Annotated in this window: 212 protein-coding genes and 1 pseudogene (2 of these 213 only partly in view); 39 read left to right on the top strand and 174 right to left on the bottom strand. The window is 49.5% G+C overall.

What is annotated here, in order from left to right:
• The 24 genes from AC50YG_RS01950 to AC50YG_RS01835 all read right to left on the bottom strand — a co-directional run.
• Nucleotides 1-651, bottom strand: partial view of an aldehyde dehydrogenase family protein gene (locus AC50YG_RS01950; RefSeq protein WP_494825263.1) — the beginning only. Its footprint begins 786 nt before the window's first position; 651 of the gene's 1437 nt are visible here — the first part of the coding sequence; the start codon lies at nt 649-651; its stop codon lies off the left edge, out of view.
• Nucleotides 652-703: 52 nt separating this feature from the next.
• On the bottom strand, nt 704-1591 hold the full coding sequence (locus tag AC50YG_RS01945; protein WP_494824306.1) for a dihydrodipicolinate synthase family protein: 888 nt from the start codon (nt 1589-1591) through the stop codon (nt 704-706).
• A gap of 47 nt (nt 1592-1638) precedes the next feature.
• Complete coding sequence (locus tag AC50YG_RS01940; RefSeq protein WP_494824304.1) at nt 1639-2640, bottom strand: proline racemase family protein; 1002 nt, start codon at nt 2638-2640, stop codon at nt 1639-1641.
• A 35-nt stretch (nt 2641-2675) separates the two neighbouring features.
• Nucleotides 2676-3677 (bottom strand): proline racemase family protein, encoded by a 1002-nt coding sequence (locus AC50YG_RS01935; protein WP_494824302.1) that lies wholly within the window; start codon nt 3675-3677, stop codon nt 2676-2678.
• On the bottom strand, nt 3674-4870 hold the full coding sequence (locus tag AC50YG_RS01930; protein ID WP_494824301.1) for an NAD(P)/FAD-dependent oxidoreductase: 1197 nt from the start codon (nt 4868-4870) through the stop codon (nt 3674-3676). Before AC50YG_RS01930 ends, AC50YG_RS01935 begins: the two co-directional genes overlap by 4 nt.
• 23 nt (nt 4871-4893) lie before the next feature.
• A complete protein-coding gene (locus AC50YG_RS01925; protein ID WP_494825261.1) occupies nt 4894-5964 on the bottom strand; it encodes a M24 family metallopeptidase in 1071 nt (356 codons plus the stop codon).
• Between the two features lie 83 nt (nt 5965-6047).
• On the bottom strand, nt 6048-8363 hold the full coding sequence (locus tag AC50YG_RS01920; RefSeq protein WP_494824299.1) for a beta-L-arabinofuranosidase domain-containing protein: 2316 nt from the start codon (nt 8361-8363) through the stop codon (nt 6048-6050).
• Nucleotides 8364-8371: 8 nt separating this feature from the next.
• The gene (locus tag AC50YG_RS01915) at nt 8372-9202 is read right to left on the bottom strand and encodes a carbohydrate ABC transporter permease (protein WP_494824297.1); all 831 of its coding nucleotides are present in this window, start codon (nt 9200-9202) and stop codon (nt 8372-8374) included.
• 5 nt (nt 9203-9207) lie between these two features.
• On the bottom strand, nt 9208-10011 hold the full coding sequence (locus AC50YG_RS01910) for a carbohydrate ABC transporter permease (RefSeq protein WP_494825259.1): 804 nt from the start codon (nt 10009-10011) through the stop codon (nt 9208-9210).
• Nucleotides 10012-10138: 127 nt separating this feature from the next.
• Nucleotides 10139-11515: an ABC transporter substrate-binding protein gene (locus AC50YG_RS01905; RefSeq protein ID WP_494824295.1), complete on the bottom strand. Its 1377-nt coding sequence runs from the start codon at nt 11513-11515 to the stop codon at nt 10139-10141.
• A gap of 109 nt (nt 11516-11624) precedes the next feature.
• Nucleotides 11625-13388: a sensor histidine kinase gene (locus AC50YG_RS01900; RefSeq protein WP_494824293.1), complete on the bottom strand. Its 1764-nt coding sequence runs from the start codon at nt 13386-13388 to the stop codon at nt 11625-11627.
• A gap of 59 nt (nt 13389-13447) precedes the next feature.
• Complete coding sequence (locus AC50YG_RS01895) at nt 13448-14974, bottom strand: response regulator (RefSeq protein WP_494824291.1); 1527 nt, start codon at nt 14972-14974, stop codon at nt 13448-13450.
• Nucleotides 14975-15351: 377 nt separating this feature from the next.
• Nucleotides 15352-16245 (bottom strand): carbohydrate ABC transporter permease, encoded by an 894-nt coding sequence (locus AC50YG_RS01890; protein ID WP_056028386.1) that lies wholly within the window; start codon nt 16243-16245, stop codon nt 15352-15354.
• 29 nt (nt 16246-16274) lie between these two features.
• Nucleotides 16275-17207, bottom strand: coding sequence for an ABC transporter permease (locus tag AC50YG_RS01885; RefSeq protein ID WP_494825257.1), 933 nt, complete (start codon nt 17205-17207; stop codon nt 16275-16277).
• A 70-nt stretch (nt 17208-17277) separates the two neighbouring features.
• Complete coding sequence (locus AC50YG_RS01880) at nt 17278-18834, bottom strand: extracellular solute-binding protein (protein WP_494824288.1); 1557 nt, start codon at nt 18832-18834, stop codon at nt 17278-17280.
• Between the two features lie 91 nt (nt 18835-18925).
• Nucleotides 18926-20095, bottom strand: a complete 1170-nt coding sequence (locus tag AC50YG_RS01875) for a mandelate racemase/muconate lactonizing enzyme family protein (RefSeq protein WP_494824287.1) — start codon at nt 20093-20095, stop codon at nt 18926-18928.
• Nucleotides 20082-21170 carry a glycoside hydrolase family 88/105 protein gene (locus AC50YG_RS01870; protein WP_494824286.1) on the bottom strand — a complete coding sequence of 363 codons (1089 nt, stop codon included), beginning with the start codon at nt 21168-21170 and terminating at the stop codon, nt 20082-20084. Before AC50YG_RS01870 ends, AC50YG_RS01875 begins: the two co-directional genes overlap by 14 nt.
• Before the next feature lie 159 nt (nt 21171-21329).
• Nucleotides 21330-22235, bottom strand: a complete 906-nt coding sequence (locus tag AC50YG_RS01865) for a dihydrodipicolinate synthase family protein (RefSeq protein ID WP_494824285.1) — start codon at nt 22233-22235, stop codon at nt 21330-21332.
• A gap of 148 nt (nt 22236-22383) precedes the next feature.
• On the bottom strand, nt 22384-23073 hold the full coding sequence (locus tag AC50YG_RS01860) for a GntR family transcriptional regulator (RefSeq protein WP_494824283.1): 690 nt from the start codon (nt 23071-23073) through the stop codon (nt 22384-22386).
• Between the two features lie 43 nt (nt 23074-23116).
• Complete coding sequence (gene gucD / locus AC50YG_RS01855) at nt 23117-24568, bottom strand: alpha-ketoglutaric semialdehyde dehydrogenase GucD (protein ID WP_494824282.1); 1452 nt, start codon at nt 24566-24568, stop codon at nt 23117-23119.
• 181 nt (nt 24569-24749) lie between these two features.
• On the bottom strand, nt 24750-25364 hold the full coding sequence (locus tag AC50YG_RS01850) for a DUF6630 family protein (protein ID WP_494824280.1): 615 nt from the start codon (nt 25362-25364) through the stop codon (nt 24750-24752).
• An 8-nt stretch (nt 25365-25372) separates the two neighbouring features.
• Nucleotides 25373-26350, bottom strand: coding sequence for a hypothetical protein (locus AC50YG_RS01845; protein ID WP_494824279.1), 978 nt, complete (start codon nt 26348-26350; stop codon nt 25373-25375).
• 19 nt (nt 26351-26369) lie between these two features.
• Complete coding sequence (locus AC50YG_RS01840; protein WP_494824276.1) at nt 26370-27101, bottom strand: SMI1/KNR4 family protein; 732 nt, start codon at nt 27099-27101, stop codon at nt 26370-26372.
• Between the two features lie 82 nt (nt 27102-27183).
• Nucleotides 27184-28854, bottom strand: a complete 1671-nt coding sequence (locus AC50YG_RS01835) for a DUF6138 family protein (RefSeq protein WP_494824274.1) — start codon at nt 28852-28854, stop codon at nt 27184-27186.
• A 394-nt stretch (nt 28855-29248) separates the two neighbouring features.
• Here AC50YG_RS01835 and AC50YG_RS01830 point away from each other — a divergent pair, with 394 nt between their 5' ends.
• Both AC50YG_RS01830 and thyA read left to right on the top strand, forming a co-directional pair.
• Nucleotides 29249-29671 (top strand): VOC family protein, encoded by a 423-nt coding sequence (locus AC50YG_RS01830; RefSeq protein ID WP_494824272.1) that lies wholly within the window; start codon nt 29249-29251, stop codon nt 29669-29671.
• Nucleotides 29672-29965: 294 nt separating this feature from the next.
• Nucleotides 29966-30799 (top strand): thymidylate synthase, encoded by an 834-nt coding sequence (gene thyA / locus AC50YG_RS01825; protein ID WP_494824270.1) that lies wholly within the window; start codon nt 29966-29968, stop codon nt 30797-30799.
• 178 nt (nt 30800-30977) lie between these two features.
• Here the strand turns inward: thyA and AC50YG_RS01820 are convergent, their stop codons facing one another.
• The 9 genes from AC50YG_RS01820 to AC50YG_RS01780 all read right to left on the bottom strand — a co-directional run bounded on the left by AC50YG_RS01820 (nt 30978) and on the right by AC50YG_RS01780 (nt 50753).
• A complete protein-coding gene (locus AC50YG_RS01820; protein ID WP_494824268.1) occupies nt 30978-36716 on the bottom strand; it encodes a type I polyketide synthase in 5739 nt (1912 codons plus the stop codon).
• A gap of 23 nt (nt 36717-36739) precedes the next feature.
• Nucleotides 36740-39283 (bottom strand): NHL repeat-containing protein, encoded by a 2544-nt coding sequence (locus tag AC50YG_RS01815; RefSeq protein WP_494824266.1) that lies wholly within the window; start codon nt 39281-39283, stop codon nt 36740-36742.
• Nucleotides 39284-39309: 26 nt separating this feature from the next.
• The gene (locus AC50YG_RS01810; RefSeq protein WP_494824265.1) at nt 39310-41829 is read right to left on the bottom strand and encodes a pentapeptide repeat-containing protein; all 2520 of its coding nucleotides are present in this window, start codon (nt 41827-41829) and stop codon (nt 39310-39312) included.
• A gap of 25 nt (nt 41830-41854) precedes the next feature.
• Complete coding sequence (locus AC50YG_RS01805; RefSeq protein ID WP_494824262.1) at nt 41855-42574, bottom strand: hypothetical protein; 720 nt, start codon at nt 42572-42574, stop codon at nt 41855-41857.
• A 33-nt stretch (nt 42575-42607) separates the two neighbouring features.
• On the bottom strand, nt 42608-43864 hold the full coding sequence (locus AC50YG_RS01800; RefSeq protein WP_494824260.1) for a hypothetical protein: 1257 nt from the start codon (nt 43862-43864) through the stop codon (nt 42608-42610).
• Nucleotides 43865-43898: 34 nt separating this feature from the next.
• Nucleotides 43899-44459 (bottom strand): hypothetical protein, encoded by a 561-nt coding sequence (locus AC50YG_RS01795; RefSeq protein WP_494824258.1) that lies wholly within the window; start codon nt 44457-44459, stop codon nt 43899-43901.
• 141 nt (nt 44460-44600) lie between these two features.
• On the bottom strand, nt 44601-48512 hold the full coding sequence (locus AC50YG_RS01790; protein WP_494824256.1) for an NHL repeat-containing protein: 3912 nt from the start codon (nt 48510-48512) through the stop codon (nt 44601-44603).
• Between the two features lie 323 nt (nt 48513-48835).
• Nucleotides 48836-49777: a serine hydrolase domain-containing protein gene (locus AC50YG_RS01785; RefSeq protein ID WP_494824254.1), complete on the bottom strand. Its 942-nt coding sequence runs from the start codon at nt 49775-49777 to the stop codon at nt 48836-48838.
• Between the two features lie 280 nt (nt 49778-50057).
• The gene (locus AC50YG_RS01780) at nt 50058-50753 is read right to left on the bottom strand and encodes a hypothetical protein (RefSeq protein WP_494824252.1); all 696 of its coding nucleotides are present in this window, start codon (nt 50751-50753) and stop codon (nt 50058-50060) included.
• Nucleotides 50754-50910: 157 nt separating this feature from the next.
• Here AC50YG_RS01780 and AC50YG_RS01775 point away from each other — a divergent pair, with 157 nt between their 5' ends.
• Entirely contained in the window at nt 50911-51534 is a 624-nt protein-coding gene (locus tag AC50YG_RS01775; protein ID WP_494824250.1) for a hypothetical protein, read from the top strand.
• Between the two features lie 42 nt (nt 51535-51576).
• Here AC50YG_RS01775 and AC50YG_RS01770 read toward each other — a convergent pair whose 3' ends face one another.
• The 3 genes from AC50YG_RS01770 to AC50YG_RS01760 all read right to left on the bottom strand — a co-directional run bounded on the left by AC50YG_RS01770 (nt 51577) and on the right by AC50YG_RS01760 (nt 53149).
• Nucleotides 51577-51999 carry a DUF4259 domain-containing protein gene (locus AC50YG_RS01770; RefSeq protein ID WP_473757411.1) on the bottom strand — a complete coding sequence of 141 codons (423 nt, stop codon included), beginning with the start codon at nt 51997-51999 and terminating at the stop codon, nt 51577-51579.
• Between the two features lie 206 nt (nt 52000-52205).
• Nucleotides 52206-52652, bottom strand: a complete 447-nt coding sequence (locus AC50YG_RS01765) for a GNAT family N-acetyltransferase (protein WP_494824247.1) — start codon at nt 52650-52652, stop codon at nt 52206-52208.
• A gap of 35 nt (nt 52653-52687) precedes the next feature.
• Complete coding sequence (locus AC50YG_RS01760) at nt 52688-53149, bottom strand: GNAT family N-acetyltransferase (RefSeq protein ID WP_494824245.1); 462 nt, start codon at nt 53147-53149, stop codon at nt 52688-52690.
• A 649-nt stretch (nt 53150-53798) separates the two neighbouring features.
• Here AC50YG_RS01760 and AC50YG_RS01755 point away from each other — a divergent pair.
• The gene (locus AC50YG_RS01755) at nt 53799-54161 is read left to right on the top strand and encodes a MarR family transcriptional regulator (protein ID WP_494824243.1); all 363 of its coding nucleotides are present in this window, start codon (nt 53799-53801) and stop codon (nt 54159-54161) included.
• Between the two features lie 75 nt (nt 54162-54236).
• Nucleotides 54237-55463 carry an epoxide hydrolase family protein gene (locus AC50YG_RS01750; RefSeq protein ID WP_494824241.1) on the top strand — a complete coding sequence of 409 codons (1227 nt, stop codon included), beginning with the start codon at nt 54237-54239 and terminating at the stop codon, nt 55461-55463.
• Between the two features lie 124 nt (nt 55464-55587).
• Here AC50YG_RS01750 and AC50YG_RS01745 read toward each other — a convergent pair whose 3' ends face one another.
• The 4 genes from AC50YG_RS01745 to moaA form a co-directional block, all read right to left on the bottom strand.
• Complete coding sequence (locus AC50YG_RS01745) at nt 55588-56676, bottom strand: low temperature requirement protein A (protein ID WP_494825255.1); 1089 nt, start codon at nt 56674-56676, stop codon at nt 55588-55590.
• Between the two features lie 230 nt (nt 56677-56906).
• Nucleotides 56907-58628: an assimilatory sulfite reductase (NADPH) hemoprotein subunit gene (gene cysI, locus AC50YG_RS01740; protein ID WP_494824238.1), complete on the bottom strand. Its 1722-nt coding sequence runs from the start codon at nt 58626-58628 to the stop codon at nt 56907-56909.
• Between the two features lie 36 nt (nt 58629-58664).
• Nucleotides 58665-60527, bottom strand: a complete 1863-nt coding sequence (locus AC50YG_RS01735; RefSeq protein WP_494825254.1) for an assimilatory sulfite reductase (NADPH) flavoprotein subunit — start codon at nt 60525-60527, stop codon at nt 58665-58667.
• Nucleotides 60528-60960: 433 nt separating this feature from the next.
• Nucleotides 60961-61971 carry a GTP 3',8-cyclase MoaA gene (gene moaA / locus AC50YG_RS01730; RefSeq protein WP_494824237.1) on the bottom strand — a complete coding sequence of 337 codons (1011 nt, stop codon included), beginning with the start codon at nt 61969-61971 and terminating at the stop codon, nt 60961-60963.
• A 162-nt stretch (nt 61972-62133) separates the two neighbouring features.
• Here moaA and mobA (AC50YG_RS01725) point away from each other — a divergent pair, with 162 nt between their 5' ends.
• On the top strand, nt 62134-62736 hold the full coding sequence (gene mobA / locus AC50YG_RS01725) for a molybdenum cofactor guanylyltransferase (RefSeq protein ID WP_473757423.1): 603 nt from the start codon (nt 62134-62136) through the stop codon (nt 62734-62736).
• A gap of 3 nt (nt 62737-62739) precedes the next feature.
• On the opposite strand, the gene AC50YG_RS01720 is transcribed toward mobA (AC50YG_RS01725), so the two are convergent.
• The 12 genes and pseudogenes from AC50YG_RS01720 to mobA (AC50YG_RS01665) form a co-directional block, all read right to left on the bottom strand.
• Nucleotides 62740-64458, bottom strand: a complete 1719-nt coding sequence (locus tag AC50YG_RS01720; protein WP_494824234.1) for an ABC transporter ATP-binding protein — start codon at nt 64456-64458, stop codon at nt 62740-62742.
• Nucleotides 64459-64653: 195 nt separating this feature from the next.
• Nucleotides 64654-65628, bottom strand: a complete 975-nt coding sequence (locus AC50YG_RS01715) for a diacylglycerol kinase catalytic domain-containing protein (RefSeq protein ID WP_494824232.1) — start codon at nt 65626-65628, stop codon at nt 64654-64656.
• On the bottom strand, nt 65625-66689 hold the full coding sequence (locus AC50YG_RS01710) for an SPFH domain-containing protein (RefSeq protein ID WP_494824230.1): 1065 nt from the start codon (nt 66687-66689) through the stop codon (nt 65625-65627). Before AC50YG_RS01710 ends, AC50YG_RS01715 begins: the two co-directional genes overlap by 4 nt.
• A gap of 154 nt (nt 66690-66843) precedes the next feature.
• Nucleotides 66844-67140 (bottom strand): hypothetical protein, encoded by a 297-nt coding sequence (locus tag AC50YG_RS01705; protein ID WP_494824228.1) that lies wholly within the window; start codon nt 67138-67140, stop codon nt 66844-66846.
• A complete protein-coding gene (locus tag AC50YG_RS01700; protein ID WP_494824227.1) occupies nt 67137-67490 on the bottom strand; it encodes a hypothetical protein in 354 nt (117 codons plus the stop codon). The genes AC50YG_RS01705 and AC50YG_RS01700 overlap by 4 nt, the downstream gene beginning before the upstream one ends.
• 145 nt (nt 67491-67635) lie before the next feature.
• Nucleotides 67636-68781 (bottom strand): annotated as a pseudogene (locus AC50YG_RS01695) (nitrate/nitrite transporter); the annotation flags it as partial.
• Nucleotides 68778-68963: a hypothetical protein gene (locus AC50YG_RS01690; RefSeq protein ID WP_494824226.1), complete on the bottom strand. Its 186-nt coding sequence runs from the start codon at nt 68961-68963 to the stop codon at nt 68778-68780. The pseudogene AC50YG_RS01695 and the gene AC50YG_RS01690, both read right to left, overlap by 4 nt.
• Nucleotides 68953-69486, bottom strand: coding sequence for a Rieske 2Fe-2S domain-containing protein (locus tag AC50YG_RS01685; RefSeq protein WP_341278049.1), 534 nt, complete (start codon nt 69484-69486; stop codon nt 68953-68955). Before AC50YG_RS01685 ends, AC50YG_RS01690 begins: the two co-directional genes overlap by 11 nt.
• A gap of 74 nt (nt 69487-69560) precedes the next feature.
• Nucleotides 69561-70124, bottom strand: coding sequence for a 4Fe-4S dicluster domain-containing protein (locus tag AC50YG_RS01680; RefSeq protein ID WP_341278050.1), 564 nt, complete (start codon nt 70122-70124; stop codon nt 69561-69563).
• A complete protein-coding gene (locus AC50YG_RS01675; RefSeq protein WP_494824225.1) occupies nt 70121-72298 on the bottom strand; it encodes a molybdopterin oxidoreductase family protein in 2178 nt (725 codons plus the stop codon). The genes AC50YG_RS01680 and AC50YG_RS01675 overlap by 4 nt, the downstream gene beginning before the upstream one ends.
• A complete protein-coding gene (locus tag AC50YG_RS01670) occupies nt 72285-73325 on the bottom strand; it encodes a hypothetical protein (RefSeq protein ID WP_473757429.1) in 1041 nt (346 codons plus the stop codon). Before AC50YG_RS01670 ends, AC50YG_RS01675 begins: the two co-directional genes overlap by 14 nt.
• A gap of 175 nt (nt 73326-73500) precedes the next feature.
• The gene (gene mobA / locus AC50YG_RS01665; protein WP_494824224.1) at nt 73501-74130 is read right to left on the bottom strand and encodes a molybdenum cofactor guanylyltransferase; all 630 of its coding nucleotides are present in this window, start codon (nt 74128-74130) and stop codon (nt 73501-73503) included.
• 233 nt (nt 74131-74363) lie between these two features.
• On the opposite strand from mobA (AC50YG_RS01665), the gene AC50YG_RS01660 reads away from it, so the two are divergent.
• Nucleotides 74364-75080: a Crp/Fnr family transcriptional regulator gene (locus AC50YG_RS01660; protein ID WP_494825252.1), complete on the top strand. Its 717-nt coding sequence runs from the start codon at nt 74364-74366 to the stop codon at nt 75078-75080.
• A 92-nt stretch (nt 75081-75172) separates the two neighbouring features.
• Here the strand turns inward: AC50YG_RS01660 and ric are convergent, their stop codons facing one another.
• Complete coding sequence (ric, locus tag AC50YG_RS01655; RefSeq protein ID WP_473757431.1) at nt 75173-75880, bottom strand: iron-sulfur cluster repair di-iron protein; 708 nt, start codon at nt 75878-75880, stop codon at nt 75173-75175.
• 107 nt (nt 75881-75987) lie between these two features.
• Entirely contained in the window at nt 75988-77448 is a 1461-nt protein-coding gene (hemG, locus tag AC50YG_RS01650) for a protoporphyrinogen oxidase (RefSeq protein WP_494824223.1), read from the bottom strand.
• Nucleotides 77449-77623: 175 nt separating this feature from the next.
• On the opposite strand from hemG, the gene AC50YG_RS01645 reads away from it, so the two are divergent.
• Complete coding sequence (locus AC50YG_RS01645) at nt 77624-78307, top strand: Crp/Fnr family transcriptional regulator (protein ID WP_494824222.1); 684 nt, start codon at nt 77624-77626, stop codon at nt 78305-78307.
• Nucleotides 78308-78313: 6 nt separating this feature from the next.
• Here AC50YG_RS01645 and AC50YG_RS01640 read toward each other — a convergent pair whose 3' ends face one another.
• The 3 genes from AC50YG_RS01640 to AC50YG_RS01630 form a co-directional block, all read right to left on the bottom strand.
• The gene (locus tag AC50YG_RS01640; RefSeq protein WP_494824221.1) at nt 78314-79603 is read right to left on the bottom strand and encodes a hypothetical protein; all 1290 of its coding nucleotides are present in this window, start codon (nt 79601-79603) and stop codon (nt 78314-78316) included.
• A 97-nt stretch (nt 79604-79700) separates the two neighbouring features.
• On the bottom strand, nt 79701-81959 hold the full coding sequence (locus AC50YG_RS01635) for a nitric-oxide reductase large subunit (protein ID WP_494824220.1): 2259 nt from the start codon (nt 81957-81959) through the stop codon (nt 79701-79703).
• Between the two features lie 21 nt (nt 81960-81980).
• Nucleotides 81981-83108 (bottom strand): TIGR04053 family radical SAM/SPASM domain-containing protein, encoded by a 1128-nt coding sequence (locus AC50YG_RS01630; RefSeq protein WP_494825250.1) that lies wholly within the window; start codon nt 83106-83108, stop codon nt 81981-81983.
• Between the two features lie 169 nt (nt 83109-83277).
• Between AC50YG_RS01630 and AC50YG_RS01625 the strand changes: the two genes are divergently transcribed.
• On the top strand, nt 83278-84261 hold the full coding sequence (locus AC50YG_RS01625; RefSeq protein ID WP_494824219.1) for a multicopper oxidase domain-containing protein: 984 nt from the start codon (nt 83278-83280) through the stop codon (nt 84259-84261).
• On the opposite strand, the gene lpdD is transcribed toward AC50YG_RS01625, so the two are convergent.
• Nucleotides 84258-84623: a prenylated flavin chaperone LpdD gene (gene lpdD, locus AC50YG_RS01620; protein ID WP_494824218.1), complete on the bottom strand. Its 366-nt coding sequence runs from the start codon at nt 84621-84623 to the stop codon at nt 84258-84260. The genes AC50YG_RS01625 and lpdD overlap by 4 nt on opposite strands.
• Nucleotides 84624-84850: 227 nt before the next feature.
• On the opposite strand from lpdD, the gene AC50YG_RS01615 reads away from it, so the two are divergent.
• Genes AC50YG_RS01615 through AC50YG_RS01595 form a run of 5 tightly spaced genes read left to right on the top strand, consistent with a single transcriptional unit; the run spans nt 84851 to nt 87639 of the window.
• Complete coding sequence (locus tag AC50YG_RS01615) at nt 84851-85090, top strand: DUF2249 domain-containing protein (RefSeq protein ID WP_341278060.1); 240 nt, start codon at nt 84851-84853, stop codon at nt 85088-85090.
• A gap of 44 nt (nt 85091-85134) precedes the next feature.
• Entirely contained in the window at nt 85135-85455 is a 321-nt protein-coding gene (locus AC50YG_RS01610; protein WP_341278061.1) for a hypothetical protein, read from the top strand.
• A gap of 22 nt (nt 85456-85477) precedes the next feature.
• A complete protein-coding gene (locus AC50YG_RS01605; protein WP_494824216.1) occupies nt 85478-86056 on the top strand; it encodes a DUF2249 domain-containing protein in 579 nt (192 codons plus the stop codon).
• 13 nt (nt 86057-86069) lie between these two features.
• Nucleotides 86070-87302: a hypothetical protein gene (locus AC50YG_RS01600; protein ID WP_494824214.1), complete on the top strand. Its 1233-nt coding sequence runs from the start codon at nt 86070-86072 to the stop codon at nt 87300-87302.
• A gap of 31 nt (nt 87303-87333) precedes the next feature.
• Entirely contained in the window at nt 87334-87639 is a 306-nt protein-coding gene (locus tag AC50YG_RS01595; protein ID WP_494824212.1) for a metal-sulfur cluster assembly factor, read from the top strand.
• 41 nt (nt 87640-87680) lie between these two features.
• Here AC50YG_RS01595 and AC50YG_RS01590 read toward each other — a convergent pair whose 3' ends face one another.
• Together AC50YG_RS01590 and mobB are read right to left on the bottom strand one after the other, a co-directional pair.
• Nucleotides 87681-88280 carry a GNAT family N-acetyltransferase gene (locus tag AC50YG_RS01590; protein WP_494824211.1) on the bottom strand — a complete coding sequence of 200 codons (600 nt, stop codon included), beginning with the start codon at nt 88278-88280 and terminating at the stop codon, nt 87681-87683.
• A 270-nt stretch (nt 88281-88550) separates the two neighbouring features.
• Nucleotides 88551-89063 carry a molybdopterin-guanine dinucleotide biosynthesis protein B gene (mobB, locus tag AC50YG_RS01585; RefSeq protein WP_494824210.1) on the bottom strand — a complete coding sequence of 171 codons (513 nt, stop codon included), beginning with the start codon at nt 89061-89063 and terminating at the stop codon, nt 88551-88553.
• A gap of 121 nt (nt 89064-89184) precedes the next feature.
• Here mobB and AC50YG_RS01580 point away from each other — a divergent pair, with 121 nt between their 5' ends.
• Nucleotides 89185-89853 (top strand): radical SAM protein, encoded by a 669-nt coding sequence (locus AC50YG_RS01580; RefSeq protein ID WP_494824209.1) that lies wholly within the window; start codon nt 89185-89187, stop codon nt 89851-89853.
• 14 nt (nt 89854-89867) lie between these two features.
• A complete protein-coding gene (nrdD, locus tag AC50YG_RS01575; RefSeq protein ID WP_494824208.1) occupies nt 89868-91835 on the top strand; it encodes an anaerobic ribonucleoside-triphosphate reductase in 1968 nt (655 codons plus the stop codon).
• A 186-nt stretch (nt 91836-92021) separates the two neighbouring features.
• On the opposite strand, the gene AC50YG_RS01570 is transcribed toward nrdD, so the two are convergent.
• Nucleotides 92022-93293, bottom strand: a complete 1272-nt coding sequence (locus AC50YG_RS01570) for a molybdopterin molybdotransferase MoeA (RefSeq protein ID WP_494824207.1) — start codon at nt 93291-93293, stop codon at nt 92022-92024.
• Between the two features lie 209 nt (nt 93294-93502).
• Here AC50YG_RS01570 and AC50YG_RS01565 point away from each other — a divergent pair, with 209 nt between their 5' ends.
• Nucleotides 93503-94030: a Crp/Fnr family transcriptional regulator gene (locus AC50YG_RS01565; RefSeq protein ID WP_341278071.1), complete on the top strand. Its 528-nt coding sequence runs from the start codon at nt 93503-93505 to the stop codon at nt 94028-94030.
• Here the strand turns inward: AC50YG_RS01565 and hmpA are convergent, their stop codons facing one another.
• The 3 genes from hmpA to AC50YG_RS01550 form a co-directional block, all read right to left on the bottom strand.
• The gene (gene hmpA, locus AC50YG_RS01560; protein ID WP_494825249.1) at nt 94031-95287 is read right to left on the bottom strand and encodes an NO-inducible flavohemoprotein; all 1257 of its coding nucleotides are present in this window, start codon (nt 95285-95287) and stop codon (nt 94031-94033) included.
• Between the two features lie 553 nt (nt 95288-95840).
• Complete coding sequence (locus AC50YG_RS01555) at nt 95841-96785, bottom strand: glycoside hydrolase family 43 protein (RefSeq protein ID WP_494825248.1); 945 nt, start codon at nt 96783-96785, stop codon at nt 95841-95843.
• A gap of 164 nt (nt 96786-96949) precedes the next feature.
• Entirely contained in the window at nt 96950-97375 is a 426-nt protein-coding gene (locus tag AC50YG_RS01550) for a DoxX family protein (RefSeq protein ID WP_494824205.1), read from the bottom strand.
• Nucleotides 97376-97525: 150 nt separating this feature from the next.
• Here AC50YG_RS01550 and AC50YG_RS01545 point away from each other — a divergent pair, with 150 nt between their 5' ends.
• On the top strand, nt 97526-99043 hold the full coding sequence (locus AC50YG_RS01545; protein WP_494824203.1) for a methyl-accepting chemotaxis protein: 1518 nt from the start codon (nt 97526-97528) through the stop codon (nt 99041-99043).
• Here the strand turns inward: AC50YG_RS01545 and AC50YG_RS01540 are convergent.
• Nucleotides 99021-99911 (bottom strand): LysR family transcriptional regulator, encoded by an 891-nt coding sequence (locus AC50YG_RS01540; protein WP_494824200.1) that lies wholly within the window; start codon nt 99909-99911, stop codon nt 99021-99023. The genes AC50YG_RS01545 and AC50YG_RS01540 overlap by 23 nt on opposite strands.
• 121 nt (nt 99912-100032) lie before the next feature.
• Here AC50YG_RS01540 and AC50YG_RS01535 point away from each other — a divergent pair, with 121 nt between their 5' ends.
• On the top strand, nt 100033-101130 hold the full coding sequence (locus AC50YG_RS01535; protein ID WP_494824198.1) for a branched-chain amino acid aminotransferase: 1098 nt from the start codon (nt 100033-100035) through the stop codon (nt 101128-101130).
• A gap of 166 nt (nt 101131-101296) precedes the next feature.
• Here the strand turns inward: AC50YG_RS01535 and pdaA are convergent, their stop codons facing one another.
• The 4 genes from pdaA to AC50YG_RS01515 all read right to left on the bottom strand — a co-directional run bounded on the left by pdaA (nt 101297) and on the right by AC50YG_RS01515 (nt 104028).
• Nucleotides 101297-102082: a delta-lactam-biosynthetic de-N-acetylase gene (gene pdaA, locus AC50YG_RS01530; protein WP_473757990.1), complete on the bottom strand. Its 786-nt coding sequence runs from the start codon at nt 102080-102082 to the stop codon at nt 101297-101299.
• Between the two features lie 83 nt (nt 102083-102165).
• Nucleotides 102166-103071 (bottom strand): sigma-70 family RNA polymerase sigma factor, encoded by a 906-nt coding sequence (locus AC50YG_RS01525; RefSeq protein ID WP_473757450.1) that lies wholly within the window; start codon nt 103069-103071, stop codon nt 102166-102168.
• Nucleotides 103072-103136: 65 nt separating this feature from the next.
• Nucleotides 103137-103583 (bottom strand): carboxymuconolactone decarboxylase family protein, encoded by a 447-nt coding sequence (locus AC50YG_RS01520; protein WP_494824195.1) that lies wholly within the window; start codon nt 103581-103583, stop codon nt 103137-103139.
• Nucleotides 103584-103839: 256 nt separating this feature from the next.
• On the bottom strand, nt 103840-104028 hold the full coding sequence (locus tag AC50YG_RS01515; RefSeq protein ID WP_341278079.1) for a hypothetical protein: 189 nt from the start codon (nt 104026-104028) through the stop codon (nt 103840-103842).
• A 134-nt stretch (nt 104029-104162) separates the two neighbouring features.
• Here AC50YG_RS01515 and AC50YG_RS01510 point away from each other — a divergent pair, with 134 nt between their 5' ends.
• On the top strand, nt 104163-104489 hold the full coding sequence (locus AC50YG_RS01510; RefSeq protein ID WP_473757452.1) for a helix-turn-helix domain-containing protein: 327 nt from the start codon (nt 104163-104165) through the stop codon (nt 104487-104489).
• A 32-nt stretch (nt 104490-104521) separates the two neighbouring features.
• Here the strand turns inward: AC50YG_RS01510 and AC50YG_RS01505 are convergent, their stop codons facing one another.
• Entirely contained in the window at nt 104522-105097 is a 576-nt protein-coding gene (locus AC50YG_RS01505; RefSeq protein ID WP_494824191.1) for a phosphatase PAP2 family protein, read from the bottom strand.
• 148 nt (nt 105098-105245) lie between these two features.
• Between AC50YG_RS01505 and AC50YG_RS01500 the strand changes: the two genes are divergently transcribed.
• Genes AC50YG_RS01500 through AC50YG_RS01490 form a run of 3 tightly spaced genes read left to right on the top strand, consistent with a single transcriptional unit; the run spans nt 105246 to nt 108191 of the window.
• On the top strand, nt 105246-106112 hold the full coding sequence (locus AC50YG_RS01500) for a class I SAM-dependent methyltransferase (protein ID WP_494824189.1): 867 nt from the start codon (nt 105246-105248) through the stop codon (nt 106110-106112).
• Nucleotides 106112-106879 carry an RluA family pseudouridine synthase gene (locus tag AC50YG_RS01495; protein WP_494824187.1) on the top strand — a complete coding sequence of 256 codons (768 nt, stop codon included), beginning with the start codon at nt 106112-106114 and terminating at the stop codon, nt 106877-106879. Before AC50YG_RS01500 ends, AC50YG_RS01495 begins: the two co-directional genes overlap by 1 nt.
• Nucleotides 106863-108191, top strand: a complete 1329-nt coding sequence (locus AC50YG_RS01490) for a CapA family protein (RefSeq protein ID WP_494824185.1) — start codon at nt 106863-106865, stop codon at nt 108189-108191. Before AC50YG_RS01495 ends, AC50YG_RS01490 begins: the two co-directional genes overlap by 17 nt.
• Before the next feature lie 150 nt (nt 108192-108341).
• Here the strand turns inward: AC50YG_RS01490 and AC50YG_RS01485 are convergent, their stop codons facing one another.
• Nucleotides 108342-108746, bottom strand: a complete 405-nt coding sequence (locus AC50YG_RS01485) for a MarR family winged helix-turn-helix transcriptional regulator (protein ID WP_341278085.1) — start codon at nt 108744-108746, stop codon at nt 108342-108344.
• Nucleotides 108747-108942: 196 nt separating this feature from the next.
• Between AC50YG_RS01485 and AC50YG_RS01480 the strand changes: the two genes are divergently transcribed.
• Nucleotides 108943-109110: a hypothetical protein gene (locus AC50YG_RS01480; protein WP_172455590.1), complete on the top strand. Its 168-nt coding sequence runs from the start codon at nt 108943-108945 to the stop codon at nt 109108-109110.
• Here AC50YG_RS01480 and gyrA read toward each other — a convergent pair.
• From gyrA to AC50YG_RS01455, 5 genes are read right to left on the bottom strand one after another with little or no spacing between them, the layout of a single operon-like run.
• Nucleotides 109101-111554: a DNA gyrase subunit A gene (gene gyrA / locus AC50YG_RS01475; RefSeq protein WP_494824183.1), complete on the bottom strand. Its 2454-nt coding sequence runs from the start codon at nt 111552-111554 to the stop codon at nt 109101-109103. The genes AC50YG_RS01480 and gyrA overlap by 10 nt on opposite strands.
• 12 nt (nt 111555-111566) lie before the next feature.
• Complete coding sequence (parE, locus tag AC50YG_RS01470; RefSeq protein WP_494824182.1) at nt 111567-113537, bottom strand: DNA topoisomerase IV subunit B; 1971 nt, start codon at nt 113535-113537, stop codon at nt 111567-111569.
• A gap of 56 nt (nt 113538-113593) precedes the next feature.
• Nucleotides 113594-114580, bottom strand: coding sequence for an ABC transporter permease (locus tag AC50YG_RS01465; protein WP_494824180.1), 987 nt, complete (start codon nt 114578-114580; stop codon nt 113594-113596).
• Nucleotides 114573-115532, bottom strand: a complete 960-nt coding sequence (locus tag AC50YG_RS01460; RefSeq protein ID WP_494824178.1) for an ABC transporter ATP-binding protein — start codon at nt 115530-115532, stop codon at nt 114573-114575. Before AC50YG_RS01460 ends, AC50YG_RS01465 begins: the two co-directional genes overlap by 8 nt.
• 14 nt (nt 115533-115546) lie before the next feature.
• Nucleotides 115547-116359: a GDSL-type esterase/lipase family protein gene (locus AC50YG_RS01455; RefSeq protein ID WP_473757459.1), complete on the bottom strand. Its 813-nt coding sequence runs from the start codon at nt 116357-116359 to the stop codon at nt 115547-115549.
• A gap of 143 nt (nt 116360-116502) precedes the next feature.
• Here AC50YG_RS01455 and AC50YG_RS01450 point away from each other — a divergent pair, with 143 nt between their 5' ends.
• Nucleotides 116503-117231 (top strand): TylF/MycF family methyltransferase, encoded by a 729-nt coding sequence (locus AC50YG_RS01450; RefSeq protein ID WP_494824176.1) that lies wholly within the window; start codon nt 116503-116505, stop codon nt 117229-117231.
• Nucleotides 117232-117591: 360 nt separating this feature from the next.
• Here the strand turns inward: AC50YG_RS01450 and purT are convergent, their stop codons facing one another.
• From purT to leuC, 11 genes are all read right to left on the bottom strand, one after another.
• A complete protein-coding gene (gene purT / locus AC50YG_RS01445) occupies nt 117592-118773 on the bottom strand; it encodes a formate-dependent phosphoribosylglycinamide formyltransferase (RefSeq protein WP_494824174.1) in 1182 nt (393 codons plus the stop codon).
• A 143-nt stretch (nt 118774-118916) separates the two neighbouring features.
• Complete coding sequence (locus tag AC50YG_RS01440) at nt 118917-120746, bottom strand: ABC transporter ATP-binding protein (RefSeq protein WP_473757462.1); 1830 nt, start codon at nt 120744-120746, stop codon at nt 118917-118919.
• The gene (locus AC50YG_RS01435) at nt 120746-122527 is read right to left on the bottom strand and encodes an ABC transporter ATP-binding protein (RefSeq protein ID WP_473757463.1); all 1782 of its coding nucleotides are present in this window, start codon (nt 122525-122527) and stop codon (nt 120746-120748) included. Before AC50YG_RS01435 ends, AC50YG_RS01440 begins: the two co-directional genes overlap by 1 nt.
• A gap of 474 nt (nt 122528-123001) precedes the next feature.
• On the bottom strand, nt 123002-126736 hold the full coding sequence (locus AC50YG_RS01430; RefSeq protein ID WP_494824171.1) for a dynamin family protein: 3735 nt from the start codon (nt 126734-126736) through the stop codon (nt 123002-123004).
• A gap of 3 nt (nt 126737-126739) precedes the next feature.
• On the bottom strand, nt 126740-127012 hold the full coding sequence (locus AC50YG_RS01425) for an NAD/NADP transhydrogenase alpha subunit (protein ID WP_338551653.1): 273 nt from the start codon (nt 127010-127012) through the stop codon (nt 126740-126742).
• 43 nt (nt 127013-127055) lie between these two features.
• Nucleotides 127056-127736, bottom strand: a complete 681-nt coding sequence (gene nth, locus AC50YG_RS01420) for an endonuclease III (RefSeq protein ID WP_473757465.1) — start codon at nt 127734-127736, stop codon at nt 127056-127058.
• A gap of 140 nt (nt 127737-127876) precedes the next feature.
• Nucleotides 127877-130351 carry an S-layer homology domain-containing protein gene (locus AC50YG_RS01415; protein ID WP_494824169.1) on the bottom strand — a complete coding sequence of 825 codons (2475 nt, stop codon included), beginning with the start codon at nt 130349-130351 and terminating at the stop codon, nt 127877-127879.
• A 66-nt stretch (nt 130352-130417) separates the two neighbouring features.
• Nucleotides 130418-130978: a GerMN domain-containing protein gene (locus tag AC50YG_RS01410; protein WP_473757467.1), complete on the bottom strand. Its 561-nt coding sequence runs from the start codon at nt 130976-130978 to the stop codon at nt 130418-130420.
• A 17-nt stretch (nt 130979-130995) separates the two neighbouring features.
• Nucleotides 130996-132441, bottom strand: a complete 1446-nt coding sequence (locus AC50YG_RS01405) for an N-acetylmuramoyl-L-alanine amidase family protein (protein ID WP_494824167.1) — start codon at nt 132439-132441, stop codon at nt 130996-130998.
• Between the two features lie 248 nt (nt 132442-132689).
• Nucleotides 132690-133292 (bottom strand): 3-isopropylmalate dehydratase small subunit, encoded by a 603-nt coding sequence (gene leuD, locus AC50YG_RS01400; protein WP_473757469.1) that lies wholly within the window; start codon nt 133290-133292, stop codon nt 132690-132692.
• A 29-nt stretch (nt 133293-133321) separates the two neighbouring features.
• Nucleotides 133322-134737, bottom strand: a complete 1416-nt coding sequence (gene leuC, locus AC50YG_RS01395; protein WP_341278101.1) for a 3-isopropylmalate dehydratase large subunit — start codon at nt 134735-134737, stop codon at nt 133322-133324.
• 260 nt (nt 134738-134997) lie between these two features.
• Between leuC and AC50YG_RS01390 the strand changes: the two genes are divergently transcribed.
• Nucleotides 134998-135891: a LysR family transcriptional regulator gene (locus AC50YG_RS01390; protein WP_046234749.1), complete on the top strand. Its 894-nt coding sequence runs from the start codon at nt 134998-135000 to the stop codon at nt 135889-135891.
• A gap of 57 nt (nt 135892-135948) precedes the next feature.
• Here the strand turns inward: AC50YG_RS01390 and AC50YG_RS01385 are convergent, their stop codons facing one another.
• Nucleotides 135949-136746, bottom strand: a complete 798-nt coding sequence (locus AC50YG_RS01385; protein WP_494824164.1) for a carbon-nitrogen family hydrolase — start codon at nt 136744-136746, stop codon at nt 135949-135951.
• A 132-nt stretch (nt 136747-136878) separates the two neighbouring features.
• Between AC50YG_RS01385 and AC50YG_RS01380 the strand changes: the two genes are divergently transcribed.
• The 9 genes from AC50YG_RS01380 (at nt 136879) to AC50YG_RS01340 (ending at nt 146070) form a co-directional block, all read left to right on the top strand.
• The gene (locus tag AC50YG_RS01380) at nt 136879-137331 is read left to right on the top strand and encodes a hypothetical protein (RefSeq protein WP_341278103.1); all 453 of its coding nucleotides are present in this window, start codon (nt 136879-136881) and stop codon (nt 137329-137331) included.
• 108 nt (nt 137332-137439) lie between these two features.
• Complete coding sequence (locus tag AC50YG_RS01375) at nt 137440-138636, top strand: pyridoxal phosphate-dependent aminotransferase (RefSeq protein ID WP_494824163.1); 1197 nt, start codon at nt 137440-137442, stop codon at nt 138634-138636.
• Nucleotides 138637-138973: 337 nt separating this feature from the next.
• Nucleotides 138974-140074, top strand: coding sequence for a glutamate 5-kinase (gene proB, locus AC50YG_RS01370; protein ID WP_473757472.1), 1101 nt, complete (start codon nt 138974-138976; stop codon nt 140072-140074).
• A gap of 63 nt (nt 140075-140137) precedes the next feature.
• A complete protein-coding gene (locus AC50YG_RS01365) occupies nt 140138-141388 on the top strand; it encodes a glutamate-5-semialdehyde dehydrogenase (protein WP_473757473.1) in 1251 nt (416 codons plus the stop codon).
• Nucleotides 141389-141432: 44 nt separating this feature from the next.
• Nucleotides 141433-142311 carry a pyrroline-5-carboxylate reductase gene (gene proC / locus AC50YG_RS01360; protein WP_494824161.1) on the top strand — a complete coding sequence of 293 codons (879 nt, stop codon included), beginning with the start codon at nt 141433-141435 and terminating at the stop codon, nt 142309-142311.
• Entirely contained in the window at nt 142311-143531 is a 1221-nt protein-coding gene (locus tag AC50YG_RS01355; protein WP_494824160.1) for a 2,3-diketo-5-methylthiopentyl-1-phosphate enolase, read from the top strand. The genes proC and AC50YG_RS01355 overlap by 1 nt, the downstream gene beginning before the upstream one ends.
• Nucleotides 143528-144199, top strand: a complete 672-nt coding sequence (locus tag AC50YG_RS01350) for a 2-hydroxy-3-keto-5-methylthiopentenyl-1-phosphate phosphatase (RefSeq protein WP_494824157.1) — start codon at nt 143528-143530, stop codon at nt 144197-144199. Before AC50YG_RS01355 ends, AC50YG_RS01350 begins: the two co-directional genes overlap by 4 nt.
• Complete coding sequence (mtnB, locus tag AC50YG_RS01345; protein WP_494824155.1) at nt 144199-144849, top strand: methylthioribulose 1-phosphate dehydratase; 651 nt, start codon at nt 144199-144201, stop codon at nt 144847-144849. Before AC50YG_RS01350 ends, mtnB begins: the two co-directional genes overlap by 1 nt.
• Before the next feature lie 180 nt (nt 144850-145029).
• Nucleotides 145030-146070, top strand: a complete 1041-nt coding sequence (locus tag AC50YG_RS01340) for a MerR family transcriptional regulator (protein ID WP_494824153.1) — start codon at nt 145030-145032, stop codon at nt 146068-146070.
• A 28-nt stretch (nt 146071-146098) separates the two neighbouring features.
• Here the strand turns inward: AC50YG_RS01340 and AC50YG_RS01335 are convergent, their stop codons facing one another.
• Entirely contained in the window at nt 146099-146971 is an 873-nt protein-coding gene (locus AC50YG_RS01335) for an SDR family NAD(P)-dependent oxidoreductase (protein ID WP_494824151.1), read from the bottom strand.
• A gap of 142 nt (nt 146972-147113) precedes the next feature.
• Between AC50YG_RS01335 and AC50YG_RS01330 the strand changes: the two genes are divergently transcribed.
• Nucleotides 147114-147578 (top strand): MarR family winged helix-turn-helix transcriptional regulator, encoded by a 465-nt coding sequence (locus AC50YG_RS01330; RefSeq protein WP_494824148.1) that lies wholly within the window; start codon nt 147114-147116, stop codon nt 147576-147578.
• Nucleotides 147579-147705: 127 nt separating this feature from the next.
• Here AC50YG_RS01330 and argC read toward each other — a convergent pair whose 3' ends face one another.
• The 30 genes from argC to AC50YG_RS01180 all read right to left on the bottom strand — a co-directional run bounded on the left by argC (nt 147706) and on the right by AC50YG_RS01180 (nt 178533).
• On the bottom strand, nt 147706-148659 hold the full coding sequence (gene argC, locus AC50YG_RS01325; protein WP_494824147.1) for an N-acetyl-gamma-glutamyl-phosphate reductase: 954 nt from the start codon (nt 148657-148659) through the stop codon (nt 147706-147708).
• A gap of 130 nt (nt 148660-148789) precedes the next feature.
• Nucleotides 148790-151447, bottom strand: coding sequence for an ABC transporter permease (locus AC50YG_RS01320; protein ID WP_494824145.1), 2658 nt, complete (start codon nt 151445-151447; stop codon nt 148790-148792).
• The gene (locus AC50YG_RS01315; RefSeq protein ID WP_494824143.1) at nt 151444-152127 is read right to left on the bottom strand and encodes an ABC transporter ATP-binding protein; all 684 of its coding nucleotides are present in this window, start codon (nt 152125-152127) and stop codon (nt 151444-151446) included. Before AC50YG_RS01315 ends, AC50YG_RS01320 begins: the two co-directional genes overlap by 4 nt.
• A 105-nt stretch (nt 152128-152232) precedes the next feature.
• Nucleotides 152233-153477, bottom strand: a complete 1245-nt coding sequence (locus AC50YG_RS01310; protein WP_494824141.1) for a HAMP domain-containing sensor histidine kinase — start codon at nt 153475-153477, stop codon at nt 152233-152235.
• A gap of 3 nt (nt 153478-153480) precedes the next feature.
• Nucleotides 153481-154176, bottom strand: coding sequence for a response regulator transcription factor (locus AC50YG_RS01305; protein WP_494824139.1), 696 nt, complete (start codon nt 154174-154176; stop codon nt 153481-153483).
• Between the two features lie 72 nt (nt 154177-154248).
• Nucleotides 154249-155058 carry an RNA-guided endonuclease TnpB family protein gene (locus AC50YG_RS01300; protein WP_494824138.1) on the bottom strand — a complete coding sequence of 270 codons (810 nt, stop codon included), beginning with the start codon at nt 155056-155058 and terminating at the stop codon, nt 154249-154251.
• Nucleotides 155059-155114: 56 nt separating this feature from the next.
• On the bottom strand, nt 155115-155345 hold the full coding sequence (locus AC50YG_RS01295) for a hypothetical protein (protein WP_494824136.1): 231 nt from the start codon (nt 155343-155345) through the stop codon (nt 155115-155117).
• A gap of 69 nt (nt 155346-155414) precedes the next feature.
• Nucleotides 155415-156833, bottom strand: coding sequence for a YVTN family beta-propeller repeat-containing protein (locus AC50YG_RS01290; RefSeq protein WP_494824134.1), 1419 nt, complete (start codon nt 156831-156833; stop codon nt 155415-155417).
• 266 nt (nt 156834-157099) lie between these two features.
• Complete coding sequence (locus tag AC50YG_RS01285; protein ID WP_494824132.1) at nt 157100-157975, bottom strand: sugar phosphate isomerase/epimerase family protein; 876 nt, start codon at nt 157973-157975, stop codon at nt 157100-157102.
• Between the two features lie 217 nt (nt 157976-158192).
• Entirely contained in the window at nt 158193-158882 is a 690-nt protein-coding gene (locus tag AC50YG_RS01280) for a DnaD domain-containing protein (RefSeq protein ID WP_494824130.1), read from the bottom strand.
• 29 nt (nt 158883-158911) lie between these two features.
• Entirely contained in the window at nt 158912-160135 is a 1224-nt protein-coding gene (locus tag AC50YG_RS01275) for an acetate/propionate family kinase (protein ID WP_494824129.1), read from the bottom strand.
• Complete coding sequence (locus AC50YG_RS01270; protein ID WP_494824127.1) at nt 160135-161007, bottom strand: 3-hydroxyacyl-CoA dehydrogenase family protein; 873 nt, start codon at nt 161005-161007, stop codon at nt 160135-160137. Before AC50YG_RS01270 ends, AC50YG_RS01275 begins: the two co-directional genes overlap by 1 nt.
• Nucleotides 161008-161162: 155 nt before the next feature.
• The gene (locus AC50YG_RS01265) at nt 161163-162662 is read right to left on the bottom strand and encodes an AAA family ATPase (RefSeq protein ID WP_473757484.1); all 1500 of its coding nucleotides are present in this window, start codon (nt 162660-162662) and stop codon (nt 161163-161165) included.
• The gene (locus AC50YG_RS01260; RefSeq protein ID WP_473757485.1) at nt 162655-163197 is read right to left on the bottom strand and encodes a hypothetical protein; all 543 of its coding nucleotides are present in this window, start codon (nt 163195-163197) and stop codon (nt 162655-162657) included. The genes AC50YG_RS01265 and AC50YG_RS01260 overlap by 8 nt, the downstream gene beginning before the upstream one ends.
• A gap of 146 nt (nt 163198-163343) precedes the next feature.
• Nucleotides 163344-163871 (bottom strand): hypothetical protein, encoded by a 528-nt coding sequence (locus AC50YG_RS01255; protein WP_494824124.1) that lies wholly within the window; start codon nt 163869-163871, stop codon nt 163344-163346.
• Complete coding sequence (locus AC50YG_RS01250; RefSeq protein WP_494825246.1) at nt 163871-165172, bottom strand: amidohydrolase; 1302 nt, start codon at nt 165170-165172, stop codon at nt 163871-163873. The genes AC50YG_RS01255 and AC50YG_RS01250 overlap by 1 nt, the downstream gene beginning before the upstream one ends.
• Nucleotides 165153-165809, bottom strand: a complete 657-nt coding sequence (locus AC50YG_RS01245) for a redox-sensing transcriptional repressor Rex (RefSeq protein WP_473757486.1) — start codon at nt 165807-165809, stop codon at nt 165153-165155. The genes AC50YG_RS01250 and AC50YG_RS01245 overlap by 20 nt, the downstream gene beginning before the upstream one ends.
• A complete protein-coding gene (gene dinG, locus AC50YG_RS01240; protein WP_494824123.1) occupies nt 165806-168670 on the bottom strand; it encodes an ATP-dependent DNA helicase DinG in 2865 nt (954 codons plus the stop codon). The genes AC50YG_RS01245 and dinG overlap by 4 nt, the downstream gene beginning before the upstream one ends.
• An 18-nt stretch (nt 168671-168688) precedes the next feature.
• Nucleotides 168689-169429 carry a tetratricopeptide repeat protein gene (locus AC50YG_RS01235; RefSeq protein WP_473757488.1) on the bottom strand — a complete coding sequence of 247 codons (741 nt, stop codon included), beginning with the start codon at nt 169427-169429 and terminating at the stop codon, nt 168689-168691.
• A 113-nt stretch (nt 169430-169542) separates the two neighbouring features.
• Nucleotides 169543-169926, bottom strand: coding sequence for an aspartate 1-decarboxylase (gene panD, locus AC50YG_RS01230; protein ID WP_341278128.1), 384 nt, complete (start codon nt 169924-169926; stop codon nt 169543-169545).
• On the bottom strand, nt 169919-170809 hold the full coding sequence (panC, locus tag AC50YG_RS01225; RefSeq protein WP_494824120.1) for a pantoate--beta-alanine ligase: 891 nt from the start codon (nt 170807-170809) through the stop codon (nt 169919-169921). Before panC ends, panD begins: the two co-directional genes overlap by 8 nt.
• Nucleotides 170784-171728: a 3-methyl-2-oxobutanoate hydroxymethyltransferase gene (panB, locus tag AC50YG_RS01220; protein ID WP_473757490.1), complete on the bottom strand. Its 945-nt coding sequence runs from the start codon at nt 171726-171728 to the stop codon at nt 170784-170786. Before panB ends, panC begins: the two co-directional genes overlap by 26 nt.
• 376 nt (nt 171729-172104) lie before the next feature.
• Entirely contained in the window at nt 172105-173085 is a 981-nt protein-coding gene (locus AC50YG_RS01215; protein WP_494824118.1) for a biotin--[acetyl-CoA-carboxylase] ligase, read from the bottom strand.
• Entirely contained in the window at nt 173075-174358 is a 1284-nt protein-coding gene (locus tag AC50YG_RS01210; protein ID WP_494824116.1) for a CCA tRNA nucleotidyltransferase, read from the bottom strand. The genes AC50YG_RS01215 and AC50YG_RS01210 overlap by 11 nt, the downstream gene beginning before the upstream one ends.
• A 19-nt stretch (nt 174359-174377) precedes the next feature.
• The gene (bshA, locus tag AC50YG_RS01205) at nt 174378-175544 is read right to left on the bottom strand and encodes an N-acetyl-alpha-D-glucosaminyl L-malate synthase BshA (protein ID WP_494824115.1); all 1167 of its coding nucleotides are present in this window, start codon (nt 175542-175544) and stop codon (nt 174378-174380) included.
• A gap of 88 nt (nt 175545-175632) precedes the next feature.
• On the bottom strand, nt 175633-176331 hold the full coding sequence (gene bshB1 / locus AC50YG_RS01200; protein ID WP_494824114.1) for a bacillithiol biosynthesis deacetylase BshB1: 699 nt from the start codon (nt 176329-176331) through the stop codon (nt 175633-175635).
• Entirely contained in the window at nt 176328-176747 is a 420-nt protein-coding gene (gene mgsA / locus AC50YG_RS01195) for a methylglyoxal synthase (protein ID WP_341278134.1), read from the bottom strand. Before mgsA ends, bshB1 begins: the two co-directional genes overlap by 4 nt.
• Nucleotides 176748-176787: 40 nt before the next feature.
• A complete protein-coding gene (gene dapB, locus AC50YG_RS01190) occupies nt 176788-177546 on the bottom strand; it encodes a 4-hydroxy-tetrahydrodipicolinate reductase (protein ID WP_494825245.1) in 759 nt (252 codons plus the stop codon).
• A gap of 49 nt (nt 177547-177595) precedes the next feature.
• Nucleotides 177596-178141 (bottom strand): tetratricopeptide repeat protein, encoded by a 546-nt coding sequence (locus AC50YG_RS01185; RefSeq protein WP_494824112.1) that lies wholly within the window; start codon nt 178139-178141, stop codon nt 177596-177598.
• Between the two features lie 56 nt (nt 178142-178197).
• A complete protein-coding gene (locus tag AC50YG_RS01180; protein WP_341278137.1) occupies nt 178198-178533 on the bottom strand; it encodes a nucleotide pyrophosphohydrolase in 336 nt (111 codons plus the stop codon).
• Between the two features lie 300 nt (nt 178534-178833).
• Here AC50YG_RS01180 and AC50YG_RS01175 point away from each other — a divergent pair, with 300 nt between their 5' ends.
• The gene (locus AC50YG_RS01175) at nt 178834-179703 is read left to right on the top strand and encodes a YitT family protein (protein WP_341278138.1); all 870 of its coding nucleotides are present in this window, start codon (nt 178834-178836) and stop codon (nt 179701-179703) included.
• Nucleotides 179704-179722: 19 nt separating this feature from the next.
• Here the strand turns inward: AC50YG_RS01175 and AC50YG_RS01170 are convergent, their stop codons facing one another.
• The 12 genes from AC50YG_RS01170 to AC50YG_RS01115 all read right to left on the bottom strand — a co-directional run bounded on the left by AC50YG_RS01170 (nt 179723) and on the right by AC50YG_RS01115 (nt 188701).
• Nucleotides 179723-180598, bottom strand: coding sequence for a sporulation protein YpjB (locus tag AC50YG_RS01170; RefSeq protein ID WP_494824107.1), 876 nt, complete (start codon nt 180596-180598; stop codon nt 179723-179725).
• A gap of 52 nt (nt 180599-180650) precedes the next feature.
• A complete protein-coding gene (locus AC50YG_RS01165) occupies nt 180651-181286 on the bottom strand; it encodes a DUF1405 domain-containing protein (protein ID WP_494824105.1) in 636 nt (211 codons plus the stop codon).
• Between the two features lie 114 nt (nt 181287-181400).
• Nucleotides 181401-182279, bottom strand: a complete 879-nt coding sequence (locus AC50YG_RS01160) for a c-type cytochrome (RefSeq protein WP_341283012.1) — start codon at nt 182277-182279, stop codon at nt 181401-181403.
• 19 nt (nt 182280-182298) lie between these two features.
• Nucleotides 182299-182970 carry a menaquinol-cytochrome c reductase cytochrome b subunit gene (gene qcrB / locus AC50YG_RS01155; RefSeq protein WP_338551698.1) on the bottom strand — a complete coding sequence of 224 codons (672 nt, stop codon included), beginning with the start codon at nt 182968-182970 and terminating at the stop codon, nt 182299-182301.
• A gap of 16 nt (nt 182971-182986) precedes the next feature.
• Complete coding sequence (locus tag AC50YG_RS01150; protein ID WP_473757500.1) at nt 182987-183520, bottom strand: Rieske (2Fe-2S) protein; 534 nt, start codon at nt 183518-183520, stop codon at nt 182987-182989.
• A gap of 330 nt (nt 183521-183850) precedes the next feature.
• Entirely contained in the window at nt 183851-184273 is a 423-nt protein-coding gene (locus AC50YG_RS01145; protein ID WP_494824104.1) for a DUF2487 family protein, read from the bottom strand.
• 258 nt (nt 184274-184531) lie between these two features.
• Nucleotides 184532-184711 carry an IDEAL domain-containing protein gene (locus AC50YG_RS01140; RefSeq protein ID WP_056028751.1) on the bottom strand — a complete coding sequence of 60 codons (180 nt, stop codon included), beginning with the start codon at nt 184709-184711 and terminating at the stop codon, nt 184532-184534.
• A 22-nt stretch (nt 184712-184733) separates the two neighbouring features.
• On the bottom strand, nt 184734-185240 hold the full coding sequence (locus AC50YG_RS01135) for a gamma carbonic anhydrase family protein (RefSeq protein WP_494824103.1): 507 nt from the start codon (nt 185238-185240) through the stop codon (nt 184734-184736).
• A 106-nt stretch (nt 185241-185346) separates the two neighbouring features.
• Nucleotides 185347-186579: a hypothetical protein gene (locus AC50YG_RS01130; protein WP_473757503.1), complete on the bottom strand. Its 1233-nt coding sequence runs from the start codon at nt 186577-186579 to the stop codon at nt 185347-185349.
• 247 nt (nt 186580-186826) lie between these two features.
• Entirely contained in the window at nt 186827-187423 is a 597-nt protein-coding gene (locus AC50YG_RS01125) for a histidine phosphatase family protein (RefSeq protein WP_494824102.1), read from the bottom strand.
• Between the two features lie 82 nt (nt 187424-187505).
• Nucleotides 187506-188108 carry an anti-sigma factor gene (locus AC50YG_RS01120; protein WP_494824101.1) on the bottom strand — a complete coding sequence of 201 codons (603 nt, stop codon included), beginning with the start codon at nt 188106-188108 and terminating at the stop codon, nt 187506-187508.
• Nucleotides 188105-188701, bottom strand: coding sequence for an RNA polymerase sigma factor (locus AC50YG_RS01115; RefSeq protein ID WP_056028760.1), 597 nt, complete (start codon nt 188699-188701; stop codon nt 188105-188107). Before AC50YG_RS01115 ends, AC50YG_RS01120 begins: the two co-directional genes overlap by 4 nt.
• A 381-nt stretch (nt 188702-189082) precedes the next feature.
• Here AC50YG_RS01115 and AC50YG_RS01110 point away from each other — a divergent pair, with 381 nt between their 5' ends.
• Together AC50YG_RS01110 and AC50YG_RS01105 are read left to right on the top strand one after the other, a co-directional pair.
• Complete coding sequence (locus tag AC50YG_RS01110) at nt 189083-190297, top strand: MFS transporter (protein ID WP_494824100.1); 1215 nt, start codon at nt 189083-189085, stop codon at nt 190295-190297.
• Nucleotides 190298-190577: 280 nt separating this feature from the next.
• On the top strand, nt 190578-191429 hold the full coding sequence (locus tag AC50YG_RS01105) for a collagen-like protein (protein WP_494824099.1): 852 nt from the start codon (nt 190578-190580) through the stop codon (nt 191427-191429).
• A 369-nt stretch (nt 191430-191798) separates the two neighbouring features.
• On the opposite strand, the gene AC50YG_RS01100 is transcribed toward AC50YG_RS01105, so the two are convergent.
• The 43 genes from AC50YG_RS01100 to AC50YG_RS00890 form a co-directional block, all read right to left on the bottom strand.
• Nucleotides 191799-192893: a prephenate dehydrogenase gene (locus AC50YG_RS01100; protein WP_494824098.1), complete on the bottom strand. Its 1095-nt coding sequence runs from the start codon at nt 192891-192893 to the stop codon at nt 191799-191801.
• 4 nt (nt 192894-192897) lie between these two features.
• Complete coding sequence (gene hisC / locus AC50YG_RS01095) at nt 192898-193995, bottom strand: histidinol-phosphate transaminase (RefSeq protein WP_473757508.1); 1098 nt, start codon at nt 193993-193995, stop codon at nt 192898-192900.
• Nucleotides 193996-194134: 139 nt separating this feature from the next.
• Nucleotides 194135-194896, bottom strand: a complete 762-nt coding sequence (locus tag AC50YG_RS01090) for an ABC transporter ATP-binding protein (RefSeq protein ID WP_494824096.1) — start codon at nt 194894-194896, stop codon at nt 194135-194137.
• Nucleotides 194897-194918: 22 nt separating this feature from the next.
• Nucleotides 194919-197258 (bottom strand): ABC transporter permease, encoded by a 2340-nt coding sequence (locus AC50YG_RS01085; protein WP_494824095.1) that lies wholly within the window; start codon nt 197256-197258, stop codon nt 194919-194921.
• Nucleotides 197218-198522, bottom strand: a complete 1305-nt coding sequence (locus AC50YG_RS01080) for an MFS transporter (RefSeq protein ID WP_494824093.1) — start codon at nt 198520-198522, stop codon at nt 197218-197220. The genes AC50YG_RS01085 and AC50YG_RS01080 overlap by 41 nt, the downstream gene beginning before the upstream one ends.
• Before the next feature lie 187 nt (nt 198523-198709).
• A complete protein-coding gene (locus AC50YG_RS01075) occupies nt 198710-199345 on the bottom strand; it encodes a TetR/AcrR family transcriptional regulator (RefSeq protein ID WP_494824092.1) in 636 nt (211 codons plus the stop codon).
• A 151-nt stretch (nt 199346-199496) separates the two neighbouring features.
• Nucleotides 199497-199919: a 3-hydroxyacyl-ACP dehydratase FabZ gene (fabZ, locus tag AC50YG_RS01070; RefSeq protein WP_494824089.1), complete on the bottom strand. Its 423-nt coding sequence runs from the start codon at nt 199917-199919 to the stop codon at nt 199497-199499.
• A gap of 326 nt (nt 199920-200245) precedes the next feature.
• On the bottom strand, nt 200246-201052 hold the full coding sequence (trpA, locus tag AC50YG_RS01065) for a tryptophan synthase subunit alpha (protein WP_494824087.1): 807 nt from the start codon (nt 201050-201052) through the stop codon (nt 200246-200248).
• Complete coding sequence (gene trpB / locus AC50YG_RS01060) at nt 201039-202244, bottom strand: tryptophan synthase subunit beta (protein ID WP_494824086.1); 1206 nt, start codon at nt 202242-202244, stop codon at nt 201039-201041. Before trpB ends, trpA begins: the two co-directional genes overlap by 14 nt.
• A complete protein-coding gene (locus AC50YG_RS01055) occupies nt 202241-202975 on the bottom strand; it encodes a phosphoribosylanthranilate isomerase (protein WP_473757516.1) in 735 nt (244 codons plus the stop codon). The genes trpB and AC50YG_RS01055 overlap by 4 nt, the downstream gene beginning before the upstream one ends.
• Nucleotides 202975-203769, bottom strand: a complete 795-nt coding sequence (trpC, locus tag AC50YG_RS01050) for an indole-3-glycerol phosphate synthase TrpC (RefSeq protein ID WP_494824084.1) — start codon at nt 203767-203769, stop codon at nt 202975-202977. Before trpC ends, AC50YG_RS01055 begins: the two co-directional genes overlap by 1 nt.
• On the bottom strand, nt 203756-204811 hold the full coding sequence (gene trpD / locus AC50YG_RS01045) for an anthranilate phosphoribosyltransferase (protein WP_494824082.1): 1056 nt from the start codon (nt 204809-204811) through the stop codon (nt 203756-203758). The genes trpC and trpD overlap by 14 nt, the downstream gene beginning before the upstream one ends.
• Nucleotides 204808-206400: an anthranilate synthase component I gene (trpE, locus tag AC50YG_RS01040; RefSeq protein WP_341278159.1), complete on the bottom strand. Its 1593-nt coding sequence runs from the start codon at nt 206398-206400 to the stop codon at nt 204808-204810. Before trpE ends, trpD begins: the two co-directional genes overlap by 4 nt.
• A 410-nt stretch (nt 206401-206810) precedes the next feature.
• Nucleotides 206811-207179 carry a chorismate mutase gene (aroH, locus tag AC50YG_RS01035; protein ID WP_338551721.1) on the bottom strand — a complete coding sequence of 123 codons (369 nt, stop codon included), beginning with the start codon at nt 207177-207179 and terminating at the stop codon, nt 206811-206813.
• A gap of 1 nt (nt 207180) precedes the next feature.
• Complete coding sequence (gene aroB / locus AC50YG_RS01030) at nt 207181-208278, bottom strand: 3-dehydroquinate synthase (protein WP_494824080.1); 1098 nt, start codon at nt 208276-208278, stop codon at nt 207181-207183.
• A gap of 3 nt (nt 208279-208281) precedes the next feature.
• Entirely contained in the window at nt 208282-209451 is a 1170-nt protein-coding gene (gene aroC, locus AC50YG_RS01025) for a chorismate synthase (protein ID WP_338551723.1), read from the bottom strand.
• Nucleotides 209452-209917: 466 nt separating this feature from the next.
• Nucleotides 209918-210085 carry a hypothetical protein gene (locus AC50YG_RS01020; RefSeq protein WP_341278161.1) on the bottom strand — a complete coding sequence of 56 codons (168 nt, stop codon included), beginning with the start codon at nt 210083-210085 and terminating at the stop codon, nt 209918-209920.
• A 66-nt stretch (nt 210086-210151) separates the two neighbouring features.
• Nucleotides 210152-210937 carry a CheR family methyltransferase gene (locus tag AC50YG_RS01015; protein ID WP_494824079.1) on the bottom strand — a complete coding sequence of 262 codons (786 nt, stop codon included), beginning with the start codon at nt 210935-210937 and terminating at the stop codon, nt 210152-210154.
• Nucleotides 210938-210970: 33 nt separating this feature from the next.
• On the bottom strand, nt 210971-211414 hold the full coding sequence (gene ndk / locus AC50YG_RS01010) for a nucleoside-diphosphate kinase (RefSeq protein WP_338551726.1): 444 nt from the start codon (nt 211412-211414) through the stop codon (nt 210971-210973).
• Nucleotides 211415-211442: 28 nt separating this feature from the next.
• A complete protein-coding gene (locus AC50YG_RS01005; protein WP_473757522.1) occupies nt 211443-212417 on the bottom strand; it encodes a polyprenyl synthetase family protein in 975 nt (324 codons plus the stop codon).
• Between the two features lie 8 nt (nt 212418-212425).
• Entirely contained in the window at nt 212426-213280 is an 855-nt protein-coding gene (locus tag AC50YG_RS01000; RefSeq protein WP_494824077.1) for a menaquinone biosynthesis protein, read from the bottom strand.
• Nucleotides 213270-213905: a UbiX family flavin prenyltransferase gene (locus AC50YG_RS00995; protein ID WP_473757524.1), complete on the bottom strand. Its 636-nt coding sequence runs from the start codon at nt 213903-213905 to the stop codon at nt 213270-213272. The genes AC50YG_RS01000 and AC50YG_RS00995 overlap by 11 nt, the downstream gene beginning before the upstream one ends.
• Nucleotides 213899-214774 carry a UbiA-like polyprenyltransferase gene (locus AC50YG_RS00990; RefSeq protein ID WP_494824075.1) on the bottom strand — a complete coding sequence of 292 codons (876 nt, stop codon included), beginning with the start codon at nt 214772-214774 and terminating at the stop codon, nt 213899-213901. The genes AC50YG_RS00995 and AC50YG_RS00990 overlap by 7 nt, the downstream gene beginning before the upstream one ends.
• Nucleotides 214771-215487, bottom strand: coding sequence for a demethylmenaquinone methyltransferase (locus AC50YG_RS00985; RefSeq protein WP_099519932.1), 717 nt, complete (start codon nt 215485-215487; stop codon nt 214771-214773). The genes AC50YG_RS00990 and AC50YG_RS00985 overlap by 4 nt, the downstream gene beginning before the upstream one ends.
• Nucleotides 215488-215497: 10 nt before the next feature.
• Nucleotides 215498-216367: a heptaprenyl diphosphate synthase component 1 gene (locus AC50YG_RS00980; protein ID WP_494824074.1), complete on the bottom strand. Its 870-nt coding sequence runs from the start codon at nt 216365-216367 to the stop codon at nt 215498-215500.
• A gap of 142 nt (nt 216368-216509) precedes the next feature.
• Nucleotides 216510-217133, bottom strand: a complete 624-nt coding sequence (locus AC50YG_RS00975) for a hypothetical protein (protein ID WP_494824072.1) — start codon at nt 217131-217133, stop codon at nt 216510-216512.
• Nucleotides 217134-217431: 298 nt separating this feature from the next.
• Entirely contained in the window at nt 217432-217653 is a 222-nt protein-coding gene (mtrB, locus tag AC50YG_RS00970; RefSeq protein WP_341278170.1) for a trp RNA-binding attenuation protein MtrB, read from the bottom strand.
• Nucleotides 217654-217780: 127 nt separating this feature from the next.
• Nucleotides 217781-218092 (bottom strand): HU family DNA-binding protein, encoded by a 312-nt coding sequence (locus AC50YG_RS00965; RefSeq protein ID WP_074904845.1) that lies wholly within the window; start codon nt 218090-218092, stop codon nt 217781-217783.
• Nucleotides 218093-218239: 147 nt separating this feature from the next.
• On the bottom strand, nt 218240-219226 hold the full coding sequence (locus tag AC50YG_RS00960; RefSeq protein ID WP_338551735.1) for an ABC transporter permease: 987 nt from the start codon (nt 219224-219226) through the stop codon (nt 218240-218242).
• Complete coding sequence (locus tag AC50YG_RS00955) at nt 219226-220740, bottom strand: sugar ABC transporter ATP-binding protein (RefSeq protein ID WP_494824069.1); 1515 nt, start codon at nt 220738-220740, stop codon at nt 219226-219228. The genes AC50YG_RS00960 and AC50YG_RS00955 overlap by 1 nt, the downstream gene beginning before the upstream one ends.
• A 49-nt stretch (nt 220741-220789) precedes the next feature.
• Nucleotides 220790-221914: a sugar ABC transporter substrate-binding protein gene (locus AC50YG_RS00950; protein WP_494824068.1), complete on the bottom strand. Its 1125-nt coding sequence runs from the start codon at nt 221912-221914 to the stop codon at nt 220790-220792.
• Between the two features lie 280 nt (nt 221915-222194).
• Complete coding sequence (gene spoIVA, locus AC50YG_RS00945; RefSeq protein WP_473757530.1) at nt 222195-223673, bottom strand: stage IV sporulation protein A; 1479 nt, start codon at nt 223671-223673, stop codon at nt 222195-222197.
• A gap of 305 nt (nt 223674-223978) precedes the next feature.
• The gene (locus AC50YG_RS00940) at nt 223979-224737 is read right to left on the bottom strand and encodes a YphF family lipoprotein (protein ID WP_473757531.1); all 759 of its coding nucleotides are present in this window, start codon (nt 224735-224737) and stop codon (nt 223979-223981) included.
• Between the two features lie 29 nt (nt 224738-224766).
• Nucleotides 224767-225111 (bottom strand): 2Fe-2S iron-sulfur cluster-binding protein, encoded by a 345-nt coding sequence (locus tag AC50YG_RS00935; RefSeq protein ID WP_494824065.1) that lies wholly within the window; start codon nt 225109-225111, stop codon nt 224767-224769.
• On the bottom strand, nt 225108-225722 hold the full coding sequence (locus AC50YG_RS00930; RefSeq protein WP_494824064.1) for a nucleotidyltransferase domain-containing protein: 615 nt from the start codon (nt 225720-225722) through the stop codon (nt 225108-225110). The genes AC50YG_RS00935 and AC50YG_RS00930 overlap by 4 nt, the downstream gene beginning before the upstream one ends.
• A 120-nt stretch (nt 225723-225842) precedes the next feature.
• Complete coding sequence (locus AC50YG_RS00925) at nt 225843-226139, bottom strand: 2Fe-2S iron-sulfur cluster-binding protein (RefSeq protein ID WP_473757533.1); 297 nt, start codon at nt 226137-226139, stop codon at nt 225843-225845.
• Between the two features lie 54 nt (nt 226140-226193).
• The gene (locus AC50YG_RS00920; RefSeq protein WP_046232021.1) at nt 226194-226373 is read right to left on the bottom strand and encodes a DUF2768 family protein; all 180 of its coding nucleotides are present in this window, start codon (nt 226371-226373) and stop codon (nt 226194-226196) included.
• A gap of 151 nt (nt 226374-226524) precedes the next feature.
• Nucleotides 226525-226800, bottom strand: a complete 276-nt coding sequence (locus tag AC50YG_RS00915) for a stage VI sporulation protein F (RefSeq protein WP_341278178.1) — start codon at nt 226798-226800, stop codon at nt 226525-226527.
• Nucleotides 226801-226902: 102 nt separating this feature from the next.
• A complete protein-coding gene (locus AC50YG_RS00910) occupies nt 226903-227937 on the bottom strand; it encodes an NAD(P)H-dependent glycerol-3-phosphate dehydrogenase (protein ID WP_473757534.1) in 1035 nt (344 codons plus the stop codon).
• 7 nt (nt 227938-227944) lie between these two features.
• Nucleotides 227945-228553, bottom strand: a complete 609-nt coding sequence (gene plsY, locus AC50YG_RS00905; RefSeq protein WP_473757535.1) for a glycerol-3-phosphate 1-O-acyltransferase PlsY — start codon at nt 228551-228553, stop codon at nt 227945-227947.
• Between the two features lie 12 nt (nt 228554-228565).
• Nucleotides 228566-229888: a ribosome biogenesis GTPase Der gene (der, locus tag AC50YG_RS00900; RefSeq protein WP_341278181.1), complete on the bottom strand. Its 1323-nt coding sequence runs from the start codon at nt 229886-229888 to the stop codon at nt 228566-228568.
• 78 nt (nt 229889-229966) lie between these two features.
• Nucleotides 229967-230146: a capping complex subunit for YIEGIA gene (locus AC50YG_RS00895; protein ID WP_046232017.1), complete on the bottom strand. Its 180-nt coding sequence runs from the start codon at nt 230144-230146 to the stop codon at nt 229967-229969.
• A 2-nt stretch (nt 230147-230148) separates the two neighbouring features.
• Nucleotides 230149-230686, bottom strand: partial view of a YIEGIA family protein gene (locus AC50YG_RS00890; RefSeq protein ID WP_473757536.1) — the 3' portion only. It continues 368 nt past the right edge of the window; only the last 538 of its 906 coding nucleotides appear in the window; its start codon lies beyond the right edge, outside the window; it ends in the stop codon at nt 230149-230151.

The following is a 230686-nucleotide window of genomic DNA, read 5'->3' as shown; positions in this document are numbered from 1 at the left end:
CGAAATTTGCTCCAGCAATACATCTCCGATTTTGCTGCCCTTGCCAATGACGAGATTGATGACGCCCGAAGGAAGCCCTGCTTCTGCAAAAATCTCAATGAGCTTCGTTGCCGTTAAGGAGGCAAATTCCGCCGGCTTCCAAATAACGGTGTTGCCGCAAATAAGCGCAGGCGCGATTTTCCAAATAGGTATGGCAACCGGGAAATTCCATGGGGTAATAATGCCAACAACGCCCAGAGGAACCTTTTTCGTATACTGCAAAACGCTGGGCTCACTTGAAGGAATGACAACCCCATTGGCTCGTACCCCTTCCGCCGCGTAATAACGGAGCAAATTCACTCCACGCATCACTTCACCGCGCATTTCCGTAATCGGTTTACCCATTTCCAAGCTTGCGAGATTCGCTACCTCAGCCAGCTTGGACTCCAGTGCGGCAGCAAGTTTATACAAATGCTCTGCTCGAGCAGCGCCTGTTAGACAAGACCATGCTTCAAACGCTTTACGCGCCGCCTGCTCCGCCTGTACGACGTGGGACTGGTCAGATAGATGGAGAACGCCAACCTCCTCTTTAATATTCGATGGATTTATAACGACAGATTCGCCTGCTGCTGGCGTAATCCACTCGCCTCCGATCCAATTCCGACTGCTCACCATTTTGCGATTCCTCCTCTTCGGACTAGGCTGCTTTAATCTCAACGTTCCTTTAGTTTGCTGGCTGATTAGGTCTAACCGCGTATTCAAAAGCTTCTCTAATGAGCTGGTAATCCGCTTCTGGCAAAGGCAGGCGCGGCGGACGTGTAGGACCGACCGGGAATCCCGCCAGCTCCATCATATATTTGATCGATTGAACGAGCTGAGGGCTGGCATCCATATGGAACAAAGGCAGCAGACGGCGATAAAGCGCGCTTGCCTCTTGAGTTTTCCCTTGTCTTGCAAGGTTGAACAGCTCCACGCCCTCCTTCGGCAGCGCATTGGGCACACCGGAAATCCAGCCTGTTGCGCCAAACAGCGGGCCTTCCATCGCTAAATCATCTACGCCGATCATGACTTCAAGATCGGTGTAGGCCAAAATATCATGCACGCGGCGGATGTCTCCGGAAAACTCTTTTACCGCAACGATATTGTCGAATCTGGAAAGCTTCGCAAGCAGCTGCGGCGTCAAATCCACTTTGTAATCATGAGGATTGTTGTACGCTACAATCGGGAGGCCTACCTCATTCAGCGCCTCGTAATGAGCAATAACCTCATGCTCGAGCGGCTTGTAATTGATAGGAGGCAGCGCCATAACCCCAGCCGCACCTGAATCTTTGGCATGCTGTACCCATGCGACCGCCTGCTTTGTAGAAGGGGCTGCTGAGCCAACAACGACCGGCACCCGCCCTGCTGCAGCTTCTATGACCGTCTCCACTACCTTTGCTCGTTCCTCATTGCTCATCGTTGCATATTCGCCAAGAGATCCAGTAGGAACAAGCCCGCTTATGCCACTTGCGATTAGCCAGTCGCAATGCTCCCTCAATCGCTTATAGTCGACTTCGTAGGTAGAAGTAAAAGGGGTAACAATAGCTACATAGACACCTTCAAATTTTGCCATTTCAAAATTGCTCCTCTCGAATGTTAATCGTTTAGATTTTTGGCATTCTAGTACAGCACGAATCCATCAGCCAGCGGATCGCTAGAAACAAGCACAAAATTCATAAAGCCCAGCACATAAGCGCTTCCTGTTAGCTGTGGAGTGACGGTTTTTTTCCCGAACGCACATATTTCCTCCTCCACGCTGCCAACTGCACGCGTGCCAGCAACGCCTTCATAAACAACCTGCTGCCCGCGCTTAAGCAGCCCCTTATAGTTTAAAACCGTCATATGGGCACAAGCTCCCGCTCCTCCCGGCGAGCGGTCAAGCTGTTCTCCCGCAAATATGGACCAGCTGCGATAGACCGAATTAGTCGGATCGCCCTCCACCTTTTCGTAAAAAAATACGCCATGAATGCCAGCAATCCCCTCCAGCACCGGATGCTTAACCTCCAGCTGTGCTTCGATGGCTTTGCGGATTAACCCTCCGCATGCTTGAAGCTCAGGGATTGACCGTCTATCGCCAAGTCCGGCAGCATCGACAACCGCATAAAACTCCCCGCTGAAAGCAATATCGACACATATCTCAATGTCTTGGATGCTCAGTGTAAGGGATTCCGCATATACATAACTCGGAACATTATGGAAGGAGACCGTTCGTACTTCCTGCCCTTCGCAGCTAGCAGTGGCTTTCACCTTGCCCGCCGGGCAGTCGATTAAGATGCCGCCCGCTGCAATAGCCGCATCCAGCTGCCCCGTCGCAATCCATGCCGTTACGACCGCGAAAATTCCATGCCCGCTTATAGCGGCAAGCCCTTCCTGATTTAGAAACAATAAGCCGAATTGAGCTTCCTCTGATACAGGAGCTGTAACGATGGCCCCTGTCATGCCGTAATGTCCTCGCGGTTCAGCCATAAGCAGAGTTCGTACGGAATCATATTGCTGCTTGAAAAATAACGACTTGGCTAGCTGAGAGGCGCCTGCCATTTGCGGCAGCCCACCTGTCAGGATGCGAAGAGGCTCTCCGCCGGAATGCGTATCAATCGCTGCATACCATTTGTTGATTTCCATATTCAAGCCTCCGTCAAACCAGCATTTGAGTAATATTAGAGTAAGAAAAATCCACTCCGCAGCTCATCCTGATCTTGAAAAACAAACTGATGAAAGCCTGTTACCCAGGCTGACCCTGATATTTGCGGGATGACGGCCGCCAAGCCGCCTACCGTTGTCTCCTCCAAGATTTTGGCCCGGAACACGGAGCCTACAATGCTTTCATGGACAAACTCCTGATCCTTGGCAAGCTCGCCCTTGGCATGCAGCACAGCTACCTTCGCCGAGGTTCCTGTCCCGCAGGGCGAACGGTCGATTCCTCCCGGAGGCACGACGACCGTATTGCGGCAATGGGCAGCAGGCGATACGGGATCACTGTAAAACTCAATATGGGTCAGCCCGCGAATGACCGGAATTTCGGGATGCACCACTTCAATGCTTTCGTTAATCGCCTCCCGAATTTTGATCGCCAAGCGTACGATTTCCGAAGCCCGATTTGGCACCAGAGGCAACTGCAGCGGACGCGCATCAACCAGGCCGTAAAAATTGCCGCCATACGCAATATCAACGGAAAACTCACCAATCCCCTCGACCTGGAGCCGGACATCCTTTTTGTACAAAAAAGAAGCAATGTTCGTGAACGTCACTTCTTTGACTTTCCCATGGGCAATGTCAAGATGGGCTTCCACAAGCCCTGCTGGCGTATCCAGCCGAATGACGTTTTTGCTCTCAGGGTAGATCCCGCCCTCAATCAGCGCTGTGCAAAGGCCAATCGTATCATGCCCGCACATAGGCAAATAGCCGCCCGTCTCTATAAAAACAACGCCGATATCGGCCGTTTCGTCGCACGGAGGAGTCAAAATACAACCGGACATCACTTCATGGCCCCGAGGCTCAAACATCAACGCTTTGCGAAAATCGTCAAAATGCTCGGACATGTAAACCATCTTCTCGGTCATCGTGTTTCCGATTAGCTCCGGTGCTCCGCTTGTAACCGTTCGGGTCGGATTGCCTCCTGTATGGGTATCGATGGTGGTCACCAGTTTGGAAAGCTTCATAGGACTACCTCCTGATCTACGCCGCCACGACGGAAGCGGTCATAGCGCAGCGGCTCAATCGGAATGCAGGTTTCGGCTCCGCTTATCATTTCACTAATGACTTTCCCCGTAACCGCCGCGAGGCTGATTCCATCCCCTTCATGGCCGGCTGCTACATAAAAGCCCGGTATTTCGTCAATAGATGAAACGATGGGCAAATGATCGGCTGTCCATGGCCTTAGGCCAGCGTACGTTCGAAGCATCGGAATATGCTCGATGACCGGAAAGAAGCGAATCGCTCTCTCTGCAATAAGCCGAATAACCTTCTGGTCCACACGGGTATCCATACCAGCAAATTGGCGGCTCGAACCGATTAAAAAGTTTTGAGCAGCGGTAGGTTCGAATACAAGGGCGATGCCATACGCTTCGAACTTGGGATCTACTTGGCGCTTCCCGCCAAACTTGCTGATCAAATAGCCGAATTCCATCACCTTCCGTTTCCCAATGTTGGCTGAGCGAGAAGCGACGAGTATATGGCCTTTTCGCGGCTCAATTGGAATATCGATACCTACCATTTGTCCAATAAGCTTCGACCATACGCCAGCCGCATTAATGACGATTTTCGCTTTAATCATGCCTGCTGCAGTCTCCACTCCTCGAATTCTCCGCTTCTCATCGAGCAAAATCGCCGTAACCGCCGTATGCGTTCGAAATCGGGCGCCATGACGGCGAGCGGTTGCGGCCAAGGAGTAGGTTAGCAATACGGGATTAACCGTTGAATCCGTCGCACACTCTAAACCTCCTAATAAATCCTCGGCCATATACGGCCATTCATCTCGCAGGTCCTTCTGATCGAGCATCCGGAATGGGAGCCCTGCCTGCTTTTGCCGGGAAACCCAGCGCTCAGCAGCGAGCATCTCTTCCTCCGTCTCGCAGACGAGAATGCTCCCCGGTGCCCGATACTCAAACTCCTCATCAAGCTCCCACACCAGCTCGGCGACTAATTGCTGGGATTTCAAAGACATTTGGCTGTCAAAGCCAGGGTCTTTATCAATGGCTAAAATATTGCCGTCGCATTTGGAGGAGGTTCCCCCCGCAATCTCCCCGCGCTCGACGACGAGAACGTCCATCCCTAATTTGGCCGTATAATAGGCGATGGCCATCCCAATGATGCCTCCGCCAATGATGACGACTTCCGCAGATTCAGCATGCATGGACGAGGCCACCTCCTTCTGTATTACAAAACGATTAATTCCTTGTTCGACTTCGTCAGCACTTCAATGCCTGTGTCTGTGATCAAAATGTCATCCTCGATACGGACGCCACCAAAATCAGGGATATAAATGCCAGGCTCCACTGTCAAAATCATGCCGGGAGCCAGCACATCATCCGACCTCTGGGAAAAGCCCATCCATTCATGAATTTCCAAACCGAAGGCATGACCGAGCCCATGACCAAAATACTCCCCATAACCATAGCCGGCAATGCAGTCCCTGCCCAGCGAATCACCTTCCTTGCCCGTCATGCCCGGCTTTAGTCCGTTTAAGGTAGTCTCATTCGCTTCCAGTACAATCTTATAAATTTCTTTATGCCGCTCTTCCGGCTTGCCAATAAACACGGTCCGGGTCAAGTCGGAGCAATAGCCTTCATAGCTCGCTCCAAAATCAAGGGTAACGAATTCGTTCGTTCCCAGCAGCTTGTCGCTAGCGAGCCCATGCGGCAATGCCGAGCGCAAGCCAGAGGCTACAATCGTAGCGTAGGCTGATGAGGTCGCCCCATTTTTGCGCATAAAATATTCGAGCTCGGCAGATACGTCCTTCTCAGATATGCCAGGCTTCATGACGCCTAAAATATGGTCAAACGCTTTTTCCGTAATGTCGATCGCCCTGCGAATATGCCCTTGCTCGCGCTCATCTTTAATGCCGCGCAGCTTTTCAACGATATTTTGGGTCGGGACAAGCTCGAATCCGTTAAAAGACTCCTCGTAGGCGCCATAGCCCGCCAATGTCACATGATTTTTCTCAAACCCGAGCTTGCTTGCTCCAGCAGAGTCCAGCTTTTCTCGAATAAGCTCGAATGGCTTGCCTGTATACTGAATGACCTCGTATTCTCTCGCCTGCTCCGTCGCTTGACGCGTATAGCGAAAATCAGTGACAAGCAGCGCCTGATCCTTCGTAATCGCCACAAATCCCGCTGTTCCTGTAAATCCGGTCATATATCTTCGATTGAATGGACTTGCAATGACTATCCCATCTAGCTGCTCGCTTTCCAGCTGTTCCCTAATCCTCTTGAGCCGCTGGGCTTCCATTTGCTTCACGCTCCCTTCGCCAAATTAAATGGATGGTGAAAAAGGGCTGCATGGCATGAAGAACCGGCCTGTTCACCATGCTTTTAAATAGAGTCGCTTTGCACGCCTAGCTGTTTATATTGCTCGCTGTCCACTATCCGAAGGCCAAATACGCGGCGAATGCGTTTCCCTTCTTTGCCTTGGAAGGTAACGGTAACCTTCTCGGCGTCAGCAAGCGCTGTAGATGAGAGCGGGAAGTTCACATTATAGAACTTTTCGTCTTCCGTAAAGCCTTCCTCAACCTCTGTCAGCGGCTCGCCATTTAAACAGACATCAAACTCGCAATTAGGCATCTCTTGAGCCGAGGTATAAGTGACGACTAGCATCATTTTGCTTTCGGGCTTCACCTTCAAGTCAAACGAGAACCAGCCGCCCTGACCTGCCATACGGAATGGTCTGCGGTTTAACATGCCAACGCGAGTCGAGCTGTCGCCTTGAAAATCATGATCGCGCTCCGGCTGCATTTCTCCTGGCTGCGCATAATCAATCGTACACTGCTCCAGCCTTTGCATCTTCTCCATCACTTTTCTGTAATCCGCTTCCGCCACCGCCCAGCCTTCCGGCGTGAACAGATCCCAGTACACGGTATAGGAACGGTCAACCATTTGGTACAATGGCGTTAGCTCCACATTGCGGGGATAACCGACCATTTTGCTTCGAAAAGCTAAGCTGTTCCCCGGCACTGCTTCCAGCCATGTATCCAGCGGTTTCCCTTTCGAAAGCCATACAGGCGCATAAAGGTAATCAGAAGCATGAGGATCATCGTGGCTGCCCAGATCACCCGCAAGCAGCACAGGCCCATAAAAAATCGCTGCGCGATCCGCATTGTCCGCCATAGCCTCCAGCCTCAGCGACATCGGAACAACGACCCGAAGCACGTCCCCGTCGATCCACAAGCGGTTGATTGCGATAAAGGAGCCGGGAGAATGGTCAACCTCTACTTTTTCACCATTGATTTCAATAGAAACCCCTTGCTCCGCCCAGCCCGGATAGCGAAGGTTGAGACTGAACCGCACAGGTTTCGCGCATGATAGCTTGAGCCGTATCACATCGTCCAAAGGATACTCCGTTTCCTGCAGCAGTGTAACGCCCTTTTCCGTCCATGCCAGCTCAGAATGGATGAACTGGTTCACAAAAAGTTTGTCTTCCCCTTTAAAATAAATCGCGCTTCCATAGCTGGCCTGGCTTTCCATCCCTGTGCCGATGCAGCAGGTGAAATCGTCGAATTTGTCATCAAAAATTTTATGCCCGCCCATTGCCAGCGACAAAAAGTACGTCATGCCCCCAGACTCCGGATTTTGGGACGCGAGGATATGATTAAACAGCGCCCGTTCATAATAATCGGCTTCCGCAGCGGACGCTTTCCACTCAAACAAATGCTTCGTCAGCTTCAGCATATTGTAGGTGTTGCACGTCTCCGTCGTTTGCGGTCCCAGCCTGTCATTAAACGAATCCGCATCGCCAAAATATTCGCCAAAGCTATTGCCGCCATTCGCATAGGAATGGTGGTGGACGACGCTGTTCCAGAAAAACTCAGCTGTGTCCCGGCGCTTCTCGTCGCTAGTCCATTCATATTCCTTCGCTAGTCCAATCAGCTTGGGAATTTGGGTATTCGCATGCTTTCCGGGCAAGCAGTCCACATGCTCAGCGAGCGGATCAAGGATCAGCTTATGCCAAAATTTCTCAGCTAATGTTAAATATTTGTATTCATTCGTATCGGCATAAAGATCCGCTAAAACCTCGTTCATGCCGCCATACTCGCAAATCATCATTTCTTCCATTTGCTCTGTAGACAGCGGTGCGAGAATGCCCTCGACCCAGTCGGCAAGCTTCCTTTCGACCACGAGCGCTTTCTCATTACCGGTTAGCCGGTAAGCATCCCTCAGTCCCGCAAACAATTTATGCAGCGTGTACAAGGGAGCCCATGCCCCATTTAAGTCAAAGCCCTTCGATTGAATATGGCCGGAAGAGACCTCGTGGAAAACCTCCTTGCCGCGCGGGATTCCAGAAACATAACCATCCCCATGCTTATTTTGGCAAAGCTCCAGCTCATCCGTTATATAATCGACTCTTTCCTTGAATTCCGCCTCTGCTAAAGAGCTAAACATCATCGAGCAAGCGGATAAATAATGCCCTAACGTATGTCCCGACAAGCTCTCCGCTTCCCAGCCCCCATATTGCGGCGCTCGTGGCTCAAGCCCTGCATATTCTCTAAATCTAGCCAGCAGTCTGTCTGGCTCAAGCTCCAGAAGATAGCGGCGATTCGTTTCCATCGCATGCTTAAATGGTCCCTCCAGCAGCTTAACCTCACCTAATGCGAAAGCTTGCGCCGCTTGTTTTATCCTCATGCTTGCTTTCATTTCGGATCTCACCCTTTCATTCCAGTTAACGTAATACCTTCAATAAAATAACGCTGCCCTATAAAAAACACGATAATGACAGGCATAATGACGAAGGTGGACGCAGCCATTAGCAAATGCCACTGCGCACTGTGCAGCGACTGAAACATTTGGAGGCCGAGCGCCATCGTAAATTTGCTTTCCTCATTCAAATAAACGAGCGGCCCCATAAAATCATTCCAGGAATTCATAAACGAAAACAGTCCAATGACGATTAAAGCCGGTTTAGACAAGGGGATAATGATGCGGTAAAAAATAGTCCAGGGGCCCGCTCCATCGACATAGGCCGCTTCATCCAAATCTTTAGGAATGCTCGAATAAAACTGTCTGAGCAGAAAAATGTCAAACGCTGAGCCAAACCAGACCGGCATAATAAGCGGAAAATACGTATTGATGAGCTCTACCAATCGCCAGCCAATAAAGGTAGGAATCAAGGTGACCGCACTGGGCAGCATCATGCTCGCTAACAGCAGGGAGAAAAAAATATTTCTCCCCGGCCAGCTCAGCCTTGCATAGCTATACGCGCCAAGCGAGCTGCTGATCAGCGCTCCTGCCAAGCAGCTAATCGTAATGGTCAGCGTATTGCGGAAAAAGCGGAAGAAATCGATTGATGTTAGAGCTTCTACATAGTTCTGAAATTGAAAGGGAGCAGGAATCCACTTGGGCGGCATTTCAAAAATTTGAATCGACGTCATGAGCGAGCTGCGTATAAGCCAGAACAGCGGCAGCAGGCAAAAAGCGGCTCCTACGAAAAGGAAAAAATAGACGGTTATTTGCGAGATTCGGCGACTTCTCAGCATCTGGGCTACACCTCACTTTCATAAAATACCCATGATTTCGAAGTCCGGAAAAAAATCGCCGTCACAAGCAGGATAATTATAAAGAGAATCCAGGCAATTGCCGAGGCATGCCCCATTTCTCCAAATAAAAAGGCCTCGCGATAAATGTAATAGTTATAGAACAAGCTGGCATTGTTCGGCCCGCCCTGTGTCATAATGAGCGCTTCGGTGAATACCTGAAAGGCGCCAATCGAGCCCATAATCAGATTAAAGAAAATGATCGGCGTCATCATCGGTATCGTAATGTGCAGAAATTTGCGCATCGCACCTGCACCATCCACAATAGCCGCCTCGTACAACGTTCTCGGCACACCTTGCAAGCCCGCCAGAAAAATGATGATCGTGCTCCCCATCCCCCAAAGACTCATGAGAACAATCGAAGGAACGACCGTTTCCTCTGCATAAAGCCAGTTTAGGGTTGGGAGATTGAGTGCTTCCAGAAAGCTGTTGAATAGGCCCAAATCAGGACTGAACAACCAAATCCAAATCATCGAGGAAGCTACAGCGGGCACAATAACCGGCAAATAAAAGATTGTTCGAAAAATCGACTTGCCGCGAATAAACTCCATATTAAGCAAAAAAGCGACGATAAATGAAAACACGAGCCCGAGAGGAACTCTTAAAATCACGTATTTAAACGTAACCGCTAAAGAGTTGTAAAAATATTGATCCGTTCCATCAAACAGCCGCGTGTAATTGTCCAGCCCAATAAATTTCGGCGTATTCACAATGCGATAATCCGTGAAGCTTAGCAATAAACTGGATAACATCGGCAATATAGTGAAAATGAGCAGGCCTAGAATGCTGGGCAAGGCAAATAGGATGCCAGCAAGCGCAATACGGCGTTTACGAGTGATAAAAACACCTCCTCTCCAGGCGAATGGCGATCCCCCTAGCTTATCTTCCGTAATAGCCCTGAATGAGCGGCTCCACTTTAGGCTCAACCCCTTTTAACGCTTGCTCGGCTGTTTCTTTGCCCGTCCATACCAAATCAAGTGCAGGCGTGACAAGCGCATTGATTTTAGCTAGATTTTTCACCTCAAAGCCCGGCGTCCGTATGCCATTCTCAAGCGTTTGCTTCATGAACGATTCGGTATAGCCCTCTGGGTGGGCTTTGTTTCCTGAAGCCCATTTGCTGATCAGCTCTGGATCGGTATACCAAGCTTTTTTGAGCGGCATCCACAATCCTCCTGCAATTAGCGGCAGCACCGATTCCGGATCAGCCATATATTTATAAAGCAGCCAGGCTTCCGCAGGATGTTTGGTCGAGCTGAAAATAACCGTCGGCGCGCCATCCAGCAGCGTATTGCTTTCTTTTAATTTGGGAAGAACGCCTACACCTAGATTAAATTCCTGTTCGGCAAATGCTTGCAGAGCCCAGTTTCCAGATACGGTCATGGCGACTTTTTTCGTTTGCAGCGCCATATCGGGCAGGCTTTTCGTTTGAAGCGGGGTCGGTGAAACATGGTGAACATACATCAGGTCAGCAAGCTTTTGAATCGCTTCGATCGCTTCCGGCTCCACTAAGCCAAAGCCCATACCGTCCTCGGTTAAAAAGTTGCCGCCATTGGAGACAACCGCTGCCATCATGTTGTATGGATCATATTGGAAGCCATATTGTTTGATTTTATTCGGATTAAACGCCGGGTCCAGCGCATTTTTCCCCGTGTCATCCAGCGTTAGTTTTTTTGAATATTCGATAAAGGTATCCCAGTCCCATGCCTTGCTTGCTTCAGTCGGAGGCAGCTCCACACCAGCATCCAGCAGCATATCCTTGTTGTACATGAGTCCATAGCCTTCTACTGCGGTGCTCATTCCAATCGTCTTGCCGGGCGCGTAGTCGTACCAAATTTGATCTAAATAATCTTCCTTTTTAAAATCGGGATCGCTTTCAATTAGCGGGGTAAGATTGAGCAGCTTGCCATCCTCTGCCCAGCTGAGCGCTGCGCCAGAAGACAAATAACCGAGATCGGGTGCCACATTGCCGGCTACCATTGTCGTCAGCTTCGTCAAATAATCCGATGGCACATGCATAGGCTCAACGATGATGCCCGTTTCTTGCTCAAAAAGCTTAAGTGCCTCCGTGACCGTCTTCTTCTCGATGGTGTCGCCCCAGAAAGAAAATTTAAGCGTAACCTGCTCGCCTCCTTTAGGAGGTTTTGCACCGGTTTGATTTTCAGGAGACTCTTCGTTGCTGGAGCAGGCTGTAAGTAGGACTGTCATCGAAAAAACTGCCGACAAAGCTAATGCGGTTAAACGTTTAGCTTTTTTCATTGGCTCGCCCTCCATCTTATTTACAAATGGTTTATAGTATTATTGTAAATAAGAGCTGCTATAAAAAGAATTCGAACATTTTTGTATTGGTGGAGGATCTTCGCTTTTTCTATAGGGGCAAATGAATTTTCACCACCGTCCCCTTTTGGGGCTGAGAATCTATCGTAACGCCATAGGAATCGCCGTAAATGAGCTTGATTCGTTTGTCGACATTTTGAATGCCGATTGAGCTGCTCTCCGTTTGTGTCAAAGACGCGATTTGGCTTTCTGGAATGCCGATGCCATTATCTTCAACCGTGAAGCAGCGCTGCTTGTCCTCCAGCCAGCCGCGAATTTGAATGAGACCGCCGCGATGAATGTGGGCAAAGCCATGCACAATGGCATTTTCAACAAACGGCTGTAAAAAAAGCTTGGGCACGGTGTATGTATAAAGCTCAGGGGCAATGTCATAGGTGACGGCAAACTTTCCTTCAAAGCGCTGATCCGTGATGAAAATATAATGCTTGAGCCAATTTAAGTCGTCATTGAAATCACCAATGTCCTGGCTGTTTGCGGATGTGTACTGAAGCATGGCGGATAAGCTGACAATCATGCTGCTTAATTCCTTCTGATTGTTTTCCAGAGCAGTCCAATTCATAATGTTTAAGGTGTTATACAAAAAATGAGGGTTAAGCTGTATATTCAGCGACATAATTTGCGTTTCTTTCTCTCTTAGCTTGACGATGTAATTCTCTTCGATTAATCTATTAATTTTCACATTCATTTGATTGTATTTATGGATCAGATAGCCCATTTCGTTGTAGGACTCGACGGGAATTCGCGTATCGAATTCGCCCTCACCGGTCTTTTTTATCGCTTTCAGCAGCTGATGGACAGGCTTCGTAATGGAGCTCGCGAATATATAAGCCAGCAGGAGTGAAACGATAAGGAGAAATACAGCCAAGTAGAGCGTATAGGATTTAATTTCTGGCAAAAATGAGGCCATCAGCTTTCCGGGAGAAATCGTAATGCCCGATATCCAGCCCGTTACTTTAGAGGTATCAAAGCACACAATTAACGGCTTTCCATCCTGCATCACGGTAATCGTTCCGCTTTTCATTGCTGCAATCTCATCGAGCCATGCCGGCTTGCCGAGGCGAGTTTCTTTAAACATGTCCGTGCCTGATATGAGCTCGCCCTCTGCACTCATAATAAAATAAGAAGCGCCACCCGCTGGAAGTGCGCCCGACAAGTGGGAGCCGTACATTTCCGGATTATAGGTAACTACCAACACCGGCATCTCAGCTTTTCCTTGCAGCTCTATCACTTCGCTATTATTGATTTGAAACAATTTAAGCAGGCGCACCCCCGACAGCAGGTGGGCATATTCCGGCGGCCTCACTTGGCTCGTTTTCCGATCAAACATGCGATCAAACGAAAATGTCGGCACCCAGGCCATCCCCCCATTTCCTGCCCATGCCCTTTGATATAAAGCGGTCTTATTAAAATCCTGATAGGGAATAAAAGTTGACGTGCCAATATTAGCGAAACTCGTAATCAAATGAATCGAGTAGATTTGATTTAGGTCGAGGAAATATTTGCTGATGACTTGATTCACTTTTTTCTCCATCGTAATCATGCTGTATTCGTCCGTAGGGTCCGCATGTAAGTATTGCTCATACAGCACCTGATCGGCGAACATGGCAAGACTGCTTTCTTCCACCCGCGACAGCTCTTCATCAATGATTTCATTGTTTTGCTTTACGATGGAATAGAGGTTTTGCCGGGCAAAATCCGCAACAAATTCCCTACTTGAATAAAAATATTTTGAGCTTAATACGACGAGCGGCAGCGTAACGATTAAGGCATAGGTCAGCAAAAGCTTGGAGCGCAAGCTAAAATGCTTTTGAAAGCGATGTAAAAAATAAGGCGTCCGCAGGCTAAGCCCCTCCTTTAGCGAGTAGCAGATAAATGACGGTATTCCTCTGGGCTGCTGCCATATTCCTTGCGAAACAGCCGTATGAAATATTTTACATCCTTATAGCCGACGTTTTCGGCAATTTGATATACCTTTTGCGAGGTTTGCAATAATTGCCCGGCTGCAGCCTTCATTCTCGTTTGCATAATGTATTGGTTGATGGTCGTATGAGTATGCGTTTTGAATAGTAAACAAAAGTAAGAAGCATTAAAGTGAAATTTCGCAGCGATCGTACTGAGGGATAATTCTTCGTCATAGTGGTTTTCAATGTAGGTTTTGCAGGCGTCAATAATTGCTTCGTTTCGACAGGATGCTGTTCGATTATCCCAACCATCAGCCAATTCGAAAATCCATGCTTGAGCCTCGTTTTTTAATTGCCCAATGGTTTGGCATTGCAGCAGCGCTTCCTCAAATGCAGCACTATTTATAGAAAGCAGCCCTTTTTCCATTAAGCAGGAGGTTAAATGCTGAATAGCGGCAGCGATGGCATATACCAGCTTTTCAGGCTGCGGGAAGCCGCTTGCGGTCGCCTGATTCATCGTGGCATCGAGATAAGCTCGAATGCCAGCCTTATCGCCCGCAACAACGGCGTCTGTCAAAAAACGCACATCAAGCTTTAGCAGCGCCTGATGTCCGCTGTCATTTATTTGGTCAGCTTCGAGTACAATGCCTCCGCCTTTGTAAAATCTCGTTTGCAGAGCGAGACTAGCTTGTTTAAAAGATTTTCTGGCTTCATGCTCCCACTTGGTGAAGCCGCTCCCGATTCCAAAGGTTAATTCGACTCCATGCTGAGCCGAGAAGTGGCGAATCATCATCCGAAGCGTTCCTTCCCATTCAGGCGAGACGATTGGCCCGTTTTCCCCGCTTATGATCAAGGTGTGAAGCGCCTGATCGGACATGTAGAAAGCGAAGGAAAACCCTTGCGCCTTCAAGGCTGCTCCGAGCATCGCTTTGAGCTCGCTCAGCAGCGATTTCAGATCGCCTTTCCCTATATTCAAGTTCAGCACCGCAGCCATAACCATCCCCTGCTTAGCAGCTGGAAAGGCTCTTTCAAGCTGCTCATAATCGTCTGTATCTGGTGATCCTTCAAACAATTCGGCAAGGGCAGCTTCCACGGAGGCAAGGCGTACGGCGCGCATTTTATGCTCCGTTTTCGCAAGCAGCTGAATGATTTTTTGTTCTTCAACTGGCTTCAGCAAATAATCGTTAGCCCCTAATTGCAAGGCGCGCTGCGCGTATTCAAAGTCCGAATAAGCGCTCATTATAATAATGCATTCGCTTCCCCCGCGTTCGATGAGACGCTCCATAAATTCGAGGCCGTCCATAATCGGCATCTGAATATCTGTGAACACCAAATCAATGGGATGAATGCTCATGCTTTGCAAAGCATCAGCACCATCCATTGCATCATAAATGGTATATTCCGGCCGCAAATTTTTTAGCATCCGGGATAGCCCTCTCCTATGCTTCGGTTCATCATCCACAACTAAAACGTTCAACATCTTCCATCCCCCTTCATATCAATAGCTTTTTTATAGCAATATCAATGGGATGTTTCTAGCTGCTATCGTTCACACTTCCTATTCTATATCCAATCTTAATAATTACAATCCAGATTCAGAAGCAATACTTTCATTTTTTCAACCAATTGTGTTTATTAGTATTCCTTTGCCCGGTTATGCAAACAGCAAGCAGCGGCAAGGCTGCGCACCTTATCCCACTCGGCGGGACGAAGATGCGGCTGACTTGCCGCTGCTTTAGCTCATTTACTCATTTACTTATTAACTTATTCACCTAATTTAATGAACGCCAATCCTGCTTGCTGACTCCCTTCCTGCCTACCCTTAGCCCTTACCCCTTATCCTTTATCCTTTATCCTTTATCCTTTAACCGAACCGAGCATAACGCCCTTGGCAAAATGCTTTTGCAAAAACGGATACACGAGCAAAATCGGAATCGTAGCAAATACGATGACCGCCATCCGAATCGTTTGCGGCTGAATTGCCGTTTCATCGAATCCGGTATCACCTATGCGGCTTTGCGCCAAAATAACGATTTCCCGCAGCAGCACCTGTACCGGCCATTTATCGCTGTCGTTAATGTAAATTATAGCGCTGAAAAACTGGTTCCAATGCGAAACCGCATAAAACATGCCAAAGGTGGCAATGGCAGGCATGGATAATGGAATGACGATTCGGAACAGCACGCCGACATCCGTACAGCCGTCGATTCGCGCAGAATCCTCCAGCCCATCGGGAATTTGCTGAAAAAAGTTTTTCAGCACAATCAGATTAAACGCACTTATGGCATTCGGAATCATTAACGACCACAGCGTATTCGTCAGCCCCATGCCGCTTACGACAAAGTAAGTCGGAATGAGTCCGCCGCTGAACAGCATCGTAAACAGCACCGCCATTAAAATCGGCTGACGTCCGCGCAGCGTCTGCTTTGCAAGCGGATAGGCCATCAGGCAGGTCAACAGCAGATTGATAGCCGTGCCGAGCGTCGTCACATAAATCGATACGAGCAAGCTGCGCATCAGCGTATCGGTCGAGAAAATATATTGATAAGCCGACAGCGAGAACGACTTCGGAAAAAGGATAAAGCCCCCTTTTGCCGCCTCCTCCGGACTCGTAAAAGATACAGCCAAAATATAAATGAACGGCAGTACCGTCACCAAAGCAATAATCGTCAGCACGATGAAATTGGCGCCGTCAAACAATTTGTTACCCAGCGTATTGTCCACGCGAACATAAGACTGGTCTTGGCTCATAACCCTCTCCTCCTGCTCTCATAATGGCTCTAGTAAACCCCTTCCTGCCCAAACTTCTTGGCCATCCAGTTCGCTCCCAGCACCAGAATGAGGCCGATAAAGGATTTGAACAGGCCGACTGCCGCACTGTAGCTGTACTGGGCCTGGGTCAAGCCTTTCACGTACACATACGTGTCGAATACTTCACCGACGTCGCGATTGGTTGGGGCAAGCATGAGGAAGATGTGCTCGAACCCGGAATCGAGAAACGTGCCCAGACGCAATATAAGCAAAATGACGATTGTGCTGCGAATGGCCGGCAGTGTAATATGCCACAGTTGTCTTAACCGATTGGCTCCGTCAATCCGCGCCGCTTCATACAATTGCACATCGACGCCCGACAACGCCGCGAGAAATATAATCGTGCCCCAGCCTACCTCTTTCCAAATCGACTGCGAAATAATGATGGTTCGGAACCAGCTCGGCTCCAGCAAAAAGGCGATTTTATGCCCGGTCAGCGCAAACAGCATTTCATTGATAATGCCGCCTTCCGTCGTCAGTATAATGTAGAATACACCAACGACGACGACCCAGGACACGAAATGGGGAATATAGATCATCGTCTGCACAAACCGCTTGAACCGCTCGACCCGCACCTCATTGAGCATTAAAGCAAGCACGATCGGCAGCGGAAAGAAAAAGACGATGTTGTATATCGCCAGCAGCAGCGTATTGCGAAACAGCTGCCAAAACTGCGGCTCCGAGAAAAATCGCTCGAAATGCTTAAGTCCCGCCCAGTTGCTCCCCAGCACACCCTGAAAGGGTTGATAATCCTGAAAAGCGATAATGACGCCGTACATCGGGACATATTTGAAAATAATGAAAAATAACACGCCTGGAAGCAGCATCGCATACATCCATTTATCCTTTATGAGCTCCCGTAGCCACTCGCTGCGTCTGCTTACCCGCTCCTTGCCAAGCATTGATCCGCCTGGCCTGCTATTGCTGCTGCCCGTCGTGCGGATTTGTGCGTTCATGCGCGTCCCTCCCTTGTTAGCCTCCAAGCTCTACGAAGGACGACTCATATTCCTTCACGACTGCATCGCCGCCAGCCTTCGCCCATTTATCCACTTCCGCCTGGAAGCCTAAATCATCAATTTGGCCCATAATATATTTCGTTTCCGCATCGCGAATAATGAGATCAAGCTCTACTCCACGTTCATTATACGTTGGCGAATTGAGCGTCAGCGCGGGATTGGGCACCGCATATTGAACGTTATCTCTCGCCATTTTTGTCCCTTTGAGGGCAATCGGGGTATCATCAATTTCCGGAACATTGTAGCCTTCAATGTTAAGCAGTCCGTCACGATAAGGCTTGACCTCCCGCTGGAATAAGGCAAAATCCGTAAACTTGGTTTTCGTGCCATCCGTCACCTCATAATGCTTGCCTTCAATGCCCCGCATTTGCAGCGTGGACATCGGCTCATCCATCAGCTTGTCGAGGAAGGTCAGCACGCGCTTCAGCTCCGCCTCATCCTTGACTGCCGATTTGGGAATCGCCAAAAATCCAAAGTTGCCCGGCTCCCCTGCGATGCGCGGACCATCGGGCCCAGCAAACGGTGCAATATCCCATTCTGCCGTCGGAATCGTATCCTTCATGGCGACGGAATAGCTCTGAACATTTTGCGCTGAAACATTTAATCGCATGCCGACCCTGCCGTCATACATCGCTTTATCCAGCTCCGTCACATCATAGACAGCAAAATCCTGATTAATCAGCTTGTCTGCATACAGCTTGCGGAACAGCTGAAGCACATCCATATACGGCCGTGTCTTAAACTCCGGCGTGAATTTGCCATTGTCCTCACCCCAGCGATTGACGCCGCCAATACTGACAGCAAGCCTCGTAATAACAGGCTGCGTTCCGGCGTTGTAATTTTTGAACAGCATTGTGCCGTAGGAGTCGGCCTTGCCATTGCCGTCTGGATCCTTTTCAGAGAACGCTTTCATAACGTTGTACCAATCATCCATCGTGACGGGCAAATTCAGTCCCGCTTGATCAAACCAATCTTTGCGGTAAACGACCGCTGCCCGGCCAATATCGCGGTAGTTCGGGATGCCGTACAGCTTGCCGTCAATTTTAATATTGTCATAGTAGCGCTGATCCTGCGCCGCCAGATTCGGATAATCCTTCAAATAAGGACCCAGCTCCCAGAACAGTCCGTTGCGCGCTGCATTCATTACGTTCGGCACATAGTTGACCTTTAAAATTTGCGGAAGCTCATTGGAGGCAATCATGACATTGATTTTATCATCGAACGCCGCCTGCGGAATCCACTGAATCGCAAGCTCGGTATTCGTGTATTGTTCAATCGCCTGCTCCACCTCATTGCCCTTTGCCGGAATATCTCCGACCTGCCGCAGCGCAATCGACAGCTTATAGGGCTTGCCCGCACCTGCATTCTCCCCGTTGTTTTCTCCGCTGCTGCCTGCTTTCTCTCCCGTTCCTGCACAGCCCGCGGCGAGCCCCACCGTCAATATTCCGGTGCAGATGAGGTTCACCCACCGCTTGCTGCTGCTTGCAAAAGGCTGAATCGGCTTGCTTTTCATGAGTCGTCTCCCCTTTTTATAGGAATGCTTGCCATGGCTTGCCTCTATATCATTTTGCTTCATTGCTTTATTGTTTTATTGTTTTATTGTTTTACTGCTTCGTTTGTGACGTACGGTCCTGCAGCTGATGGACGGATATCGCTCCCCAGCTTAAATCCGGCACGCGGTACTTTTCGATTTTAGCCGGGTCCAGTTCCATCCCAAGACCTGGTTTGTCAGCTCCTGGCACGATCAGATAACCCTCCTCATAACGAACCGGCTCCTTGACCACATCGCCTACGTAAAGCTCCGGCCCCGTCGGGTCTGACGTATAATTCAGATTGACGAGCGTACTGCCGAGATGTGCCATTGCGGCCGTGCCAATGGACAACTCTTGCGTCGTGCCCAGCAGACAGCCCTTCCCCGCCACTTCTGCGGCTGCCGCTGCTTTCCGCGCCGATGTCAGACCGCCAATGAAGATAGGTGAAATATTAAAAATATCTACGCTCTCCTGACGCAGCATCTCATGCTGCTGGCGGAAGCTCCACACATGCTCGCTCACGGGATAATCCGATTTCATGCGGACTTGCCGCAGCCCTTCGAAATCATTTTGGGGAGCCGGACTCTCGACCATTTCAAAGTCATAAGCAGATAAGCGGCGTATCGCCTTGAGCGATGCTTTCCAGTCCAGCAAATGGCTGAAATCAAGCGATTTGATTTTCACCCGTGAGCCAAACTCGCGCTGTACCCCGTCCAGAAACGCTTCATCCGCATCGAGATTTTTTCCGACATACAGCCGGAATACGTCAAATCCTTGTGCCAGCCGCTCGCGGACGACGGCGATATTTTCCTCAACCTCCTCCATAAACCGGTGACGGAAGATCGGAAAGCATACTTTGATTTTGTGCTGAATAGCCCCACCCATAAATTCGGATACCGACATATTCAGTGCCTTCGCACACAAGTCATGCAGTGCGGCATCAATGCCATTGCGGATAAAATTGCCCTTCTCATAATAAAAGTTAGCTTCGGGAAAATGGCTTTTCAGCTCCATATTGATGCGCGACAGCTGGAAGGGATTTTGTCCGATCAGGATGCCCTTAAGCACTGTCGCCAGGTCATTCAAATCAATCGAATAATAAGGAAGATGGGAAAAATCCGACATTTCGCCGATGCCGGTCAAGCCCTCATCGGTCATCAGCTCCACAATGACATGCTTGCTGACAAAGCCGGTAGAACGCGGCACGCCAACGACGGTTAAACGCAAATCAGACAGCTTCATGAATCGAAACACTCCCTTTTTTGTTAGGCTGTAGTCCTTCATGGAGGGCAAGCAATGCCAAGCCTTGCGTAAACGGCGTAATTTCATACGGGATTTGATTATAGGCTTCGGCATCCGCCTTCACCGGGGTACCTGACGAACCGCCTGTTACATAACCTTCTTCATCAATGCTTGCCACTACTGCATCAAGCGCCCGCTCCGCCACCTCGCGGTATTGCTCCGAAATGAGGCCGAGCCTGATGCCTTTCAGCAAGCCATATGCAATGCCAGCGGTAGCAGACGTTTCCGTATAAGTGTCCTCCCGGTTCAGCACCGTTCTCCACAGCCCTGAAGCCTCTTGCAGCCCAGCCAGCCTCTTTACTTGCGCATAGAGCGTTTCCAAAATCGCCTCCCGGCCATCAAACTCGGACGGAAGCAGCTCCAAAATATCAACAATGCCCGCCGTCATCCACGCATTGCCTCTGCCCCAATGAACGCCGATCCATTTTTTCTGCTTATCGTTCCAGCCATGATAAAACAGCTTTTCATCAGGGTCGAACAGCAGCTTGCAATGCAGAGCGAGCTGTCTTCCAGCTTCCAGCCTAAACCGCTCATCATTTAGGAGCGTTCCCCGCTGCGCCATATAAAGCAAGCTCATAAACAGCGTGTCCGCCCATACCTGATCCGACCAATCATTGTCCAGCACCGTATGCTCAAGGGCGCCGGAATCGGTGCGCGGCCCACTGTTGAGCAAATAATCGTCAAACGTCTGAAACAGTCTCGCATAGTGGCCTTCGTCGTCCTGATCACGCAAATGCAGCAGCGTCAGCAGCAGCGAATTGGAGTTCACGCACACTTTTTCAAAATGCGATTTTATTCGGCCATCAATCCAGCCTTTCAGCAGCAGGTCATAGGGGGCATCTCCCACCGCTTCTCCCGCTTTCACTATCCCATAGAAGGCTACCCCGATGCTCCAATCCCAGCGCCGCCAGCGAATGCCACCGGGCTCATCCGAAAAGGTATGGCTCAGCGCCAGCGTCCGATCCGCGGTTCGACTTAGCAGCAACTGCCGTTCTGGTCTGTTTTGCTCCACCATTTAACTTCCTCCTTTTTGTTTAAAATACATATAATGCGCTTACATAAGATGAAGCGGCTGTCGCCGTCTTTTGGCGGCGCGGCGCGTTTCATTCCGAGAAATATAGAGAGGAGATGGAAAAATCATATACTCCCTATATTTTTATAAAAGGAATTGCCCCTATACGGGCTGCAGCAAGCCCCATTCCTTCAGCATGCCTGCTACCTCTTCACATTCCTTGCTCGTTAATGTGCTGATCGGCGGGCGAACGGCTCTCGTGGCAATCAGCCCCAGCTGGTACATCGCTTCCTTGACTACGCTTACATTATTGCCGTTTCTATGGCTTTCCCGCAGCTGCTCGAAGGGAAGCACCTCGCGCCAAATTTCCATTGCCCGCTCGTAGCTTCCTGCATTCAGCGCCTCCAGCATGGCAAACGATCTTTGGGTATCTACATTGACCATTCCCGAAGTAAAGCCTTTAGCCCCGGCCGCATAAAACGTCGGCGCCCACATTTCGGCCGTTCCGCATATCCACACGATGTCTTCCTTCACAGCCTGTACAGCGCGGCTAAAGGATGGCGGATGATTAATCGCATATTTAATGCCCACAACATTCGGTATGGCAGCAGCCTGTACAATCGCCTCATGCGTAATTTGCTCACTTCGAATATACAGTACCATTGGCAGCGAGGTCGCTGCGGCGATTTGCTTGTAATAATCGACTACACCCTGCGCCAGCAAATAAGGATGAACCGGCTGATGCACCATAATGCCGTCAGCGCCGCATTTTTCCGCATGAAGGGCTAACTCGGAAGCTGTACTCGCATCATAGCCCACTCCTGCAATGACCAAGCTTTGGTTGTTTACGGTATTTGTCACGAACCGCGTAACCTCCTTGGCCTCCTCCACGCTCAGCGCATAAAACTCGCCTGTGTTGCCGCATGGATAGATCGCTTGAATGCCTTGATCGAGCAAATAGCGAATGTTGCCTTGCAGCGATGTCCAATCGATGCCGAGCTGTCCATCAAACGGTGTCACATTGATCGCGTTAATGCCTCTTAGCTTCGCTTTCAAGTCTTCATACATCGTTTCAGCATCTCCTTTCTCTCAATCCTCTAATGTTTGCCCAAGCGGTTTGCCTGCGGAATGAAGGTCAGCCATCGTTTCATCCCGCCCCGCTGCCGTAGCTATTATTGCTGTTGCTTGTTGCTTGTACACGTCTACTTACAGCAAGCTAGCTCTTCGCTTTCGCCGCTGCCTTGCTTTCCTTCACAAACTCAATCGTCCTACGAATATGTCCAATCATCAGCTTCTCGGCAAGGTCACCATCTTTCGCCACGATAGCCTTATAGATGGCATAATGCTCCTGAAATCCCCGCTCCAGCTCATCCTCATGCGACAGCGCTTTTTTGCGGAAGGAACGGTCAAAGGAATGAATCGCTTCAATCTGTTGAAAAATATAATTATTTTTCGCATAGGTTCGGATCAATTTATGAAAATGACCATTAAGCGCGATCAGCTGCTCCGTGTCTTTCGCTTCGGTATGTTTGCGCATTTGCTCCGTTGTTTCCGTTAGCACGCTGGCTTCCTCATCCGTTATTTTGAGCGCCGCCATCCGTGCGGCTACACCCTCCAGAGCCGATCGCGCCCAGTTGATTTCTTCAACCGAGTTCATAATGTCGCTGGAGACGAACGTACCACGTCTGGCGCTAGTTGTAACAAGCCCCTCCTGCTCCAGCCTCCGCAGCGCTTCCTTCAGCGGCGTTGTGCTGATGCCGAACTGCTTGGCCAGCTCCCGTTCCTTCAAATGATGGCCCGCCTTATATTGCTCGGACAAAATCGCTTCCTTCAGCTTCTCGTATATAACGTCGCGAATCGAGCGCGTCTGCAAAGCTATATCTTCGTCTTGACCATGTATGCTCATCATTACCGCCCCCTCGTTGTGCAGCAGGCCTTGCGCCTGTTTCTCAGGATTTTATAAATACGGTTTTGATAGAGGTGAAAAATTCTATCGCTGCCTGCCCTTGTTCCCGCGAATGCGAGCTGGACTGCTTCATGCCGCCAAACGGCGCTTGCAGCTCCACACCCGCGCTCTCGGAATTGATTCGAATAAGGCCCGCATCCATGTCCTGAATAAAGGATAGCATATGAGCGATATTTTGCGTAAAAATGGAAGCGCTTAAGCCAAATTCCGTATCATTTGCTATCGATAATGCTTCCTCTATCGTATCAAATCGGAGGAGCGCCAGCACCGGGCCAAAAATTTCCTCACGCGCTATGGCCATATTTGCATCCACCTGGTCGAAAATCGCTGGCTCGATATAATAACCATCCTGCTCAAGCCCTACCGGCTGCCTGCCACCATGCAGCAGCACCGCTCCTTCCTCTACGCCTTGGCGAATATAGGAAGTGACATTATTATATTGCTGCTCGCTGGCGCAAGGCCCCATCCATGTATCGGGCGCCAGAGCGCTGCCGACTTTAAGCTCCTTCGTTCGGGCCAGCAGCTTCGCCACAAACGGCTCGAACACTTCATTTGCGATAATCACCCGGCTAGTAGCCGTGCATTTCTGACCTGTTGAGCGAAAGCCGCCGTTTACCGCCGCTTCCACCGCCTGGTCGAGGTCAGCATCAGCGGCAACGATCAGCGGATTTTTGCCGCCCATCTCCAGCTGATATTTCGCTCCCCGGGCAAGTGCCGCCATCCCTATCCGTTTTCCCGTCTGGTTTGAGCCGGTGAACGTAATTCCTTGGATGAACGGATGCTCGGCCATCGCTTGACCAACGACGGAGCCTTTGCCTGTTACGAGATTGACTGTCCCGGCTGGAAAACCCGCTTCTGCCAAGCATTCCATCAGTTTAACAGCGGTTACAGCAGTTTCCGTAGCTGGCTTAAGCACAACCGTGTTGCCGTAAATAAGGGCGGGAGCCATCTTCCAGAGCGGTATGGCCACCGGAAAGTTCCACGGCGTAATGACGCCCACGACGCCAAGTGGAACCCGGGTAGTCAGCATTAGCGCTTCACTGTCTGTTGAAGGAATGACATCGCCTGTCTTGCGCATGCCCTCGCCAGCGTAATACCGCAATATGGCCACGCCTCTTGCCGTCTCGCCCTTTGCCTCCGGCAGCGTCTTGCCCATCTCGCGTGCCATCGTTTCGGCAATTTCATCAAGCCTTCGCTCAAGCGCTGCTGCTGCCTTAAACAAATATTCGCCTCTTGCCGGAGCAGACAGCTTGCGCCATATAGGCTGAGCTTCCTTCGCAGCCTGCGCTGCAGCATTCAAATCATGGGTGCCAGAGCTTTGCACCCAGCCGACAACTTCGCCTCTGGTAGAAGGATTCAAGCTGGCTTCTACTTCACCGGAGGAGGAAGCTACCCACTCGCCGCCAATGTAATTGAAAGCAGTATGCATAGACATGGTTTCCAATCGCCTCACCTCTGCAACTTTATATTTGATATCTGATATATCAGATATTATATTGAATCTCTTAAATCGTCAACCCTTTTCACGAAAAAAACTCCCGCCAGCAAAATGGCAGGAGCTTCTTATCCTTTTATTCAAGCTTATCTAGTTCTACTTATCGATGCTCGCATGTATGCTATCCTTGTTCAAATCCATCAATACGATAGCCTGCCTGCACCGCCAGCGCCCGCAGCTCGCTGATTTCCTCCGTACGGACGGTAATCAGCACATAGCTGTCGCTATTAATATCCATGCAAGCGAGCGCGATCGAATGAGTTTGCAGCAGCTTAAACATTTTCACCAAAAAATCGTAGGTTGGGAGTATTTCATCTGCTTCATGCTTCAAATTCCACTCCACTACTGGCAGCAGCTGCTTTCGGGCAAGCAAATTCTCAATGAAGCTGGCCACCTCATAGCTGTCCTCTTTCCAGTCGATTTCACATGCCAGCCCCTCCGCTTGCAGCGAATCGACGAGCGCAAACCATGGCAGCTCCGGAATCGGGCAGCTAATCCCCCGCTCATCCAGCCGATCGAACCAGCGCACAAAATAATCCTCTTCATGCAGCATAGCCTCAGTCACTTCGTCCACGATCTGCGACTGCCCGCAGGCAAGACGTCTGCTCAGCTCCAGCAGCGCTGTGCTTCTAAGCTGCGGGTCATCCTTTTCGGCCGAAGCACCCTGCTGCTGCCGAAGCTGCTTCGACCCTCTTTTTCGCTTAATTCCGAATCCGAACCACCCCACGCTGCTCACCTTCCCTCTTACAACCGGATTATCCGTCTAAAGCGCAAATTGCCGACTATATCCTCGAAGTCCAGCTCAAACACATTAGGATCGCGATAGTAGACCGCTGTCGCTGGCAAATAGCCTACAACTGGTCCTGTTCCACCGCATACCAAGCTGCCTCCATCTCCGCCCTTCGGAAAAAACTCCCCATCCTTCAGCGTCATTTCATACTGGTAAGGGTCACCCGAGAAGCAAATACCGAACGCATTCGGCAGCTCCAAATCGTAAGGTCTTCTCTCGCCTTCGGCCAGCTCCTCAAAATGCCTGAGCTTCAGCCCATAATCAAAGCTGTCGCCCCAAGGATACAACGTCCGGCAGCCGCCCCCGTAGAGATACTCCCACTCATCCTCCGTAGGCAGGCTAAAGCCGGATTGCTCGATTTGCTCAGCGACGATATCCGCGTCCAGCTCATCATTAAACAAATAAGCGAGGATGTCTTCCCCTTCGCGTACGAAACGAAAATTTTGATGACGCTCGTATTCTGAATAGGTGCTGAGCTTGAATTTTTTCAATTCCTCCTGAAAATCCTCATCCTCGGCCAAATCCTCGTCATCGAGCTCTACCTCGTACCAGCCTAGCGAATGCGTCTCGCATTCGACGAGCAAAGCGCCAATTTCCGCCTCGCGGACCGGCGACATTTGATTGCGGATAAACGCATCCCGATCCTCAACACCATATTCGTTCATTGTCTCTTGAAAATCTTCAGCTGTTGCGGCATCCAAGCCTTGCTCCCAACGCTCCCAGCCCAGCGTTACCTTGTCTCCCGGCACATAAACGAACTTATAACCCTCATAGTCATAAACACCTGTTTCGAGTCTGTTGCCATAACGCTCGAATGTTTCCAGCCCTTGATATTCAAACCCTTCCGGAAGCTTATCCAGCAGCATTTTCAATACAATTTCCTTCTCCTGGCTCGGCAGACTGTTCCAAACGAATCGATTTAATGTTTCCATTTCGCTCCCACCTTTTCGATTATGTTAATGATATGCAATTATGATTTTTCAAAAAAGCGGTTATTTGTTGCAAGAGCGGCTCCTGCCCCTCCTCATAGAAAATGGCAACCTCCAGCCGGTAAGCATAATTGAAACGGATATACCCGCCCAGCCCTTGCAAAAACAATAGGCATGTATAGGCATTTTCAATCTGCAAATCCGGCTCAAAGCTTTCCTTGCACTGGCGCGCCAGCTCAGGCAGCTCATATCCAGCCTTATCCGGGGCAAAATGAAAAAATTGATGCTTCCGCGTTTGCGTCCACGGATCAAAATAAGCCGGAACCGCCGCTTCCTTAGCTAGCTTTTCGCCATATATCTGATTAAGAAATTCCGTATAGTCGGCATGCTCAATCGCACCCTCGGCATACAGCTCGATGATCTCCGAATGCCGCGGCAGCCAGATGATGCCCTTGACAGCCGGATGCACCGCGAGAAAGTCGCCGTCAATCGTCGTGCCAATCGACACGCATTCGGCGATTTGCTGCTGCGTAATGGGGCTGGCAGCATCATGCTCCCAAAACTCCTCCTCCGCGAACGGCTTCAGCACACTGGGATCAGGTACTTCAATATTAAACCAGCCGCGATAAGTGCCTGGGCCGTGAAGAACCAAGAAGCGGACATACGCTTCAGGCAGCGTCAACTGCTGCTCTTGTTCCAGCTGATGCAGCTTTTCGGCCGGTATAGGCGAACCATTAGGCGATACGATATACATGGGCAGGCCCCTCCTTTTATAAAAAGCGCTTCGCTCTGCTTATTGCTCATTTGCTCCCGCTTGTGCTCATGCTCAAGCTATATTAATAGGCGGCTTGCAGCAGCTGCTCCATTAGGGGCTGGCGCGCGTCTTTTGTTTTCCGAGCTGCTGCCTTCAGCTTGTCTGTCCCGCCCCAGATCAAATATATGAGATGCTCCACTTCATAATCCTGCCGCCCCTTCACTTGCTCCAGCAGCAGCGCCAGATTGCCTTCCTCTTCGAAAGTCGGCTTGATTTTGAGCTTCAGCTCTTCCGTGCTATGCAGCATGCAAACAACAAGCGTTGCGATAGAATCGGCATTAACGCCATAGTGGGCCGCAAACTCGGCGGTAAATCTATTTTGCACCAATTGATGCTCCACATCTACCAGCTTCATATATTGCTGAGCAAGCGGAAAATAACGGGGATCGGCTAGGCCTAGACCGAAAACAGCATAGCTTCCCGGCATGCAGCTTTTTTCATCCTCCGCATCGCCGTACCATTCGAACTCCTCCATTGCCTCGCGCGCATATTGCTCCAGCAGCGGATGCAGCTCTTCAAAGGCAAGCACATTCGCAAAGAAGCGGTGCGTATCCGATTTGGCCAGCCCTTTCAGCGGCAAATATTGCTTAACGCTCGATTTTAGCTTGATCTTATAGCTTTTAGGGAAACCCTGCTGAAGCAACCGAATGATGAACGCCACCGCCCGTGCGTAGCTCTGCTGTTCCTCCTGTTTGATGACGATCGTTATCGTCGAAAATACATCATTGGCCTTGCAGTGCACATAAGCATCGCTGTAGTCGCTATCCTCCTTCGGATAGGCGCCGCTGCCTTCTTCAAGCAGCTTGGTTGCTTTGTCGCTTCCGAGCTGCCGGGCACAATCGATAAAGGTAAGTCCCCTCTGCTTGCTGTAGCTCGGCTCGAAGCGCAGAATAGCGACAGCCGCATAAAGCAGCAGCGTGATTAGCCCCGGTTGTACAGATCCGGCAGCAGCCTCGGGCTTCAATTTATATTGCTTCCGACTATCCTCGCCCTCCTCAAGCGTGAAATGCGTCGGCAGCATCTGGTTTTCCACCCAGGTTTTCAGCATCATGATGATGTAGCTGCGATGCTCCTGAAGCGCTTCTTTACGAGATTTATTGAGCTCTAAAATTTTCTCGAATTTGGCAACGATCCATTCGCCATCCAGCTGCGGAAAGAGCTGCTCACTCACCAAGTGCCGCGCCAGAAAAAACGTCTCCAGCGGCTTCGTCGGAAACTTGCCCGAATCTAGCTTTTGCGTCACATAAGCTTGTATATGTCCCAGTAGCTCCTGCTTTTTCGCTTCATTCACGTATTCTACGAGGGTGAGCTCAAAGACACATTCCACGGCCCGGAACTTCCCGCAAAAAGTAAAGCGGTAATCCGTTACAGGCGATGCCGCCAGCAATCTCAGACGCTCCTCGATCTCTTCCGCAAGCTGCGGCTTAACAAGCGTCTCGATCTGCTCGACTGTAAACAGCGCATGCGGATCGGGCTGCTGATCCTTTTCATCTGGCCAACCGATGCCCAGATCATGATCCACAATGTCTATCTTTTTAGCCGTACAGTCTATTTGTGCATAATCAAAAACCCCTACTTGCAGCTTGGTGCGCTTGATCACGTCTGCTCCATCCTGCTTTTCCAATTGGTCGAACCACTGGTGAATCTCTCGTTTCATCTCATCTATTTCCGCTCGTTGTGCTGCTTCCATCATCTATACTCACCTTCCACTTTCCTTTTTTAAAATTAAGCAAAAACCGTTATGTATACCAACAATTTAATACCCGATTTCATTAAACCTGAACACACCAGCTTTGAACAAAATGAAGGGCACCCGCTATGGGTACCCGGCTCTGAGGAAAGCTATAAAACGCTTCAGGCTGCAAGCTGCCAGCGTCGGCTGCAAACGAAGCTTGTCCTTTTATTTTATCCGCGGTGGATGCAAGGGACAATAAGTCTTATGGACGGATTCTTCCCTAATTGCTGGCAAAGAAGCTCCTGAATATTCTTCATCGATGCCGGGTTTGAACAAGCTTGGTTTAGTGATACAATAGGAGCGTAATTGACCAAGCTTAACCCCACCTCAAACCTACGAAGGAGTGACGTAAGTGGCTGTTCAGGCGTATTTGAATTTTAATGGCAACTGTCGTGAAGCGGTATTGTTTTATGCAGAGGTTTTCGGAACGGACAAGCCTGAAATTATGACATTCGGGGACTCTCCTCCAAATCCGGATTTTGAGATGCCAGAAGCAGTGAAACCTTTGGTCATGCATACACGTCTGAAAATTATGGGCAGTTTAGTTATGTTTTCCGATGTGTTTCCAGATATGCCTTTCGTTGAAGGTACGAACATCAGCCTCTCCATCGTCAGCAAGGAGCTTGAAGAACTGCAGTCAGTCTTCAACAAGCTCAAAGAAGGCGGCACCGTCGAGATGGAATTGCAGGAAACCTTCTGGTCTAAAGGGTATGGCAGCCTGAAGGATAAATTCGGCATTCAATGGCTTATCAACCAATCCGACGAAGAGCTTTAATCGAGCCTCCATCCATAAGGCTTTGCATACAAATGCCCGCCTACCCTGCCTGGATTCATCCAAACAGCGGTAGGCGGGTATTTTTGAATCGATAGAGAAGTATTGATAAAGGTTCAGCGTTATGAAAAGTTTAAGCTTGAGAAGCGACAGTATTAAGTTAATAGGCCAGTTTGCGTGGTGGTGCAAGCTATTTACGTTGAATTAAGCAATAGGATATGAATGAAAAAAGGTAAATTTGTCATTTCCCGCGAAACTTATAAAGCAATGCTCATGTATGATTTGGAGGTACATTAGATGGCGAAGGCTGATAGGATATACAGTCAATTAGTAAATGAAATTCTTGAAGATGGAGATTGGGACAAAGACCACGACGTTAGAACAACTTGGTCGGATGGCACTCCAGCCTACACAAAAAGTTTAATTTCAAAGCAGTTGAAATTTGATAATTCTGAAATTCCTATACTTACAACAAAAAGAGTTCCATGGAAATCGGCAATTCACGAATTACTATGGTTTTATGTCAAAAGAACAAGTGATTGCTCTTATCTAGATGAAAGCAACGTGAAAATCTGGAAAGAGTGGACAAATGCTAGCAACAATATAGGTAAAGCATATGGCTATCAGTTGGGCAAGCAAATAATGCTCAATGGTAAGATTACAAACCAAGTCCATAATCTAATTGATCAACTCATTAATAATCCTGCTTCAAGAAGACATGTAATATCCCTTTGGAATATTGATGATCTTGACCAAATGGAGCTGTATCCTTGTGTTTGGAATAACCAATGGCTAATAAAACAAGGAATCCTTCATCTAATTGTCAACGCAAGATCAAATGATATTGGTTTAGGAAACCCATTTAATGTATTCCAATATTCCGTTTTACAGCGAATGATCGCTCAAGTTACAGGATACAAATTAGGAATGCTTACGCTAAATATTAATGATGCTCATATTTATGAGCGACACATTGATCCTTTGAAAGAACAGATTCAACGAGAGACATATCCTGCACCTGAACTTTGGATCAATCCAGAAATAAAAAAAATCGATGATTTTACTATTAATGATTTCGAGTTAATCAATTATAAATATCACCCATCAGTTAAAATGGAGATTGCCATCTAGTTCTTCAAAAGAGATGGAGCTAAAGGTTACAATTCGGTCGCCTAACAGCGTGCTCGTTGCTGAACATTCGCAATCAAGATATTTTAGCTATCCCCTCAGAGCGTTATCGCTATAAAAATGATTAAAACAAGAAAATCCGCCAAAATGGCGGATTTTCTTGTTTTTCTTGTTAGCACGTTTATAGCATACTCGCTTCTAAATGATGTTCTTCAGCCTCTCGTTCCTCTTCCAATAAACTAACTAACACATCCCCTAGCATTTCAACCGTGTTGCCGCTGAGAAGATCGCCCACCATTGGCGCGCAGCCAAATTCGCTGGTAATTCGATTTCGGAGTTTAATGGCCATCATCGAGTCAAGCCCGAGCTCCGGAAGGCTGCGCGACGTGTCGAGAAATTCTTGATTATAGTGGAGCAGCTCAGCGATAATGGCCGTCAGCTTCACCAATACCGCAGCCGCTCTTAATGCTGGCTCAAGCGCCGACAATTTCTCTGACCAGTTAATGGCTTCTTCGATCTGTTGCCCCTCGCTGCGCGCCTTTTGATCAAGCAGATTGAGCAGCGCCGTGTCAGGATATAGCGTACGGACGGACTTCCATTCTGCGGAAAGTACAGCAACTTGGGCAAGTGGTTGACCGAGCAAATGCTCCAGCAGGCGCTCTCCTTCCCCATCAAGTATGCAATCTATCCCATTTTCTTGAAAATGGGCTGCCAAGTTCTGTCTGGTGACCATACCGGACAGCCACGGTCCCCAGTTAATGCTCATCGCCGGCAGCCCCTGGCTGAGACGATAGTGGGCCAGTCCGTCCATAAACGCATTGCCTGCGGCATAATTCCCCTGTCCGGCTGGCGGCAGTAGCGAGGCAATAGAGGAGAACATAACGAAAAATTCCAGCGGCTCGGCGAGTGTCGCTTCATGCAGGTTCCATGCCCCTTTGACCTTCGGTTCATAGGCTTCATCGAAAACCTTTGCCGGCATTTGTCTCAGCAGCATATCTCGAATGGCTCCTGCACTATGGATGACGCCTCGGATTGGAGGATGGCCACTGCCGATATAATTCTCCATAAAGGCTCCCAGGCTCTGCTTGTCTGTAATATCGATGCAAATGGTATGCACATAAACGCCAGCAGCTTCCAGTTCAAGCACAAAAGCGATTCGCTCCGCTTGAACAGCCCGTGTCGCATCATCGAGATTATCCGTCAAATACGCTTTCCATTCGCGCCGATCCGGCAGCGGGTTCCGTCCAATCAGAATCAGTCTTCTGGCGCCCCGCTTGACAAGCAGCCGCGCAGCATGCTGACCGAGCGAACCAAATGCACCAGTAATGAGATAGGCGCCGTCCTCGCGACAGCGCAGAGGAAGTGCCGCTCCAGGAATGCGTGCCGCCTGGTTGAGGCGAAGCACATGGCGTTCTCCATTCCGAAAAGCCAGCTGGTCCTCGCGGCCGGCTTCTTCACTGACAAGCTCCCGAACGAAAAGCTGCGCCGCTTCTGCCGCAGTGGCATCAGGAGCAATATCGCAAATGCCGCCCCAGTAATTTCCAAACTCCTGTGCGATCGATCGTCCAAGCCCCCATACTGCCGATTGAAAGACAGCTGGCGGTTTTCCCCCTGTAAACTCATCCAAACGATGGACAAGTTGTGCACCGCGTGTCAGCGTCCAGAGACGGATCTTCGCCGTTTGCATGGATATGCTCTGCACCGCATAAAGCACAGAGTAGAGGGATAACGATTTGTGCAGGGCATAGTTGTCATTCCCTTCCATCCATGGACTGCTCCAGAGCCTGTTTCCTTGCCCAGCCTCCATTTTATCTGCATGCAAATGTATGCTCTCCGGTTCAGGAAGATCTAAATTCCAGGCATGCACAATGCCGCGAAGACGGCTGCCAAACGCCTGTAGGGCGTCTTTCACCATTTTGTCGTAATGCTGTTTCGTACCAGGGTGTATTCTGCTCCCATTTAAAGCAGGTACAAAATGATATTCACCTTCGACAGCGGGCCTTACGATAACCGCCTCAAAATCCTGTTGCCGCAGTAGTGTGCTTGCTGCCTCTGCCACACCGCTGTGATCGGCGAGAAACAGCCAGACATCCTTCTTTGTCATGCGCAGCGGCGGGTCGTTCAGCTCAGGAGCAGGCTGCCACTGCGGCTCATAGAACCAGCGCTTTAATTGTGCGCTGCTAATCTTTCCTACACCTGCATCCACCGCCTGTTTGACGAAGCCGAGGAACTCGGCAACCAAGCGTCCATCTCCATCATAGATGCGAAGGTCTCCCTTTGTTATCTTATCGTTTCGCTCCGTCAATCGGCTGTGCGCCCATAATTTCCCCTTTACCTTTCGGTAAAAGCGAATTTCCCCAATACGCACCGGCAGACGAAACTCATCTCTTGCTTCCTTTGGCGTCTCGCCTTCAAGCGGGAATTCTGCGGCCAGCAGCGCCTGGAAACAGGAGTCCATCAACTGAGGATGGAAGATGTAATCCTCTGCCTCCGCTGCCGATAGCTCCAGATTTATCTCCGCCCAGGCCTCATCAATCCCAATATAGGCTTGTTGCAAGCCTTGGAACATAGCTCCATAATCGAAGCCCATACGATTCAAAATGCGGTATGCCTGTTCATGCTGCACGGTGCGGTGCATCGTTTGGCTCGCGAGCTTCGGATTCAGCTGCGCCATTGGTGCTACCGGCTGAAGCTGCCTTACACGGCCGGATGCGTGAAGCGTATACGGACTTCCTGACGTATCCGCCGCCGAATAAATTTGGAACGTACCATTCTCCACGTCAAGATAATGCTGGGTAAGCATGACAGTGGAGGGCTGTGGCAGCGTAAGACTGCGGTGCAGTTCAATTTGCTCAAGCGCATAGCCCGTTCCGCCCAATGTATGCTGAGCAGCCGCCATTGCTGCTTCAATGTACGCAGCTGCCGGGAAAACCGTCTGATCCAGCACCCGATGATCGCGCAAATAAGGAAAACGAATGAGGGAGATTTCCCCCTCCCAAGCTGCTGCTGCACCAAGCAATGGACGGCCAAGCAGCGGATGGTCGCGCAGCCCAAGACGAATCAGCCGGATGACCTCCGGCTCATGCCAATAGGCCTCCCTCCGCCATGGATAGGCCGGGAGCTCTGTCCACTGAGCTTGCGGATAAAGTGCGTTCCAGTTCGGCTCAAATCCCCAAACGTAAAGCTCAGCAAGCGACAGCAGCATCGCTTCATGCTCGTCTTCCTTACGGCGGATCGATGAAACCGCCAAGGCACGGCGTGCGCTAAAGCATTCATTTAGCGCACCGGTAAGAACAGGATGCGCCCCGATTTCCACAAAAACCGTACAGCCACTCTGCAGTATTTGTTCAATGGCGGGTGCAAAGCGTACCGGTTCACGAACATTGCGCCACCAATAATTGGCATCTACTGTTTCACCGTCAATAAGTCCAGCTGTAACACTGGAATAAAGTGGAACGGACACGGCTTGTGACGGGATGCCCTGCAGACTGTCCAACAGCTCTTGTTTAATCGCCTTCATGAAATGGCTATGGAAAGGTGCTTGCACCTTCAATTTGCGATTAAATAAATTCCGCTTTGTAGCCAAGGACATAACATCATCCAACGATTGAACCGTCCCTGCAAGCGTGACCGATGAAGGGCTGTTGATCGCAGCAATGCTTACTGTTTCTTCAAAGCCTTCCAATAGCTTCTTCGCTTCCTCATCGCTGGCGCCGACAGCCACCATCCCGCCCATCCCGCTTAAACGCTGCAATAGACGGCTGCGGTGATAAACGATCTGGAGGGCATGCTCTAAGGTATAGACGCCTGCCTCGTAAAATGCGGCAACTTCGCCTGCGCTGTGCCCCACGATAGCATCCGGCACAATTCCCCACGAACGCCATAGTGCGGCCAGAGATATCTGGAGGGCACAACTGATCGGCATTGAAATTTCCGTCTCGTCCATTAGACTATCCACTTCGTCCTTCGCTAGCTCGGCAAGCATCGACCACCCGGAAATTTGTGCAAACAAGCGGTCGCACTGCTCCATCGTCTCTCGAAACACAGGCTCAATCTGCAGCAGCTGCCGTCCCATGCCATACCACTGCGGGCCCATGCCCGAAAATGTCCAAACAAGCTTAGGCCTCACTCCTGGCAGGTTGATACCGGTGATGACACCTTTAGCCGCTTTTCCTTCAACAGCCGCAGTCAGAAGCTCTGCCAGGCTATTGCTGTCTTTGGCAATGCACGCCTGACGGTGATGATGATGCTCGCGGCGTTCACCAGCGCTCCAGCACAGATCATCAAGCGCTAAGCCGGAATCGCTTAGCAGCCGTGTGTAGCTCTCGCTTAGCTGCTGCAGCCCTGCCGCTCGTCGTGTGGATAACGGCAGCAGGTACGAGCGCTGAGAAGAAATAGGAGGAAAGTCCAGTCCCGAACCCTGGCTTGCAAAGCTTTTCTGCTCCATGACAGCTGCTTGATTCGCTATTACAATTGTGTCGACTGTTGCTGATGCTTGCAGCATTCCACCGTGGTGACTGCCTACTTGAGCGGCAAGCATGTATTCCTCTTCTTGCGGCAAAATGCTCTTCTCGTTAATCGACAATTCCCGGACGATCACATGTGCATTCGTGCCGCCAAAACCGAATGAATTGACCGCCGCAATGGCTTCGCCGTCATGCGGAGGCCACGGCTCAAGCTTGACGGGCACGCGGATGCCCCATTCATCAAATCGAATGGCTGGGTTCGGATTATGAAAGTGCAGGTTCGGTGGAATTTGCTTATGCTTGAGGCAAAGCACTGTTTTAATCAGGCCAGCTACACCTGCCGCTGCCTCGGTATGGCCTATATTCGTTTTACAAGAACCGATGAACAGCTTCTCCGATTCCGCCCGCCCTTCTCCATAGGCTGCGGCAATGGCTCGCGCCTCGATTGGATCGCCTACCGGCGTGCCTGTTCCATGCGCTTCAACATATTGCACGTCTGCTGCAGAAATGCCCGCCTTGCCCAGCGTTTTTCGAATCAGCCGCTCCTGCGCCGCGGAACTGGGCACGGTAATGCTAGGTGTATGCCCATCCTGGTTGACGCTGCTTGCCATAATAACCGCCTGAATCGGATCGCCATCTGCTATAGCATTCTCCAGTCGTTTCAGCACCAGCATGCCAACGCCTTCGCCCCGGACATAGCCGTCCGCAGTGGTGTCAAACGTTTTGCATCGGCCTTCCGGTGACAGAAAACCGCCTCTGCTTTCTACCAACGTGTATTGCGGGGTGAAAATCAGCACAACACCACCAGCAACCGCAAGTTCACTCTCGCCCTTACGCAGGCTTTCGCAAGCCAAATGCAGCGAAACAAGTGAAGACGAGCAGGCTGTATCAATGGTCATGGACGGGCCGCAAAAATCATAAATGTATGAAATCCGGTTTGAAATCATCGTGGTCATGCTGCTTGCGGCGGTATACGGCCCGGCGTCCCGCTGAAATGGATCGCCGAATTGCAGCGCGTGGTAATCAAGCGCGAATGCCCCTACGAACACACCAACCTCCCGGCCGCGAAGAAGCTCGGGGCGCTGCCCGCCATCCTCCAGCGCTTCCCATGTAACCTCCAGCAAATGACGCTGCTGTGGGTCCATATGATGCGCTTCATGCGGGGAAATACCGAAAAATTCTGGATCAAACCGGTCGATGGCGTCGATAAATCCGCCGTGCCTCGTTACCATTTTACCCGGCTTGTCGCGGTCGGGATGATAGAAATCCGTGTTCTTCCATCGCTCTGGCGGAACCTCCACGATCGCGTCTGTACCATTTTTGAGCAGCTCCCAAAACTCCTCTGGACTATTCACCCCGCCGGGAAAACGACAGCCCATGCCGATAATTGCAATGGCTTCCTCATTCGTGTGCGTCTGCTCCTTCGCGAACTGTTGATGCTTTTGCTTAGACATCGTGATAGCCTTCCTTTCCAACCTCAAGTCGTTATCGGCGTCCATACCCGAATGGCAGGACTTGTATCTCCCTGCGGCCCTTGCAATAGGCTATAGTCGAGTGCATATATATTCCGCCATTCATCTACGGCAATTTTCGCTGCATTTACACCCTCCGTTGAAGAAAGCAGCGCTCCCTGCGGGCTGTACACGTCAAGCAAATACTGACTTGCCTGATTGCCGCTTCCGGAATAGGACAGTACATACATATTGCCATCCCTATCGATATCCAGATCAATGTACGAAATACCGGACGTCTGGCGAAGCTGCAGCATTGGGGACATAGCGAAATAATTCTGGCCGTTGCCGAACACGTCGAAGGCCTGCAGCCGCTTGTTCCCTGCCTCCAGTACGATGAGGGTACCGTCAGGCGCAGCTGCAACTGCTACAGGCTGCTGCAGCAGTCCGGGTCGTGTCCCCATTCCACCTACCGAATAAGGTCCCGGTGCCGCGCTATCCGCAACCGGCTGTGCGCTTAGCTGCACAATCTGCAGCATGTTTGCGGCTGCGCTGACTGCAGCCGCAAATCCAGCTGGATGAGCGGTCAAATCATCCACCGTACTAAGCGTCAAATAACCTCGGCTTGTTTCCGTAGGAAACTGAAAAACGCCAGCATCTCCGAGTGTGATGTTCCTGAGCGCATACGGCGCCGTACGTGTATCAAAAAACAGATTATCATCGCAATTGTGACCATTTGCAATGGTCGTCATCGTATAGAAACCGCAGGATGCAGGCTTGAGCGAACGGGCAGGCGATGACGAAATTGAAATAGATTGAAGCCTGTACATTTGCGCCCCTGCCCCGCCGCCGCTGCATGGCGCGCACGCCGTGCCTGATGCCCGCCAGCCATACACAAGCGCCGAAGCAGCAGCATTAAATGATAGGCCTGTCAGTTGGCATAGATTGGTTCCGACATTGCTGCAGTCCAGACTTGCAATCGTCGAGGAATCTGCCTCAGCTGCCGGCTGCCAATTGAAACCTGCCTCATCGCTAAAGGCCAGCGCCAGCGCTTGCTGGTAGCCCTTCGCTGCCACCGCCGGAACATTTTCTTGAATAACGATGCTGAGGATGGAGGATGCCATTGCGCTTGCTTCGCCCTGGCCAACTACATTTCCAGAAGCATCGTAAATGTACGCCGTCGCGGATATGGCAGCATTATGCGGTACATTGGCAAACGACGACTTCAACAGCGGATCACTCCATATGCCGTTCATCGATCCACTGCCAGTTTGCACATCGCCATTTCCTGCCCACTTAATCGTATAGGAAGCAGCCGAAAGCGGCCAAGCGCCGTGGACGGGGTCCGGATATACCTCAACCGTTGAAGCTGCGATCATATTTATGCTATAAGCCTGCGTAAACGTTGCAGGAACAGACAGCGTCTCTACCACACCGCTTACTACACCGCTCTGCAGAGAAGACAACATGCCCGCTAGCGGCCAATATGTGCTTTGCGCTGCCTGAATAAGCACATCGTCTTTGTATTTGAGACGCAATGCGGCGAGCAGCTTAGGCAGAGAGCCGCCAAAGAGCAGCTTGCCTGTCTGTGCACAGAGCAGATTGATTGCATCCGACGTTGAAGCGGCAGATGCCAGCAGCCCCGCGTTCTTTTCCAATTCTATTCTAATTCCGCTGTCGCTAAACAACTCGTAATACCATGCGGCTGTCGCCGAAGTATACTCACCAGCGGATTTCATGATCCAAGGGACAGCGTAGCCGAGCACGGCCGAGAAAAAAAATGGCAGCGGATTCGTAACGCTGTTCCACCCAAGCGCGCCCAATGTTCCAAAGGTAAGCCGGACAGTTACTGCTGCTTGCGGAATGTGAAATGACTGCGTCGTCTGCTTGGCAGTGGCAGGCATACCTTCAATTCCGAGTGTGGGCGGCACTAGTCCAATAAACTTCTTCGTCGCAGTTTCAAAGCGCGAGCCTGACTGAAGCCTGGATGTCCATTCCCCTGAGCCAGGCGCTATGACTGCACCGGAAGCATCGAGAAATTCCGCATAAAGACTGTAGAATGCCGGATAGCTATTTTGCAGCACAATTTGGAACTGATTCGATTGAGGGTCTGCGCTGACTGCCTGTACCGTAATGCCGCATTGCGGTTGAAAATTGTCCGCCGTCCACTGAAAACCAGCAGCTGGCGGAATAACAGGCTGATAAGAACCGGCGACGCCCTGCTGAACCGACCATAGCTTATTTAGCAATTTGGCGTCCTGCTTGACGAGTACAAGCGTTCCTTCAATGATTGGACCCGTTGCCGCGGCAGTTGCAGATGACAGCGTATATTGATAAACGGGTTCCGTGCCGAGCTTTCCGATCTGCTCGATTGTGGCCCAGCCTCCGTTAGGAGAAGCTGGACCTTGTTTGCTGAACGCTGTCGCGAGTTCATAAAGCAAATTGGTTTGGCTGTTGATATGGCTGTTGACCTCGGATTGAACTGCCGGATCCGGCGAAGACAGCTCCGGATGCGCCCCCGCAAGCAGAACTGCATAATCCATTGGTGATGGACCGACCTGACTTGCCATTTAATAACCTCCTTGATATAGGTTTATCAGCACCAATGAAACGGGTCCGGCACACAGGCCGGCGGCTTAGGCGGCGCAGCAGCCGTCATCATCTGCTCCCATGTGATGTGCTGTGGAGGCAGCTGGTTCAAATACTGCTTCAGCTTTTGCCCATTAGGACATGTCGTCGTACCGTCCATAACATCCTGAGTCATCTGTGTCGCAGCGAGCACGATTCGAACCTGTTCCATCGTATGGGTGTCATCAGAACGAATCACCATCAGCACCGATCCGTATACATGCAGCGTTTGATCAGCGTTTGCAATAATATAAAATTCCACATAGCCCTGCTGTAATTGAGAAGTACCTGTGCTGATATTGCTCAAATGCCATTTGCTGCCCGGGATGATGACTTGGTCGATGCTTGCAGTGGAGACGAGCGGATATCCTGCGCTGCTGAAAGCGCTTTGAATGTCAGAGGCTAAATTTTTCGAATTAAGCTCTTTGCTCATGGACTGTGGCAAATTAAACAAATGAACACCGATCGGACCGCCGGATACGTATAACTGCGCGTCTATTTTGATTATTGAATAGATCGGATAAATCGGATTAGATGCATTTTTAATCGTCCAGTTGCTGCCCAGCGTTACAGCTGTTACAGTTGCCGCCGGATCCAGCGGATAATGGTTGGTTTGGAACTGGCTGCGCAGCGCAGCAGATATCGTCTGGTTGTCCAGATCGACCGCATACGATGAAGGCAGCGTAAAGAACGGACCTTCGTTTAGCGATACCGCTGCATTCGTTAATACTGCATTCTGCAGCTGTGCCTGCTGGAAGATTGCCCCTTGAATATTGGCAAAAGCCAGCGAAGCCTGCTTCTTGTTAATCGACGGCGTCAAATACGTGCCGTTCATCGTCGTTCCAATTAGATTGGCTGAATCGAGATTGCAGCCGTACATCCGGGCCTGCGAGAAATCCATGCTGCCGAGATTGGCATTGGCGAGATCAGCTTCCTCCAAATCGGCGTTATCCGCTTTTGCCGAGTTTCCGTACCAATTGACGCCTGACATATTGACCGCATACAGATTCGCATCGGTAAAAATGGCATTAGGCATATAGGCCCCCGCTAGAACGGCAGCATCATTGCTTGATACATACAGCCATACGTTCAGCACAGCTCCGCCGTTCGTAATGGTATATACCGTATTGTTATCGGTGATGACCCAGTTCTGGCTCGGAATGCGGACCGTGATGGTCGCTGCGTTCGAAAGCGGATACCCTGCATTCTGAAAAGCCTGACTGATCGCAGATGTGACAGCGCCGCCGTTCAAATCGGAAATGAGCGAGGTGCTTAGCGTAAACGCTTCCTGCTTGGCTCCAAGCTGCGCACCCGTCAAGTTTGCGCCAGTCAGCGTTGCATTGGATAAGGAAGCGCTGAACAGGGCGACTCCATTTTGCAGGGAAGCATTGGTCAGTGTCGCGAAGCTGAGATCAGCGCCAATCAGATTGCTGCCATCCAGCAGCGCACCCGTCAAATCCGCATGCGTGAAGGTTACGTTCTTTAACGAACAATTGTTGAGGCGAACCTTTTGCATGCTAGCTCCCGTAAAGTTCGTTTGGGAATCGATGGTCGCTGTCGTCAAATCCTGGTTGTTTAGTGTCGAATTCGTCAACGTTGCACCGGGAATTTGAATGCTGTCCAGATTCGCCAGCAGCAGATTGGCACCGGTCAGGTCGGCTTTCGTCAGGTTAGAATGAATGAGCACCGTACCATAAAGGTTTGCACCTGCCAAGCATGCTCCTGTCAGGTCAACACCGTCTACAGAAGCACTAGACAGGTTGGCAGATGTAAAATCACAGCCAGCCAGGCTCGCATCGGAAAGCGACACAAATTTCATAGTGGCATTGCTGAAATCGACGTTCAAAGCCGTACATTTATCCAGAATGGCGTAGCTCATTGACGCGCTCGCAAAGCTCGAATTCGAAATAATCGTATCTGGTCCTTGGAATGTCGCTTCAAACAAGTTGCAGGAGTCTAAATTTGCACCGCTAAGATTGGAGCCGGAAAAATCAATTTGGCTGAGGTCAGCTTTAGCTAAATAAGCCCATGACAAATCGGCCGAATGAATAACCGAGGCCTGCTGAATTTGCACCAGCCCCGGTGTGATTGACTGCTGATGGAATAAAGCCGTCGCTGGCGGATTGTCGACCGCTACTCTGCTAATCGTGCCTCCGCTCATATTGACGTCATACTGTGTGCCCGATACTTGCTCGACTAGCAAGACAGCATCGCCGCTTGAAACTAATGTAAACCGTGCAGGAGCCCCGCTCCGATCCTCTGTTGCCGCATAGCTGCTTCCAGCATAGACAACATATTTGCCATTATTGGCCTGGAGCCAAAAACCGGTGCCGATATCCCCATAAGCGTTGAAGCGCTGGTCAGGAGAGACGGCGGAAGCCTGGACGGCCACCAGTTGAGAGGTAGAGCCATCCAGGCTAATAGATGTGCTTCCAGCTGTATCGCTGAATATCCATTTTCCGATAAATGTCATCATGGTCGAGGACATTCGTATTCCCCCCGCCGATTGTTAATTAAATTTGACTGGCTTCCTTGATGGAGACGCTGCCGTTAATTCCTGAATTTCCGTTCACGCCAGGTGCTCCGTTCGTTCCGGAAGCACCATTAACCGCATTGGACGGGTTTTGCCCCGGTGCCGTGCCATTCACTCCTCCTACGCCCCCAACGCCTGCAAAGCCCGCACTGCCTCCTTGCCCGCCAATAGCACCGTTTGATTGGGCGATAAACGGCACGTTAAGTGAGGCGCTCACATAAGTGACGGTAATATCGCCGCCGTTTCCGCCATTTCCGCCATTCCCCCCGCTTCCGCCATTGCTGCCGTTTCCGCCATTTCCACCCATTGCTGGGGGGATGGAGCTGGAGCATTTCGCATTCTGCTGGCCGGCGTTGCCGCCATTGCTGCCATTGCCGCCGTTGCCACCACTACCGCCATTACCGCCTGCACCACCTGCGCTAAAGATCGTAATCGGGCTCTGAGAAACAATGGATTGGCACTTCAAAAAGAAAGCGGAGGCTGAGGCGCCTGCGCTGCCCTGCTCGCCATTTTGACCCGAGGATACCGCATTCTGGCCTTGCTGACCATTCGTAGCACTGGTACAATGCGGTGTATCCTTTTTGTTATACGTCCCGTTCATGCCGTTGCTGCCGCTTGTGGCGGCACTCTCGCCCTGCGTGCCATTCGCTCCATTGATTCCGGTTGCGCCTTGAATGACAATATCGTAGCTTGCGCTCATGATCTGCTGACCTCCTTCTATAATAAGTAGCGATTATTGCTGAGGGACGTTGTTGATATAGACCGTTCCGCTCGTGCCGTTTTTGCCATTTGCCCCTGGTGATCCCGCTGTACCGCCACCGCCGTTCGGATTACCTTGTCCACCGTTGCCGCCGTTTCCTGCTGCTCCGCCTTGGCCGCCTTGCCCTTTCGTCGGAACGCCAAGGGAGATAGAGCCATTAGGTCCTAGCGATTGATACGTACAATAAATATTTTGGCCATTGCCCGAATCACCGCCGCTACCGCCGTTAGCACCGTTACCGCCTTGACCTCCTTTACCTTGCGCGCCGGCTGAGCAATGAGAGGTCGAGCTGCCACCATTACCGCCTACACCGCCAGCGCCAGCATTGCCGCCAACGCCGCCAGCACCGCCATTCCCGCCGCAAGACATGAGCAAGATCGGCCCTTGCACAACAGTTAGAGTAGCTTTAACGACTTGAGAGTCAGAGCCGCGAGAGCCGTTGCCGCCTTGCGTGCCCGGATTGCCCGTTCCACCTGTGCCGCCTTGTCCTGCTTGTATGTCACAGGAATTTTTACCGTCAGAGCCTGCACTGCCCTGACTACCAGGATTTCCGTTGCCAGCGTTGCCGCCTGGAGCCCCGCTTTGTCCGTCAGCTCCGATGCTTACAAAGTTGTTAGTCGGCGGTGCATCCGCAAGCATGGCGCCGCCCTCTTCCTGAATAAGCGTATCGACAAGCAAAGTGGCATTTGCTTGGTTAATAATTTGCCCGCCCGGCTGAATCGTAATGGTGTTAAAGCTATAGGTAATTGGATTGTCGCCATCGCCAGCTAGAATAAGTGGATTGCCTGGTGTGACAACGATATCTTGACCTGCGCAGACAGCAAGCTGTGCCGGGAAGAAATGCTTTTGCAGCACCTCTTTATAAGATTGGACGTTTTTCGAGTTGCCGTAGATATAAGTCTGATAGGCATTGCAGACGGCTGATTTTTCCAGTACAGACAGCTCCGAGTAAGTCTTATGGTTGTTGCTTGCATCCCATTCAGCGAGTGCTTCATGATGCTCTTGAAGCAGATTGCTCGCATAATGCTCGTCGGAGTTCCCACCAAATGACTTGAAATCATCAATCGATTCAATCGTTACATATAAAGGTTTAATTGCGGTGTCATGGCTTGGATTAGCCGAGATATACGTGCCGCCTCCGCTCGTTGTAAGCGTTCCTTTTTGAATAATCTCATCGGTCAAATTAAATTTCGCCATAAATTGATTGCGGATATCTTGTGCAGTCAGCATTGTATAGTTCCTCCTAGGTTATCGGGGGTGCCCGTTAGTTTTTAATGAACGTATTGCAGGTGAAAATAACCGGTGCTTCGCAAATGATTTGACCGCCTTGCTCAAGCGTCAGCGTATCGCATGTGACCGACACTGGATCATGTCCTTGAGGGGAAATAATAAGCGGGCTTCCAGCGGAAACAACAATATTCTGAGCAGTGAACACGCTTAGATTCATTGGAAAGTACCGTGCATTTAAAATTTCGCTGTAGCTCTGCACCTCGTTTTGCCGGCCAGCCAGGCAGGCGCGAAGCGCGTCATAAAGCTGCCGCTCATCCAGCTCGGTAAGATCCTGGGTCTTCAAGCCGGATTTGCTTGCCGGCCACGGCTCAGGAATGTCAAGCTCACTGCTGCTTGAATCGTTGGTTCCGATTATCGACTGCAGCTGCTCTAAACTTTTAACCGTAATCTTCTTGGCTGCCAGCGCGGATTCAAAATCCGGCCGAGTAGATAAATAGGTTGGCCCTGACTTATTCCCTGTAGTAAGTGTATCTTTGCTTGCATCCGCTTCGGTCAACCCGAGAAGCTGCAGCGTTTGGCTGAATAGATCGCCCATGTTCGTTCCTCCGTTTCCTCTACCTGTCCGGTTTGCAGTTCCAGCGCCATACAGCTACAGGGTGTAGGTTTGTATGACGCTTAAGCTGCATCACATACTCTTGTATTCCTTCATGGCTGCTATTGATTCGAAGGCTGCTCCTTAAGTGACTGGAATGGAATAGACCTCCAGATTCGCACCGCTGCGGATGACATCATACGTCTGTGTCGAATCGGATACCTTCCAGTAGCCGCTTGAATTTATCGTTTTGATCGTAGTCGGGTTCGCCAGCGTAATACCGTTAGCTGAGAAAGCAGCCTGAACCGCCGCAACATTGGCATTATCGAAGTTCGGCTGGTCGCTGAGCGGCAAATCGAACAGCGGCGGAGTCGGAATCCAATGACTGATCGATGGTTCCGTCATGTTGTTCGGGCCTATAATTGGCTCGTAGTTCAGCGTATAGACATTGCGCCATACGTCAACGACAAGCTTCGCTGCGCTGATAAATTGCGGACTCGTCGGCTGTAATTTCGAATCCGGTGTACGGACAAGGAACGTGCCGTCCGGGTTATAGATGTCCAAAAAGTAATCGCTGGGCTCCTTGCCTCCAGCTACATAAGAAAGCACGTAGAGATAGCCTTTCGCTTCGACCGCTACGTCCAAATACGTGATGTCAGTGCGGTTTTCAGGATTATAAAGCAGCATGAAGGACAAATAGCGGCTGACATTAAGAGTCTGGCTGCTCGCCGCATCGGTGGAGATGTAGTACGATTGCGCACCGTTCCAATCCTCTACCACCCAGATGCTGCCCTTCGCGCGGACATCAACGGTTACATTGTTCAGCACATCGAATACGTTGAGAACCAGGTCGTTTTTCTTAATGTTGTAGACTGCGTTCTTGTTCGGGTCGGTGATCGTCCAAGCCTCGCCAGATGTTATGACGGTGATGTATGTGCTGACCGCATGATTGCTCATTTGATCGCTTTCGTAGGTCAGGAACACACCTTGGACAGCAAACGCATTAATGATGCTGTCTGTGAGCTGGCCTTGATTCAGACTTTCAATCAGCGATTCATCCAGATCAAAAATATGCGTTAGGCCGTTTTCCTGGAACTGAAGCTGCAGCGCCTCTGAGAATATGCCATTATCCAGGTCTGACGCATAGACCGAAGCCTCAAGTGTGAACAGCTTATCCCCCAGGAAGCTGGAAACCGGATTTCCTTTCGTATCGAAAGATTGAATCCGCTTATTAAGCGTTTCCAGAATAAGCACACGACCGTCTGGTGTTACAGAGATAGATTTCGGCCCTTGCAGCAGCCCTTGGCGAACTCCAAGCCCGGATACCATCTGAGCGTCAGGCGCATGCGCATCGTCGGTCGGCGCGTCTGGAATTTGAAGAATTTCCATCTTGCTGTCTTTCCAGCTGACGGCAATGACCGCTCCATCCGGATGAACGACCATCGCGTCGATATTAGACAGGTTGAACCGTCCCCAGCTCTTCAAATTCGGGTCATTCAAACCGAATCCGCTTTCACCGTCCATCAGGTTAACCTGACGCAAATTCATTTGGCTGTTCCGGGTATCGAGAATGAAGTTGTTCAAGCTAACAGTCTCCTGCCCGCTACCATCTGGCTGAAGGCCAAATTGGTCATAGGCGATGTAAGGCTGCACCGTGAATTGAACCTCGGATGACTTGTAGCGCGACTGCGGATCGGCCAGCACCGAGACGTTCTGAGCCATATAACTCTGACCCGAGGCGCTCCATACATAGCCAATCTGGTAAGCTTGGTCATTCAGCGTAATATCGACCGGTTTGCAAATATAATGGCCACCGCTGCTGCAGTCCAGACTGGATAGTGTGGCCGTCGGCAGATCACCGGCATGCCACACATGCTTGCCCGAGTTTTGGTCGTATACGATTTTCTCTTTGTAGTTGTACTGTGTATCCTGAGTAAGCGGCACTAGAATTTCTGTAATATTCTCATCGAGTGAAAGTGAAGAGGAGCCGCTGCTTGGGAAGGCGTCCATCCAATCGCTCTGGTATTTGCCGCATAGCCAGCCGTTGGCTGAGTAGATGCCAGCAGTAATCTGGATGCTCCCGCCGACAGGCAGATCTGCGAAGGTCAGCAGCAGCGGCGTGTTTGATGTTGTAGCAGGCATCTTGCCGCTAAGTACGAAGTTCGTGCCCCCTTTGTACTGCACCGTCACCTGATAATGGTCAGACACGGCAGGCCAAACCGCTGTTTCTAGATTTCCCGGCTCGCCATGGGCTGGATCTGGATGCAGCTTAAAATTCAGATCCATCGTACGGCAAATGTCAATGGAAAGCGTAGCTGGCGAGGACAGAACTTCTCCAGTCGTAACCGCCATTTCCGCAAAGTCGATCGCCATGTTGGCCGCCCGAAGCGCCCAGCCGACAAACGGTACCTCGTCCTCCAGCTCCGCAACCGTGATCTGACCTGTAATATAAAGCGCCAGCTTCTCCAGCCCTTTAGCGAGCAGGATTCCAGCCATAGCGTCCGCAAAGCTGATTAGTACGGATTTCACATTGGTTAAGGCTGCAGCCGTTGTTACGCCACCGCCGACAATTGGAAATGCAACCGCAAGGGCCGCCACGATATTTTCGGTTTCAGACACGAAGTCCTTAAACCACTTGGTGCTCGTAATGGCTGCACCAGCGATAAGGAATATCGAAGGAATACCGTATTGAAATATACCTGTAAGAATGGCGCCTGATGGATCGACATCTCCATCCCATTTTGAGGTGCCTAGACCCCCAAAGAGCAGCTTAAGCTGCGTGGCATCCTCTGGAAAAACGAACGAAAGCGTCGTTGGATCCGTTGGCATAGGGATGCCAAGAATCGTATTGACGGCGGATACGCTAGAGATAAACTTCTTCTTGTCCGTCTCGAACCAGCTGGAAATCGAGGATGGCAGTTGATCTACCCAGCCTGACGGGTTGGAGATCGCATCCCCGTTCTCATTGAAAAACTCCGCATACGCAGTCAATGTGCGCAAATAAGTATTTTTCACTTGTATGGAAAAATTGCCTTTATCGCTAAAGGAAATCGTATCGGCATAAACGCCAAGCCCGTGATGCGGAGTCTCCTCTTTAACTGTCCATTTGAACGACGGGTCTCCGACAGCCTCGAGTGTTGCACGGGATGACGAGAACGATTTTTGCAGCGAGCCCGTTGTGGAGTCTCCATCCTGCTGGTAGGCCGTTTTGCCCTGATTGACCGTCCATGTTTGATTTTGAAGCGAATTGTCGTTGCTTGCACTTTGCATGGCGCCAGTCATTGGGGAGGTTGCATTTTGTACGGTTAAATCTGACCAGCTGTAAATGAGGATCGCATCCCCCGCCTTATGCGTACCCATGTCATAGCCATAAGTAAGCGGAGTGCCGTTCTGGTCAACCGAATTTGTAATTTTAGCCCAGCCGCCAGTTGAGGATGCAGGACCCTGTTTGCTAATGATTGTTGCTAGATTGTACACTTGGTTATATTGGGTAGGATTAATATTTTGAGGTGGTGCGATGTGATCGTTCATCACGATATTCGCTGTATAAGGCTTATTGGAGGATAGCTCCGGATAGTGGAACAAAATCGATGTTGCAATATCCCATGGGCTTAACAAATCTTCCGCATCAAGGTTGACCTGAAGGGCATCAAATGTGTGAGGCTGGGCGACTCCAAGACTTGTCAGCTTGGGATGTAAGTGCAGCGAGTTCGTGGCAAGCTTGCTCTTTATGTGATTGACTCTGTGTACTTTCGGAATGTGAAAGGAAACATGATGCAGCTTGGGGAGGTATACATTCGGATCGTGATCAGGAGAGGTTACACGGATGCGGGTTAGACGATCACTTTGGAACACAGACTCGGATAGTTCAACAAAATGAGTGAATTTCTGTCTCTGCTGTTCAGGTATTAGTGCCAGCGCACTATTGGTCCTAGTCGAATCGAGCAGCGTTTGCGGCGTATGATTGTTCAGCGCATACTTCTTCTGCCCGATATGCAAGGTGAGCGGTACCTCCGTAGAATTAGATACGAGCTCAAAATGCAGAGTTTTGTTCATGGCTTCAGTCTCCTCTGAAAAATTAGTTATTTCCAAAAAACCAGCATTTCTAATCTGACTGTGCCATGTTGTTATGAAATTGGGGTGCGAATACTGACATCCGCCTTCTTCGTGGAAGAGTATTTCAGGTACTAGGAAGGAGAGTCTCTTATCTATTCGCAAGGGATATTATATCAAATTATATCGAATTTTGGAATAAAATATAAAAAATAGATTTGTAAATTTTTCGCTATAATTCAATCTTTACTATAGTTCAACCCATACTCAGAAAGGCGCAAAAAAAAGACAGCCCTTCATGCTTTCCGCTCCAGAAGCGTTTATATTTACATGGACTGCAATACTCGAAGCATCAGCCTATAGGACAAGCTCGGATTGGAAACCTGATTGACCGTACCTGATAAATACAAATCCCTCTCTGGACAATAATACGCAAAAGCCCCCGATAAACCGGAATGTCCGATTAACTCTGGCATTGATCGCAGCGGCGAGAAAAACCTAGGAAGCTTAAATTTCGCGATTCCAATGCCGTACTGTAACGGAAAAAAGATTTTATTCCAAACATATAGCTCACTCAAATATGGTTTAGGAAATAATTCACCTTCAAAAAAAGCCCTCAGAAACCGCATCAGCTCGTCTGCAGTAGAGACAATCCCCCCATCTGGGCCGAAGGATGCCATGGCCTCTGGTATATGCAAGGACGATTTTCTATAATAAAGTGGCTTGGGAGTTTGATCGTGGTTGTTTCTATAGAGGTAGGTTTTAGATAAAGCCAAGGGCTCATAAATGAACGACTTGAAAACATCTTCTAAATTGTTATTCATTACGTTCTCGATAATCTTGCCAAGCAATTGATAGTTGGTATCGGAATATAATGCCTTGCCCTTCTTACCAGGCGGGAAGTGTGGCTTCATTTGCTTTACGTCCTCCATCACCGTCTCGAACGACCATGCATGATCATGTCCAGCGAGTAGTTCAACCTTTAGACTCTTACTGATTTTCCTTTCTTGTTCAAAGTAATCGGGCAGCCCCGAAGTATGGGCCATCAATTGTCCAATCGTAATGTCGTAAGAATATTCGGTGCCTTGGTAGTGATGGATTCCCGAAAGAATCTCCGTGTCTAGGTAACAGCTTATTTTGTCAGTCAGCTGGATTTTCCCCAGCTCTCTCAGCTTTAATATGGATGCCGTTACATAAAGCTTGGTTGTGCTCGCGATAAAGAACGGGTTGCCTGGACTCATATCGCCAGCCGCTCCGGTCCATATCAACTGTTTATTTCCTGATTCTATTCTAAGGACCGTCCCAAATATGTTTTTATTATCTACAGAAGAGACAAGAATGTCCTCAAGCTGCTTGTGCAATCGTTTCTTTATGGAGGTCAGCTCCTTCCCATGCTAATTTATAACGTGTACTGGTTAAGCTTATGTTATAGATAAAAGCAAAATACTGGTTAGTAGGGCAACCATTTAAACGTTAGAAAAATACCCGCATGCCCTGATTAGAATTCGCCCAAGCAGCGGCAGGCGGGTATTTTTTCACTCGATACTTTTAAGGCTGAAAAGACCTTGCGCTTTCCAACGTTCGCATAAAAGCCTCTATATTGTCTTTAATGAACCTCGTATTTTCAAATCCGGCATTGGCAGCGATGTCCTTGATATCTTGGACAAAAGCAGTCAAGCTGGCAGTAGAGGCCCTCTCGAATCTGTTCTCACCGACACTGTCCCCAATCGGCTTGGCAGCTTCCTCTCTGTATGCCTTCATCCAATCCGTATTTGTCGACGCTTTCTTAGCGAAGGTTTGCAAGATGCTGTTCCAGTCTTTACCGTTCACAATAGCTTCTTGCAGCTTGTCCAGCGTATTCGGCTCGAATTTTTTCATCATATCGTTCAAATCGATATAATCATCCGGAGCCCCAATAGGCCTTTGCGGCGGGGTTTCGTAATGGAATTCATTCGTTTCAGGGTCTACCGTTCTCGTTTTGGAGATGATGCCGATTTGACGAATCGTATTCATAAATTCCGCAGCTTCATCATCCTTCATGTAGTTGTCCGCGATATACTTAGCTTGAGTAAGTCCCAGTTCTAATAAGACTGTTCTTTCCTCATCTCCAGGAATGTCTGTAATGATATTGGATTGAATGATGCTGTAAACAGCTTCCTTCACCTCCGCAGGTTGATCTGTGAGAAGGCGATTCAGCGAATCATTAATTTGAACGGTTCCAAAATATTTAGCCGAATGGTTCACAATATCGGATTGCGCCAACTGTCTGGCAGACGGGCTTCTTTTGTGTTTTTTATATTAATTTACAAAAAAGGAGGTGAAGAGTAGGTAGAATGTGGAGTCAATTTGTTAAAATGTGATAATATAAATGGAGTCAATATTGGGCGGTGAGAGGAAAGAAATGGACAAATTAAAAAACAGCGGATTTTATAAACTTAAATTTTTCATAACACCCGAAGAGTTTAAAAGCATTCTGAAGCTTTTTGAACATATGCAAGTGCAGTTCCATCGTACCGATTATGCCCAAACGAAGCATGATTACGATCAGGTGTATACCGCTTATGAAGCATTTTATAAGTATTTTACGGCAGAGGAAAAAAGAATGGATTATCATCCTTTCTTTGTTTATTCCATCTCTGTTAAGTCTGATCATGAAAGCACGGGGTTTTTTGCGAGAAATGAAGGTATCCCTTTTCCCTATTACGGACAATGGGCAGAGGATGAGTTGCCGTGCATCATGCTTTCCTTTCCAAAAGGCTTTCAAATCAATGTGGAGGATGAACAAGGAAACTATTATATTTATGAGGATATTCGGGAGCATCAGCCGTTAGCTTATGCGTTTTTTGATGAAATCACAAAAGATATTAAAAAAATGACAAAACCGCTTCGTTTTTCGGTACATGCAGCAACAGCAGATGCTTTGCAAGAGCAAAAGCCACCTGTGCGCATAAGCCATCATGCGATGACTGATATGGTTAACTCTTGGATTTTCACAAAATATAAGCTGATGATGAACAGCAAATAGGCTGCAATCGCTTAATGCGGCTGCAGCCGTTTTTTTCACAATTTAAACCTGCTCTGATAAAATACGAACTACATTTCCCATATGGTTAATCCAGTCCGGATCTCCATCCCGTAGTTCATACAGCTCGCGTTCTCCGCCTTTATTATCCAGCACCTGCTGAACCAATTGTTTCAACTCGAGCAGATCCTCCGTTTCCCAGACGATCTCCTTCAAACCACTCAGAGCCTCGTATTGCGTCTTGCCGTTTTCGATATAGGCGCACACAATTTCAGCTAGAGCAATAGCTGAATTATCATAAAGGAAATCCTCCTCTTCCGGATCTTCCGCAAGGAATCCGAGCTCTCTATAATGAGCTAAAAGCTCCTTCAACTTAAAAGACTGGCGGTCCACTGCAAATTTGCTTAAAGCATCAAGTACATCAAGTCCTTCATCGCTTTCCAACGATGCTGTTCCCCATGATCCCATCGTATTACGCACCTTTCTATTTGTAATTCTATTATTTTAACATGAATTGGAATTTCGTTTAATGATCCTTAAGCAACATTCTGTAGCCCCGGTCTGAGAAAATAGGCATATATATCTATCACAAAAGGTGGATACAACCAGCGTTAATCATCTATTTTGCACTCGGGCAATTGCTTCTAAGTTCCAGCAACAGGGAGACAAACATCTCACATAAAATAAACCAAAATAATATCCCCGTTTCCTTCCAACTCTCCCGTTTCTACGAACCCTAAATCCTTATAGAGTTTATTTGCGGTTATATTGTGTGGGATATGTGATACCCTGATTTGTTTACAGTCCACCTTGGCACTAAGCATCTTAATTACTTCTTCAATCGCCGCTTTTCCATAACCCTTTCTCTGAAATCTCTCGTCAATCATAAATCTCAGAATCCAATAATAACCGTCTTTATATATTTCATTATCAAAAAGTATAAACCCGACCATTATTCCTTCAGAAAAAATGCCGTATGGAACAGATGTAGGTTCATTTGCTGCATGTAATAGTGAATCCTCATTACTTGCAACCAAGTCTATCTGTTGGCTGCTCACGCTTAATTGGGTACACTCGCTTTCGAACTCTTTTATAATCTTATGTAATTTAATAATAGCCAAAGAGTACACGACCTCCATTATGAAATGAATACCGTTCAGTTGAGTTGCATGGTATAGATAATCTCCCCATCCTGGTTCGAACGGTGTCCTCTGATAAAACCTATTCCCTCATACAAATTTTGTGCAATAAGATTCTCTTGTGCCACAGTTAAGGAAATTAACCTGCAATTCGAATGATTTTCCTTAATAAAATTAATGATTTGAACCATTGCTTTTTTTCCATAGCCTTTCCGTTGGTGCTTTTGGTCAATTTGAAATCCGCCGATCCAATAATTATCAGAACTGTGGGGCGTGTACGAAATATAAAAGAACCCAATGATTTTTCCATTTATGGATTGGACAAACGGGTCTAACGCTTCATCCCACGGTTTGATATAGGCATAGGCGAGCGACTGAATCACTGATGGAACGAAGTCCCTCTGTTCCTCACTGACAGAAATCTCAATCGCTTCTTCCCAATTTTGGGTGGTCACTGGTTGGATAATGATTTGCTCCATGTCTTCTCCTCATAATCGATAATCCATTTTTTTTGAAACAATTGTGGTACGCTGGCGAATTAGGGTGTGGTTAGTTGGTTCAATGCCCTCGACAGTCTAGTCCTTTATTTTCCTAGTCTAACACTTTATTTTTATTAATTACACTATTTTTATATATAATAGATTCATTATTTAGGAATCGAAGTTACTGTTTACAATTTATATAATGTAAAGATTATATGCAACATACGATTCTATTTGTGTAGGGCGTAGCCCATAGCGGGAGGCGTAAAGAGGTTAAGAATCGAGCGTAAACAATTAATTTTGGTACTATCAAACGAACTAGTGCAGCAAATGCTAAACGCAACAACAAACATCAGAGATCAGTTTCTCATCCAAGTGTTATTTGAACAGGTTTGCGAATTAGTTAATTTGCTAGATTGAGTTAACGGAGGTTAGTGACACAAGGAGAGAACATGATTTCGTTGAAATGGGGTCGTGAACCAACGTCTTTATGCTGGTTTGGAGTCTTGGCCAACTAAATTTACATTAGAAACTTATATAAATTTGTGATATAGTTTTATTCATGAAACCTAAAAATAACCTGACTGAGTTGAACGTTAGCGACTTCGCTATGGTGTTCGAAGATTTAACGAGGATTTTCATTCGGTTGCCGTCAATTGAAAAGCTAAGCTTCACTACACTTTCCGTCCTGCACACGTTGTCCCTCAAGAGTCCGATGCGGCTTACTGAGTTGACAGTTAATGAGCAAGTTACGCAGTCGGCAATCACACAGTTGGTGACCCGCCTTGAACGAGACGGGCTCGTCGAGCGCCGGCCAGATCCGAATGATGGCCGAGTCGTTCAAGTGCATATTACCGCGCTGGGGGCAAATATTATTGATTCTCGTCGTTTGAATCGCATGACGAAGCTCTCGAAATTCAGTGAAGGGCTTACCGAGGAGGAAAAACGGGCAATTGCATCCGCCATTCCCGCATTGAGGCGTTTGGTCGAACTGGGAACCGATTCGTAGTCTCAGTCGCGGTTGCATTTCCATTGTTCATACCCGAGTGACGGACGAAACAAACGAATACAAGGAGGAACACTTATGACAACAGTTCCTTTCGTGCTTGAAACGAGTCCGATCTACGTATCAGATGAGCTACTTGCTGATCTTCAAAATCGTTTAAAGTCTACCAGATGGCCTCTGGATGCCGGTAATGATGACTGGTTTTACGGTGTTAGTCGAAACTACCTTGAGAAACTCGTCGACTACTGGATTAACGAGTTTGACTGGCGCAAATCCGAGAAGGCAATCAACGCCTACGAACACTATAAAGTAAATGTTGACGGAGTTCCTGTGCACTTTATGCGTAAACCTGGCGTGGGGCCTAATCCTGTCCCATTGATCCTTTCCCATGGCTGGCCTTGGACGTTCTGGCATTGGTCCAAAGTCATTGATCCACTAGCAGACCCTGGCGCATTCGGGGGTGACCCGGCTGAAGCATTCGACGTAATCGTGCCCTCCCTTCCTGGGTTTGGATTCTCGACGCCACTGCCAAACCATCCAGACATGAACTTTTGGAAAATTGCCGATCTCTGGCATACGCTCATGACCGATACTCTCGGCTATGCGAAATACGCGGCAGGGGGATGCGATGTAGGTGCTCTCGTGACCGGTCAACTGGGACACAAATATAGTGACGAGCTCTACGCCATTCATATCGGGTCTGCTCTAAAACTGAGCTTCTTTAACGGAGATCGCGCTTGGGATTTCGCCGGAGGCCGTCCCATTCCCGACAACATCACTGAGAAAATCAAATCGCAGATTTTGGAGTTTGATAGCCGTTTCGCATCGCATCTCGCCGTTCACGTTCTTGATCCCAGCACACTCGCCTACGGACTGAGCGACTCGCCAGTTGGAATGCTCGCATGGATCTTGGAACGATGGACCAAATGGAGTGACAATAACGGCAACGTCGAGAATGTCTTTACAAAGGACGACATCCTTACACACGCAACAATCTTCTGGGTCAACAACGCCATCGAAACCTCAATGCGCGTCTATGCGAACAATAACCGCTATCCATGGACACCTGATCATAGTCGCTCACCTGTCATTGAAGCACCAACCGGTATCACCTTTGTGGGCTACGAAAATCCGCCGGGTATCACGACTGAAAATCGCGTATCGAATTTTCTCGACAGCGATCGGGCTCCTTGGTATAAACATGTCAACATCACAGCCCACGAACATGGTGGACACTTCATCCCTTGGGAAGTTCCTGACAAGTGGGTTGAGGATTTACGCCGCACCTTCCGAGGACGTCGATAAAAGCTTCAACAGGATCGAGCTTTCAATAAAGAATCGCGGTTTTTTGGTCGTTTACGATAATTAAACATAAAGGGTTCTACATATTAGTCATGCATAATATGTAGAACCCTTTATCCTTTGAAAGCTAAGCCGTTGTTTTGGCAAATACGATAAAGAACAGCACAAGCTCCAGCAGCACGACCGTCGGCGGCACTACAACGAGCAAGTTCACGCTGAATATAACAAGCAGCAGCAGCAACAGCAGCGCAATATGCTTCACGGTTGGACGCAAATGCTCAAAACGGTAGCTGTATAACACGCACATAACCGACAGAAAATAAATGAGCACAGAGCCAAAAACAAATCCAAGCATAAAGCCATATTCCAGTTTGTTCAAAAATACCAGCTGAATCGAAGCAGCGATCATGCAAAGCGATAAATAGATAAACAAATGACCGTAAATAATCGTCTGCCCCGCCGTTCGCTTCGTTTTATCCACATTTTTCTCCATGTTCTCGAAATATTGCCACCAAATCGCAATGACGAGAATAAAGGAGAGTGCAACGAATGCAATAGAAGTAAAGCTCATATCTCCGGCATCCAAAATCGAAAGCAGGCTAACAACCGATTCCCCCAGCAAAATCAGCGTAAACAGCGAAAAACGCTCCAGTAAATGAGGGGTATGGATCGGCGTGACAACGAGATGCTTGCGGCCAATTAACGGAACGATGATGTCCAAAATAATGCCCGCATACAAAATCGCGTAACGCAGCCACGAATCAAAAAACAAGGAACATGACGATACCGCTATCCCCAGCCAAAAATAAGTACCGAAGAAGCGTGCGGTTTGCAGCTTATGCAGCACCTCTGAACGTGCCGTCAGCAAATATTGCACGGTCGTTATAATCCGAAGCCCGATATAACCAATAAAAAAGGGCACATAATACGCGTCAAAATCAACATTCAAGCTTGCTGTCATAATAAGGACGAAAAACATTTGCACCACGATAAATAATCGGTGCTTCAGCGTATCCTGTCCAAAACGATTGTTGTACATCGTCTGTCCAACCCATGCCCACCAAATCGGCACAAAAATCAAGATGAATTTGGATAAATGCTCCCAAGTAATGCTGCTATGCTCGACATGAAGCAGCACATGTGTGGCCTTGGAGACGGCCGCGACAAACAATAAATCATAAAACAGCTCCAGCCACGTTACTTTTTTTTCCGGCATCATCGCTATGACGTGCTCCTCTCTTTACATACGTCCAATTGCATTCTCTATCTCTACATCAACTCAATTATTATAAGCATCAGCCGCTCAATAGGCAATATGCGAAATAAGGCCTGGAGCCAATGCCCCAGACCTTATTTCCTATCTATCGTTTTGAGAAAAATAGAGCAGCTGGCAAGCGTATGATCTGCCTTTTCCAAGCTCGCCTGTTATACCCTACAGCGGAGCCTCTAGTCGTGGAAATTAAGCCCCGACGTCGTAGCCTTCACATAACCATTGCGAATGACGAAATCGCCGAAATGCTCGCCCTGCTCGCGCTCTTTCGCGAAGCGGTTAATAATAGGAGTCAGCGTGCTGATGATTTCCGTTTCATCAATATTTTCCTTGTACATCTTGTTCAAACGGTCGCCGTTGAAGCTTGCGCCCAAATACATATTATATTTGCCTGGCGATTTTCCGATAAATGAAATTTCACCCAGCGCTGGGCGGCCACAGCCGTTCGGGCAGCCTGTCATGCGAATAACGATGGACTCGTCACGCAGACCAGCTTCATCCATGACCACATCCAGCTTGTCGATCAAAGTCGGCAAATACCGTTCTGCTTCCGCCATCGCAAGGCCACAGGTAGGCAGCGCTACGCAGGAAATCGAGCTGCGGCGCAAAGCAGAATAATGCAGGCCATCTGTCAGCTTATATTGCTCGATCAGCTCCAAAATTTTGCGTTTTTTCTGCGTCGTAATATTGGCAATAACGAGATTCTGGTTCGGCGAAAGGCGGAAGTCTCCGGTATGGATCTTCGCAATTTCACGGAGGCCCGTCATCAGCTTGTAGTCGCCTTCATCTTGAATCCGCCCGCTTTGAATGTACAGCGTCAGGTTCCATTTGCCGTTTGTGCCTTTAAGCCAGCCATAGCGGTCGCCATTGCTGTCGAAGTGGAATTCGCGCGGCGCTTCCAGCTTCCAGCCCATTCTTTTGTGCAGCTCGTCAACAAACCAGTCCAGACCGTGGCGGTCAATCGTGTATTTGAAACGGGCATTTTTACGAACAGAGCGATTGCCATAATCACGTTGAATCATAACTGTTTTCTCGGCAACGTCAATCGTCTGCTCAGGCGTACAGAAGCCAATAACGCGGCCAAGCTGCGGATAGGTCGCCGTATCGCCATGCGTCATGCCCATGCCGCCGCCAACGGTTACGTTGAAGCCGACGAGCTTGCCCTTTTCCAAAATTGCAATGTAGCCCAGATCCTGAGAATAAACATCTACATCGTTGGATGGCGGAACGGCCATCCCAATTTTGAATTTACGCGGCAAGTAAACCGGTCCATAGATCGGTTCCACTTCGCTAGCAGCTTCCGAGCTTTCTACCTTCTCGCCATCCAGCCAAATTTCATGATACGCAGGCGTGCGCGGCGCGAGGTGATTGTTAATAAGTCTCGCCCACTCATTCACTTGCTCATGAGCCTCAGACAAATGCGGGTTAGGATTGCTCATCACATTACGATTAACATCGCCACAGGCAGCAAGCGTCGTCATAAGCTTGTCGTTGATCGTACGGATCGTCTTTTTCAAATTCCATTTCAACACGCCGTGCATTTGGAAAGCCTGACGAGTCGTCAGACGCAGCGTTCCGTTCCCGTACTTATGGGCCAGTTCGTCCATCGCCAGCCATTGCTCGGATGTCGCTACACCACCAGGCACAACGACGCGGAGCATGAACTGGTATGCAGCCTCCAGCTTCTGCTTCTCGCGCTCATTGCGAAGATCACGGTCATCCTGCATATAGCTGCCGTGGAATTTCATCAAGCGGTTGTCGTCCTCCGGCAAGCTTCCTGTAACCGGATTGCGAAGCGTCTCAACGAGCGCTCCACGCAAGTAATTGCTCTCTATTTTAATATGTTCAACATCGCTCGGCGGGCCGCCGATAGGCTTTACGATTTGATCATTTGCCATTGCTGCTTTCTCCTCTCGCACTCGCTTTAAGTCGGTTTAGTACACATCGCGCTGGTAGCGCTGCTGCTGCTGCATGTCGGCGAGATAAGCCTCTGCTTTCTCGCGGCTAATGCCGCCTTCCTGCTCAATGACCGTAATGAGTGCGGAATGCACATCATGTGCCATATGCTTTTCGTCGCCGCACACATATACATGGGCGCCGGCTTGCAGCCATTCATACAGCTCCTTGCCTTGCTCCAGAATACGGTGTTGTACATACACCTTCTCTTCCGAGTCGCGTGAGAACGCAACGTCCAGCTTCGTCAGAACGCCGTCCTTCAGCATGCGCTGCCAGTCCGTTTGATACAGGAAGTCCGTTACGAAATGGCGGTCGCCATAAAATAACCAAGATTTCCCTTCCGCTCCCGTTTCCTCGCGCTCCTCCATGAATGCCCGGAAAGGTGCTACTCCTGTGCCTGGACCGATCATGATAACCGGGGTTTCGGCGCTTGCCGGCAGCTTGAAATTCGGGTTGTTCTGAATATAAATCGGTACGGTATCGCCTGGCTCCAGACGCTCTGCCGTATGAATCGAGCATACGCCGTAACGCTCGCGGCCATTTGCTTCATAACGCACGGCGCGAATCGTCAGATGCACCTCGTCCGGGTTGGCCTGGAAACTGCTCGCAATGGAATAAAGACGTGCTGGCAGCTTGCGCAAAATACCGACAAATGCAGCAGGCGACCAGTTCCATGGTGCAAAATCCTGCACCAAATCAAGCAAATCGCGACCGTTGATGTAATCCTTAAGCTCTTTCTCCTTGCCGGGCGCTGCAAGCTCTTGAAGCCCGCTATTGGCCGAAAGCTTCGCAGCCTGCTCCAGCAGCGGCTTCGTCAATACTGTAATTTCATAATGCTTCAGAAGCGCTTCGCGCAGCGAGCCTTCTTGGCCTTTTTTGTTAAATGGAACCTTCTCATCCGCGCTCCAGCCCAAAGCCTGAATCAGCTCGTCTACAAGCTTCGGATGATTTTCTGGAAAAAGACCTAGACAATCGCCCGGCTCATATTGCAGGCTCGATCCGTCAAGCGACAGCTCCAGATGGCGCGTCTCGCGGTCTGAACCGCGACCGTTCAAATTAATGTTCGCAAGCACTTCCGCATGAAACGGATTTGTACGCGAATATTCGGATTCAGTCGAGCTAACCGAAGCGGTTGTGGATACAGCTGCTGGCTGTGCAGAAGCCGATCCATTCAAACGCTCGTTTAGCGCTGCCGAAACTTGATTGAACCACTCTGCTGCCGGCTCATCATAATCCAAGTCGCAATCGATACGCGGGGTCAGGCGCTTGCCACCCAGTTCCTCAAGACGAACGTCAAAATCTTTACCTGTCTGGCAGAAAAATTCATACGAAGTATCACCGAGCGACAGAACGGAGAAATACAATTCATCCAGCTGCGGCGCTCTTTTGCTATATAGGAACTCATGGAAGGAGATTGCATTATCCGGCGGTTCGCCTTCTCCATGAGTACTTGCAATAATCAATAAATTTTCAACCTTCTTCAAGCCATTAGGCTTGAATTTGTTCATTGCGGCCAATGTAACCTGGAAGCCGTTTGCCTCAAGCTTGCTTGCAAGCTTGCCAGACAGCCGCTGGCTGTTGCCTGTCTGTGATCCAAATAAAATCGTCACTTCGCGCGAGCCTGCTGGCTGAGCGGGTGCTGACAGCGCTTCCCCTTCTACAGCAAGTGCTGCGCTTAATTGCGGCTCTGCACTAATAGGGGCAAAAGCTGCTGTGCTCTGAACTGCGGACAAATATCCGCATAACCATATATGCTGCGATTCCGTCAAAGTTGGCAGAAGGCGGTTAAGAAGCTCAACCTGCTCCTGATTAAAAGGACTGTTCGTCACCTGAAGTTGCAACAAAATCCACCTCTCATAAACATGAAATCATACTGTTTTAAAATATAGGAAAGGATAGGATTTTCTCATCCTTTCTCTATATTTCTCAGACTGAAACGCGCTGCGCCGCCAAAGGACGGCTTTCGGCCGTTTCACCTTGTAAACTGCGCTTACACACTTTAGTCCCTCATTAATATTCAAACTAACATATTAAGTGCAATCGGGCAATGCGCACATTACAACCTAATTTTTCCCAAAAAGTCGATTCAGGAGCAAAATGTGGCTAAATCCGAGTGAAATGGGGGTATTTCACCCTAATTTAGCCTTATAAATTAAGAATTATGATGATTTCCATTAGAAAAAGTGATAGACGATTATGATGTTTTTTTCACAAAAAACCACGCTTCTCGCAGAAGCGTGGTGGGATGGCCTTAGCCGGTCACTCCTTATGAAATTAGCCGCCGATATGAGACATTTCGATTTTTGCTGGCGATTGGGTACGGGTAGCCCGTTCCTCCGAATAACGATCATCGCGATTCGTCCAAATGCGGGCGATGGATTCGCGAATCGACTCATCCGTTCCGTCACCGCGCAGCAGCTCCATTAAATTATAGCCCTTCGAGGCAAACAGGCAGGTGTACAGCTTACCTTCAGCTGATATGCGTGCCCGTGTACAGGTGCTGCAAAAAGCGTCGCTGACGGAGGAAATAAAACCGATTTCCCCCGATCCATCCAGGTAGCGATAGCGTGAAGCAACCTCGCCTACATAATGGGCTTCCACCGGCTCAAGCGGCAGGTGCTCTTCCAGAAGCTGCAAAATCTGCTTGCTTGAAAAAACGTGATCCCACTTCCAGCCATTTGAATTCCCCACATCCATATATTCAATGAACCGAAGAATATGTCCCTTTTCGCGAAAATAAGCTGCCATCGGCCATATATCCTGATCATTGGTGCCCTTCTGGACAACCATATTGACTTTGACTGGCATGCCTGCCGCAGAAGCCGCTTCAATGCCATCCAGCACGGCCTGTACACCGCTGCGGTTTCCGTTCATTAGCCGGAACCGCTCGTCATTCAGCGAATCCAGACTGACCGTTACCCGCCGCATTCCAGCTTCCGCAAGTGCAGCAGCCGATTTGGGCAGCAGAACCCCATTGGTCGTGAGTGCAATATCCTCAACGCCCGGGATTGCATTCAAGCGCTTGATCAGCGTTGGCAAATCTTTTCTAAGCAGCGGCTCTCCGCCGGTAATTCTAAGCTTCTTGACGCCCAATGATACAAAAATCGTTACGAGCCGTTCTATCTCATCAAAGCTGAGCACTTTGTCCTCAGGCAAAAACGGATAGTCCTTACCGAAAATTTCGGCTGGCATACAATAACGGCAGCGGAAATTACAACGGTCGGTAACAGATAAACGCAGGTCCCGCAGACCACGGTTCAATTGATCCTTTATTGAATGCTCCAAGCTCCTCACCTCAGGTTATGCAAAAAGAGAATGTTGTTAAATGATAGCCTCATACTTTACACTATGGTAAATAGCGAACAAGTTCCTTACATTATGAATAGAGGTCAAGTATTTGTCAATGTTCCTGACATCAACGAATTATGGAAAGCAAGGTGAACGAGGATGAACCTGGAAGCTATTGTGCTTGCCGGAGGAGAAAGCCGCCGCATGCAGCAGCGTAAAGAATTGCTCCTTATTAATGGCAAGCCTGTTATTCAAATCATAACCGAGCAGCTAAGTGTTCTAACAGACCGCATTTCTATCATTACTAATGAGCCTGAATTATATCCCTTCCTTGCTCCCTCTATTACAATTAAGCCTGATATCTTTCCAAGTCTTGGCCCGATTGCCGGACTGCATGCCGGAATGAGCGATCAGGAACCGGACACGGTTTACGTTGTCGCGGCCTGTGACTATCCACTGCTCACCGCTGCGCCTTTTATTGAAATGCTGGCGCTGCTTGGCAGCCATCCAGCCAAAGATGCTGTCATCCCGATCATCGAGGAGCGAAGCCATCCTTTGTTTGCCATCTTCCATGGACGAACGCTGGGCAAATGGGCCGCCGCGCTGTATAGCCGAAATCTGAAGGTCATGGATGTACTCCCCCAGCTGTCCATCATTCCTTACAAGCCTGACAATCCGGCGATTGCCAAGCAATTCATTAATATGAATACGCCGGAGGATTATCAGGCCATTCTATCTAGCGTAAACGGCCTTTCGCCGTAATGGCTAGACCGTGCTGTATTGGGCTTGATGCAGCTTGCTGTAAATGCCTCCTGCCGCAACCAGCTCTTGGTGCCTTCCTTGCTCAGCTATGCCGCTCTCGTCGACGACAATGATGCGATCCGCATTTTTGATCGTCGTCAGGCGGTGGGCAATGACTAGCGTCGTTCTGCCTACGGACAGGTCGGACAGCGATTTTTGAATCGCGACTTCCGTCTCCGTATCCAGTGCCGAGGTCGCTTCATCGAGGATGAGAATCGGCGGATTTTTCAAAAACATTCGAGCAATCGACAGGCGCTGCTTCTGTCCACCCGAAAGCTTGACGCCGCGCTCTCCAATAATCGTATCCAGCCCTTCAGGCATTTTTCTGATCAAATCTTCAAGCGATGCCCGGCGCGCTGCCTCCCAAATTTCGTCCTCTGTTGCCTTCAAGTTTCCATAAGCAATATTTTCGCGAATGGAGCCCGAGAACAGGAACACATCCTGCTGCACGATTCCAATATTTTTGCGCAGCGATTCCAGCTTAATGTCCCGAATATCTTTGCCGTCTACCGTAATACTGCCCGCAAGCACATCATAAAACCTTGGCAATAGGCTGCAAATCGTCGTTTTCCCTGCGCCAGACGGCCCGACGAATGCCACAGTCTCTCCAGCATTAATATCCAAATTGATTTTCTGCAAAATCATATTGTTCGTTTCATAACCAAAGCTCACGTCATGAAAATGGACATTACCGACGACTTTTTTGAGCTCTGTCGCATTTGGCCGATCTTCAATGTCAGGTTCTGTATCAATGATTTCCGTGTAACGTCTGAAGCCGGCGATGCCTTTTGGATAGCTTTCGATAACCGCGTTGATTTTCTCAATCGGGCGGAAGAAAATGTTCGAAAGCAAAATGAACGCCATAAATTCACCCATATCCAGCTTGCCCTGAATAAAGAAGTAAGCGCCGCAAATCATGACAAAAATCGTAACGAGACGCATCATCATATAGCTGACGGAAATGCTTTTCGCCATCGTTTTGTAAGCGAGCAGCTTCGTCAGGCGGAAATTTTGGTTGTCTACGGAAAACAGCTTTTTCTCATGCTCTTCGTTCGCAAACGATTGAACGACGCGAATGCCGCCGACATTGTCTTCAATACGGGCGTTAAAGTTGCCGACATCACCGAACAACCGACGGTACGTTTTGCTCATTTTGCCGCCGAAGACGATAATCAGCCAAGCCATAACCGGAATAATGATGAAGGTTATAAGTGCAAGCTCGAGGTTAATGTAGGCCATCAGCGAGAAGGAGCCGATAAGCGTCATAACCGCAATAAATACATCCTCTGGTCCGTGATGCGCTACTTCGCCAATATCATTCAGGTCATTCGTAATGCGGCCGATCAAATGCCCCGTCTTGTGATTGTCGAAGAAGCGGAAGCTGAGCTTTTGGATATGGTCGAACATTTTGCGCCGCATATCCGTTTCAATGTTAATGCCTAGCATATGCCCCCAGTAGGTTACGACATAATTCAGCGCCGTATTGAGCGCATAAACGGCAAGCAGCCCCGCACAGGCAGCAACGATCAGCGTCCAATTCTGGCTGGGAAGCAAATCGTTAATAAATTGACTGACCGCAAGCGGGAAGGCCAGCTCCAGCAATCCGGCAAGAATGGCGCAGCCGAAATCAAGAAAGAACAGCCCCTTATAGGGACGATAATACGAAAAAAATCGACGCAGCATTTCAAAATCACTCTCTCATCTCTAGATTAGGTTCACAAGCGTATTCCTGCTAATCCGAATCATCCCCATCAACCCATGCCCCAATTATAGCATGATTGCTGCGGACTGGCGTGCGAATCTCCCTATAGATTTCCAAAATGATCGCGCCCTGCGCCCTGTTCTTATTCTTGTGCTTGTTCTTGTTCTAAACTTTGCTTAAATAACGAGATGTCCCTGTCGATCAGCGGGTCCAATCGTTGCCTCAAGCCCTGAATGGAAAGTAAGGAAATCACTCTCTACCCCGTCGCTGAAAATAACACCGTCTTCCGGCATTTGCGACGTGATTCGCAGCTTGCGCTGCCCGTTGATCTGCCCGAACACTATCGAAGCTGCGGTCGTCCGGCTTGGAAATGGCTCTCTCACTGTAAAATAAAGCGAGTCCGCCGACCAGTCCAGCCACCGTTTTGCCTGTTCCTCAGGCACGCCTAAATTTTCCGGTGTGAGCGTCAGCGGCTGGTGTGTCGCGCTGCTTACAATGCCCGCTGCCCCGGCAAGCACGCTGCGCAGCCAGCCGCTTGCGCCGAGGCCGGTCGACACAATGATGCCGCTGGAGGAGTGCTGCTCAGCATGCTGCTCGAGCTTAATTTCATACCGTGCCGATACATGGGTTTTGCGGCCGATAAACAAATCGTTAACGCCGTATAGGCACTGGCCATTGTTGAGCTGCGCCATTGCCAGCGTAACAGGCTGAACCCGGCGCTTGCCGCGCAGCACCTCGGGAATAAGCAGGTGCAAATCGCCAACCGTGAAGGGCAGCAGCACGCCTTCCCAGCGCTGCGGCTCCGGATTGACGCCAATGAGCGGCTGGCGGTCCAAATATTTTAACGTACCCGCGACTAGCCCATCTGGGCCAATTACGACGACGATATCGTGGTCGCCGAATAGGAAGCTTGGCACATGCTCGCGATCCAGCACTTGAACTCTGCCCTGCTGCTCAAGCTCGCTTACCGTCATTGATACAGCATTTTGATACACGTCATTTTCCAGCCAATAGTCGCCAAAGTCAGCGCCAAGCCGCTCAATGTAAAACTTCGCCTGCTGCACCGTATTGTAGCGAACGAGCAGTTCCTCCAGCCTCGTCTTCCGCTTTACGACGATAAACTTTGCATCTGCACCCGATGCCCGGCTCATCGTCCTGTCCCTCCTCTGGCTTCCGTCTTGCCCGAGCCCGACCCATTGCCAGCTCCGGGTATCAGGCTTTGCAGCAGATCCGGCGAAATATTCAGCTGCCCAATTCGCTCCGCTTTTTCCGCCATTTCCTGGAATGCAATCGCAATGAGCTTATTCGAATCCATGCCCATATTCGTCATCGCATGCAGCACATACGGCTGGGTGTCATGCAGCGACTTCATCACAGCGGCGAGCTCATACGCCTTGGCATCCGCCTCAGACCGCTTGTTAGCAGCAGCCAGCTCAATTATTGCTTGCTTCTTCTCCTCAAGCTGCGTATCAAATTGCAGCTGCACCTCTTTAAGCTCGTTTTGCTTCTGGCGCACCGAGCGCTCCGCATCAAGCTGCGCTTCGCGAATTTGCCTCTTCTTCAGCTCAACCGCAATATCCGTGTTCAGCTCATTTTCCTTCACGCGTCGCTCCTGCTCTATGGAGGAATTTCGCCGCACGTACAGCGCCTCATCCGCATCCTGAAGCATTTGCTCGCGCGACTGCGCTTCAAGTGCCCGCATCGTCTCTTTGTTCGGCAGCACCGCCAAAATAGATAAGCCCATCAGCTCGATGCCCAGCTTCGCCAGCTCCTCATGCTGGCTGATGTCCTGTCTAATCATTTTCGCCAGCCGTTCGCTCGATTGGATCGCTTCCTTAAGCGGCAGCTGCGCAAGCTGTTTCTTCGTCAGCACCTTGGCAAGTTGAATCATACGCTGGGACAGCTTAAGCGGATCGTCGGAAATATAGGCTTTTTTCTTTATATTGTACGTATAATTCATAATTTCCATCATTTTGCGGTAGTCCACAATCCGGTAGGTCAGCTGACCCTGCACCGTTACCGTCTGGTAATCGCGAGTAATCTCTTCAAACATAAACGGCACATCGATTGAGGAAATCGGAATGACGACCACCGAGGACGCCCGCTCATAATAATAGAAGGACAGACCAACGCCCTCTTTCACAACCTTCCCGTTCTTCACCTGAATAATATAATCGCTCGGTTGAAACTTAACGAATTCGAATCCAAACATGGCTCGTTCCCCGCTTCCGTTTTTAATATTGTCGATTTGATAATATCTAAATGATAATTGATAAAATCCATACTGTCAAACCGACATTATAAAAACAAGCCCCGCCGTCACGAACCCAGCGACGTTGGAGCTTTATAGCGAAGGCTATACTCACCTATAAAAAATACACCCAATAATGCAGCTGCGACTGCTCATCATGCGAGACAAAGCGCGGTCCGGTCGGCGTCTGCTCCAGCAGCGTATGCTTCTCATCAAACACTGGAACCGACAGAAACTGCTCTTTGTTAAAATAAAACAACAGCTGCGTTCCGTCACTTGCCGCCTCTACCTTAAACAGCGTATATGGCTTCGGCAAAGTTTGCTTTTCCCCTGAACGGTCCTCCATCCACACCTTAATGCGGCTGCCCGCATACGGCATCAGCTCATCCACCAAGCGCTGCATCTCCATCATGAGGCTGCACCTTCCCCCGCATTTGGACTGCCCGCTTTCTCGCCGCAGTGCCTACATTCCTCGGGACGCTTCAAATCCAGCTCCAGCCTATAACCCTGAATCCACTCCCAAAATTCCGGAGGTGCCTGCTCCTCAATAAACAACAGCACCTCCTCATCCTTCTCCCAGTCACTGTAGCCTTTCACCGCCGCATTGACGACCTCAAGCTCCCCCTCCTGCTTCTCTTCCAGAAACCAGGAGGATTTCTTGGCGAACAGCTGCTGGAGCAGCCCTTCAATTGATTTAGTAAATGAGCTTCCCAGCTCCTGCTTGCGGATAAAGCATAAATCCAGCATAAATTCCGATTTCATCGTCAATCCCTCCCTGTGCATCTATCAAATGGAGCCTGACCTATAACCTTTAAGATTTGACCATATCCCCCGGCAGTCTATTTCTTGTGCTGTGGTCGTTTTGAGCATTTTGAGCGTTTTGCTGAATCAGGCGCTCAGCATGACCAAGCTTCTCTTGATAGTACAGCCAAATGACGAGGATTAGACTCGCCAGCGCAACCTCTGACAGTGCCATGAAGCCGATGGCGTAATGGCCGGTCCAGTTGTACAGCACGGACAGCAGCAGTGGCGGGAAAAATCCGCCAAGCCCGCCCATAGCGGATATTAGACCATTCGCAATGCCCGCCTGCTTGGTGAAGTACAGCGGCACCAGCTTGAAAATCGTCCCGTTGCCAGTACCCGCGCAAAACGCAATAATCAGACAGCCCACCGTATACATGCCGATGGATGGCGCGAAAGACAGCACGACCGCTGACAGCGTAAGTCCGCCAAACACGAACATCAAAATCATAAATGGATTGAAACGGTCTCCTAACCAGCCGCCAACAGGCCGCATGATGGTCGCAAGTACGATGAAGCCAGCTGTGCGCAGCCCCGCATCCACCTTGCTCAGCTCAAAATGCGAGACGAGGAAGTTTGGCAAATAGACCGTGAAAGCGACGAAAGAGCCGAACGTAATAAAATAAAACAAACAAAGCGCCCACAGCTTTTCATTACGGTATACCCCTTTGATCTGCTCCGACAAAGAAGCCATCACCTTCGGCTCATTGCGATCTCCCAGCATAAAATTAATCAAGATGAATATGGCGAGCAGCACCAGATACAGCAGAACTGTTTTGCTCCAACCCAAATAGTTAGCCGCTACGGGAGCGGTAAATGCTGTAATCGCCGTACCCAAATTTCCGATGCCATAAATGCCGTTCACAAAGCCATGCCGTTCCTTCGGGTAATATTTCGGCAGAGAAGTGACGCCAACCGAAAACACTGCGCCCCCGATGCCAAGGAAAATCCCGCCGATAATCAAATCGATAAAGCTGTCTGCAAGGCTGACCCAATAGACGGGGGCAAGTAAAAGGAGAAAGCTAAACCCAAACAGCTTGCGCGCGCCATAGCGATTTGTCCAATAGCCGACCGGTATCCGAAGCACTGAGCCGAACAGCACCGGAATCGCCGTCACCCAGGCAAGCTGGCCTGACGTCAGCTGGATATCCTCCTTAATAAACGGAATAAGCGATGAAAGAATAACCCAAACCATAAACCCAAGAATTAGGCTTCCCGTCTGAATCGATAACTGCGTTTTATTTCCGTTCATCTGCGAACCTCCTTTTTATAAATCCATAGGGCCAGCGGGAAAAGTAGTACATTCAGCAAGGCAAAAACGAGAACAAGCTCATATTTTTCATGAAAATAATGATTAACGACGTACTGCGTACAGACGATATTCAAAAAAAGCACCGCGCACAGCAGCAACACCCCTCTGTAGTTACGTTTCATACCGCTTCACCCCTGTCGCATAAATCGCTCCGCCATCCAACTCAAGCAAAATCTCAGGCAGCGCTCTCCGTGGCGGCCCTGCTGTCGGCTTGCCCGATTGCGGATCGAAAAAGCCATGATGACAAGGGCAGACGAGCTGATCCTCCTCGCGGCTCCAAAATACCGGGCATTTCAAGTGGGTACAGGCATTTTGGTAAGCCTTATACTGATTGTCGCCTAGCCGAATGAGCAATGCTGACTCATGGTCGCCGGGGTAGTGGAATTCCACAGCCTCTCCTACTTTGAGCGCCCGCACATCGGCGATTTTCTTCTTCGGATGGCTGCTTTTTCCAAAACCCATCAGTTCCTTCGCAGCAAGGCCGCCCCAAGGCAGCGTGGACACGGCGAACACGCCGGCTGCGCCAACCATCGTTTTCAGAAAGCCCCTGCGGTCCAGCTGGCGTTCATTATTTTTGTGAATGTTATGCGTGTAATTATCCTCTTCAAATGGCACTTTATTATTTTTTCCTGCTTCATTGTCCATTGCATCCGAACCTCCTTCTACTAGCTAACGTTCCAAGCCGCATCATAATGCCAAAGCCGGTAAAACCCTATCGTTTAAAATAGCTTTTGGACACCCTGCAAAATGCCGGGAAGGCTGATCTTTACATTCGTCTCGCCTTCAAGCGGCTCGAACGGCTGGTGGCTGGAAACCCATTTGCCCAGTCGGTGCTGCTCCTGCTTCTCCGCCAGCTCTTCTTCTGTAATCCATTGCAGCGTATTGGTCGGACAGACGGAAGCGCACATCGGCGGGATGCCTTCCTTCGTCCGGTCGTAGCAGAGGTCACATTTATACATCAAATTTTGCTCTTCATCAAATTTAGGAATGCCATAAGGGCAAGCGATCGTGCAGTTTTGGCAGCCGATGCATTTCTCGACAAGCGCGGACAGCACTGCGCCTTCCTCAGTAATTTGAATCGCTTGCGCCGGGCAGCTTCTCGCGCACGCCGGGTTGACACAGTGCAGGCACATGAGCGGAATTGTCTGGCGATCAACCAGCGGGTTGACGTCGTACACATAGTTTCGGTTGCGCTCGTCGTGTCCGCCGCATTGCGTACAAGCGGCGAGACAGCTGCGACAGCCGATGCAGTTGTCCATTTCAATGTAAAGCAGCTTTTTCATCGTGCTGCCTCCTTTCCGGCGGCGGGCACCTTCGTCATTTGTGCGGCACAGACTTTAAATTCCGGCATTCGCGACATCGGATCAAGGGCAGCAATCGTCAGCAAATTGACCGACTGCTCATGACCATAGTGATAAGGCACAAATACGGTATCCTTGCGGATCGCCTCAATCACTTTCACTTTATATAAGCATTCGCCCCGGCGAGTGTACAATTTGACAACCTCGTCATGCGCAATGCCATACTGCTGGGCCGTCTCAGGATGAACCTCAACATACGGCTCTGGGCACATATCCCGCAAAAACGGAATCCGCCGCGTCTGATTGCCCGATAAATAATGATAGACAACCCGCCCTGTCGTCAGGCGGAGCGGATACTCCTCGCATGGCTCCTCCGCTGATGGGCGGTAAGGCAATGCGCAAATTTTCGCTCGGCCATCGGGGTGAAAATATTTGTGATCCTCGAACATATAAGGCGTTCCCGTATCCTCTTCATCCTTGCAGGGCCAGAACACGCCATCCTGCCGATCGATTTTGTCCCAAGTGGCGCCGTAATAATCAGCATATCCACCCTTGGAAGCGAGGCGAAACTCATCTGCAACCTGGCTTGCCGTCTGCAAATGGCGGAAATAGTCACCGCGTCCAAGCCGCTCTGCCAGCTCTACATGAATGAGCCAATCCGGCTTCGATTCGCCCAGCGGTTCCTGTGCCTTGTTGATTTTAATAATGCGGCCCTCCAAGTTCGTCACCGTGCCTTCATCCTCCGACCATGTAACAGACGGCAGCACGACATCGGCGAATTCGGCTGATTCCGACAGGAAGAAGTCGGCGACAACCATAAAGTCCAAATTCTTCAATACCGAGCGCACATAATTGAGATGCGGCGCGGAAACAGCCGGGTTCGAGCATAGCAGATACAAGCCGCGAATCGTCTTCTGCTCCATCAGCTCGAACATTTCAAAGGCCGATACACCCGGCAGCGGCATTTCCTCCGGCGTAATGCCCCACACCTCGCATACCTCCTGCACATGCTTCGGATTCGTCAGCTTGCGATAGCCCGGCAGCAGATCAGACTTTTGCCCATGCTCGCGTCCGCCCTGACCGTTGCCCTGTCCCGTAAGCGTCGCTACACCCGATTTGGGCCGTCCAATTTTTCCGGTAATAAGGGCCATATTCGTATAGGCCGAGACGTTGTCTGCGCCTTTAACTTGCTGCTCAATGCCTCTGGCGAACATGACGATCGCATTCGGCGCCTTGCCGAAAATTTCCGCTGCCCGGATCAGCTTCTCCGGAGCTACCCCGGTAATTTCACTCGTGTATTCCGGTGTGAAAATCTTCACAATCTCTACCGTCTCTTCAAAGCCACTCGTATAATTCGCGATATATTCATGATCCGCATGACCGTTCTGAATGAGCAGATTTACCATGCAATTAGCAAGCGCCAAATCCGTTCCCGGTCTGAGATCCAGATGGACATCCGCCCTTCGGGCAATCGGTGTCTCCCTTGGATCGACGACGATGAGATAGCCACCGCGATTTTGCACTTCCCAGACGCGGAACATCGACGTTGGATGGCATTCTGCCGTATTGCTTCCTGCGATGAACAAGCAATCCGTCTGATGAATATCCGTCCACGGCAGCGTTGAGCCGCGATCAATCCCAAAACTCCGAAGGAAGCCCGCTGCTGCGCTCGCCATACAAAATCTCCCATTGTAATCGATGTATCTCGTTTGCAGCCCAACTCGGGCGAATTTACCGGTCAGATAACATTTTTCATTCGTCATCGAGACACCGCTGAATACGGACAGCGTGTCCTTGCCATATTCGGATTGCAGCTCCTTGAAGCGGCGGGCAATTAAATCATAGGCTTCGTCCCAGCTGGCTTCGCGGAAGCCTTCCTTTGTGCCTTTTTTCGAAGCGTCATCCCGAATGAGCGGCTTTAGCAGCCGGTCCTGATGATTCGTCTGCTGATAGGCGGTTACGCCTTTCGGGCACATTTTGCCGCGTGTGACGGGCCAGTCGTATCTTGGCTCCACTCCGATAATCGTATTTTTGTCGGTATCGACCCGCAAATTCATCCCGCACTGCATGCCGCAGTAGGCGCAGTGGGTTTTGACCAGCTTTTCCTTCGGATGATGCTTATTGGGAATATTTTGCTGAAACTTATCCTTTAGCATGCTGGTTGGCCTCCTTGACCTTGATTTCATGTGTCGGAATGCCAGTAAAGCGGGACATCCGGTATTTGCGTCTGCAAGGCAGACAAAGCTCCGCGAGATGGAAGCCTTCCTTCATCTCGAAGGAAATATCGTTTTGGGCAAGCACCTGAATGACATCGCTGGATTGCTCCGTCGATACGAAGCTGCTGCCGCATACTTTACAGGCTTTCATTTGCTGCTCGCCGTAAGCTTCGCGATAATTTTTGGCGAGTACGCTCATTGGACGGAAAGGAATATGCGCAAGCTTGCCAAAAGGCAAATAAATGAGGGTAACAATAACCGACCATTGATGGATGAGCGACATAACCGGATGGCCCCAGCCATGCAGAAAAATGTTGCTGACTGTCAACAGCAGCCCCGTAATGCTAATAAAGAGCAGCAAAAACAGCGGCAAAAAATCATAGGTAAATGTCTGTTCAGCCTTCGCCTGCATATCGTTAAGTCGGCGATACAGCGCCATGCATACCCCGGCAATAACCATAAAGGCGGTAATGTTCAGCGCGTTGTAGAATAGAAAGGCGATCCAGCCGTCCGCCTTCACCTGCATCACATTGATACCGAAGGCGACGACGGTGTACAGGCCATTTTCGCCCATCGTAAAATACATCCAACCGAACACCAGCGGAAACGTAACGCAGCAGGATAAAATACATCCCCAGCCAAGCAGCACGTGCTGTGTCCAGCGGTAAACGCCGCGCTTGAAGATGAAACGATAGGTCGCCAGATGCTCAACCGATGTCTGCGGGGTGCTTTTGCGAAACAGCAGCTTAAGCCCCTTCTTCATAATCAGCTTCGTTGGTGGACGCTCGGCCCAAGCAATAAATCGGTAGAAAAATCCCCCGATGAAAACGAACGTGCCCACCATATAGCCATAAAGGGCAAGGTCGATATGGGTGAAAAATCGGGTGCCGACGTACACGAGAATCAGCAGCGCTACTACGGTCATGAAATACATTTTCGCAAATTTGGAAGCAAAGGCTCGATCCATGGCAAATTCTCCTTCTTCGATGTTTTCTGCCCCCATTAAACCATTGCAGACGGATGTATCGCTGTGATTGTCATCACACTAAAACCTTCGTCACTTTTTGTTCAAAAAAAAAAAACAATTTTCCTCCGCTCTATTCAGCGTTAAGGAAAATTGAATTCAAAGCATCTGTCTGAAGCTAGGCATTGGAAGTTTGAGAGGCCAAGGCTGCGTCATACAAGCTGATGAGGCGTTCGTAGTCCTCAGGCGTGTTCACATTCGTCACACAGCTAAGCTGCTCGGCCGGTGCTTCGAGCTGCTGCAAATCTACTCCGTTATAGCAAATCCGGTTCAGAAAAGTCATCACTCGGTATTCTTTTATATCGAGCAGCTTCTCAATTTCGCCAGCGCTGCGCTTGTCATAGACGCCATGCAGCGGATGCAGCTTGCCAGCCACAGATGGAATTGCCGCCGCAGAGCGACGCTCCCGCTTCACCCTCCACAGCTGCTCGGCAACCGTGCTTGAAATAAGCGGCATGTCGCAGCCCACGACCCAAATGTCCGAATGTGTCGCTAGGGTTAAGGCGGCATGCATGCCGCTCAGCGGCCCTTTGCCTGGAATATAGTCTGTAATGATGCGAATGCTGCTCCCCAGAATCGGCAAATAACTTCGCGGGTCATTCGTTACTAAAATGACTTCAGCGCAAAGCTGCTTCATCGTGCGGATCTGCCGCTCGACAATGCTTTCGTTTACAAAAGGAAGCAGACCTTTATGGCGACCGCCCATTCTGCGGCTTTGCCCGCCGGCTAATATGGCTCCCGTCAGCATATATGTCCCTCCGTTCTGTAGTGGACACCCTTTTCTGGCTACATTATAGAAGGTTTTATAAGGCGATACTGTTACAAATATCACTCTCTTAGGCTTTATTTACAATTTTCATGGCCAAAGTGTGATTTTAGTCACTCTGGCGATGATGGACTTCTGTTACATTGGGAGTAAGTTATTTCAAGCGGATAGTCCCGCTATACTAGCAGCAAAGGCGGTAATTGGGGATGAAACCAATGACAGTAGCGAGACCTTACACACAAAACGTATACAATACATTTTGTTTTTCAGAGACCAGCTTTGAGAAACTCAATGAAATTATGTATACCCACCATATTCCAGCCGGCAGCCATATTTTCTGGGAGGGCGATGCCGACGACAAGCTCTATTATGTAATGGAAGGCCGCGTTAAGCTGATTAAACACAATACCGACGGTAAGGAATTTGTCTTCTCCCAATATCAAACAGGTGATATTCTGGGCCAGTTCGATCCTTTCAAGCCTACTTGCCACAGCTCAAGCGCAAAGGCCGTGCTGGACTGCACCATCGGCGTTATTCAAAAAAGCGATTTAGAAATTTTATTGTGGCAGCATGGCGATTTGGCGATTGAATTTATGAAGTGGATGGGGCTTATGCATCGTTTGACTCAGACTAAATTCCGCGACCTCGTCATTTATGGGAAGCAGGGAGCTTTGGCCTCGACGCTTATTCGGCTGGCAAACTCTTTCGGGAAGCAAACGGAGGAGGGCGTGCTGATTTCTGAGAAAATAACGAATACCGAGCTTTCCGACTATATCGGCGCTGCTAGGGAAAGCGTCAACCGCATGCTCGGCGAGCTAAAAAAACAAGAGGTATTGTCATTCGATCACGGCTATATCGTGCTGAAAGACATCGAGCATCTGAAATCGATTTGCAATTGCGAGCAATGTCCGAAGGAGGTTTGCCGCATTTAATTAAGCCTTCCTGCAATGGTTCAACCTGTAGGAAGGCTTTTTTTCTGTATTATTTATTTGCTTTATATTATCTGTTCTATCTTAAAATGAAGCTATGCGCTCTGAAGAACGCGCGGGAACAAAATATTATTTTCCAAATGAATGTGCTGAAATAGATCGGTTTCTAGTTCCTCCAGCTTTTGAAAGGTTAACGTATACGTACGGCATGCCCCTTCCGGAAGCTCGAAATGATGCGTAACCGCACGTATTTCCTTGAGCAGATCACCTACCTGGCTGTGCTCGGACTCAAGCTCCGTTATCGCCGCTGTCAGCTTCTGGTGCAGCTCGGGGGATGGCTCCTGCTCATACTGGCGGATGAGTGGAAAGATTTGCTCCTCCTCGTCGATTAAATGCTGCTCCAGCTCCAGCTTCATTTCGTGGAATAATCTATGCAGCCGGGGCAGCACATCAGCCTGCTTATGCCCATGCACCCGCAATATTTTCGTCGTAAACTCGCTAAGCAGCGGAAGCTCCTGCTGGACATACACATGATGCGTCTGAATCACATGCTCAATCAGCTCCGTAAAAGGTCTGCTGCTCCAGTCGATATCCTCTCCCTTATGCTTGCTGGCCTCGGCAAAATTTTCATTGAGCGCGCTTAAAAACAAAGCTTCATCCGTTCCCTGCTGCCGCAGCACCGTATGCAGCGAGCGATTGCCCCCGCAGCAAAAATCAATGTTATAGGCTCGAAACAGGTTGCTTGCCCCCGGATAACGCGTCACAATTTCACCAATTTTCTCTGTACCGTTAAATATGGTCATTTGTCGCACCTCCATAAAATAATGTTGCAGCTCCGGCCTTTTAAATTGATGAAGCCTTTAGCTGCTGTTAGTATAGCGCAGGCCAGCTAGCATGTTTGTGATGAGGATCACTGCTTGAAAAATAGCAGCAGCGCTTCAGCCGCTCGCCTTCCCTGCCCGATACAATCCGGCAGACCGACTCCCTCATAGCCGGAGCCGCACAACAATATGCCGGGATGGCTAGCCGCAAGCCCCTCACGCAGCTTCGCCAACTGCTCCAGATGCCCCACTGGATACTGCGGCATCGACCGTCCCCACCTGGTCAGCTCCGTAAAAAGCGGCTCAGCTGCAATGCCCATTATCGCCTGCAAATCTTGGCGAACAGCATCCAGCAGCTCGCGATCCGTGAGCTTTGTCCAGGCTTGCGCCCCCGCATGTCCGATATAAGCCCGCAATAGAATATGACCATTCGGCGCCGTATGCAGCCATTTTGACGACGTCCAGGTGCATGCGGTTATCATTCGGCCCTCGCCTCGCGGCACCACAAATCCGGAGCCATTCAGCGGAAGCTTAATGTCCTGCTGCTTGAAGGCTAGCGCGATATTAGCAACCGATACATAGGGAATGTCGTGCAGCGCCTGTATTGATCTTTGCGCCTGAACTTGCATTCCTGCGCTTCCTTCCAGTAAAACGGCGGTCTCATAAGCCGGCAGCGCCATAATAACGCCATCCGCCTGCAGCTCCTCTCCGTGCTCAAGCCGAACCTGATAGCGCCGCCCTTCCCTCGTCACTTCCTTGACCGCTTGTCCAGTCAGCCGGCGGATGGAGCAAAGCTGCTCGTCCAAACGCTCGATCAGGCTTCCAAGCCCGCCTTTAAACGTGAGAAACAGGCTGCGGCGGGCTATTTCCGGCAGCTCCTTCGGCATTACACGCGTCTGCTTCTTGCTGGCGAGCATGCCCAAAATCAAGCTGCGATGCCGCTGCTCCAGCTGCCGAAATTGCGGAAAGGTCGCTTGCAGGCTGAGCGCTTTGGCATCTCCAGCATAAATGCCCGCCAGCAGCGGCTCCGTAACCTGCTCCAGCACCTCACGGCCAAGCCGCCGCTCAATGAAGGTACCTAAGGACTCATCCCCTGCCTCCTCCCGCTTCGGCAGCCATAAATCAAAGGCTGCACGCAGCTTGCCCAGCGGCGACAACAGCCCCGTCTTCATAAACGGAGTCACTTCCGTCGGAATGCCGAGCATCAGGCCCATAGGCATTTGATGCAGCCTGCCCTTATGCAAAATATAGTTCGCCTTCGCTTTCGGATTCGCCGCTACCAGCTCCGGCTCAAGACCAAGCTCCCTTGTCAAATCCAGTATGGGCTGCTTGCGTGCCATGAACGAATCCGGCCCCTGCTCGATGAGGAAGCCATCCCGTCGCAGCGTTTTTATTTTCCCGCCAAGGCTGCTGCTTTTTTCTATAAGAGTTATTTCTGCCGATATTTGCTGCCCATCCAGCAGCTTTCGCATGTAGAAGGCGGCGCTCAGACCTGTTATGCCGCCCCCAATGATGATGATTTGCTTAGGTGCCTCTCCCAATTCTGCCATCCCCCTTCATCTGTACAGATTACGATACCACGCCAGAAACAGAGCGGATGTGATATGGGTCATACGAACGGGAAATAGGCGGTACATGATTGAAGAGATAGACTACACCTGTGACTAGCGTCACATAACGCCTAAATCGTCTGAGTTATAATGAAAAAAACGGAGGTGTACGGCGATGCAGCAGATGGAGCTTTTACGCCAAATTTCTTTATTTCGCGATTTGACGCCGGATGAGCTGGCCCGGATATGGGCCATTGTCATTCCTCGGTCATACCGCAAGCGGACCGCTATTTTTACGGAGGGCAGTCATAAAGAGGCCGTGTTTTTCGTCCAGAACGGGCTGATTAAAACCTATAAAACCGATGAAAACGGCAATGAGCATATTATGTCCTTCCTCAAAACAGGGGATATGTTTCCTCATACGGGCTTTTTCAACCAGCACCCGTACCCGGCAACGGCAGAGGCGATTATGGAGACGCAGCTGCTGGCCATTCCTATTCATGCGTTCGAGCAGCTCATGATGAATACGCCGGCGATCGCCATTAAGGTAATGCGCGTATTGAGCGGTAAAATAATGGAGCTGCAGGAAAAATTGCAGGAGCTCACAGGGCAGGATGTGCAGGACCGCGGCGTCTCCTTCTTGCTCAAGCTTGCAGAAAATTATGGAACGGAGCACGGCGGCAGCGTCCATGTGGAGGTGCCGATGACCAATCAGGAGTTTGCCAATACGATTGGCACGACGAGGGAAACGGTCAACCGGCTCATTAATCAGCTGCGTAAGGAAGGGATTTTGGAGCCTCAACGGAGCGGCTACCTGATTCATGACTATGAAGCATTAAAAACCTGGTCGCACAAGTGAAGGCGGTTAGCCTTGCACTTGTGCGGCCTTTCTTTTTCCCCAGAATAAGGCGATGCCCGTCACCATTATCAGGCTTGCGGCCCAGACGGCTTCCTGTACAAATACAAGCGCCCCGCGACCTGTCCAATCGAATAAGCCTTGTAAAAATAACGTCAGCTCGTTCAGCAGAAAACCAGCAATAAAGCTCATATAACCGATATGCACCGTCCTCCCCTTACCATTCAGCCAGCCCTGCTGGAGGAAAAGCGCTAGGCACAGGCAGCTTACGAAACCGAGCAGCGTCAGATGCAAATAACCGATGACGATGCTGCGCGATTGATAAATAGCCTCCGCCAGCTGCGGCACGATAAGGCCCAGCTCAAGCGTTGCCTTGACTGCCGCGAGCAGCAGCGCAAGCACGAGCAATCGTGCCGCCCAGCCTGTGAATACGGTGGACAAAGCGAAGCGGGCTTTGAGCAGGACGGCGCAAAATAGCAAAATAGCCGCCCACTGAATGACGGCAGCGAGCGCTGCGGCGAGTTGGGCGGCCAGCCCTATTTTCAGCCAGAGCACCGATAGTAGAAATGCAGGCGGCATTGCCAGCGCGTACATCCAAAACAGCAGCTTGACGATTTTCACAGAATAGGCGATTTGCCGCTGTTCCATCAGCCGCAGCAGCACCGCGAGCAAGCCGAGCGTAAACCAGCCGTTATATTGAAAATGCAAATAAAAATAAATCGCTGCTTCATATAGCGGACTACCCTTCCATCCATTGGCACTCAGCAGGGCAAGCCCCCAAGGACCAAGCGAGGAAATGACGAGACATAGCAGACTACCTTTGACGAACAGAAAGGAGAGCGGCTGACTCGCGCTTGGATTTGAGCCTTTTTCTCGTTCCGGTTTGGTTCCTTCTCTTGCCATTGCCGCTAAGCTTCTCCACGCCCATCCAGCAAACCAGTAGGAAAGCAAAATTTGCAGCGTCGAGAAGCTGATCGATACGGCGGCATAGCCTTGGATACAAAACGCCAAAAACATTCCGGCTAGGGTCAGCTGTGTTGTCACCAGCATCACGCGGATTTTCTGTTTCTTGAAGACGCCCTCTGCGCTGCCACTGGCTGAGTTAAAAAAGACAGCGAGAAACAATATAAACAGCGCCATATATCCCCAGCCGAGCAGTGCTAAATGGGAATGGGCATGCAGCAAATAATCGTATCGCAGCCCCGGTAGCGTGACAAATGCCATACTGCGCATCAGCAGGCCAGTTACCGCCGTTACGAGGAAATAACCAAGCGTTAGATGAATCCAGCTTTTGGGCAAGCCTTCCTCCTCCTTCGTCTAAGATGGGCTGTCAAGCAGCGATTCGCCCGCCGCTTGACAGCCCTACAGCATGCAGACTTCCAGCAAGCGTATATGATTAGCTAACGTCCGATTTATAGGATCGGCCTGTCGCCAAACCGATAACAAAAATAACAATGCCTACTACGCCTAGAGCGAAAATCGTATCGCCGACAGCCCGCAGCCAGACAAGATTTTGCATCGTGCGGGTATGAAGGAATTCGGCAGAGCGCGCATACCACATCCCATGCTCCATGCTCGCCAGCGTTTGGAGTATGCCTACGGGCAGCAGGCTTGCCAGCCCCATCGTCATCAAGCCAATATTAAACGACCAGAAGGAAAATTTCAGCAGCTTCGTCCGCCATTCCTTCTCTCCGGTGAGCCCGCGCAGACAGAACAGCATAAGCCCGATTCCGAGCATGCCATAAACGCCGAACAGCGCGGTATGCGCATGAAGCGCCGTCGTATTCAGCCCCTGCATATAATAAAGCGCAATGGGCGGATTGATCAGGAAGCCAAAGAGACCTGCTCCGACCAAATTCCAAAAGGATACGGCGACGAAGAAAAAGATCGGCCATTTGTAGCGTTTTACCCACGGCTTTGCCCGGCCATGACGCAAATTTTCATAAGCTTCAAACCCAATCAATAGCAGCGGCACGACCTCAAGCGCACTGAACGATGCACCGAAAGCGAGCACCCCAATCGGCGTCCCGGCAAAATATAGATGATGAAACGTGCCAATAATGCCGCCAGCAAGAAAAATAACGGTTGAGAACAGCACCGTTGCAGTCGCGGTTGCCGTGCGTATAAGCCCCATGCGAGAAAACAGAAATGCGATAACAACAGCAGCGAATACCTCGAAAAAACCTTCCACCCATAAATGAACGACCCACCAGCGCCAGTAGGTCACAATGGTCAAATGTGCCTGAGGCCCCCACATTAAGCCCGGAATGTAGAATGTCGGAATCGCAACCGAAGCAATCAGAAACAGCGTCAGCAGATGACGGCTCTCCCCCTTTTTCTTCAGAGCCGGCCAAATTGCCCGCGCCATGAGGAAAAACCAGATAAATAAGCCGACCGTCAGAAAAATTTGCCAAGCCCGGCCTAAATCGACATATTCATAGCCCTGATGTCCAAAATAAAAATTATGCGTCGCACTTGTAATGTAGCCTTTGACCGCAAGCCATTCGCCCGCCATTGAACCGGCAACGATCAGCAGCAGGCAGCCGAATAGCATGTTCACCCCTAAACGCTGGTATTTGGGCTCATGCCCCGAAATCGCTGGTCCGATGTACAAACCCGTTGCGAGCCATGCGGTCGCAATCCAAAATACCGCAAGCTGCTGATGCCAGGTTCGCGTGACGCTATAAGGGAACCATTCCGCAAGCGGAATGCCGTAAAAGCCATTGCCCTCTACCGCGTAATGGGCCGTAATCGCTCCGAGACCTACCTGCACGGCGATCAGCGCCGTCACAATCCAGAAATATTTCATCGTCGCGCGCATGGAAGGCGTCGCTTTTACTTGCAGGAGCGGATCTTGCTCCGGTATATGTCCGCTCTCATCCTGCTCCTTGCTCCGCTGTACGGCGTAATACCAAGCAAGCGCTCCTACTCCGGCAAGCAGCAAAACGACGCTCACAATGGACCAGAGCAGCGAAACGCTTGTCGGTTCATTGTCAATGAGCGGCTCGCCCGGCCAGTTATTCGTATACGTAATATCCGAGCCTATTCGATTCGTCGAGGTCGACCAAGTCGCCCACCAAAAAAAGGCGTTTAGCTTCTCGCGGTCCGCCGCTGAGCTTATCGTATTGGCCGGCAGCGCGATTTGCTCGCGATATACGTCCCATTCAGGCGCATCTCCGAATACAGCTGCATAATAGTCACCCAGCTTAGAAGCCGTCAATGCCCGTAGTGATGTAATGATAAGGTCACCCGTCTGTGTGGCATACGTATTGGTGCGGATTTCACGCTTGAGCGTGGCTTTAAGCTCCGCCTGCTGCTCCTCGGTCAGCTGGATATAAGGCAGCTGGTATTTTTGCTGCGCGTTATAATCATTCATAAACACAAGCTGCCGATGCAAATAGTCAGCCGTCCAATCCGGCGCTACATAGGAGCCATGGCCCCAGATGCTGCCCAGCTCCTGACCGCCCATTCGCTGCCACACCTGCTGACCCGCCATAATATCGGCTTTAGTAAAAATCACATCCCCCTGCTCCGTGACCACTCGCTCTGGGATCGGCGGCTTCTCCTGAATAATTTCTCCGCCGTAATAGAGCAATATGCCAAAGGATAGAACAAATACGAGCGCCAATGCCGCCCATAGCTTTTTATAAGGCATGAACACCCCGCCTTTACCTATTTAATTTAAACTCGGTATATAAGCACAATAAGGATCACTCTCCAAATAATCGCCAGTGAGGGCATAGGCCCTCGCCCTTGAACCGCCGCATATGTGCTTGAAGCGACAGATTCCGCATTTCCCCTTTAACAGCGATTTATCCCGCAGTTGCTGCATGATGGGGGAATGCCGATAAATGTCTGCGAGCGGCCGCTCGCGTACATTGCCGCATGCAATCGGCAGAAAACCGCTTGGATAAACATCCCCCGTGTGGCTAATAAAAACAAAGCCATCCCCATCATTGACGCCTTTGGGCGCACGTCCCAGCATGTCGGCATGTTTGCCCATACCCCCGCCTGTATCTATGCATCCCGCTATTTCCTCACCCGCATATTTTCGCCTCTCCAATTGCTCCCGCTTTTGCTGCTGCATAAAAACTCTGCGATAATGCGGTGCTTCCGTCGCTTTCACTCCGTACGGCATCATTCGCTGAATTTGGCACAGCCACATCATTACTGCCTCATGCTGCTCCGGCGAAATCATATCTGCCTCCATTCCACGGCCCGTCGGGACGAGAAAAAACACGCTCCACAAGACGATGCCCAATTCCTTCACCTTCTCGGCGATTGCAGGCAAATCGTCCACATTGTAGCGCGACACGGTTGTGTTCACCTGCAGTGGAATTTGCTGCTCCTGCAAATATGCGATTCCTTTCATCGTCTGGTCAAACGAGCCCCGCGTTCCGCGAAAATGATCATGAATGTCCGCTGTCGAGCCATCCAGACTGAACGCCCAACGCGACAAGCCCGCTTCCTTTGCCTTGCAAATCGCCTCATAAGTAACCTTCGGTGTGGAGCTAGGTGTCATCGAAACCGGCAGTCCCTGCTCCTCGGACGCATATTTCGCAAGCTCAAACAAGTCCTGCCGCATTAGCGGATCACCGCCTGTAAAAACAAATAACGGCCGATCCATCGCCGCGATTTCATCAATCAGCCGCTTGCCTTCAGCAAGTGTTAGCTGACGAGGATCTGCCTTGTACTGCGCCTCTGCTCGGCAATGCAGGCATTTGAGCGCGCAGGCGCGGGTCACCTCCCAAATGACGATAAATGGATTAACCTTGTAATCGCGCTCCTGTTTGTTTACGGTCATGCTCATATTTCTCCCTCCTTTCCTTAGCAAAATAGAAACTGTCCTTATTTTAGAAAACATTCTGGAGCGCAACTGTGCGTCCCGTCACATTCGCAAGCGGCACCTTACTTTATTGTTGAGGTATACGATATCTCTTTAGGCATCTACTGGATTGAAAGGAAGGATGACCATGCTGAATGTGAGGCATATGATGATTGTGATCGCAATTTTGGGAGCAATCGCTCTTTTCTGCGCATACATCCCTGCGGAGGATAATGATGCGGCCGCTATTGCGGAAGCGGCGGAAACGTTGAATCAGCCGCCTATAGCACCGATTATTCACCGGGAGGGAAGCACGGTAAAGATTGAAATGACTGCCCAGGTAACCGATGTAGAAATTTCCAAAGGCGTCTTTTACAATGCGTGGACGTTCAATGGGACGGTACCCGGACCTGTGCTGCATGTGAACGAAGGCGACACGATTGATTTTACGCTGAAAAATATGGACCCAAACGTGCCCCATTCGATGGATTTTCACGCCGTTCATGCTGCGCCAAGCAAAAAATTCATCGATGTGATGCCGAATGAAGAAGGTCACTTTAGTTATAAAGCGGAGTCGCCGGGCGTGTTTATGTATCATTGCGGGACAAGTCCGGCACTCGCTCATATCGCAAACGGCATGTACGGCATGATTATTGTAGCGCCTACGAATGGTTATCCTAGCGATGCAGACATTGACCGGGAATACACGATTGTGCAAAGCGAGTGGTATACGGAGCATGACTATCAAGCGTTTTTAAATGATGAGCCTATCTATGTCGTGTTTAATGGCAATGATTTTGGGCTGAAAGAACAGCCTTTCCTTGCCAAAGTCGGAGATCGGGTGCGGTTTTATGTCAATAACGCCGGTCCGAACGAGGTCAGCTCGTTTCATATTGTAGGCACCCTGCTGGACCGGGTTTATATGGACGGCAATCCGCGAAATGTGCTGTACGGCCTGCAAACCTATTTGCTTCCGGCAAGCGGCGGTGCTGTGGTCGAGGTGACTGTTACCGAGGAAGGCGACTACCCGATTGTGACGCATCAGTTTAATGATGCCTCCAAGGGCGCCACCGCGATATTACGCGTAACAAAAGACGGCAAGGATACGCATGAGCCGGCGATGAAGCATTAGCGCAGAAGCGCAATTTTCTGCTTCATGCCCTCTCTCGTTCGATTGACAATGTTCGTTATTTCAATGCGAGTCGGCTGCTCCAGATGTATGCCCACGACCACAGTAGCGGTTACGCCGAGGGTGCTTGCCGCCAGCATCGCCAGTTCCGCTGCCAGCTCTCCTTCTTGGTGACCTGGCAGTGTGATGGTTTCGCATTTGGGAGCAGCTACATGAGCGCCCCATGCTGTCCAATACGCGGTAGCTGAGGCGCCAATATGGGCGGCTCCCCCGGTGATGAGAAAGACTAAATCGCTGCCCATTGGCAGCACCCGAATGTCCACCTGTTGTTCAAGCTCTTTTTTATGCTCCATTTGCTGCTCCATATTCCCCTCCCGCTTGGCCGCGTTCAATCAGCGCGGCCTTTCCTTTCGTTATACCGCGAGTCTACAGCAAACTAGGCAGGATGGCTGTGACAGCCGTCACCCGCAGCATATCGCCTGCTCGCATACCCTTTACCCCGCACAATGTGATTCCCGTCACAAAGCCGCCTCTCGCTTTCGATTATGCTTTAGACATAGCCATAACCAATCTTTTCGAGGAGGAATGTTTTATGCAAGCTTTCACTGCAACTGTCAACGCTACGGAGTATCCGCCGCAATTAAAGCACAAAGTTATTTTTCAAACGTTTCAGGAGCTTAAGCCTTCCGAAGCGATGCTGCTCATTAACGACCATGATCCCGTGCCGCTCCGCTTCCAATTCGAATCGATGTACAAGGATCAGTTTGATTGGGAATATATCGAGCAGGGCCCTGAGCTTTTTCGCGTCAAAATCGGAAAGCTTGCGCTGTAGCAGCAAAAAGCTTTGTAGAATAGCTTCGATAAGGAGGCAAGCAGATGGCCGAAGTGACTATCGTCAATGAAAAAACGATTAAAATTGCGGTCCAGCTGGAGGATGCGCTGACCATGATCCGCGATGCCCAGACCCATATTACGGAATATGCGTTCGACATCGTCACCATGGTGGAAAAAATGCCGCAGTTCAACTATACGTATTTTTGCTTTTATGCTTACGACAGCGCATCGCTTTTCGAGCGGATGCTGAATACGGACCCCAAGCAATACACCTCCTTTTCACTCGATGCGCCGGACTCCTTTTTCTATGCTTTATACGGAGGAATGACGGGGCTGTACGAGGAAGCGAGGCTTTACCTTTAACGATCGGAGGAGGAGAGCAGCCATGCTAGCTAAGCAAACCCGAATTGTGGAGCTTGATGTCAGGCCTTATTTGCGCCAAAAGCTGGAGCCCTTCCAGCTCATTATGGATCAGGTGAAGGAGTTGGAAACCCATGATGTGCTCGTGCTCCATGCTACCTTCAAGCCTACCCCGCTGCTTGGCTTGATGAAAGTAAAGGGCTACGCCAATAAAGTTCAGCAGATTGGCCCTGAGCACTGGAGCGTCACTTTCGTCAACAAGAAAAATAAAAGCTTCTTGCAGAAATGGGATGTTGAGCCAGATGCGGTGATGGAAGAGGCAGTAAGGGAAGCGGCAGCAGATACAGATGTGGCAGCCTCCCCAGCTTCTTCAGAGCATTCTGGCAAAAAAATCATTCGGCTGGACAACCGTGGACTGGAGCCGCCTCAGCCGATGATTCGCACCTTGCATGCGCTGGAAAAGCTGGGCATCGGCGATGAAGTTATTATTCATAATGATAGAGTTCCCGTCTTTCTCATTGAGGAGCTTAACTCGCTTGGATATGCCTTTACAATTGAAGAGCAGGAAGACGGTACCGCACAAGTGTTCATTCAAAAAAGCTAGGAGGCCTCAGCTTATGTTGCGTCTCCCTTTTCTCTTTATCGCAACGGGTATCGCCGGGTTCACCTTGTTCCACCTCACCTCCCTGCTGTCGCTTGCCGACTGGATAGGAGATCCTGTTCGCGGGCCCACAGGCTGGTTCAACATCCATCTCATCATTCTTGGATGGGCAACGATGATTGCAATGGGCGCTGTATATCAGCTCATACATGTTATTTTACAATCAAAAATATTTAGTGAACGACTCGCTTACGTCCATTACGGCTGCTTCACCGCCGGGGTGTGCGGACTGCTTTACGGGTTCATTAAAGGCGAGGTTGCCTGGATTGCTGGGTTTGCCGTGCTCGCTCTAATCGGTCTGCTGCTGTTCGCCTTTAATGTCATTTATACCCTATGGCGCGCCGCGCAGTGGAATGCCATCACGCTCAGCACCGCTTGCGCTGTATTGTATTTGGCGCTCACAGGGCTATCCGGCATGGGGATGGGGATGAACTTCGCCCTCAATGCCTGGAGCGGGCTGCATGAGCGCATGTTCGGTGCCCATATTTGGCTCGGCACCTTAGGGTGGTTCGGGCTGCTCATTACCGGCTTCAGCTATAAAATGCTGCCGATGTTTTATTTGGCGCACAGCTTTCCCGCCCGCCTGTCCTATGTCACGCTCGGCTTATGGAATGCTGGCGTGCTGATGGGCGCTGCCTCCTTCCTGTTTGACTGGGGCTTCTGGGCAAAATGGACCGCGCTGCTCTTTCTAGTGCTTGCGCTGCTTGCCTACAATGCTCACCTTGCGCAAATTCGCAAGCATCGGCATAAGCGCCATCCCGGCGCAGGCATCGTATGGTCGTTGAACAGCTGCCGCGCTATTGCGCTGTTTGCCATCGGCGCGCTGATCTATACGGCGTTTTATCCGCAGGCGTTTGGCTCAGCTGAGCTGGCAACAGCTGCGGGCTGGATTTATTTAGGAGGCTGGGCCAGTTTTATGATTTTATGCTACTTGTCCAAAATCGTCCCCTTCCTATGGTGGACGCAAAAATACGGTCCGCAGGTCGGCAAACCAGGCATACCTACCATGGCCGCTTTGCTGGGAGATAACGGCGTCAATCTTGGGCTTACCGGCATCGCTTTTTCCCTGCTGCTGCTGTTTGCGGGGCTGCTGCTCAGCCTGCCGTTTCTGGCGCTTGTAGGCGGACTTGGCTTTTCCTTATTTTCACTCGGTTATATTTCATTAATCGCCTTGGTTTTTACAAGATGAAAAGCAGCACTTTGGAGAGGAGAGAAGCAGAATGGAAGAGGGTACGAAGGAGCAAGTATGGGAATTGCTGCGGAAGGTGCATGATCCCGAGCTGGGAGTCAATATTGTCGATCTCGGCCTTGTATACGACTTGAATTGGGAAGCTGAACATATTACCGTGATCATGACGCTGACAACGCCAGGCTGCCCGATGCACGATATGATTGCTGGCGGCGTCCGACATGTGCTGCTGGGGGAGCTGGGCTTCACCTCTGTCGACGTTAATGTCGTCTGGGAGCCTGCATGGCAGCCTGCCATGATGTCGGAGGAGGCGAAGGAATTTTTAGGTTATTGCTAGGTACGAGCGTAAACGGCTTTCGCCATCCTCTGGCGGCAAAGCTAACGTTTGCCGGCCCAATCCTTTTTATCAAGTTTATAATAGTTATATTTTTCGTTATCCATCTCAATAATACTCTGAAAGTGAAAACCACATTTTTGTATTACCTTATTGGACGGAACGTTATTTAATAGAGCAATAGCAGTAAGCACCTTAACGTTCGTACTCTCAAACAAATAATTAATCACTCCTTGTGACGCTTGGGTTGTAAATCCTTTACCTCTATGTTCCTTAGAAATTGCATACATGATTTCTCGATTTGGCGGTGGCAATTCATCTTTAATTCCTGAACAACACCAACCGATAAATTCTCCTGTCTCTTTCAAAATAATTCCTAGTCGCAGACGGAGTTCACCAATGTCTTCACTTGTTGATACAGCATTCAAAAACTGTTTGTTTTCTGGAATTTCATAGTTGATAAACCAATCTTCCCTTTGCTCTTTCGATACGTTCCAGCCTGGCAAAAATTCATGTATTTCAGGTTGCCAGGTGAGTGAATGAAAATCATTTAAATCCGCAACTAAAAATTCTCGTAGAATGACATCCTTACATTCAATCGTAAAAATGTTTTCTTTGGAATCGGAACGAGCATTTGTGTTCATAATAAATCTCCCTCTATAAACTGTACTAATGTCTATCATACCTCTCTAAGTGAATCTATTGCGAGGCTATAATGACTATAATTGTTTTTTATTTAGCAACAATATTTCAGAAAACAGCCTTCTAAATAAGCAAGCTGCCGATGATCCTCATCGCGGCTTGCCTATTCCTACTCCTATTCCTATTCGTGTTGCTGCCTATTCCTAGTAACACTACGCGCTTCTCAAGGAGCGATACCAACTCTAGCGGGCGGTTTTACCCCGCTTATACCCTTATGTCGGTTCCTCCAGCACGAATGCTCCCTTGCCACGTTCCTCCTGAATCCAAGCTGCCATACCAGCGCTGTCCTGCACATCGAATACCGGGAGCCCACCAAAACTCACCGGATACCATGATGCAACCGCAACGACCTGCTCTAATTGTTTAACGAGCGCCTCGTCCTCCTCCTCGCGAATCAAGACAATTTTCGGATAACACTCTTGTTTAAAGCCCTCGACAATGACCCAGTCCATGTCGCCAAACTGCTGAAGCAGCTCCTTCAGCGGCGTCGACCGCTGCTCCATAATCGCCGTGCGATGCGGCGAGGTGATGGCGATTTTATGCGCACCCGCCTCGCGATGCTGCCATGTATCGGTACCCGGATGATCAATGTCAAAATCATGTCCGTCATGCTTAACCGTGCCGACGCGGCAGCCGGCTTCGGCGAGCTGCTTGACCAGCGCTGCGGTCAGCGTCGTTTTTCCGGTGTTTTTAAAGCCGACAATTTGAATAATGGAAGTTTGCAATGGTCCCTCTCCTTCTTTTTCTCACGTTGCTGTGATCCCTATCACTTCACGACTACCACATGTTGTATTATCATTAACTTCTGAAACTAAATGTAGTTATTTCAGTGGAAAGGAGAATATGATGCTGACTTTCTACCCCCGGTTCATCCGTACCTTTACAGATTTGCCTGGGCATCTCTCCCTGCTGATTCACGCCTGGAACGGCTGTAATATGCGCTGCTACGGCTGCCATAATGATGCGGAATTAATCGCGCAGAAGCCGATTCCGCATTTGCTGTTAACCCCAGAGCAGACGCTTGAGCGGCTGAGCGGCAGCGATGGGCTGTTCGACGCCGTGCTGTTCAGCGGGGGCGAATTTTTAATCAGCAGCGCGGCTGAGCTGGAAAGCTTCCTGCGGCGTGTGCGCCTTATTTTCAGAGGGAAAATCATTGTTATGACGAATGGCACGTTCCCTGGCAAACTGAAGCATCTGCTGGAACTGGCGCTGATCGACGGCGTTCATATCGATATGAAGCTGCCCTTTCACCTGCTCGACCCAGTGGAGGATGCCGAGGTGTTCAAGGCAATTATCGGCGCCCAGCCTTCCGTCCGCTTCTGTCAGGACATCCTCGACTCCGTCGATCTCGTCATTCGCCACAACAGCAGGCTGAGCCAAGTAAGGACGGTTCGTTACCCGCTGCTGAGCGAGGAGTTTTTCGTCCAGATTGCCTCCTATGTTGAGCAGTTGAAAGACAAGTATGACAGTATTGTACCTTATTCCCTGAATCCCTACCATCCACCGCAAAAATAGAACGGAGGCCGATGATGTTTAGCCAATCTACCGATATTATCCGCACGTTTACTTCCGGGTCCGAGACGAAGCAAGCCGACTACTTGAAAAGAGAAAACAGCAACTTTGTCTACTCGCTGCCGCTGCTGCGCCATAATTTGAACAATTTTGCCGAGGAGGAGTATTTGCTGGAGCATATTTTGCCGCCCGCGCTTACCGAGCTCTATTGGGATGGCGTTGTGTACATTCACGACAAGCAGCTTAGCCCTTATTGCCTAAGTGTAGGCTGCAAGGATATTGCGGCGAACGGCATCCCAACACTGGCGAAAAATATGATGTCCTCGCAGCCGACAAAAAAGCTCGAAACGCTGCTGCGGCATTTTAGCAATCTCGTCGTACTGATGTCGCAGCAGGTATCCGGCGCTGTCATGCTTTCGCAGATGACGACGGTATCCGCCTCCTATCTCTATTATGAGGAGACTGTCAGAGGCCATATCTTCACCGCCGAGGAGCTTGAGCAGTTGTTCCAAAGCTTGATCTGGGAAATGAACATGCCGCTGCGCGGTGGTTCGCAATCTGCCTTCACTAACATTACGCTGGAATTTGGCAAGCCTTCTGATGAAATCAAGGATGATTTTGTCGTCATTGGCGGCTCGCCACTGGACATGCGCTACAAGGAAATTCCATCCGCCTACTTTGACCGGATTAACGAGGCGGTTATTGCGGTGATGAAGCAAGGTACAGGTAATGGCATCCCGTTCACCTTTCCGCTTTTGACAGTACCGATTGACGATTATTTTGACTACAGCAATCCGTTGTTTCTAGAGCTGCTGGACGGCATGTACCAATGGGGCGGCGTTTATTTCGAAAACTTCCGCAGCAAGCCGTTCGAGAGCGAGCATTATCGCCGTCTGAACCCTTATATTAAACCGCGTGATCCCGAGGTCAGCCGCAGCTTGTGCTGCCGACTGCAAATAGACTTAACAGTATTGTCACGTCTCGGAAGCGGGATTTTTGGCAGCTCCACTGGTTCTACCGGTGCCGTACAAGTTCTTAATTTAAACATGAACCGCGTCCTAATGGAATACGGCGGACATGAAGATACGCTGCTTGCGAAAATCAAGGAGCTGCTGAACATTATGCAGGAAGGCCATATGGCCAAGCGCAAGTGGATTGAGCAAAACAAAGAGCTGTATCCGACCTTTTTCGCCTTAAACCGTGATTTGTCCAATTATTTTAATGTGTTTGCCGTTACTGGCATGCATGAGGGGCTAATCAATATCGGCTATGAGGGCGGGATGAACAATGAGGCAGGCAAGCAGCTCGCCCACCGAATCATGCAGTTCATGACAGAGACGATCAATGAATTTATCGTCCGCGATCAGGTTGCCTGCGGCATCGAATATGCACCAGGTGAAAATGCCGCGATCAAGCTGGCCCGTCATGATGTTAAATGGGCGAAAAACCATGACCGCAGTATTTTCCTACAGGGTACAGGGGATAACGTTTATTTAACCTCGGGCTGCATGCTGCCGTTCAGCGAAGATGATTTTCTGCGTCAGGTGGAGAACAGCGCTGAATTTCAGGCTTATGCGACCTCTGGCAGCATTTTGCATCATTTCCTTGAAACGAAGCTTGCTCCGGAGAGACTCGCCGATTATTTAAAGAAAATTTTCGAGAAGCCGATTCAATATATTACGCTCACGCCGACTCTGACAAGCTGTCTTACTTGCAGCCAGCAAATCGTCGCTGAGGATGGAAAAAACATTCACGCCTGTCCTGTATGCGGCAGCGACGATATCGCCACCTTCAGCCGCGTCATTGGTTATGTCAAAATGATTGCCCGCAAAAAGCTCGAGGTAGATGAACAGGGCTACTATACAGGAGAATATAATTTTTGGAGCAATGCGCGGCGTTTTGACTGGAATACACGCAAACGTATGAAGGAGGACGCTGTTGAGCGTGTTAGCACTGCCGCTGCCGTCTCTGCAGCAGACTCTTGATTTAACGCTAAGATGTCCGAGTGCGGCGGCTGCGCAATAATCCCGTGCGCATCAACCACAAATTATGCTGTACCGCACAACGCCGCCCCTCTTCCCTTCCGAAATATAGCTCGGGAGTTGAACGGGCGGCGCTTTTTCATGACGTACGCTATAGGGCAAATTTGTACAGTGCAGGACTGCCCAATCTTATAAAGTAGAAGCGGCAAGAGGAATGACCGTAACAAGCGTCCCCGCCTTGATGCCTGTCTTCGTAGGCGGAATGACGATTAGGCAGTTTGCATCCTTTAACGTAACTAGCGCGCTCGACATATCCACGCCCTCTTGCTTTACGTACACTAGTCCGTTGTTGAAATATCGAATGCCCCGTACATAGCGGGGATAAGCATTAACCTTGTTATAATCGGCTGCAAGAAAAGCATCATGCCCCTGAACATCAGCTGACTTATGCTCCCCCTGCATGGCGAGTAATACGGGACGCACCAATAATTCACAGCCGATAAAGCATGCTGACGGATTTCCGGACAATCCAAAAACCAGTTTATTCTTCCATATGCCTGCGCTCGTTGGACTGCCTGGGCGCATCGCGATTTTATTAAACAGCGTTTCCCCTTCCCACTGCTGGAAAAAATCAGCGATAATATCATAATCCCCGACAGATACGCCTCCCGTTGCAATCACGATATCCACGTCGCTTGCGAGCAGCTTGTACAGCATGCTTTCAGCGTTCGCATAATCATCAGCAATGTGCTCCACGAAAAGCGGTTCAGCGCCGCATGCACGCACTTGGGCCGCCAGCATATAAATATTGCTATTTCTGATCTTGGCGCCTTCCAGCGGCTCATTAATGGACAACAGCTCGCTCCCGGTTGAAACGATCGCAACGAGCGGCTTGCGGTGCACACGAACCTCCGCGCAGCCGAGTGCGCTCAGCAGAGCCATCTGCCCCGGCCCGATCCGTTCGCCCGCCTCCAGCATTAGCCCACCAGCAAGTGCTTCTTGGCCGATTGGCGATATGTTCGCTCCGGCGGGTACCGCCTTGCGCAGCATGACATAAGGCTGGCCAGCCTTTTCGGCCTCTTCAGCCATTTCCAGCATAATGACGGCATCGGCACCATCCGGCACCATCCCGCCGGTCATAATTCGTGCCGCTGTGCCAGGCACAATCACTTTTGTCGGCACAGTTCCGCTTGGCAGCTGTTCAATAACTTCCAGCATAACAGGTAGCTGCTGCAAATCCGCCGTTCTGATGGCGTAGCCATCCATGCCGGAGCGGCGAAAATGCGGAATCGCTTCTCGTGCGTGAATACTCTCGGCCAAGCCATAGCCTGCTGCATCGGCCAATGCTATTTTGACCGTACCGGCCTGATGGACCCGATCGAGCAAGGCCTGCTGCGCGTCGCCTAGCGTCACTGCTTTTCTCTGATGCTTGCTATCGTTCTTCTCCTTGTGTATGTTCATTAGAAGGTCGTCCTTTCAAAAGCTGTTCTCATTTATTTCAATGTACCAGTATAATGTGCCAAACCACTGTGAGATAGGTCACTAAAGAATAGCTTATGCATGTCTATATTGCAAAAAAAAAGACCAATCAGCCTGGCACTGATTGATCCCGTCTATGAAATGCCGTTATCATTTATATATAAGAAATACTAGGAAGGAAGATGCTCGTTATGCTGCTTCATAAAGGAGAAACACTGTTCCGTCAAGGAGAGCTAGGACCGCTCTACCACATTAAAAGCGGGATGCTCAAAATTATTCGCCTGCATGAGGATGGCAATCCCATTCTAATGAATATTATCACCGCTGGAGAAACGATTCCCCATCATTCGCTCATTACCCAGCAGGCGTATCACGGAACAGCTGTAGCGCTGGTCACCTGCAATATTGAGGTGTTGCCGCCCCGAGAATGGTACCAAACGCTGGAGAGCGAGCCGGAAAAATGCCGCGATATTGCGCTGCTGCTGCAAAACAAGCTGCGCATGATGCAGCAGCGCATCGATCAATTGACGCAGGCCGCACCGATTGATAAGCTCCGCAAGCTGGAGCAATGGTTCGACCAGTATATTTCACCAGCTACCCTTTGCGATGTGCTGACGCAGGATGAAATTGGACAGCTGATCGGGCTGCGCCGCGAAACAGTCAATCGGCTGCTGCGCGCAAAGGCCACCGAGAGCGCAGTGAAGAAAGCCTCCTTCTAATTAAACGGTATCGGCTGTTTCCTGCTGCTCGCCTTGCCCATCGTTCAAGCTTTCAGCCGGACCAAAAAACTCAAAATGAATATCGGAAGCCTGAACGTCAAACACCCGCAAGGCGCGATTGATCATTTTCATAAACGGCTGTGGTCCGCAAAAATAAAAGCTGGCATCCGTCGTCGGAATAGCTGTGCGAAGCCATGGGAAATTGATCAGCCCTTCCTTGTGGTAATCTTTAAGCGCCTTGTCATGTGCCGTAGGCTGCGTATAGCAGTAGAACACGGACAACTGCGGGTGACGGCCGGCAAGCGCGGTTACCTGCTCCTTCATCGCATGCGTGTCTCCATTCGTGGTCGCATGGATAAAGGTAACCGGCCGCTCTGGACTGGCTTCCACTACAGCATGCAGCATACTCATCATCGGTGTCAGCCCAACGCCGCCGCTAATGAGCACGACAGGCCGCGTATCCTCCAAATCCACTGTAAAATCGCCCGCCGGTGCTGACAAATGAACGATATCTCCTTCGCGCAAATGCTCATGCAAAGACACAGACACTTTGCCAGCAGGCTGGTCATCCCGCCCATCCTCGCGTTTGACCGAAATGCGGTAATAAGGCTTGCTTGGCGAGTCCGATAAACTATATTGGCGAATATGGGTAAAAGCATCATTCGGCAGTTCCCTTTTCATGCTCACATATTGCCCAGCTTTAAAGCTTGCAATTGCACCGCCGTCCTCCGGCAGGAGGTAGAAGGATGTAATGTTGTCGCTCTCCTGAACCTTTTTATTGACCACAAAAGCCCGGAACCCTTCCCAGCCGCCATGCTGCTGCTCTGCCTGCTTATACATTTCCTTCTCCACGCCGATAAACGCATCGGCAATTAGACCATAGGCTTCTGCCCACGCCTGCAAAATATCATCCGTAGCCGCATCGCCCAGCACATCCTTGATCGCAGCAAGCAAATATTTCCCAACAATCGGATAATGCTCTGGCAAAATCCCCAAGCTTCTATGCTTATGGGCAATTTGCTTCACAACTGGCAATATAGCAGCCAAATTATCAATATGAAGAGCGGCAGCGTAAACCGCATTTGCGAGCGCTGCTTGCTGCTTGCCTTGTTTTTGATTGGCATGGTTAAAAATATGAAGCAGCTCCGGATGAGCCGCAAACATCGTTTCATAGAAACGCTTCGTAATTGTTGTGCCGTGGACTTCCAATACAGGAACGGTAGATTTAATTGTGGCAATGGTCTTCTCACTCAGCATCATCGCACTCTCCTCACGGGTTTAAGTATCCTTCAAACTTGATCTTCACCAGTATAAACAAGGAATACGTTTTTGATTGTGATTGAAATCACAATAAAGAATGCTGAATTGTGACAGTTTCCCATGGGTTAATCGACAAAAGTGAAAAACTAAGAAAAACGCCTGGCGGCAAAGCTATCATTTCGCGGGTGAAAAATAAGTCCATAATAAGGGTGATCATTATCATAGGATTATATTTCAAAAAAATCCAGCTAAAGCAAGGGCTTCAGCTGGATTTGAGCATTTTTTCAACCTTATAGCGAATTTTGTCACATTTGACGTCAATCATTCACGTTTTAGACAATCGTTAGACAAAGTTCTTTAAGGTTCGACTAAGGTTTTGTTTATATAATAATAACTATCAACCCCACAGTTGATCATATAACTAGGACAGGCCCACAGAGATGTGGGCCACTTTTTTTGAAAATATAGGTAAGGATAGGATGTTTCCATCCTTTCTCTCTATTTCTCGGAATGAAACGTGCCGCGCCGCCAGAGGACGGCGACAGCCCCTTCACCTTGTCCAGCCTTCATTCCAGACCTTAAAATCAGGTTTGCCATCCTCCGACCAATGCAGCTGCTTGACGAACGTATGACGATTCGGATCATTTAGCGGGTCGCCCTCAATCTCCTTATAGGTGCGGGCATGGTACACGAATACATCCGTCTCGCCATCCTCCGCTACAGTGAAGCCGTTATGGCCCGGCCCATACTGATCACGCCCCTCATCCGTCTTAAATACCGGCTCCGGCGATTTCGTCCACGAAGCAGCAGCAAGCAGGTCGCTGTCCTCAGATGCCGTAAGCAAACCAACGCAATAATTAAAATCGGTAGCGCTTGCAGAATAGCTGATGAAGATGCTGCCGCCCCGTTTGATGACCGCTGGCCCCTCATTAACCAAATAGCCGATTTTTTCCCAATCGTATTCCGGGGTTGCGATCATAATCTGAGTCCCGCGAATCGTCCAAGGGTTTTCCATCGCCGCGATGTACAGGTTCGTATTGCCTTTAATCGCTGGATCATTTTGCGCCCAAACCAGATAGCGCTCTCCCTTATGCTCAAACGTCGTAGCATCCAGATTGAAGGACTCCCAGTTCATTACGATTTTGCCCTTCTCCGTCCATGCGCCCTCCAGCGGATTAACGCTTTCATTTTCAAGCACATAGGTACGATGAGCAAAGCTTGCATCCGTCCTGCCCGAAGCAAAATAAATGTACCAGCGGCCATCGATAAAATGAATTTCAGGTGCCCAAATTTTCTCGCTCATCTCGCCGCTCTCATGCTTGTGCCAGATTGCAATCGGCTCCGCATCAGCTAAACCAACGATCGTCTGCGAGCGGCGCAGCTCAATATAATTATAATCCGGCTCAGTTGCCGTGAAATAATACCAGCCGTCTACATGCTTATAAATCCACGGATCAGCGCGCTGCAAAACGATCGCTTTACCTTCATTTTGCATAAATTGCGTTGTAATCGGCTGTAAACGCTTCGATGATTTTGTCTCCGCCGTCTTTTCTCCATTTGGCAACTGCATCATTCCAACCTTTCTCGTCAAGCTCACCCATACGTATCCTCATTATATACAAAAGCCAGCCCTCGCTCAATGACAGGTATCGTAAAGGCTTAGGCTTCCTCTGACTGGACCCTTCTTCTGCCGCCGTGAAACACATTGTCGAGCGATAGCCAGCTGCTGCCATTCATGGTCAAATGGACACAGCAGGCAAAGAGCAGCAAATCTATTTCAAAGCCGTTGATCAAGCCTTTTTCCCACGATACATACAAGGTCGCAACAATCATTTGAATGCCGAATAAGGCGGCAAATATTTTGGTTTCAAGGCCGAGAATCAGCGCAGCTCCGCCCACTACCTCAAGAGTTGCTATCACATAGGCGAAAAATCCCGAAATGCCAAAGTTGTTGAACATCGTTGAAACGCTATCCATGCCCATAACAAACTTGTCGACACCGTGAAATATAAAGATGATTCCCATTACGATTCTTAATATAAAAGATCCCAATTCAAGCCTTTTCAAATGCTTTTGTTGATACACGCTTTCAGCTCCTTAGTCCTTAAGAATCACAAAAATAGTATTAACGGTACAAAATGATTATATTGTACAATAACATTAACTGACAACAAGAGTTATTATTCGACAAGAACATGCCAAAAAATCATTCTATAAATATCAGGAGGAACTGTGGTGAACGACTTTAAATCTGAATTCAATCAGCTGCTAACCTTTACGCTTCGCAAAAAAATCATGGCCGGATTTTCAATCATTCTCGTCTTAATTATCGGTTTGTCAGGCCTCTCCTATTTTGAGTTGAATCTCAAGGATAAGGATTATGCTGCACTGAAGCAAAGCATCGTCAATACAGAGAGACAACAGCTTCTGGCCGATGCGGCCGCAGCAGCGACAAATGCTGGAGCATCCGATAAAGTCAGGGCATGGCTTGACTATGAGCAGCAACAGCTGAATACCCTTCTTCAGGACGACAGTTCAGAAAAAAACGCTAGCGTTGCCGAATTGCTTTTTCCGCTTCTTACGTGTCTCATTATATTGCTTGGCTTAATTGTTGCACGAGCCATCAGCCATTACATAGCAGAGCCTGTTGTTCGCATATCGCGAAACATTGAACAAATTGCTGACGGAAACTTACTCGTTTCTGAGCTGACCCTGAAGCAAAATGACGAAATTGGTGAAACCGCCCGGGCAATCAACCGAATGAAGCAATATTTATTGCAGCTCATCGGACAAATCAATCAAGGAGCAGAGCAAGTAGCTACCTCTTCCCTGCTTTTACATGACGGCTCGGAGAAAAATACAGTGGCCGCGAAACAGCTAACGGCTCATATCATTACGATATCCGGGCAAGTCCAGCAGCAGCATGAGGGTATGCTGGGTGCACGTCATAAAGCCGAAAGCAACTTCGAACGGGCTGAAATGATGAAGCAGTCTGCGGACATCAGCCTGAATGCGTCTGCCCTAGTCGTTCAAGAGGTAAATTATGGCGGCTCGGTTATTGAACAAACCGTTATTCAAATGGAGAAGATAAAACATTCGACGGAAGAGACATTCGCGATCATTCATCAGCTCTCGGCAAGGTCGCAGGAGATCGGCGCCATTGCCGATGTCATTACGGCGATTGCCAGCCAGACGCATCTGCTCGCTTTGAATGCCTCAATAGAAGCGGCCCATGCCGGCGAGCAAGGCAAAGGTTTTGCCATCGTTGCAAGCGAAGTGCGCAAGCTCGCAGAGGAAGCACGCGTCTCCGCAGAACAAATTTTCGAGCTCATCGCCAATATTCAAAAGGATACGAATACCGCCTCCCATTCGATTGGCGTAGGTATTGAAGAAACGGAAGCGGGCATGAAGGTGGTCCAGCAGGCCGGCCAGTCGTTCCGTAATATCGATACCTCCGTACAAGAAGCTTCACTTCATATTGGAGAAATTACAGCGGCTGTCAGCCATTTTGGCGATGACTCGCGCACGATGGCTGATTTGTCGGAACGCCTAGCTACGATGTCGCAAAGCATTGCCGAGGACATTCGCAACATTTCCTCCTTCTCGGAGGAGCAAATGGCGACCGTTCAGCAAATGAGCGCTTCGTCAGAAGCGTTGACATCGCTCTCTACTGAGCTGCGGGAGGAAACGCGCAAATTCAAAATAACGCCGGAAGAGCCCGAAGCGGCGGCTATTGCTGAAACATTTGAATAAAATGACGGGCGGCATTGGAAAGATAACGATTCCTGAGCCAAACGATACCGACATCTGATTGAAAATCCGTGTCCGTGATGGCCAGCATGCGAATCGTTGGCAGCGGGAAAGAGGCCATGACCGATTTGGGAAAGACGGTAACGCCGATCCCAGCTGCCACAAGTGCCATTATAATGGCGACGCTGGAGCATTCGCAGATGATTTTCGGCTCAAAGCCATGAGCGCGGCATTCAATCATCACCTTCTCATGCATCGCCGTTGTCCGCTCCGTCTTGAGGGCAAGAAACGGTAAATCCTTAAGCTCGCTCATCTGCATCGATTGCTTGTGTGGATCTGTGCTCCACTTTGAAGGCAGTACGGCTACAAACGGATCGGATGGCAGCGGCAAAATCGAATAAGGCAGCGAATCAGACGCCGATTCAAACGGGAGTCTGGCAACGACAAGCTCAATGCTGCGCTTCTCCAACTGGCTGCCCAGCAAATAATGATCGCCTTCCCAAATTTTAAACGTCACCTCGGGATGCTTGCCCCGAAACCGCTCAATGACAGGCGGCAGCAGCGAAATGCAGGAAACGACCGAGCCAATAGGCAGCACGCCCTGAATGCCCGCATCGAGCTCTCTTACCTCCTGCATCGTTTCATTAAATTGGTTGACTAAGCTTTCTGCCTTATCGCGCAGCAGCTCTCCCGCGTGGGTCAGCACAAGGCTTTTGCCATTGCGATCAAATAAAGTGACGTTCAGCTCCTGCTCCATTTGCTTTAATTGGCGACTAAGCGGAGGCTGCTCCATATTCAGCAGCTTGGCGGCGCGTGTAATTTGCCCCTCCTTGGCGATCGCCAGAAAGTATTTGAGCTGACGTATATCCATATGCATTCTCCTATACCTAAAAAGTATGATGATCCGACAAAACAGATATTATCAATATACTTGGTTAAGTGGTACGATTCAACTACACGACTATCACGAATATAAGTGGGAGGATTCTAAAATGAGCCAACCGATTGCCATTAAATTAGCTGCTACCAAAAAAACAAAGCCCCAAGCCGATCAACTAGGGTTTGGAAAATATTATACCGACCATATGTTCATTATGGACTATGAAGCATCGAAAGGCTGGCATAGCCCAAGAATCGTTCCTTACCAGCCGATTACGCTCGACCCTGCTTCCAAGGTGTTCCACTACGGACAAACGGTGTTCGAAGGTTTGAAAGCGTATCGCACAGATAAAGGCAGCATACTGCTGTTCCGTCCGGAAGAAAACTTTAAACGGCTTAACCGCTCTAACGAACGTCTGAGCATTCCGCATCTTGACGAGGAAATTGCGCTGGAAGCTTTGAAGCAGCTCATTGCTGTTGATCAGGACTGGATTCCGGATGAGGATAAAACATCCCTATACGTTCGTCCGTTCATTATTGCGAATGAATCATCACTTGGTGTAGCCCCTTCGCAAAACTACATGTTTATGATTATCCTTTCGCCAGTCGGCTCGTATTACGCGGAAGGCATTCATCCGGTGAAGATTTTTGTGGAATCCGAGTATGTACGTGCGGTTAAAGGCGGCGTCGGCAATGCCAAGACAGCCGGCAACTATGCCGCAGGCCTGAAAGCTCAGGAAGAAGCGGCAGCTAAAGGCTGTACGCAAGTGTTGTGGCTGGACGGTGTTGAGCGTAAATACGTAGAGGAAGTTGGCAGCATGAATGTCTTTTTCAGCATCAATGGCACAATTGTAACTCCGGCGCTGAATGGCAGCATTCTCGACGGTATTACGCGCAAATCGATTATTGAGCTGCTTAAATCGTGGAACATTCCCGTTGAGGAGCGCAAGCTGTCCATTGACGAGCTTGTCGAGGCTTATCATAACGATACGCTGGAGGAAGCTTTCGGAACGGGTACGGCAGCGGTTATTTCTCCAATTGGAGAGCTGCATTACCTCGATGAGCAGCTGCTGCTGCGCGGCGGAGAGACAGGACCCTTATCACGCAAGCTGTATGAGACGTTAACAGGCATCCAAACGGGCGTCATTGCCGACCCATTTGGCTGGACCGTTGAACTTCCAAGTGCCCAATATACCGCTGGAACAAAATAACACATAACGGCGCTCTTCCTGCGTACAGCATGCCCAGTATACACATAAAACCAACCCCGTGCTCTAGTTAGGGCAGCACGGGGTTGGTTTTTATCTTTGCATATCTTCCATTTTCACTCATCGTATTCGGCTGCAACCATTCGACTTGCAAAGCAGCCTGTAGATATCAATAGCTGCGATTGGTCAGCTGATCCAAGCTTTTGAACGTATAGCCTTGCGCCCTAGCACCGTCTATAATCGCTCCTAAGGCCCCAGCATTGTCGGAGGAAACCGAATGCAGCAATATAACGGCTCCCGGATGAAGCTGGCGCATCACTTGATCCTGGGCATATGCTGCGCCCCTTTGGCTGTTAATGTCCCAATCCTTATAGGCAACCGACCAGAATACGCTAGTATATCCAGCCTGCTTGCTGACAGCAAGCACCTGATTGCTGAAAATGCCTCTTGGCGGACGCAAATACGCCATTTGCTGCTGGCCCGTCAGCAGCGCCGACTGCTCCTCCACCTTTTGGAGCTCGGTCTGAATTTGTCCTGAGCTTAGCTGTGTCATATCCGGGTGGCTCCAGGAATGGTTGCCAACGATATGCCCTTCCGACGCCATTCGCTTGACTAGCTCCGGCTGATCTTTGATGAAATGGCCCGTTACAAAAAAAGCGGCAGGAACACCCTTGGCCTTAAGCGTATCCAGTACCTTGGCCGTATAGCCATTTTCATAGCCATTATCGAAGGTCAGATAGAGCTCCTTTTGCTTCGTATCGCCGAGGAAAATCGCCCCATTTTGCTGGACGATGCCTTTAAAGCCCTCCTCATTAATCGAAGGCAGCTGTCCTCCTGCGCTTTTCTTAAACCCGAAATGATAAACCCCCGGCTGTGCAAACGCGCTGCCCATGCCAAGGCAGCCTAGCCATACAGCCAAACACAGGCTTAGCAGCCGGAGTGTCATACGCTTCATCATGCTGTTCCCCCTCATTCATTTGCTGCTTGCTCAGCTTTATGTTCTGCATCCAGCAAGCAAATTATGAGTAGAACCTCACATTAAATAAGCGATAGCTTATCCGGATTATACATCGTATAAATACGCTTGATACGGCTGCCGGCCTCCGTATGAACCCATTCCAGACATATAACCGCCTGTACAGCCTTTTCACGGCGAAAGACGAGCGCTGGCTGCCCGTTTATGATGGAGACAGATAGGCTCGCAGCGTGCAGGCTGTGCGTAGACATTCTCCGCAACAGTATGACAGCGCGGCGTGCGCTAATAACGGGCCGTCTCACTGCAGTAACTTTGCCCCCGCCGTCGGTGATAAGCACAGCATCTTGACGCATCAACGCAAGCAGCTTCCCAATATCGGCCTGTTCAAATGCCGCAACAAATGGCTCCAATGCAGCTGCGTCCACCGTTAGCTCTCTTTCTTCAGCATGCGATTGTGGAAGCTGGCGGTACAGGTCAAGCGCCTGCTTGGCACGACTTAAAATTTTGCGACAGTTTGCCTCTGACTTGCCTACCAGCTCAGCAAGCTCATCGTAGCCATATCCATAGCCTTCACGCAGCACAAATACAGCACGCTCTAATGGGGCTAAATGCTCCAGCATGACGAGCATTGCATAGCTGATCGTTTCCCTGCGCGCAAGCTGCTCCAAAGGCTCATCGCCATAATCGCCGCTCCATGGCTCCGGCAGCCATTCGCCGACATAAGCTTCTCGCTTGTGGCGGGCAGATTGCAGCACATTCATACAGCGATTGACCGTCATTTTGCACAAATAGGCTTTGACATTGCTCAGCGGATAAGGCTCCGCCGACTGAAGCGTCACAAAAACATCCTGGACGACATCGTCCGCCTCCTGCCGTGATCCAAGCAGCTTGTATGCAAGCGAGCTAAGCAGCGACTTATAATCCGCATACCACTCTGCTACTTTCCACAACACCTGAGTATCCGCCATCTCGCGTCCAAAACTTCCTTTCACAGAGCAAAATAACCAAATTTATAAATGCCTATAATGTCCCTTTAGTCAAAGCAGCCAGGGAACATGCTGGTTGAAATGGCAATTCGATTCCAGCTGTTGATCGTAATAATCGCTAAAATTAATGCGGTATATTCCGCTTCATCATAATAGTCTCTCACCCGATTGTACAGCTCATCCGGCACTCCCGCTTCCGAAACCTGAGTCACATGCTCGGTCAATTCCAATACAGCACATTCCTTCTCCGTATAAATTGGCGCTTCTCGCCATACGCTTAGCAGCATAATGCGCTGCATGCTTTCGCCCTTGTTCATAAGATCCTCACTATGCATATCCAGACAAAAAGCACAGCCATTGATTTGCGACGCCCTCAGCTTAATGAGCTCATAGGTGATAGGATCAATGCCGGAGCTTGATGCTGCTTTCTCCAATTCCATCAACGCTTTAAATATAGCCGGGTTCGCCGTGCGATAGTTTACTCTTAATTTCATGATAAATTCCTCCTAGTAGGTTGGTGTTTTTCGGTTCTCATAAGATAAGACAAAGAAGCCTCCTCTTTTGTGACAAACAAAAGCAAAAAAAACCGAACTTTACGCGTAAAGCGTAAAATCCGGCTTTTTGTTAGCAGCATTGCCACCCCAACTTGTACGTACATAAAAAAAGATTGAATTTCATATCTCACTCAAGTTGTACGGATGACTCAATCTCATTACTATGCCACTCCGAAAAGGTACCTCTCCCGACAAGCTATTGCTTCTCTAATCGGTACGTATGACCGCAGAAGGAGCATTTGAACAATATGCCTGTCTCGCCCACGACCCAGCTGATGCGATCATCGTCCTCCGCTTCCAAATATTCGCGTCCCTGATCATCTCGATCTCCGGTTGCGAACAGTCCAGTTTGATTGCCGCAAACACATTCAAAGGTTAGTACCACTGTTTATTCACCCTCCCTAAATACAGATATTTCCTGCTAATTTCGCCAAAACTATTGACAATGATACATTTTGTATCATAAATTAATAGTTAAGCTTGTATTATTATTTCAGCCTTTTTGAAGGAGCCACTAAAATGACGATGGGAGACCGATTGAAGGAACTCCGCTTACAAAAAAATCTTTCGCAAGAAGCCGTTGCCCGTGCGATCGGAATCACCCGATCAGCCTACAGTCATTACGAAATTAACAATCGCCAGCCTGTATATGAAACGCTGATTAAGCTCGCCTTCTTTTTTCATGTAACGACGGATTATATTATTGAAGGTGAAACCCGCCAGCAAGAGGCTGGGCTGGCCAGGGAAGAAACGCAAGAGCTGCTGCGGCTGCTGAATCATATGGATGAAGACAAGCGAAAAGCGTCCATTGACAAGATGCTTAGTGTCCTACGCGAGTCGGAATAAATCTTAGCCATCGTAATGCCCTGCTGCCTTCGTTAGCGGCGAGCCGTCAGAACGGCCATCATCAGTGCGAGGATAGCAAAGCTGGCTGCATAACCGCCAATAATGTCCGTTGCGTAATGGACGCTGAAATAAAGCCTTGAGGCGCCCATTAATAGAATAAGCAATCCTGCGAGTACATAGCTGATCCGCTTCGTCGTTTGACTGAACCAGGCATCCCTTCCAATCCATACAGCTGCCAACCCATAAAGCGAAAGCGCCATCATGGCATTCCCGCTCGGGAAGCTTGTGCTAGCTGCCTCTATTCCCCAAGCCTCCTCAGGCCGACCCCGGTCAAACGCCATTTTGGCCAAAGTATTCGTTATGTATACAAGTCCAGTACCAACTATAATCGGTGCTGCTTTCAGCCAGCCGCTGCGCCAGCCGAACCATAGAAAAAGCGCAAAAGTCGCTGCGATAATAAATAGCGAAGATCCCATATAAGACAGCACTCTAAAAAAAGCTGTCCAGCCTTCTCCCCGCATTTGCTGAGCGAATGCGGCTATTTCTTTGTCCAGCTGTGACAGCTCCAGGCGCACAGCCTGCTGTGCAGTTAATGCAAATATAAGCACGCCTGCAGCAAGTCCAGCGATCCATCCCCAAAATCCCTTTCGAATAAATATCCTCTCCTAATTGCTTCAACTTGTTTGCTTCGCTATAATTAGCGTTGACCATAATATTATAATACAAATTTTGAAATTGGGAAGGAATACTAAAATCATGTACGTATCAGATAAATGGAGAGATTACGAGGTAATAGATACAGGAAATGGAGATAAGCTTGAGCGCTGGGGCTCCTATATTCTTCGCAGGCCAGACCCGCAAATTATTTGGCCCATAACGAAGGAAGACGGCTTGTGGCAAAAAACAGACGGCCACTACCATCGCAGCTCCTCAGGCGGCGGCGAATGGCAGTTCAATTCCCAGCTGCCTGAGCGCTGGACGATATCCTACGGAGAGCTGTCCTTTCATATTAAGCCGACAAGCTTCAAGCATACGGGGCTATTTCCTGAGCAAGCGGTGAACTGGAGCTGGATGATGAACAAAATCCGCACAGCGGACCGTCCGATTCGCGTACTGAACCTTTTTGCTTATTCCGGTGGAGCTACTGTTGCCGCAGCAGCAGCCGGCGCAGAGGTTGTTCATGTCGATGCTTCCAAGGGCATGGTGCAGTGGGCAAAAGAAAACGCCCAGCTGTCCGGGCTGTCCGACAAGCCAATCCGTTTCATTACCGATGATGTATTCAAATTTGTGCAACGCGAGCAGCGTCGTGGTCGTCAATATGACGCTATTATTATGGACCCGCCATCCTATGGACGCGGCCCGAATGGCGAGACATGGAAGCTGGAAGAGAACCTGTTCCCATTCCTTGAGTTCTGCACGACGATTTTATCCGATAATCCATTGTTTATGCTGATTAATTCGTACACGACGGGACTATCTCCATCCGTGCTTCATAATCTGCTCCATATGACGATGGCGAAACGCTTCGGCGGGGCCATTCATTGCGGCGAAATTGGCCTGCCTATTACCGCATCCGGGCTTAACCTGCCTTGTGGCATATTGGGCCGCTGGGAGTCTGTCTAATGGCAGGCTCCTCTGGGGGCAGCATTGGCGAAATTCCAGTGCTGTTTGAGGACAATCATATTTTGGCAGTTGTAAAGCAGCCGGGCATTCCCTCCCAAGAGGATCACACCGGTACGCCGGATATGCTGACACTACTGAAACGCGATTTAAAAAAACGCCACGATAAGCCGGGAAATGTATTTCTCGGCCTTATTCACCGGCTTGATCAGCCTGTAGGCGGCGCAATGCTGTTCGCCAAAACCTCCAAAGCGGCCTCACGGCTCTCCGAAGCTGTCCGCAGCCGAAATTTTGGCAAAACCTATGTGTGCGTCGTACATGGCAAGCCTCATGCGGCAAGCGGCAAGCTTCGCCACTTTATTCGCAAGGATGCGAAGCTGAATCAGGTGACCGTATTCAAGCAGGAAGCGCCTGAAGCGAAGGAAGCTGTGCTGGAATATACCGTTATATCCAGTTCAGACCGTTATTCTTTGGTAGCTGTCATGCTGCATACGGGGCGGCCTCATCAAATTCGCGCGCAAATGGCCTTTATCGGCTGCCCGCTGGTGGCCGACCGCAAATATGGAGCGCCGCAAACGGGCGGCGTTTCCGATATCGCACTTTGGTCTACTTCCGTTTCGGTTTCCCATCCCATAACGAAGGAACACGTCTGCTTCCGCTCCATCCCTTATGGCTCGAAAGCTTGGGGCTGGTGGCCGCAAGCCGAGCTGGAAGCCGCAGCAGACGTCTACTTGGCTGAAGGAGATTCCGCATATGCGCCGAAGGACTAAAATTCATCTTGCCGTCAATTTGCTCCTGCTGCTGCTTGCAGCAGCAGGACTCCTTATTATTTTTTTCCCGACGCTAGCAAGCTCATTACCATTTACTGCTAGCTTTACCGCTAACAGCGGCGATTCCACGCTTACAATGACGTCGGAATCAGGCGCCAGCGCACAACCGACAACAGCTCCTAGTGCAACGACCTCCCCTGTGCCTTCATCTGACCCATCACCAGTGCCGACAACAACGCAGGAAGCAGCCTCTCCCCCATCCAGCCCTTCTAATAGCTATCAGGAAGCGCTATGGGTCGCAGTTGGCGATATTATGATGCACTCCCCGGAGCTGCCAGGGGCCTATAATAAAAAAACGAAAAGCTATAACTTTGACCCTTTCTTTCAAGATGTAGAGCCGATATTGAAGGAAGGCGACTGGGTTTTGGCGAATTTAGAAACGCCTGTTGCCGGATCAGCGTTCGAATATACCGGTTACCCGACGTTTAATGCGCCCGTTGCCCTGCTTGATGCGCTGCAAAACGCCGGCTTCAACATACTGACCAATGCAAACAATCATGTGCTCGATAAAGGCGAGAAAGGGCTGCTGCTGACGCTTGCGCATATGAAGGAGAAAGGATTTATAATAAAAGGCTCCGCCGCCACACAAAAGGAAGCGGATACAAATATTATCGTCGAAAAAAACGGGATTCGCATGGGGCTGCTCGCATACACATATGGTACGAACGGCATTGCTATTCCTAAAGGAAAACCCTACATGGTTCCGCTAATTGACGAGCAAAAAATGATTGGTGACATTAAGAAGCTGAAGAAAGCAGGAGCTGATTTTGTTACGGTGGCGCTCCATTTTGGAACGGAGTATCAGACGAAGCCAAATGAGGAGCAGAAGACGCTTGCCCGCAAGCTGATTGCGGAAGGAGCCGACATTATTGCAGGTTCGCATACGCATGTTATTCAGCCCTATGAGGTGCTGGAGGCAACGGATGACAACGGGCGCGAGCGCCAAGGACTTATTATATATTCGATGGGCAATTTTATTTCCAACCAGCGTGGAGACACGAAGGATTATGGCGTTATTTATCAAGTGCTTATTCGCAAAAATAACGGGGACGGCAGCATCCAGCTTGCCGATATTGAAGCGATTCCGACTTGGGTCTACCGCTACAAACCGGATCATAATTATCGCTATCGCATACTGCCTGTCGAGCAAACGCTGGCGGAGCAGTCAAGCAAGCTGCTCACACCGGATCTATATGCTTCTCTGAAAAAAAATCTCAACCTGCTGCGTACAAGGCTCGAATCAATGTCTTAGAAGCTTCTTAGAGCATGCGAGGCAGCAGACCGAAGGGTGAGCATTAACGGGCGTTGCTGTCCTTAGACGGCAACGCCCGTTTCATGCACAGAATATAGCGCAGGCGTCTTGCCTTTCTCGCCTGTTCACCTGCCTTCTGCAATGGCCAAACTATCGATTCGCTACCTTGCCTAATAAGTAAACAAGCAGCTGCTGATTATGGGAGGAAATCCGATCCAGCGCTTCGGAAATGAGCTTTGTTCGTACTTCCTTGCCACGCTGCGCCTCTGATTTCCCTTTGCCGGAAACGGATATCCATACAATTCGTCTATCGGCTGTATCTCTTGTACGTACAATTAGTTCATTACGCTCCATACGATCGAGCAAAGTAGTAATTGCTGCCGGTGTCGTGGCCAAATGCTGCAATAGATCAGATGGCTTCATCGGTTGGTTCTGCAGCAATAAATCCAGCACATTCAGCTGACCTTCAGTGAGCGGCGCCAGCCCCTCTTCCAGACCTGTCCTCCATTCTCTGCTTAGCTTCGTCCACAATCGAGTAAATTCATCAGAAACCATTCATGCACCCGCTTCCTGTCCAATTTCTCTTTAATTCCAATTATACCATCCGAGATTGTCGAATAAAAGGTTAACCCAATTAATAATTTCCCTCACAAACTGCGATATACCCGAACGTTTTGACAAGAGTAGACATACAATGAATCTGGGCGCTTTCCCTATTTCGCCATCCTCACCTCATAAGGAGTGAACCTCTATGGACAACGAGAAAGCCGAAATCATTCGCAAAATTAAAGCTTACGGCATTATAAAAAACCCACAATGGCTCGATCGCCCGGATGAGCTCGTACCATTGTGGGTTATGTTGGATGCGATGATCCAGTTAATTGAACGCTTTGATCCGCCTAATCGCCCTTATGATTGAATGACATCAGACGGGCGGACAATGACCGCTGTTATGGCATCATTTTTTTCGATCGGAACGATAGTCCGCCCTATCGATCTGCGATCATCAATCGACGATTTCTCCGTCGTAATCGGCAGCTTAGCCCCGGATGAGGTTAGAGCGATCAGATCAATCGCTTCCTTGCAATAAACAGCATAAACGAGTGCTGAGCCATTCGGCTTCACGCGCTTGCCTTCTTTAAATTCAAACGTCTGAACGCCTTTGCCGCCTCTGCCCTGAACAGGGTAATCCAGCAGCAGCGAGCGCTTGGCATATCCAAGGTCAGAGATGACGAATAATTCTCCCTCATCCTCGGAGACCCAATCTGCCGCAATCAGTTCGTCGTCTTCCTTCAGCTGCATGCCGCGCACGCCTCCAGCGACACGCCCCATAGGGTTTACTTCGCTTTCGGAGAACCGGATGCTCCAGCCTTGCTTGCTGACGAGCATCAGCTGCTTCGTACCGTCGCTCGGCATAATTTTAATGACCTCATCGCCTTCGGCAACTTTGCAGGCTGCAATCGCAGTCGAGCGCGTTGACATGTAATCCTTCAGCTCGGTCCGCTTCACCTGTCCACGTTTGGTAACAAAGACGAGCGAAGCGCCTGGAACATTAAAATCCTTCACGGGGATGACGCTGATAATCGCATCATCCTTCGGAATCGGTACGATATTGACGACCGCGGTCCCTGTATCCTTCCACTTGAACTCAGGAATTTGATGGACGGGCAGCGTATAATATTGTCCCTTTTTCGTGAAGAGCAGCAAATTATCAATGGTGTTGACAGCGTACAAGCCGCGGACGATATCGCCTTCCTTCACGCCCGCGTTGCCAACCTCACCGCCGGAGCGTGTAAACGACAGCATGCTTGTCCGCTTCATGTAGCCTTCATTGCTAAGTGTAACGAGCACTTCCTCAGGTGTAACCATCACCTCAAGGTTTACCTTAAGCTCTTCTACTTCTCCCTGAATATCCGAACGGCGGTTAATGCCGAATTTCGCATGAATTTCCATCATTTCATCACGAATGACACCAATCAGCTTCTTGTCGCTGTTCAGGATACTGCGCAAATAAGCGATGCGCTTCATTACTTCCTTATGCTCTTTCTCCAGCGACGTAATTTCCAAATTCGTCAGACGATAGAGCTGCAACGTTAAAATCGCATCCGCTTGGCGCTCGCTGAACGCAAACTTCTGCACGAGATTTTGCTGTGCGTCGGCACGGTTTTTGGAAGCCTTAATCGCTGCGATCACTTCGTCAAGCAAATTCAGCGCCTTAACGAGCCCTTCCAGCACATGGGCACGATCCTCAGCTTTTTCTAGATCATATTGCGTTCGGAATGTTACAACTTCCTTTTGATGCGCAATATAGGCATCCAGCATTTGGCGTATGCCGAGCTGCTGTGGCGTTTTATTAACAATGGCCACCATATTAAAGCTGTAGGCAACCTGCAAATCCGTCTTTTTAAGCAAATAAGCCAAAATTCCGTTTGCATCCGTATCCTTCTTCAGCTCGATAACGATCCGCAGGCCGTTGCGTCCGCTCTCATCGCGAACCTCAGCGATACCTTCGACCTTTTTCTCTAGACGAATGTTTTCCATGGCCGTCACGAGGCGTGATTTGACAACCTGATAAGGAATTTCGGTGATTACAATTTGCTGGCGTCCGCCACGCATGTCCTCAATCGCTGTCTTGGCGCGCAAATAAATGCGGCCTTTGCCGGTCGCATAAGCATCGCGTATGCCTTCCTCACCCATTATCAGTCCGCCCGTTGGAAAATCAGGCCCTTTAATAATTTGCATCAGCTCTTCGAGCGTCGTCTCTGGGCGGTTCATAACCGCGATACAGCCATCAATGACCTCACGCAAGTTATGGGGTGGTATTTCAGTCGCAAAGCCGGCAGAGATGCCGCTGGTCCCATTTACGAGCAAATTGGGATAGCGAGACGGCAGCACAACCGGCTCTTTCGTCGTATTATCAAAGTTATCCTTGAACATGACCGTACGCTTATCAATATCTCTCAGCAGTTCAATTGCCAGCGGAGATAAACGAGCTTCCGTATAACGCATGGCCGCAGCGGGATCATCATCCATCGAGCCCCAGTTGCCGTGACCGTCAACGAGTATATGTCCCATTTTCCAAGGCTGTGCCATCCGCACCATACCTTCATAAATAGACGAATCTCCGTGAGGATGATAGTTGCCCATTACATCGCCGACCGTTTTCGCAGACTTGCGATATGGCTTGTCCGGCGTATTGCCGGAATCGTACATTGCGTACAAAATACGCCGCTGTACCGGCTTCAAGCCATCGCGCACATCGGGAATGGCGCGGTCCTGAATAATATATTTAGAGTAGCGGCCGAAACGATCGCCCACGATTTCTTCAAGAAAAGCTGGAAGAAACTGTTCCAAAATGCTCATGCTGCTTGCCTCCTATTCCTGATATTCCGCAAAATCAACATTTTCCAAAATCCAGCGCTTGCGTGGATCAACCTTGTCGCCCATCAGCGCAGACACACGGCGCTCCGCCTTCGCAGCATCCTCGATCTGCACCTGCAGCATCGTCCGTGTTTCCGGATTCATCGTCGTTTCCCACAGCTGGTCCGGATTCATCTCGCCAAGCCCTTTATAGCGCTGAAGCTCAAAGTTTTTGCCGAATTCCTTTAAATAATTTTGCAGCTGCTCATCCGTCCATGCATAACGCACCGTTTCCAGCTTGCCGGATTTCCGCGTCAGCTTGTAAAGCGGCGGCTGAGCAATATATACGCGTCCGCTGTCAATGAGCGGCTTCATATAACGATAGAAGAACGTCAGAAGCAGCACCTGGATATGGGCACCATCCGTATCGGCATCCGTCATAATAATAATTTTGTGATAGTTGCATTCCTCGGAATCAAATTCCGGGCCTACGCCTGCGCCAATCGCGGCGATAATCATTTTATACTCGTCGTTTTTCAAAATATCATGCAGCTTGGCTTTCTCCGGATTCATCGGCTTGCCCTTGAGCGGCAAAATCGCCTGATGCTTCGAATCACGGCCTTGCTTGGCCGAGCCGCCCGCCGAATCGCCTTCGACGATAAACAGCTCATTGCGCGTAACATCCTTCGATTGCGCCGGCGTCAGCTTGCCGCCAAGATTGGAGCTTTCGCTCTTCTTCTTGCCGCTGCGCATATCTTCCCGCGCCTTGCGCGCCGCTTCACGCGCCCTGGAAGCCTGAACGGCCTTCTTGAGCAGCAGCTGCGCAACCTGCGGATTTTCTTCGAGAAACACTTGCATTTTCTCCGTCACAATCGCATCGACGACGCCGCGTGCAGATGCGCTGCCGAGCTGGTCCTTCGTCTGGCCGACGAACTCTACCTCAGACATCTTAATGTTGATGACCGCCATCATGCCTTCGCGCAGATCATTGCCTTCCAGATTTTTGTCCTTCTCCTTCAGCATCGCGGCTTTGCGGGCATAATCGTTCATGACGCGCGTATACGCGGTTTTGAAGCCCGTTTCATGCGTACCGCCGCCGCGTGTAGGAATGGCATTAACGAAGGAAGCCAGTGTTTCCGTATAGCCATCATTGTACTGAAGCGCCACTTCAACCTCGATATCCTCACGTTCGCCAGTAAAATGAATGACGTCATGCAGCACCGACTTGTCCTCATTGAGAAACTCGACGAACTGGCGCGCTCCGCCTTCATAGTGGAATACATCGAGCTTGCCGCTGCGATCATCCTTGATCGTTACTTTCAGCCCCGAATTGAGAAAAGCGATTTCCTGAAGCCGTTCCGCCAAAGTATCGTAATTTAGCGTAGTTCCCGTCTGAAACACGCGTCCATCCGGCTTAAACGTAACCTTCGTTCCCGTACGCGATGTCGTTCCCGTCACTTCGAGTCCCGTTGTCGGCTCGCCGACATGCTCCTTGCCATCCGCATCTACCCAATATTCGAACCGAAGCTTATGTATTTTTCCATCACGGAAAATTTCCACTTCCAGCCATTCGGATAGCGCATTTGTTACCGAAGCGCCGACGCCGTGCAGGCCGCCTGATTTTTTATATCCCCCGCCGCCGAACTTCCCACCAGCGTGAAGGATCGTAAATACAACTTGCGGCGTTGGAATGCCGCTTTTATGCATCCCTGTCGGAATGCCTCGTCCATTGTCATAGACCGTAATGGAGCCGTTTTTGTGCAAAGTTACCTCAATGGCGGAACAAAACTTTGCCAAATGCTCGTCGACAGCATTGTCGACGATTTCCCAAACGAGATGATGCAGCCCTGAGCTGCTCGTAGAGCCTATATACATTCCCGGACGTTTCCGTACGGCTGTCAAGCCTTCAAGAATCTGTATATCATCGGCCTCATAATTCCGATCCGCGGCCGGTGCTTGTGTAAAAACATCTGTATGCTCTGCCATATGCGCCCCCCTTATCTGCAGCACTTGTTACATCGTTACCGTATCTTCAAGCTATTTTAATTCAAGATGTCCTGTTTAGTAAAGACGCTGAACGAGACAATAAGCCCCGCAATCGCCCAAATCGCAAGCACGATAAGGGAAAAAGAAAATGACATGCCCTCAATCGGCGGCGGTGATCCTTCCAAATATGTCGGTAAATTGAGGTTGACGGCGAATAAATATTTGGCATTCTCCCATGAGGAGGACATGCTCGAAAGGATCGTTCCTGCAATAACGGAAGCCATCATAATGACCATGCTTGCCGCCGTGCTTCTGACAAGAACCGATACCATCAAGGCGAGAATCGCTACGGTCATGGCGGACAGCCATACGAGTCCCGTCTGCATGAGCATATACAGCCACTGGGGAACAACGTGCACAAAGCTTGTGTCGACCTCGCTGTCATTGATTATAAAACCGGTAAATATAGGCAAGCCCCAGCCTCCATAGCCGAAAAACAGGCCCGATATCAAATAACAAAGCAGCACCATCACCCCGACAAGCAGCGATACATAAAGCGTAAGCGCCGCAAGCTTGCTAAGCAGCACCTTCCATCTGCGAACCGGCTTGGTGAGCAGCATTTTGATCGTTCCGGTGCCGCGTTCTCCGGATACGAGATCAGAGGCAATGGTCAAGACCAGCAGCGGAATAAACAGCCCTACCGCATTATTCATGAATTCCCGCGTGAACGTCACGCCGTTCGGGCTGCTCGGATTGACATCATGGTCCAAATAATATTGGAGCTGCTGCACGGCTATACGCTGCTGCTTTTTCCACTCCTCAGGAATCCGATTGCTCGACAGCCTGTTTTGCATATCCGTAATTTGCTGCAGCACCTCATTGCGCCAGTCGGCAAATTTGTCTTTATTGTTCTGGGCTACGGTTAACTGAGCATACGTGAACATTGGAATAATAACAAGGAGTACGAGGATAATGACGAGAAACCTTCTTTTTTTCCACATCTTCAAGGTTTCATTCTCGGTAAGAAGCAGTAGTTTATGCAAGGCTTTTCCCCTCCGTCATGTTCAAAAACAATTCTTCCAGTGTAGGAGCGGCTTTGTGCACCCCTTCTACGCTAATGCCTGCTGCCACCAGTCGGCTCACGGTACCTGCAATATCCTCCAGCGGCATCGTAGTGACGACTGCCCCCGGCATGCTCGCAAGCACGCTTTCATCGATACGGTGCTCCTCTTCCGAGACGATTGCTGCCTTGCCGCCTTGCAGCAGCAAAGCAATACCCTGCTCCCGAGGCTCCAGCTGCCATAATACATACGTTCCAGCCTGCTGCACCAGCTCGTCCACCGAGCCTACGGCAAGCACTCTGCCATTGTCAATAATGGCCACTCTATCGCACATCAGTTGAATTTCACTGAGCAAATGACTTGAAATGAACAGGCTAATGCCTTCTCCAGCAAGCATTCGCACAAAAGCCCTCAGCTCCTTGATGCCCAGAGGATCAAGCCCATTCGTCGGTTCATCAAGTATAAGCAGCTTCGGACGTCCGAGCAACGCTTGGGCAATGCCTAAACGCTGCTTCATGCCGAGCGAATACGTTTTGACCTTTTCATGAATACGCTCTGTCAGACTGACGATTTCGACAACCTCGCTAATTCTCGCCTCATCCACATCATCAAGCATATTGGCAAAATACTGCAAATTGTCCCAGCCCGTCATAAATCCATACATTTCAGGGTTTTCTACAATGCTCCCGATATGGCGAAGCGCCTGCTCCGGCTGTTTTTGCACATCATGCCCGCAAATCCGTATTTGCCCAGAGGTCGGCTTAATCAGATCGACCAGCATGCGGATCGTCGTCGTTTTGCCAGAGCCATTGGGTCCAAGGAACCCAAAAATCTCACCCGCCCGCACCTCAAAGCTGACATCGTGAATAATTTGCTTGCCGCGAATTTTTTTGCTTAGATTTGTCACTTGCAGCACTAAATTTGACTGTTCCATAGCGACTCCTTCTGCTACAACGCCTGCACGAACCGCTGCGCAATTTGTTTGTAACCTTCATGATTCGGGTGAAAATGGTCTGAGGACAAGTAGCTGCCAATCCGTTCCTCAAATAAATCGAATGTCGGTACCATCGTCATATTCGAATATCCATGCAGCATTTCATAAGCTCTTTCATTCCACTTCTGTACCTGCAAGCTGCCATCCCGCAGCTCTTCTACATCAAAAAACGGATTATAAAGCCCCATATAAATGACGCGGGCGTCCGGATTAATTCGGTGCAGCTCCGACAGGACATCATCCAGCCGCTTCAAGCCCTCCTCAAGCCCTTTCTCTACCTGCTCGAGCGACATGCTTTGTTCAGCAGTTGCAGAAGTATTGGAATCCCCAGCACCCTGCAGCGATTGAAACAGGTCATTTCCGCCAATCGTCAGCAAAATGACATTGGCCTGCTGAAGCGCATAAGCGATGCCCTTATCCGTCTTTAAATTTTCTGCAAGCTGGTCGGCTCTCAGGCCGCTAATGCCCAAATTGTTGACGAGCTCCGCCTGCTTGTCCGGATCAGCAGCCAAGCTGTCTACGACCTGCTTGACATAACCCTCGCCTGTAGAATCACCAACACCCTTGGTCAGAGAATCGCCAATCGCTACAATGCGAAGCTGATTTTTCTCAGGCGTCTGGCCTGGCAGCGCCGTACCCTGCGGCTGTGCCGAAACAGAGGGAAACAACTGATCCTTAATCGAATAACCAATGCCTACAAGCATTAATATCGTGATTAACAGGGAGCAGCTGCCAATTATAATGCCTAATCTTTTGGATGAACGCATCGCTTGTCTCTCTCCTTTTTCACAATCATTTACAAATGATGGGCGATATATAAGTTTTTCGCGCCAGTGGTCGTATACACAAGCCATTTTCAAACTTGATTCATATTCATACGTTAACCATAAAAAAGAAAAGGACTGTGATTATGAGCAATAATACACCAAAAGAGATGTATTTGGAAATGTTGAAAAAAGCAATATTATTTGAAATTTGGCTGGAGCATGAGCCTGGCGCTACGAAGGAAAATCGCTTTCAAGGCCTCGATTGGCCACTCATCGCACATAGTATGATCGGGCGTATCCGCATGAATCATCTGCATCAGCTTATGAATGCTGTCATTAGCAACAATATCGAGGGTGATTTCATTGAAACAGGCGTATGGCGCGGCGGGACATGTATTTTCATGCGCGGCTTTCTAAAAGTACATGGCATAACGAACCGGAAAGTCATCGTCGCCGATTCCTTTGAAGGACTGCCAAAGCCGGAGGCCCGCTGTCCGATCGACGAAACCTCGAAATTTCACGAACAGGACTTTTTGCGCGTTTCCCTGCCTGAGGTCGTCAGCAATTTTCAAAAATACGATTTGTATGACGATGGCATTATCTTTCTTAAAGGCTGGTTCAAGGATACGCTGCCGGCGGCGCCAACGAATAAAATAGCAATAGCCCGCCTCGATGGCGACATGTATTCCTCGACGATGGATGCGCTGACCCATCTGTATCCCAAAGTAACCATCGGCGGCTTTATCGTCATTGACGATTATTCCATTGGCTATTGCTCCGCAGCTGTAACCGATTTCCGCAACGCCTATCATATTACCGATCCGCTCGTCACGATAGATTCAACAGGCGTATACTGGAAAAAAACAAAATAGGCAAGGTGAAACGGCTATCGCCGTCCTCTGGCGGCGTGGCGCGTTTCAGTCCGAGAAATATAAGCCCATTTAAAAGTGTGAAACTTATAAATCCTTATATTTCAAGCAAAAATGACTTCGTCGTCCTTCTAGGACGAGCGAAGAGCTTTGCCTTAGAATTCTAAGCGGATATAAGGATGAAACTTATAAATGCTTAGAATTCAAGGTGAAACGGCTATCGCCGTCCTCTGGCGGCGTGGCGCGTTTCAGTCCGAGAAATATAAGCCTAATGATAAATGGGAAACTTATAAATGCTTATATTTCGGGAAAGAAGGGCTGCTGCGCCCATACGATAACTGGACGCGGCAGCCCTTCTGCAGCTTATTCTCCGTATGTGATGTGCAGCAGCTCCGCCGCTTGCCGCGCCGTTTCCCGTGCTTGCTCCACATCTGCAGCCGTGCTGAGCGCAACAGCCATCCGGCGCCCAACCTTCGTCTCCGGCTTGCCAAATACACGCACCTGCGTATGCGGCAGCGCCAGCGCTTCCTTCACACCGCCAATACGGAACTCGCTGCTTTCGCGATCCGCTTTGAGCGTGTGTGAAGCACCTGGCGACAGCAACCTGATCGTTGGAATCGGAAAGCCCAATACAGCGCGAACATGCAGCGCAAACTCAGACAAATCCTGCGTCACCATCGTAACCATGCCCGTATCATGCGGACGTGGAGAAACCTCGCTAAACAGCACACCACCCTGCGTAAGGAACAATTCGACGCCATAGAGGCCGTAGCCGCCCAACTCTTCGGTCACTTTGCGGGCAATTTCCTCCGCCTGCTCGATTTGCTCGGTGCTCATCGCATGCGGCTGCCATGATTCGATGTAATCGCCATCCTTCTGCACATGACCAATAGGCGCACAGAAGCTTGTGCCTGATACAGAGCGAATCGTAAGCAGCGTAATTTCTGATTCAAACGTAATAAAGCCTTCAACGATAATCCGCTGCTTCTTTGCGCGACCGCCTTCCATGGCGTAGCTCCAGCAGGCTTCAATTTCCGCTTCGCTGCGGCAGACGCTTTGCCCTTTGCCAGATGAGCTCATGATCGGCTTAATGACACATGGGAAACCTAGCGCTGCTGTCGCTTCACGCAGCTCCTCCAGCGTATCGGCAAAACGGTAGGCGGCCGTCGGCAGGCCAAGCTTCTCGGCAGCAAGGCGGCGAATGCCTTCCCGGTCCATCGTCAGCCACGCAGCGCGAGCCGTTGGAATGACGCGGAAGCCCTCCTGTTCAAGCTCCAGCAGCGTTTCCGTTGCAATCGCTTCAATTTCCGGCACGATATAGTCTGGGCGCTCCTCTTCAATGATACGTCTAAGTGCTGCTCCATCCAACATATCAGCCACATAAGAGCGATGAGCAACCTGCATCGCCGGCGCGTTCTCATAGCGATCCACAGCAATCGTCTCAACGCCGAGCCGCTGCGCTTCGAGCGCCACCTCCTTGCCAAGCTCTCCTGATCCCAGCAGCATAAGCTTGCGCGAAGCTCCGGACAATGGTGATCCATACATAATAAAAAGAACCTCCTGGAAGCAAACCGGATAATTGTCGGCGTCTGCCCCTTCAGGGCAGCGATTCCTATTCCGAATTGTTTTTTCTTCCATTGTGGAGGTTCCTGCAGTAAAAATCAAGACCTTGACCGCTTCGATTCGACTTAAGCTGACAAGAAACGATATTGGGCTTCAATCAGCCCATTGTATATGCCCTTTTTGGCAATAAGCGTTTCGTGCTTGCCCTGCTCGACGATGCGGCCGTGATCCAGCACGATAATTTCATCGGCATTGCGAATCGTTGACAGGCGATGGGCAATCATGAAGGATGTCCGTCCAGCAAGCAGCGTCTTAAGCGCCTCCTGAATTTTCAGCTCCGTATCGGTATCAATGCTTGCTGTCGCTTCATCGAGAATGAGAATGCGCGGATTCGCAAGCAACGCTCTGGCAAAGGAAAGCAGCTGGCGCTGGCCCATTGACAATATGTTGCCGCGCTCCTCTACTTCCGTATCATAGCCATCCGGCAAATTCATAATGAAGTCATGGGCATGCACCGCTTTAGCTGCTTCCACAATATCCGCATCCGATGCACCCAGTCTGCCGTAACGAATATTGTCCCGAATCGTGCCCGAAAATATGAAGGTATCCTGCATAACGATGCCAACCTGGGAGCGCAAGCTTTCGATCGTGACATCGCGAATATCCTTCCCGTCAATCTTCACGCTGCCGCTTACAGGATCATAGAAACGGCAAAGCAGGTTGATGATTGTGCTTTTGCCGGAGCCGGTATGCCCAACGAGAGCGATTGATTGGCCAGCCTTGGCCTCCAGGCTAATGCCCTTGAGCGCTTGGCGCCCTTTTTCATATTCAAAAATAATGTTGTCAAACACAACGTCGCCGCGAATATTCGGCAGCGCCTTCGCTGCGTTCTTCTCGCTTACATTTGGCTCCTCATCGATAAATTCAAAAATCCGCTCGGAGGATGCCATCGCAATCAGAAGCTGGGAGTACATTTGGCCGAGCCGATTAATCGGGTCCCAGAAGTTTCCAATATAGTTGGCAAAGCCAACGAGCAAGCCGATTGTAATCGCGCCCTGCTGAATCAGATGAGCACCGTACCAGAACAAAATAAATGTACCGAGCGCTGAGGTGATTTCAATGACCGGACCAAACGCTTGGTTGAGCGCCGATGCCTTATTCCATGATTTCACATTTACCGTATTCATGTAGTCGAAGAAACGCATATTGTCTTTTTCCTGGACGTAAGCTTGCGTTACTTTCATCCCCTGGATGCTTTCGTTTAAGTGGGCATTAATCCGCGATTGCTTCATCCGCACGTCCTGCCAAGCAAAGCGGATCCGTTTGCGCAGCGCAGTCGAAACGATAAACATCAGCGGTACCGTCACCATGATCGCAAGCCCCAGCTTGAAATTCCAGACCAGCAAAATGACAACGATCCCGAGCAGCTGCACGCAGTCCATCAGCAGGTTGACAACACCGTTCGTGAACAAGTCCTGAAGGGCGTTAACGTCATTCGTAACCCGTACAAGCACGGAGCCTGCCGGACGCTTGTCGAAGAAGCGGAAGCTAAGCTTCTGGATATGCTTGAATAGATCCTGCCGCAGGTCATAAATGACCTTTTGTCCAATAATATTCGTATATTTGATCCGGTAACTGTTGGCAGCCCATTGAACGACATACAGCAGCAGCATTAGGCCAGCATAAAGGTAAAGCTTTGGCAAGCTTGCCGCGCCTTCAGCCGGCTGGATGGCCTCGTCAATCGCGAGGATGACGAGTGCGGGAGTCGCGAGCCGCGTCAGTGTGCCAATAATCATCATGAAGATGGCCGGGATCAGCTGGCGCTTATAAGGCTTCATATAAACGAACAATCTGCCCACCTGCGCCCAGTTAAACGGCCTCTCGATCGCATCATCATCTTTGTAAATAAAACGTTCTTTTTTATCGTATTTATCCGTGCCGGATGTGCTGCTCATCAGAGCGCCCCCTCCTTCCACTGCGCGCCCGCCTGCTCGAGCTCTTCGAGCGGAAAGTCGGCGTATTGAATTTTGTAAGTATCGCGATAAGGGCCAGGCTGCGCGAGCAATTGCTGATGCGTGCCACGCTGCACGACAACGCCTTGATCCAAAACGATAATTTCATCCGCATGGCGCAGCGAGGAAATACGGTGGGCGATAATGAAGGTCGTGCGGCCAGCCATAAGCTCCTTGAAGCCAGCCTGAATTTCATGCTCCGTTTCCATATCTACAGCGCTCGTCGCATCATCAAGAATGAGAATATGCGGATTTTTAATAAGGGCGCGGGCAATCGCGATCCGCTGCTTCTGTCCGCCAGACAGACCCATTCCTCTTTCACCGACAATGGTGTCATAGCCTTCCGGCATTTCCATAATAAAATCATGTGCCTTCGCCAGCTTCGCAGCGCGTTCAATCTGCTCATCCGTTACGTCCTGCATGCCGTAAGCCAGATTCGTGCGAATGGAAGCGGAGAACAGGAACGTTTCCTGAAAAACAGGAGCCATCTGTCTGCGGAGGCTGAACACGTCAATGTCACGAATATCCATGCCATCAAGCGTAATGCTGCCCTCTTTCACATTGTAGGCGCGCATGAGGAGCTGGATAACCGTCGATTTTCCAGAGCCTGTAGCTCCCAGAAAACCAATTACCGAGCCTGCCGGCGCATCAATCGAGATATTCGTTAATGCCGGAGCCTTATCTGGATAATGAAAGGTTACATTGTTGAAACGGACATGCCCTTTAACCAATTGATCGTCCAGCACAATAGCATGCTCGAGGTTTTTCACATGGACATGCTCGTTCAGCAGGTTCAGCACCCGCTCGCCGGAAGCTTTGGATTGCGTATAGTTGTTAATATGGAACCCAATGCCCCACATCGGGCCGATAATGTACCAAGTTAAGCTGAAAAAGGCAACTAGTTCGCCAAGCTTGAGCTCTCCTCTAATGACGAGCATTCCACCTGCTAGAAGCAGAATGACTGCGCTTATGTTGGCGCATAATTCCATAATAGGGAAATAATGCGCCCATATTTTCGCTGCACCGATCTGGTTCGTCTGATAAGCTTCGTTTTTCACTGAAAATTTGTTCACTTCATGCGGCTCGCGGGCAAAGGATTTTACCGTGCGAACACCCGTAATGTTTTCTTGAACGGCCGTCGTCAGGCTGCTGAGCGCGCGGCGCATTTCCTGAAAGGCCGGGTGGATTCTGCGCTCGAAGCGCAAAGCTGTAAACACCAGCAGCGGGATCGTAACCAATGTAATTAATGTCAGCTGCCAGTGGATGGACAGCATCATCGCTCCGCCGAACACGACCATCAGCACCACGTTCAAAATTTGGGCGAAGCCAAAGCCGATAAAGTTGCGGATCGCTTCCAAATCCGCGGTCAAGCGCGACATGAGATCGCCTGTTTTCGCTTTGTCATAATATTGAAAAGATAACGATTGCAACTTGTCATAACAAGCATTGCGAAGCCTAAAAGCTACTCGATTGCCGATCCTTCCCCCAAAAAAGCCATGTAAAAATTGCATTAATCCCTTTAACGTCACAACCCCCACAACGGTTAGCGCTAACGCTGGCACCTTGCCATACTGCTCTTCTTTAATGACATCGTCGATTAAGATGCGAAGCAAATTCGGATATACGAGTCCGAGCGCTGTCGCAAACATCAGGCAGACGATGGAGGTCAGAAGGAATTTTCGTTCGACCCAGTAAAATCGTTTGAGTTGCCTAAAGACGTCCAAACAAATCCCACTCCCTGTTCTTTTTTGTAAGCATGAATGAATATTATCAGCATCCCATGACAGGAGCAATCTGAGTAAATTTCCGTATATTACATTGAAACAGCCGATTATGGCAATTTGGAAACACTAACTAACCTATGCTCAAGTATCGTCTTAAATCATCCCTAAAGTGTGCGTCTTACGCCATTTTTGCACAGAAACACACAAAACAAGCCTAAACAATTTTACGTGGCTTGGCTGCATAAATAGACTTTTTATTGAAACACAGACGGTTTTCAAAACATATGCCAAATAAATGGATTACCCCACAAGCAAACGGCTGTCGCCGTCATCAGGCGGCAAAGCTGTCGTTTCGAGTGTGAAATATAATCCGCTTACAAGTGTGAAACTTATAATCAGCTTGGCAAAATAAAAAATGCTTTCAGCAACTGTTATCAGTCGCTGAAAGCATTCAGACTATTATTAGATGAAAGCTTATGCAATTGTTGCGCTATGAAGATGAATCAATTGCTGATGCAGCTCGCGCAATTGACCCACATCGGCATTATCCGCTAGCGAGATGCGCTTGCCCTCTACATAGTTGACAACGTCCTGCTGCAACTGCTCGCCTGACTGCTCGGCGTACTTTTTCCAAAGCACGCTGTAGCGCTCGGTCCACTGCCTGTTCTCGGCAGCCATCCACTGCTGGAGTGATGGAATGAGCAGCGCTTCAAGCTCCTTGCGCAGCTGCCCTTTACCGTCGCCCTCGAAAAATTGCCGCGGCGATTTAAAGCGGCTCCACAGCCATTTTCCTGTAATATCCGTTGTCGTCCAATCGACGTCGATTTCCGGAGTAGGAATGGTCGCCGTCTCATACGGGATGGATTGATAGCCCGTTAGCAGAGCGGAAAGCTCAGAAGCGCAGCTGTCAAATTGCTTGCGCAAAAGGCCATTCAAAATTCGCTCTAGACGCAGTGAGGTCGCTTGCAGCTCCTGCGCCAGCTCCATCTGAATTTGCCGCTGCAAATCAAGCCAAGCCGTCCAAATCATCTTCTTCAAATCGCGACCATCATCCTGCAAGACAGAAGGATTAAACGCGTAGTTGTAAAATTCACCGAATCTAAGCTGCTGGCGCTGCACGACGTAATAGAGCAGCTCGCTTAGCTCCTGTGCCTGCTGTGGCGGCGCCTCGCTGGAACGATAAGAAGCAAGCAGCAGTTGTGCCTGCTCTTGAAGCTCAGCCAGCCCTCTGCGCTCCTGCTCTCTCGTAGCCGCATCGCCTGTGGCACTGTTCAGCCAGCCATTTACGGTAGCTGCCGCCCTGACAATTTCCTGCTCGGCTGCGTCGATTGCAAGCTTCCCTAAATCCTCGCTTACGAAATGCAGGAAGGAGCGCTCAAAAGCGTCAATGCCCGAGCGTGCCAGCAGCTCGCCATCGCCATTTTGCTTCGCGTCGAGACCGTCCAGGCTTGAAACCGGATAGAGACGCGGCGAACGAATGCCATGCTGGAGCAGATTATGCTCCACATGCTTCAGGACGCCCGCAAGCTCCTCCTGATCGGCTGCCAAATCGGCCGCATTGACGAGGAAAAACATTTTATCGAGCTCGAACTGGTCCTTGACCCGTCCAAGCTGCATAAGAAACTGACGGTCTGCCTGTGAAAAAGCATGGTTGTAATAGGTGACGAACAGGACAGCATCAGCATTTTTAATGTAATTGAACGCAACGCCCGTATGGCGGGCGTTCACGGAATCCGCTCCCGGCGTATCCACGAGAACGATGCCCTGCCGCGTCAGCTCGCAATCGTAATAAAGCTCGATTTCGCTGACGTAGCAGGAACGCGATTCCTCCGCTACGAAGCGCTCGTACTCCGCTTGTGAGACGGTGAGGCGCTGGCCAAGCAGCGCCTCATGCGCTTCCCAGCCTGCGCGTGCAGCACGCAGGAAGCTGTAGTGCGGCCGTCCGCCGGCGTGAATCGCATCCGGCGACAGGCGGTCGATCGCGCGCATGAGAGCGGCAGCGTCCGGCAGCGCAGCGTCAGAAGCGTCTTCGCCGAGCAAAGCGAGCGAATAGCGCAGGTCTTCCAGGACGGCGTCACGGGATTTCATGACGACGCCCGCCGTGCCATGCTCGCGGCCACCCGATGGCGGCACGAGACGGTTGATCGCCGCCGTCGTCGGATTCGGCGACACCGGCAGTACCGGCTCGCCAATAAGCGCATTGGCGAGCGAGGATTTGCCCGCGCTGAACGCTCCGAACAGCGCGATTGTGAACCGGCTGCTGCGGAGCCGGTTCGCCTTGTCCTGCATCGCCTGCGCGGCCGCGGCTAGCGGCGCGTGCGGCGTCAGCAGCGCGGCTGCGCTGAGCAAGCGCGCGGCTGCGCCATGCTGCTGCGACAGCGCTTCGCCGCTGCCGAGCGCAGTTTGCGCGGGCGTCGCGGCAAAGCCCGCGCCGTTGGCCCTTGCGGCAGCAGCGTCGCCCGCTGCCGCCCCATCACCGCGCTGCGCAGCTTCGCTCGCGCGGCCCAACTCTTGCCCGGCGGCAGCATCTGCCGCGCCGCCGTCTACACCTGCGCGCGCGCGTGCATCCGCCGCTGCACGTTGCGGCTGCGGCAGCGCCGGCCGCGCCACTGGCTGCGGCAGCGTCCCCGCAACCTGCGCCGCATGCTGCGCGGCGCGCTCCGTCAGCGCCGCAAGCAGCCCTAGCGCCCCGGCCTGCGCATCAAGCGCCGCAAGCCGTCCGCGCACGTCTGCAGCGGCCGTCTCGCTCACCGCTGCCACATGCGCCGTCAGCGCGTCAATCAGCTCATTGCCGCGCTTCCGGTAAACCTCCTTCACCTCCGCGGCTAATTCGCGCGTATACGTCATCGTATATTCGTTGCCGAATACCGCTCCCGTATTTACGCGCTGAATGAGCCAGGAAGTATCCGGCTTCCAGCTAAACTGCTCGGCAAGCTGCTGCTCCAGCGTTTCCGCTGCGTAGCCGACTTTCTCAGCGGCGCGGCGCAGCAAATCCTTTACATGCCAATCAACTGCCGCATTCACTTGGCCAGCAAAATCATGACAGAACAGCTCCGCACGGCGTTCCTGCTCAGCCGCCGTCTTCGCTCCAGCGAACAGCAGCCCTGTCTTGAAGCCCGGCTTTCTGCTTTCCAGAAACGCATGCGCCAAATCGCGCACCGGAGCTGGCGTAATGATTGCATTGTCTACCAGCGCCTGCAAATCCCGGCGCAGCTCCAGACGCAGCCGTTCCGGTTCTGCTTCAAGCTGCTTCGTTTGCAGCGTCAGCTCGCCTTGCTCCGCCTTCACCCGCTGCGCTTCCTCTTCTCCGCCTGCCTCGGCAAGCAGCCGCTCCTTCTCCGGTTCATCCTGCATCTCGCACCATTTCAAATGCTCCGCTGCAAGATGACGCAGCGAAGCATCGACGCTGTAAGCGGCAAGCGGCTCACGCAATTCCTTCAGCTCGTCAAGCAGCCGCGTAAGCGCCTCCCATTCCTGATGCGGATGATCCGGCTGGCGCAACGACAAATAAACGATTCCCGCTGGCTCCAAATGCCAGGCTTGAAACGCCTCTTCTACGCTTTTGCGATACTCAGCAAACGTTAGCTCGCGTTCCCTGTGCTTATCAATCTGATTCACAATAAAATATAACGGCTTGCCCCAATCCTTAAGCTGCTTGGCAAACGCAAAATTAATTTCCGATTGCACATGATTATAATCCATGACATAAAACACGACATCCGCCAAATGCAGCGCTGATTCCGTTGCCATCCGGTGTGCATCATCCGTAGAGTCAATGCCCGGCGTATCCAGAAGTACGGTATGATTGCCTAATCTTTCTGTTGGATACGAAATCGAGACCGATTGGAACTGCTCACCGTCTACGCAATAGCGATCCAGATCCTCCAAAGGAACACTGAGGCTAGACGCCTCGCCATCCTTCTCCGTGATGATGCTTGCCCGCGCCTCTGCTCCGCCTCTTATGGACACTACGTTCGCACTGGTCGGAATCGGACTCGAAGGCAGAAGCTGAGCCCCGCACAGCCGATTGATCAGCGTGGACTTGCCTGCGGAAAAATGACCGCAAAAAGCAACAGTAAGCCGACCCTCGGCCAGCTTACTGTGTACCTCCATAACTTGTTTGGCGTGCAGCGCATCACCTGCGTCCGTCATTTCGCGGGCCGCCAGGATTGTTGCTTCTTCAATGCGTTGTACCGTCATTTCAGCCATAATCTATGCAATTTCCTCATCATCGGAAGGCATGCAAATTTCGAAAACATTGCCATGCTGCAAAATCATAATGTTACGCTCTTTTTCGCGCATAACAACGACTTCCGGTTTTTGACGCATACGCTCGATGTATTGGTCAGGCACGTCGCCGGAGCCGCTAACGGTTACGCCTTCCACTACGATATCTTCGTTTTCTTCTGGCGGGGAGCTAAGCACCTGCTCATAAATATCAGAGAAAAGCTCAAAACTATTTGTATACACGGAAATACACTTCACTGTCATCATCCTTCATTTTAAAAGTATTGGTTATTAGCCAACCTTATTTAGCCACTCTCTTAACAGTCTTCTTGTTTAAGCCTGGCTTCATACGTTGTTTTCCTTCTTTGCACATATCCAGCAGTGGACAAACCTCGCATTGCGGATTTTGCGCCTTGCAATGATAGCGGCCGAAAAAAATGAGCCGATGATGGGTAAGGGTCCATTCGTCTTTGGGAACAAGCTTCATGAGCTTCTTCTCAACTTCCAGCACAGAATCATCAGGCTTCGCTACCCTAAGGCGCTTGGATACACGCTCAACGTGAGTATCGACTGCAATAGCCGGCACATTAAACGCATTAGACATGACGACATTCGCCGTCTTGCGTCCAACACCCGGCAGCTCGACCAGCTGCTCATGCGTGGAAGGAGTTTCTCCATCATATTTATCAATGAGAATGCGGCACAATTTTTGAATATTGGAAGCTTTGCTTCGGAATAAACCGATTCTTCGAATATCCTGCTCCAGCTCTTCTAGCGGAACCGCCACATAGTCCTCCGGCTGCTTATACTTTTGAAATAGGTTCGCGGTTACCTTATTCACCATCTCATCGGTACATTGCGCAGACATCAAGACGGCAATCGTCAGCTCAAACGGATTAGAATGGTTCAGCTCGCAATGTGCGTCCGGAAACATCTCCGCAAGAGTATCCAATATGTGTCGCATCTTCTGCTTCGCATTCATCGTCCTCTCTCCCATTCCAAACACTATCGTTCAAAGTGTAGCGAAAATCGTCTCTCCATGCAACTATAATCCACCATAAATATTGAAAAAACAATAAAAAAACTGCCCCGTAGGGCAGTTTGTCACATAACCTTACCAATTTACACTTTTACGATTTCCACCGCTTTATTTTTGAAAGCATAAACGATGATCTGATCGCCGTATTTAATGTCCTGCAGCGAAACCGCTTTTCCATCTTTTAGCAGCTTCGTTGCGCCTGTTACATAAAAATAATTGGCGTTGTCCGCATCGGTCGTTTTGAGTGTCCACAGCTGTCCAGCCGTAGCGTCATACTGCCAAAACGTTCTCGTCTGGCCAACGGCTACTGTGACCAGCACCACATCATTTTCATTTTTGCTCAGTTGGACCCGATCTCCAGTTGCGAGCGTCGACGTAGTCGCAGAAGTGGATGTTCCCTTCGTAATGAAGAATGTTTGTCCAAGTGCAACCGTTGTTGTCTGACCGTTCTCATTCGTCAGCGTAACGCTGTTTGTGCCTACCGATTGAACAGTTCCATAAGATACGACGATAGATTTCACCGCAATAATTTGCTTGCCAATGTAGCTGACATTAATCAAAGTGCCCGGAACAAGCGTATCGATCGCCACTTTGCTTCCTGTCTCATTTGTAATATCAATTCCCGACAGCACTAGATCTGTCTGTACATTTTGCGCATTAACGACCGTAACCTTTTTGGTGCCAGTGTTGACTGCGCGCACTTCATATTGGATTGGACGATGAACCTGAATGAGCGTTGCCCGATCCTGATTCACATTCATAACCGTTGTAATCGTATCGCCAACTTTAAGATCAGTCAGAGATGCCGCTGCAATGCCAGGAACCTCTACCGTTGGCGCCGAATAAGCAACCGTAACATCAACGCCGCCAGGCACGCTCAGCGTAACGGAATTGCTGGAGCCATTAATGGAAACGAGTTTGCCCGTATATTTGCTTGCAATCGACAAGGACACTACCTTGTCTCCACTGTAAGTAATCGTCAGCTTGCGGTTTTTTGTCAGCCATGTTCCGATGTCGTCCAGCTTGATTGCATTGCCGTTATTGTCAATTCTTGTTTTCTCGGTCAAATAAAGCGGATATGCTTTTGTTCCTGTAGAGTCAAAAACGACAAGGAATTTTTTGTCCGCATTATAGCTTTCCACCTGAGCTCCAACAAGCGTCTGAACGTTGCGGTTTATGACCTCGATTTTTGTAATCTGATCCTGGTCATTCGTTGTAATTTGCAGTTGATCCACATCTTTAATCAAATCGCCAATCGTTGGCCCTACGATGCCTTCGATTATAATTTCAACCGTGCTGCTCAAAAATTTGGAGTTCAGCTTGCCTGCGCTGTCTTCATACGTAAGGACACTTGCATCGCCAGAAATAAACGTGCCTTTTAGCACGGCTGCTCCTGTTTGCTGATCAACTGTAATTTTCAGCGCTTTAGGGGATGTACGGAACGTATCCTGCGTCACTGTAATTGCGCTGTTCTCCTTCAAGTCGCTAATGGCAATCGTCTTGCCAGACGTTTCGGCTACGATAAGCGAGTCGTCATAATAAACCTCTACCGGCTTATTATCGATCCACACGTATAGCAGCTTCTGATCCGGCAGCACGCGGCCAACCGTACCTGTTATCGTTTTAATTTGCGGCTTGTCATCCTGAAGCTCCACGTAAGCAGCCGCACCTGATTTCGTAATAACCGTTACATTTGCATATTGTACAAGATCCTTAGCTGCAATAGGCGTTTCGGAGTCATAACGATAAATGGCCGTATTCGCGCTGAGCGTATACACAGCCGACTGCTCCTTGCTGTAAATCGTAATGCCCGTGTCGCTGGCTTGCAGCAGTACACCCGTTGCTTGTCCTGCATATTCAACCGGATACAGCTTCTCAGCACGGCTGAACAGTGTTGCAAGGCTTGCACGGTTTACATTCGCTTTAGGATCGAACTTGACTGCTGTTACCCCTTTAACCAAATCTAGTGAAACAGCAGCATTGACATAGCCACGGTAGCTGCTGGCAATTTGATCCGCATCATTAAACGATGAAACGGCATTTTGCATGTTGTCCGCTGTGCTCTTCTGATTAATAGCACGAATGAGCAGCTTCGTTACCCATTCCCGTGTAGCTGGTCGCTGTCCCCAGCCTACAGCTTGATCGCCGGAAGCGGCAAGCGCATATTCTTCAGCCTGATCCAGCAAGCCTTTATCGAAAGCGAGCTTAACTTCGCCCTTAAAGTCGCTCTTAATGACAAACGTTTCTGGGAACGCAACGGTATCATCAGCTGGGGCTTCATTAGCTGCTCCAATAAAACGCAAAGCCATAAGAACCGCTTCCTGCTGCGTAACATTGTCAGCTGGGCGGAATAGACCGTTTGAGCCATTAATGATGCCTTGAAATGAAAGCTTTGTAATATGCTTTTGCGCCCAGTGATTCGACGCTACATCGCTAAACGGATTGGAGCTTACTGTCGCCGCATACGAAATAGGGGCGGGAACCACAAACGGTCCCGCCAAAACGGAAAATGCAATCGTACCTGCAATAATAGATTTTGATGATCGTGACAATGCCATAATGATCGTTCCCCCCGAATAGTTTCAAAACGTGTAAAAGGCTGTCGCCGTCCTCTGGTGGCAAAGCTAAGGCTTGACGGTTGGATGCTCAAGCTCCACATGACCCATCAGCGTATCAGCGCTGTCTCCATCGACGAGCAAATCATAGGCTTTTACAAAGTCGAACTGGAATAATGTTTTCTGGAGCGTCTCCAGCACTAATACTTCGCCAGGTGAACCAAGCCTAGATTCGTCAGACAAATGAAGATCAATCGTCACCTGTCCATCGCTTCCCAGCAGCACCGATTTAACTTCGATCAGCTTCCACAGTGATACAGCGCCTTCGCCCTCCACATGCTGCAGTGCTGTTATTGCGTTTTGAACTAATTCCAGATCTGAGCTGTATGCAACCTGAACCTGCTGCTCTACTAAACCATCCAGCTCTTCATTTCCCGCATATACCTTTATTTCTGCTGTCTGTTTTTCAGGCTCAATTGACGGCTCAGCTGTCGGAGCAGCCGATGGCTGAATAGAAGGCGACGGGCTGCTGCCCGCGCCTGATTCAGCCGGCTTGTTTACCGCGCCGCAGCCCGCAACGAGTCCAACTATACATAAAGTCAACATGAACTGGCTTACTGTTCGCAGCATCTGTTATCCCCCTGTCTCTACGATAACTTTAAATAGTCTTTGATTCCTGCTACAATTCCGGCAGCGATGTTGTTTTGCACGGAATCATCAAACAGCTTCTTGTAATCGTCGGCATTAGACAAAAACCCTGCTTCGAGCAAAATCGCCGGCATCGTCGTTTCTCTCGTTACATGCAAGCTTTGCTGCTTGACCCCGCGGTCCCTAAGACCTGTTGCTTTAGCAAACTGCTTATGCACCGCATCGGCAAATGCTTTGCTGCTAGCTCTTGTGTAATAGGTTTCCGTGCCTGTTGCGGCACTGCTTGGGTTGCTATTGGCATGCACAGACAGGAATAGATTGGCTTTAAGATTTTCAGCAAACTTTACCCGATCCTCCAGCTTCACATAATTGTCATCCGGACGGGATAAATAAGCTTTTATTTTCGATTCCTTATCCAGCAAAGCCTTCACCTTCAAAGAAATACTGAGATTAAATTCTTTCTCCCATCTGCCGTTAATTCCTTTGGCACCTGGATCAGAGCCGCCATGCCCCGCGTCAATTACGATCGAATAAACACCGTTTGCTGGCAGTGTCGGACCCGCAGTTGGCGTTGGCGTCGCAGAAGGCGTCGGTGTCGGTGTTGGTGTAGCTTCCACTGGCAGCGGATCAATGACATTAATGCGAATTTCGCCTAGCGCACTGTTCATGACATCCACATCGGCATCTGCTTTCAGATCAAGCACAATGCGGACGGTTGCCGGGCTTGACGAGAACAAGGAATAGCGTATGCCGCTCAAATAAGGATGCTCGCCTACTTCAAGATTGATCTGTCCTGAGTTCAGCTGCGCTATAAGCGTATCCGAATAAGACACCTTTGGAATGTCCATTACGATTCGTTTCGGGCTTTCTAGCTTGAAGGGCTGATTGTAGACTGCGCTTCCCTCGTAATGAATGATAATTGCATTTTCATTGTCATACGAAATACCTGTTACAACGCCATCAGGCTGTGTGACAACCGGATCTGTCGATGGGGTTGGCGTAGGAGTTGGTTCCGGTTCTTTAAACAATTGGACGGATTTTGTCGCCTGATCCCAATTGACCTGCATTCCGAGAGATTCCCCGACGAAACGCAGCGGAATAAGGGTTGTCCCTTTTTGCAGCAGCGCCGGCGTATCCAGCTTCACCTGCTCATTGTTAACAAAAGCGACATCCTGGTTAATAGTAAGTACAATTGAATCAGAACCATTATGTACAGTAACTGTCTGTGTAGCTGACGACCAGCCTACCTTGTAGCCGATACTCTCCGACACGAGCCGAATCGGCACAAGCGTATACTTGTTGTCTACGATTTGCGGCGCTACCTTCGAATCTAGTAAAGCCCCATTCAAATAAAGCTTTGGCACAACCTCGGCAGCATGTCCTGCACTGGAAAACAGCGTGAATAACAACGACATGAGCAATAGAATCGGTACAAATTTCTTCATTTTCCACCTCGATGACTGAAATTGCCCTCATCGAATGGGGTGCATTCGACTTAAACAGACTAAAATATTAGACGCATAGCGTCAGAAAAAGTTGCGTATAGAGGAAAAAAGAGGACAAATTTTCCGACAGGAAATTGCCCTCTTTTTAAAATATAGGAAAGTATATGGTTTTTCCATCCTTCTCTATACGTTTCGCCAAAACGATGGCGTCTAATAGAAAGGACGCCATCGTTTTTCTTGCTTTTAGCTTAAGCTTGCGCTTTTGCAGCGCGTTTTTGCTCGTAAGCTGTAATTTTATCTTCATGCATCAGCGTCAGGCCGATATCATCAAGTCCTTGCAGAAGGAACTGGCGGCGGTGCTCATCCAGCTCAAAGTTGATTTCCAGACCGTAATCATCAGTCAGACGATTGTTTTCCAGATCAACATTCAGCTTGTAGCCCTCATGCTTCGCCGTACGCTGGAACAGATCTTCAACCTGCTCTTCGCTCAGCTTAAGCGGCAAAATGCCGTTTTTGAAGCAGTTGTTGTAGAAAATATCTGCATAAGACGGTGCAATAACGACTTTGTAGCCATAGTCGAGAATCGCCCATGGCGCATGCTCACGGGAGGAGCCGCAACCGAAGTTAGCGCGTGAAATGAGCACGGAAGCGCCTTGATAACGAGGCTTATTCGGTTCAAATTCAGCGTTTACTTCACCGTTCTCATGAAAGCGCCATTCGAAAAATAGAAACTGTCCAAAGCCGCTGCGCTCAATGCGCTTCAAAAATTGTTTAGGAATAATCGCATCCGTATCTACGTTAACGCGATCGACTGGAGCAACAATGCCCGTAAACTGTTTAAATGGTTCCATATCGGTAATACCCCTCTCACACGTCCTGATTAGTTCAATACTTCTGTTTTGACATTCCAATCACGCACATCTGTAAAGCGGCCCATAACAGCTGCAGCAACAGCCATTGCTGGAGATACGAGATGCGTACGGCCTCCGCGGCCTTGGCGCCCTTCGAAGTTGCGGTTCGATGTCGAAGCACAGCGTTGTCCTGGTTGCAGAACGTCCGGGTTCATCGCCAGGCACATCGAGCAGCCTGCTTCACGCCATTCGAAACCTGCTTCGATAAATACTTTATCAAGGCCTTCTTTTTCAGCCTGAATTTTAACGCGTCCTGAGCCTGGAACGACGATTGCTGTCACTCTATCGCTAACTTTGTAGCCGCGAGCGATTTCAGCAGCAGCACGAAGATCCTCAATACGTCCATTTGTACAAGAACCGATAAACACATAATCGATCTCGATTTCGTTCATAGGCGTACCTGGCTTCAGATCCATATATTCCAATGCTTTCTCAGCAGCTTTACGCTCATTTTCCGTAGGTAGCTGTGCTGGGAAAGGAACCGAAGATGTAATATCTGTACCCATACCAGGGCTAGTACCCCAGGTTACTTGCGGGATCAGGGAATCAACGTCAAAATCAACGATTGTGTCATAAGTTGCGCCTTCATCAGTGGAAAGCAATTTCCACTCTTCTACAGCCGCATCATAATCTGCTGGAGCATACTCGCGTCCACGAAGATAGTTGAACGTCGTTTCGTCAGGAGCGATCAGGCCTGCGCGAGCGCCGCCTTCGATCGACATGTTACAAACCGTCATACGCTCTTCCATCGTCAGTGAGCGAATCGATTCGCCTGTGTACTCGATAACGTAGCCAGTAGCGAAGTCCGTACCGTATTTTGCGATAACGCCCAAAATCATATCTTTTGCCGTTACGCCCGGTTTACGGTTGCCCGTGAAGCGAACTTCCATCGTTTTTGCTTTCGATTGCTGCAAGCATTGTGTTGCCATTACGTGCTCAACCTCGGAAGTACCGATACCAAATGCCAGCGCGCCGAACGCACCATGCGTGGAAGTATGGCTGTCGCCGCAAACGATCGTTTTGCCCGGATGCGTAAGACCAATTTCAGGACCCATAACGTGTACAACGCCTTGGTCAATATTGTCAAGATCAAACAGCTTTACGCCGAAATCTTTACAGTTTTGCGTCAGTGTATCAATTTGCTGCTTGGAGATAGGATCTGTAATGTTAAAGCGGTCTTTCGTAGGAACGTTGTGATCCATCGTTGCGAATGTCAAATCTGGACGACGTACTTTACGGCCAGACATGCGAAGACCTTCGAAAGCTTGCGGCGAAGTTACTTCGTGAACCAGTTGAAGATCGATATAAATGATACTCGGCTTGCCTTCTTCTTGATTAATGACATGATTGTCCCAAATCTTCTCAAACATCGTTCTTTTAGCCATTAAATTCACCCCATTGTTCGACTTCTCTTCAAAATGATGCTCTAAGCATAACACTTGGCACTTGATTGATCCAAGATATAATATCTATAATGTCTATAGGTAACAACTATAACGGTAAATGAAGAAGCTCTTCCCAGCAAGGTGAAACGGCTATCGCCGTCCTTTGGCGGCGCGGCGCGTTTCAGTCCGAGAAATATAAGCGTATTTATACGAGAACACTTATAAATTCTTATATTTAAAACAAAGAAAGCAGGATGCCTATGGAGCTCAGACAACTGCAGTATGTGCTGCAAATCGCAATTGAAAAAAACTTCTCCCGCGCAGCGGAAAAGCTGCATATCGCCCAGCCATCGCTCAGCCAGCAGCTGTCGAAGCTGGAGCAGGAGCTTGGCGTGCTGCTGTTTCGGCGCACGACCAACTCCGTTGAATTGACGCAGGCCGGACAAGTTTTTGTCGACAAATCCCAAACGATCCTTGATGCAATCGAGCAGCTCAAGCAGGAAATGGACGATATGGCGCAAATGCGGCGCGGACGCCTCGTCGTCGGAACGCTGCCGATTACGGGCTCGCATATACTGCCGCTCGTCCTGCCGGTATTCGGCGCCCAGTATCCACAAATTGAAGTTGTGCTCGTGGAGGATACTTCAGCAAAGCTGGAGCAGCTTACGGCAAGCGGCGGCACCGACCTCAGCTTGCTGTCTCTTCCGCTAGCCGACACCTCGCTTGCATGGGAGCCATTAATGGAAGAAGAAATTTGTTTGGCGATCCCGCCGCAGCATCCGCTTGCGGAAAGCACAGAGCCTGTACCGATTAGCGTATTGCGCAATGAACCATTTATCGGATTAAAAAAAGGCCAGGGCTTCCGGCAAATTACAGTCGAGCTGTGCCAAGCTTCTGGCTTTACGCCGCAAATCGTATTTGAAAGCAGCAATATTGAAACCGTCCAATCGCTCGTCGCGGGCGGCATGGGCATCGCTTTCGTCCCGAAAATGCTGACACGCCAAAGAGGGAGCGAATTCGCCCCCATCTATTTGCCGCTATCGCCCAAAGCATCACGGACGCTGGTCATCGCCAGCCGCAAGGGCCGTTACCTGTCTAAAGCTACGGAAGCTTTCATTAGAACGATGAACAAAACCATTGTCCACTATAAATAATAAATTTGCTGGGGAGCATGATGAAACAGACAGCAGCACTGATGTTTCATCATGCTTCTAATACAGTCCCGGCCTGCGGTCTTCGAAGACGGGAATTTTGCCTCGAACGGCATCAACTAGCGACAAATCGATTTCCGCATAAATAATCGCTTCGTCCTCCCCACCCTCGACAATCGTTTCCCCCCACGGATCAAGCACGAGTGAATGCCCGAAAAAGCTCGTTTCGCCGCTTTGCCCAACCCGATTGCAGGCAATGACGAACATTTGATTTTCAATCGCTCTGGCGCTCAGCAGCGTTTTCCAGTGATGCAGGCGCGGATTCGGCCATTCGGCTGGAACGAATAACAGCTTGGCACCTCCAAGCGCCAGCTTGCGAGCAAGCTCAGGGAAACGGATATCATAACAGATCATCATGCCGGCTTCCTGTCCGCCAAGCTGGAATGAGCCTAGCTTATCGCCAGCCTGCAAATATTTTTCCTCGTCCATTAACCGAAACAGATGGATTTTAGAATAATCGGCTATCGTTTCCCCTGCACGGTCGAAAGCAAAGATCGTATTGTAAACCCCATCCGCCCTGCTTTCCGCGATTGAGCCCGCAACAATATTCACTTGATGCTTGGCCGAGAAGGCTGACAAAAACTGCTTCGTACGCTCTCCATTCGCATCGGCCAGCGTTTCAATTTCCGTCAGCGCATAACCCGTGTTCCACATTTCGGGAAAAACAATAACGTCCAGCTTGCGTCCACCGCTAACCGCTTTCTCCAGCATTTGCTCAAGCTTGGCAAAGTTAGCCTCTGGATTTCCAGCATTTATATCCATTTGCAGCAGTGCAAGGTTTAATTTTTCAGTATTCATTTTCGGCGAGCCTCCTATTATGATGCAACCATTCATTTTCCCTAATGATACCTTCACATGGTTCTGTGTCAAGATGGGGATGATAACTCAAGTACAATTACCAAGCCATATACAGACAAGGAGCATGCCAACATGAAGCTGCAAAAATGGATAGCTGCCCTGTGCGCAGCTTGCTCACTATTTATTTTCGCCTCCACCGGCTTTGCCCAGGAGACAGCGAAAGAGCAACCGACCGTAGGACCGGTTCAAGTTTTTGATGTAAAAGCCGGCAAGGTCGTTCTAACCGTACCGAATGACGACGACTATCAAAAGATGGCAAACAGCTGGCTGGACTCTGTAACGGGTCTTGCCCCCCAATTAACGAATGACAACACCTGTACCTATGTTTATCGCGTTCCACTTGCAAAAGCATACAACCTGAGCACGAATAATATTTCACTCCAAGTTAAAGAAGTGTTTTTATTCGTATGTGGAGGCAAAGCCCCTCAGCTGTTGGTTTTTGATGAACAGCGCAGGCCGCTGCTGCTGCTGTTTAAAGCCGACATCGCAGCTTTCATTAAAAAAGTCGGCATTCCTGCCACTTAAAAATCCATTCCAACTGAATCACTCGACATAAATGGTTTTTGCGTGCTACAGTAATGCTTAACGGCTTATTGTTCATGAGCAACTATTGGATGTGGAGTGTGAATAAAAATGGAAACAAAGCTGGAACAGCATATCATTAAACCAGCAGATCGTATGACGGGCTTGCCCACGCAATTTTTTGCTAAATTGGTTGCTAAGGCTAATGCCCAAGTTGCCAAAGGCCGCGACGTTATTAACCTTGGACAAGGCAATCCCGATCAGCCGACTCCGCCGCACATTGTGGCAAAGCTTCAAGAAGCTGCCGCTAACCCCATGTATCACCGTTATCCGCCTTTTAGCGGCTACCCTTTTCTCAAGGAAGCCGTCGCAAAACGTTATAAGGAAGATTATAACGTTGATATAGACCCAACCACAGAAGTCGCTATTTTGTTCGGCGGCAAAACAGGCCTGGTGGAAATTAGCCAGTGCCTGCTGAATCCCGGCGATGTCTGCCTCGTGCCTGATCCGGGCTATCCCGATTATTGGTCAGGCGTGGCACTCGCTGGAGCGGATATGCACTTTATGCCGCTAACGGCGGAAAATCACTTTTTGCCCGATTATAGCGCCATTGACGATGCCGCGCTTGAGCGTGCCAAGCTCATGTTTATGAACTATCCGAACAATCCGACCGGAGCGGTCGCGAATACAGAATTTTATGCCCAAACGGTTGAATTCGCCCGCCGCACAGGCGTCGTTGTCGCAAGTGATTTTGCTTACGGCGCGATTGGCTTTGATGGCGAGCGTCCAGTCAGCTTCCTCCAAACGCCGGGAGCAAAGGAAGTGGGCATCGAGTTTTATACCTTGTCCAAATCCTACAATATGGCGGGCTGGCGCGTAGGCTTTGCACTAGGCAACTCACAGATCATTTCTTTAATTAATCTTATGCAGGATCATTATTATTGCAGCCTGTTTGGCGGCATTCAGGAAGCTGCTGCTGAAGCGCTAACCGGTCCGCAGCAATGCGTAACAGAGCTGAACGCTACCTATGAGCGCAGACGCGAAGCTTTGTTCGGCGCCCTTGACCGCATCGGCTGGAAAGCAGAGCGCCCAGGAGGCTCCTTCTTCTGCTGGCTGCCTGTTCCGGAAGGCTACACGTCTGAATCTTTCGCGGATCTCGTACTGCAGGAAGCGGATGTCGTTGTCGCGCCGGGAGTCGGCTTCGGCTCATTCGGCGAAGGGTATGTGCGGCTTGGTTTGCTTACGAGCGAAGCTCGGCTTGAGGAAGCGGTTGAACGTATTGGCAAGCTTGGCATTTTCAAAGCCTAGCCGCCTGCGATTGCCTCTCTTTACAGCAGCCAGTCGATCATGATATGCTTAAATCAACTGAACATGAAACGTTATGACGGGACTAGTAAGCTTGACTAGGTCGTGCCCAGAGAGTGAATTCCAGAGGCTGCAAGAATTTACCTCGACTGCTCGCTGAACCTGCCCCTGAACGGCCGATGATGAATCGGACAGCACCTCCTGTTACGAGGCCCAAGCAGGATTGTTTGCCTATATTGGCATTCGGTCAATTAAGGTGGTACCGCGGAAGCTTATAAGACTTTCGTCCTTTACGGACGGGAGTCTTTTTTATTTTGTCAGGAAATGGGATGATGGATAAATGGCGGAACGAATCATTGTAAAAATCGGCAGCAGCTCGCTAACCTCCGAGGAAGGCGGACTGAATAAGGAACGCATCGCTTATTTTGTATCTGAGCTTGCCGCGCTGCATGCAGCAGGCCGCTCGGTCATACTAGTCACCTCTGGCGCCGTAGCCGCAGGCTTTCGCCAAATAGGCTATGAGTCAAGGCCCAAAGCCGTTCACGAGAAGCAGGCGGCCGCAGCAGTTGGGCAAGCGCTGCTTATGCAGGCTTATCAGGAGGCTTTTAGCCAGTTCGGTATTGGAGCGGCACAAATTTTGCTGACACGGGCCGACTTCTCGAACCGCAAGCGAATTCAAAACGCTTTGATGACCATTGAAGAGCTGCTCAGGCTGCGCACGATACCGATTATTAATGAGAACGATACCGTTGCAACCGATGAGCTGAAATTTGGCGATAATGACAACTTGTCGGCGCTGGTCGCAACGATGACAAAAGCCGGTCAGCTCATTATTATTACAGATATGGACGGATTGTATACGGAAGATCCGCGCAAAAATCCTTTAGCAGTCAAAATCGAGCGTGTCGACAGCATTTCCGCAGACATTATGAAGTTCGCTGGCGGTGCTGGCTCGGCAGTTGGAACGGGCGGAATGCGCTCCAAAATTGAAGCAGCCCGGATTGCCATGCGCGGCGGCGTGCCCGCTTTTATCGGGAAAGTACAGCAGCCCGGCGATCTGTCGCTTGCTACAAGCGGTTCCGGCCAAGGCACGTATTTCGATACGGAAATGCACAGCCTGCCGATGAAGAAGCAATGGCTGGGCTTCCACTCTATGCCTCAAGGCACGATTACAGTCGATGCAGGAGCAGAGCTTGCCTTGCTTACAGGAGGCAAAAGCCTGCTCCCTGCCGGCATTACAGAAAGCAGCGGCGATTTTCATCCCGGCGATATCGTTGAAGTGCTTAGCGCGAGCGGCGATACGATAGGGCGCGGCGTCGTCAACTACGCCGCCTGGCAAACGAAAGCCGCAGCTGGACTTGGCAGCGAAGAAGTGAAGCGCAGAATTGACGTGAACCGGATTGAAGTGATCCACCGGGATGAATGGGTTTCATTAAAATAAGCCCGTTATTTCATAAGTAGGGGTCCGATTGTATTTCACTATTTTATTAGGAGGAACAAATCTATGACAAGCGAAGTCGTCCAAAAAGCCACATTGGCAAAACGTGCTGCAAGCGTCATGAACACTGTAACGACCGACCAGAAAAATGCTGCGCTGTTAACGATTGCTGATGCTTTAATTACCCACACAGCAGACATTATTGAAGCGAACAAGCTCGATTTGCAAAACGGAGAAGCAGCCGGCACTAGCCGCTCCCTCCTCGACCGTCTCGCACTTGATGAAACAAGAATTGAAGCTATTGCCCAAGCGCTCCGAGAAATCGCCCTGCTGCCTGACCCAGTCGGCGAGCTGCTGGAGCAGTTTGACCGTCCGAATGGCCTGCATATTGAAAAATCGCGTGTACCACTCGGTGTTATTGGTATCATTTATGAAGCGCGTCCGAATGTGACGGTCGATGCGGCTGGATTATGTCTCAAAACAAGCAACTGCGTCGTGCTCCGCGGCGGCTCAGCAGCACTTGAATCGAATCGCAAAATTATTGAGGTGCTGCGTCAGGCGCTAGAAACGACGGCTTTGCCAGCCGACGCACTCCAGCTCATTGAAGATTCCGATCGCGCATCGGTCAATGAAATGCTCAAGTTGAACGGACTGCTTGATGTCATTATTCCGCGCGGCGGGTCAGCGCTCATTCGCACCGTCGTTGAAAATGCTACCGTTCCCGTTATTGAAACTGGCGCAGGCATTTGCCATACTTATATTGATGCAAGTGCAAATGCCGAAATGGCAGCAAGCATTTCCCTTAACGCAAAAGCACAGCGCCCTTCCGTGTGCAACTCCATGGAAACGCTGCTCGTTCACGAGGCTTTTGCCAGCGTATCGCTCCTTTCCCTTGCCGAGCAGTTTAAGGCAGCAAAGGTAGAGCTTCGCGGCTGCGAGCGCGTGATGCAATTCATTTCTGGCGTCAAGCAAGCCACTAATGAAGATTATGCGACAGAGTATAATGACTATATTCTGAACGTAAAAATCGTTGATAGCTTGGATGAAGCTATTGCCCACATTAGCACCTACGGGACGCAGCATTCCGAATGTATCGTGACCGAGGACGCTGGCCATGCAGCACGCTTTATGCAGGAAATTGATGCGGCCGCCGTCTATCACAATGCTTCTACCCGCTTTACGGATGGGTTTGAATTCGGCTTTGGCGCCGAAATCGGCATTAGCACGCAGAAGCTCCACGCGCGCGGGCCAATGGGCTTGCCTGCTCTTACATCAACAAAATACCGGATTACTGGCTCAGGACAAATTCGCGGCTAATTCCGCATTCCCTTTACGATTTCAAAATACTGGAGGAAACCGTTATGCCAATAGATACAGACACCAAGACGAGTGATCGTATTCAATCCCTGCAAATCGCGTTCTACGGCGCCGGCTCCATGGCAGAAGCCATCGCCCGCGGCATGATTAATCAGAAGCTGACCCAGCCGGGACGCATTGCGATGCTCAATCGGCAAAATGCTGATCGGCTCACCGAGCTTAATAGCCAGTATGGCGTTCAGACGATTTTGCAAGGCTCCTCGAACGAAGCGTTTCTGAAGGATGCCGACATTATTTTTCTCGCGATGAAGCCTAAGGATGCGGCTGAAGCAATTGCGGGCATTAAGCCTTTTATTTCGGAGCATCAGCTTATTATTTCGGTTATTGCCGGACTATCGATTGCGTCAATTGAGCTGCTGCTTGGCCGCAAGCTGTCCATAGTCCGCACAATGCCGAACACTTCCTGCACGATCGGGCTCGGCGTTACCGGCATTAGTTATTCCGCAGCGGTGACGAAGGATCAGCAGCAGCTGGCGGAAGCTATTTTCCAATCCGTTGGCATCACCTCCGTTGTTGAGGAGAACTATCAGGACGTCATTACCGGCGTATCGGGCAGCGGCCCAGCTTACGTGTATTATTTTATGGAAGCGATGATTGATGCGGCGAAGGCAATGGGCCTTAGCGAAACGGCTGCCAAGGAGCTTGTCACCCAGACGGTGCTTGGTGCTGCAGAGATGGTACGCGCAACTGGCGAGGAGCCTGCCGAATTGAGACGCAAAGTGACATCCCCGAACGGAACGACGCAAGCAGCGCTTGAGGTAATGAGCCAGAAAGGCTTAGCCGAGGCAATTGCCAGCGGCATGAAGCGTTCCGCCGAGCGCGCAGCCGAAATCGGAGCCGATATTGAGAGGAGCTTGAAATAATGAGTGAATTTTGCATTGCTACCTATCGCAGCTTTGACGATAAAGCAGATTTTGATAAAAAAGCGTTATCCATCGCCGTCGGCCTGACGGTTGGAAGCTGGACCGACCTGCCAGAGGCCCGCAAATCCGAAATGGAGAAGCATCTCGGCAAAGTATTGTCCGTTGAGGTGCATGAAGGCGGAGAAGGCAATCGCTTCGCTGATATTCGCATTGCTTATCCAGATATTAATTTCAGCCGTGATATCCCTGCCCTGCTCGTTACGATTTTCGGCAAGCTGTCGATGGACGGTCGCATTAAGCTAATTGATATTGAGGTTTCACAGTCGTTCGGCTCTGCTTTCCCGGGTCCGAAGTTTGGCCTGAAGGGCGTTCGGGACCTGCTCGGCGTACAGGAGCGCCCGCTGCTGATGAGCATTTTCAAATCCGTGGTCGGACATGATCTGGCCAACTTGCAGGAGCAGTTTTATAAGCAGGCGCTTGGCGGCGTGGATCTGATTAAAGATGATGAAATTTTGTTTGAAAATCCGCTGACCCCGCTGGAAAAACGCGTTGAGGCTTGTATGGAAGCTGCCGAGCGCGCCCAGCAGGAAACAGGCCAAAAGCTGCTTTATGCCGTCAATTTGACTGGACCTACTTCGCAGCTAGCTTCTCAGGCGCGCAAAGCAATTGCCGCTGGCGCTAATGCCCTGCTCTTTAATGTGCTGGCATACGGCTACGATGTTCTGCATGAGCTTAGCAAAGACCCAACTATCAATGTCCCTATTGCTGCACATCCGGCTATGGCGGGCGCGATGTATCCTTCGCCGCACTATGGCATTGGCGCTTCCGTGCTGCTTGGCAAGCTTATGCGTCTTGCAGGAGCTGATCTCGTGCTGTTCCCTTCTCCTTACGGCTCAGTCGTCATGCCGAAGGAAGAAAATCTCGCCGTCAAGGATGCACTGCTGGCACCATCTAGCGGGCTGCTTACCAGCTTCCCGGTTCCATCCGCAGGCATTCATCCGGGCCTTGTTCCGCTTATTTTGCGCGACTTTGGCACCGAGGTAGTTGTCAACGCGGGCGGCGGCATTCACGGCCATCCAATGGGCACCGCTGCTGGCGGACAAGCCTTCCGCCTGGCGATTGATGCGGCGATGAATGGCGTTCATCTGCGCGAAGCTGCCGCGGCTCCTGGCGGCGAAGCGCTGCAAGCTGCCATTGACGCTTGGGGGATTAAAGAATGACAGCATCAAAAAAACGCATTATTTTCTGCGATTTCGACGGAACGATTACGATAAACGATAATATTATTGCGATTATCCGCCATTTTAACCCGCCAGGCTGGGAGCCCATTGTGGAGCAGACGATTTCGCAGCAAATTTCGATCCGTGAAGGGGTTGGCCAGCTTTTCCGCCTCCTCCCTTCCTCGATAATGAGCGAGGTTGTGCATTTCGGCATTACGAATGCGCGCATTCGCGAAGGCTTTGGCGATCTCCTCTCCTACTGCCGGAAAAATGATATTGAATTTTATGTAACAAGCGGCGGCATTGACTTTTTCGTCTATCCGGTGCTTGAGCCATTCGATATTCCGCAGGATCATATTTATTGCAATGGCCACGATTTTAGCGGCCCTAATATTGAAATTACATGGCCGCATCCTTGTGACGGACAGTGCAGCAACGCATGCGGCATGTGCAAAACGACCATTATGCGACGTTTTCCCGCTGAGCAATATGAACGTATTGTCATTGGCGACAGCGTGACGGACTTTGAAGGCGCAAAGCTGGCGGATACGGTATTTTCCCGCTCGCACCTGACGACGAAATGCCAAGAGCTTGGCCTGCCTCATTCCGAATATGAGACGTTCCATGATATTATTCGCATGCTTGACAAGGGAAAGGATGAATCGTAATGACATTTGAGCAAATTACAACGGAGCAGAAGCAGAAAGCGCTGGCTGATCTGCGTGAAGTGAAGGATCTGTTCGCCTCGCGCGGCTGGTTCCCTGGCACGAGCGGCAATCTGTCGGTACGCGTCGGCGATTTCGACCCCGAGCAGTTCCATTTTGCCATTACGGCAAGCGGCAAGGATAAAACGGTTCATACACCGGAAGACTACTTATTCGTCGATAAAGAAGGCAAAGCTGTCGAAGCGACGAAGCTGAAGCCTTCAGCAGAAACGCTGATCCACTGCGAAATTTATCGCCAGACGGGCGCAGGCGCTATTTTTCATGTGCATACCGTCTTTAACAGCGTCATCTCGGAATGGTTCTGGGATCGCAAATCCGTGCCGGTCGATGGTGTCGAGCTGATTAAGGCGTTCAATATTTGGGACGAGGAAGCACATATCGACATTCCGATCGTGTCCAACTTCGCCAACATACCGCAAATCGTTCCCGAGGTGACTCAGCGCCTGCAGCCGGAAATTCCCGGCATTTTGCTGCGCAAGCATGGCATTTACGCTTGGGGAGCAGATCCGTTTGAAGCGAAGCGCCATTTGGAGGCGTTTGAATTCATTTTTGAATACGTGTATCGTTGGGAGCTGCTGAACGGCCGCAAATAAAGCGCCCTTACAATCGCAGACCTTAAAGATGAATACGAATAAGAGCTGTCTCGATGCACAACGGTGCGGAGGCGGCTCTTTTTTCAAGAGATACTCAGCGGCAGTATGAATCAGCATTTTAAAAAATGCTTGACCTTTACGTTAGGGTAAGGTTCATGCTTTAGTAAAGGAGGAATCGTTGTGAAGGTATTTGAAGCCGCACGGCTGCTTGGCACAACTCCGCGTGCGCTGCGGTTTTATGAGGAAAAAGGGCTCGTTGCGCCAACGAAAGCGCGAGAAAATGGCTATCGCCTGTATAACGAGGCAGATATGGAGCGTCTGCGGTGGATTATTGCGCTGCGTGAGCTGGGCATGCCGCTGGCTGTTATCGGCGAGGTGCTGCAAACGGTACAACAGCATGATGATTTTCTGCGATTAGCCGATCGTGCGCGGGCTCTACAGTATGAGGAATGGGTCACAGCGGGTCAAAAGCTGCAGGCGCTTGATGATACGATTGCCGCATGGCGGCGTCAGACACAGCCTGAGCTTAGCACAGCTGAGGACGCGGCGGATATAATGAAGCGCTCCCGCTCCGAGCGAAGCAGTTGGAATGACCGCTGGGATTATGATCGTCTGGCGCTGGAGCATGGCGAAGCGGCCCCAATGGCCGCATTAGCAAAGGTACTGACCCCTTCTGGCTATGAACAAGCGCTTATGAAAACGCTGGAATGGATTGACCCGATTGCGGGCGAGTGCGGCGCCGAGCTTGGAGCCGGAACCGGCAATCTGTCAGTCAGGCTCGCCGAGGCGGGTGTACACTTAACAGCTATTGAGCAATCAGCACAAATGCTCAGCATTTTGCGCGGGCGTCTGCCGCATGTGGAAGCAAAGCTCGGCAATCTGCTCACCCTGCCGCTACCGGACCGCGTATGCTCCTTCATCGCTTGCAGCTTTGCGATGCATCATTTGAATGGCTCCCAGCAGCTGCTGGCTCTGGCTGAGATGGACCGTATTTTGCTGCCGGGAGGACGAATGGCTATCACCGATATAAGCCTCGATAACGAAGAGGAAGCAGGCTTATCTAATTCTGCTCCTGCTGCTGCTAGGAAGTCACTTTCTGTCCATATCGAGCCGCTACACTTACATGAGCTTCAAGAATGGCTCAAGTCGCACCGCTACTCCATCGTCGTGGAGCAGTTAGATACCGCCGCTGTTATGCTTTTTGCGGTAAAACCGGAGTAGTCATCATATACCGGCTCAAACCCATGATTTAAATCCATTTCCTATGCTGCAGCAATCGCTGCGTCTCCATCCACAGCTTAGACTGCATTGCCTTATCGCCGCCAGGATGCACAGGAAGAATGGATTTGCCTGTCCCAACGTTATAATACCCGCCAGTGACTCCTCCATACTGCGGGTCAATCGCTAAACGGGTAATAATCTCGGCACCTTTGCGCGGATCTCCAATTCGCAGCCCTTTTAATATTCGTTCAAGCATCGGGGCAAACCAAAGCTCGCGTCCAAGCCCTGTTACATTAAATCCTGGGTTGAGCGCATGAACAGCTACGCCGGTGCCAGATAATTGACGGGAAAGCTCCCCGGAAAACATAATATTCAACAGCTTTGTTTTTCCATAGATGGCTGACGAGCCCCTTGCTGTAAAATCAGCTGTATCCATTAAATCTTCTGGCAGCGCCAACACCCCATGATTGCGGGATGCCTCTGATGCCACATTGACAACTCTCGCTTTGTTAGAAGCCTTGAGCGACGGCAGCAAAATCAACGTCAATAGCCATGGCGCCAAATAGTTGACGGCCATCATTTCCGAGAAACCCTCGGAGGTGATCCGCTGCGTAAAAGCATGCAGACCCGCATTATTCACGAGCACATCGATTTGGGCATAGGCTGACTGGACTTCTTCCCCTATTCTTTTCACATCCGCCATGATTGATAAGTCTCCGTAAAAGAAGACAACTTCCGAATTAGGCGCTGCCTCATTGATCCTTCTGGCTGTTTCCTTCGCTCGTTCCCTACTTCTAGCGGTTAATACAAGCTTCATACCTCGCTTGGCTAAGTCAATTGCGGCAATCTGACCAATACCGCTGGTCGCTCCTGTAATGACAGCCACTGAATTTGTATTCATACGTTTCTCCTGTTTAACCTGAATTCTTTTGACACTCCATATGCAAAAATATATAATTGACATAAATCAACTATATGATTTTATTTGATATATGTCAATTATATTTGAATGTAAATCTATGGAGCCAACGGAGATGTTTATAATGAATAATAATCAATTAGAGCAGCTTCCACCAAGAACACTGCTTGAATTAAAGCTTGGTGAACAGCTTAATGCGCTTATTAGCGCCTCGCACGCCTTGAATGTCAGAGCTGCTGCGCGGTTTGATTCCACCTTGCAGCCCGCCGCTTTTTTAATTGTGCGGTGGCTCCTTTCTTATGGGACAACCAGCGCCACAGCTTTAGCCGAAGCAACAGCTATGGACCGCAGCTCCGTTACCCGCCTGGTTAACCAGCTTAAACGTCTTCAATATGTACAAAGCGAGACCACTCCCGAGGATCGCCGCGGCGTGCGCTTATCCTTGACTCAGCTTGGACGGGAGCGAGCTTTGGATGCCCTGAAGGAAAAAGAATCCGCCTTCTATACCAGCATTTCACAATGGGATGATGCCTCACTGAAGCAATTCACCGAAATGCTCCAGAACTTTAATAGCCATAATTTGAAGTAGTAAATGGACGAGAAAAAAGGCCAACCAATCATTTCTGGTTGACCTCTCACAAAAATAAAGCCCTAGTCTGCCGTTATTTATAAAACTAGCGTTATCTGCAAGTGGACAACGCTTTGTATAAACTGATTTAGTTCACCAAGCAATTACCTTCATCCAATCCAAGCATGATATTCATGTTTTGTACGGCAGCACCTGATGCACCCTTGCCTAAATTATCGTATCTGGAAATAATATTTATCTTGCCCTCTTGTCCAAAAACAAAAATTTCCAGTCGATTCGTATGATTACACTCAGAAATCATGAAGCAGCCTTCATCAAGATATGCTGCTGAATCGTATGGCATCACATGAACAAAACGCTCCGATTCAAAATACGCTGATAATACTTCATGTACATCTTTTGCAGAAGCATTTTTGGACAAAAGCCTGCTCATTAAGGGGACTGACATAGCTATTCCTTGTGCATAATTAGCTTTTATGGGCGTAAATAATGGCTCATATGAAAGTCCTGAATACATCAGCATCTCAGGTATGTGCTTATGATTGTGGTTAAGCGCATAATGTCTTGGAACATGGAGTTTTCTTTCAGCAATTAACGCTGAATTTTCATATTCCTCTATCCCGCTTTTGCCAGCACCAGAGTAGCCTGTCACAGAATAACACGTAACAGGATAATCTTTTGGGAGAATGCCTGCTTCAATTAGCGGTTTAATCGTCAGAATAAAGCCAGTTGCATGACAGCCAGGAACGGAGACTCTCGATGCGGACGGTATGAATTCTCTTTGATTTTTCAACTCAGGCAGTCCATATATCCAATTTTTATCCGTTCTAAAGGCAGTGCTGGTATTTATGATTCTTGTTTTTTCATTTTTCACAAGCCCAATGGATTCTTTTGCAGCCGAATCAGGCAGACAAAGAAAAACGATATCTGCATCATTAAGGAATTTACTTCTTTCTTCAGGACTTTTTCTTTTGTCGGAATCAATCCTGAGAAATTCAATGTCCGATCGTTTTGACAGATGCTCAAAGATCATCAAGCCAGTCGAACCCTCTTGTCCATCAACAAATACTTTATATTTCATAAAACTCCCCCTTGAAATGAATATTAATTCTACACAATGAATAATTATACATAATTCCATTGCTTTAATCAAATTCCATTTACAGATTCAAGGTAATATAAACGCTTAATTATTCTGCCCACCAGACACCCTAATTTTCCCTTCCCAGTGAATCGACAATACTGGCTTTATTTAGCCTGTACATTGGCCACACTGTTGCGATGAGAGTGGTAATAATTGCGCCTATAAACGCGAAGCCGATACTGAGCCATGGGATAGTCCAGGCAATTTCCACAGCATCCATGAAGAGACGGTGTATTACAAAATTTAGAGCCGTCCCGATAATAACTCCGTAAACTGCAGCAAACAAACCATAAAATACCCCTTCTAAAATAATCATTTTCCTAATTTCTTTCTGTGTCATGCCGATTGCCTTTAGGACTGCAAACTCTTTGGTGCGAAGAATCAGATTCGTACTCACTGTATTTACAATATTCAAGAAGGCAATTAAAGCAATGACGCCAATAAAACCGTAAAGAAAAATACTGGCTATCGTTGCGTCGTTTTTAGCTTGGGCTAATTCCGTGACTCTATCCATATAGTTATACCCGGCGTCAATCTCGGTTAATGCTCGAAGGTAATCCGTTATTGATGTGTTGGGTAGATCGGGATTGGCAAGTATAAATATTCTAGAATAAGTGTCATCGCCCATAATCTTTGCGAATACATTCGGCGTAGTAATGAATGTGAGAATTTCACTCTCCGTATATTTATTCATTAACAATTCTTGATCCGCGATTCCGGCCACAGTCACCGTGTGGTACTCCTTACCACTTTTTTCCGACGCACGTATTTTGATCTGATCTCCGACTTTGAAGTTGGTTTGATCGAAAATAAGCTGTTTACCTTGTTCCGTTATTGTCTTTATTTTTTGTATAACGATAACGCCGTTCTCCCGGTTCATTTTCTCCTTGTCGATCGTTCCGGAAGTGAGTTTGGATTGTAAAGCATCCAAGCCGTTATTTCCATAGGATACAAGATAATTGTTGTCTTTTCGATATCCCTGTCCTTCTTTAAGCTGATAACTATTTTTTCTTAATTCAGAATATCTTGGATTGACCTTATTCTGTGGGATGATAGCCGTCGCTTGTTTATTATAGAACTTGTAGGCTTGTTGTACAGCATCAAGCTTGAGTATGTCCTGATAGACGGAATCATCAGACCGCTTAGAAGGACCATCATAGGAAACCGAATAGGAATATTGAATACCCGATAATTGCGTTGTTTGCTTCAAAAAATCAATCAGACCGCTAAAGACAATAAATAATATGATGCTGATAACCATGGAAAAAGCTGTAATGCGGAAACGTTTCTTGTTCCGTTTCAAGTTCCGATTGGCAAATTGTCCTTCTATGCCAAACAACTTCTTCACAAGCGGGGATTGCTTAATACTTGTGATTTTTTCTATTTTCGTGCTTCCTGCACTTTTTACCGCTTCAAGAGGGGATACTCGGGATGCCTGTCTTGCTGGTCCAATGGCGGAAAGATAGACGCTAAGCAACCCCAATAAACCAGCAGAGAATAAAATAGGCAAGGAAATGACCATCTTCATATCATTAAAAAAACCCAACTCTAAAAAGCTGATGTTGTAAAACAATAGCTTCATAAAAGTGGTTCCTGTGAAGAGTCCAATTGGAATAGCGATCAAGCTCAAAAGCGTCGCTTCTTTAATCACAATTTTGCGAATTTGAGTAGGCGTAGCTCCAATGCACCTTAGAATACCAAATTGTGAAATCCGCTCTAGCACAGAAATATGGAATATATTATAAATAACCGCTATAGTGCAAATTATAATAATCGCGATGACAGCAGCGTAAGCCAGTATGAAGCTTTTATTCACCCCTTCATACGTGCTTTGGCCATACAGCTTTAGCAACTCATTGTTATACTCGATTCTCAAATTATCAATACCGTATTCCCGATTCAATTGCTTGGCAGAATCTTGATCAACATCACTAACATGTAATGACGACAAGATAGCTTCCGTCTTTTCTTTAATTTGATCCAAGGTTTTCATCTTGACGTAAATGAAGTACTTTTTCTCCTTATCAATCATCTTGTTATCATTAAAAGTTATGGCTGGTAAGATGAATGTGGAAGACCAATTCCCGCGGCCTATCTCCTTCATAAATCCGACTACCGTGAATTCGCGTTGTGTTTGGGCTTGAAAAGCTTCATCCAAATTCCAACCAAGATCGCCCATACCATCAATCTTTCTTTCTTTACCAGTCGATGCTACCTTCCGAATGCCGAGGTTTAGTTTGATACTTTCACCAAGCTTTGGTTTTTCTGAAAAATACCTCAAACTATGTGAAGAAAGGATAATTTCATTCGGATTTTCCGGCAATCTGCCCGAGTCTAACTGTACCTGAAGCATGTTCATCGCTTCCAAATCATAGCCCTTTACGTTCAGGTAACGATAGGGTGCGGCATACGGATTTTCCCGCTTTTCTTTCACATCCGTTTCACGGATGGTAGCATAGCCTTCTCGGCTGATAACTCCCGTACTTTTAACCATTGCATTATTATTTACTTTTGGGACAGCATCTCCTAATATATTATTAAATGACACATGGTAATCTCCGAAGTCCCGTATGGTTTGTCTAATTAACTGGTCGTGATAGCTCACACCAATGGTTCCAATTGATGTGAGTAGTGTAACCGACAATACAATGCCTAATATCGTCAGCAATGATCTTTTTTTCTGACCCTTTAAATATTTCAGGGTAAGGCCAGTATAGTTATTCACTCTTCACTCACCTCATTTTGCTGTAGAAAACCATCTTCGATCTTCACGACTCGATCCGCTCGCTGAGCAATATTCAAATCATGCGTGATCATAATTAAGGTTTGATTGTATTTTTTAACGGAAAAGGTAAGTAGATCGACAATTTCCTTGCTGTGTTTGCTATCAAGATTACCGGTTGGTTCATCAGCCAAAATAATGGAAGGTTTGTTGATTAAGGCTCGGCCAATAGCTGTTCTTTGCTGTTGACCACCTGATAATTCAGAAGGAAGATGTTGCCTTCGGTTAATCAGCCCTAAAATGTCTAGCAATTCCTCAAGATATGCTTCATCCACTTTTTTGTTTTCGAGCAACATCGGCAGCTTAACGTTTTCCTCTGTGGAAAGGACCGGGATCAGATTGTAAGATTGAAAAATAAATCCAATTTTACGCCTTCTGAATAGGGCAAGTTCTTCTTCGCTTTTGGTGTAAAGTTCAGTGCCATCGATAATTACTTGGCCACTTGTCGGTCGGTCCACTCCCCCTAACAGATGCAGCAAGGAGCTTTTTCCTGAGCCGCTAGCGCCCACTATCGCTACAAATTCTCCCTGCTTGACTGACAAATTGACATTTTTCAATGCCTCAACTTTGACCTCTGCACTTCCATAGGATTTGCATAAATTTATTGTTTTAAGTATTTCCACCTGTTATCCCTCCAAGTTTTTTTAATCACTATGCTTGTTTGTTATTTTAAGCGTCGAAGCTTACGATAAAGTGAAGAGGAAGCTTACGTTTTCGTAAGCTTCCTCTTATCGACTATCTTTAAGAAACGAGATCCTGAATTCAGTTCCTTCCCCTGGCTTACTAGCAACGGTTATTATACCGCCTTGTCCTTCAATGATTAACTTAGTTAAAGACAAACCGATGCCAATACTTTGAGGTTTTGCCGTACTTCTTCCTCTATAAAATCGTTTGAAAATATGAGGCAGATCCTCCGGAGAGATGCCTTCACCATGATCTCGAATGATCACCGTATAAAATAAGGGGGTTACCTCCAAAACAATATGGATTTCTCCCTCCTTTGGGGTGTGCTCCAGTGCATTTTTAATCAGATTGATAAATGCTTCTGTCAGCCACTCTTCATCCGCCTGTACGAGTATTTCATCGCCACCATGGATGTAGATCTTCTGCATCTTCTGCACGGATAACAATCGTAACGACTGTACAGCATTTTCGATCAACTCTCTCATTCGAATCCCTTCATCGTGAAACAGAATTGCTCCCGCTTCGACCCGTGCCAGCTTCAGTAAACTAACGATGAGCCATTCCATTCGTTCAAGTTGTTGCCTACTTCGTTCCAGAAATGTGACTTTCATTTCTTCCTTCATTTTGGGGTCGTTCAGCAAATTTTCATTGAAAACAATTAGTGATGCTAACGGCGTTTTGAGTTGATGCGAAATGTCGGATAGCAAATTATGCAGAAAGGTTTTTTCTTGTTTAAGTTGCTCAAGACTGTTATTTAGCCTTCCAGCCATAGCGTTGAAGCTGCGTCCTAATGAACCAAAGTCTCCTTCTTCGTTCTCTGGCAGCGGTTTGTCAAATTGACGTTCTACGACCTGCTCCGCAGCAACAGCAACGGTTTTGATCTTGCCAAATAATTTACGATATTCCCATAGCAACAATAGCATGAACGGAATGACAAAAAGCAAAACCAGAGCTGCCGTATTCATTGGCAATGCGATGCCTGAAAGTGCTGGCTGAGCTTCTACAGACATATCCTCTTTATACCCGTACTGCGCCAATATCCGTTTGCCTTCTGTGATTTCACTTTCTTCCGCTCCCTGGGTGATATAGTGAATAATTTCAGTTTCAACTTGGGGCTGTTTCTTCAAAACATACCCAATCAGCGCTGCATTCTGGTCCACAATGGTCTGATTTATGCTACCGACTTGACTATTTATAAAAAAGAACATGAATAGTGACAAAAGAAGTTGCAAAGCAAGTGCTTTAACAGCGATGGACTTCCACTCTGGATTCCGGATGACTTCAAGCATGATTCATCTCCCTACTACTTCCGCATTCCATTTGTATCCGACTCCTCGAACGGTGATGATATATTGGGGCGTAGCAGGCACATCCTCCAATTTCTCCCTTAACCTTCTGATGTGAACCGAGAGGGTGTTGTCATCGATGAATTCTCCCGACATATCCCATAAGCTATTCAGAATGGAGCTCCTGCTGCAAATTTGTTTGGGGTGAGTGATTAACATTAACAGCAGTCGATATTCCAGCCCCGTCAGTATAATTTCTTTATTGTTTTTGAAGACAGTTCCTTCGAGAACTCGCACCTGAACGTCACCGGATTCCCACATATTTGATTTTTCTATATTATTATTATTGCGTCTTAATACGGCTTTAATTCTGGAGAGGAGTTCTTTGGTCCGGATAGGCTTGGTCATATAATCATCCGCACCAAAATCAAGTCCCACAACAACATTGGTTTCCTCATCCAAGGCCGTCAAAAATATAATAGGAACTTGGGACGATGCCCGGATTTCCTTGCACATTTCATAACCTGATCCATCAGGCAAATTAACGTCTAACAATATAAGATCGACAGCGCATGTCTCTAATGCCTTTCTTGCTTCTTGTAAGCTGCCTGCAAGAATAACATTATACCCTTCGCTAGTTAAGGTGTATTTAATACCGAACACAAAATTATCATCATCTTCAACCAGTAATATTTGATTCATTGTGTACCTCATTCCACGGAAGTTCTATATAGTAGGCCAATTGTCTAATGTAGTATAGTGGTAGAGTAGTGCTTAATAGGAAGTAGAAAAGACCATTACCGTAAGTTGGAAGCGACTTAATTTCCTATTTATAAGGAAATGCGCTCTCTTTGATCTAAATAATTGACCTATTGCTTTTCTCTTTGCCATTACATGTTGATTTTGCATCATGTTCTTTACTCGAAGGTCTTCCATGACAATGACTTGGTTTTCGCTCATCATCTTGGAAGATACTTTATGTAAGAAGTCTTGACGCTGACTACTAATCTTTTCATGCAACTTGGCTAACTTCAACCTAGCTTTATAGCGGTTATTGCTTCCCTTCTTTTTGCGCGACAAATCCTTTTGCAATTTTGCCAATCGTTTTTCAGACTTGCGCAGGTGCTTAGGATTCTCAATTGTTTCACCATCAGAAATAATAGCAAACGACTTCAAGCCAAGATCAACGCCAATTTTATGATGACGCTTAGACAAAGGTTGAATATCCGTTTCCACCAGCAAGGAAGCAAAATATTTCCCCGACGGTGTTTTAGAAATCGTACAAGACTTGATTATTCCATCCAGTACTCTATGTTGTTTGATTCTGATTTTTGATTTCAATTTAGGAATTTTGATAAGTCCATCATCCAGATAAACCGTTCCATTCTGATTATTCGTCGTATAACAGAAATGGTTTGACTTCTTACTTTTGAATTTAGGAAATCCAACACTTTTATCGCAAAAGAAATTCTTGTACGCTTTTTCAAGATTTAGTTGAGCATTGGCTAAAGCACCGTTGTAAACTCGATCTCTGTCATGAATCCATTCCAGCAAAGAGATGTTGATCAGACTGTTTCCATTCATCCCCCACTTTTAGAAGATGGGGGATGAATGGAAACTAACTGTTAAAATTCGATTCCTTAGAGGAATGGATTCCTTCTTAATTCAGATACCGACATGACTCGCCCTTTATTCTCCGTTTCATTCGTCATTGATTGAGTTTCTGAGGAAGTGGAGGAACGTTCGTCTTCCTCCTGCAGTACAATCTTGAATGTCCCTTTACCGGGAATTAAGACTTGGCATAAAGAATTCTCTTTGTTCATGTTTGACAACTGTTCCATTAACTCTTCTGTCTTTTGAACTTCTTTCATATGAATCACCTCTCCATGTAAGATCATAACCAAGTTTGAATGCCTACATTATCCGTTCTCAAAAAAGCTCTACGTATATACCCCAATTGCGAATGGACGAGCTCCAACCGGAACGGTAGCAATCACTGTATTAGTGTCTCCATCAATCACTGAAACGGTATTATCATCCTGGTTTGACACATAAATACGACTGGTTAATGGATTGACCCCTACTCCATTTGGATTAGTTCCGACCGGAATAGTAGCAATCACGGTATTGGTTAGTCCATCAATCACAGAAACATTATTAGTATCTCGATTTGCTACGTAGATGGCATTCGTAAACGTATTAACGCCTACTTCGGCTGGAGTAGTCCCAACAGGAACATTAGCAATCACTGTATTGGTTAATCCATTGATTACAGAGACAGTGTTACTGGTGAAATTTGAAACATAAATACGGTTAGTATCTGGATTTACCCCAATTCTGAATGGATTAACTTGCACAGGAATAGTAGTAATCACTGTATTGGTTGCTCCATCAATTACAGAAACGGTATCCGAATTAAAATTAGCTGCATAAATCAGATTAGTTGATGGATTGGCACCTATCCCCGTTAATAAATTGAGACCCGGAATAATAATGGTATCTATAACTGTATTGGTCAATCCGCTAATTACCGTAACATCTTCAGTTAAGTCCAATGAATTAAAATTTGCCGTATAAATAGCATTAGTAGCTATATTGACCCCTACATCTCCTGCTTCATCCCCAGCTGGTACAGTAGCAATCACAGTGTTACTTTCTCCATCAATAACGGATATGTTGTCGCTGGCTCTGTTTGCTACATAAATACGTCCCGTTAATTGATCGACATCAATTCCCGCTGGATTAAATCCAACTGGAATAGTGGTGATCACTGCATTGGTTGCGCCATTAATCACAGAGACATCGTTACTGTTGAAATTGGCTACATAAATGCGATTGATTGATTGCGATCCTGCTGGCCCCACTTCTCCTTGAGGCCCTGTAAGTCCTGTTGGTCCTGTCAGTCCTGTCGGTCCTGTCAGTCCTATAGGACCTATAGGTCCTAATGGACCCGTTTCACCCTGTGGCCCTGCTGGTCCAGCAGCGCCAATTGCTCCGGCAATTCCGGCAATTCCTTCGGGTCCAAGTGCGCCAATTGCACCTACAAGTAGTTCTGCTACTCCTTGGGGACCAAGTGCCCCAGCAATTCCTTGGGGTCCAATTGCCCCAATTGCTCCTGCCAGTCCTGCCAGTCCTTGGGGTCCAAGTGCGCCTACAAGTCCTTCAGGTCCAGCTTCTGCAATGGCTACTGCCAGTCCTTGTAGTAATTGCTGTCCTTCTAACGTGGGACACACCCGCACCGCTTTTTTTACAACTTTTTTTTTAATAACTTGAAGACGACGTTTCTTTTTTTTTTCTTTTGGATGGCACACAATTACTGTTTTCTTTTTACACCGTTTTTTTCTAACCGGACAACTCAACAGCGGCACCTCCCTAATAAGATTGTTCAGTGTACGTGAGTCGTTTATTTCAGGCATGGACTATTAGCCGACTATTGGATAGACTTTAAACTATTTTTAGTATATTGGGCTTTTTGGTTGGGTAGTGTTATACCACAATCCCTACTGCCCGTTAGTTCAATAATTAAGAATACTCCTGCGAGCATGTAGTTCTTAAATAAGATACTGCGATTTATCTAAGCACTAAGAAAATACTTTATTTGCTTTGCACACTTAATTGCAGCTCGTTAGCGGTAGCATTTAATAAACTCGACAGCTTTGCGAATATCGAGCTCCGGCTGAGTGCCGACCTCACGCTCAATCGTCAAATAGCCCTTATACCCGATCGTTTGAATCATCTTAAAATAAGCATCAAAATCTACGCCGCCCTCGCCAAGCGGCAGCTCCGAAAAATCTGGGCCTTTGGATGCCATTTGTGCGATTTTCCTATGGTCCATTTTTTCATAGCCTAACGCTCCATACACTTGCCGGGGGTCTACGATCCGGTGGCGCACGCCATCCTTCACATGCGTATGTACAACATAATCCTTCAGAATGTACAGCCCATTAACAGGATCATCCCCAGTGACCATAACCATGTTCGCTGGATCGAAATTTACGGAAACACCACGCGAGCCTAATGTATCAAGAAACGCCTTCAAATGCGCTGCCGTTTCTGGCCCCGTCTCAATTGCAAAATACGCCTGCTGGCTAGTTGCATAATTTGCCAGTTCCTCACAAGCCTGCTGCATGGACGCGTATACTTCGCTGTTCGGATCGTCCGGTACGATGCCAATATGGGTCGTGACAATATTCGTTCCCAGTTCAACCGCTAAATCCAGAATGCGCTTGGATTTTTCGATTTTTAACGGATTGGCCTGCTTATCTTGAAATCCATGTCCACCTAAATCGCCGCATAACGCCGATATTTCCAGACCAAGCTGAGCAATTTCATCCTCGAGCTGCTTGCGCTTGGCTCCTATCAGTACAGCAGGGTCCATCTCCCCATCTACTGCATATATTTGCACGCCCTCCGCTCCAACATCCTTCGCCAAACGCAGCCCTTCGCTTACGCCGACGCCGAAGCTATCGACGATTACTCCAATTTTATTTGTAAGCTGCATGCTTTACTCATCTCCTTTAATCATGCTCCCCCTTAAATTCGCTTTTTACTGTCTTTGTTCCTACCGTTTAATAAAAAAGGATCCAGTCGCACATACATATAGCAAATCGAAAAACCAAAAAAACGGCCGCCACCCTGAATAGGATGACGGCCGCTGCTATAATCCAACCTTAATACTCATGGACTCTCTAATAAAGATAACCAGCTGATCTTTGCATCTATCCCCTGCCGCCGCGAAAACGCTGCGCATGGGCGCGTGCTTCATCCTCGTTCGTCACACGATTGCGGCTCCACTCGATTAAGATGCGATCAATGTAGCGGAAGCTCAGCTTCCCGGCAAATACCGCTTCCTTAAGCGCAAAGCGAATAAGCTCTTCCGCATATTTATCCTCATCCATCCATCCGCTGATGGTTTCGCATTCGATTGGCGACAGCAGCCGGCCAAACTCCTGCTCGAAAATATTAAACAGATTGACCGGATTTGCTACCCGCTGCACCGGCTGGCGCTGCGTCTTCTCGGCTTTTTTCGACTCGCGTTTTTCCAGAGCCGCCCATTCCGCTGCCTTAAGCAGCCAGCCGCTCCAGTTATACTGCTCGGATTGGATGCCTGTTTGGGAGTCCAGATGCTCATCAATCGCTAGAAAGCCTTCTTTCATCAGCTTTCCAAGCTGCTCGACGATACTGCGCTCGCTTGCGTCCATACGCTCTGCCAGCTCGTCTGGCGTCGGGAAGCCATTTCCCTCCACATCCCGAAATGCCTTAAGCTGCAGCAGCAGCAGCAGCTCGCTATCCGTCAGCCCAAGCTGCCGATAAGAACGCAGCAGCACGGCGTAAATGTGCACACCGCCCTCCTCCATTACAGCCGCCATACCGCGCGAATAAGCTTTCCAGATGTCATCATTGCTCACTGCTTGCCCGCCTTTCCATTAAAACCTGCTTAAACGTTTGCTGCACCCGCTGCCTGAGCCTGTACCAGTGTGTACGTATCGCGAGCAATCAACAGCTCTTCATTCGTAGGAACTACCAGTACCTTCACGCGCGAAGCGTCTGTCGAAATAACCCGCGCATCCTTGCTGCGCTTTGCATTTTTCTCTTCATCCAGTTCAATGCCGAGGAAGGTAATGCCATCGCATACCGCTTTGCGCAATGCCGAAGAGTTTTCGCCAACGCCGGCCGTAAACAACAGAACATCAATGCCGTTCATCGCAGCCGCATAAGCGCCAATATATTTACGAACGCGATACGTATACATATCAAAAGCAAGCTTCGCATTGCGGTCGCCTTCCTCCATCGCTTCCGTTACTTCGCGCATATCGCTGCTGATGCCAGAAATCGCCAGCATGCCGCTATGCTTATTCAGCATAGAATTCACTTCGCTAAGTGTCAGCTCTTCTTTATTCATGACGAAAGGAACGATCGCCGGATCAAGGTCACCACTGCGTGTACCCATCATCAAACCTTCAAGCGGGGTCATGCCCATGCTTGTATCGAATGATTTGCCATCCAAAATCGCCGTACAGCTTGCGCCGTTGCCAATATGAGCCGTAACCATTTTAAGCGACTCCAGCGGCTTTCCAAGCAGCTCTGCGCCTTGCTGGCTCACATATTGGTGAGATGTACCGTGGAAGCCGTAACGGCGTACCTTGTGGCGACGGTACAGCACCTGAGGGATCGGATACAGATAAGAAGTGTTCGGCATCGACTGGTGGAACGCTGTATCGAATACTACAGCCTGTGGAACACCCGGCATATTCGCTTCAACCGCCGTGATCCCCATCATATGGGCTGGATTATGCAGCGGCGCCAAATCAAACAAGCGGCGAATTTCAAGCTTAACTTCAGTTGTAACAAGCGTGGAACTATTGAATACTTCCCCGCCGTGCACAACGCGGTGACCAACCGCTTGAATTTCATCCATTGTCGCGACTGCGCCATGTTCCGGATGAGTCAGCATGTCAATAACCTTTTTAACTGCCGTCACATGGTCCAAAATTTCGCTCACATCGCGCACTTCCGGCTTATCTGCTGGTTCATGCGTCACGATGGAGGAGTCCATCCCGATCCGCTCAACCCGGCCGCTAGCCAGCACCGATTCATCGCGCATGTCGTAAAGCTGATATTTCAGAGAAGAGCTTCCTGCATTAATAACGAGTACTTTCATTAGATCCGATCCCCATCCTTATCATATTTGAAAAAGCCAACACCAGTTTTTGCACCCAGTTGACCAGCACGCACCATTTTTTTCAATACGATGGAAGGGCGGTATTTGAGCTCGCCATATTCACGGAACATCCGGTCCAGTGCCGCAAGCACGGAATCGAGGCCAAAGCGATCCGCCATCTCGAAAGGACCATGCTGGAAGGAATAGCCGACACGCATCGCGCTGTCGATGTCTTCCGCAGAAGCGACGCCTTCCTCCAATACGTGCAGAGCTTCGTTTATGAACAAGCAAATAAGGCGGGATGTTACGAATCCAGGGGATTCAAATACCATGACGCCTTTTTTATTAATAACTTCTTCAACGAAATGTTTGGTGCTTGTGAAGGTATCCTCGCTCGTTTTAAGACCACGGACAATTTCCACCAAATCGATTTTCAACACCGGATAGATGAAATGAAGCCCGATAACCCGCTCCGGATGTGCAGAGGCGCTAGCCAGCTCCGTCAAGCTGAGTGTGGACGTATTGCTCGCCAAAATAATTTCAGCGCCGCAAATGTCATCGATTTGGCTAATGACAGCCTTCTTGCTTTCCAGATCCTCCGTAATCGTCTCAATGACCAGCTCACATTCGGCCAGTGCATCATAGGACAGGGTCATATGAATACGATTCATAATCAATTTCTTCTCGGCCTGCGTCAAAGCCCATTTCTCGATCTGCTTGTCCAGGCTAAGCTCAATCATTTGCCTGCCATATGTCAATCTTTCTTCCGAAATCTCGATTAAATGAACGTCCAGCCCTTTCGAGGCCAACATTTCGGCAATGCCCTGGCCCATTGTACCTGCGCCAACTACGCCAACTTTTTTAATAGACATGATTCTCTCCTTGTCGTTTCCCTACACCATGTAAATGAGAAACATTCTCTTTATAGTTATGTTCAATGTTTATTATAACGGTTTTCTGAAAAAAAAGAAGACAGACATGTCGTCTGCCTTCAAATTGTAATAAATTGAGGGGTTTTCATGCTGTATTATGATGCGCTATGTGACAACTTCTTAAGCAATTCACGAAACTCGGCGCCGCTGAGCGTTTCTTCACGGATCAGGACATCTAGCGCGTCCAGAAAAACCTGGCGCTTCGGTGCCAGCATTGCAATCGTCTTGCCCATTAAATCGTCAAGGATGGAGCGATTGATTTTCGCCCATGCATCAGGCGTCATCATTTCGGGATGAATAATGCCTAGCTCCGTTAAGCCCGACTCGACAAGTGTGCGGACAATGTTCATCGCCTGGTCAAAGTCGCCACGCGACCCTGTGCTGCGATTGCCGTAGAAGATTTCCTCGGCCGCCGCCCCGCCAAGCGCAATCATAATTTGCCCATTTAGAAAATCCCTTGTGTATAAATAACGATCCTGCTCTGGATTATGACGCACATAGCCTAGCGCCTGACCACGTGGAGACAAGGCAACCTGAGATACGCTGCCCGGGCGGAGCAGCTCAGCTGAAATCGCATGGCCGAGCTCATGCAGCGCCACACGCTCGCGCTCCTCCTTCGTCGCCTCGCGGTCCGTCTTCTCGCCCATCATGACCTTGTCTATCGCCATAGCCAGATGCTGCTCTTCAATGACCTCGCTTTGCTCCCGCATCGCATAAATCGCACCTTCGTTCATGACGCTCTCCAGTTGGGCACCGGAAAAGCCAAACGACTCGGCCGCTACCTTCTCCAGCTCCACCGTCTCGGCAAGCGGCTTGTTGGCCGCATGGATATTCAATATTTGCTGGCGCGCTTTTTTGTCCGGCAGCTCTACCCCAATATGGCGATCGAACCGTCCGGGCCTAAGCAGGGCGCTGTCGAGCATTTCTTTACGGTTCGTTGCTGCAATAATGAGCAGCCGCGGCGCTGTATCCGCATGAATACCGTCCATTTCCGTGAGCAGTTGATTGAGCGTTTGATCATATTCCCGATGCTGCCCGCCATCGCGCTTGCCCCCGATAACCTCGATCTCATCGATAAAAATAACGGCGCTTTCCTTGCCCGCTTTCTTCGCCTTCGTCCGGGCTTCTTTGAATAAGTCGCGTATCCGGCCAGCGCCGACGCCGACGTACATCTCTACAAATTCACTGCCGGAGGCAGCCAGATAAATTGAGTCGGTATATTGCGCTGCGGCTTTCGCCATTAGCGTCTTCCCAGTTCCCGGAGGTCCCGTCAGCAAAATCCCCTTCAAGGGCCGAATGCCCAGCTTGCTCAGTTCCTCATGTCGGACGAGAAAATCAAGCGCCTCGATCAACTCCTGCTTGGCCCGCTCCTGTCCGCCGATTTGCTCAAAGGAAAAGGGAACGCTGCTTGACACCTTCCGCCGCTTCGTTCCGGAAGCATGTGCGAATTTGCCTCTGCCAGTCGCTAAATACACGACAGCAGCTGCGATAATGACAAGCAGTACGAAAGGCATTAAATTCACATTTACAAATAAAAGAAAGGCAATGAATACCGGAACAAAGCCAATCGCCATTTCGATGCCGTATTTACGCATAACTGGACACCTCCAGCTGCGGGGCAACGCGCGGAAGGATGATATACTTCGTTGCCGTGCCATCTTTCAGCGTAATATAGACATTGCTATCATCGATATCGGTAATGGCCTCCACACCCGAATGTTCATCTGCCAAAGCTTTAAGTGCCTCCGGAATAGCAGAATAGTTTTTGTGCTCCATCGCTTCGGCCACTTTGAATAAAGACGATGACCACAGCTGATCCAGCTTCGCATTCGAGTCGGTATTCGCAATATCGAGCTGAATGTCGCGGCTTTGGGCGACAGATTTGCTTTGCTCGACTATCGTTTCATATACATGCTTTAAATCCGCTCCGGCTGTAAGCGTCAGCGGGAAAGTAATACGGTCCGTATCCATAATAGGCGTGTCGGATGAAGCAATGCCTTCTATTTGATCAACCGCCTTGGCAAGCGGAGCTGCGAATGCAACCTGATGATAAATGAGCCAGCCTCCAAACAAAACGAGGGCGGACGCAGCAGCTGTTAGCAAAATCGGCATGATCCTGAGTTTGAACATCGTAAAAATCCCCCTCTCAAAATGACGGTGATATACCAAACGTATATCAACTCCGATACACGAAAGTATATCACATCGCCTTTTGAATAAGGGGGTGTAATAATAGCCAGCAATTCCAGCTGTTACAGCTTAAGCATCCAATACAGCTAGGACGCCTTGTCACCTACTAAACTATATTGCTTCACAAATGCGCCATCGCGGAACGAATAATACGCATAATAATATTTCGTTATCGCTTCATCACGGCTGTAAAAAATTTCCCATACCGGCTCGCCGTTCAGCAATCCCGGCTGTGTCCTTTTAACATCCGCATCCGGCTTACTGCTCAGTAACGCAGATTCCGCCTGTTCTGCTGTAATATGTTCCGTTGCTTTCAGTGTAAGCACAGGACTTTCGACTGTTGTCAGAAATACGTAAACTTCTTGTTCATCCGCGGTCTTCCCTTTTACGACCCAGGAAATGCCATCCCACACCTGCTTCGTCATGCCCGTAACTTCCGTCAACTGTGCGGCTTCTACAGCATACGCCTTAATTGGAGCTTCCTCTACCCATAATTCCTTATGCACAGTGCGGTAATAAACAATCGTAACGGTCAACAAGGCGATAACAAAAACAATTGAAATAAAGACAGCCCGTTTTACCGTCCAAAACGGCTTTCTCGTTCTCGCCCGCATTATGCCTTCAACAACCTCTCGAAGCTTGCCTGAGCATCGTGACGAATTTTCTCCTCATCGAGCAATGTGCATTCGCCATCCCGTACAACCTGACGCCCGTCTACCCATACATGCTTGACGTCGCGGCCCGAGCCCGCGTACACCAGATGGGACACAATATCCGTCTGTGGGTAAAAATGCGGCTGTTCAATATCGATGGCGATGAAATCCGCCTTCATGCCAACGCGCAGGCGGCCAATGGAATCTTCCTGCCAAATAGAGCGAGCGCCGTATACCGTTCCCATACGCAAAGCTTCAATGGCAGGAACAACCGTAGGATCGCCAGAAACACCCTTATGCAGCAGAGCCGCAAGGTTGATCTCCTTGAATAAGTCAAGATTGTTGTTGCTCGCCGCGCTGTCCGTGCCTAGTGATACCGTTACACCAGCGCGAAGCAAATCAGGAACGCGGGCAATGCCGCTTGCCAGCTTGAGGTTGCTTACCGGGTTATGCGATACAGCTACTTTGCGCTGCGCAAGCAGCGCAATTTCCTCGTCATTCAAATGCACTGCATGAGCAACAAGTGCCGGACGAGAGAAGAAGCCTAAATTGTCGAGATGCTGAACGGGACGAACGCCATAATCGCGAACGTTCTGCTCTACTTCGGCAATCGATTCTGACATATGCGTGTGCAGCGGCAAATCATAATCATGAGCAGCCTGCACGAATTTCTCAATATAATCGGGCGGGCATGTATAAGGCGCATGCGGCGAAATCATCGTCGTAATACGGCCATTTGCCTTGCCGTTCCAATCGCGTGCGAAAGCTATCGCTTCCTCCAGCTTCGCTTGCTGCACATCCTCTGGGCAGAGGCCAATGACGCCGCGCGTCAGACAGCCGCGAATGCCGGACTGTTCCACGACTTCAGCCAGCTGATCCATGCGGTCATACATATCCACGAAAGCCGTTGTACCGGATTTCAGCATTTCTACCACGGCAAGCGCGCTGCCCGCACGTGTATCAAGGTCGAGGTATTTGCCCTCCATCGGCCACATTTTTTGCTCCAGCCAGACTTGCAGGTTTTGATCATCGGAGTAGCCGCGCAGCAAGGTCATAGCTGCATGACCATGCGTGTTTACTAGGCCCGGCATAAAAGCAAGCTTACTGCCGTCCAGCTTCTGCACATCGGCTTGCAGCCCAGTTGGAGCTTCTGCTCCGATATATGTAATGCGATCATCGGTCACAACCATATGCCCTTGAAGCACATGCTCGCCATCCTCCATCGTTACAAAACGTCCATTTTCAATCCAAATTTGGCTCATTTTCGTCATCCCTTTCCCTCTCCAAGTAATACGCCAGACTTAGCAGCTCTTTCGTAAAGTCAGCATGATGAATGCGAATTTCTTCTGGTACCTTCAATATCGCTGGGGCAAAATTGAGCAAGCCTTCAATGCCCGCATCTATAAATTGATTAGCAACGTTTTGCGCTTCAAATCCGGGAACGGTAATAATCCCAATTCGAATATTATTCTCCTCAACCGTATGTTTAAGCATATCCATCGGCATTACGGTCAAATTATTAATTTGCGAGCCGATTTTAGATGGATGCACATCAAACACCGCAATAATTTTCATATTGTCTTTAGAATATTTATTATAATTGCATAGAGCATGACCCAAATTACCCGCACCGACAAGCGCCACATTAATCGTCTGATCAAGCTTGAGTATTTGACGAATTTTTTCAATTAAATACGTCACATCATAGCCGATACCCTTGCGGCCAAAATCGCCGAAATACGCCAAGTCCTTGCGGATTTGCGCCGGATTTAAATCCAGCTTGACGCCAAGCTCCTGGGACGAAACGGTCTGCACCTCCCGGTTGTTCAGCTCGTTCAGCACTTGCAGGTAAATGGGGAGGCGTCTTACGACGGCCTCCGATATTTTCGTCTGCTTCACCCGTTCTCCTCCTCCTTCTCGGCACCAAGCCATTCTCTCATTCTCGGTACAATTTGTTCGATATGCATATGCTCAATTTTCGGTCCAGGCAAAGAATAGAGAAAATGCTTGCCATAATACGTTTCAATAACCCGCGTATCATAAATAATGACAATCCCTTTATCCTTCGCCGTTCGCACGAGCCTGCCAAAGCCTTGCTTGAAGCGAATAACCGCTTGCGGGATCGACAGCTTCATAAAAGGATTTTGCTTTTGGCGCTGCAGCAATTCCGACTTCGCCTCCAGCAGCGGATGATTCGGCGGTTGGAATGGCAGTCTGACGATGGCAAGGCAAGTTAAGGCTTCGCCAGGAATGTCAACGCCCTCCCAAAAGCTGCTTGTGCCAAGCAGCACAGACTCCGGCTGCTGTAAAAACCGCCGCGTCAGCTTCGTACGGTTGCCGCTGTCGATGCCTTGGCCCAGCACTTGAATGCTGGTGGCCGCAAGCGCCGCCTTAAGCGGATCGTATACCTGCTTTAGCATTCGGTAAGAGGTAAACAGCACTAGCATTCTGCCATTAGTCTGCTGCACTGCATCTGCCAAGGAAGAGACGAGCATTGAAATAAATGCGGGCTCTCCTGCTGAGCCTTTAAGAACAGGGAAATTGCGCGGAATAATAACGAGCGCTTGTTCACGGTAATTAAATGGCGATGCCAGCTGCACGGTACGCAGCCTTCCCGCTTCTTCAAAGCCGCCAAGTCCAAGCTGCTCTTCAGCGAACTGGAATGATTTTTGCACCGATAGAGTGGCGGACGTTAAAATAATGCTGTCCTTCACATCAAATAAATACTGCTGAAGCTGGCTGCTCACATCAATTGGCACCGCATAAAGATGCAGCGATCGATGCTTGTAGGTCATATTGGCTTCCAGCCAGAATACGTCCGTCGTCTGATCGACCTTCATAAAGCTGCGCAGATCATCCTTGACTCTCGTCAAATCGCGTAAAGCGCCATTCAAGTCCGTTACAAGCGCCTGTACCGCCAGCTCATCAATGCGATCTTTAATCTCCTCGGACATTTTCTCAGCCGTCTTCAGCACGCGAATAAGCTCCGTATGAATATTGGTCTCTTCGGCGAGCACTTCGGACCAGCCTTCCGGGAGGCTATCGCCTCGCAAACGGTACACAGATTGATTGTTTTCACCCGTCGCATCAGGAGAAGCTTGAACAAAGCTGTAAAGCATCTCAAACAGCCTTTCCCAATGCTCCTTCACTTCCGTAAAGGCGGGAATAATGGTATCAATCGTTTCCAGCCAGCCTTGCACCCGCTCATCGCTTTCCTGCTGGAGATGAATGCGCAGAGATGGCAGCAGGCCGGAACGAGCGTCCTTAAACATACGCGTAAACGCATTGGTTATCGTATAGTAGCCGAGCTGCATGCCCAGATGCTTGCTTGCTACTTCCTCCACATGATGCGCCTCATCGACAATCAAATGGCTGTAGGTTGGCAGCAGCCGATGATCGGCCTGAATGTCTGTGAACAGCATGGAGTGATTCGTAATGCACACATCAGCTATATTGGCTTCATGCTTGGCACGATGATAATAACAGCGTTTAAACCAAGGACACGCCCGGTTCAGACAGGAATCTGCATCGCTGGCAACGGTAGACCAGAAGTCGGTCCCCTTGTTGCTGAAATTCAGCTCCTCTTGATCGCCCGTTTCCGTCTCGCCCAGCCACACGACCATTTGCGAGGCAGTAATCGCATCGTCAACGGGGGACATCATATCCCTTGTATTTATTTTACTTTCAAACTTGCGCAGGCACAAATAATTGCCTCTGCCCTTGAAGATTGAAGCCCGAAACTCTATCGGCAAAATCTGCTTAAGCAGCGGTACATCGCGATGTCTCAGCTGCTCTTGCAAATTAATGGTATGCGTGCTGACGACTATCTTCTCATCCTGACGGATACCATAATAGAGCGCGGGTATTAAATAGCCGAGAGACTTTCCTGTACCCGTTCCTGCTTCAATAAGCAAATGGCGTTTGCTGTCCAGCGAGTCAAATACTTCACGGAACATCGTCGTCTGCGCTTCGCGTTCTTCATAATTAGGAAATTGCTCAATAAAGCGCTGCTTGATTTCATCCAAATATTGCTCGAATGACATCTCCTGCAAAGGCGAGGCTCCCTCTTCGCTGCGCGCGGGCTTTTCCTCTGTCCATTCTCTAGCTTTCAGTGCAAACTGGTTGAAAAAATCATAATCAGGGACGCCCATTACGATGTTTTGTTCTACCTGTTTTAGCGTAACCGTAATAAACCAGCTTAAATCGCTGCCATTGTCTACAAGCGAAGATAACCGCTGCAAAGTCAGCAGCGGCAGGCTCCGAAGCTTTTGTACCGATTTGGCGAATATAACGGCGGTCGCCATTGCATCGCTATCAGCGCGATGATGATGCTCATGCGTAATGCCGAACTGCTCAGAAACAGCACCAAGCTGGTAAGAAGTTATCGATGGAAAAAGAATGCGCAGCAGCTCAATCGTATCGAGCCTGCGCCCTGCAAACGTATGGTACCCACTGCGATCGAGCGCCTGGTTCAGAAAACCAGCGTCAAAATTGACATTATGCGCCACGAGCACCGCATCATCAAGCAGCGGAATCATGTCCATCAGCACATCAGACAGCTCCGGCGCATCCGCCACCATCGCCTCGTCAATGCCGGTAAGCTGCGTAATAAACGGCGGTATGGCAATCGTTGGCTTTACAAATGAATTATACGTATGAATAACTTCAAGATCATCATCAAGGAGGACCAGCCCCACCTGTAAAATATCATCGGAGGCGCTGTGTCCGGTCGTTTCCAAGTCAAGCACTGCATATTTCATAAAATAAATCCGATCCTCTCACAAGCAGCATAGCTCCGTGCTGCCGAACAATAATGACAACTGCTGCGGACGTTCCCGGCAGCTCTGCAAATTATTCAGCGGATCCTTAAAGCTTGGGTCCAGCTCATAGGCTTTAAGGAAAAATTGCTCTGCCTGCTCCAAGTTTAAATGAACCGCTTGAATGCACCCAAGGGCATTATAGCTTAAAGCGAGCCATTTCGGATAGTCCGTAAGTCCAATTAGCAGTTGAAAATGACGCTGCGCCTCACTCCAATTTTGCAGGTGCATATTCGTCATAGCCAAAAACAGCCTTGCCAAATTGCATTCCGGCAAGTGGTTTACAGCAAGCTGGAACTGCTTTGCAGCATGGGAAAACATAAATAATTGATAATAGCCCTGTCCTTTGGATATGAGCTCCGCTTGCTCCACAGTCATGCCAGAAATAGGCTGCTGCGAAACGTTTGGTTTGTCCGCTTGCTGTGGTGACGACACTTGCGGCACCGCCGCTAATGCTTGACCTTCATACTCCGCTGCCGCTGTAAGCAGTGAAGCATTGGATTGCTCAGCTTCATCCTCTGTAAAACCGGCAAATTTTTCTTCAAAATCAATCCATTGCTCAATTAAAGAATCGCTGATCTGCTTTAAAGCGTAAAGCTGCTCATCATAATATTGCTTCTGTTCCTCCGCCGCCAGAGGGTAAGAATCAATAATGTTGTCGAGCATTTCGTTCATCGTCGCAAACATATGCTGGAACATCATGCATCCCGCCTTCACCAAAGAATTGAGGAGTGATAACCTCATTCTTTGTTAAGCGGGTGCTTTTCATACTTGGAACCAGCCTTTACATAACAGAGGAACTGACAACAGCCTGCTTACAAAATCGTCGCATGTATTTCTTCTGTCAATTGCGAAACGGGTCGGTTCGCCTCATCCAAAATAACGACTCGCGGCTTGTAATTTCTAGCCTCTTCCTCCGTCATCGATGCATAAGAAATGATAATGACCGTATCTCCTGGCTGCACGAGGCGGGCGGCAGCGCCATTCAGGCAAATAACGCCAGAGCCTCGTTCCCCTTTTATAACGTACGTTTCAAGACGTGCACCATTATTATTGTTGACGATTTGCACTTTTTCATTGGCCCAAAGATCCGCCGCATCCATTAAATCCTCATCAATGGTAATGCTGCCGACGTAATTGAGGTTGGCCTCCGTTACCGTCGCGCGGTGCAGCTTTGATTTCATCATCGTTCTAAACATTGCCATTCACCTCCAAAGGTTCAAACAGCTCATTATCAATTAAGCGGGTCGACCCAAATTTTACGGCTAAAGCCAAAATATAACGCTGCTGGGTACTTTGAAAAGGAACGTCAGCAACAGGTGTGGCAAGTGCCGGATATTCCAGCACTTCGACATAATCGATATTTGCAAGCGGTGCTTCGCTGATCGCAGCACGCACTTTGCTCACGAGCGCTGCTGGCGTTAGCGAGGCGTCCTTCATCCATTCCCGCGCCTTTGCAAGCGACGAAGATAGGGCGACAGCCTGTGCCCGCTGCTCTGCATTCAAATACACATTGCGCGAGCTGAGCGCCAGGCCATCCGGCTCCCTTACAATCGGGCAGGGCACGATCGTTACCGGAAAATTCAAGTCATCGGTCATTTGCGCAATGACCGCGACCTGCTGAGCATCCTTCATGCCAAAGTATGCCCGGTTTGGCTGCACCAGATGAAACAGCTTGCTGACGACCGTCCCAACGCCGTCAAAATGGCCTGGGCGCGATGCGCCGCATAACCGGTCCGTCACATCGCTGACTAGCACCCTCGTCAGCACCTTGCGCGGATACATCTCGGTGACGGATGGCATAAACACCAGATCAACGCCGTTTTCAGCGGCTATGGACAAATCGCGCTGCTCATTGCGCGGATACGTTTCAAAATCCTCGCTTGGCCCAAATTGCAGCGGATTGACGAAAATCGAAAGTACGGTGATATCATTTTCCGCTGCTGCCTGCCGCATTAAACTGGCATGTCCTTCATGCAAATACCCCATCGTTGGCACAAAACCGATACTTGGCTTACTGCCGCCGCTCCACATCTTCTTTTGCTGCTCTTTTAGCTCATCTATGGTTCGGCACAAAATCACGCTGCTCAGTCCCCTCTCCAGCCTGCTCGCTTTCGCCCGCACCTTTGATACCATTCACATGCTCGCGGGTCGCAGAACCGCCATAGAGGCTGTCTACAGCGTCCTCAGACCTTTTACCGAACACATGCTCCTCCGCTGGAAACTCACCGGATTTGACTTCACTTACGAAAGCTCCGATGGCATCGCGAATCGTTGAACCGATGTCTGCATACACTTTCACCATTTTTTTCTTAATGACGGGTGATGAATATTGCAAAATATCGTGATACACAAGCACCTGTCCATCACATCCGCGGCCAGCTCCGATGCCAATCGTTGGAATCGACAGCTCGCGGCTGATACGGTCCGCAATTGTCTCCGTTACAAGCTCCAGTACGATGGCGTAAGCGCCAGCCTGTTCAAGCGCCTTGGCATCTCGAAGTATTTGCTCAGCTTCCGCCTCCTGCTTTCCTTGTACCTTGAAGCCGCCATGCGTATGGATTGATTGCGGTTTAAGGCCGATATGGCCCATCACCGGAATGCCCGCTTTAACCAGCGCTGCCACTTCACCCGCAATTTCTTCCCCGCCTTCAAGCTTAAGCGACTGGCCGCCGCCCTCCTGCATCATTCTGGCTGCATTGCGCAGCGTAGCTTCACGCCCGATGCCGTAAGTCATAAAGGGCATATCCGTCACAATGAACGTATGGCGTGCCCCGCGTGCTACCGCTTTCGTATGATAAATCATATCGTCTAAAGTGACCGGAAGCGTCGTATCGTAACCGAGCACCACATTGCCAAGCGAATCCCCTACAAGAATAATATCGACGCCAGCCTCCTCCGAAAGCATAGCCGACGGATAATCGTAAGCGGTCATGACGGTGAGCTTGTTGTTTTCCTCTTTCATTTGCTGCAAGTTCGTTATCGTTAAACGTTTCCTCATCTTGGCCTCATCCCTTCTTCAATTCTGTTTTAGGATAAACACAAAAAAACCTTTTAGCCGTCGCTAAAAAGGTCCCAAAACAAGGTGAAACGGCTGTTGCCGTCCTTTGGCGGCACGGCGCGTTTCAGCCCGAGAAATATAAGCCTATTTATAGGTGTGAAACTTATAAATGCTTATATTTCGAAAAAGGAAACGTATATCACTTTACTGCTTCCTTCTGTCTCGGTCCTTTCGGCTCAGAGCAGACTACCTTTACTGCAATCAAATCCTTCTTGCAAATTCATACCAATGCTGGCATGAGGTTTAGCACAGTGCAGCTCTTTTCAGATACCGCCCGTTAACCCCATACTAGCAAAAATATGTCGATTCGTAAATATTACTTGCCCCGAGGCTCGCCCATTTCTGCCGAAAAAATAAGCGCCTGGCTGCCATCCAGCTTTTCTACGATAAGCGCTCCGCTAGCATCAAGCCCCCTCGGCGTGCCTTCAACGACGCCTTGTGGTGTTATTAGTGTTGCTGGCTTATGAAGCGAAATCGATAGCGACTCCCATAGGGTCACAATCGGGGCAAAGCCCTCGCTTTGATACATCTCATAAAGCTGCTCCCACTCCAGCAAAAAATCGGCGATTATCGCTTCGCGCACCTGCTTCTCGCCGCTTGCCAAACGCAGGGAGGTCGCTTTCTCCAAAAGCTCCTCGGGATAATCGGCCTGCTGCAAATTAACGCTGATGCCGATACCAGCGATGACATAGCGCAGCCGTTCATCCTCTGCGGCGGATTCCAGCAAAATGCCGCTAATTTTTTTGCCATTGATGAGCAGATCGTTTGGCCATTTGATGCCAATGTCAAGCTTCGTCAGCCGCTTAAGACTGCGGCAAAGCGCTACTGCCGTAAGCAGCGTCAGCTGCGGGGCAAAATAAATCGGCACCGTCGGGCGCATGACCATGCTCATCCATATGCCTTTACCGAGAGGGGATATCCAGCCCCGGCCCATGCGGCCCCGCCCGCTCAGCTGCTGCTCAGCAACAACGAGCGTACCTTCCTCCGCACCGCCTTCTGCTAGCACTTGCGCAATATTTTGGGTCGATTCAACCGATTCCAGCACCTGCAGCTTTTGGCCAAATCTTTTGGTTTTAAGGCTGGTTAGCAAGGCTGCCATATTGAGCTTGTCCGGCATGGAAAGCAGACGATAACCGAGTCTGCGTGAAGCTTCAAATTCATATCCTTGGGACTCCAGCTTGCGTATTTGCTTCCACACTGCCGTACGGCTTACTTTCAGCTCGCGGCTAATATGCTCGCCTGATACATATTCGCCTTCACGATCCGCAAACAATCGCAGCAAGTTTTCATGGCTCATCCGTCTCTTCCTTCCATCTGTCAACTTGATTCTGCAGCTGTTCCTGCGAATTAGAGAGCTCGCCAAGCGCAACTAAGAGCAGCAGCCGTTTCAGCGTCTCACCCATCCAGACGCCCGGTTTGCGATCACAGTACGCAGCAAGCTGATTACCGTTTATCGCCAGCTCCTTGAGCGAGGAAATTTCCATATGCGACAGCCAGTGCTTCATGCGCGGTACATCAGCTGAAAAAGGGTGCTCTTGCCCATTGGCTTCCGCAATATGCAGCCAGCTTGCGGCTGCCTCTCGCCCATAGCGCAGCACCGCTTCGATCCAGCTTGTACGAAGCTTCTCTTCGATCAGGCTTCGGTTTACGAGCAGCTCATGATGAAGCGATACAATCGCCATAATGACGCTGCTGCGGCTTCCTGACATGCGCAGTGCCTGCAGTGTCGCCTTGGCCTCCGCTTGTGTTACGCCTGGCCGCGTCATTAATGCGGCATAACGAATGTCCGTGCCTCTGAGCGTGGTCAAATAATCGAGCTGAACACGCCCCATCCTCGCAGCTTCAGCTAGCAAGGCGCGAGCTGCCGGCAAAGGCTCAAGCGTGTAAGCAAGCAGCCCGCTGCCTGCGAGCAGCGCTGCTGCATAATGAGGAGCGGGGCCGCCAATCATTTTATCGAGCTCGGCCTGAACACGCTCCATCGCTACGTAGCGCAGCAGCTCGCGCTGCTTAAGCAGCGCCCGCCAAGTGCGATACACGATCCGAAAGCGAAGCTGTGAAGCGAAGCGGAGAGCGCGCAGCATGCGAAGAGCATCCTCCTGAAACCTTGCCTCCGCGTCGCCTACACAGCGCACCTGCTTGAGCTCAATGTCGCCCATACCGCCATACGGATCGAAATAATCACCGTTTACGCGCATCGCCATCGCATTAATCGTTAAATCCCGCCGAAGCAAATCTTCCTTCAGCTCCGAAATAAAAGCCACGCTCTCCGGCCTGCGATGCTTCTCATATACCGATTCCTTGCGATACGTCGTCACCTCATAACCGGTGCCATCCTGCATCACCGTCACCGTCCCATGCTGCAGGCCGGTTGGAATACAATACGCAAATAAGGCAACTACCTGCTCCGGTGTCGCCGACGTCGCAATATCTACATCCTTAAGCGCGAGGCCCATAACGGTATCCCTCACGCAGCCTCCAACGAACACGGCTTCATAGCCGTGCTCGTTCAAGGTTGCGAGAATGGGCAGCGCCTCTCGCATCGCTATCGGAATCGAGGTGCAGCGCTCCATTTTCTCACCCTCTATCCTCTTATTCGCAAACGACCGCAGACGCAGGAAGCTCAGCTTCCAAGCCAAGCACGCGATAATAAATTTCTTCATATTCAGCCGTAATGCGATCATTACAGAAATCATGGCAGGCACGGTATATACAAGCTTCTTTAAATTTCGCATGCAGCTCTTCGTCTGTCAGCAAACGAATGGCATTGGCCGCCATGCTGTCCACATCGCCGATCGGGCTAAGGAAGCCCGTTTCACCATGCGTCACCAGCTCAGGGATACCGCCTGCTGTGGAGCCAATGGTCGGTACGCCGCAAGCCATGGCCTCCAGCGCTACCAGACCGAAGCTCTCTTTCTCCGAAGGGAGGAGCAGCACGTCAGCAAGCGATATCACTTGCGCCACATCCTCCTGCTTGCCCAGAAACACGACGCGATCCTCCAGTCCCATTTCACGGATTTTGCACTGGATTTTCGATAGCTCCGGTCCTTCTCCGACTAGCAGCAGCTTCGAAGGTACCGTCTTAGCAACCTGCTGGAAAATTTCAATGACGTCTGATACCCGCTTAACAGGACGGAAATTGGAAATATGCATTAATATTTTTTCATTCGGGCTGGCATAATCCAGTCGCAGCGAGGCGACGTCACGAGGATAATAAATGCGCTTGTCAACAAAATTATAGGTGAGATCAATCGGCTTCGTAATATCAAGCAGCTTTCTCGTCTCCTGAATCAAATCCTGGGAAACCGCCGTTACGGCATCGCTTTTATTAATGGCAAGCCTAATTAAGTCCTTAAGCGACTCATCCTGCGCGAGCACCGTAATATCCGTTCCATGCAGCGTTGTAACCGTCTTGAGCTCCTCGCCAATCATCTGCTTGGCGAGATGGGCACAGACGGCGTGAGGAACCGCATAATGCACATGAAGCAAATCCAGCTTCTCCATCTTGGCGACCTGTGCCATCTTGCTTGCCAGTGATAAGTCATAAGGCGGAAAACGAAACACATAATAATCATTGACTTCAACTTCATGGAAAAAAATATTTTTATTAAAATGGCCTAGCCGGAACGGAATGCTGTGCGTTATAAAATGAATTTCATGTCCTCGCTCTGCAAGCAGCTTGCCGAGCTCAGTCGCAACGACACCAGAGCCACCAAGCGTAGGATAACAGGTTATCCCAATTTTCAACTTACGTGCCATGTCCTGCTCACTCCTGCCGTCTCTAGCTTTTATAATCAATTCTATTCCTAATGGTTTGTATATCTTGCCGAATCTGTTGCCTGGCCTTCTAAAATAATTTCACCTCATGCGGCCGTTTCAAAGCAAAGCCTTCCGCATATTTCCAGGAGCGCGCTTGACCGAGCAGCATATCTCTCGCTTCCACCCGTTCCACATAGCGGTCGGTGAGCGGCGTCGAAACGCGGTCTTCCGCTTGGGTAACCGCTTGAAACTGCGAGCGATAAGCAAGCAGCGATTGGCGCTTCGTTTCGTATTGCTCACTGACATCTACAACAAGCGAAACCTGCTCCATGTCATTTATGTAATAATAAATCAGCTGCTGCACCTGAACAGGGGGAAGCTCCGGCATATATTTTCGCAGCTTGGCATTAAATACAGCTTCCTCGACCAGCTTGCTGCATGCAATATGATCGGGATGCCGATCAACCCAATACGGCGCAAACACGATGCGCGGGCGACTGCGGCGGATTTCCGCCACAATGCTGTCGATGTTGCTGCGGGTAAGCTCAAGTCCGCGATCCGGCAGCTGCAAATTGGTCCGTGAATAAAGACCAAGCACCGCAGCAGCGTCATCGGCTTCTCGCCTTCGCTGCTCTACGGTGCCATTCGAAGACATTTCTGCTTCGGTTAAATCACAAATACCAACCAGCATGCCTGCCATCGTATGTTTGGCAATGGTGCCGCCCATTCCAATTTCAGCATCATCTGCATGTGCGCCAAATACGAGAATATCTAACGGCTCACTCATAGCGGCAATTCAGGCTTGTACTTATGAACAAGCTCTCTCCAGGCAAAATCCCCGCGTTCCAGCGCCTTGACTAGCAATTCGGCTGTCGCTACGTTTGTCGCAACCGGAATGCCCTGCACATCGCAAAGGCGAAGCAGCGCAATAATATCTGGCTCATGCGGCTGCGCCATAAGCGGGTCACGCAGGAAGATAATCAGATCCATTTCATTTTGGGCAACAAGGGCGCCGATTTGCTGGTCGCCGCCAAGCGGTCCCGACATGAAGCGGTGGATGCTCAAATCCGTCTGCTCCATAATTCTCGTACCGGTCGTACCTGTTGAATAGAGCTCATGGCCTACAAAAACCCTCTCGTAGGCAATAACAAAGTTGACGATCTCTTCTTTCTTTCGGTCATGCGCGATGAATGCAATTTTCATAGGTGAGGCCCCTCTTCCGCTGTCTAGTTCAATCCTTCTACTAATCCATCAAATGCTCGAACCCGTATACTAATCCGCTGTAACCCATCACTTTTTTGATTGCTACATTAACGCCTGGCATATAGCCCGCACGGTCATAGGAGTCATGGCGAATTTTGAGCGATTGGCCATAACCGCCAAATACAACTTCCTGCTGCGCAAATACGCCCGGAAGTCTCACACTATGTATACGGAAGCCATTGTAGTAACCGCCTCTTGCTCCTTCGATCGTTTCCTTCTCGTTAGGATTGCCTTGACGCAGCTCTTGGCGAGCCTCAGCAATGAGCTCTGCCGTCTTGATCGCTGTGCCCGAAGGAGCATCGAGCTTGTGGTCGCCATGATATTCGATAATTTCAACATGCGGCAAATATTTTGATGCCTGTGCAGCAAATTTCATCATCAGAATAGCGCCAATCGAAAAGTTAGGCGCGATGAGCCCGCCAAGCTGCTTCTCGATACAACGCTGGTTAAGCTCTTCAATTTGCTCAGGTGTAAAACCCGTCGTTCCCATTATAGGACGAACGCCGAATTCAATGGCTGTTTTTGTATGTTCATAGGCAGCATGCGGAGCCGTAAAATCTACCATAACATCGGCCTTCGCGCTGCTAAGCGCCTCTTCAATCGTTTTGCAAGCGATGACCCCAGTATTAGGCTTATTCGCAAAGCTTCCTGCATCTACAGCGCCTGCTGAAGGCGCGACGGCGGATACGAGCTCCAGCGCCTCATCCTCCAGCACCATTTTTACCACTTCACGGCCCATAAGACCGCCTGCTCCGATAACTGCTACTTTAATTGTATCCACTTATCCATCACCTGTTCCTTCGTCTATGTTGTCCGTTAATCCGGTAGCGCATCAAGCGCCGCCGGCGGCTCACATCAGCAAATAGCCTTCTGGCGGCTGAATGCCCCGGGTCAAGCCGAATCGCTTCGCGCGCATGCTCAGCAGCTTCATCCAGCTGCCCAAGCTCAGCATACGTCATTGCGATCCAATAAAAAGCGTCAAAGCACAGCGGATCGAGCTCTACTGCCTGCTTTAGCATCAGCAGCGCCTCTTCCAATGCCGGCGGTTCTTGTGTCAGCAGCTGCTGCGCATTCGAAAGCTGCAGCCTTGCTTCTATCGTCTGAAAATGATAAATATATTCCGGTTCATCCTCCGCCAGCTCAAGCGCCCTGCGAGCATGCTCATAAGCTTTCGACCATTTCCCGCTGCGCGCGCATGAAATAGCGCACTTATGATAATAACTGGCATTGTCAGGCTCTGCGGCAATCGCTTGCTCAAACCAGATAATAGCCTGTTCAAAATCGCTGGTCAAAATGAAAGCATACGCCTTTTTGATACAAGCTTCCCCGTTCATTACCGCCCATCCTCCTTGTACACAGGTTGATGGTACAGCATATGTGAGAGGCGGTATTACTGTTCAGCGTTTTTTAAAGTCCAGCGGTTTTTATCCCGAGTATTGAATTTGTCCATGACTTTATTGTGTGCTTCTGTTAAATCAATATCGAGCGAATTGGCAAAGCAGGATAAAAGAAATAAAATATCGCCAAGCTCCATTTCAATGGAGTTGTCGGCTTCATCCGCCTTTTTGCGTTTCTCGCCGTAGGAATGGTTCACTTCACGCGCAAGCTCGCCGACTTCCTCGCTCATTCTTGCCATCAGTGCCAGTGGACTGAAATAGCCTTCTTTAAATTGAGAAATATAATCATCCACTTCTTGCTGGATATCTGCCAACGATTTTTGAGCCATAGGTGAAATTCCCTTCTTTCAAGACTACCGTTTCCCACATCTATTGCAGTTGGAAAACAAGCCTAAAACTAATTGTTGTCAATAATTCATATGTTAACGCAAAGAGACGATGAAAACAATGTTTTTGAACGATGAAAATTGCGCTATACTACAGAATGGAAACCGCCATCCGATCATCATCGACGTTTTTCGGCTGTCGCCTCTAATAGATTAATCGCAAGCAGTGGACAGGGAAGCGAATAAGTGAAATAATGGATTTTTTATACTTATATGCTTATATTTTAAAAAAGGAGAATTCTAATGATGTTTCGTAAAGTAACCAAGCAATTACAAATTATTCTGCCTATTCTGCTAGGCACAGCCATATATGCTTTTGGGCTGCACTATTTTCTGATACCGAATATGCTTATGGAGGGCGGTGTAACCGGTATAGCGGTTCTGCTCAATTATGCAGCCGGATGGCCGCTGTCCATTACGACGCTTGTCCTCAACATTCCGCTGTTTCTACTTGGCTGGAGGACGCTTGGCCGTACCGAAATGCTTTATACACTCGCAGGCATCGTTTCGCTTTCCTTTTTCCTAGCCGTAATGGAGCAGCTTATTGCCAAAGGCTGGGTCGTAACGTTCCACACTTCAACCGATTACATACTTGCTGCTTTGTATGCGGGGGTTACGCTCGGCGCAGGGCTTGGCATCGTCTTTCGTTTTGGCGGAACGACTGGAGGCGTGGATATTATAGCCCGTATCGTATCACGTCGCAAAACGCTGAGCATGGGGCAGATTATTCTCATTCTCGATATTGTCATTATCGGAGGCTCGCTCTTTTTTATTCCTATCGAAAAAGTGCTGTATACGCTCGTAACGGTATTTGTTGCCGCCAAGCTCATTGATTTCATTCAGGATGGCGCTTATGCCGCCAAATCCTTCTCGATTATTACAGACAAAGGTACTCCGATGGCGCAGCGCATTACGATTGAAATGGAACGCGGTGTGACGCTGATGCCGGCAAAAGGCGCTTTTTCCGGTCAGCAAAAGGAAATCGTATATTGCGTCGTTCAGCGGCAGGAGCTGCGCCGCCTCAAAGCAATCGTTCGCAGCGTAGATCCTCGTGCATTCGTCATCATTAATGATGTCCACGATGTGCTGGGCGAAGGATTCAACGAGGAATAAAAGCATAAAGCCGCTCCCATCAAGGGAGCGGCTTTATGCCGTAAGGCTGCTGCTTGTATTTACGCCAGCTTTTATAGGCAAGCACAGCCATAATAATAGCACCGAGCAGCAGCGTCCAGCTTACCGGATTAGCCGATGCAGGTGGCGCAAGCGCAGGCTCTTCAACAACGGATTGCGGCTTGTCCGTAAACAATCTGCTTACGGCTGCTCCAAGCTGCGTCAGCGCCTCGTCGACTCGACTCGCTTGCGCTTGGTCTTGAGGTCCAGCGGATAACAGCACATTCGTATAGCGTATCCGTTCATGCAGCTCTGCTGTCCGTCCTTCCGGACGCAGCATAAAGGCAGGACCTTCAACAAGCGCCAAATGCGCGCTTAAGTTGTCTATCGCCGCCCTCGCAGCAGCCGCCCGCTCTTCATATGGGCGCTTCCATGCTTTTCTCACACGGCTTACATCCTCGAGCATAACCCGCTCATATTGCATCCATAACCCACTGGCTGGCCTTAGCATCGCATCCGCAGTTAGATGAATGCGGGCAGAGGCAGCCAGCCACCCGGCGGGATGCCTTTTGCTCAGAAGCTCATCCGAGACAGCCTGTATGCTTTGCTGCAGCTTAATCCACCCAGTTGGGCGGCCTTCAATGCCAGTCTCCAGCTGCGGCAGCAGTCGCTCCAACTGCTGGACATATTTATAGCCAGCTTGGCGGTTGTCTGCGTAAGAAGCCTTATATAATGAATTAGCCGCTTCCTCGAAACGACGCATGAGCATTTCAGCATCGACAGCCTCCGCTTGCCTTGCGCCAAGCGGTTGTTCGCCTGCATAAGCCCAAGTCGCAGAAACAGAGCCAAGCAGCATTGCGATACTTAATAGAATGGGCATTGCAATACGCGTTCTCATGGACATCCCCCCATAATCAAGCTTATGAGGGGATGTCCATCGTTATGCTTTTTTATGCTTGTTTTCTCGCTCGGAGCGCCAGCCAGCCCACGACAAAGCTAAAGATGGATAAGCTATATGTAAACAGGCGAACTTGCGGCAAATCGTCCATCAGCTCATCAGCAAGCCACGGGAATACGCCGAACGTATAATCAATGGTGTCATTAAGCAGCAGCCAGGCTGTGGCAACAACGACTGCCTTGAATCCCGCTTTCATAAAACGAGCATACAGAAGCACCTCTACAGCCATGCCAAGATGAGAAAAAACGAGCATGCCGTGCTGCCAATTCAGCTCCCCGCCCTGCGCTCCCGTCGCCACGATCATGGACACCGCCCACAAGCCATATTTCACCGACGTGACAACTGCAAGTCCTTCGATAATCATTCTAGTCACCTGAACGAATCTAGATGCCGATTCAGGCGGCGGGAACAGCAAGTAAAGCAGAGTAAGCGTAAAAAATAAACTAGCCGTCGGACTGTCCGGCACAAATACAAGAAGCCAAGACGGAAAACGTTCATAAGTATAAACCAATTGATTCCAGTACCATATGTAACCGTAAACGGTCCCTAAAAAATTAACGATAAACAGCAGCCACAAGATCGTGCGATTCATCCACAGCATGCGGCTCCATAACCATGACAATCCCATTGTTTTCAACCCCTATATTCCCAGCCTTGTTGTACCGTCCGAACATTGCCTTGCCTAATAAGTTTGAAAAGAACCTGATTGCAATGAAGCAATCAGGTTCTTGCTGTTACTTTTTTATTCAGTTGCAGCTTTCTGCTTGGAAAGCCACGTTGCAATTTGATCAATCTGCTCAGCGCTCAGGCTGTCTTTGAAGGCAGGCATATTGCCATTACCGTTCGTGACGGTAGCGACAATCTCTTCCTTGGACAAGACATCGCCAATACCGCGAAGTGCAGGAATTTGCGGTGGGTTACCCTTCATGTCTGCTGCATGGCAGGTCAGACATTTGGATTGCTCCATCAGCTTATGTGCTGGATCATCCGCTTCTACAATTGCAACGGCCGCAGTTTCAGGCTTCTTCGTCGTGCTAGGAGCCTCTTCACCTTTAGCCGCCGCTTCTCTGGCTTTCTCTTCACGAACGTGATGCTCAGGAATTGTATTGGTAATTTCCAACTGGTGCTGGTAGTGATCCCAAGATACAACCGTCAAATACACTGTCGCGATCAATGATAAAATCATCAGCGAGGAAGCAATCGGACGACGATAAAATCTGCGCTCTTTGCCTGTATCAAGGAAAGGAGCAAGCAGCAAACCGCCGAACATAACGCCAGGTATGCCCATCGTACCGAGCACGATATAATCCTGTGAAACATATGGATATTTCAAAAATTGATACAAAAACAAGAAATACCAGTCCGGCATCGGAATAAACGCTGCGTTTGTCGGATCTGCCGGATAGCCAAGCGGAGCTGGCTCTGCAATCGTCCATACGAGAAAACCGACGAGTACGACGCAGCCAACCATCCACTCTTTCAGCAGGAAGTTAGGAATAAACGCCTCTGACTTCCCTGGAAAAGACGTATAGTCGGGCGGAATATTCGGATGATTGTTTTTCTTCACCCGTGAATCTCCGACGAATACAACCTTTTCGTCTGATTTGTGACCATGTGCCATCATAAAGTCCTCCCTTCGCTTAAAGTGGTCCCGAAATACCTTGTTTCCGAATCATCAGGAAGTGAGCCGCTAGCATAGCAAGCAATGCGCCAGGCAGGAAGAAGACGTGAATCGCGAAGAAGCGAGTCAGCGTTTGCGCACCTACGATGTCGCCGCCATACAGGAACTTCCCGATGTAAGGTCCGATGTACGGAACGGATTCCGCGATTTGAACGCCGACCTTAGTTGCGAAGTAAGCTTTGTTATCCCATGGAAGAAGGTAGCCCGTGAAACCAAGGCCCAACATAATGAAGAAAATAAGCATACCTACTACCCAGTTCATTTCGCGCGGCGCTTTATAAGAGCCGGTGAAGAACACGCGCAGCGTATGTAAAAACATCATAACAATAACGAGACTCGCACCAAAGTGATGCATACCGCGAACGATGCCGCCGAATGCGACCTTATGGTTCAAATAGTCAACGCTTGCATAAGCATTCAGAATATCCGGAACATAATACATCGTCAGGAACATGCCGGACAAAATTTGAATGACGGTAATAAAAAACGTCAAGCCGCCAAAGCAATAGACGAACGCCGAGAAGTGATGCGCAGGGTTAACATGCTCCGGAACCTCATGGTCCGCAACGTCCCTCCACAACGGCGTAATGTCAAGACGTTCATCGATCCAATTGTATACACTTTTAAACATCTGATCATTCGCCTCCTTAGCCTACCCGTGAATTTGGCTTAACTGGACCCAAGTAAACAAATCCATTCTCAATCTTCACTTCGTATTCATCCAATGGATTTGGTGCTACGGTAATGTTCTTGCCGTCTTTCGTATAACGCGCGTCGTGACACGGGCAGTCATACTCATCTTTACCCTTCGCATTCCAGGCAATCGTACAACCCAGATGTTTGCAAATTGGTGAAAGCGCAAATACATTGTTATTTGCGTCTTTTGACACCCAAGCAGACAGCTCAGGATCGCTGACGTACCATCCATCAACTTGGTGAATTTGGAACTTAAACTCTTGCGGATCTGTTGTAATTTTGCTCTCTTCTACTACTTTAACAAAGGTGCCTTCGGTTTTTTTCTCTAATAATGGGTCTACCGCAAAACGCACCATTGGAAGCACGGCTCCGCCCATCATAAAAGCGGTTGTTCCACCGAGCGTATACGACAAAAACTGCCGTCTTGACATCTCTTTGCGTTGAAGCGGCTTGTGTGCCGATTCTTGATGTTCGTGGTTACTCATCTTCTGTTCTACCCCCTTTGCCAACCATTTCTTGTGTTTTGCGCATAGCAAAACACATGACGAACTAGGACATACTTATAATAGCCTAGGTGCTTAGGAGCGTCAAGAATATGGCTGATGATTGACTGCCTAATAAAATGTTGATTTTTAATTTGTAATTAATTTGTCACATTTAACCTTGCATGGCATTTGTTTTCCCCAGAAAATCGTTTAATTATGCAAATCAAGCGTAAACGGCTGTCGCCGTCCTTTGGCGGCGCGGGGTGTTTCATTCCGAGAAATATAGAGAAAGGATGAAAAATTCATATTCTTTCCTATATTTTCGAAAAATCAGGTCGATTGCTTCGGATTCCACATCAGCGAAACGCGCTCCTTCACGTCCGCAGCATGAGGCAGTTCGCCCGCTTGATCTGGCCCCAGCAGCAAATCGGCTTGAACGCCTGCCAAATCCAGCTTGCCGGATGCTGTCGCTACAATTATATATCGGAAGCCTGCGCCTCTAAGTGAAGCGCATACATCATTAATCATATCAACAGCCGCGCGGGCACCTACATAATGAAGCGCTGGATAAGTGACGACTCGTCCTTTAAAAGGAATTTCAATCAGATCCATCACATCACGCAGACGCTCCAGGGCAGCAGTCGCCTCATAAGGCTGCTCTTCGCCGCTCATGCCTGTGACAGGCAGCATACAGGTGTCCAAATAGGGACGCAGCTCTTCCCACTGTTCTTCTTGCACATCGCTAAATTTCATTGCCAAGATCTCCTTCCGCTTGCAGCTACAGCTGGCTTATCGCAGCTTGCGAAAGCCTACGAGCTTCCATTTTATATACCAAACCTTTGTCTATGTTAACGTTTTATTCCCCATTTGCCAATGGGTGTTGCCCTTCTGCCTGCCGATTCTTTTTGATGCACAGCAAAATAAGCTTCTACCTCAGCCCGCGAGCTTTCTCGCCGTAGCCTCTGATGGAAGCTTATTTTGCCCTTCATTCTTGCTTTCCACGTTATGCCTTCACTTCATTTCGTTCAATTCTTTAGCTAAGCGATAAAACGTATCCTCATCCCCAGCCGCAAGCGACTGGTCAATTTCGCGGTATATACGCTCCGCACGGAATTTTCGCACCGCTTCATCCAGGGCCATTTCTGCTGCAAGCGACAGCATCGCTTCGTACGTTACCTTCATTTTATCCATAGGATACACCTCCACACCGGCGTTAAGAGATCCTATATTCTTCGCCTTTCTTCACGTAGCTTTCCATCGTTCGTTTCATTCGCAGCAAATCGTCCTCCGTAAGCTCTCTAACGACTTTAGCAGGTGAACCAAGAGAAAGCGTATAGGGTGGTATCTTCTTATTCTCCGTAACAATCGAACCGGCTCCTACTAAAGCATATTCACCAAGCTGCGCGCCGTTAAGTACGATTGCCCCCATTCCAATTAATGTGCCTTTGCCTATCGTACAGCCATGGATAATCGCCGCGTGCCCGATGGAAACTTCATCTTCCAAAATGAGCGGTTGGTTCGTATTCACATGCCCGACAACTCCATCCTGTATATTGCAGCTATTTCCAATATGTATCGGCGCCAAATCTCCGCGAAGCACAGCGTTAAACCATACGGTGCTGTACTGGCCAATTGTCACATCTCCAATCAGCTTCGCTCCTTCTCCGATATAAACACTGGAATGAATCGTTGGTCTTACTCCCAAATAAGGCAGCAGCATCTCGTAAATTCCCCTCTCATTTGCAATGGAAGTTCAGCATCATACTGCTATGCATCCATTCCTTTACATTAGCGTGGGGTGATTCTATCAACTGCCGCAGCCATTGTCAATACATGAATAATCGGTTCTGCTCTTCCAGGCTAATGCCCAACATTACCGCTTTGCCCGCCTTCGTCGTTTTGATGACCATGCCGTGCAGCTCATGCTCTCCTAGCCGTATTAGACCAAGATGGACGAGCATACCAAGCAATCTGTGCTGAAAAATCCGCTCCGCATCATCATAATAGAATGGTTTAATGAGCGGAACCAGTACCTGGCTGAGCGATTGCGCCGTTACCCACTGATCCGATAGTCCGCCAATCCATTGGACGAGCGCTAAAATGTTCGGAATCGGCCCTTTATACTGCTTAAGCCAGCATTTGTACAACTGCTGCAATTCATTTGCTGGAGCTGTAAGCAGCCTTTCCTGCCCTCCTGGCGTGAGCTTTAAGCCAAGAGGCTCCTCTACAAAATAGTTCATTTGCACGCAATAGTCATAAAGCAGCGACATTCGATTCGGATAATGGTGAAAATATTTGCCGTAGCCGAATCGCCACTCTCCCTTGCCCGGCAGCTCCTCCTTGATCGAAAACAAATCAAGCAGCTGCAAGCTAAAGCGCTTGTATAGGGAACCGTCAGCCGCCATCGTCACTTCGTTGTGATGGATGTAATGCAGCAGCCCGCGAATATCAGCCTGCAGCAGTTCCTGCTCATCCCGGTACACATGAGGCTCATCCACATACACAAGCTGTGCTGCAAACTTGCGTTTCAATGTTTCACGAAACCGCTGCTTTAAATCTTCCGGGACCTGAAACAAATAACGATTCTGCCCGGTGAACCCGTTGAACAGCCAGCCCTGATGCTTGAATTTAACGATTATATCCCGGGGGCTGATTTCCTTCATAACAGGCGTTTTTTTGGAACGGCGCTTCGGCGCAGGCTTGGCGGGTTTCTGATTAGATGAGGCTTTCTCTGCTGCAGCCGGCTGCTCACCCTTTGTTTCCTTTTGAACCGCGCTCGCTGCCTCAGGACCATTAAACCTGCTCTGCTGCGCACGAGCCAGAAGCTCCTCCAAACTAAAAGCGTCTCTCGTCTCGAACAGCAGCGAGTTTAAAAACCGCAAATCCTCAATTGCCATGCTGCTGATTTGTTGCTCGAAAACATCATTTCGGCTTACAGCGCCGAGAATCGACTGAATCAATTCATTTTTGGAGTTGCTATTGCACTCGCATTGATAGACGGAGGCAATGCGGCTGAGCTGCCCGATATCTGCACAGCCGAGCATATCCGATAAATTCATAGTCTCTCCTCCTTCGCGCTTAACTGCTGCTTTAATGAACAGCCTTGCTTGCACTCATGATTGTAGAGCAGCCTTTTTTTATTACCATTATGGGAAGAAACTCAGATTTTATAACCGCAGTTCCGGAAAAAATAGTTTTTATGCTTTTTTTTCAAAAAAAACGCCATCCCTCCGGTTAGAGGAATGGCGCTGCTATCGATATAATCGAGCTGCTTCTGTAATTAATAAAGCAGCTTTCATTATTATTTTAAACGCCGACCTGATCGAGCTGCTGCAAATGCCGGCTGCAATTGTAGAGCAAGGACTCCCAATCATTTCCCTTAAACTGAAGGATGGAATAAGACATATTATCGAGAAACTGTTTATCAAGTCCTGAGCACAGCTCATCCAGCAGCTGCGCCAGAAAGCTTCCATGCGTGACGACAAGCAGGCGCCCCTCGGGATTGCTTTGCCGCCATTCCTCTACAAAAGAACGCCCACGCACGCGCACAGTCTCATCAGACTCCTGTCCAACTTCAGCTTTGCGCCATTGCTCACCCCAGCGCGCTATCCGCTCCTGCTCCGTCGTTCCTTCTATATCGCCATAAAAACGCTCACGCAGCCGATCATCCGGTGCCAGCAGCGGAATGTCCAGCTTATCCGCGACAATTCGGGCTGTCTCACGGGCACGCAGCAAATCACTGGAAATAACAGCATCCCACAGCTTCTGATCTTCGCTTAGACGGCTTGCGAGTGCCATCGCTTGAGCAACTCCCCGCTCATTCAAGGGAATATCGGTTTGCCCTTGAATTTTTCCAATCTTATTCCAATCCGTATTGCCGTGACGCACCAGACCTATTATCATCCCGCCAGCCTCCCCAGCTTAGTTGCACTCTATTACCGCAAGGTAACGCAAACAAGGGGCCCCTGTCAAGGAGCCCTTTGCGCTAGCTGCGCGTTCTTGATAACCAGTTTAGCATAAGCAGCGTCATGACCATGCCAAGCAGCGACAGCGCCACCCAATACTGTGGAAAAGCCGGAACAACCTTAAGAACAAAAGGATCGCTGATACTTGCAACCGGCACCTCATATTCAGCGCTAATGACGAGCCCGCTGCCCGAAGCATTAGCTGTATCCATAAATCCTGTTAATTGGGCCAACTGATCCGGACTTGTACTCGTTTCGTTGCCCACGACGAAAAAGACGAGCGCACAAACGAACATCGCCATGCAGCCAGCCACAACAAGGGCTACATTGCGACGAAAGGAAGGAGAAAACTGATAGCTTTTGTGTGTAACCGGCATGAGCCAAGATTCCTCTGCATAAATGCGATCCATGACTCCGCGCGTCACATGATCCATTGGCGGCAGTTCTATGGAATCATCCTCGGCAATGCAGCGAATCAGCTCCTCGCTCTCTTCCCACAAACGGAGCTGCTCCATGCAGTGCTCACAATCAAGCAGATGGGCCTCCATCTCCTGCCGGTGCGGATCTTCCTCCGGCAGCTCCCAGCACATATGGAGTTTGTGTTGAACGTCTTCGCATTTCATCGCGTTTTCATCCCTTCAAATTCTTCCACTCCGAGAGCTTCGCCAAAATAAGGCTCCAATTGAACCTTCACACTGGCTCTGGCTCTGAATAACAAGGATTTCACAGAACTGACCGTCTGCCCTAAAATGCTGGCAATTTCCTGGTAGTCCATCTGGTCATATTCTCTAAGGATAAGTGCGGACCGTTGTTTTTCAGGCAAATTATTAATTGCTTCGCGCACCATCGCCATGCGCTCATTGCGAAGCACAAGCTGCTCCGGACCAGCATCGGGGGCCGTAACCGGCACAATGCCCGATTCATCCAGAGACAAATTCGCTGCTTTCTGCTTGCGCAGCTCACTAAGCACAGTGTTGCGGGCGATCGTGTAAAGCCACGTGGAGAAAGAAGCATCCACCTCACGAAACGAGTGCAGGCTGCGATAGGCTTTATAAAACGTTTCCGAGCATAAATCCTCTGCAAGCAGCTCAAGCTTCGCGCTTTTGAGCATATGAAAAATAAAAGATAATATTTTGCGCTGATAACGGCTCATTAGCTCTGAATAAAGCTCAATGTTGCCATCTTTAATTTCCCTTATTAATTGGGAATCAGTCATGACAGGCGAACCTCCCCACCTGCGAATTCATCTTCCCGGCCCTGTTATCATTAAATTGTACCAAGCCGGAAGCAAAAAGTTGCGGTATGTATAATAAAAATTACGAATCGCTGGTCTAACAACATAAATTCGCGCCGCATAATCAAAATCCTGCTTAATTCGACAAAAGGATAAATGAGGAATTTTTTAGAAAAAAGAGCTTGCCTTTGAAAATCTCCCCTCCTTAACCCTATTGAACAAAAGAAAAGTGGTTAAGCAGGCAACTAATCCTGCTCAGCCACTATCGCGTTTGCCTATCTACCTTACTGATAATACTGACATGGGCGAAAATAACGTATAACGACGACTGCTCAAGGTTATGATACTTTAACGAAGGGAGGAATGAATGTGAATGAGACAAAAAAGTGGGATTTATCAGCTCTAGCAACAATTCCGCTAATTATGACGCTTGCGAATTCAATGCTCATTCCTGTCCTTCCCCTTATTCAAAAAAAATTACATATTTCTTCTCTTCAATCCAGCCTCATTATTACAGTCTACGCCGCGATATCGATCTTATGTATCCCTTTTGCCGGTTATCTTTCCGATCGTTTCGGAAGAAAACGAATTATCGTCATCGGGCTGTGTATTGCTGCTGTCGGTGGTTTAATCTCAGGTTTAGCTGCATGGCTGCTGAATGATCATGTTTACGCATTCATTTTAGCAGGCAGACTCATTCAAGGAATCGGAGCCGCTGGCGCCTTCCCGATCGTTATGCCATTAGTTGGCGATATGTATAAAAGTGAGGAAGAAGTAAGCAATGGACTTGGCATCATTGAAACCTCTAATACTTTAGGAAAGGTTTTAAGTCCAATTCTAGGTTCTGCATTAGCATTAATCATTTGGTTTCTTCCCTTGGTTGTCATTCCAGTCATTTCAACCATATCTATTCTGGCCGTTATTTTTCTCGTCAAATCACCTAAACAGCCAAATACAACAAAGCTTAATTTTAGAGATTTTCTTGTTTCCCTTAAAAGCATTTTTGCCGAAAATGGGAAGTGGCTGTATGTCATATTTACACTTGGCGGTAGTGCCATGTTTATTATGTTCGGTTTTCTGTATTATCTATCATCCATCCTAGAAGATAGTTATCATATAGATGGTATTTGGAAAGGCACACTGCTGGCCATCCCTCTCAGCGCAATTTGCATCGCTTCTTTTGCATCTGGGAAATGGATTGGAAAAAATAAAATAAAAATGAAATGGTTAACTGTGGTTGGTTTTGTATTTATCGCCGCTGCCATGCTTATTTGTGGATTAACCAATACGAAAAGCTTATTTTTCCTAATATCTCTCATGTTTATTAGCGGATTAGGCATCGGCCTTGTTCTACCCAGCTTAGATGCGTTAATTACGGAAGGAATAGATAAAAAACAGCGTGGGACTATCACTTCTTTTTATAGCAGCACAAGGTTCATAGGCGTTGCATGTGGTCCATTAGTGGCTTCCATGCTTCTACTTCATATCGCATGGTTGTTTTATATTTTTGTAGCTATTGCTTGTGGATGCTGCTTAATTGCTTTGTTTTTTATAAAACCGAGTCAAATAAAAATATAGAAAATGGGATCAATTGTCTTCTAATTGATCCTTTAATAGGACTCCCGATAGAGATGCTTTTACTCATTAGGTACTGATCATAACGCTACGCCTAATACAGTTAGCATGGCCTCCATTATTACCCCCTTGACAATCCGTTTTATTATAAAAAAGGCTATCATCTATCGTTATTCGCCCTTCTTGCACAAAGATAGATATTAGTCTAGTAAACCTTGGGTTTTTACCCTTCCAAATTTCCAACTCCTACGTATGATAACTCAAATCTTAGGAGGTGTATTCATTGAGTTGTACGATTAATAAGAACAAAAACAAGAAAATGAAAAGCTGTCATAAAAAAGTTATTACGGTTTGTAAACCTAAAAGAAAAAAGAATATTATTATACAGAAAAAAGTTGTTAAAGTAGCGTGTCCTGCCCCTAAAGTTAAAGTTAATGTTACCCCTACACCTGGTCCACAAGGACTGCAAGGGGCGGCTGGCTCAACAGGGCTGACGGGTCCACAAGGACCGGCTGGAGCCACTGGACCTCAAGGGCCAATTGGAGCTACTGGACTTCAAGGACCTGCTGGAGTTACTGGGGCTACTGGACTAACAGGACCTCAAGGGCCTCAAGGCGTGCAAGGGGCCACAGGACTAACAGGGCTAACAGGACCTCAAGGACCTCAAGGGCCAGCTGGCGGCATCGCTTCCTTCGCCTTCCTATGCAGCACGGAAGAACAAAACGTTGCAGCAGCAGCGGTACCAGGAGGGCAAGGAGGTGCAGTAACCTTTAACGATACGGTGATTAACGCAACTGCGCTTACGTTCTCCCCACCAAGCAATATTATCATTAACGAAAGCGGCTTTTACAACATTAGCTGGGAAGTGTTCCCAACTGCAGGAAACTCTGCATTTGGTTTATTCTTCGATCCGGATGGAGCAGGCCCAACTGTCGCGACACTTGTGCCATGCAGCAACTACGGTTCAGGAGCAGGTAACAATCCTTACCAAGGTCAAGTCGTTGTTCAATTGACCGCTGGCGGCGTATTGACTTTAAATCGTATTGATAACATGGGCAATCAAGTATTGCAAAACGCTATCGGCGGCGGAACGCCAACCGTGAGTGCCTCTATTGTCATTGAAAAACTAGCATAATCTAGTCTACTCTACAGGGCTGTTACCAGAAGTCATTAGCAATGACTTCTGGTCAGCCTTTTTTATTTAGAACGATCTCTCTATAAATGTCCTTTAAGCTTCTTTCGGAATACAAAAAAAAGACCGCCATATAGGCGGTCCATGTTCATTTACAGAACATAAGTTTTGGATAGGAGTGGAGAGAAACCATACTGTACTTTTATTATATGTATACGCTTCCAATATGTCAATAAGCGTTTTCATTTTTTTGAAATATATTTTGAAAACGCTTATATCCCTTCCAGCTAATGTCGCTTATTCTTCAAACGCATGGTTTCTAAATAAAAAAGCCCCGCAATAGCTCGAAAGCTGCTGTGGGGCATTAGCTTGTTACTGATGAACCGCAAAGCCCGCATCTGCAAGCACAAGCTGAGCCTGATCCAAATCCTCCTGCGTGCGGAAAGACAGCCTTAGAACGCCTGGAACGTCCTCTCTGCTCTCAATAATATGGATATTGCTCAAATTGATGCGCTCCTTGCCGAGGTCGCTGGCGATTTTACCGATAATGCCGGGATGATCGGGTACGTCCACATAACAATCATAGATCGAATGCAGCATGCCCTTGCGGCGCTCAGGCAGCTTGCTGCGGAATTCGCCAGCTGTACGGAATGCTTCCTCAATACCTTCGCCATCTTCCCGCTCCAGCAGGTCTGCGAATGTAGAGATTTCTGCATTCCAGTCTCTCAGCAGCTTAAGCAGCACGCTTTTGTTATTGACCAGAATGTCGCGCCATACGACCGGGTCGCCTGAGGCAATACGGGTAATATCGCGGAAACCTCCCGCTGCAAGCGAAGCATAAAGCTGATCCTGCTCATTGTAGCCGCGGATCTGGTTAACCAGCGCAACTGCAATCATATGCGGCAGATGGCTGATCGCGCCCACGATTTCATCATGCGACTTTGCATCCACACTGACAATGTGCGCTTTCGTCAGCGCAAGCAGCTGGGTGAGCTTGTCCAGCTGGCCCTGCGGAGTCGACGCGTCAGGCGTGAGGACGTAAAAAGCATTTTCGAACAAATGGGTCGATGCCGCTTCAACGCCGGAGCGCTCCGAGCCTGCCATCGGATGCCCGCCGATAAACGACACGCCCGGCTGGCTCTCCAATCTACGTCCACATAGCGCCACGGAAGCTTTCGTGCTGCCGACATCCGTCACAATACAGCCCGGCTTCAGCGGCAGCTGGCTCAGCTCATCTACATACTCCTCCAGCTTGCCTACAGGAACACAGAGGAATATAAAGTCAGCGTCTACAGCCGCCTCCCGAACAGAAGTCGTTGCGGAATCAACGACGCCACGATTGACATATTTCTCTGCGGAGGACGCCCGGTTTGAATAACCGACAACCGTTACGTCCGGCTTGCCCTTAAAACAAAGGGCAAGTGATCCGCCAATTAATCCAACGCCAAATATCGCTATTTTCACCATAACCCTATGACTGCACCGCCACTTCCTGCAAAACCTGCTCCAAAGCAGCTATAAACTGCTCATTTTGCTGCTTCGTGCCTACGCTGACCCGAATATAGGTCGGGTAATACGTCCAGCGGGAACGAATAATAAAGCCTTTGCGCAGCAGCGCATCAAATACTTCCGGAGAAGGACGCTTTACATCGACCATAATAAAATTGCCATGCGCCGGATAATAAACGAGGCCAAGCCGGTCAAACTGCGCAGCAAAATAAGCGATACCCGCTGCATTTTGCTGCACAACATGCTGAATAAAAGCCTGATCAGACACGGCCGCTTTAGCCGCTGCCTGCGCGATTCTCGTTGTATTAAAGGGCTCCCGCACCTGATTAATAAAGCGAAGCACCTCCGGGTCGCCAACGCCATAACCAATACGAAGCGCCGCTAATCCATATACCTTCGAGAATGTGCGGAGTACGATCAAGTTCCGGTAGCTGCTCAGCAGTTCAATGCCATTAGGAAAGGCGGGATCTGTTACAAGCTCGCAATACGCCTCATCCAGCACAACGAGCACATGGCTCGGAACCTGCTGTAAAAAAGCAGTCAGCTCATCCTTCGTCACAATGGTGCCGGTCGGATTGTTCGGATTGCAAATCCAGATGATTTTCGTACGCTCCGTTACCTTTGCCAGCATGGCAGGAAGATCATGCTTGCCATCTTTCAAAGGCACCTCGATGATGCGAGCGTTCTCAATTTCAGCGTTATGCTTGTACTGCGGGAATGTCTCGTCTGCCATAATCGTTTCGTCCCCTGCAACGAGAAACGCACGAGCCAGCATTAAAATAATTTCACTAGAGCCTGTGCCGAAAATCAGCTGCTCCGGCTTTACGTTAAGATGGCCCGCAAGTGCTGCTGCAAGCTCAATGCTCGCGCCATCAGGATAAATATTCGTTTGGTTCAATTCTTCCAGGATTGCCGCTTTAGCCTGCTCCGAACAACCATGTGGATTTTCATTGGAAGCCAGCTTCGTGACTTCAGTTAGCCCAAGCTCTCTCTTCACATCTTCAACCGGCTTGCCAGGCTGATAGACAGGGAGATGTAAAATATTATTTTTTGGCTGCATGCTGCCGACCACCTCTTCTTATATATCTACAAATTAATTGATATATAAATATCAATTGCATAAGGCTTATTGTCTCACATCTTGCCCCGCTTTAAAAGATGTTCTATTGCAATTGATCGCGTCTGCCTTAAGAAAAAATCTAAAATCCCATCTCGGCAAGCCATGAGGATAGTTTTGCTTCCCGCACCTTCAATTCAGCCTGTTCGAGCTGACCGAGTACCCGCTCGCCCACGATGCGGCCATCCAGCATAAATAATACGCGCTGTGTTTTGGCAGCCACCTTCGCATCATGGGTCACCAGCAAGATCGTCGTCCCCGCATGATTTAAATCGGTTAAAATAGCCATGACCTCATCGCTTGCCTTGGAATTAAGAGCTCCTGTCGGCTCATCGCCAAACACGATTTCCGGTTGGTTGATAAGCGCCCGGCAAATGGCTGCCCGCTGGAGCTGTCCACCGGACACTTCCGCCTTGTCAGCATTGGCAAGCTCGGCAATTCCAGTCCGCTGCATCAGCTCGCTGGCCCGCCGGTCAATAGCAGCGCGACTCTCTCTTTTCGCCACATAAGCGGGTAAAATAATGTTGTCGAGCAGGCTGAGATTTTTCAAAAATCCGCTCTGTTGAAAAACAAATCCCATTTTGCTCAAGCGAAGCTGAGCCAACCGCTCTTCGGATAGACTGCCAAGCTCTTGCCCTTGTATGGCAACACTGCCGGACGTCATTTTGTCCATCCCGCTAATCGTGTACAGCAAGGTAGACTTACCGCAGCCAGAAGGCCCCATTATAGATACGAACTCACCTGCCTGCAATTGCAAATTCACATTTTTCAGCACAGCCTGTTCATTATTTTTGCCTACGGAATAGCTTTTGTTTACGTTTTTCGCCTCTAACACGATGGTCATCACGATGCCCTCTTTTCGAAAATTATTTTGCTGCGCCAGCAATTTTGACATTTGCCGTTATGGTTAAGCTGCTAAGCAGCGTCGTTACTAGCCCTACAGCGAGGAATATCAAAGGAATAAGCATGTAGGCCACAAACGGATTAACGACGAACTCGACGCGGGCTGCGCCCATAAATGACATTAGCATGCTGACTACGCCCTGCCCAAGACTTCCCGCTGCTGCGGTACCTAACACGATCCCCGCCAGCAATACCGCCAATGAGCGGATGATGTACTGCAGGCGGATATTTTTCAAGGAAAACCCAAGGCTTCTCATAATGACGATATCAGAAGCGTCTTTCACGATCAGCATGTTGAAAAATAAAGCGGTAATCAGCAGCGCAATGGCGAGAGCTGCCGCTAAGGTAAGCGCCGTTATTTTTTGCAGCTGGCTTATGGTGGAGCCAAGTGTCTGAGATAAATAATCTTCCATAAACGTCACCTTAGCCGGGTAGAAGGCAGCTGCGTATTCAGCCCTTTTTTCGCCAATTGCAACGCCCGGCTTTACATCCAAGCTGACCATATACCAGAGGACGGAATGTGCTTCATAAGGCAGCAGCGCTTTAGCTGTCTTGCCGCCATTGGTCACATCCTGATAAATGCCCGAAAGCTTCAGCACTCGTTCTTCCCCAGCAACGATGAGCGTCAGCGTGTCTCCGAGCTTCTTGCCGCGTTCCTTCGCATGCAGATAAGAAAGAGCGATCTCATCGTTTGCAGCTGGAGCAGCCCCGCTTAAATAAGCTAGCGGAAACAGCGAAAAATCGCCCGTTTGCACGCTCACATTTTCATAGACACCATCGTCGCTGCGCATCTTATAAGAACTCGTTACGAGCGGCGAATAGAGTTCCACGTCATTGTCGTGTTGAATATAGGCGATCATCTCGTTGTATCGCTGCGCTACGTCGCCTGTTTGCCGCATATCAATTTGAATATCGCTCTTCCCCGCCCCCATATAAGTCATAAAATCAGGTGATTTCATCGTATTCAAAAAATTCACAGGCACTATGATCAGGAAGAAGCAAAGCGTGAATACGAGGGCCAGCAAGCCGAATGTTTTAATCCGGACGAACACATCCTGAATGCCGACAAATATATTTACAGGGATAAGCCGGCTGCGATGGAGCTTCAGCCGTTTTGTCATCCGCCCTTTGGCCGAAGTGCTGCCTGAGCGCAAGGCTTCAACGGCTGATATTCGCTTAAATCTCCCCAAAACCAGACGACAGAACAACATCACGGATAGAAAAATACAACCTGCCCCCAGCAAGGGGATGATATAGCTTAGCGCATTTTTTTCAGCTGTGCCTATGTATAGAGTCCGATTTGCCATGAAAGCCCGTTCTGCAAATAAGGAAAGCACCCACCCCGCCATAGTCGCTGTCAAAGCGATCAGCCGATATTTCATTAAATAAAGCTGGCGGATTTCGCTTCCGGCTATACCAATCGCCTTCATGACGCCAATCTCATAAACATCCTCCTCCAGCGCAGCGAGCATTGTAAACCGCAGGCAGAGAAAGGCTATGACGATCAGCAGCACGCTGGCTAAAAGAATGACAACGGCCGCAACGCCATCCGTCAGCGCATTCAATAGTCGAAATTGAGCATAGGTAATCGCAGTCCCTTGGTGCGGAAGGCCCGAAGCTAGGTAGAGCTGTTCAAATTCGCTCGTTCGCTCCCCATCATGCAGCAGAAATTCGATCAAATATTCTTTTTCGGCAAAATAGCCCTTAAGCGTCTCCCAATCCGAATCGCTTACAACGATACGCTTTGAGCTGACAATAGACGGATTCATCTGGGCATCCCTAACAAAATCCTTTATTGTAAAGGTTTTGCTAAAGGAGCCCGTCGCCAGCCGCACCGTATCCCCGAGCTCCAAGCCATGCTGCTGCATAAAATAAATCGGCACTGCTATTTCGCCCGGAAGCACATCCAGCCGCTTATTGTCCAAATCAAGTAAAAAATCGAACGCTTTGTTTTGCTTCACAAGGCTCATTTCCATGACGCTGCCCGCCTCTGACTCGCCGCTGGCGCCAAAATAAACATGAGCCGGTTCAATAGCAATCATCTCAACGGTTTGCTGCTCCTTCACCAGCTTACTGCGACTGGCGAAATCCTCTATCTCCTGCTGGTCGATTTCCCCGGCATGCATCTGTACAAAATGAGGGACGCCCGCTTTCTCAAACCAGTCATCCACCGAACGAAACAGCTCCAGAAGCATGCTTGCACTGCTTGCCACTAGCAGCGAGGAAATCATAATAAACATAAATAAAATGGCGGTAATCAGCTTATTCCTTGCGATATCTTTTCTCCACATCTTCTCTAGCATCTTCCTGCCCCTTCTCTATTTGATTGTGATAAAACCTTTTTGTCACCCAAGCCATCACTAGCATTGCTGCGAACATGAGCAGCGCAGGGAAATAAACCTGCAAGCTAAACGTTTCAAACAGCTTGCCGTAGACGATTTGCCCAACAGGTGCCGCAATCTGTGCGACCGCCATAATGATGGCCATCACCTTTCCAAGCAGGTCATTAGGTGTCTGCTTTTGCACCCGGGTCAGCACAAAAATCGAAATCATCGTCAGTGCCATCGCAATCGGAACAACACTTGCCATAAATAGAACATAGGCTGGATAATAGCCAAGCCCCAGCATCCATGGCGTCAGCGACATCGATAATGGCAATATCAATGCAGCAATGATGAGCAGCCACCGATACAAAGAGCTCATTTGCATTTTTTTCGCAAAGATTCCGATCGTTAGTGCGCCTAAAATCGTGCTGCATTCCACAATGCCCATGCCAACTCCATAAAGCGTATCGCTGCTATGCATCGTAACCCGCAAAATAATCGGCCCGCCGACGACAAAAAACGGCGTTAAAATAAAATTGAGCAGCGCCGCTAATATCATCGCCTTTAAAATCGAGCGCTGCTGGGCTACATAGGCAAACCCTACTTTCATATCTGCTGCAAGCGTTGCGACGATATTTCGCTTCTGCTCGCGTTTTACAAACGGGATCTCCATAAATAGCTGCATGACGGCTGACAGTAAAAAAGCGATACCGCTTCCGATCAGCAACGTTTGCAGGCCAAGGACGCCATACAGGATGCCGCCAAGCACCGGGGCAGCCATTTGGGCAAGGGCACCGATGCCATTCACCATTCCATTGGCCTGCTCAAGCCGGCTCTCCTGCACCAGCAGCGGGATGCTCGCTTGCACAGCAGGCTGGTACATCGCGCTGATCAGCGAAAGCAATACCATCACCATACCAATAACAACAACCGTCGCGTGGCCCCCCGCCAATAGGAGCAAAAAGCCCAGAACAACCATGCAGCTTGCAAAATCGAATATAACGATTAAATGACGGCGGTTGAAGCGATCAGCAATGGCCCCGCCAATTGGCGACAGCAGCAGCGGGATGCTGGATAACGCATAGAGAGTGCCAAAAATATCCGCTCGTCCTGTAAGATCCAGCGCATAAAGCGATAGCCCAAAGCGCAGCAGAGCGCTGCCCAAAATCGAGATAATTTGTCCCAATAGGAGCAGCTGGAAGCTTCTTCCGAACAGCTCTTTTTTCGCTTGGCTTTGTATCATCGATTAACTCCTCCTTAAAAAATAGGTTCATTCGTATATAGACTGACCGTCAGTCTATAATGCTTAAAAAAATAAGCCGGCATACAAGCGTACCCAACAATTGAACAGGAATCAGATAACTGGATACGCTAACGGCCACGCCTTTCATGGACAATTTGGATGCAGCGCTAAAGTGGGTGATTCTAGGTTAATTCGGGTTAGTCAGCATATCAAAAATAAAATCAAAGCTGCCTTTTTTCGCTCCCAGCGTCGTTTCCATAACATGAATAAAAGCCTTCGCCTTCTGGATCATTTCCTCTGGCTGCCATTCGAATAAACCTTCATCGAACAGAAAAGTGGAAGATACAATTAAAAATTCAACCGTCTCCTTGGGGTATTCGGTATGAAAAATTTGCTCCTCTATGCCTTGCTCAATGACTGTTGTTAATACAGGCGTCAAGTGAATAATGGTCTGTACGAGGCTTTTCTGATGCATTTCGGCATTGCCGACCTGGTGGAATTGCTCCAGCAGCAGCTCCTTACGATCACCATTCTTAGGCTTCTGAGCCATCAAAATTTGAAACAGCTTGACCAAGGTCGGCAGCTCCGAACTTGCGGCTATGCTTTTTGCAGAAGCAACATCCGCCGCCACAATCCGCATAATGATCGCGTCCATAACTTCCTCTTTGGATTTAAAGTAATAATAAAAGGTTCCCTTCGCAATGCCAATCTCCTGAAGGATGTCATTAATCGTCGTTTTATTATAGCCCTTCGTATAAAAAAGCATTTCTGCCGTATCTAAAATTTCATTTTTGCGTTCTTCCGGATCTTTCAGTATACGCATCGTCCGCTTAGTCGCTCCTTTCTATAGACCGTCGGTCGGTCTAGTGCTAGTATAGGCCATTATTTGAGCATAATCAATCTTATTTTTGAGCTGACATAAGAAAAACGCCTTGCGGCGTTCTTTCTATTGCTGATGTTCCCCGCTTAAAAACCTAAATCGAACTGAATGCAAACATTATTTCAGCTTCACAAGCCAGTTCATTGTTTACCGTGGCGACGCCTTTTCCTTTAACTATCTGCCCCTTGATTCGAGTTACTTCGAATGTAAGAATAAGTTGGTCTCCTGGTTTTACTTGCCTCTTGAATCGACAATTATCAATACCAGTCAATAATCCTATTTTACTGCTTTCTCCTTTAGACATAACGATACCACCAACCTGCGCCAGTGCTTCTACAATCAAGACTCCAGGCATAACGGGATAGTCGGGAAAATGACCAATGAAATAAGGTTCATTGATTGTCACATTTTTAATTCCAACAGCTTTTTTACCCTCATCAATTTCCAAGATTCTATCAACCAAAAGAAATGGATATCTATGAGGAATTACCTCTTTTATTTTTTCAATATCAAACATGGATTTCCTCCTCTTGTAGGTATATGACCATTTTAACACTATTTGGAAAAAATGACCATAAGCTCAACAATAAAGACTAGGGCGTGTCTGAGAACTCTGAGGACAGCAAATTTTGCCGAATTTTCGTTCCATGCAAGGCGCGCTTGTGAAGGCGTACCGGGGGTACGTCAAGCAAACGGAACGAAGCAGGGGGCGAAAAGGCGGTGAAAGGTGCCACTGAACGGGTTTTCAGACACGCCCTAACTTAACCTAAAAAAAGAAGCGCAGAATATGCTCGTATTCTGCGCCTCTTAAATGATGCCTCCCGCTAAGAGGCTGAATATGCCCTAGCCTTTGAGCCCGGCTACAAACTCGCCGATCTGCTTCAAGCCCTCAGCGCGGGTATTCTCCTCTGCTAGCAGCGGAATTGATTCTTCTATTTTGCGTACAATCACACTGCCTACCACAACACCATCGCATTGCTTGGAGAAACGCTCCACTTGCTCACGGCTCGAAATGCCGAAGCCAACGGCGATCGGCAGATCAGTCGCTTCCCGCACGGTAGCGAGGAAATCGTCGATCCCACTGTGGAATTCGGCGCGCACGCCCGTTACGCCCAGCGAGGAAACGCAATAGACGAACCCTTTCGCCTTTTGCGAAATACGTACGACCCGATCCTTGGAGGTCGGAGCGACAAGCGGAATGAGGTGAATGCCCGCGGCTTCCGCCAGCTGGCGAACCTCGGCATCCTCTTCAATCGGCAGATCGGGAATGATCAAACCGCTGATTTCTTTATTTTTCACCAGCTCCATAAAGGCTTCCAGACCGAACTGCAGCACCGGATTGAAATAGGTGAACAGGATGAAAGGCAGCTTCACGCCAGCTTCGCGTGCTTGCGCTGCCGCTTCAATACAGTCGCGAAGGGTAATGCTGCTTCTCAAGGCACGCTCGGAAGCCCGTTGAATAACCGGACCGTCGGCGAGCGGGTCAGAATAAGGAACGCCCAGCTCGATTAGATCAGCGCCAGACTCCTCCAACTGCTTAATAATCGCCAGTGAGGTTTTGAGGTCAGGATCTCCCACCGTTATAAAAGGGATCAGCGCGGTACGCTTTTCCTCACGTAGCTTTGCAAATACCGTATCAATGAGATTCATCGACTGCGCCTCCCAGCTTGCTCATAATCGTCTCTACATCTTTATCGCCGCGGCCGGACAGGCTTACGACAATAATTTGATCTTTATCAAGCGTTGGTGCCAGCTTGACCGTCTGGGCAATCGCATGCGCTGACTCCAGCGCTGGAATGATGCCTTCTGTGCGCGACAGCAGCTGTAAAGCGTCCATTGCTTCATCGTCCGTAATCGGAAAATATTCCGCCCGGCCCGAATCCTTCAAATACGAATGCTCAGGGCCAATCCCTGGATAGTCGAGACCTGCCGAAATGGAATGCGCAGGCAGCACTTGTCCGTTGTCATCCTGCAGCACATAGCTCAGCGAGCCCTGAAATACGCCATGACGGCCTTTCGTCATCGTAGCCGCATGCTCATCGGTCTCTACTCCGCGTCCCGCAGCTTCAACACCGATCAAACGCACAGCCGCATCTTCAATGAACGGGTAAAAAATCCCGATCGCATTGCTGCCGCCGCCAACCGCTGCTACTACATAATCTGGCAGGCGTCCTTCCTCTGCCACAATTTGCTTGCGCGATTCGTCGCCGATAATCCGCTGAAAATCACGGACGATCATCGGATATGGATGCGGCCCTGTCGCTGAACCCAAAATATAATACGTATCGTCTACATGGCTAACCCAGTAGCGGAGCGTTTCATTACAGGCATCCTTAAGTGTGCGCGTTCCCGAAAGAACCGGCACGACTTCCGCTCCAAGCAGCTGCATACGGAAAACATTGAGCTGCTGGCGCTTCATATCTTCCTCGCCCATAAATACTTTGCATTCCAGTCCAAGCAATGCCGCAATCGTTGCCGAAGCAACCCCATGCTGGCCTGCGCCCGTTTCGGCAATAATTTTTGTTTTTCCCATGCGCTTCGCCAGAACGCCCTGACCGATTGTATTGTTGATTTTGTGGGCGCCCGTATGGTTCAAATCCTCGCGCTTCAAATAAATTTTTGCGCCGCCAAGCTGCTCGCTCAGGCGCTCTGCATAATAGAGCGATGTAGGTCTGCCCGAATATTTATGCAGCAGATTGCGGATTTCCTCTTGGAAGGATTCATCCTTGGAATAGTGGTTGTACGCTTCCTCCAGCTCAAGCAGTGCGTTCATTAACGTCTCGGGAACATAACGGCCGCCAAACTTGCCGAAACGACCATTTTCATCCGGTACTCGGTTCATCGTTGCATCACCTTTCTGACGAATAATCTAATTTTCTCAATATCTTTAACGCCGTCCGTCTCTACTCCGCTGGACACATCAAGGCCACTCGGAGCGTACGCAGCTAACAATTCCTGTACGTTGTCCGGGTTTAGACCGCCCGCTACATAAAGCGGCACATTCAACTGCGCTGCCGCAGCTTGGTAATCGTCGATAACCTCCCAGTTGAACGCTTTGCCCGTACCTCCCCCGGCTGTGTCTATCAATACAGCATCGACCTTGCCTTCATAAGGAGCAAGCCGGGCAGCCGCCTCATCGGCACTTGTATGAGCATCCGTGCCCTTGTCAACGCCCCTGCCTGTGACTTCCTCAGACTGAACAACCGCTTCATCGCGTATAGAAAATACCTTCCACACCTTCACCGCAAATTGCTCACGGACCGCTTGGCAAAAAGCAGGTGTTTCGCTGCCATGCAGCTGTACCACATCGAGCGGAGCAATAGCCAGCGTCTCGCGCAGCTCCGCAAGCGCAGGATTGACGAATACGCCGACGGTCTGGGGACGCTGCCCCGCTGCCGCCTTCAAGCTGTGTACTGCCGCAACCAGCTCTGCTGCTTGCGCAGGAAGCACTTGACGCTTGCTAGCCGCAAATATAAATCCAATATCATGGAACGGTAGCCCGTCCATTTGCTGAATCGTCTCCACAGTCTTCAGGCCGCAAATTTTAATACGGGGAGTCGTCTGAGTCTGCACTAGCGGCCCACCGGACCCATCAAATCGATAATAGCCTGACCTGCATCAGCCTGGCGCATGAAATGTTCGCCAATTAGAACCCCTTGCGCGCCAATACCTTGCAAATAATCCATATCTGCCGGACCGGCAATTCCGCTTTCGCTAATAACAGTCACACCTTGCGGCATCAAGCCGATCAACTGCTCCGTTGTACGCAGATCCGTGACAAAGCTTTTCAGATCGCGATTGTTGACTCCGATAAGCGTCGCTTTATTCAGCTCAAGCACCGCCTCCAGCTCCTCGCGGTTGTGCACCTCGACCAGCACATCCATGCCAAGCGAAACAGCTGTATCATACAGCTCAGACATCTGCTGCTTCGTCAATATCGCCGCAATGAGCAAAATCGCATCCGCGCCAATGACTCTCGCCTCGTACACCTGGCGGTAATCAATAATAAAGTCCTTGCGAAGCAGCGGAATGCTGACTGTATCCTTCACGAGCGTCAAATACTCATTGGCCCCTTGAAAATATTGCCGATCCGTCAGCACGGAAATACAATCCGCGCCGGCCTGCTCATACGCAGCTGCCAGCTCCGCCGGGTGAAACTCAGGGCGAATCAGCCCTTTAGAAGGCGAAGCTTTTTTCACCTCGGCAATGAGTCCAACCGTGCGCTTGCGGCCCGCAGTCAATGCACGCTCAAAGCCGCGGCACGGAGCAAGCTCGGCAATCGTCCGCTCATATTCCGCTAATTGGAATGTGGCCGATAATGCTTCAACCTCTTCGCGTTTTGTTACTACGATTTTATCCAAAAACATGGGTCAGCTCTCCTGTCGTTTGAATGAGGCCCAGCAGCTTTTGCTCGGCTAATCCGGAATCAATCATGTCCGCCGCGATTTTAACACCATCTGTCAAGCTCGCAGCAGCTCCGCCCACATAAATGCAAGCCCCTGCATTCGCAAGCACGATATCGCGATAAGCGCCGCGCTGCTCTCCGCTGAATATGCCGCGAATAATCGCCGCATTGGCCGCAGGATCGCCGCCCAGCACCTCGCTGATCGGATAGCGGGTCAAGCCCAGCTCCTCCGGCGTAATTTCATACGTGCGAACCTTGCCATTCAGAAGCTCCGAGACTCTAGTTGGCGCCGAAATGCTGATTTCGTCCAGCCCGTCGTTGCTGCTCACGACCATCGCGCGTTTGACGCCAAGCTCTGCCAGCACCGAAGCGACGGTGTCCGTTTTCTTAGCATCATACAAGCCGATTAGCTGGCGATCAGCACCAGCAGGATTCGTTAGCGGGCCCAGCATATTAAAAATCGTCCGAATGCCCAGCTCTTTACGTGGAACAGAAGCATGGCGAAGCGATGGATGGTACAGCTGCGCGAACATGAAGCAGATGCCGACCTGCTTCAGACATTCCTCCGCCTGCTCCGGCGTGAGCGTAATTTGCACGCCCAGCGCCTCCAGCACATCAGCGCTGCCTGCTTTGCCCGACATTGCACGGTTGCCATGCTTGGCTACGCGAATGCCGGCTGCCGCCGCAATAATCGCCGAGGACGTCGATATATTGAATTTATGAATACCGGAGCCGCCTGTGCCGCACGTATCAAGCAGCCCCTCCTGCTCGGTCTGCACATGGCTCGAATGCGCCCGCATCGCCTGGGCAAAGCCTGTAATTTCGTCCTTCGTCTCGCCTTTCATGCGCAGCGCAGTCACCACGCCTGCAATTTGAACCGGCGTCGCTTCGCCGTTCATAATAATATCCATAACGGAGCGGGCTTCTTCCCGTGACAAATGCTCGCTGCCGATTAATTTAGTTAACGCGCTTTGCATCGTAATCGGTATCAGGCTGTTTGTCATTGTACGAAACCCTCCCCTGCTTTAATGTAATAATCGCTATTAATGGCATTGAAGCTCTGATCGCGAGCGTCTCCAGGCTTGCCGAACAGCTGCTCAGCGGCCCGAATGGCCGTCAGCAGCGCTTTCGCTTTATTCACCGTTTCGGTATATTCGCTCTCCGGAACGGAATCCCAGACGATGCCTGCCCCGCTCTGCACGTAGGCTTTGCCATTTTTGAAAATGATCGTCCGAATCGTGATGCAGGTGTCGAGCGAACCGCCGAAGCCTAAATAACCAATCGCTCCAGCGTAAGCGCCGCGAGCTTCATTTTCAAGCTCCGCAATAATTTCCATCGCCCGCAGCTTCGGTGCGCCGGATACGGTGCCGGCAGGAAGACAAGAGAGAAACGCATCGTAAAAATCCTTATCCTCCCGCAGCTTGCCTGTCACATTCGAAACGATATGCATAACGTGGGAATAACGCTCGATTTCCATGAAGGAATCGCATTTCACCGATCCGAACTCGGATACACGGCCAATGTCGTTGCGACCTAGGTCAACGAGCATCAGATGCTCCGCCCGCTCCTTCTCATCTGCCAGCAGATCCTGCTCCAGCGCCAGATCCTCCTCCGGCGTTTTGCCGCGAGGGCGCGTTCCCGCGATTGGGCGGGTTTCCACCTTGCTGCCATCTACTTTAACGAGCGCCTCCGGCGATGTTCCAACGATAACCTCTTCTCCCATTTTCAAATAATACATGTACGGTGAAGGGTTCATCGTGCGAAGTACGCGGTACACATGCAGCGGATCAACATCCGTCTCAATGCTGAAGCGCTGGGACAGCACCACCTGGAAAATATCGCCTGCGCGAATGTACTCCTTCGCTTTGTCGACATTGGCGATGAACTGCTCCTTCGTCAAATTGGACTGCACATCGCCAACCTCGGGCATAGTAGGCACGCCAGCACCGATTGGTACGGGGATTTTCACCTGCTGCTGCAGGCGCTCGACCGTCGCTTCGATTTTGGCAACTGCTGCGTTGTACGCCTCCTCGACGCCGTAGGACTGAACAATGCCCGTCTGCGTCTTCTCCTTCGGCACATGCACATTGCCGATAATTTGCAGCTGCTGCTTGAAGTGGTCGAACACGATGACCTGATCGCAGAACATAAACTGCAAATCATTCATTTGCAAATCATCAATCCGGTGGGCTGGAAGCTTCTCATAATATTGCAGCAAATCGTAGCCGAAAAACCCGATAGCCCCGCCCGTAAATGGCGGAAGATGGGACATCGCCGGACTGCGATAGTAACGAAGATGATCCTTCAGCAAGCTTAGCGGCTTATCGTCGAAGCTGATTTTTTCACCATTTTTCTCAAAAATCATTTCGCCGTTTTTGCCGTACAGCATCATAAACGGATCGGTTCCAATGAACGAATAACGCGCCCATTTCACGCCGCCCTCTACACTTTCAAGCAGAAATGCATGCTTTTCCTTGGCAAAATGCTGAAACAGCCGAATCGGCGTCTCCGTATCCGCCATCATATAACGAACGATCGGAATGAGATTGTATTCCTCAGAGAGCTTGACCACTTGCTGTAATTCACTATTCATCGTTACGTCCCCCTTCTCGCTATGTGTAGACACATTCAAAATAAAAAGCCCCTGCCAAGGCAGGGGCGTTGATTTAAGATGAGGACAAAAAAGTAAAGGCCAGCCAGCAAATAAATCTATAGCAGCATCTTGCACATACGTAGGTACGTAAACGTAAAACAGCTGTCGCCATCTAATAAGATGGATAGGCTCTTCTCTCGATGAAATAGAAAGCGATTATAAGCGCTAAACTTATACATCATCTATTTCATAATTACCCACTCTGCTCTATAGTCTATCTATTCGCAACTTGGCTATGCTCGTCTCTGCTCTGCTCATCTAATTTCAACTAAAACCTGCTCACTTGCCACTCAACTAGTCTCATTTACTTCATCCAATATACAACATCTTGTGCCTGATCGTCAATTAGATTAGGATTGCGTTAAATCTGGACGAAGCACCTGGGCTCCTCCCAAGTACACATGTTTAATTTCGGCTTGCGTTTTATCCGTATTCACGGTAACCATAAGCCTTATGCAGCGCGCAAGGCTTCCCTTGACTGGCACTTCCAGCGCGCACATGAGTGGAACAAGCTCCCAGCCGCTCATTTGGCGAATGGCCAAAGCAGGGAACGCATCATCCAAATCATTTGTCACCGTAATAAATACGCTGCAAATATCGTCAGGCTGAACATCATTGTCTGCGACAATGGCATGCAGCATTTCAAGTGTTGCTTTTAAAATAGGCTCTTTCTCGTTTGTATCGACGGTAATTGCCCCGCGAATTCCCCTAACGCTCATATTACTCGGCCTCCTGTTTCAATTCCTCCACGATTTCCCGAACCCATGACGCCGGTACATCCTTCTTGATTTCCACTTCGCCGATCGCCGTCGGCACTACGAAAATCATCGTGCTTTCGCTGAACTTTTTGTCATGCATCATCGCTTCCATAATCGCGTCCACGTCGAAGTGCTCCGGCAGCTTCACCGGAAGCCCGCATTTCGCAAGCACGCGCTTCGTTGTTGTATAGACGTCCTCAGGCGCTCCATAACGCAGGCCAAGCTTGGCCGAGCCAATCATGCCGATGGAGATCGCCTCGCCATGAAGCAGCTCGCCATAGCCAGCTACAGCCTCCAGCGCATGTCCAATTGTATGGCCCAAATTCAGAATCGCACGCAGGTCATTCTCGCGCTCATCCTTGGATACGACAGCAGCCTTTACACTGCAGCCCTTGTACAAGGCATAGCCCAGTGCTTCTGGATCGAGCGCCAGCAGACGCTCTGAGTTTTCATCGCACCACTGCACGAAAGCGTCGTCCCAGATGAAGCCGTGTTTGACCACTTCCGACAAGCCTGCAGAAACGTCACGCGGCGGCAGCGTCTGAAGCGTATTCAAATCATAAAGCACCATTTCCGGTTGATGGAAAGCGCCAATAATATTTTTCGCCAGCGGGTGGTTGACTGCCACTTTGCCGCCAACGCTGCTGTCATGCGCCAATATCGTCGTCGGAATTTGAATGAATTTCACGCCGCGCATATAAGACGCTGCTACGAAACCGGCCAAATCGCCAACTACGCCGCCGCCAAGGGCAACGATCGCCGACTTGCGGTCAAGCCCAGCCTTCAGCGCATGAGTAACCAATTCCTCCAGCATCGCCAAAGACTTCGAGCTTTCACCCGACGGTACGATTGCTGTCGACGGCTGGAAGCCTGCTGCGCTTAGCGCGTTTGCAAGCGGCTCCAAATAATGGGGCGCCACCTTGTCATCCGAGATGATTAGCAGCGGAGATTTTTTGCTAATGCCATGCTTTTCGAAAAAAGAGGGAGCCTCCTGCAGGAGACCCTCCCCAATATAGATTGGATAAGAGCGCTCGCCTAAATCAACCGTTAGCTCTCTCATCCTTTAGTACCTGCCTATTTGCTCAAGGTATTGATTCAGGTTCGAGCGGATTTCCTCAATGGAGTCGCCGCCGAACTTCTCAAGAAATGCTTTCGCTACTTCAAAAGCCACAACATGCTCCATAACAACGCTAGCTGCCGGAACTGCACAGCTGTCGGAACGTTCCACTTGTGCCGTGAATGGTTCTTTCGTATCAATATCCACGCTGCGAAGCGGCTTGTAAAGCGTTGGAATTGGCTTCATTACGCCACGGACAACGATTTGCTCGCCATTAGTCATACCGCCCTCGAATCCGCCCAGACGGTTCGTCGCTCTCGTATAACCTTCCTGTGCAGTGTACAAAATCTCGTCATGCACCTGCGAGCCGCGCAGCTTCGCCGCTTCAAAGCCAATGCCGATTTCGCAGCCTTTGAAAGCATTAATCGAAACGACAGCACCTGCGATGCGCGCATCCAGCTTGCGGTCCCATTGCACATGGCTTCCCAGTCCAATTGGCACGCCTTCAATAATGCACTCGACCACGCCGCCGATGGAATCTCCTTCGGCTTTAATTTGGTCAATGTACGCAGTCATCTTCTCTTCGGTTTCTTTATCAACGACGCGCACAGGCGATTCTTCCGTAAGGCGAATGAGCTCATCCAGCGGCAATTGGTTTGCCGGCGCTTCAATCTCGCCAATGCGGATAACCTGTCCGCCTACTTTAATGCCGAATTCAGCAAGAAGTTGGCGTGCTACCGCGCCTACCGCTACGCGTGCTGCTGTCTCGCGGGCACTGGAGCGCTCCAGTACGTTGCGAAGATCCTTCAAATTATATTTCAAACCGCCGTTCAAATCCGCATGTCCAGGACGCGGACGGTGTACCCGGCGCTTCTCTTCATCTCCGCCTTCGATCGGGGCAATGTTCATTACGCTTGTCCAATGCTTCCAGTCATTGTTCTCAACGATTAGCGCTACAGGAGCGCCAGTCGTCCGACCATGACGAACGCCGCCGACAATGTTCGCCGTATCTTTCTCAATTTGCATGCGACGACCGCGGCCATGGCCTTTCTGGCGACGGTGAAGCTGAAAATTAATTTCCTCAAAATCAATGGTTAAATTGCTAGGAAGACCCTCAATAATGGCGGTCAATTGGGGACCATGTGTTTCCCCCGCTGTCAAATATCGTAAACTCAACCTAAAGCTCCTCCTTCAACGCAAACAACCTAATATGGCCTGGGGCGCTGCAAGCGTGCGCATTCTGCCGATTATTAGGCGCATGCTATCATCAGCTACCCTAAACATCTTTGCTCATTATAGTACAGCCTTGCGGGTTTGACAAGAAATGCGCACCGCCAATCCGCGTCCAAACGCCATTTTTATTTCAAGCGTAAACGGCCGAAAGCCGTCCTTTGGCGGCAAAGCTACCGTTTCGCGATGAAATATAGAGAAAGGATAGAAAAATCATATACTTTCCTATATTTCAAGCGTAAACGGCTGAAAGCCGTCCTTTGGCGGCGCGGCGCGTTTCAGTCCGAGACCTATAGAGAAAGGATGGGAAAATCATATCCTTTCCTATATGTCAAAAAAAAGCAGGATCAGAAGCCTGATTGGGCACCTGATCCTGCTCTTTTTCAAACGACGACCCTCTATGGGCCTTCCGTCAGCTATTTACCGTGCGCTTGCTCTGCGAATCCGCATAATCGGAAGCGAACTGCTGGGCTTTCAATAATCCCGGCAATTGGCCGCTGTCCAGCCCCAAAATCTGCGCGCACTCCTGAATCGATATAAAACCAAGCTTATAGGCTTGAATCACTTTGCGTTTATCCATCTTTCGTTCCGCCTCCAAATGGTGTTGACTACCACTAGTATAGGAGAACAAGGAAGACGATATACATTAATTGCTCGTTTTTCTGTAAAAGAACGTATCCGCCGTATCAAAGCCATACTGGGCCGGCGAAAAAATCTGTTCCGTGCTGCCGACGAACAAAATGCCGCCCGGCTTCAAAGCTTTTGCAAACTTGTGGTACAAAATGCGCTTCGCGTCCTCGGTAAAATAGATCATAACATTGCGGCATACAATGAGGTCGAATCCGCTGTCAAACGTATCATGCAGCATATTTTGCTGCTTGAACTGGATTGATTTTTTCAAATCATTCGATACGGCAAAGGCCCCATGATCTGGAGCAAAATATTTTTGACGGAATACTGGCGGCACATCCTTAAGCGAACGCTCTAAATATATGCCTTCTTGCGCCTTCTGCAGCACGATATTATCCAGATCCGTTGCCAAAATCGACGATTTGCCAATCGCGCCAATCTCCGTCAAAATCATCGCGAGCGTATAAGGCTCCTCACCCGTTGAGCACGCCGCGCTCCAAATTTTCAGGCGACTGCTGTTTTGCAGCATTTCTGGAAAAAACTGATTTTTCAGCACTTCCCACCGATTCGGGTTACGCCAAAACTCCGAGACGTTAATCGTCATCCGGTCGAGAAATTCATTCATCAAAGTCCGGTCATTCTCCAGCTTTCTCCAGTATTCATCGAAAGTCTGGAATCCATGCTTCATGCGCAGCGTCGTGAGCCTGCGTTTCATCTGCGCTTCCTTATATTGCGATAAATCAATGTTGGTCTTATCTCTCATCTTCTGGATAAACGTTGCAAAATCCCGATCGTCCGTCATTATGCCTTCAGCCTCCGTTTGTATCGCAACTGGCTAAACCCAGCGCTGCATCGTTTGTTCGTATTCCACAAGCTGTTCAGGAGTGAAGAAAATGGAAATTTCCCGCACGGCATTTTCGGGCGAGTCGGAGCCATGAATCAAATTAAAATTCGTATGTACAGCAAAATCAGAGCGAATGGTGCCTGGAAGCGCATCCACTGCGTTCGTCTTGCCAATTAAAGCACGGGTTAGCGCAATGACGTTATCGCCTTGCCAAACCATCGCAAACACGGGACCAGAAGTAATAAATGCCAGAAGCGGCTCATAAAAAGGCTTGCCTTCATGCTCCTCGTAATGCTTTTGGGCAAGCTCCTTACTTACGGTCATAAACTTGGCTGCAACCAATTGAAGCCCTTTACGCTCAAAGCGCGACATAATTTCACCAATGAGGCCACGTTGAACACCGTCTGGCTTAATCATCAAAAAAGTTCTTTCCACTTGTAGCAGCTCCTTTTTCGCATCTTGATTAATAATTGCGTTTGCCGACAAAATGTGCGATATCGGATAAGTTCTTCTTCGCCGGGATAGATGGCAATTCCTTCAAAGCAGCCAGAGCTTTCTCGACATACTTTGCTGCGAGCTGCTCAGCGACATGAATGCCTTTGCTATTTTTGATCAAATCAATCGCTTCTCGCGTATCCACATTGCCATTATGCTCGCGAATACGGGCAATTTCCACAAGCAGCCGCTCGCGAGTTGCTTCATCCTGCAGAGCCAAAATAACAGGCAGCGTAATGTTGCCCTGTCTAATGTCAGAGCCTGGCGGCTTGCCGATCTGCTTCTCGGTTCCGAACAAATCAAGCAAATCATCGCGAATTTGAAACGCCATGCCCACATTGTAGCCATATTCATACAGCCGGTTTGCCGTCTCTCTGTCCCCATCTGCTGCAATAGCTCCAAGCTGGCAGCTTACTGCAATGAGCAATGCGGTTTTGCGCCTGATGCGCAGCAAATAATGACGTATGGTTTGGTCCGTATTGAAAAAATAACGGATTTGCTCCATTTCGCCAATGCCCATTTGTACAATCGCCTTGGACAGCACCTGATGAATTTGCGGGTTGCCGAGTTCTGTGGCAATAACGAGCGCTCTGCCGAAAATATAATCTCCGGTATACATCGCAACCCGATTATCCCATTTGGCCTTGACCGTAGGCTGGCCGCGTCTGGTAGCTGCATCATCAATTACATCGTCATGGACAAGCGAGGCCATATGGATCAGTTCAAGAGGCACGGCGATTTTTTTCATGACCTCCAGATTATAGCGCCCAAACTTGCCCGCAAGCAGCACAAAAACAGGACGCAGCCTTTTGCCGCCTGCCTTGAGCAGATGAAGGGATGCCTCGCTCAGCAGCTTATGCTCGAAAGTGACGCTGCGTTCAAGCTCCTTCTCTATTTGCGTGATATCGCCTTTTAATTTTGCGTACATATCTAATAGTTTCATTCTTTCACCTATTCGGCAGAATTGTCTTCGTAGAACGCCAGCTGAGCCTCATGGTCCAGCAGGCCTAATTGTGTCGCATAACGGAAATACAGCGCCAGTCCCTCGCGCAGCTTCTGTCCGAAATCATATTGCAGACATGTAAAATAGTCCAGCCAATACGCGCGTTCGCCGCCAAGCTCGCTGCAAGCCTTGTCCACGAGTGGGGACAAGTTGGCAAGATTGTGACGCTTAGTCGCCAGCATCGCCTGATGCAAATCATGAATTTCCTGTGGAAAGGCGGCTGCCGCTTCCTTATGAACCGCAACAACCGCAAAGGTCATGCCGAGGCCCGTCCAGCGATACCATAGCTCCCCAAGATCAATGATGTGCAGCCCTTCACTTCTCCAAGAAGCATGAATAGCCGGGTCGCCAATGATGAGCGCCCCATCCGCATCCTCAAGCATCTGGTCAAGCGCCGGCTCAGCAGGAATATATTCCGCATCAAGATCGTAATAAAGCTTCATAAGGATTTTGAGCAAATTAACGGAAGTGGCTGAAGCGGTTGTGACCGCAATTCGCTGTGGACGCACTCGCTCAATCGGCTGCTTAAGGAACAGCAGAACCGAATTAACCCGGCCCTCCGATCCTACGCATAGCTCAGGGAGCAGCAAGTAGTCTCTGCTGTTTAAGCCGTAAGCATAGGATGAGACGGCCGAAGCCTGAAGCTCTCCTTCTCGCAGCTTACGGTTCAGCTCTGCCGGAATGCGAGAGCACAGCCCAAGCTCAGAAGCGTCAAGACGCTGATCAAGACCAACAAAGAGCGGCCATGCATTCGCGTAATCAATTTCTCCAATCATCAGGGGCAAGCTGTCATTAGTCAGCATCAGGCCCATCCCCCCATCTTGTAAACAAAGCATGTTCAATTCCCATGCAGTCTAATAACTTGCCAACCAGAAAATCAATCATGTCATCCATCGATTGCGGCTTATAATAAAAGGCAGGCATAGCTGGAACAATCGTTACGCCCAGTTTTGCAAGCTTAAGCATGTTTTCCAGATGAATCGCATGCAGCGGGGTCTCGCGTGGCAGCAGCAGCAGCTTGCGTCCTTCCTTGAGCATCACGTCTGCTGCCCTTGACAGCAAATCATCGGAAATGCCGTGAGCAATGGAAGCGAGCGTACCCATGGAGCAAGGCGCAACGACCATTCCCTGTACCCGGAAGGAGCCGCTGGCAATGCTAGCCCCAATATCTGCATTCGGATGCAAAACAAGCCGCTTCGCCTGCACTGCCTCTGCAAAATGCAGCTCGACAGCAGCTTGTCTGCGGCTCGACACCCAGCCCAGCTCTTCCTTAAGCACTCTCCAGCCAGCCTCGGTTACAACGAGATGGACGTCAAAGCCCGCTTTGAGCAGCTCCTCTGCCAGCCGAATGCCGTAGATAGAGCCGCTCGCCCCGGTTATTCCGACTACCCATCTGCCTGCTGCGCCAGCAGCTCCGCCCCCTACCATTTGTGCAATACCATCAAATCAATAATCGCAAACAAAAACAAAACGACACTTAAAGTGCCATTCATTCCGAAAAACGAAAGCTGAACGCGGGAAAGATCGTTTGGACGCACCAGCCAATGCTGATAGAACAGCATAACTATCGCAAGCACCGTTCCAAGCAAATAAACCCAGCTCAAGTTTGTCATAATAAACAAAGTAATAAAGCCTACTGCCGTCACCATATGGAAACTGCGGGCAATCCACAGCGCCTTCGCTACGCCAAACCGGGCAGGAATGGAATTCAAGCCTTCCTTCCGGTCAAACTCATAATCCTGCGTTGCATAGACGATATCGAAACCGGCAATCCACAGCGCAATCGTTACATAGAACACCCATGCTGCCGTGTTAAAGCCGCCCGTAACGGCTACCCAGCCGCCAAGCGGCGACAAACCGATCGTTAGCCCCAGAAAAACATGGCACAACCAAGTGAAACGCTTCGTATAAGAGTAGAGCACCAGCAATACGACAGCAATTGGAAGCAGCTTCATCGCAAGCGGAGCCAGATTAGCCGCAGCTACGAAGAGCAGCACGAAGGAAACAATCGTAAACAAAAGCACCTCCGCTGACTTCAGCAAGCCTGCCGGAATAGCCCGGTTGCTTGTGCGGGGGTTGCGCAGATCAATCGCCGCATCAATGAGCCGATTAAGGCACATCGCGGCGCTTCGAGCGCCTACCATTGCGAGTGTAACCCAGCCGATTTCCGCCCAAGAAGGAAGACGCTGCTCCATGACAACAGCGCCCAGAATCGCTCCCATAAAAGCGAAGGGAAGCGCAAATATCGTATGCTCAAATTTAATCATTTCAAGAATAATGCGTATTTTGCGAATCATGTTGGCTTCTTCTCCTTTATGCCTATATGCAGCGCAGCAATGCCTCCAGTCAGCGGGTAGCCTTTCACCTGCTCAAGCCCTGCTTCTTCAAACAGTGCGGACAGCTGCTTTAGGTCAGGAAAAAGCTTTAATGAATCCGGCAGCCATTTATATTCCTGGAATCGCTTGGCTACCAGCTTGCCGATCATTGGCAAAATCCGTTCAAAATATAAATAATATAAGGCCTTGAATGGCTGCCAGCCTGGTTTAGAAAGCTCCAGGCATACGACCTGTCCGCCCGGCTTCACGACGCGGTGCATTTCCTTAAGCACCTGCAAATAATCGGGTACGTTGCGCAGGCCGAAACCAATCGTTACATAATCAAAGGAATTATCCTCATAAGGCAATTGCATCGCATTGCCCTGCACAAGCGTAATTTGCTTGTCGAGTGAAAGCTGCTTCACTTTCTCATGGCCGACATTCAGCATATTTTGGCTGAAATCAAGTCCGCTTATGGCACCGCTCTCGCTGGCCTGGGCTAGCGATATCGTCCAGTCGCAGGTGCCACAGCACAAGTCAAGCGCAGTCTGACCACGCTGTACATTCATTTTGCGCATAGTAAACTTCCGCCACGCCTTATGACGCCGAAAGCTTAGCAGGTCATTCATTAAATCATATTTGGGAGCGATGTTTTCAAATACTGCATGCACATGCCCCTTGGAGTTTGCATCCATTCGTCTAAGGTCACCTCGTCTCGTTGAGAGCGGGAGCAAAACCCGCAATCTTGTAAAGCACCGCGTCCAAAATGTGCTGCAGCTCCTGAATCAGCTTGTCTGATTCCAGCTTGCCCGCAATCATCCGGACATCTTCCACAGCCTGCTGCAGCAGCACAGCAAGCTTGGCATGAATATCATATTTGTTAAACAAGCCGCTAATGAAACCAGCGTCCAACTGCGGACCTTCCAGCGCAAGTTGCTCTTCATCCGTACCAACCTGCAGAACATGCCAGTAGGCCCAGCTCTGGTGAAAAAGCGCCGGCACTTTGCAGCGCGCAAGCTCCTCCAGCACAATCTCGCAGCGGCTTAAAGCGTGGAGCAGCTCCGTCCAATAAAGGGCTGCTGCACCTTCCAGCAAATCTTGAAAGGCAAGAAACAGCCCACTTTTCAGCTGCACCATGCTGCTAAAATAATCGTCAGCCTGAATGGCATCCTGCTGCATGCGTAAATAAAGGGTGATTTTGAGCCCGTTGACTTCGCATACCGCCTGGCTGATCTTGGCTATCATTGCAATCTCTCCGGCTTGTGCCAGCAGTTGGTAGAAACGGCCGCTGAAATAATCGCCGGCAAGCACCTTGAGCTGCCTTGAACGCATCTCGCGCTCCGAGCGGCTTCCATCCTCTACATCAATCTCATCATGCGTATCCAGCCCTAGCTGCACTAAAGACAGCACCAGCGCGAATAGCTCGGCCTTCTCCGCATAGGAGCGGGTTTCGCTAAGGAAAGCTTGAAGCAGGTGCAGACGCGAATCGGGAAAAGCAGGAAGCTGCGTATGGTTTTGAATCATGTCATAATCGACGTACTTCTTCGCTAATTGTGGTACACGATACGGTTTCATGGGGTAAGCCTCCGAACAGAGAAGCAGATATTGCCGCTCAATAATCTAAACTATTATAGCACAACTTTATGTAAGGCGCATATGAAGCTGCCCACAGGATTGGCATTTTTTCAAGCAGAAAGGCGGAGCAGGCCATTAACCTTTACTCCGCAGCAGGTCTGGTAGAGTAAGTAGGCACCGGCCCATACCATTTCGTCCACTCCGATGTGAAGCTCATACGCAGCCTCTCCCGCCATATTTCATCATGCAGCGGATCAGCGCTGCCAAGCTCCCCAAGGCTTGCGAGCCAGCTGTCTGTGCGCCGAATATCCGCCGCAAGCAGCAGCCGTGATTTCACCGTGCTGTCTGCTAGATCCGTACGCTCTCCTCCAGCCAAACCTGCATTGCTTGGTAAAGCTGCCTCATGTGCTGGCACAGCGTAGCGGATGAGCACCCGGTTCACATTTTCCATTCTGGCAAATGACAACCGCAGCAATTGCTCTACATCGCGAGTCCATTCTGCCGGCAGCTCTCTTCCCGCCTTCACTTTAAACTCCACTGTCAGCAGGGAATTCTCCCACTCCACCCGCATAATAGGCGAAGCCAGCTGCAGGCCAATCATCATATCAACAAGATTGCTGTTCGTCAGCCTTGTTGCAGCAGTTGGCCGAAATACAGCCACTTCCGCGCCCGATTCGGACTTTCGCATATCTGGCAGCAGGGAAAGCCCCGCCATTACCGCAAGCACTAAAACCAGCGACAGCAAATAAGGCCTTGCCATGCGCAATATAACCGCCCCTTTCGAGCGTAAACGGCTTTGCCATCATAATGGCAAATGCTCGTTTCGCGGAGAAATATAAGCCTTATGATGGGCAACATGCCCCATTCATTCTTATATTTCAAGCGTAAACGGCTTTGTCATCTTTGTGACAAATGCTCGTTTCGCCCTTTTATACCAAGTGTGTACGCGCGAATATATCCTCATACCCATTGTACAAACATTTGGTCCCGCCTATGCCTGGAGCGGCTGTTTTCGCATAAAAAAACTCCCGCCCTGCATCAAGGCAGAAGGGAGCGGCAGGTCGCTATTGGTCGGTCTCTATTTGGCCATGCTTCGTCATGATGACCGCTTTTCCCCGCACCTTGATGGCTGAAGTATGGTTCGTGAACTGCACGATCAGCACTTCGTTGCGATCCAGCTTTTCGGTGTGATGAAACTTCGTATCTTGTCCGCGGGTCAGTCCAATAACCTGTACCCCTTGATCCTTCGCCTTAATGACGATAAAATCGCTGTTTGTCGGCTCCATTTTCCATCCCCCTTGTCGTTCCTCTCTGATAGACAGGTCGTTTATAAGTGTCACACTTATAAACGCTTATCTACTTAAAAAGCGCCCGAACGCTAACGTCCGGACGCCGATTTAACGAATGCTGCTGCTAGTTGGATACGAGATCCTTAAGCGATTTGCCTGGCTTGAAAGCCGGGATTTTGCTAGCCGGAATATCAATTTCCAAACCGGTTTGCGGATTGCGTCCTTTACGAGCTTGACGCTCGCGAACCTCGAAGTTGCCAAAGCCAACCAATTGGACTTTGTCGCCGCCTTGAAGCGCATCAGAGATGGCATCAAATACTGCATCAACTGCTTTAGTCGCATCTTTCTTGGACAGATCGGATAATTCAGCAACCTTGTTGATCAAATCCGTTTTATTCATTCGTTTCACCTCCCTATTAGGCAAATGAAGAGTCATCTTATCCCTCTTATTAACGGAATCACCTAAAAATATACATGCCATAGTTTTCTATGCATTTACCAAACCTATAGTAATACAGCCGTTTGGCAATTTCAAGTATTTCAGCGCGTTTCCGCATTTTTTCACGATTCTCATTAAAATAGGTTACCCATTTCGGCGTTTGTTCAGATGAATGAACGTAACGGCGAGCGCCAAAACGAGCACAACACCTTTGATAATATCATTGGAATAATACTGCACCTTCATCATGGTCAAACCGTTGAGCAGCACCCCGATCAGCAGCGCGCCAAAAAAAGTACCGATTACATTCGGCTTGCCCGCGCCAAACACGGAATAACCTACAAATACGGCCGCTACGGCCTCCATCATCATAGGCGCTCCAGCGTCAATTTGCCCCGTTCCAACACGTGCGGCGAACAATACCCCGCCAATCGCAGCGAAGACCCCTGAAGCCACATAGGCGGCTGTACGAATGCGGCGAACGCGGATGCCGGACAAGCGGGCTGCTTCTTCGTTGCCGCCTGTCGTTTGCATTTGACGTCCCCATTTGCTGTATTTGAAAAATAGATGAACGACTATAACAGCAATGACCATCAAAATAACAGGTACCGGAATTTGCCCGATTTTGCCTTGGCCCAGCCACAGGAAGGAGCTGTTGAAAACGCCAGGCGCAGTCGAACCATCAGGCATTGGCATATTATTGTAAATCGAGTAGCCCTTCGTATACGTTTTGTGAATGCCGGCTACAATGTACATCACGGCAAGCGTAGCGAGCAGATCCGGAATTCGGATGCGCACGATGAGCAGCGCGTTAAGCAGCCCTACCAAGGCGCCAATCGCGATCGCCACGATCAGTACAACAATAAGCGGCTGCTGAAACCACACCATCATAGCGGCGGTTACAACCGTTGTCAGCGACACCGTCGAGCCAACCGACAAGTCAAAGCCGTCCACCGTCAGCGAAAAGGTTACGCCAATCGCAACAAAGGTCACGATAGAAATCGAACGCAAAATATCAGAAAGATTGGCATAAGTGAAAAAATGCTCATCCCATAATGAGAAAAATAAAATGACAATGGCAATAACAATGAGCGAGCCATATTTAAATAAAAAGCTTGAAAACTTCTCCATTACACCGTTTCATCCTTTCCACCGCTGGCATATAGCATCAGCTTCTCCTGCGTCGCTTCACCGCGTCCAAACTGCTTGACGAGCTTCCCGTCGCACATGACCATAATTCGGTCGGCAATACCGATCGCCTCAGCAAATTCGCAGGTCAAATACACAATGGCTTTTCCTTGCGTTGCGAGCGTACCGATAATTTTGAAAATATCGCTTTTGGCGCCAATGTCAACGCCCTTGGTTGGCTCATCGAACAAATATACGCTTGCGCCGGTAGGCAGCCATTTGCCAATGGACACCTTCTGCTGGTTCCCGCCGCTCAGATGTGCGACCTTTTGTTCCGGTGAGGAGGTTTTGACGCCAAGCCGCCCAATTACAGCTTCAGCATTATTCGTCTCACGCTTTCCTGACAAAAAGCCGAGCTTGGATAGCGCGCTCAAAATCGGCAAGCTGAGATTATTTTTAACCGATTCCTCTACCAAAATCCCCTGCTTGCGGCGCTCCTCCGGCACAAGCACAAGCCCGCCTTTAAAAGCATCTGCTGGGGACGCCAAATTGACGGCCTGTCCATTTACGCTTACCGTACCGCCATCCGCTTTGTCTGCACCGAACAGCAGCCGGGAAAGCTCTGTTTTCCCCGCTCCTACAAGGCCGACTATCGCGACGATTTCACCGCTCTTCACATCAAAGCTGACATCCTTAACCTGATGGCCCCTATGAATGCCGGAAACGTTCAGAAGCGGCTTCCCAATTGCCGCTGCAAGCTTCGGATACTCCTCCTCGAACACTCGTCCGAGCATGGCGTGGACGACATCCTGCATCGTCATGGCCGCTGCAGCCTCGGTAACAATCCTCTCTCCATCACGCATAACGGTGACACGATCGCAAATTTGGAATATTTCCGGCAGGCGGTGGGAAATGAATACGATGCCGATACCTTCTGACTTAAGCTGGGCTATAACACGGAATAACCGCTCCGCTTCTTCCAAACTCAAAGGGGCGGTCGGTTCATCAAAAATGACATATTTAGCTTTCTCGGTCAGTAAGCGCGCAATTAATACGAGCTGTTTTTCCGCAAGCGTCAGCTCTCCCGCCTTCCTCCGAACGGGAATACGCGCACCTAAACGAGCCAGAGTTTCCTCTGCCTCCTTCTCCATTTTGCCCCAGTTCAACCACGCCTTGCTTCCTTTTGCCGAAATGCGATCCAGCATGACATTCTCCACTACGCTTAGCTGTGCAACCAGTGCGGTATCAACCTCCTGATAAACACAATGGATGCCCAATGACTTGGCATCCCCTGGCGAACTGATATGAACTTGCTGTCCATCGATTACAATGGTTCCTTCATCCTGGCTGTAGGCCCCTGATAAAATTTTCATCAGCGTGCTTTTGCCCGCGCCATTGGCGCCAAGCAGCGCATGTACCTCACCGCTTTGCAAGATAAAATCAACATTCCGGAGAGCGGGAATGCCGGAAAAAGCTTTCCGGATTCCCTTCATTTGCAATTGTTTGTTTGCACTCATCGTTTGCATCTCTCCATCCCTGCATGTGCCTATTGCTTAGGGCAAGCCCTTATTTCAAAGCTTCCAAGTCTTTCATCCAATCCTCATAACCCTGCGAACTGCTTCCCCAGCCTTCTACATGCTCCGAAAGCTCCGTAGTGCTAACTTTCGCTTCTGGCAACGCATCACGGTGAACGTATACCGGCTCCAGAACGACTAAAGGCTCATTCGCATCGCCTTTGAATTCTTTGTACAATATACGAACTTGCACACGTCCGATATCTTTAGGATCAACAGCTGCTGAAGCGACCCAAGGGCTCGTTTTGTCTTGAATCATTTGCAGATCCTCATCGCTCATGTCGATGCCGTATACTTTAATTTCTGTACGGCCAGCCTGCTGAATGGCACGGGAAGCGCCTTTAGCGAACTCATCCCAAGCCGCCCATACCGCTGTAATATCGCCTTTGTTCGGGTATTGGCGCAAAATCGCTTCCATCTGCGATTGTGTATCAAGTGCCGGGTTGTTGGCATTACCGAAAGCGGCAATTTCTTTAATGTCAGGATATTTCTCTTGGAACTGCTTGTAGGCCACTTGACGGCGCTCCATTGGCGCAAAGCCTGCTACCCATACTTTAACGATATTTCCTTTGCTACCAGCATCTTTAGCAAGCTGCTCAAGCGTAATTTCAGCCATTTTCTGGTCATCCTGCTGCAATACAGGCACGCCATCCACTTTCACGTCTGCATCGAACACGACTACAGAAATGCCTTGCTCTTTCGCTCTTTTAATTCCCGCTTCGAGCGCCGCAGCTTGTCCATGGTCAATCAAAATGCCATCAAAGCCTTGGTTGATTGCTGCATCAAGGTTTGAGGACATTTTCGCCAAATCATTGTCGGATGCGAAAACCGTTACTTCTCCGCCAAATTTTCCGGCTTGCTCTTTCACCCCTTCTACATATTGGGACGAAAAGGTTCCTGTATTAAATTGCATAACGAGCGCAAGTTTTTTACCTTTTAAAGCTGCCAAATCGCTGCTTCCGCCAGCTGCATTGTCTGCTGTAGCTTCAGCTGATGCTGTCGGCGAGGCTGATGCTTCACCTGCAGGCGCATTGTTTTTTGCCGTTCCGCAAGCCGATATTACCAGTAGTACCGCAGCTAAAAAAATTGTTAATGAAAGCTTACCCCATTGTTTCATGTTGTTTCCCTCTCCCCATCTCATGTCTCTACCATCATCAGTATATTGCTTCCTTGCAATCATATCATTTTATCCCACTATGTCAATCGGAATTTAGTATATTGTCAAAAAAACGATTGACGCAACAATTGTCATTATAGTAACGCTTTTCAAAAATTGCAACCTCATTTTCAAAGCCCCAGCCGCCTGAGCACAAACCGCCGCAAATGCAGAACAGCCGTTGCTTGAAGACCTGATCGGCCTTTCAAGCAACGGCTGTTTTCAACTAGGTATAGATGCGTTACAAAATTATGGCGATCAGGCCACCAGATCCCTCGTTAATAATGCGGCCCAGCGTTTCCTGCAGCTTGTAGCGCGCGTTGTCCGGCATCATCGCAATTTTGCCCTGAATGCCTTCTCTTACAAGGGAATGCAGCGAGCGGCCGAAAATGTCGGACTCCCAAATTTTGATCGGGTCGCTCTCGAAATCCTGCATCAAATATCTTACGAGCTCTTCGGTCTGCTTCTCAGAGCCAATAATTGGCGCAAATTCCGATTCCACATCGACGCGGATCATATGGATAGATGGAGCAGTCGCTTTCAGCCTTACGCCGAATCTTGAGCCTTGGCGAATGAGCTCCGGCTCCTCCAACGCCATCTCTGCAAGCGTCGGAGCCGCAATGCCGTAGCCAGTCGCCTTGACCATTTCCAGCGCTTCGGCGAAGCGGTCATATTCCCGCTTCGCATGGGAAAATTCCTGCATCAGCTGGAGCAAATGATCTTTGCCGCGAATTTCTACGCCGACCACTTCCATCAAAATCCGGTCATACAGCTCATCCGGCGCATACAGGTCGATCTCGGCTACGCCCTGCCCCATGTTCATGCCGCTGAGTCCCGCCCTAGCGATAAAGTCGTAATCCATAAACTGCGCTACTACCCGGTCCACATCCCGCAAACGGCGAATATCCTTCACTGTATCGCGGACCGAGTTTTCATAGTTGCTGCGCAGCCAGTGATTTTCATTCAGCACCATCACCCAGCTTGGCAGATTCACGTTGACTTCATGAACAGGGAACTCGTAAAGTACTTCCCGCAGTACCGAAATAACTTCCTCTTCCCCCATCGTTGCAACGCTGAGCGTAATGACCGGAATATCATATTTCGTTTGAAGCTCGGAGCGCAGCTGCAGCGCTTCCTCGCTGCGCGGACGCGTCGAGTTAATAATCAGCACAAAGGGCTTGCCTACTTCCTTCAGCTCGCTGATGACCCGCTCCTCGGCCTCTACATAGGAGCTGCGCGGTATTTCTGCGATCGAACCATCAGTCGTCACGACTACGCCTAATGTAGAATGCTCCTGGATGACTTTACGCGTACCGATTTCCGCTGCTTCCTGGAAAGGAATCGGATCATCGAACCACGGTGTTGTAATCATCCGCGGCCCATTTTCATCCTCATAACCTTTCGCACCTTCCACCGCATAGCCGACACAATCGACCAGCCGCATGTTTACTTCCAGCCCTTCGGCTACTTTCAATTGCACCGCTTGGTTTGGCACAAATTTCGGCTCGGTTGTCATGATGGTTTTGCCCGCGGCGCTTTGCGGCAGCTCGTCTACGGCTCGTACACGATCAGCCTCACTCGTAATGTTAGGGAGCACCACCGTTTCCATGAACCGCTTGATGAACGTTGATTTGCCCGTGCGGACAGCCCCTACAACACCGAGGTAAATATCCCCACCGGTACGTTCGGCTATGTCCTTGAAAATGTCTACTTTCTCCACTGAATATCCCCTCCCAATTGATTTCCCGGTTCGCCGCCTTCCACCGGACAAGAGGGCAGGCCAGCGACGCAACTCGTACAGCTTTTAGGACTAGTAATATCCTATTGTTCCAGCTCTCCAATTATGACAATTGTTATCAAATCTTTTAAAGCTTAAGTCACGCTCTTGCCCTTCCAAGATTGAGTTATATGAAAAATACAGCTGCAGTATGCCAATACAGCAAAAAATCCTCCAAACCGATTCTCGAAGAATCAAGCTTGGAGGACGCCACTATCAGAATCTATGAAGATCAAATCATTACAGATTTACGATATCGCCTTCGGCTGTCCGTCCACCCAATAATAGACGGGCGCCTTTACTGGGACAAAAACATCCCGCTCAACCAACAGCTGGCGCAGGTCATAATCGGCCGCAAAGGTCGTTTCGCCATCCTTCTGGATCGCTTGCATCAGATCAGGGCCATAATCTGCATAAACCTGGCCTTTCTCGTCCAGCATTGCCGCCATCGTCAAGCTGGAGTAGCTGCTGACAATCGTAGGCGCTTTTTTGCCAAGCAAATTGTAATCCACGTAGTAAAAGCCCGGATAAGCCTCGTCGCCTTTCGGCAGCTTGCCCGCATTAGCAGTGGAATACGCCTGCACCCAGCTCGAAATATCGTTGATCTGCTGATAAATGCGCAAATCCATCAGCCGAACTTTAGGATCTGTTTCTTCATCCGTAATCAGAAAATAATAATTGCCGCCCTTCTCAAACGCCGCTGACGGAATATCACCCAAATACCCTTTTCCTTGCAGCGGAACGAAATCAAGGATGAACTTCTCATATAATGGCGTTTCAGACGTGCTATTCTTAATGGGCAATACGCCCGTATCTGCCATATACTCATCAATCGCGGCCTGTACACTCCGGACTGCCTCTTTCGGAGCGCCTTGATTTTGCGATAGGCGATCATTCGGATACATGCATCCGGTTAACACCAGCAGAGCGGCGGCAGTTGCCAGCAACGCTGCCCTCCGCACCCATAGCTCGCGGCTAATTGGATGCGCAAACACAAAATTAAACATTTTAATGCGTCCCCCTATCTTCCAAAGCCTTACCAAAGCTTATCATCTTCCTCAGCCTGCCTCGCCAGCTGCTTAAGCACCGCCGCGCGAAGCGGGTCCATCGGAATTTCAGCCTGTACCTTGCCCTTCACACGCGCCTGGCAGGAAAGCCGCATGCCGTCTTCCAAGCCTGCAAGCTTGCGCCGTTCCACATCGCCGATCGGCATCAGCTCGCTGCCCTCCTTTACTTCCATTTTGCACATAAAACAAGCAGCTTTGCCATCACAGCGCGTTCTTACCGCAATACCCGCTTGTCTTGCAGCGTCCAGCAGCGTTGTACCGGGGCGCACCTTGATTGTTTTGCCAGCAGGCAGAAACGTCACCTCGGCGCTCATATCAGCTGCCCTACCCGCTGCTCCGCAATCCAGCGGCGCACCTCCGCTTGCAGTGCTGTGCTCAGCTGATTGCGGCTTTCCAGCTGCTCAAGCGCTGGTGAATGGCGGGCTTCGTCCTCGCAATACGCTTCAATGATCAGCATATAACGATCTCGGCGATCACGCAGCACATTAAACCATAGCTCATGAGCGAGCGGCACAACAGCTACTGTAGCAGCGAGAGCAGAGCCTTTACCAACCGTTATCTGCTCTGCATATGGCAGCAGCAGCGAACGCACCTGCGTCTCATAACAGCTGTCATGTGCCCGCACAACAAACCCGCCTACAAGCTCAACGGTCACGCCGTCAATGAGATAGTGGCTTAGCCTGGAACGGTATATGCCCGTCTCATCCAATACTGGAATATCTGTAGAAAAAGGCTGAAGCAAGGCATGAAGACGATCGACGTCAGCCTCATCGGTGTATAAATCCAAATCTCTAGGTTCGCTGGTCAGCGCCGCGCCTCTCAGCATAAGCCCTGCGCTGCCCCCAACAACCCAAGGAGCGCCGCTTCCGGCTGTCAGCTGGGCAATGGAGGCCAGCGCTTGCTCGATTCGTCCTCTAATGCTCATCACTTGCACTTCCTTTATCAAAAATAATGGCGGCGCTACTCTATCAACTTCACCCACCCGTTAAAGTAACAAATGACGAGGCGCATAAGGGTCAAGGTGAAACTTAAAACTGCTTATATTTTAAAAATAAGTTTTATTAACCGCTTTAATGTTCACATCGACCGACTTTACAATCGCTTGGCAAGCAAGGCGATAGCCTTCTTCAAACTCTTCCGGGTCCATGCGATCCCATTCCTGATCCGTTATTCCTTCGAGCCCGCTGGCTCCTTCGATCACTTGACAGCGACATCGGGCACAGGTGCCACGCGTGCAGGAGAAAGCAAAATCCACATTATGCTTCATCGCTAAGTCCAGCAGCGACAGTCCGTCCTCCGCTTCTACAATCGCCGTTCTCGTTCTCCCCGTAAGCTCAATCATAAGCGCAACCGTCCCCTTCTCTATCTGGATGTATGTATGCCTTTCGTATAACCGTTAAATAATTGAAATGACTCCGCAAATAAAACCAATGAGCAGCAAAACAAAAGCAATCAGCGATAAAATAAATTTAACGATCCCCTTCGTCTTAATCCGGGCAAATGTAATGATTACCGCCGAAATGGCCATTAAGCCGATGCCGATCAGCGAAACCCACATTTTCATCATAGCATCCATAGTCGACTCTTCTCCCACTCTTCACCAAAGTAATAAATGCAACCCATATTATATCATTGACTGCAAAAAAGGACAAAAGGCGCAAAATCGCTGCAGCGGGATCGCTCCGCTGCAGCAAAGCTTTGCGCTTTTGCCCTAATATAAGGATTTGTTACTTCTTGATCATCATTTTCACAAGCGATTCCATGCTGTTCATATTCATGCCGGTCGCCTTAACGGCTTTGACAATATCGTTTATAGTCGATTCCGCCACAGGCACCTTCGCCATCTCAGACACTTGCTTGATCAGCTTGCGTAGTTCGGCTTCGTTCTGCATCGTCGAATCCGTTACACCGCTGGCCAGCTTCTTGACCGAGTTTTCGGAGATGTTTTTGCCGGTTTTTTTATTAATGGCGCCGAGCACGTCTTTTGAAATATTTTTCCCCATGCTTCTACCTCCCATCGCAATCGCATCAGCTTGTTGATCTTAAGCTTCAGCTCCGATGGGATATCATATGAGCAGGGCAATCGTTTGGTGTAGGCGCCTGTCTTAGCCGATGCTTTCAATCTCATGGGTTTTTAGCCGACCCATAAGATGCTCAACCGCTGCCTTTGGCGAAAACTCCTCGAACAGCACCTTGTACAGTTGTGCGGTAATGGGCATCTCAACCTCATAGCGCTTGGCCAGCTCAAACGCGGCACGTGTCGTGCGCACGCCTTCAACGACCATCCCCATCCTAGTGAGCACCTCGGCGAGCGGCGTGCCATCCGCCAGCATATGCCCCGCACGCCAGTTGCGGCTGTGCTGGCTCGTACAAGTAACAACCAAGTCGCCAACCCCCGCTAGCCCAGCAAAGGTGAGCGGATTGGCCCCCATGGCTGCGCCCAGGCGTCCGATCTCTGCCAGCCCGCGCGTAAGCAGCGCCGCCTTGGCGTTATCGCCAAAGCCGAGCCCGTCTGATAAGCCGGCACCGAGCGCGATAATATTTTTAATCGCGCCAGCTACCTCAACGCCCACGACATCTGGATTCGTATAAACGCGAAAATCGGAGGTCATGAAAGCATCCTGTGCTTGCTCGGCTGCTTTCATGTCTGCCGAAGCGACAACTACGGTTGTCGGCTGGCGTTTAATCACTTCCTCCGCATGGCTCGGGCCAGACAGCACAACAATTTGCTCAGGCGCACGACCCAGCTCTTCGGAAAGCACCGTCGTCATCCGCTTAAGCGTATCGGCTTCAAACCCTTTCGTTGCATGCACGCAAAGCGTCTCGGCTGCAAGAAAAGGAGCGGCCTGCTTCGCCACTTCCCGCATCGCACCGGATGGAGCAACAAACAGCGCAAGCTCCGCTCCGCTGAGCGCTTCCTGCAAATCGGTCGTTGCCCGAAGGCCTTCCGGAAGCGTTACGCCTGGCAAATATTTAGCATTCATACGGCTTTCATTGATGCTGCTTGCCTGCTCCGCATTACGCGTCCACAGCAGCACCTCATAGCCGTTGCGAGCCAGAACGGAAGCAAGCGCTGTGCCCCAGCTTCCCGCTACAAGCACCGCAGCGCGGCGCGCTTGCTCAGACTTTGCTTTTGCCATATTGGACTCACATTCCTTTCTTTGCGCCAAGCTTGTTCTCCGTTCCCTTCAGCAGCTTCGCAATGTTCGCCTTGTGACGAACAAACGCAAATACGCATAAAACAAGGCTCGCGCAAAGCAGCGGCAAGGAGTAAGTAAGCAAAGCAATAAAGATCGGCGTCAATGCTGCGAACAGCAAGGAACCGAGCGATACGTAGCGTGTAATGGCAATCGCAAGTATAGCGACGATTCCCGCAAGCAGCGCTGGCAAGAACGCAAGCGTTACGATGACGCCAACGGTTGTTGCTATGCCTTTGCCACCTTTGAAACGGAACCAAATGGGCCAGTTATGGCCTATAATGGCCGCAAGTCCGCATAGAACAGGCGTCCAGCTTTCAGCGTCGCCCCCGCTGAGCCACTGGCCCAGCAGCACAGCGACTACCCCTTTTGCAATATCCAGCAAAAAGACCGTTATACCCGGCCCTTTACCAAGCACGCGAATCGTATTCGTCGCCCCGGCATTGCCGCTGCCATGCTCGCGAATGTCAATGCCTTTCAGCCATTTCGCGATGACGATGCTGAATGAAACGGAACCTAATAAATAACTGATAATAACTGCAATAGCTGAGTACAGCACGCCTCTTCTCCCCTAATCCTCGTCTGACTTGCGACGTGTAAATAACCGTAGCGGCGTGCCTTCAAAATTAAACGCTGCCCGTATTTTATTTTCTAAATAACGCTCATATGAGAAATGCATCATCTCTGGCTCGTTGACGAAAATGACAATCGTCGGCGGTTTTGTCGCCACTTGTGTCACATAGTTGATTTTCAGACGTTTGCCTTTGTCCGTCGGCGGCGGGTTGTAAGCAACCGCATCTCCAACAATATCATTCAGCAGATGCGTCTGAATGCGCAAAGCATGCTGCTCCGATACGTGATTCACAACAGGCAGCAGCTTATGCAGACGGGACTTCGTCAGCGCGGATAAATAAACGATCGGCGCATACGACATAAACAGGAAATGGTCGCGAATCGTCTGCGAGAAAGCTTGCATCGTTTTCTCGTCCTTCTCGACGACATCCCATTTGTTTACAACAAAAATAGACGCTTTGCCCGCTTCATGCGCATAGCCAGCAATGTGCTTGTCCTGCTCAATAATGCCTTCCTCACCACTAATCAAGATGAGGGCAACGTCAGCGCGTTCAATCGCTTTCATCGCACGCATAACGCTGTATTTTTCCGTAGATTCATACACTTTGCCGCGCTTGCGCATACCAGCTGTGTCGATCAGCACATACTTCTGTCCATCGCGCTCGAAAGGCGTATCGATGGCGTCGCGAGTTGTACCTGCTACATTGCTGACGATAACGCGTTCTTCGCCAAGCAGCGCATTAACAAGTGAGGATTTGCCTACGTTTGGACGTCCAATTAAGGCAACGCGAATCACGTCGTCCTCATATTCAACCTCTTCAATTTCTGGCAGCTTCGATACGGCAGCATCCAGCAAATCGCCAATGCCCATGCCATGGGAACCGGAAATAGCAATCGGTTCGCCAAAGCCCAAACCATAAAATTCATAAACCTCGTCCATACGTCCCGCATTGTCCACCTTGTTAATAGCGAGTACGACAGGCTTGCGGGAGCGAAACAGCATTTGTCCCACTTCTTCATCCGAATGGGTGAGGCCCGCTTTCGCATCTGCCATGAAAATAATGACATCCGCTTCTTCAATTGCCAGCTCGGCTTGCATCCGAACCGATTTCATAATCTCATCTTCACCATCAATTTCAATGCCGCCTGTATCTACAATATTAAAGGCTATGCCATTCCATTCTCCGGTGCCGTACAGCCGATCCCTCGTAACCCCCGGCTTATCTTCTACAATTGCCAGCCTGTCGCCGACTATCCGATTAAATATGGTAGACTTACCCACATTCGGGCGCCCGACGATGGCGATAACAGGTCTTGCCATAGTTATCGATTCACTCCTTCAGTAATTCTCACGCTTACCATCATAGCAAAAAACAGCCGCCTTGGCTAACTTTTCATCTTAAAGGTGATTAACGAGGATAATGACGCCATTTTTAAGATTGTGGGCATTCGCATTCAAAATCTTCTCCAGCAGAAAAGCAGTCTGCTCCAATTCCTGCTCGCTGCCTGCGAAAAAGATTGGTGCACCGCCTCCTGAGACATCCCGGTTGCTCGAAACGACTGCTACAATATTCGCCATTTTCAGCCCTCCTGCTTATTGACTTTTGCTTCTGTAGGCATGCGTACAGCCGATTCGAGAATCGGAACGCGTCCGATCACCTTGAGCGCCTTGCTCTTGTCCTTATCCTGCGGAAGCATAAATACGGCAAGCCTGCCATCCTTCATATCGAGCTTTGCCATAGGAATTAAGGCCGGTTCGCCATCATCACGGTAAACACCCAGCATCGTAGCCAAATCGTACAAAATCGCTTGACGCTGGCCCAAATTACCCATGGTAACCTTGCTGTTTGCGTTCAGAGGTGTCAATATAAAGCCCATTCCGCGCTCACGAATGATATCCTGATTTGACTTCAGCCCCACATTCATAATATATATATCGCCGACGAGCAAATCCGGCCCATCCACGCGCACCTCAGCTGTTTCCGCCGAAATAATGTGCGACAGCGTTTTGCCCGAACGAAAATGATGGACGATCAGCAGCGATATTCCTCCTGCCAGCAGACCAACCCATAGATTGACCATTACAGCGAAAAGACTAGTAAGCAGTGATGACATAATG

This window comes from Paenibacillus sp. J31R34, assembly GCF_059383715.1.
The sequence above is the reverse complement of the archived record's forward strand: the minus strand, read 5'-3'. Positions and strand labels throughout refer to the sequence as shown.

Excerpts from the sequence above, each read along its gene's own strand:
- panB (WP_473757490.1), bottom strand. The coding sequence starts at position 171,728 with ATGAGGAAACGTTTAACGATAACGAACTTGCAGCAAATGAAAGAGGAA.
- argC (WP_494824147.1), bottom strand. The coding sequence starts at position 148,659 with ATGAAATATAAAGTATTTGTTGATGGACAAGAGGGTTCGACTGGCTTG.
- AC50YG_RS01260 (WP_473757485.1), bottom strand. The coding sequence starts at position 163,197 with ATGTTCAAACTCAGGATCATGCCGATTTTGCTAACAGCTGCTGCGTCC.
- AC50YG_RS01210 (WP_494824116.1), bottom strand. The coding sequence starts at position 174,358 with ATGGAGCGCTGCACCTCGATTCCGATAGCGATGCGAGAGGCGCTGCCC.
- AC50YG_RS01110 (WP_494824100.1), top strand. The coding sequence starts at position 189,083 with ATGAATGTGAATGAGACAAAAAAGTGGGATTTATCAGCTCTAGCAACA.
- AC50YG_RS01180 (WP_341278137.1), bottom strand. The coding sequence starts at position 178,533 with ATGGCTCAAAAATCGTTGGCAGATATCCAGCAAGAAGTGGATGATTAT.
- hmpA (WP_494825249.1), bottom strand. The coding sequence starts at position 95,287 with ATGCTGAGTGAGAAGACCATTGCCACAATTAAATCTACCGTTCCTGTA.
- AC50YG_RS00935 (WP_494824065.1), bottom strand. The coding sequence starts at position 225,111 with ATGAGCGCCGAGGTGACGTTTCTGCCTGCTGGCAAAACAATCAAGGTG.
- AC50YG_RS01555 (WP_494825248.1), bottom strand. The coding sequence starts at position 96,785 with ATGCAAAATGAAGGTAAAGCGATCGTTTTGCAGCGCGCTGATCCGTGG.
- AC50YG_RS01355 (WP_494824160.1), top strand. The coding sequence starts at position 142,311 with ATGAGTGAATTTTGCATTGCTACCTATCGCAGCTTTGACGATAAAGCA.
- AC50YG_RS01000 (WP_494824077.1), bottom strand. The coding sequence starts at position 213,280 with ATGCTGACTAATGACAGCTTGCCCCTGATGATTGGAGAAATTGATTAC.
- hisC (WP_473757508.1), bottom strand. The coding sequence starts at position 193,995 with ATGCAGCCAAAAAATAATATTTTACATCTCCCTGTCTATCAGCCTGGC.
- AC50YG_RS01705 (WP_494824228.1), bottom strand. The coding sequence starts at position 67,140 with ATGATGGAGATGCAGCGCTTGGTGGATGAGCTGATGCCGTATGCGGGC.
- AC50YG_RS01300 (WP_494824138.1), bottom strand. The coding sequence starts at position 155,058 with ATGAATGGAAACAGTCTGATCAACATCTCTTTGCTGGAATGGATTCAT.
- AC50YG_RS01790 (WP_494824256.1), bottom strand. The coding sequence starts at position 48,512 with ATGAACAAAACTCTGCATTTTGAGCTCGTATCTAATTCTACGGAGGTA.
- AC50YG_RS01215 (WP_494824118.1), bottom strand. The coding sequence starts at position 173,085 with ATGAGCCATGAAAACTTGCTGCGATTGTTTGCGGATCGTGAAGGCGAA.
- AC50YG_RS01250 (WP_494825246.1), bottom strand. The coding sequence starts at position 165,172 with ATGAGCCAAATTTGGATTGAAAATGGACGTTTTGTAACGATGGAGGAT.
- trpD (WP_494824082.1), bottom strand. The coding sequence starts at position 204,811 with ATGACAAACAGCCTGATACCGATTACGATGCAAAGCGCGTTAACTAAA.
- AC50YG_RS01885 (WP_494825257.1), bottom strand. The coding sequence starts at position 17,207 with ATGCTTGGCAAGGAGCGGGTAAGCAGACGCAGCGAGTGGCTACGGGAG.
- proB (WP_473757472.1), top strand. The coding sequence starts at position 138,974 with ATGGCGGAACGAATCATTGTAAAAATCGGCAGCAGCTCGCTAACCTCC.
- AC50YG_RS01890 (WP_056028386.1), bottom strand. The coding sequence starts at position 16,245 with ATGAGCCAAGACCAGTCTTATGTTCGCGTGGACAATACGCTGGGTAAC.
- qcrB (WP_338551698.1), bottom strand. The coding sequence starts at position 182,970 with ATGTTTAAAAGTGTATACAATTGGATCGATGAACGTCTTGACATTACG.
- der (WP_341278181.1), bottom strand. The coding sequence starts at position 229,888 with ATGGCAAGACCTGTTATCGCCATCGTCGGGCGCCCGAATGTGGGTAAG.
- AC50YG_RS01270 (WP_494824127.1), bottom strand. The coding sequence starts at position 161,007 with ATGTCTATTAAAAAAGTTGGCGTAGTTGGCGCAGGTACAATGGGCCAG.
- aroH (WP_338551721.1), bottom strand. The coding sequence starts at position 207,179 with ATGAGCGTTAGGGGAATTCGCGGGGCAATTACCGTCGATACAAACGAG.
- AC50YG_RS01680 (WP_341278050.1), bottom strand. The coding sequence starts at position 70,124 with ATGAAAAAGCTGCTTTACATTGAAATGGACAACTGCATCGGCTGTCGC.
- lpdD (WP_494824218.1), bottom strand. The coding sequence starts at position 84,623 with ATGGAGCAGCAAATGGAGCATAAAAAAGAGCTTGAACAACAGGTGGAC.
- nth (WP_473757465.1), bottom strand. The coding sequence starts at position 127,736 with ATGAATGCGAAGCAGAAGATGCGACACATATTGGATACTCTTGCGGAG.
- AC50YG_RS01645 (WP_494824222.1), top strand. The coding sequence starts at position 77,624 with ATGCAGCAGATGGAGCTTTTACGCCAAATTTCTTTATTTCGCGATTTG.
- AC50YG_RS01910 (WP_494825259.1), bottom strand. The coding sequence starts at position 10,011 with ATGTTATCCAGTTTATTGCTAAGCTTCACGGATTATCGCATTGTGAAT.
- AC50YG_RS01150 (WP_473757500.1), bottom strand. The coding sequence starts at position 183,520 with ATGAGTAACCACGAACATCAAGAATCGGCACACAAGCCGCTTCAACGC.
- AC50YG_RS01415 (WP_494824169.1), bottom strand. The coding sequence starts at position 130,351 with ATGGCATTGTCACGATCATCAAAATCTATTATTGCAGGTACGATTGCA.
- AC50YG_RS01810 (WP_494824265.1), bottom strand. The coding sequence starts at position 41,829 with ATGTCCTCGACCATGATGACATTTATCGGAAAATGGATATTCAGCGAT.
- AC50YG_RS01365 (WP_473757473.1), top strand. The coding sequence starts at position 140,138 with ATGACAAGCGAAGTCGTCCAAAAAGCCACATTGGCAAAACGTGCTGCA.
- AC50YG_RS01170 (WP_494824107.1), bottom strand. The coding sequence starts at position 180,598 with ATGAGAACGCGTATTGCAATGCCCATTCTATTAAGTATCGCAATGCTG.
- AC50YG_RS01690 (WP_494824226.1), bottom strand. The coding sequence starts at position 68,963 with ATGAAACGTAACTACAGAGGGGTGTTGCTGCTGTGCGCGGTGCTTTTT.
- AC50YG_RS01350 (WP_494824157.1), top strand. The coding sequence starts at position 143,528 with ATGACAGCATCAAAAAAACGCATTATTTTCTGCGATTTCGACGGAACG.
- AC50YG_RS01125 (WP_494824102.1), bottom strand. The coding sequence starts at position 187,423 with ATGATAATAGGTCTGGTGCGTCACGGCAATACGGATTGGAATAAGATT.
- AC50YG_RS01905 (WP_494824295.1), bottom strand. The coding sequence starts at position 11,515 with ATGAAAAAAGCTAAACGTTTAACCGCATTAGCTTTGTCGGCAGTTTTT.
- AC50YG_RS01750 (WP_494824241.1), top strand. The coding sequence starts at position 54,237 with ATGACAACAGTTCCTTTCGTGCTTGAAACGAGTCCGATCTACGTATCA.
- AC50YG_RS01500 (WP_494824189.1), top strand. The coding sequence starts at position 105,246 with ATGTACGTATCAGATAAATGGAGAGATTACGAGGTAATAGATACAGGA.
- AC50YG_RS01595 (WP_494824212.1), top strand. The coding sequence starts at position 87,334 with ATGGAAGAGGGTACGAAGGAGCAAGTATGGGAATTGCTGCGGAAGGTG.
- parE (WP_494824182.1), bottom strand. The coding sequence starts at position 113,537 with ATGGCAGAGCATACAGATGTTTTTACACAAGCACCGGCCGCGGATCGG.
- AC50YG_RS01805 (WP_494824262.1), bottom strand. The coding sequence starts at position 42,574 with ATGAGCGCAAGCTACGATATTGTCATTCAAGGCGCAACCGGAATCAAT.
- AC50YG_RS01715 (WP_494824232.1), bottom strand. The coding sequence starts at position 65,628 with ATGAGCCGGGCATCGGGTGCAGATGCAAAGTTTATCGTCGTAAAGCGG.
- AC50YG_RS01165 (WP_494824105.1), bottom strand. The coding sequence starts at position 181,286 with ATGGGATTGTCATGGTTATGGAGCCGCATGCTGTGGATGAATCGCACG.
- AC50YG_RS01570 (WP_494824207.1), bottom strand. The coding sequence starts at position 93,293 with ATGAACATACACAAGGAGAAGAACGATAGCAAGCATCAGAGAAAAGCA.
- AC50YG_RS01605 (WP_494824216.1), top strand. The coding sequence starts at position 85,478 with ATGCTAGCTAAGCAAACCCGAATTGTGGAGCTTGATGTCAGGCCTTAT.
- mobA (WP_473757423.1), top strand. The coding sequence starts at position 62,134 with ATGAACCTGGAAGCTATTGTGCTTGCCGGAGGAGAAAGCCGCCGCATG.
- hemG (WP_494824223.1), bottom strand. The coding sequence starts at position 77,448 with ATGGCAGAATTGGGAGAGGCACCTAAGCAAATCATCATCATTGGGGGC.
- AC50YG_RS01540 (WP_494824200.1), bottom strand. The coding sequence starts at position 99,911 with ATGGATATACGTCAGCTCAAATACTTTCTGGCGATCGCCAAGGAGGGG.
- AC50YG_RS01130 (WP_473757503.1), bottom strand. The coding sequence starts at position 186,579 with ATGAATTTATCGGATATGCTCGGCTGTGCAGATATCGGGCAGCTCAGC.
- AC50YG_RS01275 (WP_494824129.1), bottom strand. The coding sequence starts at position 160,135 with ATGAAAGTACTCGTTATTAATGCAGGAAGCTCTTCTCTGAAATATCAG.
- leuC (WP_341278101.1), bottom strand. The coding sequence starts at position 134,737 with ATGGCTAAAAGAACGATGTTTGAGAAGATTTGGGACAATCATGTCATT.
- AC50YG_RS01510 (WP_473757452.1), top strand. The coding sequence starts at position 104,163 with ATGACGATGGGAGACCGATTGAAGGAACTCCGCTTACAAAAAAATCTT.
- AC50YG_RS01450 (WP_494824176.1), top strand. The coding sequence starts at position 116,503 with ATGAGCAATAATACACCAAAAGAGATGTATTTGGAAATGTTGAAAAAA.
- AC50YG_RS01635 (WP_494824220.1), bottom strand. The coding sequence starts at position 81,959 with ATGCCTTATAAAAAGCTATGGGCGGCATTGGCGCTCGTATTTGTTCTA.
- AC50YG_RS01430 (WP_494824171.1), bottom strand. The coding sequence starts at position 126,736 with ATGGCTGAAATGACGGTACAACGCATTGAAGAAGCAACAATCCTGGCG.
- AC50YG_RS01945 (WP_494824306.1), bottom strand. The coding sequence starts at position 1,591 with ATGGCAAAATTTGAAGGTGTCTATGTAGCTATTGTTACCCCTTTTACT.
- AC50YG_RS01770 (WP_473757411.1), bottom strand. The coding sequence starts at position 51,999 with ATGGGATCATGGGGAACAGCATCGTTGGAAAGCGATGAAGGACTTGAT.
- AC50YG_RS01520 (WP_494824195.1), bottom strand. The coding sequence starts at position 103,583 with ATGAAATTAAGAGTAAACTATCGCACGGCGAACCCGGCTATATTTAAA.
- gucD (WP_494824282.1), bottom strand. The coding sequence starts at position 24,568 with ATGTCTATGCATACTGCTTTCAATTACATTGGCGGCGAGTGGGTAGCT.
- AC50YG_RS01265 (WP_473757484.1), bottom strand. The coding sequence starts at position 162,662 with ATGCGTAAATACGGCATCGAAATGGCGATTGGCTTTGTTCCGGTATTC.
- AC50YG_RS01660 (WP_494825252.1), top strand. The coding sequence starts at position 74,364 with ATGACAGTAGCGAGACCTTACACACAAAACGTATACAATACATTTTGT.
- AC50YG_RS01525 (WP_473757450.1), bottom strand. The coding sequence starts at position 103,071 with ATGGCGGATACTCAGGTGTTGTGGAAAGTAGCAGAGTGGTATGCGGAT.
- AC50YG_RS01565 (WP_341278071.1), top strand. The coding sequence starts at position 93,503 with ATGCTGCTTCATAAAGGAGAAACACTGTTCCGTCAAGGAGAGCTAGGA.
- AC50YG_RS01235 (WP_473757488.1), bottom strand. The coding sequence starts at position 169,429 with ATGATGTTCCAGCATATGTTTGCGACGATGAACGAAATGCTCGACAAC.
- mtrB (WP_341278170.1), bottom strand. The coding sequence starts at position 217,653 with ATGGAGCCGACAAACAGCGATTTTATCGTCATTAAGGCGAAGGATCAA.
- AC50YG_RS01075 (WP_494824092.1), bottom strand. The coding sequence starts at position 199,345 with ATGCGTATACTGAAAGATCCGGAAGAACGCAAAAATGAAATTTTAGAT.
- AC50YG_RS01710 (WP_494824230.1), bottom strand. The coding sequence starts at position 66,689 with ATGTTTGGATTCGAATTCGTTAAGTTTCAACCGAGCGATTATATTATT.
- bshB1 (WP_494824114.1), bottom strand. The coding sequence starts at position 176,331 with ATGAGTGAGCCGTTAGATATTCTCGTATTTGGCGCACATGCAGATGAT.
- dinG (WP_494824123.1), bottom strand. The coding sequence starts at position 168,670 with ATGAAATATGCAGTGCTTGACTTGGAAACGACCGGACACAGCGCCTCC.
- AC50YG_RS00980 (WP_494824074.1), bottom strand. The coding sequence starts at position 216,367 with ATGAAACCGTATCGTGTACCACAATTAGCGAAGAAGTACGTCGATTAT.
- ric (WP_473757431.1), bottom strand. The coding sequence starts at position 75,880 with ATGACCATATTTAACGGTACAGAGAAAATTGGTGAAATTGTGACGCGT.
- AC50YG_RS00930 (WP_494824064.1), bottom strand. The coding sequence starts at position 225,722 with ATGAGCATTAGAGGACGAATCGAGCAAGCGCTGGCCTCCATTGCCCAG.
- AC50YG_RS00965 (WP_074904845.1), bottom strand. The coding sequence starts at position 218,092 with ATGACTCTTCATTTGCCTAATAGGGAGGTGAAACGAATGAATAAAACG.
- AC50YG_RS01485 (WP_341278085.1), bottom strand. The coding sequence starts at position 108,746 with ATGGTTTCTGATGAATTTACTCGATTGTGGACGAAGCTAAGCAGAGAA.
- AC50YG_RS01800 (WP_494824260.1), bottom strand. The coding sequence starts at position 43,864 with ATGCTGACTGCACAAGATATCCGCAATCAATTTATGGCGAAATTTAAT.
- aroB (WP_494824080.1), bottom strand. The coding sequence starts at position 208,278 with ATGAGAGAGCTAACGGTTGATTTAGGCGAGCGCTCTTATCCAATCTAT.
- AC50YG_RS00955 (WP_494824069.1), bottom strand. The coding sequence starts at position 220,740 with ATGAGTGCAAACAAACAATTGCAAATGAAGGGAATCCGGAAAGCTTTT.
- AC50YG_RS01815 (WP_494824266.1), bottom strand. The coding sequence starts at position 39,283 with ATGGCAAGTCAGGTCGGTCCATCACCAATGGATTATGCAGTTCTGCTT.
- AC50YG_RS01020 (WP_341278161.1), bottom strand. The coding sequence starts at position 210,085 with ATGGATAAACGCAAAGTGATTCAAGCCTATAAGCTTGGTTTTATATCG.
- AC50YG_RS01860 (WP_494824283.1), bottom strand. The coding sequence starts at position 23,073 with ATGAGCATACATGGTCAAGACGAAGATATAGCTTTGCAGACGCGCTCG.
- AC50YG_RS01615 (WP_341278060.1), top strand. The coding sequence starts at position 84,851 with ATGCAAGCTTTCACTGCAACTGTCAACGCTACGGAGTATCCGCCGCAA.
- AC50YG_RS01870 (WP_494824286.1), bottom strand. The coding sequence starts at position 21,170 with ATGGTGGAGCAAAACAGACCAGAACGGCAGTTGCTGCTAAGTCGAACC.
- AC50YG_RS01920 (WP_494824299.1), bottom strand. The coding sequence starts at position 8,363 with ATGAAAGCAAGCATGAGGATAAAACAAGCGGCGCAAGCTTTCGCATTA.
- trpE (WP_341278159.1), bottom strand. The coding sequence starts at position 206,400 with ATGAATAGTGAATTACAGCAAGTGGTCAAGCTCTCTGAGGAATACAAT.
- AC50YG_RS01700 (WP_494824227.1), bottom strand. The coding sequence starts at position 67,490 with ATGAAATCGGAATTTATGCTGGATTTATGCTTTATCCGCAAGCAGGAG.
- AC50YG_RS01670 (WP_473757429.1), bottom strand. The coding sequence starts at position 73,325 with ATGGATCGAGCCTTTGCTTCCAAATTTGCGAAAATGTATTTCATGACC.
- AC50YG_RS01865 (WP_494824285.1), bottom strand. The coding sequence starts at position 22,235 with ATGTATGAAGACTTGAAAGCGAAGCTAAGAGGCATTAACGCGATCAAT.
- AC50YG_RS00940 (WP_473757531.1), bottom strand. The coding sequence starts at position 224,737 with ATGTTTAATTTTGTGTTTGCGCATCCAATTAGCCGCGAGCTATGGGTG.
- AC50YG_RS01295 (WP_494824136.1), bottom strand. The coding sequence starts at position 155,345 with ATGAAAGAAGTTCAAAAGACAGAAGAGTTAATGGAACAGTTGTCAAAC.
- AC50YG_RS01455 (WP_473757459.1), bottom strand. The coding sequence starts at position 116,359 with ATGCGTTCATCCAAAAGATTAGGCATTATAATTGGCAGCTGCTCCCTG.
- AC50YG_RS00995 (WP_473757524.1), bottom strand. The coding sequence starts at position 213,905 with ATGGTAGGGGGCGGAGCTGCTGGCGCAGCAGGCAGATGGGTAGTCGGA.
- AC50YG_RS01580 (WP_494824209.1), top strand. The coding sequence starts at position 89,185 with ATGCTGACTTTCTACCCCCGGTTCATCCGTACCTTTACAGATTTGCCT.
- AC50YG_RS01925 (WP_494825261.1), bottom strand. The coding sequence starts at position 5,964 with ATGGAAGCCCAGCGGCTCAAGAGGATTAGGGAACAGCTGGAAAGCGAG.
- AC50YG_RS01115 (WP_056028760.1), bottom strand. The coding sequence starts at position 188,701 with ATGACTGATTCCCAATTAATAAGGGAAATTAAAGATGGCAACATTGAG.
- AC50YG_RS01160 (WP_341283012.1), bottom strand. The coding sequence starts at position 182,279 with ATGGCACATGGTCACAAATCAGACGAAAAGGTTGTATTCGTCGGAGAT.
- AC50YG_RS00925 (WP_473757533.1), bottom strand. The coding sequence starts at position 226,139 with ATGATTGAGCTTACGGGGAGAACGAGAACGGCGATTGTAGAAGCGGAG.
- AC50YG_RS00990 (WP_494824075.1), bottom strand. The coding sequence starts at position 214,774 with ATGATTCGCAAAATACGCATTATTCTTGAAATGATTAAATTTGAGCAT.
- AC50YG_RS00920 (WP_046232021.1), bottom strand. The coding sequence starts at position 226,373 with ATGGATGCTATGATGAAAATGTGGGTTTCGCTGATCGGCATCGGCTTA.
- AC50YG_RS01495 (WP_494824187.1), top strand. The coding sequence starts at position 106,112 with ATGGCAGGCTCCTCTGGGGGCAGCATTGGCGAAATTCCAGTGCTGTTT.
- AC50YG_RS01685 (WP_341278049.1), bottom strand. The coding sequence starts at position 69,486 with ATGGACAATGAAGCAGGAAAAAATAATAAAGTGCCATTTGAAGAGGAT.
- AC50YG_RS01330 (WP_494824148.1), top strand. The coding sequence starts at position 147,114 with ATGAATAATAATCAATTAGAGCAGCTTCCACCAAGAACACTGCTTGAA.
- AC50YG_RS01175 (WP_341278138.1), top strand. The coding sequence starts at position 178,834 with ATGATGTTTCGTAAAGTAACCAAGCAATTACAAATTATTCTGCCTATT.
- AC50YG_RS01015 (WP_494824079.1), bottom strand. The coding sequence starts at position 210,937 with ATGACGGACGATCGGGATTTTGCAACGTTTATCCAGAAGATGAGAGAT.
- pdaA (WP_473757990.1), bottom strand. The coding sequence starts at position 102,082 with ATGAAGCGTATGACACTCCGGCTGCTAAGCCTGTGTTTGGCTGTATGG.
- AC50YG_RS01490 (WP_494824185.1), top strand. The coding sequence starts at position 106,863 with ATGCGCCGAAGGACTAAAATTCATCTTGCCGTCAATTTGCTCCTGCTG.
- AC50YG_RS01940 (WP_494824304.1), bottom strand. The coding sequence starts at position 2,640 with ATGGAAATCAACAAATGGTATGCAGCGATTGATACGCATTCCGGCGGA.
- AC50YG_RS01440 (WP_473757462.1), bottom strand. The coding sequence starts at position 120,746 with ATGAGCAGCACATCCGGCACGGATAAATACGATAAAAAAGAACGTTTT.
- AC50YG_RS01375 (WP_494824163.1), top strand. The coding sequence starts at position 137,440 with ATGGAAACAAAGCTGGAACAGCATATCATTAAACCAGCAGATCGTATG.
- AC50YG_RS01335 (WP_494824151.1), bottom strand. The coding sequence starts at position 146,971 with ATGAATACAAATTCAGTGGCTGTCATTACAGGAGCGACCAGCGGTATT.
- AC50YG_RS01005 (WP_473757522.1), bottom strand. The coding sequence starts at position 212,417 with ATGAAACTATTAGATATGTACGCAAAATTAAAAGGCGATATCACGCAA.
- AC50YG_RS00985 (WP_099519932.1), bottom strand. The coding sequence starts at position 215,487 with ATGGATGCAAACTCCAAGGGGCATGTGCATGCAGTATTTGAAAACATC.
- AC50YG_RS01895 (WP_494824291.1), bottom strand. The coding sequence starts at position 14,974 with ATGTTGAACGTTTTAGTTGTGGATGATGAACCGAAGCATAGGAGAGGG.
- AC50YG_RS01590 (WP_494824211.1), bottom strand. The coding sequence starts at position 88,280 with ATGAACACAAATGCTCGTTCCGATTCCAAAGAAAACATTTTTACGATT.
- AC50YG_RS01840 (WP_494824276.1), bottom strand. The coding sequence starts at position 27,101 with ATGTATATCGTATCGCCTAATGGTTCGCCTATACCGGCCGAAAAGCTG.
- AC50YG_RS01610 (WP_341278061.1), top strand. The coding sequence starts at position 85,135 with ATGGCCGAAGTGACTATCGTCAATGAAAAAACGATTAAAATTGCGGTC.
- AC50YG_RS01380 (WP_341278103.1), top strand. The coding sequence starts at position 136,879 with ATGAAGCTGCAAAAATGGATAGCTGCCCTGTGCGCAGCTTGCTCACTA.
- AC50YG_RS00895 (WP_046232017.1), bottom strand. The coding sequence starts at position 230,146 with ATGGCGAATATTGTAGCAGTCGTTTCGAGCAACCGGGATGTCTCAGGA.
- AC50YG_RS01535 (WP_494824198.1), top strand. The coding sequence starts at position 100,033 with ATGAGCCAACCGATTGCCATTAAATTAGCTGCTACCAAAAAAACAAAG.
- leuD (WP_473757469.1), bottom strand. The coding sequence starts at position 133,292 with ATGGAACCATTTAAACAGTTTACGGGCATTGTTGCTCCAGTCGATCGC.
- AC50YG_RS01935 (WP_494824302.1), bottom strand. The coding sequence starts at position 3,677 with ATGAAGCTTTCCAAACTGGTGACCACCATCGATACCCATACAGGAGGC.
- thyA (WP_494824270.1), top strand. The coding sequence starts at position 29,966 with ATGGCGAAGGCTGATAGGATATACAGTCAATTAGTAAATGAAATTCTT.
- AC50YG_RS01835 (WP_494824274.1), bottom strand. The coding sequence starts at position 28,854 with ATGATGGAAGCAGCACAACGAGCGGAAATAGATGAGATGAAACGAGAG.
- mtnB (WP_494824155.1), top strand. The coding sequence starts at position 144,199 with ATGACATTTGAGCAAATTACAACGGAGCAGAAGCAGAAAGCGCTGGCT.
- dapB (WP_494825245.1), bottom strand. The coding sequence starts at position 177,546 with ATGGGCCGTGAAGTGGTAAAAATGGTGCTGGAGGATGAGGCGCTGGAG.
- gyrA (WP_494824183.1), bottom strand. The coding sequence starts at position 111,554 with ATGAGCATTTTGGAACAGTTTCTTCCAGCTTTTCTTGAAGAAATCGTG.
- AC50YG_RS01255 (WP_494824124.1), bottom strand. The coding sequence starts at position 163,871 with ATGCGGGCGAGAACGAGAAAGCCGTTTTGGACGGTAAAACGGGCTGTC.
- AC50YG_RS01410 (WP_473757467.1), bottom strand. The coding sequence starts at position 130,978 with ATGCTGCGAACAGTAAGCCAGTTCATGTTGACTTTATGTATAGTTGGA.
- AC50YG_RS00950 (WP_494824068.1), bottom strand. The coding sequence starts at position 221,914 with ATGAAACAATGGGGTAAGCTTTCATTAACAATTTTTTTAGCTGCGGTA.
- purT (WP_494824174.1), bottom strand. The coding sequence starts at position 118,773 with ATGTATGGATCACCATTGTCCGGAGCTTCGCGCAAGCTTATGCTGCTG.
- AC50YG_RS01875 (WP_494824287.1), bottom strand. The coding sequence starts at position 20,095 with ATGAAGCTGTCTGATTTGCGTTTAACCGTCGTTGGCGTGCCGCGTTCT.
- AC50YG_RS01390 (WP_046234749.1), top strand. The coding sequence starts at position 134,998 with ATGGAGCTCAGACAACTGCAGTATGTGCTGCAAATCGCAATTGAAAAA.
- AC50YG_RS01135 (WP_494824103.1), bottom strand. The coding sequence starts at position 185,240 with ATGCTGCTGCCTTATTTGGGAGTAAGACCAACGATTCATTCCAGTGTT.
- trpB (WP_494824086.1), bottom strand. The coding sequence starts at position 202,244 with ATGAACCGAGTACCGGATGAAAATGGTCGTTTCGGCAAGTTTGGCGGC.
- AC50YG_RS01080 (WP_494824093.1), bottom strand. The coding sequence starts at position 198,522 with ATGATACAAAGCCAAGCGAAAAAAGAGCTGTTCGGAAGAAGCTTCCAG.
- fabZ (WP_494824089.1), bottom strand. The coding sequence starts at position 199,919 with ATGTTTGATATTGAAAAAATAAAAGAGGTAATTCCTCATAGATATCCA.
- mobA (WP_494824224.1), bottom strand. The coding sequence starts at position 74,130 with ATGCTGACGGGAGCCATATTAGCCGGCGGGCAAAGCCGCAGAATGGGC.
- AC50YG_RS01930 (WP_494824301.1), bottom strand. The coding sequence starts at position 4,870 with ATGCATGCTGAATCTGCGGAAGTCGTCATCATTGGCGGAGGCATCATT.
- AC50YG_RS01310 (WP_494824141.1), bottom strand. The coding sequence starts at position 153,477 with ATGCTTGAAGTCATCCGGAATCCAGAGTGGAAGTCCATCGCTGTTAAA.
- AC50YG_RS01085 (WP_494824095.1), bottom strand. The coding sequence starts at position 197,258 with ATGCTAGAGAAGATGTGGAGAAAAGATATCGCAAGGAATAAGCTGATT.
- AC50YG_RS01795 (WP_494824258.1), bottom strand. The coding sequence starts at position 44,459 with ATGGGCGATCTATTCAGCCAAACGCTGCAGCTTCTCGGGTTGACCGAA.
- AC50YG_RS00910 (WP_473757534.1), bottom strand. The coding sequence starts at position 227,937 with ATGGCAAAAGCAAAGTCTGAGCAAGCGCGCCGCGCTGCGGTGCTTGTA.
- AC50YG_RS01820 (WP_494824268.1), bottom strand. The coding sequence starts at position 36,716 with ATGTCTAAGCAAAAGCATCAACAGTTCGCGAAGGAGCAGACGCACACG.
- trpC (WP_494824084.1), bottom strand. The coding sequence starts at position 203,769 with ATGTTTTTGGATAAAATCGTAGTAACAAAACGCGAAGAGGTTGAAGCA.
- proC (WP_494824161.1), top strand. The coding sequence starts at position 141,433 with ATGCCAATAGATACAGACACCAAGACGAGTGATCGTATTCAATCCCTG.
- AC50YG_RS01120 (WP_494824101.1), bottom strand. The coding sequence starts at position 188,108 with ATGAAATGCGAAGACGTTCAACACAAACTCCATATGTGCTGGGAGCTG.
- AC50YG_RS01845 (WP_494824279.1), bottom strand. The coding sequence starts at position 26,350 with ATGGAAACATTAAATCGATTCGTTTGGAACAGTCTGCCGAGCCAGGAG.
- AC50YG_RS01305 (WP_494824139.1), bottom strand. The coding sequence starts at position 154,176 with ATGAATCAAATATTACTGGTTGAAGATGATGATAATTTTGTGTTCGGT.
- AC50YG_RS01600 (WP_494824214.1), top strand. The coding sequence starts at position 86,070 with ATGTTGCGTCTCCCTTTTCTCTTTATCGCAACGGGTATCGCCGGGTTC.
- trpA (WP_494824087.1), bottom strand. The coding sequence starts at position 201,052 with ATGAATCTCATTGATACGGTATTTGCAAAGCTACGTGAGGAAAAGCGT.
- AC50YG_RS01625 (WP_494824219.1), top strand. The coding sequence starts at position 83,278 with ATGCTGAATGTGAGGCATATGATGATTGTGATCGCAATTTTGGGAGCA.
- AC50YG_RS01760 (WP_494824245.1), bottom strand. The coding sequence starts at position 53,149 with ATGGAGCAAATCATTATCCAACCAGTGACCACCCAAAATTGGGAAGAA.
- bshA (WP_494824115.1), bottom strand. The coding sequence starts at position 175,544 with ATGGCACGTAAGTTGAAAATTGGGATAACCTGTTATCCTACGCTTGGT.
- AC50YG_RS01775 (WP_494824250.1), top strand. The coding sequence starts at position 50,911 with ATGGACAAATTAAAAAACAGCGGATTTTATAAACTTAAATTTTTCATA.
- AC50YG_RS01675 (WP_494824225.1), bottom strand. The coding sequence starts at position 72,298 with ATGCTAAAGGATAAGTTTCAGCAAAATATTCCCAATAAGCATCATCCG.
- AC50YG_RS01460 (WP_494824178.1), bottom strand. The coding sequence starts at position 115,532 with ATGGAACAGTCAAATTTAGTGCTGCAAGTGACAAATCTAAGCAAAAAA.
- AC50YG_RS01880 (WP_494824288.1), bottom strand. The coding sequence starts at position 18,834 with ATGAAAAGCAAGCCGATTCAGCCTTTTGCAAGCAGCAGCAAGCGGTGG.
- AC50YG_RS01090 (WP_494824096.1), bottom strand. The coding sequence starts at position 194,896 with ATGACCATCGTGTTAGAGGCGAAAAACGTAAACAAAAGCTATTCCGTA.
- cysI (WP_494824238.1), bottom strand. The coding sequence starts at position 58,628 with ATGGCAAATGATCAAATCGTAAAGCCTATCGGCGGCCCGCCGAGCGAT.
- panD (WP_341278128.1), bottom strand. The coding sequence starts at position 169,926 with ATGTTTAGAACGATGATGAAATCAAAGCTGCACCGCGCGACGGTAACG.
- AC50YG_RS00915 (WP_341278178.1), bottom strand. The coding sequence starts at position 226,800 with ATGGGGAAAAATATTTCAAAAGACGTGCTCGGCGCCATTAATAAAAAA.
- AC50YG_RS01720 (WP_494824234.1), bottom strand. The coding sequence starts at position 64,458 with ATGCTGCGTCGATTTTTTTCGTATTATCGTCCCTATAAGGGGCTGTTC.
- AC50YG_RS01405 (WP_494824167.1), bottom strand. The coding sequence starts at position 132,441 with ATGAAGAAATTTGTACCGATTCTATTGCTCATGTCGTTGTTATTCACG.
- AC50YG_RS01145 (WP_494824104.1), bottom strand. The coding sequence starts at position 184,273 with ATGAAATTTAGCGATGTGCAAGAAGAACAGTGGGAAGAGCTGCGTCCC.
- AC50YG_RS01745 (WP_494825255.1), bottom strand. The coding sequence starts at position 56,676 with ATGCCGGAAAAAAAAGTAACGTGGCTGGAGCTGTTTTATGATTTATTG.
- AC50YG_RS01915 (WP_494824297.1), bottom strand. The coding sequence starts at position 9,202 with ATGCTGAGAAGTCGCCGAATCTCGCAAATAACCGTCTATTTTTTCCTT.
- AC50YG_RS01185 (WP_494824112.1), bottom strand. The coding sequence starts at position 178,141 with ATGAACGGGGAAGCTTGTATCAAAAAGGCGTATGCTTTCATTTTGACC.
- AC50YG_RS01100 (WP_494824098.1), bottom strand. The coding sequence starts at position 192,893 with ATGGTGAAAATAGCGATATTTGGCGTTGGATTAATTGGCGGATCACTT.
- nrdD (WP_494824208.1), top strand. The coding sequence starts at position 89,868 with ATGTTTAGCCAATCTACCGATATTATCCGCACGTTTACTTCCGGGTCC.
- AC50YG_RS00960 (WP_338551735.1), bottom strand. The coding sequence starts at position 219,226 with ATGGAGAAGTTTTCAAGCTTTTTATTTAAATATGGCTCGCTCATTGTT.
- AC50YG_RS01140 (WP_056028751.1), bottom strand. The coding sequence starts at position 184,711 with ATGGATAAAATGAAGGTAACGTACGAAGCGATGCTGTCGCTTGCAGCA.
- mgsA (WP_341278134.1), bottom strand. The coding sequence starts at position 176,747 with ATGAAAATTGCATTCATCGCGCATGACCGAAAGAAAGAAGAGATCGTC.
- AC50YG_RS01480 (WP_172455590.1), top strand. The coding sequence starts at position 108,943 with ATGGACAACGAGAAAGCCGAAATCATTCGCAAAATTAAAGCTTACGGC.
- AC50YG_RS01385 (WP_494824164.1), bottom strand. The coding sequence starts at position 136,746 with ATGAATACTGAAAAATTAAACCTTGCACTGCTGCAAATGGATATAAAT.
- AC50YG_RS01285 (WP_494824132.1), bottom strand. The coding sequence starts at position 157,975 with ATGCAGCTTACAAATAAAATTGGAGTAATCGTCGATAGCTTCGGCGTC.
- AC50YG_RS01630 (WP_494825250.1), bottom strand. The coding sequence starts at position 83,108 with ATGACCGTAAACAAACAGGAGCGCGATTACAAGGTTAATCCATTTATC.